Raw genomic sequence first — 230,686 nt, forward strand, 5'->3', positions numbered from 1 at the left:
GACTGTTAGAAGGTGTTTTACCAACTATTTTTGACCATTAGATCACAAAAAGCAGCTTAAAAGCTGCTTTTTGTTCAATTTATTTTCAAATAATTTCTCAGGATTTTTTCTTAGGGAAAATGGCAGAATCACCCAATTGCTCTTCAATTCTCAACAATTGGTTATACTTTGCCATTCTATCAGAACGGGAAGCAGAACCGGTCTTGATTTGTCCACAATTGGTCGCAACAGCCAAATCAGCTATTGTAGCATCTTCGGTTTCTCCTGATCTATGAGACATGACAGCGGTAAATCCTGCTTTATGAGCCATAGATACAGCCTTCAAAGTTTCTGTCAGTGTTCCAATCTGATTTACTTTCACCAAAATAGAGTTGGCAGATTTTTCTTTAATTCCTCTTTCAAGGAATTTAACATTAGTCACAAAAACATCATCTCCGACTAACTGGACTTTATCACCGATTTTAGCGGTTAGCATCGCCCATCCTGCCCAATCGTCCTCTGAAAAGCCATCTTCTATAGAATCAATCGGATACTTTTGAGTTAACTCTGTCAAGTATTCAACTTGTTCTTCACGGGTTCTTATTTTCCCGTTTGGTCCTTCAAATTTGGTATAATCATATTTCCCATCTTTGTAAAACTCAGTAGCCGCACAATCAAGGGCTATAGTAACATCCTCTCCCGCTTTGTAGCCGGCATTTTTGATTGCATCCAATACACAAGCTAAGGCTTCCTCAGTTCCACCCGAAAAATTCGGAGCAAAACCACCTTCATCACCAACAGCTGTGCTTAATCCCTTATCATGAAGGATTTTTTTCAAATGGTGGAAAATTTCAGCACCCATTCTGATTGCTTCCGAAAAACTTGAAGCACCCACGGGTCTTACCATAAATTCTTGAAAGGCAATCGGTGCATCAGAGTGAGAACCTCCGTTGATGATATTCATCATAGGTACAGGAAGTGTATTGGCATTGACACCGCCAACGTATCTGTATAAGGGCTGACCTGCCTCCATAGCGGCAGCTTTAGCTACTGCAAGCGAAACACCAAGGATTGCATTTGCACCAAGTTTCCCTTTTGTAGGAGTTCCATCCAAATCAATCATGATTTGATCTATGAAATTTTGCTCAAAAACACTCATTCCAAGAAGTTCCGGAGCGATGATATCATTTACGTTGGAAACAGCTTTCAAAACACCTTTTCCAAGGTACTTACTTTTATCTCCATCGCGAAGTTCTACTGCTTCATTTATACCCGTTGAGGCGCCACTTGGAACTGCCGCCCTTCCAAAAGCTCCGGTTTCGGTATATATATCCACCTCAATTGTAGGATTTCCTCGGGAATCTAAAATTTGTCTTGCATGAATCGATTGAATCAATGTCATAATGTTAAAGGTTTAAGAGTTTTAATTTTTATTGATTAAAGAGATAAAATCATCAAATAGATATCTTGAATCATGTGGTCCGGGTGAGGACTCAGGATGATATTGTACAGAAAAAGCAGGTTTATTCGTTAATTTAATCCCTGCTACGGTATTGTCATTGAGGTGAATATGGGTCATTTCTACGATATCACTTTTTTCAACATCCTCTCTATTGACCACAAATCCGTGATTTTGGGAAGTGATTTCACTTTTACCGGTTTGAAGGTTTTTAATTGGATGGTTCAATCCTCTATGACCATGGTGCATTTTATAGGTTGAAATACCACAGGCTTCAGCAAGGATCTGATGCCCAAGACAAATCCCAAACAACGGTTTATTTGTATCCAAAATGTCTTTGGTTGTTTTAACCGCGTATTCCATTACAGCAGGGTCACCAGGACCATTAGAAAGAAAATACCCATCAGGATTCCATTTTTCCATTTCAGCTAAAGATGTTTTTGCCGGAAAAACTTTACAGTAAACCCCACGGTCAGCTAGGTTCCTAAGAATATTTCTTTTGATGCCAAAATCAAGACACGCGACTTTGATGGCTGAAGATTCTTCACCAAAAAAATAAGGAACACCTGTGGAGACTTGAGATGAAAGTTCCAATCCATTCATGTCCGGAACTAGATTCAATTCAGCTTTAAGACCTGCTAAATCGTCCTCAAATTCAGAGCTGATAATGGCATTCATAGCGCCTTTAGAACGGAGATGCCTTACAAGTTTCCTTGTGTCTATATCTGCAATTCCGGTTATTCCATATTTTTCAAGGTAATCTTGCAATGAACCGCTTGCATCAAGTCTACTAAAAACTTCAGAAAAACTATTTACTACAATACCCGCTATCGTAGGATGGTCAGATTCGACTTCCGAATCTATGACACCGTAATTTCCGATATGAGAAGTTGTGGTGACGACTATTTGCCCGGTATATGATGGGTCAGTGTAGATCTCCTGATACCCGGTCATTCCTGTGTTAAAACAAATTTCACCGCCGTTGGTACCTTTACTTCCAATGAGAGATCCATGGAAAATAGTACCATCAGCCAAAAGAAGAGTTGCTTTTTGTTTGTTCATCGTTATTTTTTGGACTTGTCAAAGTTAAGGATTTTTGGAGTATTAGCCTTGGTAATTTAAACAGGAAATAAAAAAAGGGATTGAACCAAAGTCCAATCCCCTTATATTTAGAATTTCCTGACATGAATTATTCACCAGTATTTTCTTCTTTGGTTTCATCAGCTTTAGCTGCAGGTGCATCCACAGAATCAGTAGCTTTAGGAGTGCTTCTTCTACTTCTTCTTGTAGTCTTTTTAGCAGGCTGAGCGTCTTTCAACATCAATTCGTTGAAATCCACCAATTCAATGATACACATCTCTGCATTATCACCAAGTCGGAAGTTTGTTTTAATGATTCTTGTGTAACCACCTGTTCTAGTTCCAACTTTTTCTACAACATCTCCAAACAAGGCTTTGATACCTTCTTTGTTTTGAAGGTAGGAAAATACTATCCTTCGGTTATGGGTTGTATCTTCTTTTGCTCTGGTAATCAGAGGCTCTACATATTTTCTTAGCTCCTTTGCCTTGGCAAGCGTAGTAGAAATACGCTTATGAAGAATCAGGGAAGTTGCCATATTTGAAAGCATTGCCTTCCTATGACTGGCTGTCCTGCCAAGGTGGTTGAATTTCTTACCGTGTCTCATTTTAAATTATTCTTCATCAAGTTTATACTTAGACAAATCCATTCCAAAGGTCAGGCTCTTTTCCTGAATCAATTGCTCTAATTCTGCAAGTGATTTTTTTCCAAAATTTCTGAACTTCATCATATCTGAAATCTCCAGTTTAGCAAGATCACCTAGTGTTCTCACATCTGCAGCTTTCAGGCAGTTGAATGCCCTAACAGAAAGGTCCAAATCACTCAAAGGAGTTTTAAGGAGTTTTCTCATGTGAAGGAATTCCTCATCGATTGGTTCTGGTTCAGAAACACCTGTTGAATCCAAGACCATGGTTTGGTCAGAAAACAACATGAAATGTTGGATAAGGATTTTAGCTGATTCTTGAAGTGCTTTTTCCGGATGGATGGAACCGTCAGTAGTCACTTCCAAGATTAACTTTTCAAAGTCAGTCTTTTGTTCAACCCTAGTGTTTTCCACGCTATATTTCACATTCTTAATAGGTGTGAAAATGGCATCGATTGGAATTACTCCGAAGATCTGCTCTTTTGGTTTAGATTCTTCAGCAGGAAGATAACCCCTGCCTTTTTCAACTGTCAATTCAATTTCGAAACTCTTTTTGTCATCAAGATGACAGATAATCAGCTCCGGGTTCAATACTTCGAAAGAAGAAGTGAACTTGGCGATATCTCCTGCAGTGAAAACAGACTGGTTTTTAACCTCAACAGTGATTTTTCCGTCGATAGAATCGTGGACTTTTTTAAATCTAACTTGTTTGAGGTTCAGAATGATATCAGTCACATCTTCAACAACGCCCTCGATTGTAGAAAATTCATGTACTACCCCAGGAAGCTTCACAGAAGTGATCGCATAACCTTCCAATGAGGATAAAAGTATTCTCCTCAAGGCATTACCGATGGTGACCCCGTAGCCCTTTTCAAGAGGCTTGAAGGTGAATAGACCGTGAAAATCATCGGCTTTTTCCATTACCACTTTCTCGGGCATTTGAAATGCTAATATGGACATATCAATAGTTCTGTTTAAGTCTGAAAGTAATTATTTAGAGTAAAGTTCGACGATCAACTGTTCCTTGATATTCTCAGGAATATCATCTCTGCTTGGAATCGATACAAACTTACCTGCCAAAGAGGTATTATCCCACTCTAGCCAAGAATAACGCGAACTTCTACCTGCAAGGCTATTAGTAATAGCTTCTAGAGATTTTGATCGCTCTCTAACAGAAACTACATCACCCGGCTTTAGGGTATAAGATGGAATATTGACTAGTTCACCATTGACGAGAATATGCTTGTGAGAGACAAGTTGTCTTGCTCCCCTTCTCGTAGGGGCGATACCTAATCTATAAACGGTATTGTCCAATCTTGATTCTAGCAACTGAAGAAGGTTTTCACCAGTAATACCTTGTTTTCTTGAAGCAATATCAAACATTTTTGCAAACTGTCTTTCCAATACACCATAGATGTATTTAGCTTTCTGCTTTTCAGCAAGCTGAATAGCATATTCAGATTGTTTTTTTCTTCTACCTCTTCCGTGCATTCCCGGAGGGTAATTTTTCTTTTGGAGAGCTTTGCTATATCCTTCGATAGGCTCACCGAATCTTCTGGCTATCTTTGCCTTTGGACCTGTATATCTTGCCATTATATATCTTCTTTAAGAAATTATACTCTTCTACGTTTTGGAGGACGACATCCATTGTGTGGTAGTGGGGTCACATCCACGATGGTGGTTACATCTAATCCTACATTTTGCAAAGTTCTGATTGCAGACTCACGTCCTGCACCTGGTCCTTTTACAAAAACCTCAATTTTTCTCAATCCAAGGTCATATGCAACTTGTCCGCAATTTTGAGCGGCCATTTGTGCTGCATAAGGAGTGTTCTTTTTTGAGCCTCTGAATCCCATTTTACCGGCAGAAGCCCAAGAGATCACTTGACCAGAATTATTGGTAATAGAGATGATGATGTTGTTAAAAGAAGCTTTGATGTGGACTTGCCCAACCGCCTCAACTTTAACTACTCTTTTTTTACCTTTAGCTTTATCGTTTCTTTTCTGAGCCATAATCTAATTCAAGATTTATTTAGTTGCTTTTTTCTTGTTAGCAACAGTCTTTCTCTTACCTTTTCTTGTTCTCGCGTTATTTTTGGTTTTTTGACCACGAACAGGTAGGCCTTTTCTATGCCTCAAACCTCTATAACAACCAATATCCATCAATCTTTTGATGTTTAATTGGATCTCAGACTTCAAAGCGCCTTCGGTTCTGAATTCCTCAGCAATTATTGTTCTGATAGCGGTTGATTCATCATCATCCCACTCACCTGCTTTCTTGTCAAAAGAAATTCCCGCTTTGTTCAGGATAGATCTCGCTGAGCTCCTACCGATTCCGAAAATGTAGGTCAAGCCGATCTCACCACGCTTGTTGTCTGGTATGTCAACACCTGCAATTCTTGCCATAATGATTAACCTTGTCTTTGTTTAAACTTAGGATTCTTCTTGTTGATTACATAAAGTTTTCCATTTCTTCTGATAACTTTACAATCAACACTTCTTTTTTTGATTGATGCCTTTACTTTCATGACATTTTATTTGTATCTGTAAACGATTCTACCTTTTGAAAGATCATATGGAGAAAGTTCTAATTTCACTTTGTCTCCAGGAAGGATCTTGATATAATTCATTCTCATTTTACCTGAAATATGTGCAATCAACTGATGACCATTTTCAAGTTCCACTTTAAACATTGCATTAGACAATGCTTCTACTATTGTACCATCTTGCTCTATCGATGTCTGTTTAGCCATATTTAGAATTTGAAATTTTCTTCTATGTATTGATGTGTAGTTAAAATTTCCGTTCTATCCTCAAATATTGCTACAGTATGCTCGTAATGAGCAGACTGCTTCCTATCTGCCGTTCTGATAGTCCATCCATCTCTTTCTTGAACAATATTCCTGGTACCCAGATTAACCATCGGTTCGATGGCTAAAACCATACCTGCCTTAAGAAGAGGTCCACTTCCTTTTTTTCCATAATTAGGAACTTCAGGAGCTTCATGGAGGCTTTTGCCCAAACCATGACCTACCAATTCTCTAACAACAGTGTAGCCTTTTGCCTCTACAAATTTTTGAATAGAGAATCCTATGTCACCAATTCTATTGCCAAATACGGCTTTTTCAATACCTAAATATAAAGAGTCCTTCGTTGCTTTGAGCAATGACAATACTTGGGGAGAAACTTCACCGACAGGGTAAGTATAAGCGCTATCGCTATGAAAACCTTGGTGAAAGACTCCACAATCTACTGAGATTATATCGCCATCTTTCAAAACATAACTACCGGGAAAACCATGTACCACTACCTCATTGACTGAGATACATAGAGAAGATGGAAATCCATTGTAGCCTTTAAAGGAAGGTACACCGTTATTATCTCGAATATACTCCTCTGCTATTTTGTCAAGAAAAGAGGTCTTTACCCCTTCTTTAATATGTTTGGCCACTTCACCGTGAGCCTTTCCTAAAATTTGAGCACCCTGTTTGATTATTTGAACTTCCTCAGAAGTTTTATAATGAATCATACTGCTGCAGCGTAATTAGTAGGATTATTTTTCATATTTCCACTCTTCATCATTCCTTCATAGTGCCTCATCAACAAATAACTTTCTATCTGTCTTAGAGTATCCATAATGACACCTACCATGATTAAAAGGGAAGTACCACCATAGAATTGAGCAAATTCACCACCAACTCCTGCAATGATTGCGAAAGCAGGAAGTATAGCTATTATGGAGAGGAGCAATGATCCAGGAAGCGTGATTCTTGAGATTATATTGTCTATAAAATCTGATGTAGGAGCACCAGGCTTGATACCAGGTACAAATCCTCCATTTCTCTTAAGGTCTTCAGCAATTTGTTCAGGATTAACTGTGATTGCTGTATAAAAGAACGTAAAGAGAATAATCATGGTAGCAAATACAAGGTTATATTGCCATGAGGTGAAATCACTGAATGTACTGCCGATATAATTCGCTATGTCACTTTCAGAAGACCAAATTTGAGCAATAAGAGCCGGTAAAAACATCAGAGATTGAGCGAAAATGATGGGCATAACTCCAGAGGCATTTACCTTAATTGGTATATACTGTCTTTGTCCGCCATAAACCTTTCCACCAACAACCTGTTTTGCATATTGAACCGGAATTCTTCTTGTGGCTTCAGTCATAGCAACGACGCCAAGAACAACAAAGAACAATACTGCAGCTTCTATCAAGAGCAAGAGCATCCCTGAAGTACCTTTAGATAAAACCTCTGCAATGATTGCACCGGGAAATCTCGAAATAATACCAATCATAATTAACATTGATATACCATTTCCAATTCCTTTTTCGGTAATCTTCTCCCCAAGCCACATACAAAACATGGTACCGGCTGTAAGAAGTACAAGAGAACTGAACATGAAGAGGGTAGTCGATACCATTACCGCCCCTGTTGGGAGGATTGTAGCAGTAATATAGCCCACACCTTGGGCAATGGTAATCAAAATTGTGAGAACCCTAGTAAATTGATTGATTCTTTTCCTACCAGATTCACCTTCTTTTTGAAGTTTTTGAAAATAGGGAACTCCAACAGTCAATAACTGTAGCACAATTGAAGCGGAGATATATGGCATGATACCTAGCCCAAAGATAGAAGCATTGCTGAATGCTCCACCTAAGAAAGTATCTATCAAACCAAAAATACCTTCCGGAGCATCACCTAGTTTAGAAGGATCTACACCAGGCAATACAATAAAGGACCCTAATCTAAATACAACTAGGAACCCAATTGTATTTAGTATCCTGATCCTTAGATCTTCAATAGAAAAGATATTCTTAACTGTTGAGATAAACTTTTTCATTTATTTAAAGCTTGTTTACTGTTCCGCCAACTTTTTCAATAGCTTCCACAGCAGAAGCAGAGAATAAGTGTGCACTTACATTTAATTTAGCTGTAAGTTCGCCTCTACCTAACACTTTTACAACATCTTTTTTTGAAACCAATCCATGTTCTACCAAAGTATCAAATGAAATAGTATTCAAGTTGAATTCAGTAGCCAGACTTTGGATTACATCCAAGTTGATCGGCTTATGAACAGTAGTGTTAAGACTTTTGAACCCAAACTTTGGAACCCTTCTTTGAAGTGGCATTTGACCACCTTCGAATCCAAGCTTTGATTTATAACCTGACCTTGATTTGGCACCTTTGTGACCTCTTGTTGAGGTACCACCTTTTCCTGATCCAGTTCCTCGTCCGATTCTTTTACTTGATTTAATCGAACCCTCTGCCGGTTTTAATGTATGTAATTTCATAATTAAGCTTCCTCCACTTTTACAAGGTGACTAACTTTTCTAACCATTCCAACAATTGCAGGATTGCTTTCAATCTCTACAGATTTGTTGATCTTACCAAGTCCAAGCGCCACAATAGTTGCTTTTTGGTCCTTAGGTCTCTTTATGGTACTTTTTGTCTGAGTAATCTTGATCTTTCCCATTTTGATTAACCGTTAAAGACTTTAGACATTTTAACTCCTCTTTGCTGAGAAACTGCAATAGCATCTCTTAACTGTACTAAGGCATCGATAGTAGCTTTAACCACGTTATGTGGGTTAGAAGAACCTTTTGATTTGGCCAAAACGTCAGTTACCCCTGCACTTTCTAGTACTGCACGCATCGCACCACCTGCGATTACACCTGTACCAGCGGCAGCAGGTTTTATTAGGACAAAACCACCACCGAACTTTCCTAATTGCTCGTGAGGAATAGTACCTTTCAATACCGGAACCCTTACAAGGTTCTTCTTTGCGTCTTCAATTCCTTTAGTGATAGCATCTGTTACTTCATTGGCTTTGCCAAGTCCATATCCTACAACACCAGCTCCATCTCCCACAACAACTATAGCAGAGAACGAAAATCTCCTACCACCTTTTACTACTTTAGCAACACGGTTGATAGCAACAACTTTCTCTTTTAATTCAGTATCTGTTGCCCTAATTGGTTTTCTTTTTACCTGAGACATAATATCTATTAAAATTTAAGGCCACCTTCCCTTGCACCATCAGCAAGAGCTTTAACATTTCCATGATATAAATAACCACTTCTGTCAAAAACAACATCAGTGACTCCATTCGCAACAGCTCTTTCAGCTAACTTCTTACCCACCTCTTTTGAAACAGATACATTAGCATTTTTTACTGAACCGAATTCTTTGGAAGATGCCTGAACAAGTGTATGGCCTTTAAGGTCATCTACAAGTTGGGCATAAATTCCAGTATTACTTTTAAATACAGACAGACGAGGTCTAGAATCAGTACCCGAAATCTTTCTTCTGATACTTTTTTTGATTCTAATTCTTCTTAAATTCTTATTAAAGGCCATATCAATTATTTTTTACCGGCAGTTTTACCAGCCTTACGTCTAACAATTTCACCGACAAAACGTACACCCTTACCTTTATAAGGCTCAACTTTACGCAAAGATTTAATTTTGGCTGCAATTTGGCCAACCAATTCTTTATCTATCCCTTCTAATGTAATGACAGGATTTTTACCCTTAGGAGTCTCAGTCTTTAGAGCAACTGATTCTGGAAGCGCAAAAAAGATATTGTGTGAATAACCTAGGGAAAGTTCAAGAACCTGACCTTGGTTAGACGCCTTATAACCCACCCCAACAAGCTCAAGGTCTTTTTTGTAACCTTCGGATACACCTACAACCATGTTGTTGATTAGAGACCTATATAGGCCATGGAGCGACTTATGTCTTTTTGAATCTGTAGGTCTTTCTAGGATAATTTCCTTACCCTCCACCTTTACAGCAATGTCGGGATTCACATCCCTACTTAGAACACCTTTGGGACCTTTAACAGTAACAGCATTAAATGCAGTTACGTCTACAGTAACACCCGTAGGTATATTTATTGGTTTTTTACCTATTCTAGACATGACGGTATATTAATAAACGTAGCAAAGTACTTCTCCTCCCACACCTTCTGTACGGGCTTCTTTATCAGTCATTACACCTTTGGAAGTGGAAAGGATGGCGATTCCCAAGCCATTGATGACTCTAGGAAGATCTTCATGTTTTACATATTTTCTAAGACCAGGCTTACTAACTCGGCTTAGGCTTACGATGGCATTTTGCTTTGTTGATGGATTATATTTCAAAGCTATTTTGATGACCCCTTGAGGTCCATTTTCTTCAAATTTATAGTTTTGAATATAACCTTTATCATGAAGCACCTTCGTGATTTCCTTCTTAATGTTAGAAGCAGGCATCTCAACGATTCTATGAGCAGCCTTGATGGCATTTCTCAATCTTGTCAGATAATCAGCTATTGGATCAGTCATAATTATATAAGTCTAACTGCACTATTCCGCTAAGGGAGTGCAAAGTTACACAATGATTTTTAGAATAAAAACTCTTGTTTGAATTTTACCAGCTAGACTTAGTAATTCCAGGGATTTTTCCTGCTGAAGCCATCTCTCTAAAGGTTACCCTATTGATTCCAAACTTCCTCATATAACCCTTTGGACGACCCGTCAATTTACACCTGTTATGTAGTCTTACTGCTGAAGAATTTTTAGGTAATTTATCCAATCCCGCAAAATCCCCTGCTGCTTTCAAAAGAGCGCGCTTTTTAGCATATTTTGCTACAAGACTTTCTCTTTTACGCTCGCGAGCTTTTAGTGACTCTCTTGCCATAATATTTCTTAATTATTTTTGTTTATAAAAGGCATACCGAAAGCTTTCAACAAAGCGTAGCTTTCTTCATCTGTACTGGCAGTAGTCACAAAAGTGATATCCATTCCTGAAATCTTGTTCACTTTTTCAATGCTGATTTCAGGGAAAATAATTTGCTCAGTTACACCCAAAGTATAATTACCTCTTCCATCAAAACCTTTGTCATTGATACCTTTGAAGTCTCTCACCCTAGGTAGGGCAATAGTCATAAGACGGTCTAGGAACTCATACATCTTGTTTCCTCTCAAAGTAACTTTTGCTCCGATTGGCATTCCTTCTCTCAACTTAAAATTGGAAACTGAAGTTTTTGCTTTTGTTGCAACCGCTTTTTGACCGGTAATCAAAGAAAGTTCCTCAACTCCTTGATCTACAAGTTTTTTATCAGCAACAGCAGCACCAATCCCTTTATTGATCACAATTTTGGTCAACTTAGGAACCTCCATTACTGAACTGTACTGAAATTTTTCCTTTAAAGCAGGAACTATTTCAGCCATATATCTATCTTTTACTCTTGGATTAGCCATTGATTACCTCCCCAGTTTTCTTAGAATATCTAACTAGTTTACCTTTATCATTTTCTTTTCTTCCTGTTCTGGTAGCTTCCCCTGTTTTAGGATCTATCAGCATAAGATTACTTAAATGCAAAGAAGCCTCTCTTTTTTCGATTCCTCCCTGAGGATTGGAAGCAGTTGGCTTAACGTGCTTGGTTACCATATTGATACCTTCAACTATCGCCCTTCTCTTGGTTGGATCGACAGAAAGTATTTTACCTGATTTGCCTTTATCATCACCAGCCAATACCTTAACGGTATCTCCGGTTTTGACATGCAATTTTGGTTGTTTGTTGAATTTTCTTTCCATGATTACAATACTTCTGGGGCTAAAGACACAATCTTCATAAACTGCTTCTCTCTCAACTCTCTGGCAACAGGTCCGAAAATACGGGTCCCTCTTGGCTCATCATTGTTGTTTAAAAGAACAGCTGCGTTATCCTCAAATCTAATATAAGAACCGTCTTTTCTTCTGATTTCTTTTTTGGTTCTTACGATCACCGCCTTTGAAACGGTTCCTTTTTTCATATTACTTGAAGAAAGTGCAGATTTAACAGTTACGACAACTTTATCACCAATGGAAGCATACCTCTTTTTGGTACCTCCCAATACACGGATTACAAGTACCTCTTTAGCACCTGAATTATCCGCAACACCTAGTCTGGATTCTTGTTGTATCATGATTACTTAGCCCTTTCTATTATTTCAACCAATCTCCAACGCTTATTCTTACTCAGCGGACGAGTTTCACTAATAAGGACAACATCTCCTTCATTAGCTTCATTTTTCTCGTCATGAACCATAAATTTTGTAGTCTTAGCAACAAACTTACCATAGATGGAATGCTTAACTTTCCTTTCTACAGCCACAGTAATGGACTTATCCATTTTGTTGCTCACTACCTTTCCTGTTCTTTCTTTACGAAGATTTCTCTCAGCAGTAGCCATATTATTATTATTTAGCTAGTTGTTTTGCCTTCAAGGATGTTTTTAATCTCGCGATTAATTTCCTTGATTCTTTTATTTTATTTGGATTCTCAATTGGAGAGATAGCGTGTGCAAAACTCAATTTGGATAAATTGGTCTGCTCAGAGGCTATGCGTTCCATTATTTCACTTACGGAAAGTGATCTTATTTCTGCGTTTTTCATAGTTTCTATTATCCTACGTAATCTCTACGTACTACGAATCTTGTACTTACTGGAAGTTTCTGCTGCGCTAATCTCAAAGCTTCATTTGCCACCTCGAGACTAACACCGGTTGCTTCGAAAAGGATAGTTCCAGGCTTAATAACTGCTACCCAATATTCAGGAGCACCTTTACCTTTACCCATACGAACCTCTGCAGGTTTTTTGGTAATTGGCTTATCAGGAAATATTCTGATCCAAACCTGACCTTCTCTTTTCATCGCTCTTGTCATAGCAATACGAGCTGCTTCTATCTGACGGGAAGTTATCCATCCAGGCTCGAGGGATTTGATACCAAAGTTGCCAAAAGAGAGTTCGTGACCTCTTTGAGCAAGTCCTTTGACTCTACCCTTATGCATTTTTCTAAATTTCGTTCTTTTCGGCTGTAACATGATTTCTCACTTATGGGTGAAAATTAGTTATTTCTCTTTCTTCTCTTGGGACCACCTTCTCTTCGCTTTCCTCTAGCTGCTGCAGAAGCATTGGTTTTTGGCTCACTGGCTGCACCTACGTTTGGAGACAAATCTCTCTTTCCATAGACTTCACCTTTGAAAATCCAAACCTTAATGCCGATGATACCATATACAGTATTCGCCTCAGAAACAGCATAGTCAATGTCAGCTCTAAGCGTATGCAAAGGAATTCTTCCCTCCTTATACATTTCAGATCTTGCCATTTCTGCTCCTCCCAATCTACCTGAAAGTTTTACTTTGATACCTTCTGCACCTACTCTCATAGAAGCGGCAATGGATTGTTTCATTGCTCTTCTGAATGAAATTCGAGCTTGAAGCTGCTGCGCGATTGATTCACCAACCAATTTCGCATCCAATTCAGGACGCTTAATTTCAAAAATGTTAATTTGAACATCTTTGTTGGTCAATTTTTTCAATTCTTCTTTAAGCTTATCAACTTCGGCTCCACCTTTTCCTATAACTACACCCGGACGGGCAGTATGGATGGTAAGAGTGATCCTCTTCAAAGTTCTCTCAATGACAACTTTTGAGATTCCACCTTTTGGAATCCTGGCGTTTACATATTTTCTGATTTGCTGATCTTCATACAGCTTTTCAGCGAAATCTTTTCCGCCATACCAGTTGGAATCCCAACCTTTGATTACACCAAGTCTAAAACCAATTGGGTTTATCTTTTGTCCCATAGTCTGATTTTAATTAGATTTTTCTGTTGTTTCTACATTATCAGCGGTAACGTTTGAGCTGTAGGAATCTACAATTAAAGTTACATGATTTGATCTTTTGCGGATTCTATGAGCTCTTCCCTGAGGTGCAGGTCTTAGTCTTTTTAGCATCCGGCCTTCGTCAACGAAGATTGTTTTCAGAAACAGATCCGCTTCTTCAATCTTCTCATCAGGATTTTTCGCCTGCCAATTGGCTACAGCAGAAAGCAGAAGTTTTTCAAGTTTAGCAGCTCCACTATTTGGAGTGAACTTCAAAATGCTTAATGCTTGACCTACTCTTTTTCCTCTTACAAGGTCAGCTACCAATCGCATTTTGCGAGGAGAAGTAGGAACGTTGTTTAATCTTGCTATTGCTTCCATGATTATCTCTTTCCTTTATCTTTCTTGGCGATGTGACCTCTAAAGTTCCTAGTAGGTGCAAATTCTCCAAGTTTATGTCCAACCATATTGTCTGTAACAAATACAGGTATAAACTTATTGCCGTTATGCACAGCGAATGTATGGCCCACGAAATCCGGTGAAATCATTGATCTTCTTGACCAAGTCTTGATTACAGATTTTTTTCCGGACTCGTTCATTACATCCACTTTTTTCAATAAGTGGTGCTCTATGTAAGGACCTTTCTTTAATGAACGTGCCATATCTATTTGGTTCTTTTGCTGATAATGAATTTGTTAGAATACTTTTTAGGGCTTCTGGTTTTCTTGCCTTTTGCAAGCAAACCTTTCCTTGACCTAGGATGACCTCCAGAAGATCTACCTTCACCACCTCCCATTGGGTGATCAACAGGGTTCATTGCGACACCTCTAGTTCTTGGTCTCCTTCCTAACCAACGGTTCCTCCCAGCTTTTCCGAGCACCACGTTCATGTGGTCTGCATTGGAAACAGTTCCAACAGTAGCCATACAAGTTCCGAGCACTAGTCTCATTTCTCCTGATGGCAATTTGATGGTGACATATTTTCCATCCCTTGCTACTACTTGACCATATCCACCTGCACTACGTGCCATAGCACCACCTTTTCCAGGCTTAAGCTCAATGTTATGGACAATTGTACCCAAAGGAACATTTACCAAATGCATTGCATTTCCAATCTCTGGGGCTACACTCTCACCAGAAATGATAGTTTGTCCAACTTTCAGACCGTTTGGTGCGATGATGTAAGCTTTTTCACCGTCAGCATATTGCAACAAAGCAATACGTGCAGTTCTATTTGGATCATATTCTACAGAAACAACTTCTGCAACAATGCCGAATTTATTTCTTTTGAAATCAATTATTCTAAGTCTTTGCTTATGACCACCACCAATATATCTGTTGGTCATTCTACCGGTGTTATTTCTACCACCTGACTTTGGTTTCGGAGCCAAAAGAGATTTCTCAGGCTTTGATGTAGTGATCTCATCAAATGCCGGTGCTACTCTGAATCTGGTTCCTGGTGTTACAGGTTTTAATTTTCTAACTGCCATGATTCTGATTCAATTAAATTTCTCCGTAAAAATCAATTATTTCTCCTTCTGCCACTTTTACGATAGCTTTTTTGTAAGGTGTGCTAAAGCCAGAAACAATCTTTGTTTTGGTATATCTTGTTTTTGGTTTGCCTGCATACCTCATGGTACGGACATCCAAAACTTTTACACCATACATATTTTCCACGGCTCTTTTGATCTCAGGCTTAGTAGCAGTTTTCTCAACTGCAAATCCATAAACACCTTGTTCATTCATTGCTGAAATCTTCTCTGTAATCAAAGGTTTTTTAAGTGTTGCCATCTTCTTACTTCAATAAAAGGGTTTCTAACATACTTACTGAACCTTCGCACAATACCAAATTGTCAGCATTTAACAATTCATAAGTGTTTACACTGTCAACAGTGATCACTTTAGCTTTTGGAAGATTTCTGCTTGATAAATAGACATTTTTATTTAGTTCTGGAAGAACCAACAAGGTCTTCTTATCTGACAAAGAAAGTCCGTTTAACATTGCTATATAGCTTTTTGTCTTAGGAGCTTCAAAAGAGAAGTTTTCTAAAACCATCACGCAATTTTCTTTTGCTTTGTATGACAAAGCAGATATTCTAGCCAATTGCTTCAATTTTTTATTCAATTTGAATGAATAATCTCTTGGAACTGGACCAAAAACTCTACCTCCTCCTCTAAACAAAGGAGATTTTATAGAGCCTGCTCTTGCTCCACCTGTTCCTTTTTGCTTCTTGATTTTTTTGGTAGAACCTGCAATCTCATTTCTTTGCTTTGCTTTGTGCGTACCTTGTCTTTGATTCGCCAAATATTGCTTTACATCCAGGTAGATCGCATGATCGTTAGGTTCGATCGCGAAAATATCATCAGAAAGATTAACCTTTCTACCTGTGTCTTCACCGTTATATTTTAATACTGCTAATTCCATTTTCTTACTTCTCTAGAATAACGAAAGAATTTTTTGGACCTGGTACGGAACCGCTAACAAGTAGAAGGTTCTTATCAGGATAGATTCTAAGGACTCTCAAATTGATTACCTTAACCCTATCTCCCCCGGTTCTACCAGCCATTCTCATTCCTCTGAAAACTCTGGATGGCCAAGAACAGGCACCAATCGATCCAGGGTGTCTTGCCCTATTATGCTGACCGTGGGTCTGTCCACCGACACCAGCAAAACCATGACGCTTTACTACACCTTGGAAACCTTTACCTTTGGAAGTCCCGATAGCATCAACGAAGTCACCTTCGATAAATACCTCGTCAGCTTTCACTGTCTTTCCTAGATCAACCTGACCTTCAAATTCTACTCTGAAGTCTCTGAATTCTACAACTTTCTGCTTTGGCGTAGTTCCGGCCTTTTTAAAATGACCCATCAATGGTTTTGGCGTGTTTTTTTCTTTACGCTCACCATATGCCAATTGAACAGCGTTGTACCCGTCTGTCTCAACATTTTTTACTTGCGTCACTACGCAAGGACCAGCTTCTATTAGCGTGCATGCGACGTTTCGTCCATCGGCACTGAAAATGCTAGTCATTCCTACTTTTTTACCTATTATTCCAGACATCTTCTGTTGTATAATAATCTTGAAACCCAAGTTTTTAAGTACTTAGGTGCTTTTTTAAGGACTGCAAAGTTAGGGTTTTTCCCCCAGCTTACAAATCCCAACTTTAATATTTTCAATTATTTATGAAAATAAATTCAGCAAACTGCCACAAAAGCAATTCTTTCTCCAAACATACTTTCAAATTAGTGTGGGCAAAAGAAAAACCCGCACCAGATTGGTACAGGTTTTTCATCAATATGTTTTTTATCCGTCAGACTTTGATTTCAACATCAACTCCACTTGGAAGTTCGATCTTCATCAAAGCGTCAACTGTTTTTGAGCTGTTGCTGTAGATATCAACCAATCTTTTGTAAGTACAAAGTTGGTATTGATCTCTTGCTTTCTTATTTACGTGAGGAGATTTCAACACGGTAAACTTCTCTTTCTTTGTAGGCAAAGGAATAGGCCCAACCACAATTGCTCCGGTTGCTTTTACCGCCTTTACGATCTTTTCAGATGACTTATCCACCAGGCTGTGATCGTAGGATTTCAATTTTATTCTGATTTTCTGATTCATTTTCTGTCGAGATTTAGGCTTTTTCTCCTTTTACTTTTGCAATCACACCCTCTGCAATGTTATTTGGCACCGGCTCATAGTGAGAGAATGTCAATGATGCAGAAGCTCTACCTGAAGAGTTTGTTCTCAAGTCGGTAACATATCCAAACAGCTCAGACAAAGGAACATTAGCTTTGATTACAGTAGAAGTACCTTTTGTATCCATACCTTTCATCATTCCTCTTCTCCTGTTCAAGTCACCTGTAATTGGACCTGTATATTCATCCGGAGTAACCACTTCTACAGCCATGATTGGCTCAAGAAGTTGTGGCTTACATTTTTTAGCTGCTTCCTTGAAACCAATTCTTGCAGCCAATTCGAATGAAAGTGCATCGGAGTCAACATCATGGTATGAACCATGAAACAACCTTACCTTCATTGATTCGATTGGATACCCGGCTAAAGGTCCATTTTTCATCGCTTCAGCAAATCCTTTTTGGATAGCAGGAATGAATTCTCTTGGAACCACACCACCAACGATACCATTCACAAAGTCAAGACCAGGCTTGATTTCATTTGTAACAGGATCAGGATCCTTTGGTCCAAGTTCGAATACGATATCTGCAAATTTACCTTTACCACCTGTCTGCTTCTTGTACACTTCTTTATGCTCAATTGAACCAAAAAGAGCTTCTTTGTAAGCAACCTGAGGTGCACCTTGGTTGATTTCAACCTTAAATTCCCTCTTAAGTCGGTCAATGATGATTTCAAGGTGAAGTTCTCCCATACCTCTTAGGATAGTCTGACCAGTTTCTTGATCAGTATTTACCTGAAGTGTAGGATCTTCTTCTACCAATTTGGAGATTGCCATACCCAATTTGTCAACATCTGCCTGAGTTTTTGGCTCGATGGCATATCCTATAACCGGTTCCGGGAACACCATAGATTCAAGAACAACCTTGCGTTTTTCGTCGCAAAGAGTATCTCCTGTTTTGATGTCTTTGAAACCAACGACAGCACCGATATCACCGGCAACCAATCTTTCGATTTGGTTTTGCTTGTTGGCGTGCATTTGGAAAACCCTCGAAATCCTTTCTTTATTTCCTGAACGGCTATTAAAGATGTAAGAACCAGATTCCAAAATGCCTGAATAAGCTCTTACGAAGCAAAGACGTCCGACAAATGGATCAGTTGCAATTTTGAAAGCCAATCCTGTAAATGGTTCTTTTTCGTCAGGTCTGATGACAACTTCCTCTTCAGAATCAAGTCCTGTAGCGATGATGTCATCTTTGTCCAAAGGAGAAGGAAGTAATTCCATTACAAGGTCAAGCATGGTTTGCACGCCTTTGTTCTTGAATGAAGAACCACAAACCATCGGAACAATTTTCATGTCAATGGTTGCTCTTCTTAATGCTGATAAAATCTCAGCTTCCGTAATGGAATCAGGATCGTCAAAAAACTTTTCCATCAATGACTCATCGTAATCAGCCACTGCTTCAAGTAAATGTTCTCTGTATTCAGCAACTTCCTCAAGCATGTCATCAGGAATAGGAACTTCTGTAAAAGTCATTCCTTTATCCTCTTCATTCCAAACAATTCCTCTGTTGTTAATCAAATCAACAACTCCTTTGAAATTGTCCTCTGCTCCAATTGGAAGCTGTAATGGAACTGCATAGCTTCCCAACATTTCTTTAACCTGCTTACACACGTCAAGAAAATTGGCACCTGAGCGGTCCATTTTATTAACAAAACCGATACGGGCTACTTTGTAGTTATCGGCAAGTCTCCAGTTAGTTTCTGATTGTGGTTCAACACCATCAACAGCACTGAAAAGGAATACAAGCCCATCCAAAACTCTCAAGGAACGGTTTACCTCAACGGTAAAATCAACGTGGCCGGGAGTATCGATAATGTTAACTTGATATTTGTTTTTTCTGTAATTCCAAAACACAGTGGTCGCAGCAGAAGTAATGGTAATACCTCTTTCCTGCTCTTGTGCCATCCAGTCCATGGTAGCCGCACCATCGTGAACTTCACCGATTTTATGGCTGACACCTGAATAGTAGAGTATGCGTTCTGTAGTAGTTGTTTTACCGGCATCAATATGCGCGGCAATGCCAATGTTCCTAGTGTATTTTAAATCTCTTGCCATTACTGATTAAAATCTAAAATGTGAGAATGCCTTGTTTGCTTCAGCCATTCTGTGTGTATCATCCTTCTTCTTCACTGCAGCACCTTCGCCTTTTGAAGCAGAGATGATCTCACCTGCAAGTCTGTCCATCATTGTCTTCTCACCTCTTTTTCTGGCGTAAGTGATCATCCACTTAATACCTAGGGACGTTTTTCTTTCAGGTCTAACTTCCATTGGAACCTGGAATGTAGCACCACCAACTCTACGACTCTTCACCTCTACGGCTGGAGTTATATTGTTAAGCGCTTTTTTCCAAACCTCAAGACCGTTCTCACCTACTTTTGATTCTACCTTCTCGACTGCGTCGTAGAAAATTTTGTAAGCAATACTCTTCTTACCATCTACCATCAGACAGTTCACGAACTTGGTTACCAAGGTGTCGCCGAACTTCGGGTCAGGAAGAATATATCTCTTCTTTGGTTTCGCTTTTCTCATTTCTTAAATTAGTTTTTATTATTTCTTTTTTGCTGGAGCACCTTTTGCTGGGGCACCTTTAGCAGCTTGACCTGGCTTAGGTCTCTTAGCACCGTACTTGGAGCGACCTTGCTTACGGTCTTTTACTCCTGCAGTATCCAATGCACCTCTGATAATGTGGTAACGTACTCCCGGAAGATCCTTCACACGACCACCTCTGATCAATACGATAGAGTGTTCTTGCAAATTGTGACCTTCACCCGGAATGTAGGCATTTACCTCTTTACCATTCGTCAATCTTACCCTAGCCACTTTCCTCATCGCTGAGTTAGGCTTCTTAGGCGTGGTAGTGTACACCCTGGTACAAACACCTCTCCTTTGAGGACAAGAATCCAAAGCTCTCGATTTGGATGTGGTCTCAAGGGTGGTTCTACCTTTTCTTACTAACTGTTGTATAGTAGGCATTAACTGATAAAATTTATTTTTCTTCCTTTAACTTGTGAATTTTGGACTGCAAAGGTATGCAAATAGGTAAAACAAACAAAATTAAGCTGTTATATTTTTATCAAGCCTCACCAAAGTTTCCTCCAAAGTTTAAAGGAAAACTTGGTCCTTCTGAACCACCTTCTATTTTCCCAAAAGCTTGTTCGTATTTACTGATGTTGTCTTTCAGCGCAGCCAATAGCCTTTTTGCATGATCAGGAGTCATAATGATCCTTGACTTTACTTTTGCCTTTGGTACACCGGGCATTAATCTGATAAAATCAATCACAAACTCTGAATTGGAATGGGCGATCATGGCGAGGTTACTATAGATCCCTTCTGCAATCTCTTCCGATAGTTCAACATTGATCTGCTGATCCATTATTGGTTTTTGTCCTTTTCCGTCTTCCATGGCGATTTTGTTTTGATGAAAAAAGGCCTGTATTCCATACAGGCCTTTCAATTATGAATAAATCAATTTTTATTTAACTGTTTCTCGTGATTTGTTGGATGACCTTTCTTTCTCTGCAGAAAGTCTGTCATAATCCTCCTGAGAACCTACTATGATTTCTGCGAAACCTCTCTGTCCTGTACCTGCAGGGATCAAATGTCCTACAATTACGTTTTCTTTTAAGCCCAACAACTCATCACGCTTACCTCTAATGGCAGCTTCACTCAATACCTTGGTTGTCTCCTGGAAGGAAGCAGCCGAGATAAAGCTTTCAGTACCCAAAGAAGCTGCAGTGATACCTTGTAGAGTTGGTTGAGATACGGCTGTTTCTGCATCTCTAACCTGCACAAGTTTCAAATCCTTGCGCTTCAAGCTTGAGTTTTCATCCCTCAATCTTCTTGAAGTAATGATCATACCTGGCTTCAATGTAGAAGAATCTCCAGCATCCATAACAACTTTCTTGTCAAGAATATTGTCATTCTCTTCTCTGAAAGCCCATTTGTCCACCACTTGGTTTTGAAGGAATCCAGTATCACCTGCGTCAAGGATTTCAACTTTCTGCATCATCTGGCTTACAATAACCTCGATGTGCTTGTCATTGATTTTTACCCCTTGAAGTCTGTAAACTTCCTGAATTTCATTTACCAAATATTCCTGTACGGCAGTTGGGCCTTTGATAGAAAGGATATCACTTGGTGTGATAGCACCATCTGACAAAGCTTCACCTGCACGGATAAAGTCATTTTCCTGAACAAGGATGTGCTTGGAAAGAGAAACCATGTATCTTTTCTTCACACCATCTTTAGATTCGATAAAGATTTCACGGTTACCTCTCTTGATGCCACCATAAGTAACAACACCATCAATCTCAGAAACCACAGCAGGGTTAGAAGGATTTCTCGCTTCGAACAATTCCGTTACTCTTGGAAGACCACCGGTGATATCTCTTGTTTTACCAACAGATCTTGGGATTTTTACCAAGATTTGACCTGATTTAACAGTTTCACCTGCTTCAACAGCCAAGTGGGCACCCACAGGAATGTTGTAAGACTTACTCTCGTCAGAACCGTAGTTCACAACAACAGCAGGGTTTTTGGTTTTATCTTTTGTATCAATGATAACTTTTTCTCTGTATCCTGTCTGATCATCGGCCACTTCTTTGAAAGTAATGCCTTCGATGATAGAATCAAATTCGATTTCACCATCAAATTCGGAAAGAATTACGGCGTTGTATGGATCCCACTTACAAAGTGCTTCACCTTTACCGATTTTTTGACCATCCTTTACATTCAAAGTAGCTCCATAAGGAACATGGTTTGAAACCAAAGTTTTTCCAGTCTTGGCATCATTGATTTTGATCTCTCCTGATCTACCCATTACCATAGAAACCGGTTCGCCTTCTTTGGTGGTTGTGTCAATCCATCTCAATTCTTCATCAAATTCAACAACACCTTCAAACTTGGCAGTGATGCTTGCTTCAACAGAAATATTGGAAGCTGTACCACCTACGTGGAAGGTTCTCAATGTCAACTGAGTTCCTGGTTCACCGATAGACTGCGCGGCAATTACACCGACCGATTCACCGTTTTGTACCATTCTACCGGTAGCAAGGTTACGTCCGTAGCATTTTGCACAAACACCTCTTCTTGTTTCACAAGTCAATACAGACCTGATTTCGACTTCTTCTATAGTAGATTCGTCTACTTTTCTGGCGATTTCTTCTGTGATTTCAATTCCTGCAGGAACAACAAGTTCTTCAGTCACCGCATCATATACATCGTGTACAGATACCCGACCTAAGATTCTTTCAGAAAGTGGTTCAACGATTTCGTCATTGTCTTTTAAAGCCTGAACGACTAAACCTCTCAAAGTACCACAATCCTCTTCAGAGATAATCATATCCTGAGCAACGTCAACAAGTCTTCTTGTCAGGTAACCCGCATCCGCAGTTTTCAATGCAGTATCAGCAAGACCTTTACGCGCACCGTGTGTAGAGATGAAGTATTCCAATACATCGAGTCCTTCTTTGAAGTTCGAAAGAATTGGGTTTTCGATGATCTCACCTACAGAGCCTTGAAGGTTTTTCTGTGGCTTGGCCATCAAACCTCTCATACCACCCAACTGACGGATTTGCTCTCTAGAACCTCTGGCTCCTGAGTGCATCATCATGTAGATGGCGTTGAATCCTTGCTTATCCTCTTCCATCTGTTTCATCAGGATGTTGGTTAGGAAGGAGTTCGTTCTAGTCCAAATATCAATTACTTGGTTATATCTTTCATTGTCTGTGATCAGACCCATGAGGTAGTTGTTCCAAACCTGATCAACCTCATCTTTCGCTTTAGCAATCAATGGATCTTTCTCAACAGGAATAATAACATCATTCAATCCCATGGACAATCCACCGGCATATGCCATTTGGAATCCAAGATGCTTGATATCATCTAGGAATTGTGCTGTTCTGGAAACACCACAAATCTTAACAACTTCTGAAATGATCTGTTGAAGTTTCTTCTTAGTCAACAACTCATTGACAAAACCTACAACCTCAGGAACAAACTGGTTGAAAATCAATCTACCTGCAACAGTTTCAATGATTTTTTCAACCAATTGGCCATTTTCATCTCTTACGTGCACTTTACACTTGATAAATGCATGTTGTGAAATTCTACCTTCATTTAAAGCGATGATAACTTCTTCTTCACCGTAGAAAGTCATTCCTTCTCCAAGGACAATTTCTTCAGGAGTAGATCTCTTTCCTTTAGTCACATAGTACAATCCAAGAACCATGTCCTGAGAAGGAACCGTGATAGGCGCTCCGTTGGCAGGGTTTAGGATGTTGTGTGAGGAAAGCATCAAAGTCGAAGCTTCCAAAATCGCTTCATGTCCAAGTGGTACGTGAACAGCCATCTGATCACCGTCAAAATCGGCGTTGAATGCAGTACACACCAATGGGTGAAGTTGGATTGCTTTTCCTTCGATCAATTTTGGTTGGAAAGCCTGGATACCTAACCTGTGCAAAGTTGGAGCACGGTTTAGCAATACAGGGTGTCCTTTCAAAACGTTTTCAAGAATATCCCAAACTACAGGATCTTTTCTGTCTACAATTTTCTTGGCAGATTTTACAGTCTTTACAATACCTCTTTCGATCAGTTTCCTGATGATAAAAGGTTTGAAAAGTTCAGCTGCCATATTTTTTGGAAGACCGCACTCGTGAAGTTTCAATTCAGGACCAACGACGATAACCGAACGTCCGGAATAATCCACCCTTTTACCGAGCAAGTTTTGACGGAAACGACCTTGCTTTCCTTTCAACATATCTGAAAGAGATTTCAAAGCACGGTTACCATCTGATCTTACAGCATTTACTTTTCTTGAATTGTCAAATAGGGAATCAACTGCTTCCTGAAGCATCCTTTTTTCATTTCTCAAAATGACTTCTGGAGCTTTGATATCAATCAATCTCTTGAGACGGTTGTTTCTGATGATCACCCTTCTGTAAAGGTCATTCAAATCAGAAGTAGCAAATCTACCTCCATCCAAAGGTACCAATGGTCTCAATTCAGGTGGAATAACAGGAACCATTCTTACTACCATCCACTCCGGACGGTTTTCGATTCTGGTTCTTGCTTCTCTAAATGCCTCAACAACTTTAAGTCTTTTCAAAGCTTCGGCTTTTCTCTGCTGAGAAGTATCTGTTGCTGCCTGATGTCTCAAGCTGTAAGAAAGATCATCCAAATCCAACCTGGACAAAAGCATTTCGATTGCTTCAGCACCCATCTTGGCGATGAATTTATTAGGATCATCATCATCAAGCATCTGGTTTTCTTTTGGAAGCTTATCCATAATATCCAGGTACTCGTCTTCAGTCAAGAAGTCAAGATATTGCACACCGTCTTCAGCTTTGAGACCAGCTTGAACGACCGCATATCTTTCATAATAGACAATTTGATCCAGTTTTTTGGTTGGAAGACCCAATAGGTATCCGATTTTGTTGGGAAGGGATTTGAAGTACCAGATGTGAGCAACAGGAACCACCAATTCGATGTGTCCCATTCTCTCTCTTCTTACTTTCTTTTCAGTAACTTCAACACCACATCTGTCACAGATGATACCTTTATATCTTATGCGCTTATATTTTCCACAATGACATTCCCAGTCTTTTACAGGACCGAAAATCCTCTCGCAGAACAAACCGCCCATTTCAGGCTTGTAGGTTCTGTAGTTGATTGTTTCGGGCTGCGTTACTTCACCATGTGAACTATCCAGAATGGATTCTGGAGAGGCCAAACTAATAGTGACTCTGGAAAAGTCGTTGTTTAGTTTTTTATTTTTTCTGAACGCCATAATTGTCGAAGAGTATGTGAAGGGCCTTGCGGCCCATTGGAATTTTATTAATCAAGGGTAATTTCTAGTGCAAGACCTCTAAGCTCGTGTACCAATACGTTGAATGATTCAGGAATATTTGGCTTAGGAAGGTTTTCACCTTTTACAATAGCCTCATATGCCTTGGCTCTACCCACCACGTCATCAGATTTCACAGTTAAGATTTCCTGCAACACATGTGATGCTCCAAATGCTTCAAGAGCCCAAACTTCCATTTCTCCAAAACGCTGACCTCCAAACTGGGCTTTACCACCCAAAGGCTGCTGCGTGATCAAAGAGTATGGACCGATAGACCTTGCGTGCATCTTATCATCGACCAAGTGACCAAGTTTCAACATGTAGGTAATCCCTACAGTTACCGGCTGATCAAATCTCTTACCTGAAAGACCATCGTATAGGTATGTCCTACCATAAGAAGGCAATCCTGCAAGATCAAGTTCATGAGATACTTCTTCCATTGTAGCACCGTCAAAGATTGGAGTCGAATATTTCTTTCCAAGCTTCATACCTGCCCAAGCAAGAACTGTCTCATAGATCTGGCCGATGTTCATCCTAGAAGGTACACCAAGTGGGTTGAGTACGATATCCATCGGTGAACCATCTTCCAAGAAAGGCATATCTTCCTCTCTTACGATTCTGGCCACAATACCTTTGTTACCGTGACGACCCGCCATCTTATCTCCTACTTTCAGTTTACGTTTTTTGGCAACATAAACTTTAGCAAGTTGAACGATTCCGGCAGGAAGTTCATCCCCTACTTCAAGGGTGAATTTATCTCTTTTAAATCTTCCTGAAATCTCGTTTCTGGAGTTCACATAGTTTTTAACCAATTTCTGGATCAAAACATTCGTGTGTGCATCTTCAGTCCAATCATCAAGAATGATATCGGAAATCAAATTGGCCTCTTCAGGTACATTGTAGTTTGACTCATCTCTATAAGGATTTTTCGCAGGGAAGAGATTTTGCTCAATATTTTTCAAATTGAACTTAACCCCTTTGCTGATAATCTCATCGCCGAACTTATGCCTAACACCTTGAGAAGTTTTTCCGTCAAGAAGAGTGACCAATTTGTTGATCATTTTTGCACGGATACCCAAAAGGTCTTTGGCATATTTACCTTTCAGTTTTTCTACCTCGGCTTTTGACTTAGCCCTAAGATCTTTGTCTTTCTTAGGTCTTGAGAATAGTTTGGTTTCTATAACAACACCATTCAATGATGGTGAAGCTTTCAAAGACGCATCTTTTACATCACCCGCTTTGTCACCAAAGATCGCTCTCAACAATTTCTCTTCCGGAGTCGGATCAGTTTCACCTTTTGGAGTGATTTTACCAATAATGATATCGCCTTCTTTCACTTCTGCACCGACTCTGATAATACCATTTTCATCAAGGTTTTTAACAGCCTCTTCAGAAACGTTTGGAATTTCAGAAGTCAATTCTTCTTCACCCCTTTTGGTATCTCTTACTTCAAGTTGGAATTCTTCAATGTGGATAGAGGTGAAAACATCTTCTCTTACTACCCTTTCTGAAATTACAATCGCATCTTCGAAGTTATATCCCTGCCAAGGCATGTAAGCTACCATCAGGTTTTTACCGAGAGCCAACTCACCGTTGTTGGTGGAATAACCTTCAACTAGTACCTGTCCTTTGGTTACTTTTTCTCCCTTAAGTACTAATGGAGTAATGTTGATGGTAGTATCCTGATTGGTTCTTCTGAATTTTACCAATTCATAAGTCTTATACTCATCACTGAAATTGACCAAAAGGTCATCTTCGGTAAGATCGTATTTGATTGTGATTTTGCTTGCATCGACATATTCTACTACACCGTCTGCTTCAGCCAATACCAAAGATCTTGAATCAGTAGCAGCCTTTGCTTCCAAGCCAGTTCCAACAATTGGAGCCTCAGGCTTCAATAATGGTACAGCTTGACGTTGCATGTTAGATCCCATCAAGGCACGGTTAGCATCATCATGCTCCAAGAAAGGAATCAAAGATGCTGCCACTGATACAATTTGATTGGGAGCAACATCCATATAGCTGATTTCCTTTGGTTCTAAAACCGGGAAATCACCTTCAAATCTTGCTTTTACTTTTTCGTTGATAAAGATTCCATTGGCATCCAATGGTGCATTTGCCTGTGCAATGTTGTTGTCATCTTCTTCTTCTGCAGTCAAGAAAACAATATCATTGGAATTCATGCTTACTTTACCTTCTTTCACTTTTCTATATGGAGTTTCGAGGAAACCCATTGAGTTCACTTTAGCATGAACACAAAGTGAGGATATCAATCCAATGTTTGGACCTTCCGGAGTTTCGATAGTACACAAACGACCGTAGTGCGTGTAGTGAACGTCACGAACTTCAAATCCGGCTCGTTCTCGTGAAAGACCACCTGGACCCAATGCAGATAACCTTCTCTTGTGAGTAAGTTCTGCAAGTGGATTGGTCTGGTCCATAAACTGAGAAAGTTGGTTGGTACCAAAGAAGGAGTTGATGACAGAGGATAAAGTACGTGCATTGATCAAGTCAACAGGCTTGAAATCTTCATTGTCACGGACGTTCATCCTTTCTCTGATTGTTCTTGCCATACGTGCAAGACCAACTCCGAACTGGCTGTAAAGTTGCTCCCCAACTGTACGAACCCTTCTATTACTTAAGTGGTCAATATCATCGACTACAGCTTTGGAATTGATCAATCCAATCAAATACTTCACAATGCTGATGATATCTTCAGTTGTCAAAACAATTTTCTCAGGATCAATCTGTAATCCAAGCTTCTTATTAATTCTATATCTACCAACTTCTCCAAGATCATATCTTTTGTCAGAGAAGAAAAGACCATGAATAACTTCTCGGGCAGTTGCCTCATCCGGAGCCTCCGTATTCCTCAATTGACGGTAGATAACCTCTACAGCCTCTTTCTCTGAGTTGGAATTGTCTTTTTGTAGGGTATTATAAATAATAGAGAAATCAGCGACGTTCACATCTTCTCTGTGAAGAATAATTGACTTAGCGCCTGATTCCAATATCAGAGATATATCTTCATCTGTTAGAATGGAATCCCTCTCTAACAAGACTTCATTTCTATCGATCGACACTACTTCACCTGTATCCTCATCCACAAAATCCTCAACCCAAGTGCGGAGTACCCTTGCAGCAAGTTTTCTACCTGAAACTTTTTTAAGGTTGTTTTTTGTTGCATCGATTTCTTCTGAAAGGCCAAACAAATCAAGAATTTCCTTATCAGAACCAAAACCAATGGCTCTTAGCAAGGTTGTAACAGGAAATTTTTTCTTTCTGTCAATGTATGCATACATGACATTATTAATATCTGTAGCAAATTCTATCCAGCTCCCTTTGAAAGGAATTATTCTGGCAGAATAAAGCTTGGTACCGTTAGTATGCTTGCTCTGCGCAAAGAAAACGCCCGGAGACCTGTGTAATTGAGATACAATAACCCTTTCTGCACCGTTGATTACGAATGACCCTTTTTCGGTCATGTAAGGAAGATTTCCTAGGAATACTTCTTGTTCAATAGTTTCGAAATCTTCATTGTCCTCATCATGACAGAGAAGACGTAGTTTTGCTTTAAGAGGAACAGAATAAGTTAGGCCTCTATCAATGCACTCCTCAACGCTATATTTTGGAGGATCAACTGCATAGTCAATAAATTCAAGGGTAAAATTTTCACGGGAATCCGAAATTGGAAAATTCTCTGAAAATACCTTAAACAGACCATCTTGCCTTCTTTTTTCAGCGGGAGTATCCAATTGGAAAAAGTCTTTGAAAGATTGTAATTGGATATCTAAGAAATCCGGATAGTCTTTGACTACCTTAATAGATGAGAAACTTTTCCTTACGGTTTGATTCTGGATAGCCAAGGCAGTATATGTTTTAGTGATAATGAATAACTAAATGCGACAATTTTCGCTTAGAATAATGCAATTTATTACCTGTGCACAAACAGGAAAAGACCTGACTATTCAGTCAGGTCCTAATTTATAACCTTTACCTAAAGGGAAAGGTTATTCAAATTATTTAATCTCTACTTCAGCACCAGCTTCTTCAAGAGACTTCTTCAAAGCATCAGCCTCATCTTTGGCGATACCTTCTTTCACAGCTTTTGGAGCTCCGTCAACCAATTCTTTAGCTTCTTTCAAGCCAAGACCAGTCAATTCTTTCACTAGCTTCACAACAGCCAATTTCTGACCGCCAGCAGCTTTCAAGATTACATCAAAGGAAGTTTTTTCTTCCACTTCAGCAGCACCAGCACCGGCACCGCCAACAGGACCAGCAACAGCAACAGCAGCAGCTGCAGGCTCGATGCCATATTCATCCTTCAATATATCAGCCAATTCTTTTACTTCTTTTACAGTCAAGTTTACTAACTGATCAGCAAGTTGTTTAAGATCTGCCATTGTATTAATATTTAAATTGTTGATTTTTTTTTAACTAATTTGATAACTTAATTTTTATTCTTTTTCAGAAAGAGTCTTTACAAGCCCTGCCAATGTATTCTGTCCACTTTGAAGGGCAGAAATAAGGTTTTTCGCAGGAGATTGAAGAAGCGCAATAACATCTCCAAGAAGTTCTTGTTTTGACTTCAAATTGGACAATAAATCCAACTGATCTTCGCCTAAGAAAATTCCTGAATCTATTGAAGCACCTTTGAATAAAGGTCTAACCTCTTTTTTACCAAGCTTCTTTCTGAAATCTAGGATAACTTTTGCAGGAAGATTACCAGTCTCTTTTGAGAAGATAATACCTGTGAATCCTTTTAAAGCTACTTCTGAAAATTCAGTGTAGTCTGCATCAAGATTTTCCAACGCTTTTTTAATCAGCGTATTCTTATAAACCTTGTATTCTACGCCTTTTTCAAAACATGCTCTTCTGAAGGCATTTACCTGTGCCACTGTAAACCCTGAAGCATCAGTGATATAGAAGTAGGGATTTTCCTTAAACTTCTCGGTAAGACCTTCGATTATTTCTAATTTTTCTTCTCTAGTCATGATTAAATACCTTGAAAACTTCCTTTATCTACTTTCACTCCAGGAGACTGCGTACTTGACAAGTGAATGCTCCTGAAATACGTTCCTTTAGAAGAAGATGGTTTCAATTTGGATATTGTATTAATAAGTTCTTTGACGTTATCCTGAATTTTTTCAGGTTCAAAAGAAACTTTTCCTACACTCGCATGGATAATTCCAAATTTATCAACTTTAAAATCGATTTTACCAGCTTTTACTTCTCTAACTGCTTTACCAACTTCTAAGGTAACTGTACCTGATTTTGGATTTGGCATCAAGCCTCTGGGACCCAAAACCCTACCTAATCTACCTACTTTAGCCATAACGTTTGGCATGGTTATGATGACATCTACATCAGTCCAACCACCCTCAATTTTAGCTATATAGTCGTCTAGACCTACATAATCAGCACCAGCTTCTTTGGCTTCCTCTACTTTGTCAGGTGTGCATAACACCAAGACTTTTACATCTTTACCTGTGCCATGTGGCAAAGCCACTACACCTCTCACCATTTGATCTGCTTTTCTCGGATCAACGCCCAAACGGACATCAATATCAACTGAAGCGTCAAATTTTGAACTGGTAATTTCTTTAACGATAGAAGAAGCTTCCTCTAGGGAGTACAGCTGGCTTGAGTCGTACTTAGAAAGAGCTTCTTTTTGCTTTTTTGTTAACTTAGCCATATTTGTATAATTATACCTCCCAAGGGGCTTTACCCGAAACAGTGATACCCATACTTCTAGCGGTACCTGCGATCATTTTCATGGCAGATTCCACTTTGAAAGCGTTTAAGTCAGGCATTTTCACCTGAGCAATTTCCTTAACTTGATCCCAAGTAACGGAACCTACTTTTTTCCTGTTTGGCTCTGCTGAACCACTTTTAATCTTCGCAGCCTCAAGCAACATGTTTGCTGCAGGAGGAGTCTTTACTACGAATTCAAATGTTTTGTCAGAGAAAACAGTAATCAAAACAGGCAATACCTGACCCATTTTATCTTGGGTACGGGCATTGTATTGCTTACAGAACTCCATGATGTTCAAACCCTTGGAACCAAGAGCCGGACCAACCGGAGGTGATGGATTTGCCTGGCCACCTTTCACCTGTAATTTCACATAACCTGTGATTTCCTTAGCCATTTCTTAATCTTGTTTTTCTACTTGTATAAAGTTTAATTCTACCGGCGTATTTCGACCGAAGATCTTGACCATAACATTCAATTTCTTCTTGTCTTCAAACACCTCCTCAATAATTCCCGAGAAACCACTGAATGGACCGTCCATTACTTTGACAGTCTCTCCAACTATAAATGGTGTATCAAGTTTCACGGCAAACTCATCAATCTCCTCAACTCGTCCTAAGATTCTGTTGATTTCAGATTGGCGTAATGGTTCAGGGGTTTTGGAAGCTCCCCCCTGGTTTGATCCTAAGAAACCGATAACACCCGGGATACTTGTAATAACGTGATTGGCTTCACCGTGAGTCAAATCCGCATTGATCAAAACATAGCCAGGAAAGAAGTTTCTTTCACGGACTCTCTTTTTACCATTACGCATTTCGTAAACTTTTTCAGAGGGTATCAAGACTTCAGGAATAAATTCCTCAAGTTTTTGACGGACAATTTCATTATCCAAGTAAGACTTGGTTTTTTTCTCTTGTCCGGCTACTACTCTAAGTACGTACCACTTATGTTCAGCCATCAGTATTATTCAATTAGAATAGATCGTAAAACCATTTCATCAATTTCTCGAATCCCAAGTCTATCGCTCCAATAACAAGAGCAAAAATGAGAGATGCGACTATTACCAAAACAGCACTGTTTTGCAAAAACGAATACGAAGGCCATGTGACCTTGTTTTTCATTTCGTCGATTGATTCGATAACAAAACTCTTAATATTCATGGTTTACTACATTTTGTGCACGGGCAGAGAGATTCGAACTCCCATCAACGGTTTTGGAGACCGCTATTCTGCCATTGAACTATGCCCGTAGAATTTTAAGTCCCCAAAAGGAACGCAAAGGTAGTCAGAAATGGGATGAGATACAAATGCGATCCTAAAAATTTATTCAGGATCGCATTTGAAATTTTATAAATTCTAAGACAATTAGTCAAGAATTTCAGTCACCTGACCGGCACCTACAGTTCTACCACCTTCACGGATAGCGAAACGAAGACCTTTTTCAAGTGCAACTTTGTTCAATAAGTTAACTTCAATAGTCACGTTATCACCTGGCATAACCATTTCAACGTTTTCAGGAAGCATGATTTCTCCAGTCACGTCAGTAGTTCTCAAGTAGAACTGTGGACGGTATTTGTTGAAGAATGGGGTATGACGTCCACCCTCTTCTTTAGAAAGAACGTAAACTTCAGCCTTGAAGTGAGCGTGTGGCTTCACAGAGTTTGGCTTACAGATAATCATACCTCTTCTGATTTGAGATTTTTCAATACCTCTCAACAAAAGACCTACGTTATCACCTGCTTCACCTCTGTCAAGGATTTTACGGAACATCTCCACACCTGTTACAGTAGACTTCAATCCCTCAGCACCCATACCGATGATATCTACAGGATCTCCAGAGTTGATTACACCTCTTTCGATTCTACCAGTAGCAACAGTACCACGTCCGGTGATTGAGAACACGTCTTCCACAGGCATCAAGAAATCTTTGTCGATCAAACGCTCAGGAATTGGAATATATTCATCAACTGCATTCATCAACTGCATTACAGTTTCTTCCCACTTTGCTTCACCATTAAGTGCACCAAGAGCAGATCCAGCAATTACAGGGATGTTATCTCCATCAAAATCATAGAATGAAAGAAGTTCTCTGATTTCCATTTCCACAAGCTCAAGAAGCTCAGGATCATCCACCATATCAACTTTATTCATAAATACAACTAGTGCAGGAACACCTACCTGACGAGCAAGAAGGATGTGTTCTCTAGTCTGAGGCATAGGTCCATCAGTGGCAGCTACTACTAGAATAGCACCGTCCATCTGAGCAGCACCTGTAACCATGTTTTTCACATAATCAGCGTGTCCAGGACAATCTACGTGAGCGTAGTGTCTTTTCTCCGTAGAGTATTCTACGTGAGAAGTATTGATAGTGATACCTCTTTCTTTTTCTTCCGGCGCGTTATCGATAGAAGAAAAATCTCTTAATTCAGAAAGACCCTTTTTCGCCAAAACGGTAGTAATGGCAGCAGTCAAAGTTGTCTTTCCATGGTCTACGTGACCAATCGTACCGATGTTAACGTGCGGTTTTGAACGGTCAAAGGTTGCTTTTGCCATGCGTGAAAATCCTCTGTTTTAGTTAAGGTTATAATTAATTTAATTTTTTTAAATGTTTCAGAGCCAACGACGGGAATTGAACCCGTGACCCCTTCCTTACCAAGGAAGTACTCTACCCCTGAGCTACGTCGGCTGATAACATTCGCTCTGCTTATAAAAGCATAGAGCGGGAGACGAGGCTCGAACCCGCGACCTGCAGCTTGGAAGGCTGCCGCTCTACCAACTGAGCTACTCCCGCTTTTGAAATGCTGTGCAAAAGTAATAAATTATTTTGCAATTCACACTTTGTGGGGGAAACAGGATTCGAACCTGTGAAGACATAAGTCAACGGATTTACAGTCCGTCCCAGTTGGCCGCTTTGGTATTCCCCCAACTGATAATTGCTAAGAAAAGATGCCAAAATAGCTTTTCGTATTCTTAACGGATGGCAAAATTATACCCTTTTCCTAAACATTCAAAATTATGCCTGAAAATTTCAAAGTATTTTTTGAATGCCTGCATTAATCACATAAAAATCAATGATTTAATTTTTTTCAAGGTATTGAGAGAGGAAAAATTCCTCATACCTTTTGGCTAATTCATCCTTTTCAAGAGAAAACAATTCTTTTGCTTTATCCAATACTCCCGGCTCATCTATGAATCCAAATAATCCCATAAAGGCCCCAATCCTGACATAATTGGAGGTGTTATCTTTTGCAATGGCATATAAATTATTAATTGCTTTCTCGGTTCCTTCTCCAGGATTTTGTACAAAATATTCGCTGTAATATCCGAGGAAATAATAAAGTGACTGCCCACTTTGCGCGCTTAGGTTATTGTGAAACCAGTCAGATTTACCCTCCACCAAATTTGTAATATAATATTCGGCTACCGGAACCAATAATCTGATGTTTTTCTCAGATTCAAATCTTATTGCTATGCTCTCTCTATCCGCATTGTTTTCATTTTCCAAATAAGCAGCCAAAGCAGCACCTGCCACATAATAGGAAGGTTGTTCCATCCATTTCAGAAAGTATGGTGCGTACTTATCCGGATCAATCAAGCTAAGCATTTCAATAGCTCCCTGCTTCACTGTGTTTTTCGGATCTGACTCTGCCAATTCCAATAACCGCTGTTCAAGACCGGAAATCTCCAAAAGCCATTCAGGATGCTGGGCTACCTGCATAATTGCAGCCTCCCTGATTGCCCAAAAAGGATCATTTAATGCTCTTCCAACCAAGTAAGCAACTTCCGGATCATCTGCATATGAATTAGCCAAACTGTCCAATGCTTCGAATCTGGAAACCCCCAAAGTTGAAATACTGAACTGCTTTTTGAAATGATCAGCTCCTCTAGAGGATTTTTTTTGCGCCAATAACTCCAAGGCTTCATCCACATACAAATGGGTCAAAGGAACTTTGTTTTCTATTGCAAACTGCTGCCAAGCCTTGTCCAAGACCAATTCTTTTTCATATCTCTTTCCATCAAAATACCAGCTCACTTTGAACGGAATCTTGTAAAGGGGTGTAGAAGTCAGGTCTTGTTTTTGTGAAACGGTCAGTAGGAGATTTTCAGGCTGACTGTAATCTACCTCATATTCCAAATTAGGATGGCCTGAAGCTAAAAACCACTGATTGAAAAACCAGTTCAGGTCCTGACCTGTAACCGTCTCAAAGGCCATTCTTAGGTCATGCACTTCAACACTTGAAAACGCATGTTTGGTCAAATAAAGCCTAATAGCTTCAAAAAATGCCTCATCCCCGATATGTCTCCTAAGCATATGGAGAATTCGTCCGCCTTTTGCATAGGAATGACTATCAAACATATCTTCTGAATTGTCATAGTAAAACCTGATCAGGTCAACCTGTTTTTCTTGAGATTCTTCAAAATACATTTCCATTTCGGATATATGGTGCATGTCGGCATCATCTTTCCCGTTTTTGTATTCATACCAAAGATATTCTGAATAGTTGGCAAAGGCTTCATTCAATGTCAGGTTTGCCCATGATTCATTGGTGACGTAATCTCCTATCCATTGGTGAAACAGCTCATGTGCAATGATACCGTCCCATTCTGAATCAATGGCTGCCCTTGCATCAAGATTAAGTTCTTCCATGAAAACTGAAATGGTAGTGTTTTCCATTGCCCCAGAGACAAAATCCCGGACCACAACCTGATCATATTTTTGCCAAGGATACCTGACTCCAAGGATTTTGGAGAAAAATCCGATCATCTCCGGTGTATTTTGGAATACCATCTTAGCTCCTTCTTCAAATTCTTTTTCAACATAATACCTCACAGGCATTCCTTCCCATTCGTCTTTGATCTCTACATAGTCCCCAACAACCACCGCCGCCAAATACGGTGCATGTGGCAAGTCCATCACCCAATGATCAGTTCTTGTCCCATCTGCATTTTCCTTACTTGATTTCAAAAGACCGTTACTGATTGTCCTGTATTTTTTATCAACCGTCATTCGGATTTCTTGTGTCATCCTTTCATTGGGAGAATCAATAGTCGGAAACCACTTTGAGTTATGTTCGGTCTCCCCCTGCGTCCAAATAAGTGTGGGCTTATTTGGGTCTTCTCCTCGGGGATTAATAAAGTAAAGCCCTTTGGTATCGGTAATGGCTGCACTTCCCAATTCGGGATTCTCATTTGGTTTGGCAGTATATTTTATCCTGACTTGGATCGTGTCTTTGGCAGTGTAGGTCTGCGGCAGATAAGCCGTGACTATCTGACCATCATAGCGGAAATTCAGTTCTGTCTCTTTTCCCTCATTAATCAAAGAAAAAATATGGATGTCAAAATCCTGGGCATCCAAAACAAGTTCATTTTGAGGATAAAAATGCGGTTTCAAGGTAAGGACAGCAACTCCATTTACCCATTCTTTCTGGTAGTCAAATGACAAATCCAAAGCAGTATGCAACAGGTCAAAATGCCTCGTGTCAGATGCTCTATAGGCAGCAATCTTATTTTCCAGTGCCGGAATCAAAGCTTTGATTGAGGAAGAGTCGATTGAAACAGGATCTTCAATTGCCTCATTGGTGGTCTCAATAACCTTTTGGAGCTCCTGATCCGCTACAGGTTTGGAACTTTGACATGACCAAATCAAGAAAACTGAAATTGCGAAAAGTGCCTTGGGTTTATTGAATACCATGAAAATGCTTTTTGAAGATTAATTGTATATTTAGCGCAAAATAAAGGAAATGTATTCAGTTAGTATCAAGAATTCGGTTTTTGAGGTAGAAAAATCAAAAGAAAAGGTAGCTGTAAACGGGAATATCCTTGATTGGGACATTTCTGAAATTCGAGAAGGCCATTACCATGTCCTCTACAATAGTCAATCATTCAACCTTGAATTGGTCAGTCTGGATGCAGAAACCAAAACAGTAAAACTCAAACTTAACAACAAACTCTGTGAGGTAACGATCAAAGATAAATTTGACCTCTTGCTAGAAAAACTTGGAATGAACAACCTAAAGAGTCAAACTGCCAAGGAAATAAAAGCTCCTATGCCCGGGCTTATATTTGATATCAAAGTCAAAGAAGGTGATGAGGTAAAAAAAGGAGATGCAGTATTGATTCTAGAGGCCATGAAAATGGAGAACATCTTGAAATCCCCCGGAGACGGAACCGTCAAAGCCATCAAAATAAAAAAAGGACAAAGCGTGGAGAAAAATCAGGTCCTGATCCAATTTTAAGAAGTCATGGGTTTAGATTTCTAATGGAAGGCTTTATATTTGTCGGATTTATCAATTTACCAACCTGATTGAGTTAGCTCTTTTTCACATTTAAAAACCAACAATGAAGTACAAAAGGATATTGCTGAAACTAAGCGGAGAGGCGCTGATGGGAGAAAAAAACTACGGGATTGACTCCAAAAGACTTGAACAATATGCCCAAGAAATCCGACGAGTCAAGGACTTGGGAGTAGAAATCGCAATTGTCATCGGAGGAGGCAATATTTTTAGAGGAGTTCAGGCAGAAAATGCCGGAATCGACCGGGTTCAGGGTGATTACATGGGAATGCTTGCCACATTGATCAATGCAATGGCTCTTCAAAGCGCACTTGAGCAGGGAGGCATGTACACCAGATTGATGTCAGGTATCAAAGTTGAAAGTGTATGCGAGCCATTTATCAGGAGAAGAGCAATCCGTCACCTGGAAAAAGGCAGAATTGTCATTTTCGGAGCAGGTATCGGCAACCCGTATTTTACTACTGACTCGACCGCAGCTTTAAGGGCAATAGAAATCGAAGCTGATGTGGTCCTTAAAGGAACCCGGGTAGATGGAGTCTATACAGCAGATCCTGAAAAAGACAAAAACGCAACCAAATACAGTTCGCTTTCCTATCAGGAAGCTTACGAAAAAAACCTCAATATCATGGACATGACGGCGTTTACCCTTTGTCAGGAAAACAACTTGCCAATCATCGTTTTTGACATGAACAAACCTGGCAATCTTGACAAAATTGTCATCGGAGAAGATATCGGAACATTAATCACTTCAAACTAATACAGACAAAACTATGGAAGAAATTCAGCTGTACCTGGAAGAAGCCAAAGAATTGATGCAAAAAGCGGTCAACCACACAGTTGCTGAACTGTTAAAAATCAGGGCCGGTAAAGCAATGCCTAACCTATTGGATGGAATCATGGTCGCTTATTACGGCTCTCCGACGCCACTTCAGCAAGTAGCTTCCGTGACAACTCCGGATGCAAGAACCCTCACCATCAAGCCTTGGGAAAGAAACCTGATCAACGAAATCGAAAGGTCTATCATCAATTCTGACCTTGGCCTTGCTCCACAAAACAATGGGGAAATCATCATCCTGACGATTCCGCCTATGACCGAGGAAAGGAGAAGAAACCTTGTGAAGCAAGCAAAAAACGAATGTGAATCAGGAAAAATCTCTATCAGAACAGTAAGGAAAGAAACAAACGAATCACTGCGAAAACTTCAGAAAGAAGGAGCATCTGAGGATGAAATCAAAAGAGCGGAAGATTCGGTCCAAAAATTCACGGATAGTTATTCCGCCAAAATAGATGAACTTCTTGTGAAGAAAGAACATGAGATCATGACTGTTTGATCGAAGATAAATTTATATAAAAAGGCTTCCTGTGATGACAAGAAGCCTTTTTGCGTTTGTAGTAAACCTGATCTATACTTTAATTATAAAATATTTTTCACTAACTCCACCAACTTCTTCCCTGCTTTATTTGCAGTAGCCACAACGTCAGCATGGGTAAATTCTTTGGCAACTTTTGGAATACTTTCATTGGTTATCACTGATATCCCCAAAACTTTTAAGCCCATATGGTTGACGGCGATCACTTCGGGAACCGTACTCATCCCGACAGCATCTCCCCCAATAATTCTACAATACCTGATTTCAGCTTTGGTCTCCAGCTTTGGCCCCTGCAATCCGATATAAGTTCCGGTTCTTAGCTTGACCCCCAATCTAATGGCCGCGGACTTTGCCTTTTCCAACCAGTCCAGATCAAATGGTTCGCTCATATCAGGAAACCTCGGACCAAACTCTTCACTGTTTTTTCCACGCAAGGGATTTTCCGGGAGCAGACTGATCATATCTTCAATGAGCATCAAATCCCCTACTTCAAAATCTTCATTTAATCCCCCGGCAGCATTGGTGATGACCAATCTTTTGATACCGATCAACTTCATCACCCGCAAGGGAAAAACCACATCTGCCATGTCGTAACCTTCATAATAATGAAAGCGACCGTTCATTGCCAAAACGGCCACACCTTCCAAATCTCCAAAAATCAAATCCCCACCATGACCTTCGACGGTCACAACAGGAAAGTGGGGAATCTCCGAGTAAGGAATCCTTTTCTCAATGTCGATTTCATCCACCAATCCTCCAAGACCTGAACCCAAGATGATGGCAGTCTCGGGGAATTCGATAATCTGTGATTTCAAAAAATCAACTGCAGCCTGTTCTTTTATCATAGCATTGAGTGAATCAGATAGCCAATGTCAAAGTGATTTTACCAATTCCCGTATGATCAGACTCATCCCCGGTTCGGCCTTGGCAGCTCCCGCCAAGACTTCTGCGAGGCTGATTTTCCTGACCTTTCCGGGAGAGCAAAGGTCTGTAATTGCGGATATGGCAAAAACAGGCAATTCCATATGTCTCGCTACGATGACTTCAGGAATCGTACTCATACCGATAGCATCACCACCTATCGTCCTGAGGTATTTGTATTCCGCTTTGGTTTCGAGATTTGGCCCCTGCACAGCAGCATAGACTCCCTGATGGACGATTAGCCCATTGTCAACAGCGATATCCAAACCTTTTTTGACCAAAGACAGGTCATAGGGTTCGGACATATCCGGAAACCTCACCCCAAATGTATCAAGGTTTTTGCCTCGGAGGGGGTTTTCGGGAAAAAGATCAATATGGTCATTGATGATCATGAGTTCTCCGATGTTGTAATCAGGATTTAAACCTCCTGCTGCATTGGAAACAAAAAGATGTCCGATCCCCAATTTTTTCATCACACGGACCGGAAAGGTCACTTCCTTCATGGAATAACCTTCATAATAATGAAATCTTCCCTGCATGGCGACCACGGACTTCCCCGACAACTTCCCAAAAATTAATTTTCCCTTATGGCTTTCTACCGTGGAAACAGGGAAAAATGGTATTGTATCATAGGACACTTCCAATTCAATCTCAATATTTTGGATCAATTGTCCCAAGCCAGTACCTAGAATAATACCCACTTGAGGTGTTTTAAGAAATAATTTTTTGATATAGTCAAAAGCAAAATCGATTTGCTCTGAATACGAAAGAGTGGATGCTGAATTCATATTTTAAAATTTCCCCAAGGTAGGAATTCTTGAGCTATTGGGAACCTAACCCGGTCTGACAAAAATAAGGAATAGAAACAATTGAGATAAAGATTCCAATTAACCTGAAAGCGTTTTCGAATGAAAATATGGAGTCGGATTAAAACTCCGGTTGATTTAAAATTATACCAGAGAAAAATATTTTTTACAACCCTACCAACCATTTCCCAAGTACCTTCCGTAATGGTTCAAATTCAAAAATTTTATGTTCCACAAAACTGAAAACAACATGTTAAAGAAAATTTTAATGGCTTCCATTTTTATGGGAATTATCAGTGGATGCCAACAGGAAGAAGGATTGCCAGTAGAGGATTTAACCGTCACTGAAATAACCGAGGTTGACCTTCCTTTATCCGCAACGACTTTTATTACAGAAAATTTTGAAGGAGAGGTGGTAACTTCCGCTTTTCGGATTACCGACGGAAAGGAAGTTTCATTTGAAGCGAATCTCACCAATCAGATGAATTTGGTGTTTTCCGAAAATGGCCGGATCCAAGCATTCGGGGAAGATGGCGCGGAAGTGGACTGCGAAGGAAGACACAGGAGACGAGGTGGTTTTGGCCGTCCTCCGAGAAAGCCGGGAGAAGATGGACCTAAACCAAATGTTATCGATCCTGCTGATTTGCCGGATGCTGCTAAAGAATACTTGAGGGAAAATTACTCAGAAAATGAAATAATTAAGGTCATTTTCATTGAGAGGGAGGCGCTGAATCAATACCATGTCCTTGTCAAGGAAATAGGGATCGTGATTTTCGATGCAGATGGGGCGTTTTTGAAATTGAGGGAAAGACCTGTAAGGATCTGCGCCAATTTCCAAAAAATTGAAATTGAAGACCTTCCGGAAAGCATTACTTCCTACATCGCGGAGAATTATCCCGACAATGAAATATTAAGGGCACGCAAGGGTACGAGAAAAGGAGAAGTTGAAATTCATGTCTTGGTGGCCGGCATAGGCGCTTTGATTTTTGATGAAAGCGGCGAGTTTATTGAATTGAAAACCTGTGGAATGCATAAAGGATAAGTATATATTTGGTTTGGCTTTGACTCCGGGGGTCGAAATGTTCCCGGAGTCATTTCAACATTTCGAATGACAGAAGAGGAAAAGCACTTGATTTTGGGATGCAAGTCCAACCAGAGAAATGCACAAGCAGCGTTTTATAGGAAATATTATGGCTTTGCCATGAGTATTTGTCTGAGGTATTCCCACTCCAGGGCCGAAGCCGAAGAAATGATCAATGATGGCTTTTTAAAGGTATTTACCAACATAGAGGCCTACAATCCTGAACTGGAAATCAAAGCATGGATGAACAGGATTTTTGTCAATACGGCCATAGATCATTTCAGAAAGAATAAAAAACATTACTTCCAGGATGATATCGATCAGGCATACGAGGTGTCAAGCGGATCTGAAGATGCATTGGAAGCGCTTTCGGCAGAGGAAATTATGGAGCTGGTTCAAGGTCTTTCACCTTCTTATAAAATCACCTTCAACCTCTATGTCATGGAAGGATTCAAACATCATGAAATAGCCGAGATACTTGGGATTTCTGAAGGGACATCTAAATCCAACCTGTCTATCGCAAGGGCAAAATTAAAGCGGGCAATTTTGGAAAAATCCAATTAAAGAAAAATGGAAAAGTTTGATAAAATAATTAAAGACAAGTTACAATCTTATCCTACTGAGGAAAAGCCAAATGATAATGCCGTATCAAACATGATGGATATGCTTGATCAGGCGCTTCCTTTGGATTCCAAAACCCGAATCCTAAATCCCCTAGCTGACAACAAAAAACCAATTCACATTGTCTATAAAATCGCAGCCTCATTGACCTTAATTGTCATTTCCCTTTATGCCCTGATCGCATTCAATGAGGTAACTGTCGAGGTGGGCAAAATGGCATTTGAAAAAGTGGAATTGCCTGACCGATCTATCGTCCATATGAATGCTGACTCCAGAATCGCTTACAATAAATTTTTATGGAATTTCAGCAGAAAAGTAACCTTTGAGGGAGAAGGATTCTTTGAAATCCAAAAAGGTGAAAAATTCGAAATCTATTCCACTTTAGGAACTACTCAAATCCTGGGCACGAGCTTTAATATTTATTCCCGTCCGGGAAAATATGAAGTGGAATGCCTTAGCGGCAAAGTAGCTGTCACTTCCAATGCCACCCAGAAAAAAGTGGAACTCTTACCGGGTGACGGGGTGGTTTTAAACCAATCTGATCTGCAGTCTTATTCCCTTTCCACTCCAACAAGCCCCACATGGCTCAAAGGTGAATTTTATTTTGAAGAGGAGAATGTTGAAGATGTCATCTCAGAATTAGAAAGACAATTTGACCTTGAAATCTCGTTTCCCGAGGAATTAAAAAATCAAAAGTATACAGGCTACTTCGACAATAAGGACCTGGACAAAGCACTCAAATTGGTTTGTGAACCTTTGGGTTTACAGTACGTCCGCAACGGCAATTCATTGGAATTTACATTTACCAAATAAACCTCCAAATCAATATATCATCTAAATCCAAAACACTGATATCCGCTTCCCCTTAGGGCTTGTTGTCTCTACAACAAAATGAGTTTCAATCATCGAAAACCCGCATGCTGAGAACCCTCTTTCCTGTCCTTTTTTTTATTCTAATTACCAATGTTACATTGGCAAATCGGGCAACTGTGGTCAATGAGGAATTCAGAAATGTTCCTCTCAAAGACGTCATTCAGGTTTTGAAAAGAAACTACCGACTCAAGGTCGCTTTCAGTGACAAAAATGTCCGGGATGTTTTGGTCAATGTAAACATCCAGAATCTTTCTATTGAGGAAGCTTTTGTGAAGATTTTGGAAAATACAAACCTTGGCTTTGAACTGATAGATGAGAATACCATCATCATCAAAAAGCTAAAACAACAGCAAAATGAACCGCTTGCACTCTCTGAATTTTCAGGAGTCATAAGTGATGCCATGACAGGTGAAAACTTACCTCACGCGGTGGTTTGGAATGAGGAAAACCAAACTAACTTTCTTTCAAATGAGGAAGGTTATTTTTTTATTTCAGATACCAGAAAAATCAACAAGATCCGTGTTTCCTATCTTGGATATCAGGATACTGTTCTCGTACTCAGCGAACAAAACCAACATAAAAGATTACAGATTGGGCTAAAAGCCAAGGTGACAGAGCTGGCGGAATACATCCTTGCAGATCAGGAAATTGACCATTTCAGCACCGGAGGTCAGGCGGGCAAAATCACTTACAACCCCATCAATGCGAGACAGACTCCCTCCGTGGGAGAGGTGGATGTATTGAGATCTCTTCAGTTATTGCCCGGGGTGAATGCGACCAATGAAATTTCTTCCGGACTCAATATAAATGGCGGGACCAACAACCAAAATCTGTTTTTATTCGATGGATTCACCGTCTATCACGTCGACCATTTTTTTGGGTATTTCAGCGCTTTTAATCCTTATGCGATCAAGTCTTTGAGACTTTACAAAGGCGGTTTTGAAGCCAAATATGGTGGCAGGGCGTCAAGTGTGGTCGATATTTCGGGAAAGGATGGCAACCGAAATGAGACAAAAGGCTCCTTGGGATTTAATTTGCTCAGCGTCAATACGTCCCTGGAAGTCCCCTTGTCTGACAAAGGCGCCACTTTATTCTTTTCGGGTAGAAGGTCTTACACTGATGTGTGGTCTTCTTCGCTGTTTGAGGATATTTTTTCCATTTTCGAGAGCAGCATAACTGAAGGCCCGCGGGGTCCTTTATTCCCGCGGACGATCCAATCCGAGGTAAAACCTGATTTTTACTATTCAGATATCAACTTCAAAATATCTTCCAAAGTAGGCGCCAAAAATCAAATTTCATTTAGCTTTTATGACAGCAATGATCTGCTGAACTATACGGAAAATTCACAGGTAAATTTTAGAGACACCCTTTCAGTGTCAACAAAAAAGCTGGGGGTAATAAACTGGGGAAACGTGGGAACCTCCCTGAATTTTTCCAGACAATGGAACAGCAGCAATCATACAAGCGCTCTTATTTCTTATTCATTTTATGAAAGCACTTTTCAGGAAATCGCAACTTCTGACGTCAAATCATCTAGTCAGGGTATTTTCCAGACGGTAGAATCACAGAATCAGCTCAATAATATCGAGGATTTTACCATCAAACTCGATCATGAATGGACCCTTGGAAATTCGAGCACCATCGAAACAGGAATATCAGGTTCTCTGTATAACAATCAGCTGGAATATGTGGCAAATGATTCCTTGTTGGTAGACAAATCCGAGCTAAACGAATACCTTTTGGCACATTATTTACAAGGGACTTTTGTCTTGAGCCCTAGCTTCTCCATCTCTCCGGGACTTCGCAGCAGCTATTTTTCTTCCACGGGGAAAATTTATTTTGAGCCCCGATTTTCATTTATCCATAAGCTTAATGAGTCCCTTCAATTAAAGGGAGCGACAGGAATTTATAACCAGTTTATCAACCAATCCAATACCAAGAATGTCCTGGAGGGAAGCCGTGATTTCTGGATTTTGGCCAATGGCAAGAATGTTCCGGTTCAGCTAGCTTGGCATGGCTTGTTGGGGATTGAATATGCGGTAAACAAAAACCTTTTCACTTTAAGTTTATTCCAAAAGAACTTCAATGGATTGATGGAATACGCGTTTAGAAACGGGAGCCTGATTACCCAATTTGAAGACCAAAACAGGATTTTCACCTCAGGAGACGGGGTAGCCAAAGGTGTGGAAATGATGGTAAAAAGAGATTTGGGAAATTTTTCAAGTTGGGTGACCTATACACTGTCTCAGGTAAAATATACCTTTCCAAGGATAAATCAGGGTAGGGCCTTTTTTGCAGACCACGATCAGCGTCACGAGATCAATTGGTTTGGGGTATATGCTTTCAAGAATTTTGAGTTTTCGGCTACTTGGATTTATGGTTCAGGAAAGCCGTTTTCCTCCTTTGAGGAGGTTGTCACCAGGCCATCAAATTCCCAAAATGGTCCTCAGATAATTCAGATACAGATTCCTGAACGGAATGGCGAAAGATTGCCGGCATACCATAGGTTGGATGTAAGTGCGAGGTATTTTCTAGATCTTGGCAAGTCCAGGGCCAATGTTTCATTGGGTATTTTTAACCTCTACAACAGAGAAAACATTCTCGACACCAAAGTTTCAGTGGTCGCTCCCCGTGACAGGAGGAACAACAGGGACCAAATTCTTGCGACAACTTATGTGCCGCTGATGGGAATTACGCCAAATGTTTCTTTTGAGATCAATTTCTAGAGAAACCAATTTTTTCTATACCGGGGCACTTTGTGATGAAAACTGGGTCAAGTGATTTTTAGCGTCAAAAAGTCAAGTATGTCAATTCTCTAATAATCCTTTTCTTAGGTATTTTCTTTACGTTTCTTCCTCGTGTCACTTTTTGTCTTATCACATAAATTAACCAAAAAAGACAGTACTCTTTATTGTGACGGGAAAAGGAAATGATCTTGGCTATGTTACAATATAGTATACTCAGGTATACAAAAAATACTAGCGCCTCGTATCGGAAATTTAAAAAAGTGGGTTCATTTTTTATGTCTGGGGTAGGGAAATCCTGATATACTGGGCTTTAAGCCATGTTCCCACGCCATTCTCCGCCAAGAACATAACATAGGTATGTTATTTGATTATTTTATGGCATTATCAACCTAAATTGTTTAATCATGAAAAATTATACATTACGTTCAATCGGCTTTCTTATCCTTTCCCTATTCGTATTCACCGGCTGTAGTGTCATAGGCGATATCTTTGAAATGGGAATCTGGGTAGGAATAATTCTGGTAATTTTGGTAGTGGTGCTTGTCATTTGGATTATAAAAAAGTTATTGTAACCAAGAACTATCATCAGGAGCAATATTCTAATATTCCATTTTTTGAGCTGATCAATTGCATTTTATTTACGGCAGACTTTGTTTTTACGGTATAATTGTGTCGGCACGTTAGGAGCAATTCGTGATTGGATTTTTACAAAATCCGTTAATTCTGGGAATTTGAATTAAAAATACCACTAAATAAAAAGGTGAATATACATCCCGACAAGTATTGGGGATACACCTAGCTGATGATTTCGAACCCTTTTCTTTGCGTCATTGCGTCTTTGCGAGACATAATTTTCCGACTTTACGAGAAACATGCGACTTTGTCGTCTTTGTACCTTCGTGGGAAATACCTCCTTTGATTTTAAACATTCCTGAAACTTATTGACTTTCTAGATTGTATTTACCTCAAATCCACAGAAAGCACCCTTTTCATGATCAAAATCATCGTCGGTACCAACCGCAGAAATTCCGTCTCAGAAAAAATAGCATTGATATATCAGGATCTTTTGGCCAAAATGGATACGCCATCGGAGATTTTATTACTGGAAGAATTACCGCATGATTTTATTTTTTCGGCCCTTTACAACAACAACGGCAAAAATGAGGGCTACAATAGCTTTCACCAAAAAGTCAAAGAAGGGACGAAGTTTGTCTTCGTCGTACCGGAATACAACGGCTCTTTCCCTGGGATCTTGAAAGGATTTATAGACGGGATGACTTATCCCAATTCTTTCCGTAATAAAAAATGTGCCTTGGTCGGCATTTCATCTGGAATTGGCGGGGGTGGCATCGCTTTGAGCCACCTCACCGACATCTTCCATTACGTGGGTATGCATGTACTTGCCCTCAAGCCCAAACTAGCCAAGATCGAGGACAATATGTCAGATAACCTGCTCACCAACAGGCTGTACATGGAATTACTCCATACCCAGGCAGAAATGTTGATTAACTTTTAGAGTTAATCGACATTGTCATGCAAAAACCTGTTGTTCTTCAGAAATTCATTTTCGTCAGTCAGGTTATACCTTGAGATGCTTCTTTCAGAACTGTGCTGTACCTCAGCCAATTTTACTTCTTTTCTGAGGTAAGCAGGAGTTTCCAATTTATCTTTGAATTCCTCAGGATGCTGGTTATAAGTCTTGATGCTTTTCAGCTTTTCAAAACGCTCATGCGCCCTTTGGATCGCTTTCAGCTTCAATTGCTCATAGTAATCATTGCTATGTGCAGGCTTTGCCTCCTCTTTTTCAACAGCTTTCGGAGCTTCTTCTTTGATTTCTTCCTCCGTATCCAAGGTGAAAACTACTTTTTTCACTTCAGGTTTTGCAGGAACAAACTCGAACTGAGGTTCCATTTCTTCCTCTTTGTCTTCAATTACCGGAGCAGGTGCTTCTACCTTTGGTTTGATATCTTCAGGCTTGCTTTCATTAGCTGGGGTAAACAAAGGCTTGTTGAAAGTAAAAGTGAAAGTCTGACCGGGTGCTGGAGTCGCATCTTCTTCCACTTTGGAAGTCTTGCCGGATTCGAGGTCTATTACTTTTTTGCTGTTGTCCTCTTCAATTACAGCAGGAACAACCACTTCTTCCTTCTTACCTGAAGGTGAAGCTGTGGTCAACTTGTCCATTTCAAAACCTGTGGCAATGACTGTAACTCGGATACCTTTGCTCAGTTCAGAGTCGATACCCTGACCGAAAATCACCTCAGCATCGTCCCCGGCTCTTTCTTGGATGTATTCGGTGATTTCGCTCAACTCGTCCATGGAGAGTTCATCGTCCTCGCCGGACATAATAGAAAGCAATATTTTCTGAGCGCCTTTGATGTCAACATTGTTCAACAACGGTGAAGCTATGGCTTTTTCGGCAGCGCGGATGGCACGTCCTTCACCTTCTTCGGTAGCGGAACCCATCACGGCAGCGCCGGCATTTTTCATGACTGTTTTCACATCTTCGAAATCCACGTTGACATCCTGATGGATGGTGATGATTTCGGCGATAGACTTGGCGGCAGTTGTCAATACGTTATCAGCTTTGGCAAAGGCCGAACGAATAGCAAGGTTGCCATAGATTTCTCTCAATTTGTCATTGAGGATGACCAAAACGGTATCACAGCTTTCTTTCAGCGCTTCGATTCCTTGCTGCGCGGCGATCATTTTCTTTCTTCCTTCAAAAACAAAAGGAGCGGTAACGATACCTACGGTAAGGATGTCCATGTCCTTGGCGATTTTGGCTATCACCGGTGCTGCACCTGTACCTGTACCTCCACCCATGCCGGCCGTGATAAATACCATCTTGGTATTGTCTGAAAGCAATTCTCTAATGTCTTCTTTGCTTTCCAATGCAGCGCTTTTCCCTTTTTCAGGATTGGCACCTGCCCCTAGTCCTTCGGTCAGGTTGGCACCCAACTGAAGTCTCAATGGAACCGGACTGCTTTTCAAAGCCTGGGCGTCGGTATTGACCACGACGAACTCCACGTCCTTGATTCCTTGGTTGTACATATGGTTCACAGCATTGGAACCACCTCCTCCAACACCAATCACCTTGATGATTGATTTATGGTTTTTTGGAAGATCAAATTTGTAATCTTTCATGTTATCTGACATTTTTTATCTATTGGTGAAAATATTTTTCTTTTTAGTATGGTTTTTGTAAGAAAGGGAAGCAGAAGACAAAGTCTTCTACCTCCCTAGTATGATAAGCCCTAGTAATTATTGTCATCATGAATATCATTGGTGATGATATCCTTCAATTTCTTACCTATACTGGAGAAAATGTTCGGGCCAAACTCAGTTTTAACGGGTTTGGCCTGTATTTTTTGGGAGTTGGCATTACCGCTTTCTTTTCTAAGTCTATATAAATTTTCTCTTTCGTCGAGTGATTTGAACCCCGCCAATACCAATCCTACAGAGGTAGCATACATCGGACTTTTCACTTCTTCGATTTTGGATTTGCCCAAATGCTCATTTGGATAGCCGATCCTGGTATCAAGCCCGGTCATATATTCAAAAAGTTGAGAAACTCCCTGAAGCTGTGAACCGCCTCCCGTGAGGACTATTCCACCGGTGAGTTTTTTGTAATGGCCGCTTGCTACCAATTCATTTTGTACGTACTCAATGATTTCTTCCATCCTTGCCTGAATGATGGCTGCGAGGTTTTTGATAGAAATCTCCTTAGGCTGTCTGTTGCGAAGTCCGGGAATAGACACGATTTCATTAGGATTGGCTTCTTCGGCGATTGCTTTTCCAAATTTGGTTTTGAGCAATTCAGCCTGGTGGTGAAGGACCATGCAACCTTCCTTGATATCGGCAGTGATGATATTTCCTCCCAACGGAATGACCGCAGTATGACGGATGATATTGTCGTAGAAAATTGCAATGTCTGTTGTACCGCCACCTATATCTACCAAGCAAACCCCGGCTTCTTTGTCCTGCTCGCTAAGTACAGACAAAGAACTCGCCAATGGCTCAAGGATCAGGTCCTGAGAAATCAGATTGGCACGCTTCACGCAACGGTTGATGTTATTGATGGCTGTTGTTTGGGCAGTGATGATATGGAAATCAGCCTCAAGTCTTGAACCGGACATCCCAACAGGATCTTTGATCCCATCCTCATAATCCACAATGTAGTCCTGTGGCATGACGTGGATGATGGTATTTCCCGGAGGCACGACGATGTTTTCCATGTCGTTGGAAAGTCTCCTGACATCATCCACGGTGATTTCATCCTGATTGGGCTGACGGATAATGACGCCATGGTGGATTGTGCTGCGGATATGCTGACCTGCAATCCCGACGATCACTTCCCCGATATCCACATCCGCCATATCAGACGCATCCTGCATAGCCTTTTGGATGGCGTTCACAGTCTTGTCAATGTTGGTGACAATCCCACGAATGACCCCATCAGAAACGGCTTTGCCCATGCCCAATACTTCAAGCTTCCCAAACTCGTTTTTGCGACCGATGATCGCGCAGATTTTGGTAGTTCCGATGTCAAGTCCTACAATCAATTTGTTATTTTCCATAGCGATTTCAATTATTCACAAACAATCTGGCCCTTATATTTTACACTCACTCTGCTGTATGCATTCCATCCTTTTGCTGGGATGATCTCCTCATAAAACAGGTTTATCTTTTCAAATTTTTCTTCTAAATCCTTGGCTTCCCCAAACTCGATGACCTGCTTGCCTACCTGCTGGTAAAGTTTGATGTCGGTCTTCCGGGAAATATCCATCCCGGAAATCTGTGCTTTCCAAAACTCATCTTCATTGATGAAGTTGATCATGGCCATCAAGTCACTGTGGCTTTCTGAAATGTCCTGCAGCTTCAAAAGATTTTCAGCATATGCGCCTTCCAATGTCATCACCCTTGTGGTATAAGAATTGGAAGTCGGTAAGATCTTGCCTTCTGTAGAAATGTATCCGTCCGCTGCACTTGGTCTAACAATCCTAGCAATCGGGATATGCTGGGTGATTTCTACCATCACATGTCCTTTTGGATCGGCGAATACTTCTGCATTGCTGACAAAAGCATAGGTTTCTACCTTTTTTTCAATCTTATTCAAATCCACTTCCTGCATGGAAACTCCTTTTTGCATCAATGGAAATTCAGTCTGGATATTTTTCAAAATGTCCTTTTCATTCACGAAATAGACATCTGCAATTCCCTTGACCCTGATCTCAATGCCGGTGAATACCTTTTCGGAATCCTTTTTCTCTACAAATCCTATAAAGCCAATCAAAACCAAGGTTAAAGCGGCGAAAATCAACGATTTTTTGATCCTAAACTTTCTCATAGCCCTTTCATCCAGTTTGCGATAGGTGATACCAATCTGTCAATGTCTCCTGCACCGATGGTGACCAATACCTCAGGCTTTGCGGCTTTGAGGTAATCCAACAATCCTTCTTTTGATTGAAGGGATTTTTTGGCGGAAGTGATTCCTTCCAACAGCATCGTTGCATTTACTCCCTCGATTGGGAGTTCCCTTGCCGGATAAATCTCCAGCAATACCACTTCGTCAGCGATAGAAAGGCTTTCTGAAAATCCCGCTGCAAAATCCCTGGTCCTTGTGAAAAGGTGCGGCTGGAAAATTGCCGTCAACTTTTTGTCTGGATACATGGCTTTGACCGATGAAAGGAAAGCGCGGATTTCTTCAGGATGGTGGGCATAATCATCGATAAAAACCCTGTCTTTTTCCTGAAGCCAGATTTCAAATCTTCTTTTAACTCCTTTATAGCTTGCCAATCCTTCTCGGACGGCTTGTTCTTCTATGCCATAATCCAAAGCGACAGTAATGGCAGGCAGGGCATTTTCCACATTGTGAAATCCCGGCATGTACATTTTCAATCCCTTGATTTCCTTGTCTCCACTGACATAATCGAAAGTGAAAGCCGCAGGTCCTGCTACGATATTTTTGGCTTGGATCTCTCCGATGTTGATTCCGTATTGCTTTACGGTAACCGATTTGGATTTCGGAGCTCCTAGTTTTTGGAAGGCCTTTGCATGGATATACAATGACCCGTCGCCAGCAATCAGGTCAATAAATGCCCTGAAGCCATCCATCATCTGTGCGTCATCACCATAGATGTCCAAGTGATCGGGATCGGCACTCGTGACCACAGCCACATTTGGATGAAGGTGCAGGAAAGAGCGGTCAAACTCATCCGCCTCCACAACTACTGTGGCGTCTCCACTTTCCTCATCATGGAGGATGAGGTTGGAATTGTAATTTTGTGTCAAGCCACCTAAAAAGGCAGCGATATTTTTTCCACCCGATTTCAAAAGGTGAGCGACCATGGAAGAAGTTGTCGTCTTGCCGTGTGTTCCCGCTACGGCTATTGTCGGAAGGTCAGCAGTGATCATCCCGAGAACTGCAGCTCTTTTTTTGATGCTGTAGCCGTTGTTTTGGAAGAAGTTCAGTTGGAGAGAATCCTTTGGCATCGCCGGAGTCCAAATGACCAAAGTATGGACTTTGTCATAGCGGATCCTGGAAGGAATATTTTCCAAAGTATCTTCGAAAACAATCTCCATTCCCTCTGCCATCAATGCATCTGTCAATGGAGAAGGGGTACGGTCATAGCCGGAGACTTTGATGCCGACATGGTTAAACCACCTCGCCAAAGCACTCATGCCGATGCCACCTATTCCAAGGAAATGGACGCTATGTAGGTTTTTCAGATTCATTGAATGATGCTTTCCAATACTTTTACAATTTCTTCGGCAGCTTTTGGCTTGGCCAGTTTCTTTATATTTTCACTCAATGACCGGACTTTGTTAGCGTCAGCCATAAGTTGGTTTACTGTCGATTTCAATTTCCCGACTGCTTCGCTGTCCTTCAATAGGACCGCTGCATCTGCCTGCACAAAGGCCATGGCATTTTTGGTCTGATGGTCTTCAGCCACATTGGGAGAAGGGATAAATACTACCGGCTTGCCAACAAGGCTGAGTTCAGATACAGAAAGCGCTCCGGCCCTCGATACCACGACATCTGCTGCCGCATAGGCCAAATCCATTTCCCTGATAAATTCTAGGACATGGATGTGTTTCAGTCCGGAAGCCTTTACTTTTTCTGACATTTCGGAGAAGTAGAACTTCCCACTTTGCCAGAGAACTTGATAGCCTTCTTTTTCGAGACCTTCCATATCAGCCAATACTGCTTGATTGATGGTGCGGGCGCCAAGACTTCCCCCCAATACCAACAGGACTTTTTTGTCTTCCTCCAATCCAAAGTGTCGGAATGCTTTTTCCTTTTTTCCATCCAACTGAAGGATATCCTTTCGGACAGGATTCCCGGTATATTGGATTTTATCAGTTGGGAAAAACTTCTCCATCCCCGGATATGCCACGCAAATCTTTTTTGCTTTTTTTGCCAAAATCTTGTTGGTCAATCCGGCATAGGAATTTTGCTCCTGAATCATCGTCGGGATTCCTTTTCCTTGGGAAGCATACAAGAGTGGACCACTTGCATAGCCACCGACTCCGACCACGGCATTGGGTTTGAATGTCTTGAGAAGTTCTTTGGATTTGTTCAGACTTGCCAATAATTTGAAAGGAAAGCTGAGATTGGAGAGGCTGAGACTTCGCTGCAATCCTGCTACTTTGAGTCCTTCGATGCGGTATCCTGCTTCAGGCACTTTTTGCATTTCCATCTTTCCTTCTGCACCGACAAATAGAATCTCCGTCTCAGGATGCTTTTCCATCCAGGCATTTGCGATCGCAAGTGCCGGATAGATGTGGCCTCCTGTGCCTCCTCCGCTGATCATGATTCTATATGGTGTGTGATTTCCCAATTTCTCTTATGCTGTTTGAAATGTCTTCCTCACTTTATTACTTCCCTCAGATGGACTGTCCAATTGCTCCTGATGGTCACCTCTACTAACACTCAATATGATTCCCAATGAAAATCCTGTAAATACCAATGATGTCCCTCCCATGCTTAGCAGTGGCAATGGCAGACCGGTAATCGGGCCTAATCCCACCGCAACCGCCATGTTGACCATGGCCTGTAGCACAAGAGCGAAACTCAGTCCCGCCGAAAGCAATCCTCCAAACGGCTTGGTCGAGGAGGCGACGATCCGCATTCCCCGGAACAACAGTGCCAGATAAAGGAACAATACCGTCGCACCGCCAACCATCCCGTATTCCTCGATGATGATGGCATAGATAAAGTCAGAATATGGATGCGGAAGCGTATTTCTCTGTTCGGATTTGCCTGGACCTTTACCAGTGATTCCTCCTGTTGAAATCGCGATAAATGATTGCTCTGCCTGGAAAGGAATTTCATCCCCTGACATAAATTTTTCTATCCTGGAAAAGAAAGTTCCGCCCCTTTGTCCCAAGAAAACCGAAGTTGTCAGGAACAATCCACCAACCAAAACAACCATCATGATGTATTTCATCGGTACTCGGCCAATGAAAAGCAGCAACAAACAAGTCGAAAGCAACAACACTGCTGTAGACATATTGGCCAATCCGATCAAGCCGGAAACTAAGCCAATAACCACAATCATCGGAAGGAAGGCGTTTCTGAAATCGTCAATATTCTTTTGCTTTCTGGCGAGCAATGAGGCCAAGGTTGCAATCAATGCCAATTTTGCGATATCTGAAGGCTGGAATGCCTTGTTGATGACAGGAATGGTGATCCACCTGTTAGCTTCATTGACAGTAGAGCCAAACAAGAATGTGAATAACAAAAGGGGGATGGATACCAATAGCAGAAACCTTCCGATAAGACCATAAGTCTTGTATGGGATCTTGTGGGCGACCCACATGACCAATAGACCAGCAAGCACCATCATTGAATGGTCGATCAGGTATTTTTCCGTATTGCCGCCGGTGTATTTGTATGCCAAAGAACCCGTCGCAGAATAGACCACCACAATGCTGATGACAGAAAGAATGATCACGATGCCCCAAATAATCGGGTCACCCTTCAGATTTCTGTCAAACCATATTTTTATGTTCTCCATCATTTTGCTGTCGCGGTTAATGCTGCCACTGCGGCTTTGAACTGATTTCCTCGATCCTCATAATTCTTGAACAAGTCGAAACTTGCACATGCCGGGGAAAGCAAAACCACATCGCCTTCCTTCCCAAATTCCAATCCCAAGGCCACTGCTTCAGCGATGCTCTGTGTTTCTTTGATTTCAGGAATCCTTCCCGAAAATGCTTTCTTCAACTTCTCATTGTCCACGCCGAGACAGATCAGCATTTTTACTTTTCCATCAGTCAGAGGGTATAGGGCTGCATAATCATTCCCTTTGTCCACTCCACCGGCTATCCAGATCAAAGGTGATTTGTAACTGTCAAGTGCATAAGCCGTCGCGTCTACGTTTGTGCCCTTGCTGTCATTGATAAAATCAATTCCACCAATTGTAGCCACCGGTTCCATCCTGTGGGCTGCATTTTGGAAATCCTTCAATCCTTCCCTGATGGCTTCCTCGGACACGCCTGCCAATGTTGCTGCCAATGAGGCGCACATGGTGTTGAGCATGTTGTGGGTTCCTTTCAGGATAATATCTTTTGGGTCTATTGTTAATTTCTTTCCAACGGCTTGTACTGTGATGGCATTTCCATCAAAATACCCCCCTTTGTTTTGCAGTTCTTTGAGTGAAAATGGTAACCGATCTGCTTTCAAATTCACTTTTTCAAAACCTGATTGGATCAGTTGGTCGTCAAGCCAATAAATTACCGCATCCTTTTCATCCATATTTTTGAACAGGGAGACTTTGGAAGCGATATAATTTTCAATTTTATAATTGTACCTGTCCAAATGGTCAGGAGTGATATTGGTCAATACTGCCACGGAAGGTTTCAGAGATTTGAAGCCGTCAATCTGGAAACTGCTGACTTCCAATACCCACCAATCTCTGTCTCCGTCCACCAATTGGGCGGCCCAACTTTCGCCTACATTTCCTCCCAACCCTACATTCAATCCTCCTTTTTGGAGTAGGTGATAAGTCAGGAGCGTAGTCGTGGTCTTTCCGTTTGTGCCGGTGATCGCAATTACTTTTCCTTTGGAATACCTGAAAGCGAATTCCAATTCATCTATAACCGGAATTCCTTTTTCTATTGCTTTTTGTACAATGGCGACTTTCTCCGGAATCCCGGGACTCTTGATGATTTCGCCGGCAGAAAGGATTTTTTCTTCCGAATGCATTCCTTCTTCAAAGCCAATCCCGTTCTCGGTCAAGGTTTGTTTTCTGGAAGCGCTGATGGTCCCGGCATCAGATACCCATACCGCATAGCCATGCTTCTTGGCGAGCAATGCCGCTCCCAATCCGCTTTCGCCTGCACCCAATATGGCTATCTGTTTTTTCATTTATCTTAGTTTTAATGTTGCCAATGTGATGATGGCCAGAAGGATTCCGGTAATCCAAAAGCGGGTTACGATTTTGGCTTCATGGATATTTTTTTTCTGGTAATGATGGTGCAAAGGAGACATCAGGAAAATCCTGCGGCCTTCTCCGTATTTTCTTTTGGTGTATTTGAAATAGCTCACCTGCATGATCACAGAGAGGTTTTCGACCAGGAAAATCCCGCAGAGGATAGGAATCAACAGTTCTTTTCTCAAAGTCAAAGACAAGACAGCGATCACACCACCCAACATCAAGCTTCCCGTATCTCCCATAAAAACCTGTGCTGGAAAGGCATTGTACCAAAGGAAACCGACACAGGCACCCACAAACGCAGCGCAGAAAATCACCAGCTCACCCGAGTTGGGAATGAACATTACATTGAGGTATTGGGAGAAAATGGCGTTGCCGGAAACGTAGGCGAATATCGCAATCGTCAGTCCGATGATCGCGGAAGTCCCTGCTGCCAATCCATCAATCCCATCTGTGATATTGGCTCCGTTGGAAACTGCCGTAATGATGAAAATCACCAAAAGTATATACAACACAGGAGTGATGCTTTCCCCCATGAAACCCAAAAAGGTTTCATAATTGAGTTCATTGTTTTTGACAAAAGGAATAGTGGTCTTTGCCACTTTCACATCTTTGAAAGCCGGGGTTTCAACTACTCCTTCTTCGATAGAAACAGGATTTGTAAACTCACGGATCACCACATCCTCATGGAAGTAAAGCGTAGCTCCGACAATAACTCCGATAGTAATCTGACCAACGATCTTGAACCTACCTGCAAGACCGTCTTTATTTTTCTTGAATACTTTGATATAGTCATCCACAAAGCCAATGGTCCCCAACCAAATAGTAGTGATAAGTAGGAGGAGAATGTAGACGTTATTGATATTGGCAAAAAGCAGCGTTGGGATGATGATGCCTGCCATGATCATCAGTCCACCCATGGTAGGTGTTCCTTTTTTTGCAGCCTGACCTTCCAGACCCAAGTCGCGGACTGTTTCACCGATCTGCTTGTTCCTGATCCAGTTGATAATTCTATGCCCAAATGTGATTGTAATGATCAATGAAAAAAGCGCCGCCATTCCTGCCCTGAAGGAGATATAGCGGAAAACCCCTGTTCCAGGGATATCGTATGCTGAATTCAAATAATCAAAAAGAGGGTATAGCATATATCAGTCTTTATTCAATAGATTAAGTAATTCTGCTACTACTTGGCGGTCATCAAAAGGATATTTCACCCCTTTTATCTCCTGATAAGTTTCATGTCCTTTGCCTGCTACAAGGATGATGTCTCCCTTTTTCGCCATGACAGCGGCCGTCTTGATGGCTTCTCTTCTATCTTCTATCACCAGTGTTTTTTTGAAATCCACAGGATTGATTCCTGCTTCCATCTCTCTCAGGATGGACATAGGTTCTTCGTCTCGGGGATTATCTGAAGTTAGGATCACTTTGTCCGAAAATTGGGTTGCGATCTTGGCCATTACAGGTCTTTTGGTTTTGTCCCTGTTGCCGCCACAGCCGACGACCGTGATTACCTGTTCTCCTCCGGTCCTAACACCTTGTATGGTTTTGAGGACATTTTCGAGTGCGTCAGGCGTATGGGCATAATCGACGATGGCAGTGATGCCATACATGGCGATTTTGTCGAAACGACCCTGCGCTCCGGGAACTTTGGAAAGCTGCATCAGCACTTCTTCCTCTTCTTCGCCCAACAGCACCGCAATGGCAAATACCCCAAGTAGGTTATAAGCATTGAACTGACCGATCATCCTAAACCAAACCTGTCTGTTGTCAATCTCAAGTTCAAGTCCTTCGAGGGTATTGGAAATGATTTTGGCTTTGAAGTCAGCGGGGAATTTCAACCCGAAAGTATGGCCTGAGCCTTTGAAATTTTGTAACATGACCATGCCCCGCTTGTCATCTGCATTGACTAGTGCAAAAGCGTCTTTTGGCAGTTCATCAAATAGCTTTTTCTTGGCCTTGATGTATTCGTCAAAAGAACCATGGTAATCCAAGTGGTCATGTGTGATATTGGTAAATAAGGCTCCGGCAAACGTCAGACCCGCTGTCCTTTCCTGGACGATAGCATGAGAACTTGCCTCCATAAAACAATGGGTGCAGCCTGCATCTACCATTTGACGAAGGAGTTTCTGAATGCTCAGCGCATCAGGTGTTGTATGTGTGGAAGGGATGGTCAGTTCGTTGATTTTGTTTTCCACTGTGGAAAGCAAACCTGTCTGATACCCCATTTCCATAAATAACTGATAAAGAAGCGTGACGGTAGTGGTTTTCCCATTGGTACCTGTTACCGCCACGAGCTTCAACTTTTCAGATGGATTTTCGAAATAATTGGATGCCATGATTCCCAATGCTTTGGAGGAATTAACCACCTGAACATAGGTGACATTTCCTTGGAGCTTTTCAGGCATCGTTTCACAAATTATGGCTACAGCTCCTTTTTCTATGGCTGTTTCGATGAAAGCATGGCCGTCAACCTGAGTTCCGGAAATGGCTACGAAAACCGTTCCCGAAAGGACTTTGCGGCTGTCAAAGACAATATCGCCTACCTCCACTTCCATGTTTCCAATGGTAGAAGTCAGGGAGACTTTGTACAATATGTCTTTCAGTACTTTCATTTATCCCAATACTAAATTGATTACATAAGCATTGTTTACCGGAGTACCGGGATTGATAGATTGGCCTCTGACCCTTCCCTTACCCTGATAGACCACACGTATTCCTTTGTTTTCCAATACATACAAAGCATCTCTTAACGACATGCCTGTCACATCAGGCACTGTTGGTGAATCCACTTTGTTGGCTTTCCAGATCACGGCTTTGTTGACCGGGGTAGACTTGACCCATTCTTCTTCAGTCTCACCCGATACATGGTTGGAGATTCCAAACTTGTTGCAGATCATCTGAAGCTCGTCCATCTTGCCAGCCTGAATCAGTGGAAAAGTCCCTGAATTGGAAGTCAAATAGGTTTTGTCATTTTCCTTTTCATTCAATTCAAGATCCTGCGCAAAAATCTTGTCCGCAATTTCTTTGAATACAGGAGCTGAAACATCTCCACCGTAGGCAGCAAAACCCTTTGGACTGTCAATCACCACAATGGCCGAATATTTTGGATTGTCTGCAGGAAAGTATCCAGCAAATGAAGTGTAGTACCGCTGTGTATACCTTCCACCGATTAGCTTTTGGGCAGTTCCTGTCTTACCTGCTATTTTGTATTCCTCTGTGTAAACATTTTTGGCAGTGCCGTTTTGGACGACTCCCTCTAGCAAAATTTTCAATTGGTCTATGGTCTTGGAGGAGGCAATGCTGCGGCGGACCACTTCAGTTTCGTATTTTTCTTCTATCTGATTCCCCCTAGCTACAGCCTTAACGATCATTGGTTTGACCATTTTACCATCGTTTGCTATGGCGTTGTATAGCATGAGGGTGTGTAAAGGTGTCAACTTGGCCTCATAGCCGATTGACATCCAAGGAAGCGTGGTTCCGTACCAATTCTTTTCTCCGGGCTTTTTGAAATAAGGAACCCCTTCGCCTTTCAATTGAAAATCAATCGGCTTGTCGAGTCCTGCTTTTTCAATGTAGGCGACAAACTTGCTTGGATTGTGTCCAAAATTATCTTCTACAAGCCGGGATATAGCCACATTGGAAGATTTCTCGAAAGCTTCTTTGATTGTGATTTTACCATAGCCACCCTCTTTGGAATCATTCATATTTCTGTCATAGAATTTGAAAGTTCCTTTCCCCGTATCAATGGAATCCTTTAGGTTGATTTTACCTTCTTCAAGCAAAGCGAGCATGGAAAGCAACTTGAATGTCGAACCCGGCTCCGTCAAACCCTGGTCGCCGATAGCAAAATTGTAGTTCTCTCCATATCCCAATCCGTCCTTATTTTTTTGGAGATTGATCAATGCTTTTATTTGGCCGGTAGCGACTTCCATCACGATGACACATCCAAATTCAGCATCCTTGTTTGTCAATTGTCTCAAAAGCGCGGATTCTGCCACGTCCTGTATATTCACATCCAAGGTGGTGAGGATATCATATCCGTCGTCCGGCTTGATATCTTCTGCATCAAAAACAGGCTTCCAAGAACCACCGGCAATTCTTTGAAAAAGGGCTTTTCCATTTTTACCTTCCAAAAAGTTATTGAAGCTGTATTCTATTCCTGCTCCGTTTTTGTCTTCATTGACAAATCCTACTGTCCTGCTCGCGAGGTTATTGAAGGGTCTGTATCTTTTTTCTACTTTCTCGAAGATCACACCGCCACCTGAGCGTCCGTTTCTGAAAATCGGCCATTTTGCCATTTTCTGCATGTCCTGATAACCAATCTGGGTTCTGTTGAGAACGACATAGCGCTTCTTTTCAGAGCGGGCATCTTTGATCATTCTTTTGTAAGAATTGGCGGATTTGTCCTTGAAGTGTGATGATAAAAAGTAAGACAAAGAGTCAATGCCTTTTGAAAACACATCTTCTTTGGCCATCATTGGATCAATCACCACCCTGTAAAACGGTAGGCTTGTAGCCAAAAGACTTCCGTCAGCAGCATAGATATTTCCCCTTGTAGCGGTAACCTGCTTGTATTGGAAATTGAGCGTCTCAGACTTTGCCTGCCATTTTTCACCCTCCATAAACTGCAAATGGACAATCCTGTAGAAGATTGCCCCGGCAAACAAAGCCACCAAAATGAAGGCTATCCTTACACGCAGTACTATGGAACGTTTTATATTCACTTAGTCAACAATGATTTTAATCGGTGGTTCATCAATTTCTACGATGCCCAAAGGCGCAATTTTCTTAGCAACTTCAGACTGCTTGCTGCTTAGCATAAACTCCGCTTCGAGCGTGGTGACATCTGCCCTGACGTCTTCGACTTCCTGTTGCAGTTTTTCGATCTTGCGGATCATGTTGTCTGCACGGTGGTTGCTCCATATATAAATGAGCGCCAAGAAAGCCGCGAAGAAGAAAGGCGGTGCAAAATGGACCGGAACACCTTCTCCGAGAATACCGGTCACGTTGAGCTTCTCTTCGATCATGGTAAAGATGTTTTTACCATTCCCCTTTGGAGAAGAACCTTGTTGGATTTTCTTCTTGAAAGTATTTTGGCTCATCTTATTTCTTTTCAGCTATTCTCAGTTTGGCACTGCGTGCCCTGTTGTTACTCTGTATTTCTTCCTCATCAGCGATGAGTGCCTTTCTATGTATCGGTTCCAAAGGTCTGATCAGGTTGCCGTAGAAATCTTTTTCAACCTCACCCTGGAATTTTCCTTTGTTGATAAAGTTCTTCACCAACCTGTCCTCTAAGGAATGGTAGCTCATAATGACCAACCTTCCTCCGGGCTTCAAGGCATCCACTGTTTGTTTCAGCATATCTTCCAAGGCTCCCATCTCATCATTGACTTCAATCCTCAATGCCTGAAACACCTGGGCGAAGTATTTGAACTCTTTGCCTCGCGGCGCATATTTTTGGAGTAGCGCTTTGAAATCTGCTGTTGTTTCAAATTGTGCTGCCGCTCTTTGGGAGACGACCGCCTGTGCTAGAGTTTTGGCATTTTTGATTTCTCCATAAATGCCAAAAATCTTGTGAAGCTTCCCTTCCTCGTAGGTGTTCAGGACATCCTTTGCAGAAATGTCCATCCCGCTACTCATCCTCATGTCAAGCTCTCCTTCGAAACGTGTCGAAAAACCCCTTTTAGGTTCATCGATCTGATGGGAAGAAATCCCCAAATCAGCAAGAATCCCGTCTACCTGATTTACCCCGTACAATCGGAGATATTTTCTAAAATCCCTGAAATTGGCCTGAATGAATGAAAAGCGGTCATCTTCTGGAGTGTTCTCTTCAGCATCTACATCTTGGTCAAATCCATACAAATGTCCTTTTTCAAGATGCTTGAGTATTTCCTTCGAATGTCCGCCACCACCAAAAGTCAGGTCTATATAAATCCCATTGGGATTAATAGCCAATCCTTCAATGCAGGGGCCAAGCATCACGGGAATATGATAAGGAAGGGCTGTCATAGTCAGGAAAGATATTGGTCCATCAAGCTCGACAGCTCATCCTGGTCTTTTATAGAATTTTGACCGTATTTTTCAGGATTCCAGATTTCGATAAAAGAGCCATAACCCAATACAGTGGCGTCTTTATCAATGCCAGCCTTTTGTAGAAAAGTTTTGGGGATCAAAAAACGGCCTGCGCTGTCCAGCTCCACTTCAGTCATGCTTTCAAAAAATCCTCTCTTGATCCTTCTTTGGATAGGATCGCGGTCTGAAAGCGCATTGATCTGATGTAAAAGTTTTTTAAACTCTACTTGGGTGTACAACGCAAGACATCCATCGTCTCCATGGCGTAAAATGAGGGTATCACCGTTGGAGTCAGGAATTGCCGCCTTCATTTTGGCAGGCAATGCCAGACGTCCTTTCGGATCCACCTTGCATTCATACAGACCGTTGAACATTCCCATGGGCTTATCTTGGATTTACTACAAAGACAAAAGTAAGAAAAGCAATTACACAATCCACCACTTTTCCCCACTTTTCTCCACTTTTTCTTAAAACTATTTAAAAGTTTGATTTATTACAATAAATGATCAAAAATTTCAGCCTTTTTTTATTTGGTGCTCAATGACTTGAGGTAAATCAGTCTACTAAAAAAACATCAAAAACAATTCAAAAATGAGGTTTTTGATAAAAATGAAATGAAAAATAATCGAGATCAAATACACTTTTAGCATTTTGGGAGAAAAGTGGGGCAATTTCCCAAAGGTTTTGGTATTTCAGGAAAAATCCCCCAAGACAAAAGTCAATTTTTACGAAATGAACCTTTTGTCAAAAAAAAATCTTTACCACACAAAACCAGTAGGTTAATAGATTTTGATTTTATTTGCACCAAAAAACTCCACAACTCATAATGAAGCTACTTTCTGTTTTTACCCTTTCGGTTTCGGCTATTTTTCTTATTTCATGCGGAAACAAAAAAACTGAAAATCCCAATCTCAAAGGCAAGTGGCATGCTGAGCTCGATCTTGGCGGTGACCTCCTTCCCTTTGAAATAGGATTTATTCAAAACGGTGAAAAATGGACTATGGAAGCTTATCATGCAGAGGAAATTTTGACCTTTGATGAGGTGGCGGTTACCGGTGATTCTATCAAGGTTACAATGGGAACTTTTGATGCAGAGATTCGGGCCAAAATCATGGAAAACGGGCTGATAGAAGGTATTTTTACCAAAAATTACGCAACCAATTATTTTGTCCCATTCAAAGCAAAAAAGACTGAAAAAAACAGGTTTGAAGTGACCGAAAAACCCACCGCTGATTTTTCAGGAAAGTGGAAAACAGAGTTTTTGGAAGCGGATGGAGATGTCTATCCCGCAGTTGGAATCTTTACCCAAAAGGGAGATAAAATCACCGGCACATTCCTTACCAAACTAGGGGATTATCGGTACCTAGAAGGCAATGTTTCGGGCAATTCTTTTTACCTCAGCACCTTCGATGGGAATCATTTATTTCTGTTTTCCGGAGAACTTCAGGCTGATGGTTCGGTGACTGGACGCTTCCGCAGCGGCCCTAAATCGAAGGAAACTTTTCAGGCTATTCGGGATGAAAATTTTGAACTTCCCGATGCTTTTTCCCTCAATTACCTCAAAGAAGGTTATGATACTTTTTCATTCACATTCCCTGATGTAAATGGAAATCCTGTTTCCAATCAAGATGAGAAATTTAAAGATAAAGTGGTATTGGTGCAGATTTTTGGGACCTGGTGTCCAAACTGCGTCGATGAAACCAAGTTTTTGGGCCCTTGGTATGAAAAAAATAAAGACCGCGGTATTGAAATCATTGGTCTTGCATTCGAAAGCAAGCCCGAGTTTGACTATGCAAGCACAAGGGTAAAGAAAACAATCGACAGGCTGAATGCCAATTACACTTTTCTGATCGCAGGGGTCAGTGACAAGGAAAAGGCTTCAGAGGCCTTACCTGCTTTGAATGAAGTTCTGGCATTTCCTACCCTGATTTATATGGACAAAAAAGGAAAAGTCAGGAAGATACATACTGGATTTACTGGACCCGGTACGGGTGATTACTATGACCGATGGGTTGCTGAACATGAAGCGATTGTGAAAGAATTGGTTGAGGAATAGGTTGCAGTCGCAGTAGGCAGTTTTCAGTCACAGTAGACCGGGGAAATAAAATCTTTCGAGCTATGTTACTTCTTCCGCTCGATGGTGTACCTGACCAGACCTTCGAGTGAAGTCTTATATTCGGATTCAGGAAATTCGGTCAATAGTGTCATCGCCTCTTCGAAATACCTGTTCATGGCTTCATTTGCATAGGCCAAGCCGCCGGACTTTTTGACAAATTCAATGACTTCATTCACAGATTTTTTATCCTCGTTTTTATTGCGGACAAGGTAGATTATTTTCCTTTTGTCCAGCCAAGAGGCATTATTGAGGGCATAGATAAGGGGAAGCGTCATCTTTTTTTCTTTGATGTCAATACCCAAAGGTTTTCCGATCTCATCTTCTCCATAGTCAAAAAGGTCGTCTTTAATTTGAAATGCCATTCCGATTTTCTCTCCGAAAGTCCGCATCTTATCAATTATCTCTATTGCAGCCCCGGAAGTTGATGCCCCGACAGCACAACAGGAAGCGATCAAGCTCGCAGTTTTTTGACGGATGATGGTGTAATAGACTTCTTCGGTAATATCAAGTTTTCGTGATTTAGCCATTTGAAGCAATTCACCTTCAGACATTTCGCGTACGGCATTGGAGACGATTTTGAGCAGGTCAAAATCACCGTTGTCCACACTGAGCAACAGCCCTCTTGAAAGTAAATAGTCGCCTACTAGGACCGCTATCTTGTTTTTCCAAAGTGCATTGATAGAAAAAAATCCGCGACGATAGTTTGAATCGTCTACGACATCATCGTGAACAAGCGTAGCGGTATGCAAAAGTTCGATCAAAGCAGCTCCTCTATATGTGGATTCAGTAATCCCACCGGTCATTCCCGCAGTCAAAAAAACAAACATAGGACGCATCTGCTTGCCTTTACGTCTGACTATGTAATTGGTGATATGGTCGAGAAGTTTGACTTTACTTTTCATAAAGTCACGGAATTTGATTTCAAATTCCTCCATCTCTGTGGCTATAGGTGCTTGAATCTGTTTGAGGTCAGGCTTCATAAAACAATGCTGCTGCAATAATACAATGGATTCTTAGCAGCACAAAACCCATGATGAAATATTACCAAACAAACTGCCCCGAGTTAAAATCGTTTTGGCTATTCCACTTTTTTTCTTTGTCCCTTCAAAATCGGATTATAAACGCCCAAATCTGCGTGTACCAACGTGGTGATTTTTGTTATCTTTGCTATCCATCCAAAATAGAAAATCACTTGGCTGATACTTATATCAAACACAAATACGAACCAATCCTTCCAAAAAAGGATGAATGGCCCGTTGTAAAACTCAGCAAAAACAGGAAGGATTTTGTAAGGAAAGTGGCTGATGCCAGCAAAACATCAGTCCTAGAAATTACCGCAGAAAATATGGATTTGCTCAGGGAGGAGTTGGAAACAACCCTTTACCGTGAAAAACTGAGGATGAAGCAAAACCCTTGGGCTGTGGATCCGGATGATGAAAAAGAATTTTGGGGAAAAGTAAAATCCAGCCTCGTCCAACTCAGCGCCGACAGCAGTCTGACCAAAACCCAAAAGAAGAAAAAATACCTCGAAATCCTCGACGACATTACCATGCGGTATTCGGAGGAAATCGCAAGTAATTTTGTCCATACACATTATAAGGTCACAAGGAGGATTGTTACTTTTGGATTTTCACGTCTGCTGAATGCCGCAAGGGTCAAGGGATTTAAATCAATATTCAGCAACCAATTTAGCCTTCAGGACAAAATCCAGATTGTAGGGGAGACAGATCAGATCAGAGAACTTGCTTCAAAGGGAACGATCGTGATGGTTCCTACCCATTTTTCCAATCTAGACAGCATTTTGATCGGGTGGATTATTTCCGTTTTGGGCTTGCCGCCCTTCATCTATGGAGCCGGATTGAACCTTTTCAACATCAGTATTTTTGCCTACTTCATGAATGCCCTTGGCGCCTATAAAGTTGACCGAAGGAAGAAAAACCTGATTTATCTTGAAACATTAAAAACATATTCTTCAGAAGCATTGCAGTTTGGCGTACATAGTCTTTTCTTTCCCGGAGGTACGCGTTCGAGAAGCGGAATGATTGAGAAAAAACTCAAACTCGGTTTGTTGAGTACCGCGGTGGAAGCCCAAAGAGCAAATTTTGAAAAAGGCGAAGATGATGTAATTGGAAAGATTTTCATTGTCCCTGTCACGATCAACTACCACTTCGTTCTAGAGGCACCAAGTCTTATCCAGGAACACCTGGCTTTGACAGGTCAGGAACGCTATTATAAGGAGTCTGACGAGTTTTCCACCTCCTACAAAATCTCTAAATTCCTGGTCAAGTTCTTTACAAAAGGTTCAGACATTTCTGTTTCTGTCGGGAAGGCCTTGGATGTATTGGGCAACTATGTGGACAACGAAGGAAACAGCATAGACCGAAATGGAAGAAAAATAGATACTAAAGATTACTTCCTTTATAATGGAAAAGTCACCGTGGATGCCCAAAGGGAGGAAGAATACACCTACCATCTTGGAAAACGTATCGTTGAGGAATTTCACAAAATCAACAGGGTCTTCAGTTCTCATCTCGTTGCATTTACTGCTTTTCAGATGATCAAAAGAGAAAATAAAAAAATGGATCTCTACAACCTTCTCAGGTTACCTGAAGAAGATGTGGTGATCATTTACAATGAATTCAAAGAAGAATGTCAAAAAGTACTGGACAAAATCCAAGAACTGGAAGCTGAGTCAAAAGTTCAGATCGCTCCCCATATGAAAATGGATATTGACAGCATCATTGACCATGGATTGGCTAACGTCGGAATGTACCATGCCAAGAGACCATTAGTCAAAAACAGCATGGGGAATATTGAAACCCAAGATTTGAACCTATTGTATTATTACCACAACAGACTTCATGGATATGACCTCGAAAAACTCTTCTAAAGAAAAATCAGTCGGTGTCGTGGGCATGGGAAGCTTTGGTACTGCCATCGCCAATATTCTGGCAGAGAAAAGCAAAGTCATTGCATATGTAAGAAGGTCCGAAGTGGTCGATGAAATCAACCAGAAACATACCGTCGACGGTGCTGAGATAAACTCTGAAATATTTGCGACCCAAGACCCGGAATATTTGTGCAAAGCGTGTAATACCATTTTTTTTATGGTTCCTTCTTCAGCCTTTCAGGAAGTAATCCGCTCTTTTTCTCCTTTTTTATATCCCTACCACCTGATCATTCATGGCACAAAGGGACTTTGCCTAAACCTTCCAAAGGGGAAAACCCTAGAGGAAATGGGGAAAATAAGTAGGGAAAATATCCTTACCATGAGCGAGGTCATCATGAAGGAAACTGTTGTAGTTAGAGTCGGATGTCTTGCGGGCCCCAACCTGGCGAGGGAACTTTATCTCGGTCAGCCGGGCGCCACCGTGGTAGCCAGCAAATATAACGAAGTGATATTGGAGGGACAGCGGTTGCTCCGTACAGATAAATTTCAAGTCTATGGCAATTCTGACATTGTCGGAGTCGAGCTAAGCGGTGTGCTCAAAAATATCATCGCTATCGCAGCAGGCGCCCTTGCAGGAATGGGTTTGGGAGAAAATGCAAAAGGACTTCTGATTTCACGAGGTATGGTGGAACTGGTGTACCTTGGGAATGCCCTTGGAGGAAGTCTGAAATCTTTTATCGGCCTGGCTGGAATCGGGGACCTTGTGACTACCTGCAATTCTACCTTGTCAAGAAACTACACCGTTGGATTTAGATTGGCAAAGGGAGAGAAACTCGACGATATCCTGAATACCATGGAGGAAGTAGCAGAAGGTGTCAATACCATCAAACTCATCAAAGCCTTTGTGGAGGGAACTGGAATGCGGGCGCCCATCACGGAAAACCTATATAAAGTCCTCTTTGAAGACCTCAAGATTGAAGATGCTTTACAATACCTGATGAAATATCCGTTTAGCGTGGATGTGGATTTCTTGTAGAATTTGGTTATTGTTTAAGTGGTTATTTGATTTATTGTTTATTTGTTTATTTGTGGAGCTGAATCAGGAGGGGATTAGGAAAGTAAACAACCAAAAGAAAGCAAATTGACAAATTCTCCCACAACACTCAAGCGCGGCATCCAAAGATGGGATTTGGTTTTCCTGATTATTAATTCTGTCATCGGAGCGGGGATTTTCGCATTGCCTGCCAAAGTTTTTGCGCTTTCAGGAGTATACTCCATTTTGGCCTTTGTGGTCTGTGCCTTGGTGATGGCTGTTTTGATTTTGGTCTTTGCAGAAGTCAGTTCACGTTTTGAACAGACGGGTGGGCCTTACCTTTATGTTTACACTGCTTTTGGGCCTGTTCCCGCCTTTATTATAGGTTGGCTGCTGATGCTGACGAGGCTTTTTAGCTATGCCACCCTGATAAATCTGATGGTGCTATACCTTTCATTTTTCTCTGACAAGTTCAATCAACCCGAAATAAGAATTGCCATTATCATCTTCATCACTGCTGTAATTGCCTATTTCAATTGGATTGGGGTAAAAAATACCGCTAGGGTAAGTAATGTACTAACAGTGGCAAAGCTTTTTCCCTTAGCCATATTTATCATCGTAGGATTATTTTACATTGATTTTGATCTGATGAAAGGCCATCCTATTCCTACCTTGAAGGATTTTTCTGCCTCAACCTTATTGTTGGTTTTTGCTTTCGGGGGGTTTGAGGCCGGCTTGGTCAATAGCGGCGAGATTGTGAATCCCAGAAAAAACCTGCCCTTTGGATTATTGACAGCAGCAGCAGTCATCGCCGGATTTTATATCTTGATCCAGATAGTTTCTATTGGAACACTTCCTGATTTGGCTTCTTCCGAAAAACCCCTTGCCGATGCAGCTTCAATATTTATGGGTTGGTATGGAGGGCTTTTCATTACGGTCGGAGCTGTGATTTCGATTTTGGGAACACTGAATGTCCAGATCTTGAGTGGATCGAGATTGCCTTTTGCACTCAGTCAAGAAGATCAATTGCCAAAATTATTCGGAAAAATCCATCCAAAATTTGCTACTCCATATGTCTCTATTTTGTTTTTCTCAGCCTTGGTAGCTTTTGTGGCCATAGTATGGGGATTTATGAGTTCATTAGCTGTTTCGGTAATTTCACGGCTGATTTTGTATGCTTTGGTCTGTGCTTCCTTGATCAAGCTTAGAAAAATCAATCCCGAAGGCGAATTTTTCAAAATCCCATTTGGTAATTACTTTGCCATAGCCGGGATAGGTGCTACGCTTTGGCTGCTTTCAGGTACCAAATCAGAAGAAATTTGGGATACTGTTCTTTGGACAACTTTAGGATTATTGATTTTTGGGATCCATTCTGTTGCCAAAAATATTTCTAAATAATACCGAATTAATCATACTTAAATTATTTGATTTAATTTTAGTTTTAGATATTTGTTTTAAGCCAAAAAAATTTGATATATGAAAAAAATCTACACAACACTTATTATTGTTTCCTGCATGATTTCCATGTCATTTGCCCAAAACAAAACAGTGACAAAAGAAGGCAAGCCTTATTTCACTTCAGGTGGGGAATGGATCTTTTCTACAGGAACGTTACAAAACAACAACAATGTTTTGAGGTTTTCTCCGGTGATTAACCTTCAGACACTTCTTAACTTTGACCAAAGTGAATCTTTTGGATGGTTTACAGGAGTCAATATCCGCAACGTGGGTTTTATATTTGACGAATCCGCTTCTGTCAGGAAGAAAGTGAGAAATTATAATTTGGGTATTCCCATAGGGATCAAATTGGGACACATGGAGGACCGGTTTTTCTTTGCAGGGTACGAACTCGAGATTGCCATGAATTACCGTGAGCGAACTTTTGTCGATGAAAAGAGGACTGAAAGATTCAGTGTATGGTTCAGTGACAGGGTCAATACATTGCAGCATGCTCTGTTCATCGGCTATACATTACCAAAGGGAACAAGTATCAAAGCAAAGTATTATCTGAATACTTTCTTCAATAGAAACTTTACAGCTTCAGATGGAAATGGTGGCACCTTCCAACCTTACGCAGGATTAGACGCCAACATCTTTTATGTTTCTCTGAATTTTGACTTGTTCAAAAAATGGGAGTTGATTGATTTTGAGGATTGATACTTCGGAAATCAATTTCAAAAGACGACTCTTTTTCCCCCTTTATAATCTGAAATTTCTACTTTTTGGTAATCTTCCAAAATTGGAAAAATTCTCGAAGATTGGGAAAGATATCCATCTCCATAATAAAATTCTTTGACGGATTTTGAGCCATCTTTGAAAGTGATTTCAGCCAAATAATCAAGAGGTCCAAGCTTTATAACTTGTCTGTAAGCTTGGACCTCTCTATTTTTAAATACCTTCAAACTGTCCCCATGTTGGGCTGCAAGGATAAACGGGTTGCCATTTTGATCCCTTAAAACTGCTAAAGCCCTTCCTTGGCCATTTACCACTAATCCACTTTCTCTTAAGGACAAGGACTTCAATTCACCATTAATTATTTCTACCTGAAGACCTTTGGAGGCATCATACCTTCCGGTTACAGTCTCGTTACCGTAGAAATTACCTATCATAAGTAGGGATTGATTTTTTCTGATAGAATTATCCAAAGCAATTATTCCGTATTGGGGAGCAAACTGAGCTTCTACGGGTAAGGATTTAAGTGAGAATTTATTACCAAAATTATTTTCCATTACGGCACTTTGAAAATAATCCACTTCGTACCGGTGTGCACCTTTCAAAGCTTCAGAAGCGAAAAAATCATTAAGTGTCCTATTTGCATATTCGGAATAAACAAGAAACCGATTTTTCCAAGATGGAACTTGACTGACTACCATGTCTCGCCCGGGAACAGCAAAAAATCCATTCTGAAGGTATTGGAACATGATTGGATCCACACTCTTGTTGGCATCAAAATCCTTAGCAATCATAATCAGGGGTTGTTCAGGATTGGCTTTCCACCTTGAATTTAGGCCTAGGTTTCCGAGAATGTACTCCTTTTTTCCATTTTTATTTAGGTCTACGGAAATGATGCTGTTCCACCATCCTGTTGATTTTTGAGGTGCAAAATCGGCTGAAACATCCAGTAGTTTGATAGCACCATCTGTTTTTCGATTTTGCTTAAGGAATTTGACTGGCATCCATTCACCTACCACGATCAAATCCAACAACCCATCTAAGTCAAAATCAGTCCAAAGTGCTGCTGTCACCATTCCCAAGGAATCAAGTCCGGCAAATAAAGAATTACTTACATCTGAAAATTTATCTCCTCGGTTTTCTAAAATCACTGATTTTGGAGATAAAGGATATTGCCCTGGCTTGACTCGCCCACCAACAAAAAGATCCAAATCCCCATCTCCATCATAATCTGCCGCTGTCACTACAGACCCGCTAAATGCCATATCCGGGATCAAATCCGGAATAATTCTGAAATTTCCTTTACCATCATTGGTATACAGCCTGTCCTGATATTCAGGTGATGATTCTTGATACCTGCTTCCTCCGCTTACCACATACAAGTCAAGATTTCCATCACCATTTGCATCAAACAAAAGACAACCCATATCGTCAAACGGGGAATTGTCGTCCAGTTTTTTCTTGGTAAATCGGCCATCTTTTGCTTGAATAAAAAATTCTCCGGGATGGTCTTTTGATCCACCGATAAAAAAATCTTCCATTCCATCGCCATTGACATCCCCTACGGCAATCCCGGGGCCATTTTCAGAATGCTTATGGGGGAGTAACCTTTGCCTGTTAAAGTCTTTGTAAGAAATATGATGGTGAAAATAATCAATCCCCAAATCCTCGCTGACTTCGATAAATTCCGGAATGGAGTAAACCTCATCATCGCCTAATTCTGGTTCAACCGCCGCATTAAAGTTTAAGGTAATTTTTTGATTTGAAGGTATGTCATTTATCAGCTGGGTTTTTCCATCCGGCCATATTACTTTGAGTTCATTTATAGTTTTTGTCTTACCAATCCCAAAATGGGCTATTGATTCTACATAGGATTTATATCCTCGGGTAGAGTAATGTTCATGGTATAGGGTGGTGAGTGAATCTCCTGAAGCAAAGTTGAGGTACACTTTTGCACCGATTCCGTTCTTGTTTTGGGATGGCCCTTCAAAAGATATTTTAAGGTAATTGGTTGATTCAGGTTGTTTTTCCCTTGTGGTATTTTTATAGACAAAGGCGGTTTCATTGAGATTATTGATTACCAAATCAAGGTCACCGTCATTGTCTAAGTCGGTATAAGCTACCCCATTGGAGATACTTGGATGGGTAATTCCCCACTCTTCACTTTTATCCCCAAAAGTAAGGTCGGCATTGTTTCGGAACACGTAGTTTGGTAGCCTGACTTCTTTCAGAGATTCCAGCCCCTGCATCAATAATTTTCTCCTTTCATCCGGTGTGGTAAAAGGTCCAAGATTTTGGGTAAAGTTGATATAATCAAGGTCAGTCACATCCTTTCCATATCCATTGCTTATAAATAAGTCCCTGTTGCCATCATTATCAAAATCTGCCAAAAGTGGAGACCAACTCCAGTCGGTCTGAAATATCCCTGACAAAAACCCGATTTCGCTGAATGTTCCGTTTCCACGGTTAAGCTGAAGGGTATTCCTCACATATTGCGGTTCATAACCCCTATCCAAATTTGTCTGATAAAGATCGTAGTTTTCAGTCGGGGCAAACATGGTTTTTTGTCTCAGGTTATCCGGAGGAAACATATCCAAAGCCACCACATCAGGCAAAGCATCGTTATTGAAATCAGCCACATCTACCCCCATTGCATTGAAGCTTTGGTGATTCATCATATCCCCAATGCGGTTTGAAAAAGTACCGTCCCGGTTATTGATGTATAGGAGGTCATTGGTGATAAAATCATTGGCGATATAAATGTCCGGCCATCCGTCCTGATTGATGTCGCTGATGGCAAGCCCCAATCCATAGCCTTCGATCAATATTCCCGACTCAGTGGTTACATTGATAAAAGTACCATCACCATTGTTTTTGTAAAGCTTGTCATTGCTTTTTCCTTTCCCTGTTTTTTCTTTTGGTCTTGATAGGTTTCTCTGAAAACTCTCTAAAGCATTGGACAAAATATACAAATCCAAATCCCCATCCCGGTCATAATCAAAAAAAGCTGCTTGGGTATTATATCCCCTGTCTGCTATTCCATAATTAGAAGCCATTTCTTTAAATAAAGGAATGCCTTCTGAATTTAAACCTTGATTTACAAAAAGGAGATTTGGATCTGGAAAGCTATTATCCCTGTTTGATACGCTGACATAAATATCCAATAATCCATCATTATTGATATCGACCAACGTCACTCCTTCAGTCCAGGAATTTGTATTTGTCTGCGCTATTTCGGTGATATCTTTAAATTTAAATTCTCCCATGTTGAGGTAAAGTTTAGACGAAACCATATTCCCCGTAAAAAAAATATCAGGGAGGCTGTCACCGTTAAAATCTCCAACCGCTACTCCTCCACCATTGTAGATGTAGTCAAAATCCAAAACGTTAAAGCTTTCATCTATATCAATCCTATTATTAAATTCAATCCCGGTGTAGTCGGCAGATAACAACTCAAATTTATTTTCTATTTCTGGGTTTTGAGAACAGCTTAAAATCAGAAAGCCAAAACTTAGTAAATAAAAAAATGATAGTCTCATGATGTTCAAACTTAAAACGTGTACTAATAAAATTTGAGAAAGAAATAGAAATAATCTAATTTTTACGCCTCAACAATCCCAAATCCAATTCTATATAGGATATAAATTTGGTTAAATGGCCAGAATAAATCAATCTTACTTTGATTGCTATCAGTTAAATTATCCCAGCTTATTTCTTCTTTGATGAAGCTCGAATTATCAATTCTGACCTCAAGGTAATTTTATTCGTGTTATGCAACATCCCTTCAGAGGGATTTTCAAGATGGTTGATCAGATTTTTCATAGCTAATTCCCCCATCTCATAGCCTGGATAATTGATCGTGGTGATGTTAGGCTCGACAAGCCTTGAAATAGCTTCATTGTTAAACCCCACAACAGCGATGTCCTCAGGTATTCTGATACCTTCCAACTTTAAATGGCGAATGCAATTTGCGGCAAAAGAATCATTAGAGACAAAAAGTCCATCCGGCAATGGATTCATCTTAAGGATTTGTTTTACAATTTCTTCACCTTTCTCCTCAATAAGGTCTGTAAAAATCACCAAATCCGGATTGAATGGAATTTCATTTTCCAAAAAGGCATATTTATAACCTCTGAGTCTGTCCGCATATACATTGTTTTTGGTTGAGCGGAGGACGTGTACAATTTTTTTGCAGCCCTGTTCTATCAAATGCTTTGTGGCATTATATGCAGCTTGAAAATTATCAATTGTAATTCCTGCGGTATTGGAATAATCAGCAATCCTATCATAAAATAATAAAGGAATTCCTTTTCTCAGAAATGGAGTAAAATGGTCCATGTTTTCGGAATCACCGGCTATTGAAACAAGTAATCCGTCAACACGGCTATTGAACATTGTTAATGCATTACTTACTTCTTTTTCATAAGATTCTAGGGATTGACTGATGATTAGATTAAAACCTGAATCATTGGCAACCTTTTCCATTCCGGCAAGAACCGAAGACTGGAAACTGGAATTGAGCCGGGGAACAATCACACCTATTTTTTTTGTCCTTTTGTTTCTAAGGTTTGCAGCAAAAACATTCGATTGGTAACCACTCTTATTTGCAGCATCAAATATTTTCTTTCTGGTATTTTCATTGACAGCAGGATGGTTGTTAAGAGCCCTGCTAACTGTAGTAGGAGAAACACCAAGATCCTTAGCAATATCATAAATTGTTGTTTCTTTATTCATTTGGGTTTTATAGAGAGTTTTTCATATCTATAAGATCAAGCACAGCTTATTTGGGTTTATTGCTTAATGCCGGTAAATGCTCCAAAAATTGGAATATTGGAATATCAGAACAAATAGATTGAAGATGAATTTTTTAACCAATAGAATGAATTTATGAAATCGGTTGTAATATAATTTAAATAAGATAAATATAAATAATAATATATAATCGGTTGAATTTTTTACTTATTACAATTTTTACTTTCCATCAATTATTTAAAAATTTAAATAAAGTTAAATAAGTTTTTTAATAATATCCAATTACAACAACCCAGATGTTCAACTTTATACATTAAGTTTAAAATATTTCATTGAAAAAAAACATTTTTACGCACAATTTAAAGAAAATAAAAAATATTATTCCGTAAAAATTCAAAACCATTAATTTTTCAACTAGAAGAAGCATTTATAAAATTGAATCAATCAGTGCTTTTAAAATGATTTTTGATCATGAAAAAAATATTTTATGAAATCGGTTGCATAAACAATTATTTTTTTAGAAGTTTATAAAACTGATAATCCTTGACGTATTTAATGTCATGACAATAAAGCGTTTAAGGCTTCTTTGTTTAATTATCAAAAAATTAACAGTACCCAAATAACCGATTATGGAATCCTTTTTTTTAAAATCTCTCTGGACACATATTTTTTGGTTTGGCTTTTCCCAAAACCTTTTTATTGTTTTTTCTCCAATTCAAAAATTTTACCAGCTTACAATAAGGAGAAATATGCTTGTTTCTGATTTTCATTCAATTTTAAAATACCATATATCAAATTAATTATTCACATAAACCCTAAAACCTATGTACATTAAAATTTACAGTAAAAAGTTTGGGCCGCCGAAAAAAGCAAATTCGTTGCTGGCCTTATTGCTCATTTTGGGATCATTGCTACTCCCACTTAGTGCCATGGCTCAATCATTTATGGTCAAAGGCACCGTCAAATCAGGAGATGGGACAGAGACAATGCCCGGAGTAAACGTTCTTATCAAAGGAACAACCCAAGGCACTGCCACAGACATTGACGGTAACTTCTCCATTGAAGTCCCTTCTTCTGACGCTGTGTTGGTCTTTTCCTTTATTGGGTTCAAGCAGCAAGAAGTTCGTGTGGGCAACATGACCACATTATCTATCACGATGGAGCCTGACATGTCCAATCTTTCCGAAGTCATTGTTGTTGGATATGGCACGCAAGAGCGGGCCAAGGTAACCGGGGCTATCTCTTCTGTAGGATCCGAGGCTATCAGAGCACTTCCGGTACCAAACTTGGCATCTGCCATTCAAGGACGTGCAGCAGGTGTACAGGTTACGAATGCAGGTGCACCGGGAACAGACCCCATCGTAAGGGTGAGAGGTATCGGTACTGTGGGTAACAATGACCCGCTTTATGTAATCGACGGAGTACCTGCAGGAGGATTGAATCAGATCAACCCAGCAGATATCGAATCCATTGAGGTATTAAAAGACGCCTCAGCAGCAGCCATTTATGGTTCTAGGGCTGCCAATGGGGTAATTCTTGTCACTACCAAAAAAGGGGTGATTGGAAAGCCAAAGGTAACTTTGGATTCCTATTACGGTACACAACAAGCTTGGAAACAACTTGATCTATTAAACAGTGATCAGTACATTGCTTTTGGCCGTGAATTATTGGCAAACGGAAACCAGCCTGCTCCTCAAAGATTTGACAATCTTGGCGATCTCGCTAATGTTGAGACTGATTGGCAAGGGGAGATGTTCAGGTCTGCCCCTATACAAGACCACAACCTAGCCATTTCAGGAGGAACTGAAAGTGTCTTGTATAATGTATCTTTGGGTTATTTTTCTCAGGAGGGTATCATGAAAGGAACTGATTTTGAAAGGATCTCCTTCCGTTCAAATACAGATTTTAAAATTAACAAATATGTGAGTTTCGGTCAGACCTTGACTTTTGCCTATTCAAATAGAAACAACGAGCCCTTTACCGGTGGCAGAAGCCAATTGGAACACATTGTAAAGCAAGTGCCTTATATCCCCGTTAGGGACGAAACCAGGTTAGGTGGGTTTAGAGCTCCAGACCGAGTTGACGGTTCAGATCCCGAAAACCCTGTATTGAATGCAGAATTAAGAACCAATAGGCAGCAAGATTTTAAAATTCTTGGAACAGCTTACATAGATGTGATGCCTTTTGAAGGATTCAAGTACAGGTTCCTTGCAGGTATTGACATTGGAATCGGAACCAATGACCAATACACTCCAAGGTTCTTTGCCGGCGATTTTAACAACCAGCCTTTTGCTACCATTGCCCAGACCAGATCTACATTTGTTTCTCCGCTATTCAGTAACCAGTTTTCCTATGGAAAAACCATCAATAAACATAGTTTTGATGTTTTGGCAGTTATCGAACAGCAAGCATTCAGGTCTACAAACCTCAGCGGTTCCGGTCAAAATAACCTAACCAATGATGTTCGTGTACTTCAAGGTGTTCAAAATCAGGTTACTTCAGGAAGCCAAACAGATTATGCATTGATCTCTTACATTGGAAGAATCAACTATGATTATGATCAAAAGTACCTTTTCAGTGCTTCTGTTAGAAGAGATGGTGGATCAAGATTTGGACCGGGTAACAAATGGGGGACATTTCCATCTGTTTCGGTAGGATGGAGATTGAGTCAGGAAACATTCATGCAATCCTTAACTGCGATCAGTGATTTGAAAATCAGAGCGAGTTATGGGGAAACAGGAAATGATAGAATCGGTGATTATGTATACCAAGGTACAATTGATAGTAACCTTTTTTATAATTTTAATGGAAGCCTCCAAGGAGGAAGTACTATCAGCTCTCTAGCAAACGCTGACCTGAGATGGGAAAGTACTATCATGAAAAACATCGGTATGGATTTGGGATTATTCAATGACAGGTTTAATCTTTCTTTTGAATATTTTGACAATAAAACGGAAGGTATGATTCTAGGTGTTCCTATCCCTCCTTCTTTGGGATTTGACGGCGCTCCTGTTGCTAACGTGGGTACTGTGAGAAATAATGGATTGGAATTCACTTTAGGCTATAGAAAATATACAGGCGATTTTCAATTCTCAATAGATGGAAATATGGGTTTTGTGAACAATGAGCTGGTTTCCCTTGGATCGGGAAATACAATTTTCGGACCTGCATTCAATGGTGATCCTTATACATTTACAGAGGAGGGACAACCTATCGCTTATTTTTACGGATGGATTGCAGATGGAATCTACCAAACTGGCGAAAGTACATCAGCACAACCAAATGCCGCTGCGGGTGACATCAAGTTTAGAGACATCAATAATGATGGTATCATAAATGCAAATGACAGAACTAACCTTGGACATTATCTCCCTGATTTCACTTATGGTGTCAATTTCAATGGAAGTTATAAGAATTTTGACTTTACCATGTTCCTACAAGGAGTTCAGGGGAATGAAATTTTCAATAACCTGAGGTTTCACACCGAAGGAATGACTAGATTGTTCAATGCCTCCACTGTTGTATTGGACAGGTGGACTCCAAATAATACCAATACAAACGTACCTAGGGCTGTATCCGGAGATCCAAACAGAAATGCAAGGGCAAGTTCTAGGTTTGTGGAAGACGGATCCTACATGAGGGTAAAAAATATTATCATCGGTTATACGATTCCAACTGCCACACTTAATACTATTACAAATGGTTATGTAAGCCGGTTGAGGATATATTTCTTAACTCAAAATCCACTAACCTTTACCAAATATAGCGGATATGATCCTGAAATTGCGGTTAGAACAGGTATCAACACATCACTGGGTACAGGTATTGACTATGGTCAGTTCCCGGCCGCAAGAACATTCATAGGTGGTATACAGTTTACATTTTAATTATGTCTCAAAATCAAAAGCTTAAGAATATGAAAACGAGATTTATTCTTACATTAATTATTATTTTGGTAGGATTTAACTCCTGTGACGAGGATAGATTGAGTCCTACAAATCCAAATCAATTGGGGTCTGAGACATTCTACAGGACAGGTCCTCAATTGGTGGCTGCTATTAATTCGGTATATGCAGGACTCCAAGCTAACAATCTCTACAACCGAGAATATTTCTTTTTACAGGATTTATTGTCAGATGATTGTGACACAGGTGGACCACAATTAGAAGCCGCAAGGGCTCAGGTTCTAAATCATGTATTCGATGGTTCTAACCCATTGGTTGAAGCAAATTGGAGAGGATGGTACAGAGTCATTCATAGAGCCAATCTTGTTTTAGAAAATGCTGATAAGGCTACAGAAGAAATCACAGAGGACCTTAGAAGCAGGGTTATTGGTGAGGCTTATTTCCTTAGGGCGTTGGCACATTACGAATTGGTTACCCAATGGGGTGGAATTCCGTTAATGTTAAATACCGCAGAATCTCCTGACGGCAATCCTAGAGCCTCTGAAGATGAGGTCTATGCTGTCCTATTTGCTGACCTTACTGAGGCTATTAATAGATTACCGTTAAGAAGTGCTTATACCGGTTCTGATTCGGGAAGAGCATCAAAAGGTGCAGCACAAGCTCTTGCCGCTAAAGCTCATATGTTTAGAGGAAATTACTCAGCTGCTAGGCCATTCTTACTGGAAATCGTTTCTTCCAACCAATATAGCCTTGTAGATAGGTATTTGGATAATTTTGAAGAAGAAAACGAGAACAATTCTGAATCCGTATGGGAAATCCAATTCTCAGAAGCCTTTGGGACTGCGGGAGCTTGGAATGGAAACGGTAATGGAATCGCTGAGGTAACATTTAGAGGTCAGGAATATGGTCCAACAGCGTGGAGGAATGTAATTCCAAGCTTGCCTCTTTTTAATGATTATGAAAGGGTTGCAAATGGAGCAGCCAAAGACGATCCAAGAATCAGTTATAATTTCTTTAGAATTGGGGATCCTTTTAATGGTGGATCTGAGGTATTGACTGTAGATAAAGTCCAAGGAGATACCGAAAGAGCAAGCTGGAGAAAATACCAGATGATTTATAAAAGAGGTGCAGAAAATACCCAATCCGGTATCAACTTCAGGGCAATCCGATATGCTGATGTTTTGTTAATGATGGCTGAAGTTGAAAATGAACTTTCAGGTCCTTCCGCTGCATTGCCATATATTAATCAGGTTAGAGCAAGAGCTGATGTAGCAATGCCTCCATATCCAACGGCCCAATATCCTACAAGTAGCAAGATTGAGATGTTTAGAGCAATTCAACATGAAAGAAGGGTAGAATTAGCCGGTGAACAAATAAGGAACAAAGATATCAGAAGATGGAGAAGACAGAATTTATTATCGAGTGAGCCTATTCCAAACTGGAATGTCCGTTTTGATAAACTTCCTATCCCATTAAGTGAAATCGACAATAACTCTGCTTTAACCAATGCAGATCAGAATCCCGGATATTAATCTCATCCCTATTAATATTGAAAAGCCCGACTATAAAGCCGGGCTTTTTGTTTTTTGAAATCTTTCAAATTTCCCGGCTTTTGTTACCGTGTTTGGAAAACCCATTTTACGAAATATTTTAAATGAATAGATTCGGATAATACTAAATAGAACCCTATGAAACCTACTTTGATCACTTTCCTTTTGGCTTTACTTTTTATATCAGAAACTTATAGCCAATCGGTTTATCTCCTTTTTGACAAATCCTCTGCTGAAGCAAATTATGCCGCAGATAAACTAAGCTTTGAATTTTCGTCTAAAAAGTACACCTTGACTACTTCACCAAAGGATTACCATTACCTTATCAACATAGGAATTGCACCTTCAGCAAATGGCCCTGAATCATTTGAGATCAAAAGAGAAGGGAATAAAATTTCCGTTTTAGGCAGTGATGCTAGAGGGATGATATATGGGACGCTTTCCTTGACGGAATCTTTGAGAAATGGATCATCCCTGAAAGAAATAGAGTATAAAACCGAAAAACCACATTTTCCCTTAAGGGCAATAAAACACAATACCTCCTGGTATTCATACAGGCCTAGTTCAGCCCTTGACCTACACACTGAAACCTTGAAGGACGTAAAATATTGGGAAGCGTTTTTGGATATGATGGTAGAAAACCGGTTCAATTCGCTTTCAATCTGGAACCTACACCCTTTTGTGTTTATGATTCAGGCAAAGAATTTTCCAGAGGCAAGTCCCTTTTCTCCCAAAGAAATGGAGGAATGGAAAAAGCTGCATAAATCAATTTTCAAAATGGCAAAGGATAGGGCGATAGAAACCTATATTATCCCTTTCAATATTTTTGTCAGCCACGAGTTTGCCAATGCGCACAATAATGCCCAAAAGAATGTTTATCCAAATTATTACGTACCAGGCGATACTTCAGAATTGGTAAAAAGATACACAAGAGAAAGTGTCACGCAAGTCCTGCAGGAATACCCGGAACTGACAGGATTTGGATTGACTCTCGGCGAAGGGATGGCAGGAATGACTCCTCAGCAACGTGAAGATTGGATGTTTGATACTTATATTGAGGGCATGCGATTGGCCGGAAGACCGTCCAAATTGGTACACCGTATTCCCTTTTCAAGTACTACGGAATCTCTTGGGGCAACCAGTGTAGATCTGGAAAGACTGACACGTAAGGCGATTGAAAAAGAAGCCAAGCTGGATTTTATAGATGGTCCGATTTGGGCAGACCTGAAGTATAACTGGTCACATGCCCATTCCACTCCCAAGCTTGTCAAAGTTCACGGTGGAGAAATGTTTGACACTTTTTACAATCCCTTGCCGGAAGGCTATAAGATTACCTATACTGCAAGGAATGAGGATTTCTTTGCTTTGAGATGGGGAGTTCCACAATTTGTCAGAGACCATATTGCCCTGAATAGCCAGTCTTATGTTGGTGGCTATTTTGTGGGTTCAGAAACTTATATCCCCGCCAAAGATTATTTTACAGCTGTAGAAGGTCCGGTTGATTGGGATTTTGCTTTTCAGAGACAATGGCTTTTTTACAAAATATGGGGAAGGTTGCTGTACAATCCAGAAACTCCTGATGAAGTTTTTGCAGCTACCTATACCAATAAATATGGAGTGGATGGGGATAAATTATTGGAAGCAATGTCTTTGGCTTCCTCCACTCAAATGAAAATCGGTTCTCTTTATGATTCAAGATGGGATTTTACACTCTATGGAGAAGGATTGATGGCCTTGGTCGGTGACAGCACCAATTATATTTCCGCCGATATCCTGATCAATCAGCCCACGCTCGATCCCGATTATGTGTCTGTCAAAGATTATGTTTTAGCCAAGAAATCAGGAAAGGAATTTGGGAAGGAGAAAATCACCCCTACGGTTTTGGTAGAGATGTTGGAAAGTGATTGCATAAAGGCATTGGAACTTATCAAGGAGATTTCAACCAAAGACAACAATTCTTTGATGTATGAATTGGCGGATATAAAAATCTGGGCGAATCTTGGGCTACACTTGGCAGAGAAAATTAAAGGATCAATTTCGCTACAATCCTACCGGGAAGGTCTTGGAGCGAATCATCAGGCTGAAGCTGTAACCTCCTTTACCAATGCCCTTGAGTATTGGGACAAAATCATTGCTATTTCCAGACCGATATACAAAGATATGCCCCTCGCCCATTACAATGGCAGCAGTCACGATAGGAATGACAATAACCTATTCCATTGGGCATTGATCAGGGATGAGGTGGCTCATGATATTGAAATCGGAAAATCGGCGGTTGTTAAGATCCCGTAGGTTTGGGGTTATTGGTTAATAGGAAATATTTATTTGGATAAGAATTCCGTCGGAAAAATTGATAATAACAAGAGAATCAGTATTAAAATACACTATATAGGAATATCAGGGGGGGGGTAAGCTCGCACTATCCCTTACTTTGGTACTACTTTGGTATTACTTTGCTACTACTTTGGTACGGCTTTGCTCCTACTTTAAAACAGGTTTAAAGTGGATTTGAGAAGCAGGTTAGGATGGTTTGATACTAAGAATTAAATTTAAAAAAGGTGGCCTGAGGAAAGTCAACTTTGAAATACGAAGGAAAAAGGTTGGAAAATGGTTCCTACGGTTAGTGGAGGCACTAACCGAGGGCCTTACCAAAACTAGTCCAATAAATGAAGGATTGAAAAAAGCTGGAATTAGCCTGAAGACCTACCTTAAAAGAATCTAAAAAGCCCTGTCATCATTTAATCTGACAGGGCTTATTATATACAAAATGTCTTATTATCGCTGAGGAATCAGCTTCACCATGAGGCCTGTTGCCTCAGTCACTGCATAAATATAACCATCAGGACTTTCAGACACTTGCCTTACACGTCCGATGTCTTTCAACAATGTCTCCTGACCAACATATTTAGTGCCGTCCAATTCAACTCTTGCAATCTGCATTCCCGCAAGACCTCCTACCAATATGTTTCCTTTCCACTCAGGATACCTGTCTGAAGTCACAATCGCCAATCCACATGTTGCAATGGAAGGCACCCAATAGGTTACAGGCTGTTCCATGCCCTCTTTCTCGGTCAATTCAGTCAGGATGGTTCCGTCATAATTGATCCCGTAAGAGATGACCGGCCAACCGTAGTTTTTGCCTTTTTCGATCAGGTTCAATTCGTCACCACCTTTTGGTCCATGTTCGACAGCCCAAAGACGGTTGTTGGCCTTGTCATAAATCATGCCTTGTGGATTTCTGTTTCCGTAAGTCCAGATCGAAGGAGAAGCTCCCGGAGTATTGACAAATGGATTGTCTTCCGGAATTCTGCCATCATCATAGATTCTGTGGATTTTTCCGTGGTCATTGTCCAATTCCTGTGCGTTGGCAGGTCTTGACCCTTTGTCTCCATTGGAGAAATACAAATAGCCGTCATTGTCAAAGACTATCCTTGAACCAAAGTGTCTACCGCCTTCCCACTCAGGTCCACAGACAAAGACCTCTTCCAATCCTTCCAATGCATTACCGTTCAGTTTTGCTCTTGCGATGACTAAGACTTCTCCTTTGCCTTGCTTTTTAGCATAAGACATGTATATCCAACCGTTTTCATCATACTTTGGATGAGCCTTTATATCTAAAAGGCCGGCTTGATTGACAGTACTTACCTCAGGAACTCCTGTTAATTTCTCTCCGGTAAATTTATCATCTTTGAAAATCAGGATTTCACCTTTCTTTTCGGTCACCAACATTCTTCCATCAGGAAGCCATGTCATGCCCCATGGGTTTTCAAATTCTGTGAAAAGGGTATCGACCTGGATGGTAAGTTTTTCAGTCACCACTGCATAGGGACTAGGCTCAACTTTTTCTTCAGGTTGTGTATTATTGGAACAGGAAGAAAAACCCAAAATAAGGCTTCCTCCCAAAATAAAAGATAAGTTCTTAAGTGTTTTCATTTTTTGGTGAGTAGATTATCCTCAAAATTAAGCAATTATCCCTGAAAATGTTTTTTCGATTTGATAAGCGGACGGCATTGGCAGGATTTGGCTTTTAAAACCAAAACAGGGTATTTATCTTTAAAAAAAACTACTACTATGAGCAATCAGATTTGGATCATGACTTCCGCTTTTGACCAATTGGATTTGGATCAAACCATCACCAAAGCAACCGAAATCGGAGTTCAGGGATTGGATGTCTGTGTTTTCAGAAAAGACGGTACTAGGGATGACTTTGTGGCAACTCATATGGATTATGAAAACTTCGATCCCGAGGCTGCCAGTAAGATGATCGACAAGTTCAATGCCGCCGGACTTCGGCTTTCCATCGGTGCTTTTGAAAACCTGATTGGCGGAGATCCTTTTCACAAGGTAAAAAACCAAAACCACCTGCTGAAACTGATCCGGATGGCTTACCTGATGGGCGGAGATGAGAATGATGTGAAAGTGGGAACTTTTGTGGGTTACAACCATGAATTGGGCATCCAAGAAAATGGTTACGAGAAAAATCTCGAAGAATACCAAAAGGTTTTCACTCCCATCATCAAATATGCGGAAGACCTTGGCGTCACCGTCTTATATGAAAACTGTCCCATGGAAGGTTGGCGCTCTTCAGGTTACTCCACGACATACAACAACCTGACAGGAGTCCTAGCGGCCAGGAAAATCATGTACGACCTGATCCCAAGCAAAAACCACGGGGAAATCTATGACCCTTCGCATGATGTCTGGCAGCATACCGATCCTTTGGAAGTGATCAGACATACCGATATGTCAAGGCTAAAACGCATCCATGTGAAGTCGACGAGAAACAATTCAGATCCATTTTGGGGAAATATGTACCCCATGCAACGGGTCAAACCCGAATGGGCGGCAAAAGCAGGAATCCCATCTAGTCAAAATGAATGGGACAGACACCATTACGAGGCGACTTTACCTGGTTTTGGGTTGGGGGATAGCATGGATTGGAGAGCCTTTGTCAATATCCTGAAGGAAAAAGGTTTTTCAGGACCATTTGAAATCGAGAATGAGGCCAAATTGTCCAAGCAAACAGGAAAAATGGGAGCTATTGTCCAAGGCTGCAAAGCTGCGGTGCAGAATTTGGCGCCTTTGCTTTGGGAATTGTCCGACAATGGATTTGAATACCCAAAGTCAGAGATCAAGCCATTGAAGCATATGGGGAATAAGGATATTCCGGTGGTGAGTATGGATAGATTGAAGTAGTCCATAGTCGATTGTCCACAGTCCACAGCCGCATCAATTGAACTTCAAACCTTGTTTTATAAGGCTATCCATATAATTAATTTAAAATGATATCAATAGAAAATGAGAAAGAGCTTTTAGCTTTATTAAAAGCTTTAGAATTTGTAAAGTATCAATCTAAAGATTATGAAAGCAGATATTTAGCAGGTAGTCCAATTATTGGTGAATTATATAGAAAGATATCCGAATCACTTCATAAATATTACGAAGAAATCCATATTCCATATTCTAAGGAATGGGTTAATATTGAATCAATCCCAGCATATTTGAATGTGATTTCCAATCATATTGCAAACATTGATAATTGGAAGGATTTAAGTGAAGAAAGTAAAATTGAAGTGGTCAAAGTTTTTATTTATCCATTTAAAGTTGAGGATTCAACACTAGTAAAGCTTATTGAAACGAGAAATTTGTAGCCAATTCAATAGATACAGCAGTATCCGCCAACAATTAAATCAACAGACCAAATCTATTTCCCTGAAGCCGCAATCACCGCATCCCAAACCCTGAAAATATTCTTGTAACAGATTTTTTCGATGTCTTCTTTGGAATATCCACGCTTGAGCAATTCAGCGATAAGGTTGGGATACATCGATACATCCTTGAGTCCGGTTGGCAGGCTATCCCCCACCCCGTCGAAATCAGAACCCAAACCCACGTGGTCGATTCCTACCAAAGCCACTACATGGTCAAAATGGTCAGCCACTTTTTCCACATTTGGGAATGGATTATTCTCTGCAGAGTATTTTTCGATATAGGCCACAGCTGCCGAATCAGTCCTGCTTAGACCGTTTTCTGCAAGCCAATTGACAATATGCTCCCGAACTGCTCCGGACTTTTCATTATAATCTCCATCTACAAAGCTTCCCCCAAAGTTGATCATGATAACACCACCATTTTTTCCAAGGGCTTTGATCATATCGTCACCCATATTCCTTTCAAATCCCGGAGTAAACTTCCTTGCTGATGAGTGGGAGGCGATGACAGGAACATCCGTCACTTTCATCACATCGTAAAATGTGCTGTCCGACACATGTGAAATGTCCACCATGATCCCTACTTTGTTCATCTCCTTGACAACTTCTACACCATACTCACTCAAGCCATTATGAGTACGCATGGTATCGTAAGAAGAATCCCCTATCAGGTTGTCCTTGCCATGGGTAAGGGTGATATACCGGATCCCACGGTCATAAAAATATTGGACATTGTTGATGTCATCTTCGAGCGCAGCCCCATTTTCCATTCCCATCGGAAATGAAACCTTACCCTCCTGGGTATTTTTCTCAATATCCGAAGGAGAATAAGCCATTGCAAATTTGTCAGGCCATATATTTACCAACCTTTCTGTCATCAAAATCAATGAATCCGCCAAAACCTTTGCCCCTCCCCTGTCTTGGTAGCCTGAAGGAATATAAATCGACATAAACGGTGCGTCCAAGCCCCCTTCTTTTGATCTCGGAAAATCAAAATTACCTCCATCTGTCCGGACTGATACATCCAAGATCTCACGCTGTAGGGTAAAACCACCAACTTTCATCCTGTATGGAAGGTCCACATGCCCGTCCACCATAATGGTGTTTTGGGCCATTTCTTTTGCGGCAGCGAGTCTTTCCTCATCTGACAGCAGGGTATAATCTATGGTTTCGGTTTTTTGGGCACAGCCAAAAACAAAAGCCGAGGCAATCAATACAAGCAGGGGTTTTCTCATAGCAGGTCAATTTAAAATATTAAAGTAAAAATTTCAGGGTAATTTATTTATCCTGATTGACAGACGGTCAGAATTTGATAAAAAAAGGATTTTATATCCGTTTATGTAATAGATTTTTCTACTTGAATCCTATAAATGGAAATTTGGCTAAATTGAAAGAAACCAAAGAAGATATCTATGAGGATCGTATACTTCGTGCTATTGTTGTTGATTGTTTCGTGCAACGCCCCAACAACACCAACTGCAAATATTACCCTTGCCCAAGATCTTGCAGGAGGCATAAAAGACGGAAGGCTGTTGCTGCTTTTTCACCATGATGAAAAAACCGAGCCGAGGTTTGCGGTGTCAGATGATGTCACTTCGGCCCAAGTGATGGGGATGGATTTTGAAGATTATCAGGCCGGAAACTCATTATCTTTTGATTTTGGCTCATTTGGATATCCCATCGAAAACTGGCAGGAAATCCCTGCAGGCGAGTATTGGGTTCAGGCTTTTATTGTAAAACACGAGACATTCAACCGGGCAGATGGTCATGTCATCAAAATCCCAATGGACCAATGGGAAGGCAGACAATGGGCAAGAACCCCAGGAAATGTCTACAGCACTCCCAAAAAAATCTCATGGGATGGGGAAACAGGCTTAGACATCCACATTGACCAAATCATTCCTCCGGTAGCTGAACCAGAAGACACCGAATTTATCAAACATATCAAATTCAAAAGTAAACTTCTTTCAGACTTTTGGGGAAGGGATATCTACTTAGGAGCACACGTTCTATTACCAAGGGATTTTGATAAGAATCCAAATGAATATTATCCGCTGATGATCTATCATGGGCATTTTCCCTCTGATTTTGGTGGATTCAGGACGACTCCACCTGACGACAACATCGAAGAAACCTACAATGCCCGCTTCAATATTTATGGCTATGAAAAAATCGAACAGCAGGAAGCTTATGATTTTTACCAGAAATGGATTTCTCCTGATTTCAAAAAATTCATTGTCATCGAATTCCAACATGCCAACCCATTCTATGACGACAGCTATGCTGTGAATTCACAAAATATAGGTCCATATGGAGACGCCATTACTTACGAACTGATCCCACATATTGAAGAGCAATTTCGGGGAATCGGAGACGGCTGGTCAAGATTCACTTATGGCGGTTCGACCGGAGGATGGGAAGCTTTGGCTGTACAGGTGATGTATCCCAAAGAATACAACGGCTGCTTTGCCGCTTGTCCTGACCCGATAGACTTCCGGGCATTTACTACCGTGAATATCTACGAAGATCAAAATGCCTATTACCTCAACGGGCCATTTAGAACAACCGAAAGGGTGGGAAAAAGAAATTACCTCGGCCATGTATCCGCCATGGTCAAGGACATGAACCATAAGGAACTTGCGCTCGGGGGGACCAAAACACGGTCCGGTGACCAATGGGACGTTTGGCAGGCGGTCTATTCACCTGTCGGGGAGGATGGCTATCCAAAACCGATTTGGGACAGGTATTCCGGAGAAATCGACAAAGAAGTGGCCAACCATTGGAAAGAAAATTTTGACCTCCGCTATATCATGGAAAGGGATTGGTCTAAGTTGGGGAAGGATTTGGAAGGGAAAATCCACATTTACTGCGGGGATATGGATAATTACTACCTGAATAATGCCGTTTATCTTACTGAGGAGTTCCTCGAAAAAACTTCTGAACCTTATTATGGCGGTGAGGTTAAATACGGGGACCGAGCCGAACACTGTTGGAACGGTGATCCCACCCAGCCAAACTACATTACGCGCTTGCGGTATAATACCATGTATTTAGACAAAATCGGTAAAAGGCTGCAGGAAACTGCACCTTCAAATTTCAACCAAAAAACCTGGACACTGACAAAATAATCAATTGGGAAATGGAGAAACCCGTTTCAGAAATTGGGTTTCTTAGTACCTAATGACACTAAATGTGATTACCTTTACTTAGAATTTATATAAATTATACGATTGCAGCCTTTTATGAATACCCCATCCCAACTTGGCAAGGAGGGTTTTAAAGGCAAAAAATAAAAAGTCATGAATAATTCAGAAAATATCAATTACGAACTAGAAAAAAACATGGAGGTCATTTCCCAGCTGGATGGCTTCGTCAACAATGCTGTTGAAACAATATTGGTAGACCCGGATGAATGCTGGCAACCCTCTGATTTTTTACCCGACATGGGTCAACCTGATGCTTTTGACGAGGTCAAAAAACTACAGGAAAGAGCAGCCGGAATCCCGGATACTATCATCACTTCTCTCATCGGCAACATGATTACCGAAGAGGCGCTTCCAAGCTATCAGACCTATTTCAACTTATTGGAAGGAATCAATGTAGAAGGAAGTCTTCTGAGCAACTCTGGTTGGGTAAGATGGTCAAAAGCATGGACTGCAGAGGAAAACCGTCATGGTGACCTTCTCAACAAATACCTCTACCTCTCAGCACGTGCGGATATGAAAAAAGTAGAGCAGACTATACACAGGCTGATTTACAACGGATTTGATCCAAAATCAGAAAAGGATCCTTACCAGGCCATGATTTATACCTCATTTCAGGAGAGAGCCACCAAAATATCCCATGTCAATACCGGTAAATTGGCGGACAAGGCCGGAGATGATGTACTTTCACGAATCTGCAAAACCATTGCAGGAGATGAAGCAAGACATGAAAAGGCCTATAAAAGCTTCATGAGTCAAATTTTTGAAATTGACCCGAACGGAGCTATTCTTGCATTTGAGAAAATGATGCGCAAACAGATCGTCATGCCTGCAGTCTTGATGGGAAAAGGAAGCAGCAACCCTACTCTTTTTGATCAATTCTCTGCGATTACCCAAAAAATCGGTGTTTACACCGGTTGGGACTATGCCCGAATCATCGAACACCTGGTCAAACTTTGGGACATTCAAAACCTCACCGGCTTGAACGATGTGGCCTCCAAAGCGCAGGATTACCTTGCACATCTTTCGGACAGGTATATGAGACTGGCCGACAGGATGAAAGCACCTGATGAAATCTCCCTAGCTTGGTTAAAATAATAAACAGAACCTGAAGAAATTCAGGTTTTTTTTTGCCTTGAGGGGAACAATTATGAATGAAAACATATTGAATGTTTATACATACAATTAAAGCCATGACCATCAAAGAAATACATCCTGCCAGCTACCATCCCATTGCAGATCTCATTACTTACAACCCGCTTCCCTCTGAGAAGCTCAGGCAAATTGATCCATTTATATTTTTGAACCACCACGGCTTCCAAACCTACCCAAAGAATAACCTCGGACTTCCTTTTGGCCCACATCCCCACAGAGGGATGGAAACGGTTACTTTTATCCTTGCCGGTGATATTATGCATCAGGATTCGGGAGGACATGAATCTGTGATAGCATCAGGCGGGATTCAATGGATGACGGCCGGAAGGGGACTGATTCATTCAGAAGTCTCTTCTTCTGCATTCAAAAAGGAAGGCGGTGATCTGGAAATACTACAGCTTTGGATCAACCTTCCTGCCAAGCTGAAAATGACCGAACCAAGATATGTTGGTCTACAAAAAGAAGAAATCAACCATTTCGAACTATCCGAAGGAAAAGTCTCTGTTCAAATGATTGCCGGTGATTGGGATGGAAATCAAGGTTCATTTGAAACATTGAGTCCGATGTTCCTGAGCACCATCACCATGGCAAAAGGAGGTAAATTCAATAAATCAATTCCTGTTGGAGAAAACGTTTTTTTCTATGTAGTCCGTGGAGAGGTAAAGATTTTGGGTGAAAAAATCCCTTTTAGAAACCTTGTGGAATTTACCAACGATGGCGGAAATTTATCTGTAGAAGCTTTTGAAGATTCGGTTCTGATTCTTGGCCATGCGAAACCTTTCAACGAACCGATGGTAGCCCAAGGGCCATTTGTCATGAACACCCAACAGGAAATCATGGAGGCATACCGCGATTATCAGCAAGGGAAATTTGGAACTTGGAAACATTAAAAAAAATGTGTGGCTGCCCTTTGACAGGCAGCCACCCGATATATTAAAAAATCCTAAACTAAAATCATTTATTAAAACAGTAGAGCTGAAAAAGTTGCTTAATCACCCGTATCAAATATACTGGATCCGCAACCTTTAAAAAATACCCTAAAGGGGGTATTTTTTAATAAGAATCGATAATATCTTGGGAAATAAGCTTATATAACTCAGCTATCTGTTCATTGTAGTTCAAAAATTGGTAGTGGGCATCCAAGGTATTAAAGTCCACCCGTCTTGCCGGTCCTGTCTGTGCGCGCTTGGCACCCAATTCCAGACTTTTACTGATGGTTTCTATGATAAGTGGTTTGAGCATTTCGAAGTCCAAACCCTGACGCGCCATGACTTCTTCTGATATTCTCAACATGTGGTTCGAAAAATTACTGGCAAAAACCGCCGCTACATGCAAAGCCATTCTGTCTTTGGACTTGATCAGGTATTGGTTAGGGGACAATGATTTTGCAAGTTTTTTTAATTTTTGGAGCGCGGCTTGGTCCTCAGATTCCAAGAGAAACGGGACATCGCCAAAGTCAATTTTTCTTTCTTTGCTGAATGTCTGCAAGGGGTAAAAGATTCCTGTAAAAGTCGCTGAACTATAGCCCAACACATCTAATGGCACTGCTCCTGAAGTATGCACCAGGATACTTTCTTCCGGCAAAATGATTTCATCTGCAATTTCAGAAATAGCTTGATCGCTTACAGCCAAAATAAATATCTCGGCCTCTGATTCTGAAAAATCGAGGTCATCTTTTGCATCTGCAGTATATAACCTTGCAGTTAGTTTTTCGGCGTCCGCAAGACTTCGTGCATAAATTTCTGTAATGGTATGACCTGCTTCTTCCAAGGCAGGTGCCAAATGCCAGGCAACGTTGCCGGTTCCCAATATCGCAATCTTAAATTTCATAGATGAAATATATACCTTTTACCGTGATTCTAAAAAACCATAAAGCCCTAAAGAAGGTATCCTTAGGGCTTTATGGTTTTGAACTTAGTCAGGAATTTAGGCTTCCATTCCTTTATCCCTCATTTTTTTGAACTCATCATACCTTCTGTAGATGGCTACACAAAAGCCTATCAGCATCAGGATCGTTCCTGCCCAAAGGATATTGATTTGAGGCATCAATATGGCCTTCAATACCACATAGTCTTTTTGGTACCTGTTGACTTTGAAAGAAAATGTATTTGTTTCCGGTTTGATATTCTCCAATTCAACCTTGACACCGAGTTCGTTGTCTATGGCGGCAATCTTTCCGACCTGATTGTCCCGGATGATGAAAACAGGCTCCAAACGCTTTTCAACATCATAATCCATGACCACCAACTTGGCTTTTACTGCTACATCTCCCTCTCTTAAATCCAAACCGTCGACCTGACTGAGAACTTCTCCACCTTCAAATGTGGTCACAAAGTCAGAGATATAGAACGTCTCCCCCGGAGCTACTTCATAGAATTCATCTTCCCGCCATTCCGGATCTTCATAATCATTGATCGCAGAGACGTATGTGTACAAATCCCTGTTTACAAACCTTTTGGAATCCGGAGAGGATATCAAACCCATGGAGGTATTGAATTGCGACATGGGATTTAATGAAAATTGGTAGACTGAATCCTTGTAGTAATCTATCTGGAAATAATCATTTTCTTCCAAGACAATATTCACTTTATCTCCTTTAGAAAAATAGGTTCTACCCCTAGCCATGATATCTTCCAAGGCAATGGCCTCATTGATTTCCCCAGTAGATTTGAGTTGCTTGACGTTCACAAATCCGGGTACACCAACCACTTTTTTCTGTCTGCCACGATAGACTGCAGTGTAATCTTTGATTTGCGTGGGCTTATTGATCCAAAGCAGGACGTGCTCTTTGTTCATTTCTTCCTCCCACGAATTACTATAAGTCAATCCTGATAAATTGTAAGAAATGATTTCTGAATATCCCGAGGAAAACATGATTCCGATCAAGATCATCCCAAGACCGATGTGTGCCAAAGAACCACCGGCCAATTTGAAAGTAGATTTTCTTAATAGTTTGATCAAAATGGAGGAATTGGCGACGATGGTAAATACAGAGGCCAAAACCACAATGATGTAGGGGATGTCATAAACTTTACCAAAAACAATGATCAGCGCCGAGATGATTACCGAGATGATATAAGGCATTACAAGGGCTTCTCGCAGGGCTTTTGGATCCATTTTGTTCCACCAAAAAAACTGTCCTACAGCTGTCAGCAAAGCCACTGCCACTGCAAACCAAAGTTGGAATTTGGTATAAAAACCAATCTGATCCGCAGGAGGCGCCATGTTGGAGATGCCTCCGAAACTCTCTACCAAAGCATTCCAAACAGGAATGGAAGTAGGGAGGATTACCTGAAAGGCCATCAAGGCCAACGTCGTTGCACCAATAAAAATCCAGAATTCTCGGGAATAAACAGAAGCTTCTTTGTCAGAAGTCGGGATATGTTTCCAATTTTTTGCTGCCAGAAAAACTGCAATGAAAAGAAAGAACAACATGTAAATCAACAGCTGACCTGACAAGCCCAAGTCGGTAAAGGAGTGAACCGAAGAATCACCCAATACCCCACTCCTCACGAGGAAGGTGGCATACAATACCAAAATGAAAGAGGCAATGACCAAGACGATGGAAGACTTCAATGCAGTACTGCTTTTCTTGAAAGTGATCATGGTATGGATTGCTGCTACCATAATCAGCCATGGGACATAAACGGCATTTTCGACAGGATCCCAATTCCAATAGCCTCCAAAATTCAAGGTAACATATGCCCAATAAGCACCCATGATGATCCCCATTCCGAGGATCATGGCGGAGAACTGCGCCCAAGGCAATGCAGGACGCACCCACTCAGAATATCTTTTGGTAGCCAATCCACCCATCAAAAAGGCAAACGGAACCAAGGTGGAAGCATATCCGAGAAACAAAGTCGGAGGGTGGATCACCATCCAGATATTTTGAAGCAAAGGATTCAGACCGGTTCCATCTTCCGGCTTAAAGTCAGGATTGATCTGGAAAATCGGAGCGGAGACCGCATCTCTCAAGAGAATAAACGGCGAACTACCGATCTTCAAATCTCCTATCACCACACCCAAAATCATGGATACAAGGAATGCCTGCACCAAAGCAAATACGATCATCACAGGACCTTCCCAGAATTTGTTGGTATGGATCAAAACCAATCCCAAAACCACATTCCAAACTATCCAAAGGATAAATGCCCCTTCTTGACCTTCCCAAAAACTGGAGATCATATAATGGACTGGAAGCGCTTTGGAAGAATGGGAATAGGCGTAGAAATATTCGAATCTGTGGTTATAGATAATCTCAAAAAGTGCAAATGCCACAGTTATACTTGCAAAAGAATGAATGTAAAAAGTAACCCGGCTGAACTGTCGCCAATTGGCTTTGTCCAATTCCTGTGCAATCGTGTATTGATAATAAGAGTAGGCAGTAATCAAGGCACTGACAAAAGCAAGAATCAATGCAAAGTGGCCTAAATTACCTATAAAGGTATTGATCATATTAAATGGAATCAAAGGGAAAACTAATTTACATTCCGGCTGTCTTGAGCTCGGTTTCCTGATATTTGGAAGGGCACTTCATCAGGATTTTGTCTGCAACAAACAGGTCTTGGTCTTTATAAGCACCGATGACCACCACTTGTTCAGCCCTTGAAAAATCCGGTGGCACCGGTTCATTGTAAAAGACCTTTTGTTCTGTACCTTCATTGTCCACCATCAGAAAGTAAAAGGAAGTTTTGTCTTCATTGATTTCGATTCCCTCCACATTTCCGGATTGGCCTTTTTTGAGTTGTCCCACTACGTGGATGGCCTTGTCATCTCCTTTGGTTTTCATGGCTTTGGCGTTGGAAAAACTTTCGTAAGTACTGGCATCCCCGATCATTGACATGATGATGATGATTGCGACAGCTATGATTCCCAAACCAATTATATGTCCCTTTTTCATTTTGGTAGATTATATTTTTGATGGGTTCAGGAGCAAATTCTTTTAGATTTTACTTCCTTTCTCCTTATTAATGCTATTCTTCTTTCAATTGTTTTTCAAGACGGGTCACTTTCCTGTCCGTATTGATCACATAAACCAACAATCCCGCAAAAACGATCCCGATGATGCCTACCAAAACGTAGATTTTTCCCTCGGACCGCATCACATCCGCCATTTCAACGGTGGAGTTTTGGTAATCGTTTTCATTGATTTCAATTTTCTCCTGTCCGAAAGCACTCAGACTGAATGCCATGAACAATATTATTAACCACTTTTTCATGATACCTGATTGATCAATTTATCTTCTAACTTCCTTTCAATTCTTCTCAGCCTGACCCTTATGGTACTGATCCAAGTTCCCAACAGTGTCCAGGCAATGATAGCGGGATAGAACACCATCCTGAGTTTGCTGTCCAGGTCATAGGCATTGAATCCGGGATTGCCACCGTTGCCGGGATGGAGACTGTCTGTCAGTCTTGGCAAGACAAATATCAAGGGTATAAAGGCCGCAAATGCAAAAATGTTATAAACGGCACCGATTCGGGCCCTTTGATGGACATCAGTGAGTGAATTTCTCAAAATAAGATAGGCGAAATACATCAAAAGCCCGATGGCGGAAGCATTCTGTTTTGGATCACCGCTCCAATAATCCCCCCAAGTGAATTTGGCCCAAAGCATGCCTGTGACAATTCCCAATACACCAAACAAGATCGCCGCATTGGTAAACTCAAGCGCCATGTCATCATGCTTGAGGTCGTTGCTTCGCAGAAATTTGACGCTGAAAACCACCGCAACCATCAGCATCAAAATCATTCCAAACCACATCGTGACATGGAAATGCAGTGCCCTGATCGTCTCATTCAGGATGGGTAACCTCGGTACGTCAAGGAGAAGTCCGGCTGTCAGGGTAAATGCCAACAGGGCTACAGTCAGGATTTTCCACCAATATGCTCTCATTATAATGGGTTTGATTTTTCAAGCGCAAAAATAAGGCATAAGTTCCTCATTCCGGTGCTTTTTATAAGATATGTTGATTTGTAAAGTAAGGTTTCCCGCAAAGACGATAAGGCGCGAAGATTCTAAGCGAATATGATCCCACAAAGAAGCTAAGACACAAAGGAAATAGAGGGAATTTGCTCAACGTCGATGAGGCATAAAGAAAAAGAATCTCGAAAAAACACTAATCCATAAAATTAGAAAGTTTGATTTGTTTCCCGCGAAGACGCTAAGGCGCAAAGAAAATATTATAAGTAAATAAACTGATGTTAACCTATCATTTTGAATTAAAATCCCTTTGCGATTTTTGCGGCTTTGCGGGATTTATAAAACGAGCTTGCGAGTCTTACTTCTTATTTTTGTGGGAATTCAATCAGTCTATCGGCCTATAGCCATCCTACTTGTTTTTTTTTCTTTGCGGCTCTGCGACTTTGCGGGACAGTCCCTAACTCCTCCACAGATATGGAAACAGGATATACGCCGTCACAGCCACGATAACATTGATTGCCATAAGCGTTACAATCTTATCCAAGCTCACTGACCAATCCAACCCATCAATGGCATTCTTTGACACCCGGATGGCCATCAGCAAAATAGGGATGATGACCGGAAAACTCAATATCGCCATCAACGTCGCATTGTTGCTCGCCTTGGACGCTATCCCCGATACCATCGTCAGACAGGCCGAAAAACCAACCGCTCCCAATATGAGGTTCAACAAAAACATCCCCTGATCCTGAACGGGATTGCCCAAAATCACGCTGAAAACCAGATATCCCAACAATGCCAAAACAAGTGTCAAAAGTGTATTGTAGATGATTTTGGAAATGATGATGGCCTCTGGAGAAGCAATCATGTAATAATACAGCTGTCGGCCCTGATGTTCCTGCACAAAGCTTTTGGCCACGGCATTGACTGCCGAAAACAGGATAATGATCCAATACAGTGCATTCCACGTCGGAACTCCGATATTGCCCTGCTTCGCTCCCACGCTGAGATACGTGATAAAAACTGCCGATACGACATACAAAAGAATGCCATTGAGCGCATACTTCTGTCTCCATTCGAGGGTGATTTCTTTTTGGATCAGAACAGCAATTTCTTTGAGCATGGGGCAAAGATAAAAAGTTTGGTGTATTCATCGGTCAAACCGATCCTACCTTTTGGCCATGATAAAATACTATTTTTTCTTTCCGTGCCTTTGGTCTGAGAAGGCCTAAATTCTGTTGGGCGAGATAACCCAAATGGTGAAACAATGTCCTTTCATAAAGTTTGTAGTTTCTTCCTTTTTCTACCTGCACTTTCCCGGCAGGAATTTCATCACAGTTTTCGATGTCTTTCAGAATTTTGACTGCTGCCTTGGCAAGCAATTCGGAGGTCTTGATGTCTACCTGGACAAGGCTGTCTTTCGGATCCAAGGAAGGAAATACTTCAGCCAAAATATTTCCCCTATCCACGCCTTTGGTGGTATAGTGCAGGCATCCGCCAAGGTTGTCGAAATCTTTTTTTATATAGGCCCAAAACAGCGTGTCATTGCCACGATAGTGCGGCGGCATCCCATAATGCACATTGATGGCCGCGATCTTTGAGATACTGAGAATTTCTCCCTTCAAAATTGGCGCATTACAGGTAAACAAAATGTCAGGCTGCAAAGACTTCAAAAATTCAAGTCCTTTTTCTGTATTGATTTCGGCAAAGGGAAAGGTAACCTTTTTGAAATCATGGTTTTCGGCTTTAATATGCTTGGTTTTATTGTGTATCGAGATCTTATGGAACTTATGGAAAAACCTCAATCCATTCCTATCTAAAAATGATTGTGATTGGTTTTTTTTTCCTGATTTCGCTTGATTTTGGGGTTTTCCAACCAAGCCCTGTCTTTGGCCTGAATGTAAAAGCGTCACATGATCGAAGTTTTTGACAATTTCATGTACGAAAATTTTTTCCCTGGGGGAACACTGACTGATGATTACTATATTCATTATTGCGAGATACTATGGGTGACTTCATGTACGAAGTATAATAGTTTGATTTTACTGACCCAACTTATACTCCGTAGCGGACTACAATATTCGACAAAATTTCGGGTATTTTTTGATTTTCTGCCAAAATGACATTTTCAGCTAATTGGAACAAGCATTGATAAAGGCTTTGTATCAATTTGTATTCACTAAAACGAAAATAGCTATGCAGGAAAAAGGTACCATCTCGATACATACCGAGAATATCTTCCCGATCATCAAGAAGTTTTTATATTCTGACAATGAAATCTTCCTCCGTGAACTGGTTTCCAATGCGGTAGATGCCACACAGAAAATCAAAAGATTGGCGACTTTGGGCCAATACAACGGCGAACTTGGCGACATCACTGTCGAAGTGGCTTTTGACAAAGACAAAAAAACCATCACCATCTCTGACCGTGGCCTTGGCATGACCGCCGAGGAAATCAAGAAGTACATCAATCAGATTGCTTTTTCCGGTGCGGCTGAGTTTGTGGAGAAATTCAAAGATGCCAAAGACGCCAATGAAATCATCGGCAAGTTTGGTTTGGGTTTCTACTCCGCCTTTATGGTGGCAGACAAGGTGGAAATCAACACCCTTTCCTATCAGGAAGGAGCAGCACCGGCACGTTGGACCTGTGACGGCAGCACCGAATTTGAAATCAGTGCCGGTGACAGAAAAGACAGAGGAACTGAAATCACCCTTTTCATCAACGCCGATTCTGAAGAATTTTTGGACAAATGGAAGCTTCAGGGCATCCTCGACAAATACTGCAAATTCCTTCCCGTTCCGATCAAATTTGGTACAAAAACCGATTCTGTAGAAGACGGTGAAGAGGCCGATGGCAAAAAGAAATGGAAGTCTGTCGAGAAAGACAACATCATCAACACCACTTCCCCGATCTGGACCAAGTCACCCAACGACCTGAAGGACGAGGATTACCTGAAATTCTATAAAGAACTCTATCCAATGGGTGAGGATCCTCTTTTCTGGATTCACCTGAATGTGGATTATCCATTCAACCTGACAGGGGTGCTGTATTTCCCGAAAGTCAAAAACGACTTCGAAATGCAGAAAAACAAAATCAAACTCTTCAGCCGTCAGGTATTCATCACCGATGAGGTCAAGGACATTGTGCCTGAGTTTTTGATGCTGCTGCATGGCGTGATCGACTCGCCGGATATTCCGCTTAACGTATCAAGAAGCTTCCTTCAAGCGGATAGCAATGTGAAGAAAATCAACAGCTATATCACTAAAAAAGTGGCAGACAAGCTTGGAGAACTTTACAAAAAAGACCGAAAAGTCTACGAAGAAAAGTGGAATGACATCGGCCTTTTTGTCAAGTATGGCATGATCAGCGAAGACAAATTTGCCGAAAAAGGAAAAGATTTCGCTTTGCTCAAAAACACCAAAGGCGAATATTTCACCCTGCCTGAATACAAAGAAAAAGTGAAGGCGATTCAGACAGACAAAAATGACCAAACTGTCTATCTCTACGCCACTGATGTCAACAAGCAGGACGGATTTATCCAATCTGCCAACAAAAAAGATTACGATGTCCTGGTGATGGACTCTCCGATCGACAGCCACTTCATCCAACACCTCGAGATGAAAGAGGAAAAAACCCAACTAAAGCGTGTAGATGCGGATGTAGCTGAGAAGCTGATCGAGAAGGAGGATTCCTATGCCAACCTCCTTACCGAAGACCAATCCAAAAAGGTGAAGGAAATCTTCGAAAAAGCGATCTCCAACGCCACCTACAGCGTGGACGTGGCAGGACTCAGCCCTGAGGAAATGCCTGTGACCGTGACCATGGATGAGTTTATGCGCAGGATGAAGGACATGGCGCAGATGGGCGGCGGGATGAGCTTCTACGGTTCACTTCCTGACAACTACAAAGTAGCCATCAACGGCAACCATCCTGTGATCGACAAACTCCTCAAAACCGAGGATGAAGAAGCACAGACCAAACTTGCCAAGCAGGCCTTTGATTTAGCTTTACTTTCCCAAGGCATGCTTACCGGCAAAGACCTGACAGCCTTTGTGAAGCGAAGTGTGGAATTGATTTAATCTCAGAACCCTTGAGGTTTCCTTCTAAACCTCGAGGGTTCTGAGATTTACAATCCCATCCAATGGTATATTTTATCATTAAACCTTCGAGGTCTCCAAGACCTCAAAGGTTTATCCCACAAACCCTTGAGGTTTTTTTCTAAACCTCGAGGGTTTTATGTTTTCTTACAATTTACAATCCAATCCACTAATAGCATATTTGATCATTAAACCTTCGAGGTCTTGGAGACCTCAAAGGTTTCTGATAAATTCAATTCTTCACGGTTTTCAGAACCTTTAAAGAACAATTAAGCCCTTGAAAATTCCGGTTTTCAAGGGCTTTTATTTTAAACTTAGAACGTTAGTAATTTTTTAAATCTGAATATCAAGGTTTTATAAATTTTTACTAATGTTAATGCAACTAACCCATTGCTTTTATCATTTTTTTTTTTTTTACATTAGATGAAGGATTAGTTTTGTCGACAATTTTTAATTCTTATGTGTAGTTTAAACTTATTTTCAATCTAAAAATTCAATAAAATGAAAAAATTAATGATGATTATTGCAGTCGTTATGTTTTCGGCTTCAATCCACTCTGCGAGTATTGCTGGAGGATGCACTATTTGTACCACAAGTTCAGATGAATGTCACAGAATCATTTTAAAAAGTGGTGATAATAATGAAGTACATATTTATCACGGTGATGCTTCACCCTGCCCGCAACAATAGGTGAACAAATTTAAAGGCTATCCAATGGATAGCCTTTTTATCAATTCATGCACATAAATTGATCAAAATCATGAAACCAAAATTACTTTTGCTTGTAATACTATTAATTATTGGAGGGTGCTCCGGAGAAAAAAGAAACCAATTTAATGAATCACAAAAATCTGAAAAAAGGGAGATCGAACTTTTACCCATTAGCGATGAGATTACGCGAGCATTTGATTTGTTGATTCTAGAAAATAATTTGATAATCTCCGATCCTGATCAAGAATTTCATTTTAAGATTTTTGATTTAGAAAGCCAAAACCTCATTGGTAAATTTGGTAAAATTGGTGATGGGCCATGCGAGGTTCAATTTCCATCATCTATTCAAAGGCTTTCCGGAGAAAAAAATAAGGTTGGAATAAACAACCGAAACAGCTTTTCTTATTTAGAGTTTAGATTTGGAAAAACTAGAGGATCTCTTCAAGATTCATGCTTCCTTTTGAATGGCAAATTTGATTTCAACTACCAAAAATTTGTAAAGATAAGCCAAGATAGAATAGTAGGAACGGGACTTTTCCAAAGCAGGTTTGCTATATCCAGAATAAAAGACAATAAAATCCTAGGATTAAAGGGGAAATATCCTTTTGAGAAGGAATTGGTGGGATTTCAATATGAAACATTGGCAATGGCTTTCCAAGGTGATTTATTGGTTCATCCTTCAAATTCATGGGTTGTTTCTACTTCTAGAAAATCTTTCAATTTTGATATTTTAAAATTTGATGAAAATGGAGAGTTAAACCAAATTACAGAAAAACATTATTGGCCACCTTCATTTGAAGGGGAAACCGGAGATTTTGTTCAGGCAAGAATGAAAGAAGACAATAAGTCAGGATGCCTTAGCACTACTGTTTCAGAAAATTTCATATACATTCTGTTTTCAGGAAAAACTGCAGAAGAAAAAGGAAATGAAAGTAATAAAATCCATGTTTACGATTGGGATGGGATTCTTCAAAAAACAATAGATGTCAATTCACCATTAAACCTTATTTCGGTCTCCGAAAATGACGAGTTTCTAATAGGTTACCTTGATGATGGTAAATCCAATATTTTTAAAATTGATTTAAATTAAAAAACGTCTATGATTTTTAGGTAAAATTTATAGATAGATAATTTTCCCAACCAAAACCATTTTCCTTCCTATTAGGGAAGTTATTATTCAAAATACTCGGGAAAAAATTAATCTGACCTAACAAAAATAAAATTTTCAGAACCTTTAAAGAACAATTAAGCCCTTGGAAATTCCGGTTTTCAAGGGCTTTTATTTTTAACTTAGAACGTTAGTAATTTTTTGATCTGAAAATCAAGCTGATATCTATTTGTTTATAGATAATGATACCTAAATTCATGTTTTTACAAGTTTCTAGTTAAATTGGTTCAAAGATTAGGTTGAACGACTAGCCTCCAATCTTAAAAGGATACCTATAAAATAAAACAAGTAGGTTTTCTTCTAAACTTAAAAAAGAACTTCCTCTTATGAATTCAAAATGCACTTTGATTTTGTTGTTTACCTTATTGGTTTCTTGCCAAAAGAATGGTGAGGAAGCACCAAATAAAACTATCAAAGTCTCTATTTCTACAGAAAAGAAAGAGATATCAGAGGTTTTCTCTGAATTTGAATTCATCCATTTGAAGTATGATGAATTGATTCCTTCGATCTTTAGGGTAAAGGAATATAAAGAGGACCTATTTTTATTGGACGGAAGGAAAGACAGGATTTTCAAACTTGGCAAAAATGGGGCCTTGGATATTTTCCTTCAAGCCTCAGGAGAAGGTCCTGAGGAATACAAATCCATTGGAAACTTTGAGTTCAACCGCAATTCAGGCGAGCTAATGGTTTTTGACAATGTTCAAAGGACCCTCCATAATTTTACAAATGAAGGCCAATTTTCAAACAGTTTTCTAATTAAACCTGGATTCGCAGCGTCTTATGGCAATTTTTTCCATGGACCGAAAAATGAAATCATTTTGGACATTGTTGGCGGAAAAAACCATAGATTTTTGAAAGTATTTGTGGATAAAAATGAATACGAATTGTTCCAACCTTTGGATTCAGCTTATCATGACCATAATTATGGAAACGACAGACAGGTTGCCCAAAATAAAGATGGATTTTCTTCCATTTACTCGGTAGAAAGTACAATCTTCCAAAATACCTATGATTTTATTAAGACAGATTCCATTGATCTTGATTTTGGCGAGTTTGAAATCCTAAAATCAGACTTAAAGAATTTGGGTAATAACCCAAATCTATTTTTCGAACTTATTCAAAATGATGAAAATAAGAAAGCGCATTCTTTTGGGTTGTTGGAAACAGAGAATTTTTACCATGTTTCATTTTATTTGGGGTCACTTATGAGAGGTGATTTTTTGAATACCTTGATCCATAAAGATTCCAAAAATTCAAAAACATTTAAGGGTATTAAAATCAGGGGAGTAGAACTAGAATCCATAATAATTGGGCAAATTTCTGACGACCGATTCATTTTAAGTTTGAATATCGAGTATATCAATAATCTCACGGAGGAACAAAAAGCTTCAATCTCTGAGTATATCCCGACCGATTACTTGGATGACAATCCGATTTTGCTGATTGGAAAAGTGAAAGCGTTTTGAATTTTGATATTTCAACTTTTGAAATTCCATTCTTCTAGGTTTTCGGAAACCTCAAATAAGAATCAAGCCCTTGAAAATTTCGGTTTTCAAGGGCTTTTGTTTTGGAATGAAATTGGAAATAGATGGGTCTTATACTTCCGCTATTTTGCCTAAAGCAAAAAAAAAACCTCCGACAACTCGGAGGCCTTTTTGCATAATTGAACTTAAACTATTATTAATGTAATCGAATAGGTCCATAGACCTCTTGGGTGAATCAAACAACCTTCCTGTTTTTGATCAAGACTTTTATTCTAGGTCCTTTATTCTTTTACAATTCTTCTCATGCTCTTTCCTCTCCTGTCGGTCACTTCCAAGAGGTATACTCCGGTAGGCAATGTACTCAGGTCCACGACTGTCTCCTGAGTCGGGTCACATTCTTCTTTGCTGATAAGTGGCACGCCCAAACTATTGACCAATCGCAGTGAATAGGTGTTGCTGATTTCTCCTTTTACATTGACTCGGATGATTCCTGAGGTTGGGTTTGGATAGGCAGTGATGCTGAAGAGGATATCCAAATCTTCAAGCCCGCTGATCAGATCGACTTTGACAGTCATGTCGATTTTCTTCACCGCACCAAATTTATCGGTAAGTGTAAAGGTCATGACGGCTTCACCGTTTTCGGCGGTTTTGATGATGAACTTGCTAGCTGAGGCAAATACGGTCAATACCGAATCATTGCTGCTGCTTACCGTATAAGTAAACTCATCTCCGTCAGGATCTGCAAAATAGGCTGACAAATCATATTCTGTCAAAATGCCCGGCTTGAGGATGGCAAATGCATCATTTTCACCGATATAAACAGGCGCCTGATTGGTATGGAGCACTTCTACAGGGATAGTCAATTCCCGCTTTGCACCATGTTCATCTGTTGCTGTCAATTTGTATAGGTAATTGCCCTCATCTCCAAACTTAGGCCTGAAGGCAAGTTCCAATAAATCGGACTTAAATTTGAATGATGAAAAATCATTGCCGATAACCCCATTGACGGAAATACTGTTTTTTTCAACATCAATCACCCGCATCTGTATAGAAGTAGAATCATTTTCTCCAATGACAATAGACAAAGGCGCACTCATAAAATATGGCGCTTCGTTCATATGCAATGTAATCGGTACACGTACCACAGGTTTGGCAGGGTCATTGGATGCAAAGACGATATGTGCCATCTGATCACCTTCTTTGGCAAAAGTACCGTCTACACTTACTTCCACTTTACCGGATTCGCCTTTAGCCAAAACCCCTTCCTGACCGGATTTTATTTCAAGCCAAGAAAAATTTGCGGCTTCCATTTCTCCGGCAAACATCAGCCAACCTATATTGGACATGCTTCCTTCCTGTACTTCATACCACTCACCCTCATTCAGGTAAGCATACCTGCCAGGTACATTTTCTGAATCAGTAATGGTACCTTGAGGAAACTGATTGCCAAAAGGATGGGTCACGATGACATAGAAATCCTCATTAGGATAGATTCCTGCCGCTTCATCCAAGGCAATCCTATACCAATCCCCAACTTCATCAGAACCGTTTCCGGTAATGGTCAAGCTTCCTTTTGTTAGAAGTTTGGCATTGGCGATAGAACTTCCTCCTGCACGGATTTCTACCTCAATCTCTGCTGATGCTAAGGTTTCCATTCTGAGGAAGGTCTCCACATGAGATAGGTTGAAGCCTTCAGGTCCTGCATTGAATTTGGTACTGAGGGTAAACGGCGCCGCTCCTCCGGTTCCGATAAAGGTATCCGGGGTTAGTTTGTCGGTATGCGAAATGGTCCTGTTATAGTCCGCATCATTTCTAGCCAAAGAGGTGTTTTCGGCTGAAGGGGAAGAAGCCAAAGTAATGGCAGGAGTAGAAGACTTATCCGCCAATTTTTCATAGCTCGCGCCTGCTGCCTCAGCTTCTCTTTGGTAATCAATGCTTACCTGGTAGTTGAGATTTGACTTACCTTCTGTATTGTCAAAAGGGATTTCCCTAAGCTCCGTTTGGATGGTGTTCATGGAGACAAATATGGAATCAGATACCACTTTGATTTTAGCAGGTTCGTAGGCAGTACCTGTAAGTACAAACCTCTTTTCACCCAAGCTTGTGCTCAAAATCACTTCATCAGCATAATCCCCTTCCATTGATGGTTCAAAGACAGCCCTTGCCATCAACTTGTCACCCGGCTTGATGGTATATGTAGGCCAAAACCAGATTTCATTGATCCTTGTCCATTCCGGACCCCAGAATCCATTGACCAACATCATCAGGTTGAGTGGTCCTGTCCCGTCTGCCATAGAAGCATAACTGATGTCAAATGGCGCTGCCCCATCATTTTCAATCACCACGTCTATGGTATTGGAAATTGGATAGATCGATTCAAAGCCGACCAACTTGCTTCCAAAATTCACAGTATCAGCCATCAAAATATTGGCTTCTCCTGTTACTGTCAATTCCACTGGTTTTTCCAATAATTCTGAGTTTGGCGCATTGGAGTGGATCTTGAGTGCTTGTGAATAAACCCCACCATAAATATTGGTGGCATCCAGGGAAATGTTTCCTGAGAGGGTTGATCCCGGGGCAATGGTGTAGCGTCTGGAAGGTACGATGACATAAGCCAATCCCGAACCGTGGTCCAAAGACTGGTATTGGGAAATCGCTATCCCATCTGAGCTGTTTCTTTGCAGGCCAATGGTAGAAGCCTGGGACGTAAAGTCCGCTCCGCCGTCTTCTCTTTTGTACTGAAACTTCATGGTTCCGTCTTTGTAGAAGATGATCTGGGCAGAAACCGGATCACCCATCCCACCGAAGTTGTTCACAAAAGTGCTCCAGGTAATGATGATTTTGTCATCATAGAATTGATAGAAAATCCCGATATCCTCTTTGGGGTGTGAAAAATCGGTAAAGCTACTGAATGTCCAATAAGGCATAATTCTCGGATCGGAGTGGTTATTAGATGGTATGTAATCCGTGAAGAAATCCGCTGCCGGATCTTCTCCAAAAGAGATTATTCCATTGTCACCTACCTTGAAAGACTCATACTTTTGACCATAAAACTCCACGGGGAAGGGGAGCTCAAGTTCCCTCCAAAATGTATTTTCGAAATTTTCATAATCCACAAAATTCATCTGGGTGCCTGTCTTCCGTATTTCTACCCACTGATAAAATTCCCCATTGTTATATTTTTCATAGGTATAGGTAAAATCAGGTAGGCCGTTGCTTGGTGCGGTAGGTGAATTAAAACTCAACCAATTTCCTCCACCCACAGGCGCAACCTGCAATGGAGCCTTTCCGGTGTTTTCTATAGTAATCGGGAGTTCTGCTTTTTCACCAAAAGCCAAAGTATGAGAGACGGGACTGAGGTCCACATTTATAGCAGGCGCGTCCACCACCGTTGCGGTCACATAGACAGTATCCTGCGATCCATCAGCATAGCTGATGAGCAGCCAATCTTCCAAATCCGCCAAAGCTGAGGTAGGAACCTCAATACTATACTTCTTAAACAATCCCGACTTAATCTCTGTAGGTTGATCCCCTGTCAATTCAAATTCGGAATCTGCGAATTGCATGCCTGTAATATCCAAACTTGCAGTTCCCGGATTTTTGATGGTGAAAGGAAAACTGCGGATAGCCCCTTGGAAAATATTTCCAAATTTTACGGTGTCAGCAGAAACTTCAGCCTTAGCCACGCCTCCGGCAATGATTTCCAATTGGACTAGCGCATTCTTTTGTCTTTGATCGGGATCATTGTTGATGATGCTGACATACCTGTTGACGATGCCCTCGGATAAGGGGCTCGTGTTCATTTTGATCTCCACTTCCCGCGATGTGCCCGGCATGAGAAGGCCTGATCCATTGACAATATCGGTGATAATGGTAGGACCAGGATAATCCAATCCCATAGCAAGGCCACTGTATAAACTAATAGGTTTATCATAAGAATTGATCAAAACCCCGTCACTTTGTCCCATGTCTTCAATGAGAATGGTCAAGAACTGCTTGTTATAATCAGGAGTACTGAGGTCTTCATAATAAAAGCGAATATCTCCGTTGGCAAACAATACCATTTGGGCAATGATGTTTTCACCTTCTGTCCATCCATCCCAAACGTTGTAGTATTGGACTATGACCCTATCAGACTCTACTTTGTAGAAAATCTCCCCTTTTGTCAAATAGTTAAATTGGCTTCCAAGGATAGAAATAAATCCTTTTGGACTCCAAGGGTTGTTGGGAACAGGGACATTTACTGCCCGCACACTGTTATCAAATACCGTAAAACCTTTTTTGGAGACATATAGGATCTGCATGTTTTCCCCATAGTAAGGAAACTGAAAACCCATGTCCACAGGTACATAGCTTGCATCATCAAAGAAAGTCTTGGTGATATTGATTCCTGTTTCGGAAATGTCCTGGAAATCATAATTGATTGGATTGGCTTCGGTAGGATTGTTGGACCTCAGGGTGTATCCATAATTGTGGTAAACTGATGGCCAGTTCTCGCTGATTCCGTTTGTGTCATAACCCGGAATGAAATATTTCAATGGGAATACCCCTTTGTTTTCGATGGTGACTTTGGCAGTTACTTCTTCTCCAATAGTCAGATTTTCCACTTTTTGAGTTTCGGGTGATACAGCTATTTTGGCTGTCTCTGCACCGACTCCAAACAAAGCTATCTCATAAGTCTTAGAACCATTGGTGACAGTCAGAATACCGTTGGTGTTTCCAGGTGCTGTTGGCTTAAAGGTAACTTTTACGATTCCTTCTTCACGGGCCTTGATCTGCCATGGCAGGTTCCAATCCAATTCAAATGCGGAAGAATTGGTGGTGATTACCGGGTCATTGAAATTGCCATAGCCGATATTTTCCAAAACCACTTCAAAGCTTTTTGAATCGCCCATAAACACACTTCCGTAATCAACGATATTGACATGCTTCAATTTTGGCTGATGTCCGCTGACTGATAGGTTAATTGGAATCCTCAATTCTCTGTTGGCTGCATCGTTGGATGTAATGATCAGATTGGCTGCATAATCGCCGTTGATAAGTGTCGAAGCATCTGCTGTCAATGTCACGGCACTGTTTTCAAAACCGTTGACATCTCCTGATCCGGGCTCAAGGTGAAGGTAGGTCCCCAAATGCTCATTGTAGCTGCTAGCAGTCAATGACCAAGCAAACTCAGTCGCATCGAGCAAGTCGTTTAATGGTGCCCAAGAGGCTCCCATATCAAATGACATGAAGCAGTTTTCAGAGAAATTAGGCTGCGCTTCAAATCCGATTCCCAAGGGGAATTTATTTCCTGAAGGCACATGGAATACAATCCAAAATGTACTTCCCGATTCAAAATAAATCTGTTCGTTGAGCTTGATGTAGGCAAAAGCCTCATTGTTGTCATAATTGCTATGCTCCTGGGAATAGATCAGGTTTTCCTTTTCAGGACTGTCTCCTTGATATATTTCCATGATCACAGGTCCTTTTACAGGATCATGCTTGAGGTACATCCGCACATCGGTAAGGTTAAAACCTTGCGGTTCATCGACTGTAAACTTTGCGGCAGCGGAGTTGGGTAAATTAATATCCGTATCGCCAATGATATTGGTTGGCCAATAAGCATAGTCTTTATCGACCGGCGTAAAAGCCATCGTGGTAATTTCATTGCTTCTCAGCTGAAGTTGGTTGCCTGGTACAACCTGCCTTCCGATATTTCCTTCCCTTGCGGATTTGGTTCTGCCACTTATAGGATAATTGAGTCTGCCACTGTTGTAGGAAAGGGCGGTATTCCGATGACGCATGAGGTGATTCCATCTCAAAATACCTGCTGCTCCATTAGAAATCGTAAGGTTATGACTTGCTGAAGTGCTGTTGGAAGCATCAATGGAAAGGTTTATTTCCTGGCTTTCTGCATCAAGGCTGATTTTCGGACCTTCATTGGTAGTCGCATTGATCACTTGGGACAATTCAGAGGTATTTCCCCACCTGTCAGTCGAAGTGATTGCAAAGTAGTATTTGGTAAGACCCAAAAGTCCTGCTACCTCAAAAGTAACGGTACTGTCCGCAGCATATTTGTTGGGTATTGTGATTTTGGATGCTGAAGTCAGGTTCGCTGCCGTGATGCTGTCAGTATGATAAAACAATTGGAATGAAGTTGGAACATCATCATCAGTATCCACAGGAACAGTCCAGGAAAGGTTGGCGAATTCCTGAGAAATACCATCTACGCTCAGGTTGCCTATTTTCATCGGTGCTATTCCGAGGTCATTTCTAATCGCAAGTTCAGCGTTTACTGCGCCTGAACCCAACTTCCCAATGTAATCAGGATTTTGCTCATCTATATTTACTACCCCGGTCAGTAATTTCAACCGGAGTTCAGTATTTGTAAGTTGTTTTGTTCTGTTGGCAAGTGCCAAAGCAGCAATCCCAGAGACATGTGGACATGCCATGGAAGTCCCATCCAGATAGGCATATTTATCACCTGGGATCGTACTGAGGACACCGTATTTTACACCATATTCTGAGTCTCCTCCCGGTGCTGCTATGTCCGTCCAGGTTCCAAAGTTTGAGTAGGATGTTTTCTTCCATTCCGGCCCCAATGCTGTGACTGCAATCGTACTTGAAAAATATCCAGGATACCATTCCCCATCCCAGTTGTAATTGCCTGCTGCAAAAATCACAATTCCACCTTTCATAGGGCTGCCAGGAAAATCCCCCGCTTCAGCTACAAAGTAATTAATGGCATCCAATACCGATTGGTCAAATCCTCCCGGGTTGGTATATCCCCAGCTGTTTTGGGAAATGACTGCACCGTTCTCGGCAGCGTAAACATAAGACCGCTCAATGGAACCTGATCCTCCAAGAATCTGAAGTGACATGATTTTGACACCGTTGCCTGTTCCATTTCCCCCTGCTACGCCGGCAACACCAATCCCATTATTATTGACAGCGGCAATCGTACCTGCTACGTGAGTACCATGGTATTGTGGATCTATAGCTGCCTTGTTTTTGGCAAAATTGTAACCATTGAGGTCATCTATATAGCCATTGTTATCATCATCGACTCCGGGCTGTCCGTTGAGCTCTGCCTGATTTACCCAGATATTTTGCTTTAAATCTGCGTGGTTGACATCCACTCCTTCATCGTGGACAGCTACGATGATGTCATTTGAGCCGGTGGTTTTTTCCCAAGCTTCAAAAAGGTTGATATCGGCATCGTCTGTACCTGTTTGTAGTGCATTATTGTAGTGCCATTGGTCCACCAAAAGAGGATCGTTAAAAGGCATAGCGGAAAAAGTACTCGCTCCAAGTGTATGTTGCTTTACAGCATAAGGTGCCAAGACCTTCTCATGCTCAACTTCTGCGACAGCAACTTCCCCAAGCTGCTTGAATTGTCCTGCGGCTGACTTGGGGTCTACACTTTCATCTATTTCAATGATATACCAAAGATGCAGACCATGTTTTCTAAGCTTCTGCTCATTTTTGGCATCGTATGGAAACATCCGGTACATGGTATGCGCCTGTACTGAATTGGCCGCAGCATCAAAGGTAGCCATCCCGGTTGTCAGTCTGTTGTTCCTTGCGTTTACTTTGCTCTGGGGAAGCGGTGCGGTAGTGGTGGGAGTAAATTTCACCTTCACCATACCTTTTTTGATTCCTTTGTCAAATTGTGACTGCGCGATCGCCGTGATCGAGCAAAAAACAATAATCAGAGTAATCAAAACCAGGCTCCTGCCCATTAGTAGAGATTTATTCATAGTGCTGTGTTTTGAATTAGTATTTATTGAAATCTGGGTTTTAAAACATTCTGAGAGGACGGAACCCCAACAGCATTCGCTACATTTCCCAATCCAATCATGGTTTATTTTTTAGATTTAATTGTGGCCTTTTCAGGTTGGGGAATAGCAGGATTTTTATCCTTGATCGCATGGAGAAGCTTCACAAAGGCATCAATCTCAAGCTTTCTTTTTTTGATCAGTTGGTCAATCAATTCTTCATTTGGGCTCTTTTCTTCCATAAGGACCTTCCTTTATTTTTGGTGGTTAAAGAAAGTTTGGATTAGGACAGCAAAAAATTATTGGACCTTTGAATAACTACTACCAGAAAAAAACAAACCTTAGAATTAATACCGAAAACAGTTAAAATAACCTTAACATCACCTTAGCAAAAAAATATAAATATTTGTATTTCAGTGTATTGAAAAAAATAGAAACAAATCTTCCATAGGAAAAATAATCGCTTTTAACCTGCTATAAATTGGCCAAATGGGATACCAAATTGGAATTGGTATTGGTAAGATTCAGTTTTTTGCGCAGCCTGGCCCTAGCCACTTCCACACTTTTGATGCTTTGCTGACTTACTGCAGCAATTTCTTTAGAGCTCATATTCAGCCTCAGGAAAGCGCAGAGCTTCTCGTCTGCAGGAGAAAGATCAGGATAAAGTTTGCGCAGCGTGGTATAAAACTCACTGTGCACCTGATTGAACCGGAGTTCAAATTCCTTCCATGAATCATTGTCTGCTTCTCGCTGAAGATCCAAAATTATCTCCTGAAACACTTTTTGGTTTTCGGGAAGAACACGACGCTGTAGCTTCAATAAACGCTCAGCGACGTTGTTGATCAGTTCATTTTTGCGGATCAGGTACATGACATTGGTCGTGAGTTCCTTATTCTTGATCTCAACATCCAATGCCAGATTTTTTTGTTTCATTTCTGTCTGTCGGGCTTTGGACCGGATGATAAAGGTGATCAATACCGCTAAAATCAGCCCAACCGATAGTGCCGTAATGGTAAGAAGATATTTGAAGCGGGTTTGACTGGCTTCTTCTGACCGAATTTTTTCTTCTTTTTCAAAATCATATTGCAGTTGGAGACGGGTGATCTCCCGACTTGCCTGCTGGTTGATAATGCTGTCGTTAAATTCTTTTGATTTACGGAATGCAACCAAGGCGGCCTGAAAATCACCATTTGCTTCTGCAATTTCTGAAAGGCGGCCAAATGCTGAACTTTGAATGTCCAGAGAACCTATTTTTTCACCGATCTCGAGCGCCCTTTGGGCGTATTGTTTTCCTTTAGCAAATTCCTTTTGCTGAAAGTGAAAATTACTCAGGATTACGAGAGATCTTGCTACTTCTCCCAAATCACCTATCTCTTCTCTGAAAGCCAGTCCTTTTGTCAAATATTCCAATGCTTTCTCAGGCTGGTTCAATTCATTGAAATAGAGTTTTCCGATGTTATTGTAGGCAATACCCTGGGCTTTGAGTTTGGGTACCTGCAGGGCGAGGTCAAGCGCTTTTTCATAGTAAGTCAAAGCTGAATTAGGGTCTCCCTTGGTTTGGTAAATGTTCCCTATATTGTTGTAGATCGAGGGAAGGACCAATTTTTTGTTTTCACCATTATTGGAAGCATTCAGGTACTCCTGTGCTTTAAAAAAACTTGCAAGCGCTTTGTCAAATTCACCCATTCGGTCATAGGCAGCGCCGAGGTTATTGTTGAGCGAAATAATGCCTGAGGTATCCTGAATTTCCTCGTAGGCTTTTAGAACATTAAAATAGTGGGTAGCCGCTATTTTATAATTTCCTTGGCTTATGGCTACATTTCCAATGGTTGTTTCTGCCAACAACTCTTTTTTCTTGAGTTTTTTTTCAATGGCAAATTCTTTTGCTTCACGTGCAAATTCCAACGCCTTCAAGTAATCGGTACCATTATAGAGATTAGAAAGCTGCATCAAGGTGTTGAATTTTGCAGTATCTGAACCGGCATGTTTCAGTGCCAACTGCAGGCTATCAAGTTTGATGATATTTTGTGAAAAAGACTTGCCCCCGTGGAAGAAGATAACCAGTAAAAATAAAAATGAATATGATAGCTTCTTCATAATAACCCATTCAGGTTGGTACAGGTGCATTCAAGATTGCAACTTAATGCAAATCCAAGAAAGTAGCAACGGATGGTCGTGAATGTCCCTTTGCAGGACCAAGATGCAGGTACGGAGTTTGTGAATATTTGTTTGTAAAAAATCAATGCAATTCATTGCAATCAGAATACCCCTTTTCGATAAGGCCTTGGTCATGTAGCCATTTTCGTTTTTTCCCTTATTTTTGTATCCATGCTCTCCAAAAAAACCAAATATGCTTTTCACGCCCTGACTTACCTTGGCAAGCACCGTGACCAAAAAACCGTACTGATCCAGGATATTTCTGAAGAGTATGGCATCTCACATAAATTTTTGGAAAACATCCTCCTGGAACTTAGGAAAGCAGGCATACTCGGGAGCAAAAAAGGTAAGGGCGGTGGCTATTATCTGATCAAAGATCCCAAAGACATTGCCCTTTCAAAAGTCATTCGCCTACTGGACGGCCCTATTGCCCTGCTGCCCTGTGTTAGTCTCAATTATTACGAACCATGTGTGGAATGCAAAAGCGAAGCACTTTGCGGGCTCAATAAAGTCATGATCCAGGTTCGCGACGAGATGCTCAATGTGTTGGAAAACAAGTCATTGGCTGACATTTTGGACAAAGAATAAAATTTTTTACCCTAATACCCTATAATATTTATAGACTTTATATACTTTTGTAAAAGTGTTATAATGTTAACTATATGATTTTAGACCAGCCGATCAAAAAGTGGTTTGTAACCAAACAGGGCAAAGACTCCAATTTCAAGAGCTTTATGAAATCCATTTCCTGGAGAATCGTCGGGACTTTGGATACCATGGTGATCTCTTTTTTTGTCACCGGGCAGTTGGTGATGGCGATATCAATAGGATCCATCGAGGTGGTCACCAAAATCATTCTCTACTACTTTCATGAAAGGGCATGGGAAAGTGCAACAAAAATTGAAAAAGATGAGCCTAAAAAAGAATTTGCATAACCTCAGCGAAAAGATCGACAACCTTTCTCCAGTTGAGGGATTGGCATTTCTTTCTGATCTTTTCAGAGGGAAAGTGGTTTTTTCTACCTCATTGGGCCAAGAAGACCAGGTTATCACCCAAATGATCGCCGACAATTTTCTTCCCATACATATATTTTCATTGGATACAGGGAGACTTTTTCCAGAGACACTTGACTTGATAGCAAGAACTGAATCCAAATACAACACCAAAATCAAAGTCCTATACCCGGAACGTGAAACGGTCGAAAATCTGGTGGAAAAACTGGGAATCAATGGGTTTTACGATTCTGTAGATAACAGGAAATCCTGCTGCTTTGTCAGGAAAGTTGAACCCCTGAAAAGGGCTTTGAAAGGAAACAGTGTTTGGGTAACCGGATTGAGGGCAGAACAAAGTGCCAATCGAAGCGATATGAAAAAAATCGAATGGGACGAAGCCAATCAGATCATCAAGTTCAACCCACTATTGGATTGGACATATGAAGAATTAATAGCCTATATCAACCAAAAAAATATTCCCTACAACCCGCTCCATGACAAAGGCTTTGTCAGTATCGGCTGTGCCCCTTGTACCCGGGCAATCATGCCCGGAGAAGATGCCCGTGCAGGGAGATGGTGGTGGGAAGATTCCAAAAAGGAATGTGGACTACACGCTAGATGAGAAGCGAGATTCGAGAAAAAAGATTTGAGAAACAAAAGTAAAAGACATGTCTAACCTATTAATACCTAATCCCAAAGAAGCAGAATCGATCCATATCCTGAGGGAAGTGGCGGCGCAGTTTGAAAGACCTGTTCTGCTTTTTTCGGGAGGAAAAGATTCTATCACCTTGGTCAGATTGGCCCAAAAGGCATTTTACCCGGCGAGGATTCCTTTCCCTTTGCTGCACATTGACACAGGACATAATTTCCCGGAGACCATCGAGTTCCGTGACCAATTGGTCGCCGAATTGGGTCTTGAACTGATCGTTCGCAACGTGCAGGACAGCATCAACCAAGGGAAAGTCACCGAAGAAAGAGGAAGGTATGCCAGCAGAAATACCCTTCAGACCACTACCCTTTTGGATGCCATCGAAGAATTCAAATTTGACGCCTGTATCGGAGGTGCGAGAAGGGATGAAGAAAAAGCAAGGGCCAAAGAAAGGGTCTTTTCTGTCAGAGATGATTTTGGTCAGTGGGATGAAAAAAACCAGCGGCCCGAGTTATTCGACATGCTTAACGGCCGGATTCATCAAGGACAAAACGTGCGGGTATTCCCGATTTCTAACTGGACTGAACTCGATGTCTGGGAATATATCAAAACTGAAAACATCGCGATTCCTTCCATCTATTTCGCGCACAAAAGGGAAGTTTTCTTCCGCGACGGCATGGTTTGGACAGCCAACGAGCATGTGTACAGGGAATCCCACGAGGAAGTATTTGAGAAAATGGTCCGATTCAGGACTGTCGGCGACATGACCTGTACTGCAGCTGTACTTTCGGATGCAGACACTTTGGATGCAGTGGTAGCAGAAATCAGGGATTCGACCATCTCCGAGCGGGGCGCAAGGATCGACGACAAACGCTCAGAAGCAGCCATGGAAAGCAGAAAGAAAGTCGGCTATTTTTAAAGAGACATGAGACGTGAGACAGATTGGTCAAAAAATTAGATTCAGCCATAGTCCGTCGTCAGTTGTCCGAGGACCAATAACCATTAACTCATTTACCATTTTCCCATGACACACAATAGAAAACTTATAAAAATCGCAACAGCAGGTTCGGTGGATGATGGCAAAAGCACCCTGATCGGAAGGCTTTTGTATGACACCAAATCCCTGACTACTGATAAACTGGAAGCAATCGAAAAAACCAGCCGTCAACGTGGTTTTGATTACCTTGATTTTTCTTTGGCTACCGATGGCTTGATTGCAGAGCGCGAGCAGGGCATTACCATCGATGTGGCACATATTTATTTCAATACCGCAAAGACCAATTTTGTCATTGCAGATACTCCCGGACACGTGGAGTATACCAGAAATATGGTGACAGGAGCCTCCACTTCGCAGGTCGCGATCATTTTGATTGATGCTAGAAAAGGTGTGATTGAGCAGACAAACAGGCATTTCTTCATCAGCAACCTCCTCCGTCTCGGACATGTGGTTGTGGCAGTCAACAAAATGGATCTTGTCAATTACGACGAAGATATTTTCCTTAAAATCAAAGCTGACTTTGAAGTTTTGGTAGAAAAAAGTGACTTCAAAACAGATCAGATCACTTTCATTCCTATCTCAGCATTGAAAGGAGAAAATATTGCGAAGCATTCGGAACTCATGCCATGGTATGTCGGAAATACACTTTTAGACCATCTTGAAGTATTGGAACCATCGGATTTACATGAAAGCACGGTGGCAAGATTTCCGATCCAATATGTCACTAGACCTAGGACGGAAGCTTTCCATGATTTCAGGGGATTTTCCGGCAAACTTTATGGCGGAAGCCTTAAGGTGGGCGACGAAGTGACGGTATTGCCTTCCTTCACCGAATCCAAAATCAAAACCATCCATTTCTTTGACCAGGAATATTCTGAGGCATTGCCCGGCGCTTCCATCACGATCACCTTGGAAAATGAAGTCAACATCAGCCGCGGTGACATGTTGGTGAAATCTTCTGAACTGCCAAAATCAGAAAAGCAGATCACTGCCACTATATGCCAGGTCAATTCCAAGCCTTTGAAAGTGGGAGATAAATATACCCTTCAGCATGGCATCAACAGGGTTTTGGCAAAGGTTGAGAGCATCGAATCGGTGATCCACACGGATTTCTCGGGTGAAGTACCCGCCTCCCAACTCAAGCTTAATGACATCGGAAAGGTGAACTTCAGGTTGAGTAAGCCTATCCACTTTGACACTTACCATGACAACAAATCCAACGGCAGGTTTATCCTGATCGACGAAGGAAGTTATGATACGGTAGGAGTTGGGTTTATTGACTAATTGTACGAAGTACAATGTACCAAGTACCAAGAAAGAATTCTTGGGAAAAGTGAATCAAAATAAAGATGAGATGGCACGAAGGTCTTGTGTCTTATGTCTCAAATCTCAAATCTAATTTAAGATGCAAAGTTTCAGGACAGAAATAGAAAATCCCATTGTTGAGAAAGATATTCTCGAACTGGAAAAAAAGATACGGCTTTTTAGAGAAGGGAAGATTGACGAGGAAAAATTCAGAAGCCTCCGCCTTGCCCGTGGCGTCTATGGACAGCGGCAGCCGGGCGTGCAAATGATCCGGATCAAACTTCCTTATGGCAAAGCCACAAGCGAGCAGCTGAAGCGGATAGCGGATGTCTCTGACAAATATTCAACAGGCAGATTGCACATCACTACCCGTCAAGATATTCAGATTCACTATGTGAGTTTGGATGAAACTCCTGCTTTGTGGGCCGAACTCGAAAAAGACGATGTCACTTTGCGTGAAGCTTGTGGTAATACTGTAAGGAATGTCACCGCCTCTGAAACTGCCGGTGTCGATCCCAATGAACCATTTGATGTGACTTTGTATGCAGATGAGGTGTTCAGATACTTTTTGAGAAATCCTGTTTGTCAGGAAATGGGCAGAAAGTTCAAAATGGCATTTTCGGCTTCTGATGAAGATACAGCTTTGGCTTACCTCCACGATTTGGGTTTTATCCCAAAAGTAAAAACTGAAAACGGCCAAGAAATCCGTGGCTTCAAAGTCATGCTTGGGGGCGGATTGGGTTCACAGCCGAGACACGCAGATTTGATTACGGAATTCCTACCCACAGACGAATTGATTCCATTTATCGAAGGTGTTTTGCGGGTTTTTGACAGACATGGAGAAAGAGCAAGAAGGCTGAAAGCACGGATGAAATTTCTGATTTCAGATATCGGATTGGAGGCTTTTCTGGATTTGGTCAAAGAAGAGCAAAAAGCACTTCCATTCAAAAAATATCCCATAAACCACAACGACTATGAGGATTCCAAACAGCTTTTCCAACCGGAAGTACCCGAGTTGGAAGAGCCTTTGGAGCTCGCCTATGAGCAATGGAAACTCACCAATGTCCTTCCCCAAAAACAAAAAGGCTTTGTATCGATTGGGATTAAAGTCCTATTGGGAGACTTCTACACCCCCCAAGCAAGGCAGATAGCGAACCTTGTCAAAAAATATGCAAACAATGAGCTGAGATTCACCCTCAGACAAAATATCCTTATCCGGGATGTTCAGGAAAAAGCCATCCCTTTCTTTTATCAGGAACTGAAAAAAATAGGTTTGGCGGATGCCGGCTACAATACTTTTGGAGACATCACAGCTTGCCCGGGAACAGACACCTGTAACCTTGGCATTGCGAGCAGCACCGGAATTGCCAAAGAATTGGAAAAGGTAATCTTGGCAGAATATCCACAGTACCTCAAAAACAAAGACCTGACCATCAAAATCTCAGGCTGCATGAATGCCTGTGGACAACACAATATGGCGCATATCGGCTTCCAAGGCATGTCTATGAAAGTCGGTAAAGTGGTAGTACCTGCACTTCAGGTTCTGCTCGGAGGTGGTACTTTGGGCAATGGTCAGGGAAGATTTGCAGACAAAGTCATCAAAGTTCCAAGCCGAAGAGGGCCGGAAGCTTTAAGGATTTTAATAGCAGACTTTGAGCAAAACTCCAACGGCACCGAATCATTTTTGGATTATTATGACCGACTTGGACATATCTATTTCTACGACATTCTGAAAGTATTGACAGAAACATCTACCATCACCGAAGCCGATCAGGTTGATTGGGGACACGAGGAAGCATACAAGGTAGCCGTAGGTGTGGGCGAATGTGCCGGGGTGGTGATTGACTTGGTAGCGACCTTACTCCTTGAAGCAAGGGAAAAACTTGAGCTTTCCAAAGAAGGCTTGGTGGAAAAAAGATGGTCTGACAGCATCTATCATACCTATGCCGCGATCGTCAATGCCGCAAAAGCAATCTTGCTCAGCGAAAGCAAAAGCACAAACTCCTATGCAAACATCGTGGCTTTGTTTGACGAGACATTCACCCAAACAGGTAAAATCGGCTTGGAAAAAGACTTGGCTTCGATTGTATATGAAATCAGCAAAAATGAGCCTTCCCAAGAATTTGCAGAAGCTTATTTCAAAGAGGCCATCAAAGTATTTGACGCGATCAGCGCTTATAGAGAACAGGAGGTAACAGCATGATTCAAGCCATTAAACCAAAAGTAACCTTGGTCGGTGCGGGTCCGGGAGACCCCGAACTGATCACTTTGAAGGGTGTATTGGCGCTGAACAAAGCCGATGTTGTCCTTTATGATGCTTTGATTGACAAGGCACTCTTGAAGCATGCACCTGACAATGCCATCAAGGTTTTTGTTGGAAAACGGGAAGGAAGCCAAGTGAATCCACAGGAAGACACCAACAGACTATGCGTGGAATATGCCCTGAAATACGGCCATGTGGTCAGGTTGAAAGGTGGAGATCCATTTGTTTTTGGAAGAGGAGCGGAAGAAATTGATTTCATCTCAGCATTCGGGATTCCAACGGAAATGGTTCCGGGGATATCTTCTTCGGTGGCTGTTCCTGCTGCGGCAGGAATTCCGGTGACCAAGCGTGGAGTGGCGGAGAGTTTTTGGGTGATCACGGGAACCACTAGTTCCGGGGAACTGTCGCGCGATTTGCATTTGGCTACCCAATCTACGGCTACGGTAGTGGTTTTGATGGGTTCCAAAAAACTCTCGGAAATCGTCAAAGTCTATCAAAAAGCAGGTAAAGGCAAGCTTCCTATCGCCATGATCCAAAGCGGAACGACCATCGAGCAAGAAATAGTAGCAGGAACGATCAACGACATCCAATCCAAAGTATCCGACAGCCGTATCGGTGGCCCTGCTGTAATTGTAATTGGGGAAGTGGTGAAGGAAAGTTATCAGTTGATGGAAATTTATCATTCTAAAATTGAGGTTTTAAAAAATTGATATTGATGGATATTGGATATTTGCTTCGCGATATTGAGTCCAATCTATACCCTCTTTTATACCCAAAACCAAATACTTTGTGCAATCGTAAGTTCGATATTAATTGATATTGGATATTGATAGATATTTTTTCCGGAAACGGTACTTCATATCTTCTCAATTAGGCGGAAACAAGTATCAAATAATATCAATTATTATCAACTAATATCAACCTTGAATATGAACCACCTCTACCCCATCTTCCTTAAAGTCCACCAATTGAATACGCTCTTGGTCGGTGGGGGATTTGTGGGTACGGAGAAATTGGCTTTCCTGCTCAAAAGCAGTCCAAAAGCGCAGGTGACGGCTGTTTCAAGAGAATTCAATGAAGATTTTTTGGCTTTGGCAAAAGACAATCCTTATGTCACGTTGATCCAGGATGTCTACCATGAGAAATATCTTGGGGGAAAGCATATCGTCATCGCCGCCACAGACGACAAAGCCGTCAACAGACGAATCCATGACGATGCCAAAGAAAGGTTTCTCTTGGTCAATGTGGCGGATACACCGGACCTCTGTGATTTTTACTTGGGAGGAATAGTCAGCAAAGGCAATGTCAAGATCGCCATCAGCACCAACGGCAAATCTCCGACTACAGCCAAGAGATTGCGTCAGCTCCTTGAAGAAGTCATACCGGAAGATATCAATGAATTGGTAGAAAACATCAATGAATACAGGAAGACATTAAAAGGAGATTTTGAATACAAAGTCGAGGCGCTAAACAAGCTTACGGAAGGATTGGTCAGCAAGGAGAAATCTGGACTTTTGGAGTAAAATCACACAATTGGTTCCGATTATGTGATTTTATTCACACTTTTGTAACCAATTGTGTGATCGGCGGATTTTTTAAATCACAGAATAAATAGTCGGGAATTTTTATGGATTGATTTTTTGGACAAAGAATTTGATATTGTACCCTATTCTCTTTTTCCAACCATCCCTTTTCTGAGAAATGAATAAATCCCTGTCACTTGTCAGTCTTCTTCTCCTGTTTTCAGTCAGCCTTTTTGCCCAGTCCAAAAAATCCCCTGACTTCAAAAAACTCGATGCCTACTTTGCCAAAATGGTAGCCGATTGGGATGTGCCCGGAGCAAGTATCGGGATAGTCAAGGACGGAAAATTGGTCTTTACCGGTAACTACGGCCTGATCGAAACAGGAAAACCGGAAAAGCCCGATGAAAACACTCTTTATGCGATTGCATCCAATTCCAAGGCTTTCACTTCTGCCCTCATCGGGATGCTTGTGCAGGAAGGAAAACTCAAATGGAACGACAAAATCAAAGACCATCTCCCCTATTTTTCACTTTACAATGACCCTTGGATCAGCAGTCAGGTGACAGTGCGGGATATCCTCAGTCACAGGGTGGGTTTGGGTACATTCAGCGGTGATGTAATCTGGTACAAATCAGAAATGAGTGCAGAAAACATGATCAAACTTGCCGGTAAACTCCCTCAGGCCTATGACTTCCGCGCCGGATATGGGTATTCCAACCTGATGTATATCACTGCCGGGGAACTAATCAAAAAAATCACCGGCAAAACCTGGGGCGAAAATGTCAAAGAAAGAATTTTGGATCCATTGGGAATGGAAAGGACACTGACCTCTGCTAGGGGTTTAGACGATATGGATAACGTAACAACTCCACATGGCAGAGAGAATGAGGTAAATTTCCCAATTGAGTTTGAGGACTGGAGTGAAATCGCCGCCACAGGAGGTATTGTTTCATCCGTAAACGACATGGCAAAATGGATGATCTTCAATTTGAATCACGGAATTAATGGTAAGGATACACTACTGACAAAGGCTTCCCGAAATTTGGTCTGGACACCGCACAACAATTTTATGGTAGACCACACCTCAAAAAATGACTTGGGCAGGCACTTTTCAGGATATGGACTGGGTTGGAATCTGGGAGATTTCCATGGCAAATTTATGGTGGGACATACAGGGGGATTTGACGGAATGATCACTGCGGTGACGATGATTCCTGAAGAAAACCTCGGCATCGTGGTCCTGACTAACGGCCACAAAAGCCCCATCATGGCAGCCACCTACTATGCTTTTGACCAATTTTTGGGAACAGGGACCAAGGACTGGTCTGCAGACCTTTTGGCACGTACCAATGAAAACCTAAAAAATGATACCAGGATCAGCGACATGAAAGCCAGGCGCGTCATGGGTACCGAGCCTTCATTGCCGCTTAACGCCTATACCGGTTATTATTTTGCCCCAGTCTATGGTAACATCAGCGTGTCGATGGATGGAGACGATATGATTCTTGAATTCGAAAATGCACCAAGACTTACCGCAAAGCTCAGGCATTGGCATTATGATGTTTGGGAAATCGTATGGGATGAAAAACATGCCTGGTTCAGCTTTGGGACGGTCAAATTCCAGACTGACAATGACATGAAAATTACAGGTCTGGAATTTAAGGTTCCCAATGATGATATATTTTTTGAAGAACTGAATGCGAAGAAGGTAAGGTAAAGGAATTTTTCCTTTAAATAATTTATGAAAATAAGGAAACTGAATCCAACAGAAACTGACAAATTCATTGATCTTATCAGAATCTTTGAAACCGTCTTTGAAATGGAAAATTTCAATATTCCTCCAAAATCTCATTTATCCAAAGTATTAGAAATGAAAAACTTTATGGTTTGGGTAACAGAGAAAGACCAAGAGGTCTTGGGAGGTATGACAGCATATACCTTAGACCAATATTATTCCCAGAAGCCTTTGGCCTACCTGTATGACTTGGGAGTCAGACCAGATTTTCAGAGACAGGGAATCGGAAAAGCCTTGATTTCCGGCTTCACAGATCATTGTTTCAAAAATGGATTTGAAGAGGTCTTTGTTCAGGCGGAACCAGAAGATATTGGTGCCGTTGAATTTTATAGAGCAACTGGTGCAGTAGAGAAAGAGGCATTGCAATTTTCGTATTTTCTTAAACAGGTATTTTTGAATCAAAAAAAGTAAGAAGCTCCAATCCAACCTATTGTTCCACCCATTGGGAAAAGCATTATAAAATCAAGGCTTTCATTTTTTTAGGTAATTGGGCCGGATCGAAGTTCCTTGGGAAAGTACGGTTCATATGTTGCTTTTCCCTCCAACACCATCTCCCTAAAGAGACATTGAACAGTCAATTTTCAAAATTTAAAATATTAAAATTGAATCCTTGTTCTTGTCCGCATACAACCGTCAGTGTACGCTCATGACCACCTTCTATCAAGCAAATGCATCTATATTGTCCAATTTTTAGGTTTATGCAGCTGGTATCGTTTTTGACATCATTATTACATGATTTTTTAGGTTAAACCACAACTCTAAATACTACCCTCCTATGTTTGGTACCCATCTCAAGTTCTTTGTCCGAGTTTTTTTGAAAGACAAGTTTTTCTCCCTGCTCAATATCCTAGGCCTGGCCATGGGAATCGCTGTCAGCATCATCTTGCTGCTGATCCTCCAGCATGACCTGTCTTATGACCAGCACTTTGCCAATCATGAGCGGATCTACCGGCTCGGAGGTCACCTCAAAGCCACCGGGATTGATATCAGGGGAGCAAGGTCAGCAAGAGAGTTAGGAGGAATTATCAAGGACGAATTCCCGGAAGTGGAAGCCGTGACAAGTGCCAATACCTGGGACCATACTTTGATCAAGTATGAGAAAAATGGTGCAGAGGTATCTTTTTATGAGGAAGATGTCGTGCGTACAGATTCTGCTTACTTTAAGGTATTCCAGCACGATTTTATAGCAGGGGATCCGGCAACTGCATTGCAAGATCTAAATTCTGTCGTCATATCAGCCTCGGCGGCGGCAAGGTATTTCGGTTCGGAAGATCCCTTGGACAAAACACTTTTGATAGACGGAGAAAGCTGGAAAGTCACTGCGGTCATTGAGGACTTACCAAACAACACCCATATGCGTTTTGACTTCCTGCTTTCGGGATTGCTCAAAAGTAGGGAATGGGTAATCGATCAGGGTCAGGTGAAGTCCGAGGCATTTTGGAATCCTGATGTCTTCACTTATTTCCTAATGACTAAAAATTATGATCCTCAGCGCTTCTATGACAAGTTTCCCCAGATTTTTGACAAGTTTTTCAAGTCCTTTGGCGATCAGGTGGGCGGACAGTATGAGGCCATCCTGCAGCCTTTGGCAAGCATCCATTTTGATTCTACCCTGATTGACGATGAGCCCACGGGGAATATGGCTTACCTCTATGCTTTCTCTGCGATCGGGATATTCATTATCCTTTTGGCCTGTATCAATTACATGAACCTGTCTACTGCCAAGTCTGTCAATCGCGCTTCTGAAATCGCCATGAAAAAAACGCTTGGGAGTGACAAAAAATCATTGGTGTTGTCATTTTTGGGAGAATCGGTTTTTCTTTCTTTGGTATCCCTTGTTCTTGCAATAGTATTGGTCTTCCTGATATTGAATTTCTCTTCCTTCAACAGCCTGATCCAGAAAAACCTCGTGGTCGACTTTTGGAACAACAAAACATTGCTCTTTGGATCAGTGGGAGTTGCTGTTATGATCGGGATTGTTTCGGGACTTTATCCGGCATTTTACCTGCCGAGCATCCCTACATTAGCTGCACTGAAAGGCTCCTTCAAAAACCAAAAGTCAAGTCTGAGACTGAGGAAAGTGCTGACTACCGCACAGTTTGCCATATCGATATTTGTGGTCGTCTGCACTTTCTTTATGCGGGATCAGATTTCCTTTGTCAGAAACAAAGACCTTGGTTTCAACAAAGAAAATATCCTGATTCTCCCTATACAGGACACTTTGGTTCAAAACAGGATTGAGCCCATCAAAAACGAACTGCTCCAAAACCCAAAAATCACCAATGCCACCACCTCTTATGCCGTCCTTGGAATGGGTACAGGTGGACCGGTGATGCATGCCGAAAGTCCTGAAGGGATGGTGCAGCAACGCTTCAATATGATCACTGTGGGAGATGATTATTTCAAAACCATGGGGATCGACCTGCTAACGGGTAGGGAATTTCAGCCGGGAAGTGGGATTGATGTCAACAATGTTTTTATGTGTAACCGTGCAGCTGCCAAACTGATGGGTTGGGGCGATGATCCGGTGGGCAAAAAAGTGCGTTGGTTCCACGGAGAGGAAGATGGCACCATCATCGGCATGGTGGAAGATTTCAATTACATGTCCCTCCACAATATCGTAGAGCCCTTGCTGATCGTCAAGTCCAGGAAAGAAGGTGGTTTTCTCCACCTTCAGGTGGCAGGCGACGACCTTCCTGAGACTTTGGAATTCATCCAGACCAAATGGGCGGAAATTGATCCCAACCATCCTTTTGAATACTTTTTCCAGGACCAGCGCTTTGATGAGCAGTACAAATCTGATGAGATCCAATACAAGCTCATTTCCATCCTTTCCTACATCTGTATTTTCATTTCACTTTTGGGGCTTCTTGGTCTTTCGGCTTTTACCGCCGCACAGCGTACCAAGGAGATCGGCATCCGCAAAGTCCATGGAGCGAGCATTCCAAGGATCATTTACCTTCTTTACAAAGAGGTGATGCTCTTGGTGATCCTTGCAGGAATTCTAGTCATTCCGGCAGCTTGGTATATCATTGACCTTTGGATGGGGAATTTTGCTTATAAGACCCCTTTGAATTACTTCACATTTTTGGGCGTGACAGTATTGGCATTGTTGGTCGCATTCTTTACAGTAGCCTTTCACTCGCTGAAGACGGCTACCACCAATCCGATCAAGTCGCTGAAATACGAATGATTGGATTTAATTCAGAATGCTGAATTCATAATTCTGAATGTAGGTTGTCGTCATCTTGAATCCGAGGTACGAGGATGAAAGATCTTTTTATCAAAAGAAACGAGAAAAATAATAATTCTGAATTCATAATTCTGAATTGGGTTAGACTAAGCTAAAATGTACCTAATACTCAACCGATCCTTAGCTAAAGGGTAACCCAGACACGGAGAATCCCTAGCTAGGACACGGAGTATCCCTAGGAGAGACACGGAGTATCTGTAGGAGAAGGTATACTAGGGCGTTAGGGGAGGTTTAGCAGAAGGTGGTGGGAATACTATTGAATGTCGTGGAAAAAGTTAAACGTTTAAGTTGGGCCAGTAATTTTTTATCAAAATAGGAACAGGCTAAATTATGCAGGATATACAGCTTCTCCAGCTATCCTGCTTCTCCGGGAGCAGGCTCTAACCTGTAATTTTTAACACCATGGAACCAAAACCTATCCAAGTAGAGGTTATCGGAAAGAAAATCATCCTGAAGATGCCCAAAAACGATGCAGACGTGAAGTTCGTATTGACCCTTAGGTATTCCAAGTGGAACAAGGATGGCTATTTTTGGGAGATCCCCCATTACCCCGGTAACCTCGAGCGGATCCAACAGCATTTTGGGGAAAGGCTTGGGCCTGTCATCCGACATGAGACCATTCCCACTGAATCGTATGAGCAATCCAGAAAGGTTGATAAAAACCAGGTCTTAGTCATCAAAACCCACTCCGGTAGGATTAAGCTGATATTTGGATACAATGCCACTCTTACCAAAACGATAAAATCTATTCCCTATTACCAATATGATCTAAAGAATAAATGGTGGACGATCCCCTACTCCGAGCAGTTTTTGGAAGAGGTGAAAAGAAAAATCGGGGAGCTTGGTTTGGTTATGGTTTTTGAGGAGGAAAAAAAGAATACTGAGGTGGTGGCCAAAGTGTCTCCTTATGACATCCCCAATTACAGAAAATGCCCTGAGGAGTATGTGCATAAGCTGGAGGAAAGAAGGTATAGCGAAGGGACAATTAAAGCTTATGTACCCTTGTTTGAAGAGTTCATCAATTATTTTTCAAAATCAACAATGGAAGACTTAGGCGAAAAAGAGGTCATGGAGTTTTCGAGATATTTGGTGATGGAGAGAAAAGTCTCGAGTTCCTTTCAGAATCAGGCTATCGATGCCATCAAATTTTACTTTGAAAAAGTAAAAGGTGAAGAGCGCAAGTACTACCATGTAGACCGGCCTATCAGGGGAAAAACATTGCCTGCGGTATTGAGTGAAGAAGAAGTAATAAAAATTTTGAGGGTAACTAAAAATCTTAAACACATTGCCATTCTAATGACTATTTATTCTGCAGGCCTAAGAATAGGTGAATTGATCAATCTAAAAATCAAAGATATAGATTCCAATAGGATGCAGATACGGGTAGAACAGGCGAAGGGGAAGAAAGACAGGTATACAATTCTGTCACAAAGGACCTTGGAAATATTAAGGAGGTACATAAAAGAGAATAGGCCATTTGAATATTTATTTGAGGGACAGGGAAGTACCAAAGAAATACCTTTGAGATATTCAACAACTAGTATTTCGGCGATTTTAAGTAAGGCGGTAAAAGATGCGGGAATAGCAAAAAATGTAACCGTACATACTTTAAGACATTCGTTTGCAACCCATTTATTGGAAAGAGGAACAGACTTAAGGTATATACAAAGTCTACTGGGACACGAAAGTCCAAAAACAACGCAGATATATACACATATTACAACAAAAGGTTTTGATCAGATAATAAGTCCAATGGATGGATTGGATATTTAACTAAAAGAAACTATGTTTAAATAATTGAAAAATATCAACAATATTGTTGATACCAGCCCAAATTGGGTAGATATCAACAAGTCTTGTTGATATACAATCGTTACAAGCAAGCCTAAAAACCACAGATTAAAACGGAATAATCACTTAAATGAAGCATAAATTAAATTTTTGACCCCAAAAACTCAATTTAAAGAGATTTTTTCGTTTCTTTGAGACAGATAACTGAATGATATGCTAATTAGATTTGTAGTAACTAACTTTCTTTCGTTTAACGAAGAGGTTGAATTCAATATGCTACCGAGTTCATTTAAGACTCATAAGCATCACGTATATAGTGTTGGCAAATTAAATGTTCTGAAAGCTGCAGCAATTTATGGTGCAAACGGAGCTGGAAAGTCAAACCTAATTAAAGCAATTGAGTTTTTACAGCAGGCTGTTGAAAACGGCTTATTAACAAAATCTGTTAATGAAAAGAAGTTTAAACTTGATTCAAAAAACACCTCATTACCTGTGAAGTTTGAAATTGAAATTTCTATCAATAAAAAAACGTTTGCTTATGGGGTTGATTTTAATGAAAACTTCATTCAAAATGAATGGTTATATGAAACTAACCCAACAACTGATGATAAATTAATTTTTGAAAGGACAACAACTAAATCTGGAAAAAGCTCTGTAAAGGTTTCACCTAAATACACAAAAACGCAAAAGCAAAAGTATTTAATTGAACTTCTAGAGGAAAGATTGTTAAAGAAAAATGAACTCTTGATTGGCAAATCCGAAGAATTGAAATTCAAAGAGGTAAATGAAGTTAGAAACTACATTCTACATTCCATTGTAGTTATTCATCCTGGGAGTAAATTCCAAGGGCTCGTTCCCAAATTAACAACATCTCCAATATTTAAAGACTTCGCAAATGAATTATTAAATACATTTGATACTGGAGTTTCAGAACTTGATGTAGAAATAATTGACTTCGATAAATTCTTCGGTGAGGATGATGAGGACTTAAAAAAGGAATTAATTGAAGCAATTAATAATGGAGAAACTGTATTGCTTAACACAAATATTGGTGGAGTTCTTGTTACAAAAGAAAACAAGAAATATATAGTTAAAAAAGTTATAGCCCAACATCTAAACAATGATGGAATTAAAATCAAGTTTGAATTAGATGAAGAATCTGATGGAACTCAAAGATTGTTGGATTTCATTCCAGCTTTTGAAGGCATTCTCAATCAAAATATTACGTTTATTATTGACGAGATTGACCAAAGTTTGCACCCTGTTCTTTTAAAAACTCTTATTCAGAAGGTGATGTCTGATGAAACAACTAAAGGACAATTAATCTTTACTACACACGAATCAAACTTGTTAGATTTAGATATTTTTAGACAAGATGAAATTTGGTTTGCAGAAAAGCGAAAGCCCAAGGGAGATACTCAACTATATTCTTTAAGTGAATTTAAACCTAGATATGACCTAGATATTAGAAAGGGATATTTAAAAGGAAGATTTGGAGCTATACCCTTTCTTGCTCATTTAGAAGATTTAAATTGGCATTCAACATATGAGGAAGAAACGGGGGTATAGTAGGGAAACACCTACAGCGTTAGTAAGAGATTATAAGCTTTTTGCAATTGCCTGCGAAGGAGGCAAAAGAGAACCTGCATATTTTAGAGCTTTTCAGTTTATGTCTAACAGAATTGCTGTTGACTTAATTGAAGAAATAGTAAGCGATGAAGAAGCACTTGCTATAAATCCTAATAAATCTGCACCAAAATGGGTTTTAGAAAGAGCAATAAGATATATTGAAAAAGAAGGTTTAAATGATGAGGACGATCTGTGGTTCATATTAGATGTAGATAGGTGGGAATATAGTCAATTAAAAGAAATAGCTGATTTTTGTGAACAAAATGCCAATTGGAACATAGTTTTAAGTAATCCTTGTTTTGAAGTTTGGCTTTATTTTCACAAGAGAAAAAACATCAAGGATTCAGAATCTAAAACTTGTGGGGACTTTAAATATGAAATCTCAAAATTTGAAAAAGGAGGATATCATCCATTAAAATGGATACCAGACTTGTTAATCGCAATAGAAAATTCAAAAGTAACAGACATAAATAAAGATTATTTTTTTCCAGAAATAAACACAACTAAACTTTTTCAACTTGGAGAGGCAATCATCGAGGTAGTTGGAAAGAAAGGATTTGAAAAATACTGTGAAAACATAATTCCAAAACTACTTCAAGAAGAGATTGACAGAACGAAAAGAAAAAAGAAAAAATAAGGCCAGCTTGTAACGGGCGTTTGGCTCAATGGCGGCTGACGTGGTTAATTGAACATATTACCTCGCATCAACTTTTCTGGTGTATTGACAGTTTTGTGCTCCGAAATCCGCCACTGCGCCAAGCCCCAAACCGTTGAATTGATTTGTAAGAAAACGCCCGAATCGGGGTCAGGAAAATAAAAGGTCTATGGAAAGTAGTTTGCGTTTTGAGGTATTAGGAAAGCATCCATCATTGCCGTCCCAATTCAATTTATTTTGGAATTAGGGTTCACAAACGGGGAAAAATATGCAGTATAGATGGAAATAAAAAAAAGAGGACTAATTGTCCTCTTTTTTTGTTGATTCCTGAATAGATTTTTGGAGTTCCTGCATTTTCTCCTGATGTTCTTTTTGCCAGAGCTCCATTTTTTTCTGAAATTCCTCCAACTTCACCTTATTCTCCTTTTCCCAGATTTCCATCTTCTTTTGGAATTCTTCCATTTTAGGCTGGTTTTCTTTCTCCCAAGCCTTCATTTTTTGTTCGTACTCTTCCATTTTTGGAGCGTTGGCCTTTTCCCATTCGGCCATTTTTTTCTCAAATTCCTCTATTTTAGGTCGGTTGGCTTCCTCCCATTCTTTCATTTTCGCTTCAAATTCTTTGGCTTTTGGTTCAAATTCCTTTTCCCATGCTTCAGCCTTTTGCTGCCATTGAGCTATTCGGTCTTTGTTTTGTTCCTGCCACTTTTCCAATGCTTCTGCCCTTTTTTTATCTGCCTCTGCCCATTTGACTTCCATCTCTGCCTTTTTCTTTTGGATTTCGGCTTTGGACATATTGGTCGTGTCGAGGTTGTATTGGTAGTTATATTTAAACTTAAAACTCTTAGTAGAATCACCGGGGAAATACATGGCCATAGGCGCAGCCATAAACAAAGCGGAATCAGGGAAATCAAAAATCGGCGCCAAGGGTATTTCCATTACAGGAATATCACCCATATCAAATTCGGGAATTCCCGCCATATCAAAATCCAAAGGTGGGAAAGGAGCCATTGAAAATTCGATCGGGGGAATCGGTGCTGATTCGAAATCGAAAGGTGCTATCGAAAAGGCTTTAAAATAGGATCCTAAATCACCCAACCCTTCAAAGACTGGTTTCATATCCTTAAATACTACACCCAGATCCTTGAGCTTTTCCATTTCCTTTTGGAACTTCTCTTTTTGCTCCGGTGTCATTTTCTCCCAATCCATTTCCATGATGACAGGACCTTTTGGAGGAACGGTGTCTTTCTGGGGATAAGCAAATTGACCTGTCCAATTGCCTTCTATCGTATTAATATTGATTTCGGTGGCCATCAAATCCTCAAAGGACTCAGTGGTAGGTTTGTCGCTTGCGCCTACCATCAGGGTGGCGCCAAGCAAAAGTGTGATCATCATGGTCATGCTGGTTATAGTAGTTGGTTGTGAAGAGGAGGTTTTGACTCCCATTATTCTTTTGATTCGGTTTAGTGTGGGGTTATCGCTTTTGGCAGCAGCCATGGCGATTTCCGGGGTCGGATTTTTGGCGTAGTTCAGCACATTCGCTAGTCCAAAAGCAAGGTCTTTTGGAGAAATCCCCATGCTGATCGCCAGGTCGTCACAGGCATTCTCCCGTTGTTCTTTTGCGGTTTTGTTGATCCACCAGAATATGGGATGGAAAAAGAACAACACTTCCAAGACTGATTGAATCAGATTCACGAGGTAATCGTGGCGCTTGATATGGGAGAGTTCATGGGCGATGATGGCCTCGAGCTGCAGGGGCGAAAGCTGGAAAAAAAGTGCTGTTGGAATAAGAATCACAGGTTTCCACACGCCATAAGTCATCGGCATGTCCACATGGATGCTTTTGAGAAGCTGTACAGGCTTCGAGATTTTAAGCGATTGGAGTTGCCTTTCCAATACTTCCTCCCAATGGGATTCTACGGTCTCATGCCGTTTTTGCCGGAGATTGCGGATGTCGGCAAGCGAGGTCGCCAACCTTACCAAAAACAGCATGGCCCCCAAAAACCAAACCTGCACCAAGGTTGGAAGCCAATTTTCTATCCTTTTGGATACGATCATCCAATCCGAAGGGGCATCGATCAGGTGATCGGAGGAAGTTTGTTGCCATTGAGCCGCATCTTCAGGATTTGCCAATGCATGAGATGGAATCATCGTGCCGGACTCCGGAATAGCATAAATAAAGGTTGCCAAAGCCAATACAGTAATCAATATAAGAGCTGAAATGCTCAGCCTGTATTTGAAAGCTGCTGACTTTTTGCCAAAAAACCTGAGCGAAAGCCAAAGTATCAGACCCACGCCTGCGATCTGCCAAAGCGCATGTACGATCATCCAACCGAGTGCGAGCAAATAGGGTTCAGCGATAAAAGTGGATAAAGTTTCCATTATTGTTCATTTTCCAATTGGTCCAAGAAAGCGCGGATTTCATCTAATTCCTCCTTGGAGGGATTGCCCTGTCCGAGAGCCTGCATCACCAGGTTTTTGGCAGAGCCGCCAAATGCTGTGGCCATAAAATTGGTCACCAGGTTTTTTTGGGTGACGGTCTCGTCTACCGCCGGAAAGTAAATGTGGGTACGGTTCTGCTCATCCCTGCGGAGTAGTCCTTTGGCATGCATGATTTGCATGGTCTTGAGGGTAGTGGTGTAGCCAGTGTCCTTGGTTTCGGTCAGTTTCTCGTGGATTTCCCTTACAGTTGCCTGCTTCATGGGCCATAGTATGGCCAAAATTTCAAGTTCGGATTCAGTTGGTTTAGCTTGCATATCGGTCTATACGATTACTTTCGTACAAAGTTATACGAAGAGAATCGTAAAGCAAATATTTTATACGATTTTTTTCGTATAAGATCGAGAAACCTTCTAAATCATTATATTGCATCTAAAGTTTTAATGAGAAATGGGAAAATTTTATTCCATCATAATTGTTTTATTGCTTTTTTCATCCTGCATTGAACCATACAATGCTGAAGTGGATGTGCCTGACCGGGGTTTGACAGTAGAAGCTGTAATCACTACACTTCCGGGGCCACAAGAAGTCAAACTCACCAGAAATGCACCTTACGGTTTGTCATTTGTGGGTATCAACAGACCTGAAATATTGGCCAAAGTAGCGCTAAGGGACGATCTAGGTAGGACTTTTGTATTCACTGAATCGCAAGATCCAAACCGGCCGGGGGTCTACTTTTCTGATCCCGACTTCAGTGCAGAAGTGGGCAGGACGTATAACCTTGAGTTGGAACTTTTTTCCGGCAAAAGATATATCTCCAGACCAGAAACTGTTGCAGAAGTACCAAAGGTGGATTCTCTCACTTATAAGGCAGTGAGAACAGCTACGACCAATAAGTACATCGGGGAAGTTGGCGTTCAGGTCACGGCACATTTTCAAGACCCCGAGGGCATTGAAAATTATTACCATTGGCGACCACTGAAATCCACCTTTGTATTTATCACAGAACCGGATGCAGAAGGAACAAACAATGCCCCGATAAGCTGCTGTGCCAGGTGCTTCCATACCGACATTCCCCAGCCTGCCAATGTCATCACCTATGACGACAAGGATGTGGACGGTCTTTATCAGCGGAAAGTTGTAGCGTATGTGGTAGATGATGGTGTAAGGTTCAAGGAAACGTACAGGTTAGACTTTTTACACCTCAGCGTAAGCCAAAGGGCCCACTCATTTCTTAGACTGACCAATCAGCAACTCAGCCTGACAGGAAGTGTTTTTGATCCTCCCCCAGCCAATATCAGGGGAAATATGATCAGTTTGGATGATCCCGAAGAGCAGGTATTGGGTTATTTTTTAGCAGCTGATGCGCAGTTCATGAGGGTATATATCCACAAAGACCGGCTGGAATTTGTAAAAACCCCTTTTTCTAAGATTTATCTTGATTGCAGGCAATACTTACGTGCCATGGATGGTTTGGGTAGAAATCCCATCATTCCGCCTTTGCTACCTGTCGATCCGCCGGATGATTGGAATCCTTGATCCGAAAAACAAACCCTAAAAAATTGCCTCTCTTGTCATAAATAAAATTCCAATTGAAACATTTTTATCCATTTATCTTTCTGCTTTATTGCTTCTCTTTTTTCTCCTGTGAAGAAGAAGCAGAGGGTGGGTTTACTTTATTGACCGAGGAAATTGTAAATGTCAATGGAACGCGGGCGATTATTTTGGGCAGGATTTTAGCTTTTCAAAATGTCGCCATCCAAGAACATGGGTTCCAGTTTGCATTGACTGCTGATTTTTCAGATGCTATAGATGTAAAACTGGGAGAAAGGTCCCGTCCTGGCAACTTTGTGGGAGAAACTGAATTACTCTTATTGGGGAGGGAATATTTTGTGCGGGGATTTGCCCAGACGGAATCAGGTCTGATTTATGGGAATGTACTTTCATTTTTTACCTTGGAGCCAACAGTAGAGAAGTTTTTTCCGGCAACTCAATTTGCAGGAGAAATCATCACAGTTTTCGGTAGGGGATTTGAGAGTACTTCTGAGGTATTTTTTGGCGATGCAAAAGGTCAAGTCATTGATGTGGCTTTTGGTTCACAAATCAGGGTGAGGGTACCGCCGAGACTGGCCTCCGTATCCGTCCCTGTCAAGGTGGTTACCGGTGCCAAAGTAGCTTTTGCCGAAAGACCATTTAAATACCCAACCGGAACCTATGAACTGCTCGATATCCGCATTGACCAGATCAGGTTTAGAAATAATATTTATTTTAAGCAAGGCAGCAGATTTTTTGTGGGTTTGGGAATAGATTTTAGGAGTAATTTCATCCCGGAAATCTATTCTTTCACACCAGGGGATAATGAATGGAAGCCAACCGGATATCCTGGTGAACCAAAAAGAAAAGCAATCTATTCGCATACTGGTTTTTTTGGCGGCGGATACAAAGGTTTTGGGACATCAGCACCCTATTCGGAGGATTTTTGGAAATATGAAAACGGAGAATATCAGTCCATTGCTTCTCCTAATTTTAGATTTGCGGATGGACTAGGGTCTGAGGTCAGCGGAAAATTCTTGGCTATGGGTGGCCTTTTAGAAGTAGGGTCATTGGTCAGAGAATTCAATCCACTCCTAGGAAATTGGAATAACCTACCCAATCTTCCCTATGATGTCACAGGGGACATGCTGAATTTCACCTACCAAAACAAATTGTACATCATTGACAAGGAAAAGATTTTGTGGGAACATGACCCAAGTACCGCCTCCGCAGTGGCCAAAACTGTATATCCTTCTCCTTTTATCAAAACCGTTTCGGATTTTGGAGGATTGGCAATAGTGAAAGGAGACAAGGCATACATCGGTATGTACAACAGTGTAAGAGAATTTTGGGAGCTTGACTTGAAGACATTTGAATGGGCGGCAAAAAATCCTTTCCCCGGAGAAATAAAGGCCGAGAACACCGCGATTTTTGAACATGAAGGACAGCTATACTTTTTGCGGTCACTGCAGTTTGCAGACTATACTGAGTTTTGGAGATTTGATCCGGATGCATTCTAAGACACCTGAATTTTTGGGGTAAAAACTGTTGAAACTTTCCAAAATCATTGTGGCAAATGACAAGCGGATTATGATATTTTTTTAAAAAATAGGGATTGAACACACTCTCTTTTCATAATTTTTCAAAATCCTGCAGGAAAACGGATGAAGACTCTACTTTTTAATATTCCCCGAATGACTGAACCATACCAGGATTAAATTAGTTGTATATACATTGAATTAAACCAACAAAAATAAAATACAATGAGTACACAACCACTTTTAGAAAAATTACAATTGGGGGATCTGGAGTTGAAAAACAGGATCGTCATGGCTCCCATGACCAGAAACAGGGCAGACAATCCGGGAAATATCCCAACGGAAATTCAGGCAACATACTATTCACAGAGAGCCTCTGCAGGATTATTGATTACAGAAGGATCACAGGTATCCAAAATCGCTGTTGGGTATATCAATACTCCGGGGATTTATTCACAAGAACAAGTAGAAGGTTGGAAAAAAACCACAGAAGCAGTGCACGAAAAAGGCGGCGTAATTTTTATCCAACTGTGGCATGTAGGCAGAATGTCACATCCTGATTTTCATAATGGCAATCTTCCATTGTCAGCTTCTGCCATCAATCCACATTCAAAATCCTATACTCCTGAAGGATTCAAAGAAACTGTGACTCCAAAAGCAATGACTTTAGAAGAAATCAAGCAAACAGTTCTTGACTTCAAAAATGCTGCAAAAAATGCCATGGAAGCTGGTTTTGATGGCGTGGAAATCCACTCTTCTAATGGCTATCTTTTTCACCAATTTTTCAACGGCACTTCCAATGTAAGAACTGATCAATACGGAGGCACCATCGAAAACAAAGCAAGGATACTGTTTGAGGTGATCGATGCAATCAAAGAAGTCATGCCTAAAAACAGGATCGGACTCAGGTTGAATCCTTCCCTGAATGGGGTTTTTGGTATGACGATGGATGAGGAGACTATCCCGACTTTCGATTACATCATCAACAAACTCAACGAATACGATTTGGCTTACCTGCATTTATCAGAGCCGTTTACAGACGTGTCTGCCATTCCTTATGCTGAAAAAGAAATCGCAAAAAGATACAGGCCAATCTACAAAGGAACGATCATCATCAATTCCGCTTTTGACCAAGCAAAAGGCAATCAGGTGATAAAGGATGGCTTTGCGGATGCGGTAGCTTTTGGCAAGCCATTTATTTCAAATCCCGATTTGGTGGAAAGGTTCGAAAATCATGACCCCTTGGCTGAATATGACACCGCTACTTTCTATACTCCGGGAGAAAAAGGGTATACCGATTATCCTTCTTATCAGGAACAGGAGCATGTTTAATTCACAAAAAGGCCGAAATATTTCGGCCTTTTTATTACTTTGCGGGCATGTGTTTAATAGCTTTCAATTGGAACAACCACCCCGACTATAAATTCATCTTGGTAGCTAACAGGGATGAGTTTTTTGAGCGGCCGACGGCCTCTATTCATCTTTGGGAGCAGGGATTCTACGCCGGAAAAGACCTCAAAGCCGGCGGGACATGGTTGGGATTACATCCAAATGGTCGTTTTGCGACTTTGACCAATTACCGTGATCTCAAAAATGTCAAACAAAACGCAAAATCCCGTGGCGATCTGGTCAAGAATTTTTTGGAAGGGAATTCAAGTCCTTTGGAATACCTTTTGGCGATAGAAAAGGAAAAAGACCAATATGAAGGTTTCAATCTTTTGGTCGGAGAATGTGATGATTTGTTTTATCTGTCAAATAAAAAAGAAGGAATTTACCGTTTGGAAAATGGACTTTATGGTTTGAGCAATGCGCTCCTTGAAACACCTTGGGCAAAACTCGTGAAAGCCAAAGAAAAACTACATGCCAAAATTGACCACAATGAAATAGACTTGGATGGTCTGAGGGATGTTTTGCTGTCAAGGGAAATAGAACCAGACAGGTTTTTGCCTGCAACTGGAGCGACTATAGAGCAGGAGCGATTGCTTTCTTCGCAATTTATCAACGTAGGCAATTACTACGGGACGATCAATACCACGGTCTTGCTTTGGAAGCATTCAGGTGAAGTAGAAATGAAAGAAGTCCGTTATTTTCAGGCAGAAAACCGCATTGAAGAAAACCAAGTTAGCTTTTTAATGGACCTGGTCCGCGAACAGAAAATCGGGTAATGTTGTTGACATACGGACGGGAGGTTTATTGACAACCTTATATTCCGTTCTAAACTTTCACTACCTGTTACTACCTATTAAATCTTTTTGAAATGGAAATATTGGATGTGTTTATTGTCGGTGGTGGACCGATAGGATTGGCCTGTGGGATAGAATGCGAGAAAGCCGGTCTCAACTATATCATCGTCGAAAAAGGGGTTTTGACCAACTCCCTCTTCAATTACCCGCTCAACATGACTTTTTTTTCGACTTCCGAAAAACTCGAAATGGGCGGCATTCCCTTTATGTCCATCGCGCACAAACCTACAAGGACAGAAGCGTTGGAGTATTACCGCAGGGTAGCCAAAACTTGGAAACTGAAAATCAACTTGTACGAGGAAGTCAAAACTGTGTCCAAAGCAGAGGCTGTATTTGAAATCACTACCTCCAAGGCAAAATACCATACCAAAAACATCATCCTGTCTACGGGTTTTTATGACCTCCCAAACCTGATGAATGTTCCCGGTGAGGACTTACCAAAAGTGACGCATTACTACAAAGAACCTTGGCCCTACATCGGTCAGAAAATTGTGGTAGTTGGCGGAGCAAATTCTGCCGTAGATGTCGCCCTCGAAACATGGAGAAAAGGTGCCGAAGTAACCATGGTGCTGAAGGACGAAGGCATAGATTCCAATGTCAAATATTGGATCAAGCCGGATATCGAAAACCGGATCAAAGAAGGTTCGATCAAGGCTTTTAACCACTCAACAGTCAAAGAAATCCGTGAAAAGGAAGTTGTGCTGAACACCCCTGAAGGAGAAGTAACGGTCGAAAACGACTTTGTCTTGGCGATGACAGGGTACAGGCCAAACTTTGCACTCTTGGATCAATTGGGTGTGAATCTCAGCTTGGACGAAAAGCGCCAACCCTGCTATGACCAAGCGAATCAGGAATCCAATGTGAAGGGCGTCTACTTAGCAGGCGTGGTCTGCGGTGGACTCAATACAAGGGAATTTTTTATAGAAAACTCCATCGTCCATGCCGAGCATATCGTGAAGGATATTGTGGGGAAGAAAAAATAATGAAGGATTAATAATGATGAATGAATCGTCGAAAATTGAATATTTAGACCTGAGACGGCCTCTTAACCTTAATTCCTTTTAACCTACCAAATTAAAACCTTTTCCTTCTATCTTTGCGGCATGAATTACCTTTCAGTAGAAAATCTCAGCAAGTCATTTGGCGAGCGCAAACTTTTTCAGAACATTTCCTTCGGCATAGACCAAGGCCAAAAGATCGCCTTAGTTGGCATCAACGGGGCAGGAAAGTCCACTTTGATGAAAATCATCATGGGTCAGGAAGTTGCCGATTCGGGAAATGTAGCCATCAACCAACAAGTCAAAGTGGCCTATGTACATCAGAATCCTGTCTTTTCGGGAAATCTGAGTGTCTTTCAAACCATTTTTGATGGAAGCACAAACGAAACACTCCAAGTGATCGAGCATTATCACAAAGCCATGTTGGATGCCGAACACGGCAAAGACAATGGCGATGAGATGCAGAAGATTTTTGAAAAAATGGATACCCTGCAGGCTTGGGATTTTGAATACCAGATAAATGAAGTTCTTGGTAAACTTGGTCTCCACGACACAGAAATGGCAGTCAGCAATCTGAGTGGCGGTCAGCGAAAGCGTGTTGCCTTGGCAAAAGCAATTTTGGAAAAACCAGACCTCTTGCTGCTGGATGAACCTACCAACCACCTTGATCTGGAGACGATTGAGTGGCTGGAAGATTACCTTTCCAAAGCCAACCTTGCGCTGTTTATGGTGACGCACGATAGGTATTTTCTCGAAAAAGTTACCAATCAGATCCTTGAACTTGACAATGGCAGCATTCACAGGTACATGGGGAATTATGGTTATTTTCTCGAAAAGAAAGAAGAACGCCGAGAGATAGAAGCAACTGAACAGGAAAAAGCAAAGAGCCTTTACAAAAAAGAACTGGATTGGATCAGAAGACAGCCTAAAGCGCGGAGTACCAAAGCCAAATACAGGGTAGATGCCTTTGAGGAGACAAAGGAAAAAGCCTTTATGAAAAAGGAAGAACGCGAGATCGAACTCAAAGTCACTTCTCAAAGGTTAGGCAACAAAATCATCGAAATAGAAAAGCTGAACAAATCATTTGAGGACAAAAAGATCCTCCGGGACTTCAGTTATACCTTCAAGAAAGGGGATAAAATCGGCATCGTCGGACCCAACGGTGCCGGAAAGACCACTTTCTTGAATATGATCACAGGCATGCTTCCGCCTGACAGCGGAAAAATCAGCATCGGTCAGACCACTGCAATCGGCTATTACAGGCAGGAAGAAGACAGTTTTGACGAAGAGAAGAGATTATTGGATATCGTCAAAGAAGTCGCAGAAGTGGTGACTGTGGCCGGGGGCGCGACGATTTCTGTATCACAGTTTTTGACCAAATTCGGTTTCCCTCCCAAACAGCAACATACCCCGATTGCAAAGTTGAGTGGTGGAGAACGGAGGAGATTGCAGCTGTTGATGATCTTGATCAAGAGCCCCAACTTCCTGATTCTCGATGAACCGACCAATGACCTGGACATTGTAACGCTGAATACTTTGGAGGAGTTTTTAGACAACTTTCCGGGTTGCCTGATCATCGTATCCCACGACAGGTATTTTATGGACAGGTTGGTGGAGCACTTGTTTGTTTTTGAAGGAGAAGGAATTATCAAAGATTTTCCAGGCAATTATTCAGAATTCAGAGAATGGGAAAAAGAGGAGAAATCTGCAAAAAAGGAGGAGAAAACAATGTCAGCTCCAAAAGCTGAAAAAACCAACATCGATCCGGGAAAATCTAAGGCAAGCTTCAAGGAGAAAAAAGAATACGAAGAAATCAATGCCAAAATCCAAACTCTGACCAATGAAAAAGACGGATTGGTTTCCAAAATCAATACCGGTTCAGAAGACCATCAGCTGATGATCGATTGGGCCAAACAAATCCAAAAAATAGAAAAAGAGCTGGAGGATCTCGAAATGAGGTGGCTTGAATTAAGCGAATTGGAAGGGATCGATTGATCCCTTTTTTTTATGGCCTATACCAAAAATCCAAAGAGTCTGGCATCTGAAACTGAAAACCTGTATCCAATATTTTATCAGAGGAAATTTCTTTCCACATCGCTTCCCCATCTTCGGCGTAGCTTATTGGTGGAGCAAAGCCTAGTTCCTGCGAATTCTTTTCATAAACATCTTTTCTCAAGGGATGCATTGGTGCCACACCATTGAAGGTCTCATTCCAAAGGTTTTTTTCTATAATCCAAGAAGACAGTCTGACTGCATCTACCTGATGGATATAATTGACAGGGCTGTCTCCTGTCACGTTTGACTTTCCGGAAAAATACCTTCCCGGAATCCTGTCTACTCCCAACAATCCGCCAAATCTGATAATCGTCAGGTCATAGCTTTTTTCGGATTGGAGAATTTGTTCGGCCCTCAAAATACCTTGGCTCCCTGTATTTTCAAAAGTCAATGGAAAGGATTCATCCACTTTCTGATTCCAATCCGGATAAACTGAGGTGGAGCTGACAAAAATGATTTTCTTTACTTTGGACTGTACAGCCAATTCCTTTACAAATTTGATCTGCTCTGCATAAAAACCTTCAGGAACAGATTTTGACCTTGGGGGGATATTGACAAAAAGCACATCAGTTTCAAAAAGAGACCTAAATCCTATACCTTCAGGATGGGGATTAAATTTCAACAAAGCGGTTTCTATCCCTTTGGATTGCAATCCGGATAACTTATCGGGAGAGGTCGTACTCCCTTTGACCAAGTGCCCTTTTTCCAAAAGATGCCATGCCAAAGGCTCTCCCAACCAACCCAATCCGATGATAGATATTGAACTCATAAAAAACTGTGGTAAAATTTTCAAATATTTGGTAATTTGACTGTCTGACAAAGATAAAGGTAATCCAAAATGAAAATCAGGTTGCAGCTTCTTTTTAAAAACCTCCTATTCAAACCTAACTTTTGGGTTATAGGAATAGTGACTGCCTTTACTTTCTCTGCCTGCAATTTCTCCAATACAAAAAACCGCATACAGGGAAATTGGTATGGCTTTGAGGAGGATTCTACTTATTATGAACTTTATGTCAGTGACTCCCTGATCGTCCTGCACCACCACGAAATCGGTCCGATTGGGTATGATTATCGTGTCGAAGAAAATCTCTTGGTGGTGAGTAATGAGGCAGGAATTGAAAGAATCTGGCGAATTTCGGAAGAAAACAATGATGCCTTTACCCTTACCGACAGCCTTGAGTCTATACGTTACAACAGGATGGAAATTCCAAAGGATTTTTTTCTCAGCATCAGGGACTCATTATCCTACAGCGAATTCAAAAAAGAATTTCTGAAGCGTTTCTCCAAGAGAAATAAATCCAAATAAAAATCCCTCTTTCAATCAGAAAGAGGGATTCTAAATTACTTTTCCTTTTTGGGCATGGTCCCCAAGATATAATCCCATAGTGGGGAACTAACCCCAAAAGCCACATCCGGATCTTTGTAATGGTGCACGGCATGATTTACCCAAAGGATTTTCAAGAAATTCTTTGGGGGCTGGTATGCATGTACAATGTAGTGAACCCCTAAGTAAGAAGAATAGCCAATCAGGAAGCCGGGCAAGAAGAATAAGGCATAATCCCCCATGATCAAAGTGAAAACAGCATAGAAAACCAAAACATAGGCAGCACTTACAAATGGAGGCATCGCCAATCTGTCTTTGTCTCTGGGATAATCATGGTGAACACCATGCACACTGTATTGAAGCTTGTCTTTGATGGGGGTATCAGGTTCCATATGGAAAAAATGCTTGTGCATCATATACTCCACAAAAGTAAATACGAAAATTCCTGCAAGTACAACCAAAATCCCTACCCCGATACTGATATTGGTATTGGTAATCGCAAAATAGAAGCAAACCAAAGAAACCAAAAAGAAAAGCACAATTGGAACTGAAATATGGGTCCTTGAAAGCCTTTCCAGAATAGGATTCTGAAACATATGGGCAGAACCTGTATTGTCAGGTCTGTCCAATCTTCCGATTTTTTTCAATGTACTTGTACTTGTTGGCATAGTTTAAACATTTGAGTTACTGAATAATATCACTTTTGCAATCTCAGGTGATAAAGCATTGTGGAGCTCATCCTTATTCGGTTCACAAATTTACATTTAAAACATAATATTTTTTACTCAAAAACTAAAATTCCCTAATCATTCAAAGCAAATTTTGTACTCATATATTTGGTTTCTTCCAATGTCTGCACATAAACCTGCTCATACAGGGGAAGTATTTTGGAAACATCAAATTCCTTTGCCCTTGCAAGTGCTCTTTCTTTAAAGCCCTCCAGGTTTTTGTCATCCAAGATTTCAAGGGCTTTTTCGGTCATGGTTTTTATATCACCGATCTTACAGGTAAATCCTGTCACCCCATCGATATTCAACTCCGGAATCCCTCCGGCATCTGAACTCAAGACAGGGACTTCACAGGCCATGGCTTCCAATGCTGCCAATCCAAAACTCTCTTTTTCAGAAGGCATCACAAACAGATCCGCGACAGAAAGGACTTCCTCCACCGCTTCCATCTTGCCAAGGAATCTGATATCATCACAGGTACCCAATTCCCTGCAGAGCCTTTCCATTTTGTCCCTTTCAGGACCATCCCCTACCAACAACAGTTTTGCAGGTATTTTTTTCCTCAATTCATAGAAAACATGAATCACATCTTCCACACGCTTGACTTTTCTGAAATTTGAAGTGTGCACCAAAAGTTTTTCACCGTTTGGACAGATGGCCAATTTGAAATGTTCTTTCTTTTGTCTCTTAAAGCGCTCAAGATCAATGAAATTCGGGATAACCACAATTTCTTTCTTGACAGCAAAATGCTCATAAGTCGCTTTTCTCAAATCTTCCGAAACAGCTGTCACAGCATCGGATTGATTGATACTAAAGGTTACCACCGGCTCGTAGCTGGGGTCTTTGCCTACTAAAGTGATGTCAGTCCCATGCAGCGTGGTGACAACAGGAATATATATCCCCTGTTCCTTGAGAATCTGCTTGGCCATGTATGCAGCAGAAGCATGGGGAATGGCATAATGCACATGTAGGAGATCAAGCTTCTCAAAATTCACAACATTCACCATCTTACTCGCAAGGGCAAGTTCATAGGGCGCATGTTCAAACAAAGGATAGCTTTTGATATCCACTTCATGGTAGAAGAGATTTTGGTTAAAAAAGTCAAGCCTTGTAGGCTGTCGGTATGTGATGAAGTGGACTTGATGGCCTTCTTTGGCTAGGGCTTTACCTAACTCTGTGGCTACCACTCCACTACCTCCAAAAGTAGGATAACAAACGATTCCTATTTTCATGCTGGATCAAATGAATGTTTATAACAAAAAATTAAACACGCTTTTTGTATTAAATTGTTCAATTATTTCGATTTAATATTTTTATGGAAAAGCAGTCTTCATTGAATTCATTTATGTTTTTTTCAAAATTCCCTCAAAATCAATTATTCATGGCTTGGTATATGACATCATGGATTTCCTGACGGACGCCATCTTTGAGCAGGATATTGTTTTCGGCATAAGGATGGACACGGTTTGAAAGAAATATATAAATCAGGTCGTTTTCGGGATCAGCCCAAACACATGTTCCGGTAAATCCGGTATGACCAAAAGTACTTTTAGGTGCAAGATTCCCAGCGCTGCCGCCTTTGCCTTTTTCAGGTTCCGGCTTGTCCCATCCCCATCCTCTCCTGCTTTGGGTTGATTGCCTTTTGGTAAATTCATGAACCGTTTCCTCATCTATAAATGCCACATCTGCATATTTTCCTCCGTTGAGCATCAGCTGCATCATTACTGCGAGATCATTTGCTTTGCCAAATAGTCCTGCATGACCTGCAACTCCCCCATACATGGCGGCACCCGGATCATGTACATAGCCTTGAATTTGTCGTTTTCTAAATACCACATCATCTTCTGTCGGTGCCACGAGGTCGATGGAATATTTGTTGACTGGATTAAACGTCATGGTATAGAGGCCTAGGGGTCCATATAGATTTTGTTCCAAAAACTCATCCAACGGCTGATTGGTCAGTTCTTCAACCAAAGCCTGCATCAGATACATTGTCAAATCAGAATAAACATAGCCGTACTTCCTTTTATTGGGTTCGGGTTTTCTGAGCTCAGATTTCACTGTCCAAGCCCATATACTGTCACGGAGGGAATTCACTGCAAACATATCATTGGAAACAGGAAGTGAAAATCCCTGCTCTGCGGCAGTCCTGTAATATTCAGACTTCCATTTTCCCGCCTCTACAGTTTTTGCGTAATGGGGCATAAAAGCAACAAGACCTGCTTCATGGGCTAGGATGTCTTTTAGGATAAGATGCTCCTTATTGGTATTTCGCAATTCCGGAATATATCGTCCTATTGGCTTGTTCATGTCGATCATACCCCGGCTTTCCAAAAACATGACCGCCTGTGTCGTCGCCAATATTTTGGTTATGGAGGCAAGGTCATACACCGTCTCTGTGGTTACTGGCTTTGTTTTCTTGTAATCATAATAGCCGTAGGCCTTCTCAAAGACTACCTTTCCACTTTTGGCCACCAAAATAACCCCGCCCGGGAAAGCTTCTTTTGCAATGCTTTTGGCCATGATGGTATCGATTTTTGCCAATTTTTTGCTGTCAAGACCTTGGCTTTCGGGAATACTGTATGACAGCCTTCCCAATCCCTCTAAATAACCCCCGGTCCCTTGCCTCAGGGTCAGGTTGACCGAAACCGGAAGCAAGCCATGTGCATCTCTTGCTCCAAAAATAATTTCAGGGACAAGCTTTTGTGTGACTGGATTATTTTCAAAAGCCACGATGGTATGCGGCATTTCCGGCAAAGATTTAATGGAATAGGCACTTCCAAAAACAGCCAAAATCACATTTTTTTCTTCGCTCAGTTTTTGGATGAATTCAAAATCAGTCATACTTACCCCAAAATTCCTTTTTGGGGTATTGGTGATTCCCATCATGCCGACTATGACGGTTGGATAGTCATTCAGCTTGGCAGCCATGTCACTGAGACTTCCTTGGTCAGAACCTTTGCTGATTTGAAAGTGGTCTATCCTGGCATATTTGTCAAGCTTTTTTTGAAACTCTGCGCCATCTCCGCCAATGGTAAGCGAAGCCAAATGCTGCATGTCTAGATGTTTGAGAGGGAGAAGATTATCCTTGTTGGAGGTCACAGTGATGGCTCTCTCATAAAGTTTTTCTACCAACAAATCTGCCTCGGGCCTATTGATTCTTTCGGCTAGCTTGTAAGTTTCAATGGGCCTCCTTTGATCCAAACCTGCCCAAAATTTGGCTTTTAGGATTCTTCTGATCTTTTCATCCACCTCCTCTTGGCTGACTTTTCCTTCGTTGATCGCCTGAAGGATCAATGCCTTTGCTTTGGGTACATCCTGTGAATACAGCAGCACATCATTTCCCGCCAAAAGGGCATAAAGGTCCACTTCACCGGGTTTCAGGTAACTTGAAACCCCCTTCATGTTTAGGGCATCAGTAAAAACAAGTCCATTGAAATTCATTTGCTTTTTGAGCAAATCAGTGACTACGTATTTGGAAAGTGTGGTGGCTTTATTGGTTTCGCTATCCATGCTGGGCACATGCAGATGAGCGACCATGACACTCATCAAGTCATTTTCAATCAATTCTCTATACGGGTATAGGTCAATATCCTTAATTCTTGTTTCGGAATGTTTGATGACGGGAAGGGTGTAATGGGAATCTGTCTCTGTGTCTCCGTGGCCTGGAAAATGTTTGGCGTTAGCCATGACCCCATTATCCTGCAAACCTTTCATATACGCAAGGGATTTCCTTGCGACCAAATGTTTTTCTTCTCCAAAAGCCCTGTATCCGATCACAGGATTCTCGGGATTTGAATTCACATCCACCACAGGAGCAAAATTGATATGCATACCTAATTCCTTGAACTGAAAGGCAATTTCCTTTCCCATTTCATAGATCAGATCTTCGTCGGGAATGGCTCCTAAGGTCATGGCTTTGGGAAATCCTATGATGGAATCCAAGCGCATATTGACTCCCCATTCTGCATCCATGGCAATAAAAAGCGGCATTTTGGCAATCGACTGGTAATAATTGGTCAAGTTAGCTTGCCGCACAGGTCCACCCTGAAAAAATATCAATCCTCCAATATTTTGCTCGGTTACAAGTTTGGCAATTTCCTCGGTATGCTTTTCATCCTTATTGGAATACGCGGCTACCATGAAAAGCTGCCCTAACCGATCCTCAAAACTGTTGGTTTCAAATACACTGTCCACCCACTCCATCTGCCTACCAAGATTTTCTGACAGAAGCGGGTCCTTTTCATCCAATTTTGAATCCAAGCCGGATTTTTCCCAACCCATCAACGCATCCGACTGAAAAATTACCAACAACCCAAGAAGGACACCCCAAACTTTTACCCGCATGCTATTGTTTAATTTTTATTGCTTAAATTTTAAAATAACTTTGTATGAATATACATCAATTTGTACAAACATATACGAAAAAAAGAAGCCCAAAGTATCAATATGTGATGATTGGGACAGATGTTTTATAATTGAATGATTACCAAATTGAATTTAACCGTCCTATGAAATTACCCTCTTTATTCAGAACAGCCCAACCCATGCGGTTTGATATCAAACCTCGGTTCTATGATCCTGTCAAGGAGGAAATCGAACAAAGGACTGCAAGGATCAAAAAAGAATTGCAGGCTGAAGGAAAATTACCTTATGAAGAAGGATATGACCCTGAAAATGATTCATTCCGGGGTTCGGCCATCAGAGGCGCTTTTACTCAAGGGAGTCCCATCAAGGGTAAAACCTCCACTCCTTTTTCGAATACCGGATTTTTGAGGCTATTGATTTTTTTGGTTTTGATCACCCTTGTATTTGGTTATGTTTATTATGGGCCTGATGCTGTGTATTACCTGCTTTATTTTGCAACAGGAGTTTTGCTGGTATCATTGATTGTCAAGCTTAAGGGAAGGCTCAAACAATGAGTGATATCATTCACCTTCTCCCGGATGCAATAGCCAATCAAATTGCGGCAGGAGAAGTAGTACAACGTCCGGCTTCGGCCCTCAAAGAACTCCTTGAAAATGCAGTGGATGCAAAATCCACCCATATTCAGGTGATCGTAAAAGATGCCGGAAAAACCCTCATACAAGTCATAGACAACGGAAAAGGTATGTCCATGACGGATGCGAGAATGAGTTTTGAGCGGCATGCCACCTCCAAGATCAGAAATACAGAAGACTTGTTTTCGATCCGGACTTTTGGATTTCGAGGGGAAGCCTTGGCCTCCATCGGGGCTGTTGCCCAAGTAGAGATGAAAACCCGTCAAAGCGGTGCTGAATTGGGGACCATAATTGTGATGGAAGGTTCGGAGGTGAAAAAACAAGAACTCGTTTCATGCCCTGAAGGAACCTCGATATCGGTTAGAAATCTTTTTTTTAACGTTCCAGCCAGAAGAAATTTTCTTAAATCCAATCCCGTAGAGATGCGTCACATGGTGGAAGAGTTTCAAAGGGTAGCCCTCTCCTACCCTGAAATTGGATTTACTTTCATCCAAAATGACCTTGAACTTTTCAGACTTTTACCAGGAAAACTGAGCCACAGGATTTTGGGAATTTTCGGGAAATCCTATCAGGGACAATTGGTATCCTGCCTAGAAGAAACGCCACACCTGAATGTCCGTGGCTATATCGGCAAACCGGAATCTGCCAAAAAAACCCGTGGAGAGCAGTATTTTTTTGTGAACAACAGATTTATCAAAAACAACTACCTCAACCACGCAGTCAGCAATGCCTTTGAAGGACTCATGGCAAGCGACATGCAGCCATTTTATGTGTTGTTTTTGGAAATTGACCCGAGCCATATTGACATCAATGTCCATCCAACCAAAACCGAGATTAAGTTTGACGATGAAAGGACCGTTTATGCGGTGGTAAGGTCAGCAGTCAAGCAATCACTTGGTGCCCATAATGTGGTGCCTGCCTTGGACTTCAGCTTTGATGTGAATTTTACTGAAAACTGGAAATCCAATAGCGAGCAAAACGAGGCTGTCCATACCGAAAATACTCTTAAGCCTGATTCCCTAACTCAGGACAACAAATACAAAATGTTCCAAACTCCTGCTTTTCAAAGGCAATCTGTCTCAGGTTGGGAAAGACTTTTTGAGGGGGGGGGAAATTCCACAGAGATTTCGAGAGGGAAAGAGATCAGGAATATTGACGAAGGGGAAATCCTTACCATCTCTTCCAAAGCCAATGAAGATGTACTCCAATTTCCTGAAGTGAATGCCACCGGGGCAATATTTCAAGTTGAAAACAATTATATTGTGGCTCAAATGTCCACCGGCCTAATGATTATTGACCAGCAGACGGCACATGAGCGGATCTTATACGAAAGGTACCGAAAGCAACTTATGCAGACGGCAGGTGCCTCTCAGCAATGCTTGTTTCCTCCCCATGTCCAGTTGAGCCAAACGGATTTTGCCTTGGTGATGGACATCAAAGACGAGCTAATGAGTCTTGGTTTTGTGATCGTGGAATTTGGCAAGGACACTGTTTTGATCCAGGGAGTGCCGGCAGACATTCAGGTAAACAATGAAAAGGCGCTGTTTGAAGGACTGCTTGAGCAATTCAAACATTTCAAATCAGAGCTTTCCCTAGACAAAAGAGAAAATCTCGCCCGGTCTCTTGCCAGAAGATCAGCCATCAAACGAGGCAGCAAGCTGGACATGTCAGAGATGGAAATTATTGTTGGCCAGCTATTTGCCTGCCAAAATCCAAATTATGGGCTTTCAGGGAACAAAACTTTTGTCAAAATTGATTTACAACAAATTCATGGCTTCTTTACCAGATAGTATATGTTTAGAAATATTACTCCAGTAGTAAAAAACATTTTAATTATTACTGTGGCAGTCTATGCGGTGACGGCATTTTTGATGCCACAACTGAATGGCTTGCTTGCTTTGTACTATGTCAACAGCAACAGATTTATCCCTACCCAATTTTTGACGTACATGTTTATGCATGCCGATGGATGGCATCTATTCAGCAACATGTTTGGTTTATTTATCTTCGGACCTTTGTTGGAGCAGTTTCTTGGACCCAAAAAGATTTTGACACTTTGGATGGTATGTGGTGTGGGTTCAGGATTGTTGTATTCAGGCTATACAGCTTTTCAGATGAACAAGCTCGATAATAAAATCAGTGAATTTTATGAAGAGCCTAGTCCAGAACTATTCAACCGGTTTGTAATAGAAAACAGACACCATTTCAAACCTGCTGTCTTTGATTTTATTGATGCCTACAGCCGAAATCCTGAAGATCCAGCACTTATCCAAAGGGCAAAAGAAAATATGACTGCCACTAGGGACAACCAAGCCAATGTCCCCATGGTGGGTGCTTCTGGTGCCTTATTTGGAGTATTAATTGCTTTTGCGATGCTGTTTCCAAACACACAGCTGTTTTTATTGTTTCCCCCTATGCCAGTCAAAGCCAAATATCTGGTGCTGTTTTACGGCCTTTACACCATTTACAACGTTGTTAACAACAACCCATTGGACAATGTGGCGCACTTTGCCCACCTCAGTGGTTTGATAGTGGGAGCTGGATTGGTGTATTATTGGAAAAAAAGTAGGAAAGATTTTTATTAAAACTGACTATGTACGAAGGATTCTGGTATAACCTCAAAAACGCATTTAAGCTTCAAAACAACAGCTTGTACAAGATCATGGCGATCAACATCCTGGTGTTTTTTGTAATGGTTTTTGTCCGGGTGATCTTAACCTTCTCGGGGGCAGGAAATATATACGAAAGTTTCAGGTCTTTGCTGATGATGCCGGCGGACATCCCACAGCTGATAATCCAGCCGTGGTCAGTATTGACTTATATGTTTTTCCATGAAGGGATTTTCCATATCCTTTTCAATATGCTGTTTTTGTATTGGTTTGGATTGTTGCTTACTGAATACCTTGGAAGTAAAAAATTAGCCAATATCTATATTTTGGGTGGCTTAGCAGGTGGGGTGCTTTACCTTGTGATGTACAATATCTCCCCGTATTTTGCGGAATCCTTGGCTAGCGCGCGGATGTTGGGAGCAAGTGCCGGCGTGTATGCCGTGGTGGTCGCAGCAGCTACCTTGGCACCAAACACTACCTTTTTTTTATTGTTACTTGGTCCGGTCAAAATCAAATATATTGCCATATTTTATGTCCTGATCGCATTTGTCAATTCGACGGGGAACAATGCCGGCGGGGAATTGGCACATTTGGGAGGTGCCGCTTTGGGATTTTTGTATGTATATCAGCTCCAAAAAGGCAGGGATATCGGCTCATGGATACAGGCCATAGGAAATTTTTTCAAAGGAATTTTCTCCAGAAAATCTTCTGTAAAAGTCACCTACCGCAAGAGCAAAACCTATTATTCAGGGCAGGATTATACCAAGACCTCCACTACGAAATCCAGCGGAACGAAAGTTGAAGTCGCCACACAAGAGGAAATTGACTTGATTTTGGACAAAATAGCAGCCAAAGGCTATGAGGCACTCAGTAAGGAAGAGAAACGCAAACTATTTGAATTCAGTAAGAAGTAGGTTTTTTTAAGTAGTCGGTATTTCAGTAAGCAGTTTTCAGTCTTGGCTTACTAAGTAAAAAATAGTAAAGGGTAATTTAAAGCAAAAAGCCTCCATTTCTGGAAGCTTTTACTTTGCTTCTTTCTTTTCCTTTGGGGTTCTGCGTCTTTGCGAGAAATAAAAATCCTATGACCCAACCTCCATTTCCAAATAAGATAACCTTCCAAATTGATCGATTCCCTGAATGACGACTTTGAATTTTTGGACAACGTCATTATTGAAAAACTCAATTTTGGCAGTATTTCCAACCATTTTCAACTTGGGATTCCAGTACAATGTGGATCGGTAATCCGGTTTGGCAGGAGTTTCTGTATCATATTTTGGCATATAAAATTCTTTGGGAGTGGAATATCCCGGAAATCTGATATTAAAAACCCCTTCACCTGTGTCGACGATCCCGTTTCCCCGTTTGGTATAAACCGCGATTACACCTCCGGCACCTGCCGAACCAAACATGGCCAAACTTGCCCCGTCTTTGAAAACATCAATGGCAGCCATGTCCCTTGGCGAAATCGCACTTAAAAATTGGGCATCCACAGGGACATTATCCAGCAAAAATATAGGTGAAAGGGCATTCAATGAACCTGCACCCCGGATCGTGATCGTAGGTGAACCCATTGGATTGGGTTTGATCTGCACACCGGGGAATCTGCCTTGAAGCAATTGCCAAATGTCAAAATACCCTTCAAATCCACCGATTTCGGCAGGAACAAGGGTCATGTCGCCTTTTCCATAGACACGGGTCACTTCATCATTTGCAACCTCATATTTCCGGGATTGGATTACAAATTCCTCAATATCCACCAATTCCATCTCATCAAATGCAGCAGAGGCCTGCCTTCTTTTCTCTGCATTGGAAAGGTATTCTCTAAGAAATGGATTAAGTTGGAAGCCTTTGACTATTGGCTTGAATCCTTCCCATGAATCATATTTGGCAATAGGATCATCCAAATCCAATTCCACAAATTCCTTCATTTTTTTGTCGTTGATGGAAATTGTCAAGAGCGTGGTGTCAGAAAATATCAAATCATCGATGATGAATTTGCCTGTTTCATTGTATTCGACAGCAATAAAATCATCTTCTTTCCCTTTGCTGAATACATTGATCATCCCGCCGGTTACACTTTTTTTGGTATTTGCTTTAGGCTTGATAGTACCGGTAATATTGATTCCCTGTTCGATGAAATTCGGGTTTTCAAATTTCCCTTCCAATACTTTCTCCCAATCAAACCGTCTCCAGCCATGGGTCAGCATGATCAAGTCAAGGCCTTCAAGATCCTTTGTTTCTCCAAAGAAATACTTTGCCGCATGGATATTTCCGCGGAGTTCTGATTCCATTTTAAGGTATGAAATGATGTTTGAAGAGAAACTATCCGAAAAACCCTCCGAATCAGTAACTGATACAGAATAAGCACCTTTTTCAAATCCCTCTCCATCAAGGCTAAGCTTCCAGGAATTTTTTTTCCGTGGCTCCAACACAACCTTTGAGGAATCTAGGGTAATCTTCCTTTCAGGATGGGGAATGTAGGCCAAGCGTTCAGCCAAGGCATTACCACTTGGTTCAAAAATCGTAACCTGATTGATTCCCGGAGCAAGATTGGCTTTGTTGATCCGGGCTCCTGTGACACCATTGGATAGGTTGATGACCTGCATGTGACCGATACGCCCTCGTGCATGTACCACGAGTAAGCCTTCTCCTGTGGGTGAAATTGCTTTGAAATCATTGGCCTGAATCAATATATTCAGGACCAAATCCTTGGTATTGTCGACAGCAAGGTTAATTCCTTGCAACTTGACCTGAGGAAGTGTTTTCTCAAAAGATTGATCCTTGACAGTAATTTTGGCCAAATAACTTTGACCCTCTTTGGGGATAAAACTGAAAGCTCCCACCCCCCATTCATTGGTGGCAAAATCAATTTCTTCTTCTCCAAGATTGATTTTTCCAGAGAGCTGTACCGGTGAACCATCGGGATAGACTGCCCTTACAGCCACTTTATTATTGAACCCCGAAATCAGGTCACCACCCTCCGGCAAAAACTGAATGTCTATACTTCCTGAAGGAAAAGGTAAAATGAATTTTCTGGCGATACCGTATTCTTCATTTTCATTCCAAGTCAAAATCAATTCAGAAACTTTGTCAGAAGCAGAAACAGGCAAAGTTAGTCCAAGTGTATTTGCCCCATTTTCATCCAATTTAATTGTTCCTTTTTTGATCAGATTTCCGCCACTTGCAAATTCATATTCAAGATTTTCGTTTTTGAGTGGAGCCAAGATGCGGTCAACTGCAGTAATTTTAGCTTGGTATTGAATTTCGTTGCCATTTTCTGTTTTTTCAAAAACAACTGAAGGCTGAAACTTCAAGTTATATGGCTCAAAAACTTCAATTTTTGTCTCAAAAACTGATTCGGCCCCGAATCCCTTTGACCAGTACGAATAAGCTTTGATTTGGTAAATACCCTCTTTTGTAAAATTATCCAGTTTAAAATCGCCATTACCCTGCCCCTCGTCAATTTTGACAGTACGCTGTTGAAGCAGATTTCCACGGTTATCCAAAAGATCCACATATACAGTTTTGCTCAAAGGCGATGGCAAATCAGGGCTTCCGGCGGTAACATAAACTGAAAACCAAATCAAATCACCGGCTGCGTAAGTACTTTTGTCCAAGTGGACAAAAACCTTTTCCTCAGGAAAATCATTGACATAACTTTCTGTCATTTTGAGAATTTTCTCCGAGAGCTCGGTGATATTGGACTGCTTTTGAAATGGGGGAAAGAAATAAAAAAAAGGAAAAATCAATAAAAATAAGGGATACTTTACGCCGCTCATTTGTGATCTGGGTTTTGGATTAGACGGTTTTACAATGAAAGATATTAACCATTACGGTCAACTTTCTTCAAGGTTTGTTTTACTGTTGAATTTAGTTTTAATTTTTACAAATACTTTATCCAAACGAAAAACAAGGTCATAAAAATTGGAAAAATGGTTTGACTGGAAAAAAGGAGGGGATTTAAAAATACCTGAGTGACGACTACTCCAATTGGGCCACTTCGTTTTTATTGGCCAACTGACCGCAAGCCGCATCGATGTCCTGTCCTCGGGATTTGCGGACTTTAGCGACGATCCCGTTTTGTTCCAAAATGCGCACATACATTTCCACCGCATCTTTGGATGCCTGACGGAATTCCCCTTCATCGATCGGATTGTATTGGATGATGTTGACTTTGGAAGGAATGATTTTGCAGAATTTGGCCAAGGCCCGGGCATGTTCCTCGTTGTCATTGATGCCATCCCATATCACATATTCATACGTGACTTTTCGCTTGGTTTTTTGGTACCAATATTTCAGAGCTTCCGCAAGGTCTTCCAAAGGATTGACATCATTGATCGGCATCAGTTGGCTTCTGGTTTCATTGATAGCGGAATGCAGCGAAATGGCAAGGTTGAATTTGACTTCATCATCGGCCATTTTCTTGATCATTTTAGGGATTCCAACAGTAGAAAGTGTGATCCTTCTCGCAGCCATTCCGAGTCCTTCTGGAGAGGTGATTTTGTCGATGGCTTCGATGACATTGGCATAATTGAGCAGTGGTTCGCCCATGCCCATAAAGACGATGTTGGTCAGGGGGCGGTTGAAGTAGGTTTCTGCTTCTTCCTTGATGGCAACTACCTGATCGTAGATTTCGTCCGGGTTGAGGTTGCGCATGCGCTTCAGCCGAGCAGTGGCGCAGAAGTTACAGTCGAGGCTGCAACCTACCTGCGAGGAAACACAGGCTGTAATCCGCTTGGAGGTGGGAATCAGGACAGATTCCACGATTTTGCTGTCAAAAAGCTTGACGGCGTTTTTGATTGTACCGTCAGCAGAGTGCTGCATCAGGTCGACGTGGATATGGTTGATGATAAAGTTGGCTTTGAGCATTTCCCTGGTTTCCTTGGAGATGTTGCTCATGTCATCAAAATTTTTGAGAGACTTGTTCCAAAGCCATTCATATACCTGCTTGGCCCTGAATTTCTTTTCACCCTTTTCGATAAAAAATTCCTCCAACTGCTCCAAGGTGAATTTTCTGATGTCTTTCTTTGCCGTACTGTCCATGTTGCAAAGGTAAGGATTGAAATATTATAAAATTGGAAGATTGGAAAATTAGGGTTTAAGGTTGGAAAGTTTGAAGGTTTGAAGGTTGAAAATATGACACCTTTATTCAGGAAATTTCATTCCAAATTGTTGATTTTTCCTTTACTGACTCTATTTCTCCAGAGATTTAGAAAAAATGAAAAATTAGGACCGGAATATCGATTAATATCTAGTATCAATCAATATCCAATCCCAATTTCACTAAGGCCTTTTAAACCAAATCACCCCGTCATCAAATTCCTCAACTCGGTCAAGGTATTTCGGATATCGACGATGCTTTCCCACTCACGGTCTTTTTCGCCATGCTCAATACCTACATAGCCATGGTAGCCATGGGAAAGCACTATTTTCATCATCCTGTTATAATCCAAGGCAGATTCATTGCCACGGTCATCCCATACGGTTGGCTTCAAGCTGACTCCAGTAGCTTTGGGCATAAGTTCGTCCACACCGCGGTAGGAATCGTAGGAAACCACTCTTTTGTCATCAGCATGAATCCTGAAATTACCAAAATCCGGTAAGGTACCTGCTCTTTTGTGGGCTGTCTGTTTGATCATTTCGGCAAGCCACTTCCCATTACTTGAAAATCCTCCATGGTTTTCGATCACAACATTGATGTCAAAATCATCGGCAAACTCACACAGTTGCCTCAATCCTGAACTGCAGACATCAATCGCCTGCTTCTCCGCTTTTGGATCCTCGCTCCATGGTACGGCGGTGTAAGCATTGACACGGATCGAATGGCAACCCAAAAACTTGGCGGCCTCCACCCATTTTTTGTGGTTCTCGACTGTTTGCTTGCGCTCTTCGGATGTGGCTGCCCCTAGCATGCCTTCTCTGTCACACATGATCAAAACCGAAGTCACTCCCTCGCCATCAGCCCTGGTTTTCATTTCCCTGAGGTAGTTCATGTCTTTGGCTTTGTCCATAAAAAACTGGTTGACATATTCCACCGCGTCTATGCCGTGCTTCTTGGAAAGCAAAGCAAAATCTAAGTGGTCCATCTTTCCTGCGAAAAGCAACCTGTTTACCGACCATTCGGCAAGCGAAATCTTGAATAGAGGATCTTCATTTTTCATAGAAAATGCAAATTGGGGAAGTCCAAAAGTCAGTGCTGCAGCAGCGACTCCTGTTGTTTTGAGGAAATTTCTTCTGTCTTTCATTTTTTGGAAGGGTTGGTTAAAAGTGAATCCTTTAGGTACTCAAATGTTTCCAGTAAACGGGGAATTAGGATCCAAAACAGTTGGAAGTCGGAAGACGGAAGACAGGTGTCACCGACTTTTTAGCATTGAACCTTAAATCTTTTTTCATTTACTTCTTACAATATAAAATCAGATTTCCCAACCGGATCTGTAGTCACGGGTCAGGAATTTATTGGCATTTTCATCATTGGTGATTTTAAGGGCAGCGGCATCAAAGTCCACTTTTTTGTTTGCCCTTAAAGCAACTGCACCGAGATTGATGGTATCGGTGATGGTTTGGGCACGGATAAAACTTCCGGGAGTTTGTTGGCCCGACAGGATGGCCTCGACCCAAGCGTCAGTATTTCGCAGAACCGCCCTCGAATCTATCCGCTCCGAAGCAGGTCTTTGGCTCATTTTGCTTTCAGGAAGCAGCACTGGATTTTCCCCTCTGAAACCTCCAAGGATTTTACCCTTTGTCCCCACAAGCATCAATCCTTCCTCGGGAGTATCCCTGCCATCCATATCGAGTTCCTCGGGGGCAAATGGCTTCATGCCCCCATCGTACCAAAACAGGTCAAATGCCGGCAGAGCCGCCTGCTCGGGAAACTTCCATTTGATCATACTGCTCGCGGGAAATGCGACATCGTTTTTGACCCATTGATAGACTTGGTTGATTTCCTCGCGAGAAGTGGTGCCAAAAGCCCTCGCACTCAAAGGGGATTTGGTGATTCCCAAAGTCTCAAAAAGCGGAAACAAACTGTAATGTCCCATATCCGCCACAGATCCGCCGCCAAACTCATACCATCCACGGAAGACATTGTGGGTATAGTTGGGATGATAGGGCATGTCGGGTACAGGCCCTAGCCACAGGTCCCAATTGAATCCTGCGGGAATTGCCTTCGGTTCGGTCGGTCTTTTGGTCCACTGTTGCCACACAGGACGGTAAGACCAATTGTGGATTTCGGTCAGGTCTCCGATCAGACCTTCATCCATCCAAGCCTTCATCTGTCGGTATTCGGGCCGGTCTGACCAAGCCAAAAGATGGGTAATCACCCCCGTTTCTTTTGCTTTTTCGATGACTTTTCTTCCTTCCAATAGCCGGTTGGAAATCGGCTTGTGGGTCACCACATGGATTCCCTGAGCCATGGCAGCCAAAGCAATCGGCGCATGGGTATGGTCGGGGGTCATGATTTTGACGGCATCGATCCCTTTTTCTTTGGCAAACATTTCCCTGAAATCTTCATAGGAAGCGCAGCCTTTGTATTTTTTGGCAGGTTTGTTCTTGCCATAATATTGCTCCACATAAGCCTGTCCCACATCGCGGCCACCGGGGATTCCCGGGACATTTTCCCACCATGAGTCATCGCCCAAGACTTTTCGAATGTCATTGCGGATTCCATTGGCGGACCAATCGATATAGTCTGTACTGTATTTGTTGGAATCACAGACTGCCACCACCCTGACTTTTGGGTTTTGGAGCAGGTCACCCATTTCACGGAGGCCTTGGGTGCCGCAGCCAATGTTGGCCACAGTGACCTGATCAGAGGGAGGAATTTTGCCGCTGCCGGCGATGACATGGGATGGGACGATGGAGATGGTCGCTGCTACTGCAGCGGCCGAACCGATAAATTCTCTTCGGTTGATTTTATTGGATTGATCCATTGGGCTTACGTTATTGAAGGTCAATAAATTACCCAAAAAGAACCGAAATTACAATCTTCCTTTTTTTGATGAACTTTGAAATCCAAAATCAAAAAGGATTTAGAAGGAACATCTCACTTAATCTTCAAGTCTTCAGGATTTTGCCTAACATCCCAAACTGTATGAATCACAATTGATTCGGAAGTTATTTCATAGTATAAAATATAATCTCCTACAATGAGACCTCTCACACCATCAAGATCAGTTACTACACCAATTTCAGGTTGTTTTTTTAGAAGGTTAAGTTCTTTAGAAAATTTTGAAAACAATTTTTTCGAGTAAAAAGTATTCCCATTCCTTTCAGCAAAAAAATCAAGAATCTCAAAAAGCTTGATTTTGGCCCTATGGGACCAGATTATTTTTCTTTTAACCATTTGCCAAATTCAGCTTCAAGTTCACTTTGATCAACAAATTTACCATCTACTACTTCTTTCCTGGATTCTTGAATTTCCAATTTTTGCCCCTCAGACAATAGCATTACCTCAGATTCTATTTTGGTGTCTAAGATGGTTCTAATTGCCTTCAAAAATTGTTCATCATTGATCTCTGTAATTCTTTGAATCAATATTTTCTTCAATTCCACACTTGTCATATCGGCGAGTTTAATACTTTAAAGATAAGATTTCCAATGGAAATTTCAACGCTGATATCCTTTTCATAACATGGGATTCGGCAATGGATTTCTCAGCGGTTGTTTATATTTCCCCTTCCACCCAAGGCTGTCTGATCCAATCCTAAAAAGATAGTATATGAAAGATAAACCCATCAGGAAGGGTTTCAAGAGGGGTTTTACATTTCCTAAAAATAGAAGTTGGCGCAAAATTCAAGCTGAGTACCGGAATTTCCTTTGACTTCGAGAACCATCGGATTGCCATACCAGTCTCCTTTGTAGATCAAACTATCATAAATCCCGGGTGGAAGTTGAAGGCTCTTTATGCCTTCAATATTTACCAAAACCGTTTCAGATACCTCTCCTTTCATTCGAAGTTCTGTGGAATAAATCTGATTCCTTTCGGGATAATTTATAACCAAGGTGTCGACCTTAATTTTATCAGACATTAAAGTAAATGTTTTGCAAATCTCCTTTGCTCCCATCCCACAAGAACTAAGAAAAAAGAAGGCACAGCATGCAAGGATAATTTTATAGCGCAACTGGTTCATAAATGAAAATCAATTGGAACAAATCAAGTTTGGGATAAAATTCCTCTTGAATCATGATATTCTCCACTTTAAAATGAGCCGTGAATGGGTCCAGTTTTTCAAATCTAGGAAACCATCTTTTCATTTGTTTTTCAACCTCCAAAGTAGCTTCTACATGCCCTTCTGAAAACGGGAAATAGCTTATTCTTGAATCGACTTTTTCAATAATTTTCGAATAATCCCGAAAGTCTTTTGAATAATATCTAATCGGAATTGCTGCTTCTTTGGAAAAGGAATAGTAGTAGAATCCATAAAATTCACCCAAGCTACTCAGACAGATAACCAAACTATCCTTGCTGTTTTCCATATTTATTTCGGTGCGTAGGCTATAGGGGTTAGCTAAAGCAGACCGATTAATCACCCTTCCGCATATTGAAATTTCTTCAAGTGATTCTGAGAATTTATTCCAATCCTCTTCAAGAGATTGGATATTATCAATTAGTTCACTCCACTTTTTATCAGATAATTTCAATAATTTATCTTCACCTATTTCAGAAAAATATTGATGAAACCTAGGAATGGAAAAAATATTAAAGTCTCTCATAAAGCCACTATTGGAGCAAAACCCTTTCTATAAAGAATGGGGTTTTATTTATTCTTAAAGAAACTGAAAATTTCCTGTTAAAAATCATCAAAATGAATCTTTAAATCCTGGAACCCTCCAAAGAATTAATTTTCAACTCTTTAAATTTCCCCTTCAACCCAAACAAGGGCCTGACCCAATTCCATCTCCTGATGCCGAATTCGTAGATCAGCCAGGCTATTCCAAAAGTTCCGATTGACATTAGGGAAAATTTGACAAAAAGCCCCAAATCTGCATGCATCAGGTAATATCCCAATGCGACTGTGATGGTTTGATGGAGGATGTAAAACGGATAAACCGCCTCATTGGCGTAAGTGAGTTGTGCGCTCGGTTTATTCAAATAGGCAGCAGCATAGCCAAACAGAACCAAGATCCAAGCCCAAAGGTTGATGACTTTGAAAACCGCCTCAACAAAATGCACCAAAACCGAATCTTCATAAAGCTGCCTCAAACCAACCATCAGCGTAAATCCTACAAAACCTAAATACAGGTACTTGCGACGGTTTTCCAGAACTGTTTTCCAAAAAATCTCCCTGACGGATACCACCAGAAAACCATAGAAAAAGAAAGTGATGAAATTGATGATATTGAACCAATCCCCGACCAAAGCATGGGTGGATTCAAAGAAAGGTTCGACCAGAGATTCCCAGATGTAAAGCGGTATGACCAACCAAAACAGACCGAATGGTGTTGCCGCCAACTTCCGCATTCCTCTCAGAATCCCCGCCTGCGGATGGTCCCTGAGGTACAAAAATACCGGAATCAAAACCAAAGAAAACAACAACAGGTAAGGCAAAAACCAAAGGTGGTGCCAAGAGAAATTTCCTTCCGGATAGACTCCGATAAATGCTTCCGAAGGCCAAAAGTCGAAATACCCGCCGCTAAACTGCCCCTTGTCCAAGCGCTCAAAGTATACCTGCGGCGGTACTATCAGGATAATGCCGGCGATCAATGGAATCAGCAGCCTTGCGATTCTTTCTTTGGCAAAAGCGCCGCCGCTTCTCTTAGACAATGCGTAAAATGTTCCCATTCCCGAAATCACAAACAGGATGGGCAGACGCCATTGGTTCACAAAAAGCATCGGCCAACGGAGGTTGGGATAGATGATGTCATTCTTGATATGCCAACCCCAAGGAACGAAAAACATCCCCACATGGTAAAATATCAACAATCCAAAAACGATGACCCGAAGCCAATCCAAATCGTACCTGCGCATTTTCTTTTCTTTTGGTCAAATGTAGAAATCAAAAAAGAGAAAAAAACAGCCTTGGGATGGCTGTCAAGGTTTTGTGATGAATGACAAAGTCTAGGCATTGATGCGGCTTTCAAACAGAGGAATCATCCCTCTCGAAACCGGAATCGTCTCAGGATGATGGGTCAAATGAAGTTGGTAGCCCTGTGCATTTCCCCTGATATCGCTTACATGATGGAGGTTGACAAGGTAAGACCGGTGGGTTCTGATGATATGGTCCGGCGCTTTGAGTTGGGTTTCAAACTCCTTCAGCGTCATCCTTTTCAGCAGTTTTTGGATTTCTCCATTTTGGCTGACCATGATTTCGAGGTAGTTTCCATCCGCTTTGGCAAAGAGAAATCCTTTGGGATCAAGTGAAAAGTCATCACTTTTTTGTTGGGTCTGAATGGCAACTGATTCCTGACTGTCTGTCAACATTTCCGGATGTGGCTTGGCATTGAATTGGGAAGCGAGTTCTGCATGTTGGCTTTTCAGTCGGATAAAATTGATCGGGACGATGATCGCAAAAAACAAAATCCCCACGAGGCAGGTATTTCGGATCTCTTCAAAGAAGTATCTCCAAGACCAATTGTAGGGGTTGTCATAGATCAGGTCTCTGATCAAAAACTGAAATATTCCAATGGTTACAAATAAGGCCGTGGCAAGTACCATTTCTTTTTTGACGGTCCATTTGTCCTCATTTATTTTCATGCCGATTGGTCCAAAAAGAAGCAAAACTACCAAAGCCGCATTGACTGAATGGATCACGCTGATCCAAAAGAAATCCATTTTGTGTTCCGGTACATAATTATCGAAGGGCTCAAAAAAATAATTGAAGAACACACTCATCATAAAAATCAGCAGTGCAAAGTAAAAAAGTTGCTTGCCTTTGTAGTAAAAAGGATAAGGTTGGTTTACAAAGTCTTTAAGATTTGAAATCATGGTTTCCTTTTATGGTTAATTGTGGGTTGGAAGCTTGGTTGGATAAAATTAGCAGAAATCTCCAACCACTTTATCCAAAGCAACCAAATCTTATCAAAGCTTCGCAATTCATTTAAAGGTGTTTCCAGATTTTACTGCGCTTTACACGCGAGAATTAAAAAGTGTGTTATGGTAAATGAAAAAGGTTTCTTGTTCAAATAATGACTTAGGGATTCCTTCCACTGATGGAATATATTTCCCCTTTAGAATAAAAACAGTCTTTTTCCCAAACCACAAAGGGCTTCACTGGGTTAATAAAAGTGTACAAACACTATTTTGATAGCGATTCTCATGAAAATTTTACCCGGTACAGCTTTTTACAGGTATTTAAGTATTACCTTTTTTATTGTATTTCCCTTTATTTCAAATGCTCAAGACAATTCCTTGACCATCAAAGGAAGGGTTATTGATGCTGATACCAAACAGCCGGTACTGTTTATGCAGGTTGCCCTTTTCAAACCTGGAACAGATACTCCTGTGACCTTTTCGGATACCAAAGACTCTGGAGAATTTTCCCTTTCTGCTCCTAACGGCAATTATGAATTAAATTTCTACCTTATCGGCTATGATAAAAAAACCATCACCGACATCGTTTTAAATAGCAATAAAGATCTGGGAAAGATCGAGGTCAAAAGTGAAAACCAAGATCTCCAAGAAGTTGTCGTGCAGACGTCAAAAATCCCCCTTCGGGCAGATCTGGAAGGCATCACCATCAATCCCGAAGCCAATATGTCAAACCTAGGCGGTACCTTGCTTGACATCCTCAGAAATACACCTTCGATCAGTGTGGGTGATGACGGGACGATTGCTTTGAGAGGAAGCACAGGAACAAATATCCTTATCAACGGCCGCAACTCATCCCTGACTCAAAACCTCGATCAACTACCAGCAAGTGCCGTGGATCAGATCAGAATCATCAACAATCCCAATGCAAGGTTTGATGCCGATGCGGAAGGCGGTGTGATAGATATCATCCTCAAAAAAGGCGAAGACCTCGGAACAAACGGCAGCGCAGAATTGACTTATGGCACTCGGGGAAGGATGAATACCGGAGCAAGATTCAACCACCGAACCATAAAGTACAATGTATTTGGTGGATACAATTACAGAGACTGGAGGGATGTCGGAAAGAGAACTTCTGACCGCATTCTTTTCGAAGAAGATGAAAGGCTTTTACAGGAAACTGATTCTGAATCCCAAAATATCGGGCATACTTTCAACTACGGTGGGGATTACTATTTTGGCAAAAATATCATCAGCTACGAGGGGGTTTTCACTACCAATGTGGACAGTCAGGTAAACACTCTGTATTCCCAACTCAGCAGAAACTCCACCGGAGCACCGATTTTGGATTTCGTCAGGAGGAACAACGAAACTGAAGATGATGATGGCGTAGACAACGCGATTATCTATGAAAGGACATTTGACAATCCCGATCAGTCATTCCGGTTTTTGGCAAGCAGTTCTTACAGAAACCAATACAAGGTTCAGAATATTGATGTTTTCACTAACTCAACTGAAGCAACTGAAGAAAACCTTACAGGTCAGGAGCGTGGATTTACGGACGAAAAAAGAAACATCTATGTTTTTCAGGCGGATTATATCCATCCATTGTCAGAAAAAAAGAAAATTGAAACCGGTCTGAAATCCATTTTGAGGGAATTTGACAATGATTTCATTTTTCAGAGATTTCAGGAAGGAAACCAGGATTTTGTCACCGATCCCAACATCAGCAACAGGTTTATCTACAAAGATAAGGTGTATGCAGGATATTTCATTTACGCAGCATCTTCGGATAAAATTGATTACTCATTTGGGTTAAGGGGAGAATATACCAACCTCAACACCGAACTCATCAACACGAATGAGATCAACAAGCAGAATTACCTCAACTTGTTTCCAAGTGCGCAGGTGCTGTACAAGTTGAACGAGGAAAATTCACTGAAATTTACTTACAGCAGAAGAATCGACCGGCCAAGACCTTGGAGACTTAATCCATTTCCGGATATCACCGATTCACTCAGTATCAGAAGAGGTAATCCCAACCTTCAGCCGGAAAAAATCCATTCTTTGGAATTCGGGCACATGCTAAATAGAGCTAAGTCAAGCTTTACCACCAATGCATTTTTTAGACATGTAGATGGGCAGGAAGACATGATTACCATCATTCAGGATGGGATTTCCTACATCCAGCCGGAGAACCTCAACACGGCTGTTTCTTATGGTTTAGAATTTATAGGATTGGGAGAAATCAAACCGTGGTGGAATATCAGCGGAGGTCTGACGATGTTTAGGATCATCGTCGACGGTTCCAATGTCGAAAATGGATCGATAAACAAAGGTTTTGCTTGGAATACCAAACTTACCAGTGATTTCAAACTTCCACTAGGAATCAATTTCCAGATTGTGGCAAATTATGATTCTCCTGAAATTGAAGCCCAAGGAAGAGACCTTGCCCAATATTTTATAGATGCCAACGTGATGAGAAATTTCTTTAAAGATAGAGGAAGTCTTGCATTGAGCGTACGTGATATTTTCGACACGCGGAGATTTGCAGGTGAAAACAGGACTGCGTCATTTTCTCAGGATTTTTATGCAAAGAGGGAAACAAGGATTTTCTTGTTGAGCGCAAAGTTTAATTTTTGATTAGAATTAATAAATTCAAATAATCACCAAGGTTAAAAAGTGATTAATAGAAGTTTACGTTACGGAAGTAAACTCGTTTACGGTGGCAATGTAAACTCATTTACTTTTGTAGCGTAAACTTTTTGGTTTTTTGAAATCGGTAAATCCAAATTTTCAGAAAAGGAATGACGGTTGGTGTAGCGTCATCTTGAATCCGAGGTACGATCCCGACAGCTGTACGGGAGAAAGATCTTAGAATAATGAGACACTGATCCGCCGCGGCGGATCAGTGTGACGACTCCGACATAACATCGTTAAAAATTAAAATGCTGAGGACTCCGGATGACGGAGGAACTACCGTCATTCATCTCTGATAAATATGGGGTCTTTAAGAGCGCCAGAAGGAAAATCATATTTAATTTTATAAATTGTGACCCTTCCCAAATTATAATGGGCTAATCTTTGATATTCTTCTTTAAACTTTAGATAATGACTGAAAGCAGCAATGTCCCGGCCTTTGAAGGCATCATGGTTCCGATGGTGACACCTTTACTTTCCAATGGGGAATTGGACAAAAAGGGAGTCGAAAGGGTCGTCAAACACTTGGCCAATGGAGGCGTTCAGGGTATATTCATTCTTGGGACTACCGGTGAAGCAGCAAGTCTGAAGCCGGCGATAAAAAAAGACCTGATCGAAATCTCCTGCAAAGAAGCCAATGGAAAAACACCCGTTTTTGTAGGGATTACCCATACATCTTTGGAAGTCAGCCTCAAATTGGCAAGATCTGCCAAGGAAAACGGCGCCGTGGCGGTGGTAGCTGCATTGCCATATTATTTTGCCTTGGATCAGGATGATATCTTCCACTATTATGTGAAGCTAGCCGACCAAAGCCCGTTGCCTTTGTTTTTATATAATTTCCCTGCAATGGTTAAGTCTAATATTGCCCCGGAAACTGTGATAAAACTTGCCAAGCACGCCAATATCATCGGATTGAAGGACAGTTCGGGCAATGGGGTTTACTTCCAGAAATTGATCCCTATCAAACAGGAATATCCTGAATTTTCCTTGCTTGTCGGCCCTGAAGAAATGTTGGGGCAAGCCATCTTTTCAGGTGCGGACGGTGGAGTCAATGGCGGTGCCAACATTTTCCCATCGCTGTATGTAAAGATGTTTGAGGCAGCGAAAGCGAAGGATTTTGAAAAAGTCGATCAGATTCAATCATTGATTTTAGAGATTTCAAACGGCCTATACAATTCCAGTCCAAAGAGCTCAAGTTACCTTTGTGGCGTCAAGGAAAGCCTCTATTTTTTGGGAATATGTGAACCGCATCTCGCAACTCCGCTTCTCCCAGTCGACAGGAAACACAAAGAAGACATTATCCATAACCTTGAAAAAATTCTACTTAAAGTAAAAACGGTATAGCATCTTGATCCAACTTGTCCCAAAACAATGAAAATCAACAGCCTCGACCTGATTGTATTCCTGATTTATATGTTTGGAATCGTTGGTTTTGGGGTTTCCTTTTACTTCAGAAAAAACTCGGCAGCTGACTTTGTCACCGGCGGCGGGAAGTTACCGGCTTGGGCTTTGGGCATGTCGATTTTCGCCACCTACGTGAGCAGCATCAGTTTTTTGGCATTGCCAGGAAGCGCTTTCCAAGGCAATTGGAATGGGTTTGTTTTTAGCTTGTCCATTCCTATAGCTGCCTTCATCGCTGTCAGGTATTTTGTCCCCCTCTATCGAAAACTCCAAAGCCCTTCGGCTTATGCTTTTTTGGAGGAAAGGTTCGGGCCGTGGGCGAGGATTTATGCATCGAGTTGCTACCTCCTGACCCAACTCGCGAGGATGGGCGCCATCTTGTACCTTTTGGCTTTGCCAATGCAGGTGTTGTTTGGTTGGAGTATTTCTTTGATTATCCTTTTTACCGGATTAGGAGTGGTGGTTTATGCGACTATGGGCGGGATTTCGGCAGTAGTTTGGACAGATGCAGTACAGGGAATAGTACTGATTGCAGGTGCTGTGGGTTGTTTTATTTTGATTGTCTCCCATATGCCGGAAGGAATCAAGCAGATTTGGGATATCGCCCAGAAAGACAGCAAACTCTCTTTGGGAAGTCTTTCCTCAGACCTTGGCCAAAGTACCTTTTGGGTGGTTTTGGTCTATGGCTTATTCATCAACCTTCAGAATTTTGGCATTGACCAAAGTTATATCCAACGCTACAAAAGTGCCAAAACGGATCAGGACGCCAAAAAGTCCACTTGGTTCGGAAGCTTACTTTACATTCCTGTCTCCTTGTTGTTCTTCGTGATTGGGACGAGTCTGTACGCTTATTACCAAGTATTCTCCGACTCTTTGCCGCCTGAACTCGAAAGTATTGAGCAAGCCGATAAAGTTTTTCCTTACTTTATAGCAACTGTTTTGCCGCCGGGAATTTCGGGATTGGTGATTGCAGCCATTTTTTCCGCAGGGATGAGTACGGTTTCTACAAGCATCAACAGTTCGGCAACAGTCATTCTCGAAGACCATTTCAAAAAATACATCCAACCAAACCCGTCCCAAAATACCCAAATCAAAGTCTTGTATGCCGCTTCTTTGGGAATGGGAATTTTGGGTATCCTTATGGGGCTCGCCTTCAACGGGGTGGAAAGTGCCTTGGAGGCTTGGTGGGCTTTGGCATCGATTTTTAGCGGAGGCATTTTGGGTTTGTTCTTTTTTGCACTTTTGGGAAAAACCAAAACAAACTTTCCTGCCATTTCCGCAGTCATTTCGGGATTGGCAGTGATCGCGTGGATCAGTTTGGGAGAATTCCTTCCCGACGCAATCAAACCCTCCTTCACGCTGCATAAAAATTTAGCCATCGTCTTTGGAACGATGGCTATTTTCATGGTGGGATTTATATTTAGTTGGATTTTCAGCTCCCGCAAAATTGGAAAGTGATTGGTTTAATCCTCCTTTTTTACAGCCAAAGGACTTTCGGGAAAAGTATCAATCACATTCCCGTCTTCGTCTATCGAGACGAAACTCCAACGGTTTTCTTCCACAGTGAGTAAAGTAAATGCCCTTATAGATTGGGCTTTGTTCAGGTACCAAGTACTGTCGACTGAATGGATTTTCCTTGGTGTGACTCCATACGAACCGTCACCGACATAGATGATTCCGTCTTCGTTGACTTCCATATTTTTGATCGGAAAGGTCCTTTTGTAAGCATGGTCATGATTTTCAAAGGCGATCTCCACGCCATTTGCTTCAAAGATCGGTGTCCAGGTTTCCCTGACCAAAGTCTGTACCCTATCGCCATATTCCCTCACTGAAGGGTAACCCGGAACATGGTAAATCGGGATTTTGTGGTTCACTTTTTTTCTTTCTTCCAATGTTTTTGTCAACCAATCTGTTTGTATTCCGGGAATCGGGTTAGAATGTTCGGTATCCAAAATGATCAAACTCAGGTAATCACCAAAGTCGAGGACATTGTATCCGGGTTGGCCGGGAAAAGAAAACAGACTGTAAAAATACGGAGCGATGCGTGCCCGGAATTCATTGTTTTGGACATAGCCTTCGTGCCGGGTATAATATCCTCCAACCACTTCATGGTTACCGGCTGCCACAATGCAGGGCAGAATTCTTTTGTCTGCTGTCACCAAAGTATTTTTGTAGGCATCAAACCAGTCGTAAATCCTTTGGATATTTTCGGCAAGGCCATTTTCGTAAGCCATGTCTCCTCCAATGATTACAAAATCCGGATCTTGGGAAGTGACGACACGGTTGGTTTTTTCCAACCATTCCTTTTGGTGCATGGAATCCCCACCGATGGCGATCTTGAGGGATTTGTTGTTGAGGTTTTTTGGAAGGGTCCGGAAATAATAGACCGATTCCGATGAAGCAAACTTGAGTTCATATTCGGTATTGGGCTTCAAACCCTGAATCCCAACCCGATGGATATACCTTGGCGAAAAAGGATATGGCAGCACATCACTTTCAAATGAATGCCACTTCTCCGTTCCCTTTCTCCTGAAATACAATGTCGTCGGATTGATCTCATCCATGTGCCAATCCACATCCATCGTCGTAGTCGGATCCGAAGTCCAAGTGAGGTAAAAAGCATGAGGTTCAATTTGGGCAAAGCCTAACTGGGCAATCAGGACAAAGCTGAGGAGGAAAAGGATTCTTTTGAAGTTTGTCATGGGAGGAAATGGTTGGTATTGGAATCTAAAGCTACCTGCTAAAATCAGGGTTTCAAAAAATGGTAGAAAAAATAACGTTGAGGTAATAACCCTCCAAGGATTCCAAACCCTTGGAGGGGTTATTTACTATTTATGGATTTTCTCTTAGCCATTCTTTCATCGCCAGGTACACCCCATTTGTCCAACCGAATCCATCCTGAACAGGATATTCTCCGCCACCGGCTTCAAGGCTGAGGTCCTCTACGTTATACTTTTCCATCATTTTTCCGGTACGGTCAAAAACCGATTCGTTGAGGTAAGTCCATCTTTCTGCCAAAGTTTTGGCAAGGTCTTTTCTGCCATAGTTGAGCATGGATTGAAATCCTATCCACTGAAGCGGCGCCCAACCGTTGGGAGCATCCCACTGCTGTCCGGTATTGAAATTTGTTGTTACCAATCCTCCTGGTTTTAGAAAATTCTTTTCAACATATTCCAATACACGAGCTCCTTGTTCTGAAGTGGCCATTCCGGAATACAGCGGATACAGCATGGCCAAAGAAGGTCGCTCTACTTTTTCCTTAAACTTGATATGGTAATCCAAATAGATTCCCCTTTCCTCTTCCCAACAATAGCGCTCAATTCCCTCCATCCTGTTTTTGTGGAACAGTTCCATCCTCGTGATTTCCTTGGAATCTTCTTTCTCTAGTTTCATGCCTCTAATAATGATCCGCTCCGTTTCGGCAAGCAGCACATTGAGGTCTATTGGAATCAAGGCAATGGTCTGTACACTTCTAAGGTCATTGGGATCATAAAGCCATCTTGAACTGAAGTCCCAACCTGATTCACAGGCAGCCCTCAAGTTGCGGAAAACCTTTTCTGGGAAGCGGGTGGATTGGTCAGAAAGTTCCACATCCTCCACAAAGGATTCTGCTCGCGGGGTGTTTTCATCATCCCAATACCTGTTAAGCGCGGTGTCGTCATCCATCCTGACCACACGATTATAATATTTTCCGGGCAAAGGAATCTCTGTTTCCCCTTCAATCCAAAAGAGGTATTCCATCCATATCTCAGGTTGATACTTCTTGATGATTTCTTCGTCTCCCTTGGCCTCAGCCAACAATTCAACCATTTTGGCAAAGAAAGGAGGCTGCGATCTGGACAGGAAGTAAGTTCTGTTTCCATTGGGAATATGGCCGACGGTTCGGATCAGGTGGGCAAAATTATCCACCATGTTTTCGATCAGGTCAGTTCTTCCCGAGACTTTCAACCCCAGCATGGTAAAATAACTGTCCCAATAATAGATCTCCCGAAACCTTCCTCCCGGCACAATGTAGGGATGTGGCAAAGGTATCAGACTGGAATTTTCCACCTCTTCATCCGCTTCTCTGGTAAGGAGATCCCATTGCAACTTGAGCCTGTCCTCTAGGTTGATGGCTTTGGGGAGATTGAGTTTTTTGTATTCCGGTTCTTCGGGATAATCAAAGTTTTTGTCAAGAAATGATTTCAGGTCAAATCCCGGGGTTTTTATTTCCTCGTAAAAATCCTTCAAAATGTCATTGACATCCCGCTTGGGAATACTGTCCACGAAAGTCTTGGAATCAGGAAAAACCCCGCTCATCTGGATCACTTCAAAAAGTTCCAGGTATATGTCTTCCGGTTGCTCGTAAAATTTCATGCTGCTTGTTTCCTGACTTGAATGTTCAACAAAATTAATATGATGCAAAGTCCTACAATAGGAATCAGCGAAAAATAAAATGCGGTGGTGCCACCGTATGACTCAAAAATATTTCCGGTGATAATCGATCCGGTAGTCCCTCCCAAGGCAGAAAACACCACAATCAGGCCAGACATGGAACTTTGCATATACCTTGGCAGTGCACTTAATACCACAGAATTGATCGTGGGATAAATCGGTGCCAAGAAGATTCCCAATATGGGAAAAAGGTAAACGACGAAAGGAGCATTGAACCAAGTAATTGTTTCATTCATGACCGGAAGATCGGAAGTGAGCGGCAAAGTCAACAAAACACAGGCTCCAACAAGAATGGTACAAGTAAGTGTGAAGGTGAGCCAATGGATTTTTTTCAATACAAATCCTGCAAGCAACCTTCCGATAGCCAATGCTCCTGCCAAAACCGCACCCGCTTGGATTCCCATACTTGCCGGGACTTTCAATACATCCTGATAGAATGTCGGTGTCCAGGTCATGAAACTTTGCTCAATCAGTACAAACAAAAAGGCCGATGCCGCGAATACTACCACAAGCGGTTTGGCGACAAGCTTTATCATGTCGAAGAATTCATCCGAAGCCTTGGTGTTTTCCCTTTTGGATTCAGTTTCATTGATTTGGGCAAAAAACAGCAACAAAGCAGCTACCAAAGTCATCGCTCCGAGGTACCAGTAAATGTTCAGCCAGGATTGGGAGGTAGGGTCGCTGTCGTTGACAAAAAGGCTGAAGAATACATTGCCAAGCAATACCCCGACCATAAAGAAACCCTCAATGGTGCTCATCAGGCTGCTGTGTTCTTTTGGCGAGTCAGTCACCAAGCCGATCGTTGCAAAGACACTGACTTTGATGATCGCAAAGGAGACCCCAACCACGGCAAACAACACCTTGAAATACCAGAACTCATCGGCAATCACCGGCATCAAGAAGCACATGGCCGCCACTGCAAACAAAGCGATCAACATGCCTTTTCGGATCCCAAGTTTTGGAAGAAATGAGGCTACAATAAATGAGAAAATGGCGATAGGCAAATCCTTGAAACCTTCCAAAACCGAAGCTTCAGCCTTGCTGACATCAAAAGTCCGCTGAACCTGCAGGATGACTGCTCCCACTGAGTTGAGCAACACAGCGAATACCATGTAGTTGAAAATCAGGGAGAGCCGGACGAGTAGTTTTGAATTCATAGATGAGGGTTCACGCAAAGGCACAAAGTCACAAATTGTTTGGGAATGAAAGTAATTATTTTTATCCAAAAAGCAGGTTCATTCCAAAGTAAGAATCCGAATAAATTTGATATTGTTCGCTTATTGATTGCGAGTTATAAAGTCTAAAGGCTTTAAGCCACACGCCTACAAATCTTTGCGCCCTTGCGTTTTTGCGGGAACCACAAAATCGACCTTGCGAGCCATTCTTTGTGCCTTCGTGTCTTCGTGGGCTTTATTTTTCCAGCAAATACCACCCACGCGGATCAACTTCAATCGGACCTGCACTTTTGACCATCACAGGCTTGGAGGAAAGGACATGTTTTTCCATTCCATTCGAAGTCTTGATCTCGACAGGCATCGAAAATGTGATATTCGGAAGACTCACAGCATAGCCTTTCTTTCCTTTTTTGGACACTTTCACTTTCGGAATGCGGATACTTTTCAGGTACATATCAAAAAACCCTTCCAGATCCTGTCCAGTATATTGCTGCACAAAACCTGTGAAGTCGGCCGTCTCTACAAGGTTTTCATAGATAAATCGTTCGTCCGAAGCAAAGGCTTTGAGCATCGGGAAAAAGACCTCATCTCCCAGATAATACCGCAATGAATGGATGATAAAAGCTCCCTTGGTATAAATCTCAGGATGGTAAGCATAATCCGAAGTGGAATTTCGCGGAGAAACCACCGGTCTCGCATTGGCGATTCCCTTGCGGACGGAGGCGACTTTTTCTAGGTAGGCATCTTCACCCCCATGCTCGAGGAAAAACAGCCAATCCCCATAAGCCGTCAACCCTTCGTGCAACCAGAAATCAGCCCAATCTTTTACAGAAACCTTATTCCCAAACCATTCGTGACCGAGTTCGTGGTGCAGCAACCAATCATATTGAACCGTCCCCATGGGTACAAACTGGAAATTATTGCCATAGGCATTGATGGTCTGATGCTCCATACCGAGGTAAGGAGTTTCGACTACTGCGATTTTATCATTGGGAAACGGATAAGGTCCAAAGTATTTTTCCAAGGTCTTTGCAGAGTTGTCCAACACATCCAAAAGCGCTTTGGCTTTGCCCCTGTTTTCTTGTAAGACATACACAAACATGGGGATTTCGGTACCGTCTGAACTTGTGAAAATCTTGGATTCTTGATGGAACACACCTAAAGTAAAATTGATGTTGTAATTGTTGATTGGATATTGGGTCGTCCAATGATATGTGATTTTTTCATCGGATTTTTTGGTATCCACGAGTCGGCCATTGGAAGCGACAAAATAAGGTTCAGGTGCGGTAAAAATAAGGTCCACGCCATTTAGCGGTTCGCTAGAAGGATGGTCAAGGCTGGGCATGAAGATTTTAGCCCCTTCGTTTTGGGAAGACAACCCCATCCAATGGTTGTCCAATTGATCGATTTCCCACGTAAAACCTCCAGTCCATGGGGGACGGACGGCGATCGGGGTTTTGCCCCCATAGTGGATTTCCACATCCTGACAGGTGCAATCAATGGGAAAAATATCCAAAGTATCCCCAAAATGACGGAAAGCGATTTCCTTTCCATCCATGACGATTTTGCTGACAGTGTATTCCTCGATGAGATTTAGTCTCAAGGTGTCCAATTTCTCTTGAGAAGAAAAAGAAACCCGGTTGAAGCCTTGGATTTCCTGTTTTTCGGGAAAAATCTCCAATTCAAGGTGATAGTGCATCACCTGAAACTTTGCCTGCAAAGGATCAATCGGTCCACCCCAAGCCCAGTTCTTTTGGATTTGAGAGAAAGCTAAGTTTGAGAAAAGGAGTGTTATAAATAGAAATAAGGTGTGCTTCATGGATTTGGAATTGGTAGTAGGAAAGACAATACCGAGATTCAATTTGGTGAAAAGAGAGGTAAAAAAGAAAAGGAATGTTTCTAACTAGGGATATTTGTAAATGAGAAGAAACTCAATTACCTATCTAAAAGTGGTTGAAAAGATAATTGTTGGAACACTACACTTCAAAAATGACCAAATCGAGTTCTTTGATTTTTGAAAAGGATTTGTCAGCAGTTATTAGTGGAATTCCAAATACTAAAGAAGTTGAGGCCACAATTGCATCCGGCAATTTGATGCTGTATTTTCTTCTTAAAAGAATGGTTTGTTCTTTTATCTTACTGCTCCATTCAACTAAAAAACAATCTTTTATAAGTGCAGTCAGTTTGGCTTCTTCCGATTTGGAAATTCCTGAAAAACCTAAAAGTTCAACCTTTGAAATAAAAGAAATTCCAAAATTATATTGTAAAAAAGGTTCAATTATTTCACGTCCTTCATGGACATATATTAGAAAATTGGTGTCAGCAACAAAATCAATCTTCATTTTTCCTTATTTCGATCTGGTATTCCAAGCCATCAAGATTTCTTTTCAATTTCCCGAAATGCTTAGACAGATTCCCAAGTTTCCTACCTTTCCCTAACTTCTCAGCAAGAATCTTTGAGAGCTGCTTCAAATTGTTTTTGTCGATAATTACAACCATAATTTAATTTTTGAGATAATCAAAATTAACAATATTTCCCAAACCAAAAAAGGAGCCTCTCGGCTCCTTTCTTTATAAATAGTATTTTAATCATTTGTTAGGCTTCTGCCTCGACATATTCCTCAACAGGAATACAGCTGCAAACCAAATTTCTGTCACCGAAGGCTGAATCGATTCTTCTGACGGTTGGCCAGAATTTATTCCCTTTCACATATGGCAACGGATACACTGCTTTTTCTCTTGAGTATGGGAAATCCCAATTATCTGCCAAAGCCAGTGCCGCTGTGTGCGGTGCATTTTTCAAGACGTTGTTTTCTTTGTCTGCGTTGCCGTCAGCAACTTCCTGGATTTCATGTCTGATGGCGATCATCGCATCGCAGAACCTGTCAAGTTCAGCCATAGTCTCAGACTCAGTCGGCTCGATCATCAAGGTTCCGGCCACAGGGAAAGAAACAGTAGGAGCATGGAATCCATAATCCATCAATCTTTTCGCAATGTCTTCTACCTCTACGCCAAATTCCTTGAAAGCCCTACAATCCAAAATCATCTCGTGAGCAGCCCTGCCATGAATCCCTGTATAAAGGATCGGATAATGCGCTTCAAGTCTGGCTTTGATATAGTTGGCATTTAGGATTGCGATTTTGGTAGCATTGGTCAGTCCTTCTCCTCCCATCATTGCGATGTAGGCATAGGAAATCGGAAGGATGCTTGCACTGCCAAAGGGTGCAGCGGATATCGCGTGGATTGCCTGGGTTCCCCCTGTTTCAACAACAGGATTTCCCGGAAGGAATGGCACCAATTGCTTGGCAACGCTGATTGGTCCCATTCCAGGGCCGCCACCACCGTGAGGGATACAGAATGTTTTGTGGAGATTCAAGTGACAGACATCTGCACCGATTCTGCCAGGGCTGGTAAGACCAACCTGCGCATTCATATTCGCTCCATCCATATATACCTGACCGCCATGGTCATGGATGATCTGGCAGATTTCTTGGATTGCCTCCTCAAATACCCCATGGGTAGAAGGATAAGTTACCATCAGTGCCGATAAATCATTGGAATGTTCTTCAGCTTTGGCTTTCAGGTCAGCGACATCGATGTTTCCTCTTTCGTCACATTTCACCAAAACAACCTTCATTCCTGCCATGACAGCAGAAGCAGGATTGGTACCATGGGCAGAAGTTGGGATCAAAGCGATGTTCCTGTGGTGATCGCCACGGCTGATGTGATAAGCTCTGATGACCATCAAACCTGCATATTCACCCTGAGCACCAGAGTTTGGCTGGAGAGAAGTATCTGCAAAACCTGTGATTTCAGTCAGCCAATTTCTAAGGTTTTGGAACATCTCATAATACCCTGCTGCCTGATCCTGTGGGCAGAAAGGATGTAATTGACCGAATTCAGGCCAAGTCACAGGGATCATTTCGGTAGTGGCGTTGAGTTTCATGGTACATGAACCCAAGGAAATCATCGAATGAACCAAGGAAAGATCTTTGTTTTCAAGCCTTTTGATATACCTGAGCATCTCGTGCTCTGAATGGTATTGGTTGAAAACCGGGTGAGTCAGGTATTCTGACTTCCTATTGATACCCTCAGGAAGGTTGATTTCCAGTCCTGCGACCAGTTCCTCCCAAGTTGATTTTATCTTTTGGTTGGTGGATTTTGCAAAAACCTCTACAAGTGTTTTGACATCCTTCAAAGTTTTGACCTCATCGAAAGAAAGCAGAATAGCACCTTCTTCGTACCTGAAATTCAATTCTGAAGAAACAGCAAATGCTTTGATTTTTGACTGCTGAACTGAATCGGTTTTTATTTTGATGGTGTCAAAATAGGTTTTGTTCGTCTGCTCAAAACCGATTTCTGCAAGTGCCTTGGCTGTCAACTGTGTTAAGCCATGTGTTCTCAAAGCGATTTCTTTCAATCCCTTTGGACCATGATAAACCGCATACATTCCTGCCATCACAGAAAGGAGAACTTGCGCCGTACAGATATTGGAAGTTGCTTTTTCTCTTTTGATATGTTGCTCACGGGTCTGAAGCGCCATTCTGTAGGCTTTGTTTCCGTCCTTATCTAATGAAACACCGATAATTCTACCAGGAACCTGTCTTTTATAAGCTTCTTTGGTAGCAAAAAAGGCTGCATGCGGACCGCCATAACCCATTGGGACACCCAATCTTTGGCTTGTTCCGACGACTACATCAGCGCCCATTTCCCCTGGAGGAGTCAATAAAGTCAAGCTCAATAAGTCAGAAGCAAAAGCCGTCAAAACATTGTTCTCTTTGGCAGCTGCAACCAGATCAGCATGGTTGATAACTTCCCCATCGAGGTTTGGATATTGGACCATTACCCCAAAAAGATTCGGATCAGTCAAGTCCAAAGTGGAAAGCGGTGCAATCACCAATTCGATTCCGATTGGGGCAGAACGGGTGATCAGCAAATCCCTAGTCTGAGGGAATATTTTTTCATCTACAAAGTAGGTGTGTGCATTTTTCTTTTCCTTCGACTTGGAAGCATAGAGCATCGTCATGGCTTCGGCAGCAGCAGTGGCTTCGTCAAGAAGGGAAGCATTTGCCATCTCCATTCCTGTCAGGTCCATGACCATTGTCTGGTAGTTGATCAACGCTTCCAAACGACCCTGAGCGATCTCTGCTTGGTAAGGAGTGTAAGCAGTATACCATCCCGGATTCTCAAGAATATTTCTCAAAATCACCCCAGGCACAATGGTATCATAATAACCCATCCCAATATAGGATTTGAAAATCCTGTTTTTGGATGCCAGTTTCTGAAACTCCTTTAGAAATCCTGCTTCGGATTTTGCCTCCGGAAGGTCCAATGGCCTCTCCAATTGGATGGATTTCGGGATCGTTTGGTCAATCAGTTCATTCAGGGTAGCCGCTCCGATTTTATTTAACATGACGGCAATTTCATCGGCTGAAGGGCCGTTGTGCCTATTTTCAAACTTGGTAGAGGGATTAAGATTAATCTTCATATCGATAAATAAGGGGGGATTTACTTGGGTTATATTCCGCTCGATTTTTGGTTGTGCAAAGGTAAGAATTATTGAATCATATTGAATTTCAAAGACAAAGAAATACGAGCTATTAACATCTGAATTGATAAACGGTTTTAATGTAATTCAAATTATTTCTATGTTTAATGCCTTAATTTGAATAGTCTCAAAAATAACTTATGAAAAAAAGAATTTGGATATCGGGAGCATTAAGCTTTTTGCTTTCCTTCAATCTATCTGCGCAAGACGCAGGAGTCGTAAAATATGCTTCAACAATTACCGCTTCTGACCTTGAAAAACACCTCACTTATTTGGCTTCCGATGAATTGGAAGGCAGAAACACCGGTGACAAAGGTCAAAAAATGGCAGCTGAATACCTTGTTGAATTTTATAAAGGTTTGGGTTTGGCAGGTCCTGTGGATGGATCATACCTACAGAAGTTCAACCTTGTATCTGTCTCCTATCCTGAAGTTACATTGACAGTTGGAAAACAAAAACTGGTAAACAATAAAGATTTCGTATTTCTTGGAGATGGAGACCTGAAAAAAGCTGCAAAAGTGGAATTGGTTTTCCTTGGTCTTGCCTCTGAGGAAAATATGAAGAAAGTAGATGTAAAAGGAAAATTGGTTGGGCTTTGGGCCATTGGTTCTCGGTCACAGACTGTAATCCAGGACATCATGAAAGCCGGTGCCGCAGGTATTGTCATCGTCACGATGGAAGGACAGGCAAACTTTGACAGAATTGCCAACAGGTATCAATCTCTCAGCGGAACGGGCAGGTTGGGTTTTGAAGAACCTACCAAGCAGGAACCTGTTTTCTTGGTGAGCAGCGATAAAATGGCGGCATTGTTTGACACCCCGGTGGAAACATTGAAAGAAGCTGCTAAAAACAATCCTGAATCCATCAAGGCACAGAAAGCGAGTTACCTTGTCAAAAAACAAAACAAAGTCGTGCCTACAGAAAATGTCATGGCCTACCTTGAAGGAACTGATAAAAAAGAAGAGGTTTTAGTCATTTCATCCCACTACGACCACGTCGGCATCAACAGCAAAGGCGAAATCAACAACGGTGCTGATGATGACGGTTCGGGAACAGTTTCAGTCATGGAAATTGCGGAAGCATTTGCAACGGCAGCCAAAGAAGGTAAAAAGCCACGAAGAAGTATCTTGTTCCTGAATGTAACAGGGGAAGAAAAAGGGTTGTTGGGTTCTGAATATTATTCTGAACACCCGATTTTCCCTTTGGCCAATACAGTCAACAACATCAACATTGACATGGTAGGCAGGATTGATTATGAATATCAAAATGCCGAGAACAAAGATTATGTCTATGTGATCGGTTCAGAGATGCTTTCCTCCCACCTGAAAGTCATCAATGAGTACAACAATATTACTTACACCAATTTGATCCTGGATTACAGGTACGATGCGGCAGACGACCCAAACAGGTTTTACTATAGATCTGACCACTATAATTTTGCAAAGCACAATATTCCTGTGATTTTCTTCTTCAATGGCGTTCACGATGATTACCATCAGCCTACAGATACTGTGGAGAAGATCGAATTTCCTTTGATGACCAAAAGGGCAAAGTTGATTTTCCATACCGCTTGGGATCTGGCCAACAGGGCTGAAAGAACACCTGTTGATGGAACAAACGACAGGTAGATATTTAATCAGATATTAATTGATATAGGATATTTATTGATATTGATTAAAATTCAACCCTTGATTATGCTTTTATAGGATTGAAATTTTTGCAAAAAAATCAAATAGCCATTCATTTCTTTGACTCAAAAAAGTTAGAGGAGTGAATGGCTTAATTATTAATAAGAACTTTTATCATTTTTCCATGTCTCAAAAATATCATAAAAAGGGTGCTATTGCGGAAAGCGAATGACAGGTAAAACCAACCTATATCACCTTCAATGGAAATGAATTATTTCTACCCAAAAATATTTTTAAATTGGATCTCTTATAGCATCCAATTAATTCAAAACTGATTTTGAATATGAAACTCCCCAAAATACCATTGATTCTCCTTCTTAGTTTTTTTCTAATTTCCTGTTCAGAAACTGATTCCCATAAACACCTCGATTACTCTGGTTGGGAAACTTTTGGAGGCACCAAAGACGCCGCACGTTACTCTTCCCTCGATCAGGTCAACAAAGAGAATGTCAAAAATCTGGAAGTAGCATGGACCTATAATACCTCAGATTCTACAGCCCGGTCTCAAATCCAATGCCAGCCAATTGTAGCGAATGGAATTCTTTACGCCACTAGTCCGCAATTGAATGTTTTTGCCTTGGATGCCGCCTCAGGCAAATTACTTTGGCGGTTCAATCCCTATCAGTTGCTAGGAGGCGAAAATTCTTGGGCCGGAACCAACAGAGGCGTGACCTATTGGGAAGAAGGTGAAGACCGGCGAATAATTTTTTCTGCGGGTAATTGGCTGATGGCTCTGAATGCCGATGACGGAAGACCAATCCCCACTTTTGGAGAAGGTGGAAAAGTGGATTTACAAAAGGATCTTGATACAGATTTGAAAGAATTTTTGATTGTTTCCAATACACCGGGAGTGGTGTATAAAGACAAATTGATCTTGGGCATGCGCCTTTCGGAAGGATTGGATGCTGCACCCGGACACGTTCGCGCATACAACATCAAAACCGGAAAAAGAGAATGGATTTTCCATACCATCCCTCATCCAGGAGAATTTGGCAATGATACATGGCAGGAAGAATACCGGGAGTTGATCGGTGGAGCTAACAACTGGGCGGGAATGAGTCTGGATGAAGAAAGAGGAATCGTCTATGTCCCAACAGGTTCAGCAACCTATGATTTTTGGGGAGGATACCGACACGGGCAAAACCTTTTTGCCAATTCGCTTGTCGCTTTGGATGCAAACACCGGACAGCGGATCTGGCATTTTCAGGCCGTTCACCATGATATCTGGGACAGGGATTTCCCTGCCAATCCTAATCTGATCAGAATCAAAAAAGACGGGAATTGGATAGATGCCATCGCCCAAACATCCAAACAGGGATATATTTATGCCTTTGATAGGGTTACCGGCGAACCCATTTGGCCTATCGAGGAAAGGGAAGTTCCCCAATCTGAAATCCCCGGTGACCAAAGTTGGCCCACCCAACCGCATCCCACTTTGCCTGAACCTTATATGAGGATGGTATATGAGGAAAAAGACATCCTGAACCTTACCCCCGAGTGGGAACAGGATATCCGAAAAAAGCTCGAAAATGTCAAATATGGCCACATGTGGCTACCGCCGAGCCAAGATCACGGCATTGTACTTTTTCCCGGAATGGACGGAGGCGCAGAATGGGGAGGCTCTTCTTTTGATCCTTTTACACAAACCATGTATGTCAATGCCAATCAGATCCCTTGGGTGATCCGGATGACTGCCAACCCAAAGTTTGAAAATGTAGGTCAAGGTATTTACGTAAACTATTGTGCCAACTGTCATGGGATGTCTCTTAAAGGAAATCCTCCGACTGTGCCCTCCATAGAAAACCTTAAGGACAAATTCTCCAAAGATTCACTTGCCAACTTGATCAGAAACGGAAAAGGAGCTATGCCGGCATTTGCCCATATTCAAGAAAGTGAAAGGAGATTATTGGTAGATTATCTATTAGGCTTAGAGCAATATGCTAATGCTGAAAAGAAAGAACTTGAAGGCGGAAAAGAAAGACTCAACCCTCAATACTATATGAATGGTTATTCAAGGCTTTTGACTGAGGACGGTTATCCCGGAATCAATCCACCTTGGGGTACACTTACGGCCATTGACATGAATACAGGAAGAATCAAATGGCAATCGGTCTTGGGTGAATTTGACGAACTGACAGCAAAAGGGATTCCACCTACCGGCACGGAAAATTACGGAGGACCCGTCACAACAGCAGGTGGACTGGTTTTCATCGCCGCGACCAAAGATGAGAAAATCAGGGCATTTGACAAGAATACCGGAGCAGTCCTTTGGGAAGCCAAACTCCCCGCTGCCGGACATGCAACTCCTGCAGTCTATATGAAAAACGGTAAACAATACATTGTCATTGCATGTGGCGGCGGAAAAGGAACAAAGTCAGGAGATGCTTATGTAGCATTTTCTTTGCCCAATACAAATCAACAATAATTAAAAGAAGCATACTCCTATGAAAATCGCAGTTTTAGGATCAGGGTTCATTGCAAGATTTTATGCCGAATCACTCCATGCCCAAAGGAGAAAGGATTATATTCATATGGTGTATTCACGAAACCGGGTTAATGCGGCGAAGTTTGCGGAGGATTATCAGCTCAGCTTTTTCACCTTTGATATGTGGGAAGCTATTTCCCATCCCGAGACGGAAGTTGTACTGATTGCTTTGCCCAATCACCTTCATTTGGAAGCAGTCCTCGCATGTGCAAAGGCAAAAAAAGCCGTTTTGTGTACAAAACCTCTGGGAAGAAATGCCAAAGAAGCCAAGGAGATGTTGGATGCTGTGGAAGATGCAGGGATTTTTGCGGGTTATTTGGAAGACCTGTGCTACACACCAAAGTTCCTCAAATCTGTAAAAAGCATCGAAGATGGGAACATTGGCAGGGTTCTCTGGACCAAATCAAGGGAGACCCATCCGGGACCTCACAGCGATTGGTTTTGGGATAAGGAAAAATCAGGAGGCGGTGCCATCATAGACCTTGGCTGCCATTGTGTGGAGATAGGCAGGAATTTTATAGGAAAAGAAATTAGACCACTCGAAGTAATGTGTTGGGCAGATACCCAAGTGCACCCGATAGAAGCGGAAGACCACGCCATCGGTTTGGTCAAATATAACAATGGTGCCATCGGCCAATTTGAAGTTAGCTGGACATTTAGAGGAGGAATGGATTTGAGGGATGAAGTGATGGGAACAGAAGGTACTATATGGCTCAACAGTTTTTTGCGGACAGGTTTTGAGATGTTTACCACCGGGAAGGGAAACAGCTATGTAGCTGAAAAAGCGGAGTCAAACTCAGGTTGGCTCTTTCCTGTCGGCGATGAAGCGCACGAACTTGGCTATCCCCATATGTTTACTGATATGTTTGATTCCATGGAAAAAGGAATTCCTCCAAGGGAGACTTTTTATGATGGGTACATTGTCAATGCCATTTTGGACGCTGCATTTCTTTCTGCCAAAACCAAAAAATGGGAAGCTGTAATTATTGAGGACTGGCGCGGAGAGCAAGCAAGTGCTATATCCGAAAAATTTCAGGATTTTGACGAGTATCATTTCCTGATCAAAAAAGAAATCCTCCCTTCAGGAGTCAGCAAACTGATTTTGAAACACAAAATAACCGGTGAGGTGACCCAAAGGGAGGAGTAATTTATTTTTTGCCTAATAGGGTTTTTACCCCTTCCAACAACTGCTTGAATCCTTCTTTGAAATGTTCTTTGGATTCAGAGATGTTAGGCTCAAATTCTTCTTTCTTTTCTTGGTACAATTGCTCAACTTTTTCTTTGCCTTTTTTGAACTCAGCTTCCAAAGTCGTCCTTTTTTCTTTCAGGTCATCAATCTTTTTTTCAATCTCAACTTTGGCCTCTCCGCCGGCTTGAGTTCCTTTTTCAATTAATTCCTCTATTTTAGTACCTATATCCCGAAGAATAGATTCTACTTCTTCAAATCCTGATTTTTTGGCTTCCATAATGGTGTTGTTTGATTAAATATAAAAAATACAATGGTCTCGAATATACTAACTAAGCTACAAACTACCAGCAAACTCAAGTATAATTTGTTTGAAATGACAGAGGCTCTTTTTCAGGATCTAGAAAAAATTTGCGGTCAACTGGCAATTGAAATCTATGAGGCAAATAAGGGGGAAACCCCTGTTCCCATCAAAGTGGAAAGGACAAATCCATTTGAATTTATTTTCAGGATCGGAGGAGATGTGCTTATTTTCATCCTACAGAGCAATATCGTCAGGCTTCCTGACGAAAACTATCTCAGCAAATCAAAGTATTTGAAAGATGATGTGACACTAAGGTATTTTGGACAGATTCTCATTTATAATTTCTTGAGTGACACCGTTGATTTTGGCAGGCTTGAAGACCCCGGATACTTGATAGGCAGGGTACTTTTGAATCGGGAAAATAAATTCTTTTTAGAAGGAGACAGAAAGATCGTTTTCAATTTTCCCGAACTGAAGGAAAACATAGTTAGTCCTGAGAAAATGCGTGAATTTGTCGAACAACTCGTGGTTTCTGCATTGGAAAATGACCTCTTGGCGCCGTCATTTACTGATATCATGTTGATCACTTATCAGCAAAAAATCGAGCATACCTCAGGGTTGGGAAATCCTCAAAAAATAGGATTTGATTTCTTTGCCAAAAACAAAGACATTGGCTAATTATTCCTCGACAGCGTCCACCGAATGGGTCTGCTTTTCATAGAGTTCACCATAAACTCCCTTGAGATTCAAAAGGTATTCATGAGACCCCTGCTCGACCATTTTCCCATCATCCAGCACAATGATTTTATCAGCCAGTTTAGCGGAAGAAACCCGATGAGAAATGATGATGGACGTTCTGTTTTCCATGATCTTTTTAAGTGAATTCAAAATCGCGTTTTCTGTTTTGGTGTCTACAGCCGAAAGACAGTCGTCAAGCAACAAAATGCTCGGTTCTTTTGCAATAGCTCTCGCGATAGAAACCCTTTGCTTTTGTCCACCTGAAAGCGTAATACCTCTTTCTCCTAGCTTGGTCTCGAATCCCTGCGGAAAATCGATGATATTGTCATATACATCAGCGTCTTTTGCGGCTTGTTCCACTTTGCCCTCAGCAATTGTATCCAGTCCAAATCCTATATTATTGGCAATGCTGTCACTAAAAAGAAAAACATCCTGCGGTACATAGCCAATCTGTCTTCTCAGGGATGCTACGTCATAGGTTTTGATGTCTTTTTTGTCTATCAAAATCTTGCCTTCAGTCACATCATACATTCTCATGAGGAGGTTGGCAATGGTAGATTTACCTGAACCTGTGGTACCTATGATAGCTAAGGATTCGCCTGAATCAATGGAAAAACTGACCTTATCCAAAGCTTTAATCCCAGAATCTGGGTAAACGAAGCTTACATTCTTGACTTCAATGTCGCCTTTGATTTCATCGATAAGGTAATCCGTGCTGAGGATGTCATTTTTTTCATCCATAAATTCATTGATCCTCGTCTGGGAGGCAGCCGCACGCTGGATGATACTCGTCACCCATCCCAAAGAGGTCACAGGCCATGTCAGGATATTGACATAAAGAATAAATTCAGCGATGACGCCGTAACCAATAGTCCCCTCAATAACTTGCATTCCTCCTACATAAACAGTGATCAAGGTACTGATTCCTATCAATCCCATAATCAAAGGAAAAAACAGAGAATTGACCAAGGCCAAATCGATGGACTTGTCCTTATATTCTTCACTTGCTTTGGTAAATTGGGCAGTACTGTCCTCCTCCCTTACGAATGCTTTGATCACCCTGATTCCCGAAAATGCTTCCTGAACAAAAGTACTCAGTCCGGAAAGACTTCTCTGGATTCTTTCAGACCTTTCGTTGATGAGGTTGTTGACATAATATATACTGATGGAAAGGATCGGCAATGGCAACAAAGAATAGATAGTCAATTCTACATTGACTGTCAGCATATAGCCGATTACCATTGGAAATAAAAACAATAGCGTCATACCATACATGATAGCCGGACCAAGATACATCCTTACCCTGCTGACATCTTCCGTGATCCTTGCCATCAGGTCACCGGTGCTGTTTTTGCGGTAAAAACTCAGCGGAAGCTTTTGGTAGTGTTCGAAGATTTCATTCTTCATATCATACTCGACGAGTCTCGACATGATGATGATTGTCTGACGGATCAGAAAAAGGAAAAAACCCCTTAAAAGCGCCATTACCAAAATCAAAACTCCAAAAATAAGGATGAAATTCATGAACTGACCCCGGGCAACAGAGGCCAATTCCCCATCTGCAAATACCCGATAAAAGGCAAAACTCTCCACCACATAATCTATGGCAATTCTTACAAGCTGGGCGGGAATAATTACAAAAACATTGGAAATGATGGTAAATAAAATTCCCATCAGGAGATATCCCTTATATTTTACAAAATATTTATTAAGGCGCCAAAGTGATTTCACGAAAGAAAAATTTTTAAAACTCTTGATTTGTTTTATAATACTCTTTTAATTGCGTTAGAAAACCTCATTCAAAATATATAATTTTGTCCCGCGTTTTCAAACACCAATCCCAAATATAACACAATATAAAATTCCAAGTTCAAATGCTAGAGATTAAAACTGAGGAAAAAGTGAGGGAAGGCTCCATATATGGACAGATCACCTCTCTCGGCCATGAGCAGCTAGTCGTATGCTACGACGAACCGACAGGCTTAAAAGCAATCATTGCCATACATAATACTGTATTGGGACCGGCACTCGGCGGCACAAGGATGTGGAATTATACTTCCGAGGCTGAAGCCATTACAGATGTCTTGCGCTTATCCAGAGGCATGACCTTCAAAGCGGCCATTTCAGGACTCAATATCGGCGGAGGGAAAGCGGTGTTGATCGGAGATCCAAAGTTGAAAAACGAAGCCTATCTCAGGAGATTCGGTAAGTTTATAAACAGCCTCGGAGGCAGATATATTACTGCGGAAGATGTCAATATGAAAACCAGCGATATGGAATATATCGCCATGGAGACTAAATATGTGACAGGTTTGCCTGAGGTTAGAGGTGGAGGTGGTGACCCATCACCCGTCACGGCATATGGCACTTATTTGGGTATGAAGTCTGCTGCAAAAAAAGCTTACGGTTCAGACAGCCTTACAGGAAAAAAGATCATTGTTCAGGGAATTGGCCAGGTGGGCAAATACTTGGTAGAATACCTAGTCAAAGAAAATGCACATGTTTTCATCACAGATATTTTTGAAGACAGGCTAAAGCAAGTATCCAAAGATACCGGAGCTACAGTCGTGGACCCAAATGTGATTTATGATTTGGAAATGGACATATATGCCCCATGTGCCTTGGGAGCGACTGTCAATGACCAGACAATTGACAGGTTAAAATGCCAGGTAATTGCTGGTGCCGCCAACAACCAACTTCAGGACGAAGCTGTACATGGAAAAATGCTTTTGGAAAAAGGGATTACTTATGCACCGGATTTCTTGATCAATGCTGGCGGATTGATCAATGTCTATGCGGAATTTGTAGGAGGATACAACAGAGACCTCACCTATAAGCATGCAGAAAAAATCTATGATATCTGTACCTCCATTTTGGACAAATCAGAAAAAGAAAATATTCCATCACAACAGGCTGCAACAGAAATGGCTTGGAACAGGATTGAAGCCATCGGCAAAGTAAAATTGCCATATTGATAAACTTCTATTAAAAGCCACCTGATTTTTCAAAATTTGAACTGAATCAGGTGGTTTTTTGTATTCTTGAAAGGTTTAAGTGCCATTCATTCCTTAACCTTCCCCAAATTGAATTATATTTACGTTCTTTTATTTCAGGTATGTTAAACAGACGAATACTTAGGGTCAAGGCTTTTCAAAACCTTTATGCCTACGAACAGTGCAGGGCTTCCAATTTCAATCTCGCAAAAGACCAAATCAAAGATGCCTTTTTGCCTGATCTTAACAGTATGGAAGTGCAGGACAAAAATTTACTTAAAAAAGAGTCCGCGATCAGCACAGAGATTTTTATCAACAACCTGAACAGCGACAAACTGACCTCAAAAAGCGATACCAATGAAAGAATTCTAAAAGAGGCGAGACGCGCCATCAACTTTTACCATTCTTCAAACAAAAAGGATTTCGATTTTTTGTCAAAAAACATGATCGCGTCGGCCGAGAGATTACCACAACTCTACCTGTATTCGATCGAACTTCTCCTTGCATTTACAGACCATGTTGCAAGTGAAGCTGAGAAGAAAAAGAAATATGCAACAGATAAAATACTACCTACTGAAGGTGATCTGAATTTTGCAAAAAATAAAATACTCCAAAAAATCAGAAATTCTGCCGAATATAAATCTGCCGTCACGAGACAGCATGTTGATATCGGCGAACTCGAATTGGAGATCAAAGAATGGTTTAGAGATTATATCAAGCCTCTGGAATCATATCAAAACTATATCAAAATCTCAGATCCGACTTTAGAGGATGATTTTGAGATAGCTGATGAGATTTTGAAGAAGGTCATTTTTAAAACAGATGCGGTTTTGAATTTCTTTTCAGAAAAAGATTTTAATTGGACGGAAAACAAGTCTATCGTAAGAAGCTTGGCATCAAAAGTGCTTAAAAACGTCAAAGATCACTACGATTCCGCCGGAGAAGTGCTTCCAGAAATCGCCATCAACTGGGAAGATGACAAGGAATTTTTCCAAAATATCTTTAACTTGACCGTCGAAAATGACGAAATCAATAAAGAATTAATATCCAAAAGAACACAAAACTGGGATATTGAAAGGGTAGCCCAAACGGATAAAATCATCATTTCGATGGCGCTTACAGAAATGAAAAATTTTCCGAGTATTCCCGTCAAAGTGAGTATCAACGAATACATTGACATTTCAAAAACCTACAGTACCCCAAAAAGCAAACAATTTGTAAACGGACTTTTGGACGTTTTGTCAAAGGAATTAACAGAATCCGGAGAAATCCGTAAGAGTGGAAGAGGACTATTGGACAACAAATAAAAATATCATAACAATGAGCAAAAATTCTAACGCATGGATTGCATTACTTGTCGGGACTGGCATTGGTGCAGCATTAGGGATTTTGTTTGCTCCCGATACAGGCAAAAACACGAGGGACAAACTTTCCTATCAGCTTTTTAAATACAAGGAAGAATTGGAAAAATTGATCAATGATTTGATTGATGGAAAAAATCTTCCGTTCAACGAAGCAAAATCAGAAGGAAACAAAGTAATTTCGGATGCTAAAAACAAAGCCGAGAACTTACTCAGTGACGTCAATAAACTTATCGAACAAATCAATAGAGAAGCTAATTAACCCTAATTTATTATGAAATATTTCAGATTATCAGCCCTGACACTTGCAGTAGCTTTGTTAGCTGCAAGTTGCGAAACAAAAAAAGACGACCAATCAGACAAGATCGCAGCATTAGAGCAAAAACTTGCAAAACTAGAAGCAGCACAACCTGCAGTTCCTACGAATGTAGCTGCTGTTGCTGATGCTGACCCAAGCTCTTTAGGCCAATTTGGTTTTTCAGAAATGGAATATGACTTCGGTACTATCAATGAAGGAAAAGTAGTAGAACACGTATTCAAATTTACAAATGAAGGGCAAGCACCCTTGGTGATTTCTAACATCACTGCTTCCTGCGGCTGTACCAGCCCTGATTGGACTAAAACTCCTGTGAAACCAGGTGAAGAAGGTTTTGTCAAAGTGGTATTCAATTCTACCGCCAAATCGGGAACCCAGGCACCTACTGTCACCATTCAGGCAAATACAAACCCTAATGTGACAAGATTGAGATTGAAAGGAAATGTAACTCCAAAAATGGCAAGCGCAAGCCCTAACCAATTGGGTCCTGTAAAAAAATAAGCTATGAACAACCAGATTTTATTGCAGTCGTTTTTGAGTTCTGAGATCATGGGACAGGTTTTCCTCTTCGGATCAATCATCCTGATCATGTATTTTTTTATGATCAGACCTCAGCAAAAAAAACAAAAAGAGACCAAAAATTTCATTGATTCAATCAAAAAAGGAGATACTGCTGTCACTATCGGAGGAATCCACGGAAAAATTTATTCCATCGAAGGCGACACCGTAACCCTGGAACTTGATAAAGGAATGAAATTAAAGGTTGAAAAATCTGCTATTTCAGCTGATTTTACCAAAAAAGCCACCGGCACCAAATAACAATTATCTTGGCCAAGCTTAAAAAAATCCTAACCAATCTTAATCCTCAAAAGATTGCAAATATGAAAGTGGCGGCGCTGTGTTTTTTAGCAGCCGCCACTTTTTGGGTTTTAAACGCACTCAACAAAGATAATTACAACACAGTGGTGGATTATCCGATCGAAATTGTTTTCGATGAAACTGAGTTTATGCCCGTCGAGAAATTGCCGGAACAAATCAAAATCGAGATCAACGGAAATGGTTGGGATCTTTTAAGAAAGTACTTCAGGATCAATGAAAGCCCGTTTTTGATAGAAATAAATAATCCTTCCACCAAAAATTATATCCTGACATCTGAACTCAGAAGAAGTCTGGCTGAGAATCTCAACCCTTCAGTTTTGGTGTCGATGGTTTCAGATACCATCAAATTCAATATTGATAAGGTTGTCACCCGAAAAGTAAAAATAGAAATCGACACAACAGCCAGCACCTTGGCTCAGAATTTCAGACTTGGGAGTACCATAAGTATAGATCCTCCTTTTGTGGATATCAAAGGCCCCACTTCCGTACTTCAGGAATTGGATGGGGTTTTGAAAGTAAAATTGGGGGAAGACAAAATCACCAAAGATTTTAACAAGCTCATCCCTTTGACTCTTCCTTCCGCATATACTGATTTTCTCACCTTGGAGGAAGAGAGTGTTCAAGTCAAATTTGATGTTTTTCAAATGCTTGAAGGCAATAAGAGGTTGAAAATAAAAATGCTCAATTTCCCAAAAAATGTAGGTTTAGCCCAAGAACCATCCAATATCATCATGTCATACATGATTGATGAAAGGAAAGTCGGTGAACTTAACAATTACGAATTTGAGGCTGTTTTGAATTACAGCAACCGAGACCGAGAGGATAGCACTATTTTCATCGAAGTTAGGCCAAAACCATCATTTTTGGAAAAAATCAAATTTGAGCCTGAAGTATTGAAACTCAAGTATGACAAGCCATAAATCCATCTTGGTAGGAATTACAGGAGGAATCGGTTCGGGAAAATCCACCGTAGCCAGGATTTTTTCTATTTTAGGAATCCCAATCTATTATGCTGATGACCGTGCCAAGTGGTTGATGGCCAATGATCCTGATTTAAAAAAACAGATCCAAGTAAACTTCGGTAATGAAAGCTATTCGGAAGAAGGCGTCCTCAACAGGGCATTTTTAGCTTCAAAGGTTTTTTCTGATGAGGAAAAAGTAAAAACTATCAACGGCTTGGTTCATCCAGCAGTCAGGGCTGATTTTGAAACATGGGCTTATGCCCAAAAATCACCTTATGTTCTCAAAGAAGCCGCTTTGCTTTTCGAAACCGGTTCCTACAAAGACCTTGACAAGGTGATCAATGTATCCTCGCCGATACGGATCCGCATTTCCAGGGTTTTGATGCGAGACCCTCACAGAAATGAAAAACAGGTAAATGACATCATTGACAAACAACTTCCTGACGAGGAAAAAAACAAACTGGCAGACTTTGTAATTAAAAATACCGACAATAAGCTGCTGATTCCCCAAGTTTTGGAAATCCATAAGCAACTTATGAAGGTTTGATTTTTTTACAGATTCAAACAGATAATTGAATCTGATCGAGGTAAAATTTCATGCGGGTATGCTGGTGGTCCAAAAAATCGATCTTATCGATCTTATCCAATTTATGATTATAGAAAACTTCAATATACTCATCTTCAAGAAGGTATAGATTCACTTTGTGCGTATAGTACCTTATGCCAACCACAAAAGTCCCTTCAGCATAGAGCGTCTGGATTTTTTTGTGAAGGGGCAATATTTTAAAATCTTCTTTACTCATTTTTTAATCTGGCCAATTCCATTTCAGAAGCAATATAGCCAAAAGCCGACCAATATCCAGAATCGATGACTTTTTCAAAAATGGATTTTGCTTTGGCAGTATCTCCCTGAGATAGGTAAAAATTGCCCAATCCGTACCCCTGTGTCACATATTGGAGTTTTTGATCTTCAGATTCAGTCCCCACATCCATTAGGTCTTCAGGGTTTAGCTGACCTTTGTACATCAAAATCCTTTTATAATAAGCATCATTTTCAATGATCTTCATGTTGGTATTTACAGCTTTGATGAGACTTTGGGCTTCCTTGGTTTTCCCCAATTTCATCAGCGTCATATAATACCAATCCAATGTAGCCACTATCAGGTCGTCATTGTCCGAGACTTCAAGGCATTGTTTGTATGCATCAAGTGCTTTTTCCCAATCATTCAAAAGGTAATAGGCCAAACCAAGGTGATACCATACATTGAACTGTCCATTTGACAATGGTATATTCAATTTGTTAGGCATTCCATCCTGTTCGATTTGAAGAGGAAGGTCTTTCATCAATTCGCCTGCTTCCAAAAAATCAACTAATGCTCTTTCAAATTCCCTGATAGAAATAAACCTGTGACCACGGTGCCTCAGGGGTTCAAAAGATTCAGGAAATTGCTTGGCTGCCTTGCTGAAGGTCCGGATAGCAAGGTCATATCTTCCAAGATATGCTTCCCTCCTGCCGATCCAGATCAGGTTTTCGAGGCTGGGATCTTCTCCAAACAAAGATTCCGCTTCAACCAATTTGTTGATTTGCTCACTTTGGGAAACAGAATCAATCTCTGTAAACAATGAATCCCCAAGCAGTCCAACTCCCTGAAAAACTTTGGTTTCGGGTAAAATTTCTTTGTTGTAGGTTACTTTATTTTCCTTTTCCTTTTGGACACAGGAAATAAATAAAAGAGTCAAGATTCCGAAAAAAACGATTTTCTTTAACATATGAATCAAATTTTAAAGCTTGAAAAACCTTTGAAAGCAAGAAATAGGAATGTATTATTGAATTTAAAATATTTCGATTACAAATGGGTAGAAATCCTAAAGAAAAATTGAGGTTCTTTTCACATCAAATATTGGGGTTGATTTTTTGTCTTTTCCTTTTTGGCGCATGCTCTTCGAGCAAAAACCTCCGAAAACAAAATGTAAATAAAGTTGTCGAAACGGCTAGAAGCTACCGAGGCACACCATACCGCTATGGCGGCACCACCAGATCAGGGATGGATTGTTCGGCATTGGTTTATCACGCATTTTACAGTGTAGGAGTCACTATGCCCCGTAACTCAGAAGCCCAGAGTAAAGAGGGAAAAAAAGTTCCGGACAAAAGTCTGGAAAAAGGTGATGTTCTTTTCTTTGCCACAGGAAAGAAAAAAAACAAAGTGACCCATGCCGGAATTGTCACCGATACCTCCAAAGGAAATATCATTTTTATTCATTCCTCCACCTCGCTTGGCGTCACAGAAGACAATCTCAGCCAATCCTATTGGACTAAAGCGTTTTTATTTGGGAGGAGGATTTTTTAGGTTGCTTATTGAGTTAAATAGGTATTGATTGATTGTCTAGGATTACTGTGTTACCTGTACAAAAAAAAACACAGGCTCCATTTCTGAAACCTGTTGTAGACTACTAACTAATCGAAACATCCATTATCCTGCTTTTACCAATGCATACTCAAAAGATGGCTTTCCCCTTTCTCCATCTTTGGTCAGCGCTAAGAATCTTATTTTGTAATAGTTACCCTTGACATCTTTGAGAATATAATACCTGTCATTTCTGATGGAAGGTGCTGAAGTGGGTCCTCCGCCCGAGCGCCAACTTGACCCGATGGAAAGTCTATTTTCAGAATTCAGGGTCAGGTTGGAAAGGTTTTGTTCAGCGAAGTTTTCAAAACCAATTTCTGATTCCAAAACCTGGACTACACTGACGCCGCCATAGGAATTGTGGTAAACCAAATCCTGAAAGTAATAAGCTAAAGTACCATTTAAAGCTTGAGGGAAAGGAGTGGAAGAAGTGCCCGCAGTCCAGACAAAATCCCAATTTTGCTTTTCAGGCTCCACTGTCACTATTCCACTTTCAAAGGAAAAGTAAACTAGATTGAGACTTGGGTTTTTGGAAATCTCAATAGAAGAAAAATTGGCAGAAGAGATATCTGCATGTTGCAAAACATACTTTCCATCTTTTTCTAATATCCGAATTTTTTTCCAAGGCCTTACATCCGCTCCACTGCTTCCCCTGTTCAGAATATAAACTTTGTTTTCTGCATCAATCGAGGAGATGGCCTTGATGACAGGCGAAGAAAGAGGATTTTCCACATGGTCTACATAGAGTATACTATTCATATTGGTGAAAGTCAATTCAAGTTGACCTTCAGTCCTTAGCGGCTCTGCCTGTATTTCACCGACTGCATTGATATCAGAAGAGGTGGTTTCATATGCCATGGCACCGGTGGTTCCATTGATCAACACTTTGAAATCCGAACTTGTGTCAAAGGCCAAGTCCCAATTTTTTCTTGCTACGGCCAACTGTTCTTCGCTTCGAAGGCTGACAAACACCATATTGGGAAAAGTGGCGCCTCCGCCGTTGATCTCGATTAGACCTTCTTCAACAGCCGGAAGGTCGACAATAGGTTCTTCTTTAGGCTCGCAGGAAACTATACTTCCTGTCACCATTATCGCTGCTAAACTGCTGGCTAATGATTGTAATCTGCTCATATTAATTGTGATTTGAATTTGTTTATTGTGAAAATCTGTAAGTCAATCCTAAGAAGTAAGATCGCCCATAGCCGACAGGCCTTTGTGGGCCACCTCCATGACCACCACTTACACCTGACGTGCTTTGGATATCAGTAATATCCATGATGTTCCTTGCACCAAAATTGACTGAAAGGTCGTTTCCGATGGGCTTTCTAAATGTGAGGTCAATCCAATGAAACCCATCCAACTTGATTTCATTTGGAATTTGATTTCCGTTCAAATCAGTGGCCATCTCAAAGCCCGGTAAGGCCCCTGTCCATTTATAAAAAACATTGACATGGGTTTTGATCAAAGGAATCAAGTAAGAAACTGTCGTATTGACTTCTGTCGTAAAGAGCATCTCCGGAATGCCTGCCTGTTCTGCGGAAAGCTGGTTATATCTTCCTATCCTGGAAATACCCAATTCTCCGGAAAAGCTTCCAAAAGCAATTTTCTGATTGAGCATCAAACCGACGGTTCGAAATGACGCTATATTAAAGAGTGTGGTAATTCTTGGATCATTGGGATCTACACCAAAGGAAATTCTATCGGAAACCTCATTGTAAAAACCACTCAAAACTACCTTCTCGAAAATGCTTCCTGTTTCTTCCTTTTGGAAGTTAAGGGAACCGTTAAAGCTATGGGAGGTCTCAGCCTTTAGGCTTGGGTTTCCAATGATTGAATGGCTAGCGTCAAAGAAATCAAAATACAATTCTCTAATAGATGGTGCCCTGAAACCTCTTGCATAGGCCAACCTTAGATCCCAACTTTGAGAAAGTACAAATTTCGAATTGATTGATGGGATTACAGGAGGTGCTTGGTAGGCCGAATTATAAGCTTTTCTCAATCCAGGTCTGAATTTGATTTTGTCGGTAGGAGACCATTCCCCTGTCAGGAACGCTGCATAATCTTGGATACCTTCATTCTCACTGATTCTTTCACCCGAACCTCTTTCGGTATTGATATCTATTCCTGGCTGAAGATTGAGTTTTGGGGAAATCAGCAAAAGACCCAAAACCCGCCAAGTAAACCCTGAGTAGGAAATCGCAGCCTGAGAATCGGGTGCAGCTGAGAGATTGGATTGATTAGTCCGGACATTGGTGACCCAAGTCTCCGTCCTTCGTCCATAATCTGTGTATGCCCCTTGCCAAGAAAGTTTGAAAGTCGGTGACAAATCCCATTTCCCATTGAGCCGGTGCATCCACCTCGTGGTTATGAAATTTCTGTCGATCACCTCCAGCCTGTTTTCCGGACCATAAGAAGTGATGGTTTCGCTCAATATGTCCAAGGCATAATCTATGTCAAAACCTTTGAAGCTTGTGCCAACAAAGAAATTTCCCATATCCTGATCTCTCGGTAGCCATTCAAATTGCCTTCCTGTGTACTTACCTTTCCAACCACCGAACCTGTTTTGGGTAAATCCCCCACCGATTTTCCATGGTTTTTTAAAAGTATAGCTCCCTGAAATGTTTCGGATGTGGTTACCATTTCCTGCCAAAGGGCTGTAGGATTCTCCCACTGTCTCTTCCTGAACCCTTGCCTGAATAGAAAAACCTGATACTTGCTTGGGGTTTTTGGTGATGATATTGATCACACCTGCCAAAGCATCTGCGCCGTACACCACAGACATGGGGCCTTCAATGATTTCTATTTTTTCGATGGTATTGATGTCAATTTGATTGATATTGACTTCATTGGAAACTCCCTGTCTACCGACCATTGGTACCCCGTCAATCAGGATTTTTACATTCTGTCCTGACATTCCCATCATTTCAAGGTTGCTGGTGCCGAGTGCATTGTCTTGGGAAAACCGGATTCCCAGTTCAGTATTGAGTACTTCCTGAAGATTATTGGCCGCCCGGTTTTGAATAGTAAGCTTTTCGATGGACCTGACTTGGTAGACGGAATTTTTGACAGATTCCATATTGATATTTCCTGTTACCACGACTTCATTGAGTTCAGATACTGCCTCTTTCAATTCAATCCTAATGGTAGCTTCGTTTTGGTTTAGACTATAAATCACCGGATCAAACCCTACAGCAGAGATTTTGATGTTCTGATTTTGGGAATGAGGTTCAAATGAAAAAGCTCCCTCAGCATTGGCAATTGTCCCTTTCCCATCGGAAAAAAGCACAGATGCAAAAGGAACCGGCCTACCCTTTTGATCTACAACAAAGCCTTTGATCTCCTTACCTGCCAACACATGATGAAAAGAAAAGAGTAGGGCAAACAGTAGAATCCAGTTCTTAATTTTATTTAGATTAATTCTATTCATTAGAGGAAAATTTTTTAGGCGGGGAGAATTCCCCACCCAAGAGGTTTTATAAGCAATCAATAAGCTGCTTCCAAGCATCCAACTGTGGGATTCCCGGCTTTCTCAATCCAAAAAACTGAGCGATCATTTCACCTTCTTTGTCAAATAGCTCCAAAGATGAAACCAATCCATCCGAGGTGTTTTTGTGCACTACATAGGCAGATTCAATGATTTCTTCATTGAGGTGCATATTGAAATCAGGATCCATCACGTTGAGCCAATTACCCATCTGACGGATAGTCCTCACCTTCCCCTGATGGATCTGGATATTGCCTTTATTGCCTGCGAAAATCATGATCGGCATTTTTTCTGCCGAAGCAGTTTCTACTATTTTCCTCGCAGAAAGCCTGTCCACTTCGTAGGCCCATTTGTCATTGATCCACTTCACGGCATCAAGTCGATGGACATTGTACTTTCTCAGCATACCAAAAAAATCATGGGTATCTTTCATGTTTTCCCAGTCATAGGTAAAAGCTTCCATATCAATTTTTTTGGCGAATTCAGGTTTGGGATAAGCTTCCAATTCCAATTCCATACTTTGGTCTTCACTTTTGAAATCAACCTGGATTTGATCATAAGCGTCGAGATTACTTTTTTCCTGCAAGAAAATTTTCAATACAGCATCTCCTGCTTTGTCAAAAAACTGAAAGCTTTTCATGGTTCCCCTTGGGCTATGGTTGATAACGGCAAAACCAAATTTCCAGCCGCTGAAAAAAATCCGCTGTTCGATTGGACCGATCACAGTGGCTACCTGATTGGGGGCATGTCCCATTAAATCTATTTTTTGGAAATTTCCTTTGTGCTCAAGGACACAACCTTCATTGCGTGTCAAGGCCATCACTTTCCCAAGGCTTTTACAGGCAATCATGATTTCAGCAAAATTTTGATTGAGCCTCACCGCACCTGTACCAATGGTGGAAGCGATCAATTCAGCTTCAGAAACACCCAGCCTTTGGGCCGCATCTCTTGACCGAATTTGAGGATTTTGTTTTTTGAGGTCTTCCCATGCTTCTTTCAAAGAAGCTACTGAGGAAAATTGCAAGGTGGATTCCATAGTTTATGCAAGTTTGATTTCTAAATGGTTTTGAATGAATGGGATACTTTGAATGATCATGGGATTTTTATCGGATCCTGAGAATACCTGAATTGGATGCTCAAAAACTTGTTCCAATTGAGCTGATGTCATCACCTCGTTTACCGGACCCTGATGGATAATACTCCCTTTTTTGAGGAGGATAATCTTATCGGCATAATTGGCAGCGAGGTTGAGGTCATGGAGAATTGCGAGTACTCCGATGTTTCTTTTTTTGATTTTGTGGATGATCCTCAATACATGGTGCTGTAATGCTATATCCATGCTCGATGTAGGTTCGTCCAATAGCAGGTACCTTGAAAAAGGCTTCTTGTCCCAGATCTGAGTCAAAACTCTAGCGAGCTGCACCCTTTGTTTTTCACCTCCCGAAAGATCTCCGTAGAGTTTTTCCTTCAGGTGCAAGGTTTGGGTTTCTTCCATCACTTCTTCGACGAGGTCAGGCCGATAAGAATTCCCGCTCGCCAATAAGCCCAATTCGACAACTTCCAAGGCTTTGAATGGAAAAGATAAAGAGCTGTGCTGAGGCATCACTGCCCGGACAAGGGCTAGGTTTTTTGCAGAAAAACCACTGATCGGAAAACCGTTATATACCACTTTACCATATTTGCAGGGAATCTCTCCAGCCAATACTTTAAACAATGTGGATTTACCTGCTCCATTTGGACCGAGGATAACTGTGAGTTCCCCCGGTGCAAGCGAAATACTTGCCTTGTTTATGATCGGCATGCTGCGGATGCAGAAATGTATGTCTTGGGCTTGTAACATATCAGGATCTTATTTTTTTAACATTGATAATGAGCCAGATAAAAAATGGGGCACCGATGATGGCTGTGATGATTCCGATGGGCATCTCTGAAGGCATGACTATGGTTCGCGCCAATAAATCCGCGAAAGTCAATAAAAATGCTCCGAGCAGTAAAGATCCTGGAAGTACCAACCTATGGTCGGCGCCAAACATCATTCTGATGAGATGGGGAACAATCAGTCCGACAAATCCAATCGTTCCCGTAAAGGCGACAGCTGTTCCTACGATCATCGCACTCGAAAAGAGCAGGATATATTTCACTTTTTGGACATCTACCCCCATGTGAAAAGCTTCATTTTCGCCGATTGAAAGGGCATTGAGGTTTTTGAACTGAGAAAGGACCAACATGACTGGACCGGAAATCAGCAAGAAGGAAATCCCAACTTTGCTCCAATTGGCTCCACCTACATCTCCCAAGCTCCAAAATGTAAAATTCCTCAATGCCGCATCATCGGCATAGAAAATCACCAAACCTATCAGTGCCCCCGATAGTGCATTCAAGGCAACACCTGCGAGAATCAATAAAGAAATGTCTGTCTTACCAGTCGTACTCCCCATTTTGTACACCAACAGAGTATTGATCAGGCCTCCAAGGAAAGCAAAAAGTGGTAAGCCAATTCCCCCGAAATAACCTAAAAATGGAAGGCTACTGCCAAACACAATAAATACTACCGCAAACAATGCCCCTCCACTACTGATTCCAATCAAGCCAGGCTCGACCAAAGGGTTTCTGAACAATCCCTGCAAAGCAGCCCCGGTCACTCCTAACCCTCCTCCAACCAAAACCGCCATCATTATTCTTGGAAGGCGAATTTGAAGGAGCACATTGTATTCTTGTTGGCTATAATCAATAAATCCTAATCCCAAGGTATCTGCCAAAATCCCTAAAACATGGCTTATTGGAATATGGAATGCACCTATCGACAAGGACAAAACAGACACTGATGCCAAAGCGATACCCATCAATCCAAGGACTAGATTTTGGTATTTTGTTTTGCGGTATGTGAGTGTCTGTATCAATGCCACTTATTTTCTGACAGCTTTTGCGAGTTCCAAAGCGGCTTTTCCTACTCTTGGGCCAAAACCGGAAAGGTATTGGCCATCCATAGAAATAATTTGATTCTTCCTGAAGGCGGAGGTGTTTTCAATTCCTCTGATATTCTTCACCCCATCCATACCTCCGATAGATTGGATTCCTGATTCAAAAAAGAGGAGGAAATCAGGATTCATAGCCACCAAAGCCTCTGGAGTAAGGGGAATAAATTCGTTAAAACCTTTTCCGACATAATTTATCCCTGCCATATTACCCATTGACTCAGCAAAAGTCTCTTCGCCTGCCACAAAGACCATTTCCATTCCTCTTGCCATGACAAATGCCATGCTTGGTTTGGAAGTTTGGGATTGAAGGTAATTCCCTAATTCTTTCATATCAGCTTCAATTGAAGCCTTTATTTCATTTCCTTTTTCAGGAACTTCAAGGAAGTCGGCGATTTCAGTCACAATTTTATAGGTTCCAGAAATATCCTTGGGTTTTTCAAAAAACCGGATTTGAAGCCCTGCAGCTATCAATTGATTGACTACGTCCGGAGACATATAACCTTCCTCTGCTAATATCAAGTCCGGACCCAATGCCAAAATCCCTTCCGCTTTGATTTGATTGCGGTAACCTATTGAGGGCAAAGCCTGCATTTTGGCCGGATAGGTAGAAGTAATATCAGTGGCTATAATATCATCACCGAAACCCAATTCATTGACCACTTCTGTAACGGTACCTCCTGCAGTGATTATTTTATATTCTTTTGTCACTGCTTCAGGCCTTTTTTCAGAACATCCGAAGAGTATTATTCCAAAAAGGAAAAGACTTATTTTTCTTGTCATTATTTAGATTAATTTAAAATAACATGACAAATATCAGTCTATTTGGATTTAATCCAAATTAATTTTGATTGATAATTTCTATTAAAAACTGAAAACTATTATCCCATTAATAGATTGGTGATTTGATAGTCCCCCTCTATTGGTCCGTCAGTTCAGAAAAAATACCTTTCAATAGGAATCTCTAAGAGTCAAAAATTGAGCGTCTTACTTTTTTTGGATTTTTATCTCAAAAAGAATAGGGTTTCACTAAGCTCCTTTTCAAAAAATCAAATTGGCTTTTAAATGGTACAAAACAATATGGATTATATTTCCAAACATCCTTTGGTATTAAGCTTTTATAATTAATTTTGCATTCGAATTTTAAAAGCATCAATCCTTTTTACATCAAAATAAAAAATGGCAAATATTGGTAAGATAACTCAGGTAATCGGCCCGGTGGTGGACGTCTCCTTCGCAGGAGGAAAATTACCAAAGATTCTGAACGCCCTTTCCATTACCAAAGAAGACGGTTTGGTAGTCGTATTGGAAGTTCAGCAGCACCTAGGTGAAGACAGAGTCAGGACCATTGCGATGGACGCGACTGAAGGTATGGTTAGAGGTCAGGAAGTTACCGATTTGGAAGGTCCTATTTCTGTTCCTACTGGTGAAGCTATCAAAGGCAGATTGTTCAATGTAATTGGACAGGCTATCGATGGTCTTCCTGAAGTGAAGTCAACCAAAAGAATGTCAATCCACCGCTCTGCCCCAAGGTTTGAAGACCTTTCCACAGCGACTGAGATCCTTTACACAGGAATCAAAGTATTGGATTTGGTTTGCCCTTATGCAAAAGGTGGTAAAATCGGTCTTTTTGGAGGTGCAGGAGTTGGAAAAACAGTATTGATCCAGGAATTGATCAACAACATTGCAAAAGCATATTCAGGTCTTTCAGTATTTGCGGGTGTCGGAGAAAGAACCCGTGAAGGAAATGACCTTTTGAGAGAAATGATCGAATCAGGCATTGTGACTTATGGTGATGATTTCCTTCATTCACTAGAAACTGAAGGTGGTTGGGATCTTTCCAAAGTAGACATGAAAAAATTGGAAGAATCCAAAGCTACTTTCGTGTTTGGTCAGATGAACGAGCCTCCTGGAGCCCGTGCAAGGGTTGCCTTGACAGGTTTGACATTGGCAGAATATTATAGAGATGGTGATGGTGAAGGTTCAGGAAGAGATATCCTTTTCTTCATTGACAACATCTTCAGATTTACCCAGGCAGGTTCTGAAGTATCAGCCCTTTTGGGAAGGATGCCATCTGCGGTAGGTTACCAACCTACATTGGCTACTGAAATGGGTCAGATGCAGGAAAGAATTACCTCCACCAAGAATGGTTCAATCACATCGGTACAGGCCGTTTACGTACCTGCCGATGACTTGACTGACCCTGCACCGGCGACTACTTTCGCGCACTTGGATGCTACTACCGTACTTTCCCGGAAAATCGCCGAATTGGGTATCTATCCTGCTGTGGATCCATTGGATTCTACTTCCAGGATTTTGAATCCATTGGTATTGGGAGATGAGCATTATGGTTGTGCCCAAAGAGTAAAAGAGATCCTTCAGAGATACAAAGAACTTCAGGATATCATTGCGATCTTGGGTATGGAAGAACTTTCTGACGAGGACAAATTAGTCGTACACAGAGCAAGAAGGGTTCAACGTTTCCTTTCCCAGCCATTCTTTGTTGCTGAAGCATTCACCGGTTTGAAAGGTGTGCTTGTGGATATCAAAGATACCATCAGAGGATTCAACATGATCATCGATGGAGAATTGGATCATTTGCCGGAAGCTTCCTTCAACTTGGTAGGATCTATCGAAGATGCGATTGCCAAAGGTGAGAAGATGCTTGCTGAAGTAATGTAATTTTCATTCCGATCCATCGGACAAATAAGGTTTTAAGCGCATCATGATACAATTGACAATCATTACACCGGACCAAAAGGTATTTGAAGGTGAAGTTTCGGAGGCTACCTTTCCAGGAGCCAACGGTTCTTTTCAGGTATTGAACAACCACGCGGCAATTGTATCCGCCTTGGGAAAAGGAACGGTATCCTATACCACCAAAGCAGGGAAAAAAAGCCATATCATCAACGGTGGTGTGGTGGAGGTAAAAGACAATAAAATTGTCCTTCTTGCTGAGAAAGTTATTGATTAATATTAACCTAAATAGAAATAAAACCCGACTGAAAAGCCGGGTTTTGTTTTTTAAAGCCAATTCTGAAAATCATTTGATAATTGAAGCCAGAAGATGAACGGAAATATTTTGGTATTGGCAAATTATTATCCTACTTTTGCAACCCTGAAAGGAGGTGTATACATATGATCATTGTCAACGTAAAAGAGAACGAATCAATCGAGAAGGCGCTAAAGCGTTTCAAAAAGAAATTTGATAAAACAGGTGCCGTAAGAGAGCTCAGAGCGAGACAGCACTTTGTAAAGCCATCTGTAAAAAACAGAGAACAAGTTATCAAAGCAGCATACAAGCAAAAAATGCAAGAGGCAGAAATGAAGTAATTCATTTTGACTTTTGAAATAAAATCAAAAAGCGCATCTACGAAAGTGGAAGCGCTTTTTTTTTAATACTCTAACTCCACCTCAAAACGATCTGAGATAGTCCCAAAATCGGAATTTTTACAGCCACTACTCGAGATCATCAGCATTCCAGCTAACCATATCAACTGTATAAGTTTCGCTATCCTCATTTGTTCTTCTGAAATAGATTTTACCATCATTGTCGATATAACTGAAATTTTTGTACTCTTTTGGCAGTTTATACTCTCTTATCTCATTTTTTCCGTTACTATTCAAATCCACTATTTGAATGATAAACTCATGTCCGGGATGCTGGATTAAGAATGTGTTCAAGTCTTTGTAGTCAAAGTTTTTTTCATGGAGTGCTCTTCTTGCTACCCTCACAAAATAACTATGACCAGCCTTTTGCAATAGACTCTTTGAAACTAAATAAAATTCATTTTGATTATGAAAAACCTGCATGTAATGATTGGAATTAAACTCATCCTGAGGCATCCCAAAACCTACTCCAATTGCGGTTTTATTCAATTTACCTTCATAGGGAATCACCTCGTAACCCTCGGTGTCTTCCTGATAGATGTAGATATTGGGATCCATTGGGAAAGTGACCAAATACTTCTTGTCAAAATAAAGGATATTGGGTGATTCATCACCCCAAAACAAATATTCACGGTAGGGGCTCTCTTTTGGATATTTGAATAGCGGCTTAAATTTCCCATTGCTTAAGTTAATTTTCACGGCTAAAAAGGAGGTTTCGAAAAACTCTTTCCCGCTCTTTAAAAAATTTCGATCGAATGCCACTAAGGTGATATAGGGATCTTGTCCGATATATTCAAAATTCACAACTTGTGTGTTTGAACCTCCCACGCCAATTTTTGCTCCTGTTAATTTCATAATGTTCCAAGAATTCTTGATCTTCAAATCTCTATCCAAAAGCAAGAGATGGCCATATCCGTTCTCCACAACAAATATGGAGTCTTGGTTGACAGGATACACATCACCAATAACCAACAGATCAATTTCATTTCCACCTTCTTGGAATCGGTTTTGATTTATGAGATTTCCTTTCTGATCGAATTTGAAAACAACAGCCTTCATCATGTCATAGCCATATATCAAGGAATCATCTGAGAGGCCAAACTCCAAATTGTTGATTGAATACATTTCATTTTCAAAAGATATATTCCTTTCAATCATAAAGTCAAAGTCCACAAAATCATCCTTCTTATTTGAACAGCTTCCTAAGAATATTACTAGAATTAAAATCTTAACAAATCTTATTTTCATTTAAACTTAAATTAATGTTTTTGTTATTATTACAAATTAAATCGAATATATAACTTGAAATATATTTTTAAAAGGAAGTTTTAAGGATATTACGAATGAATGCTTTAAAACAAAATGTACTTAAAGTTCTCTATTATTATTTCAAAATCTGGGCAGTCTTGATTTCAGGCTTATTGATTCTACTATTTATTTTTTATTTTTTCATTTATTCCCCCCATAAAAAACAAAGTCAAGCTAACCTCCAAAATCTCGGGAAAATAAAATTTGGAATGAGCAATCTTGATGTCATTCAAATAATGGGAAAAGAAGATTCAAAAATAAAAAACGTAGAAAATGACTCAGTCTATTTGTATGAATTTGAACCTTTATCTTCGGAGGATATTGAGGTGATTTTTGATGGGGAAATGAAAGTAAAAAGGATTAATTTTCCATAACATTTCAAGATACATTCTTCCTTTTTTGATCCAGTTAATGGGCTGATTAATTACATTTTTTTCTTTCCTCTGAAAATAAACACTAACTTCATTCAAACATCTTTCTCGCTTCAATGACCGATTCCTTTATCAACTATTTAGAATTCGAAAAAAGGGCAAGCCGACATACTGTCTTGGCTTACAGAAAGGACCTAGAGCAATTCAGTGAATTTTGTTTAGTCTCCTTCGAGAAAGAAGACATCAGCAACGCAGATCATCCTGAAATACGTGCGTGGATCATCGACCTCGTCGATCAGGGACTGAGTTCAACCTCAGTAAATAGAAAAATCGCAACCCTCCGATCATTTTATAAATTCTTAATGCGCTCGGGAGAAATCACCAAAGACCCGACCTATAAACTCCGTGCACTGAAGACGCCAAAGCGATTGCCGGAATTTGTGCAGGAAGATGCCATTGACAAAGTCTTGGATGAGTTGCAGTTCAAGCCCGATTTTGATGGACAACGTGACAAAATGGTCATGGAGTTTCTTTACCTGACGGGCGTCCGTCTCTCCGAATTATTGGAACTCAGGTGGAAAGACATTGATTTGGCGGGGGAAGGAGTGAAAGTTCTCGGAAAGCGGAAGAAAGAAAGAATAATTCCGATCACAAAAGGCCTCAAAAAGAATATTGTTTCGTACAGAAAAGTATTTGAAGAAAGGTTTTCAAATCTACAAGATAGTGACTATTTTATCGTTATAAACCACAAGGAACAGGCTTACCCGATGAAGATTTACCGCATTGTGAGAGAACATTTAGACCTTTTTGCTCAGACTACCAAAAGAAGTCCACATCTCTTGAGGCACACATTTGCAACACATTTACTCAACAAAGGAGCTGATCTCAATGCTGTCAAAGACCTTCTTGGACATGCAAACCTTGCTGCTACGCAGGTCTATACACACAATTCTATGGAAAAACTTAAGGCTGTGTTTGAACAGGCACATCCGAAAGCTTAATATAAGTTTAACTTTAAACCATTTACATTATGAAACTTCAAATGCATTCCATCCATTTCGATGCTGACCAAAAGCTTATCGATTTTATCCAGAAAAAAGCCGATAAACTTGACACCTATTTTGATCGAATAATCGACGGTGAAGTTTTTATGAGACTTGATAACCATGAAAAAAAAGAAAATAAAATTGTTGAAATTAAAATGAATGTTCCGGGAAAAACTCTTTTTTCAAAGCATCAAAGCGAATCATTTGAGGCCGCAACAGATGAAGCCATTGAGGGCCTCCGCAGACAACTCAAAAAATTCAAAGAAAAAGTCGTCTTAGCCAACCAATAAGCAATGAGATCCTCGCCGAAAGCGGGGATTTTATTTTTCAATAGTTTTTTGTCTTTCAGCTTTTTACTTTCAGAGCGGCATTTAGAACCCCCGTATGGGTTTATGGAAACAAAAGATTGAATCCAATTCCTGCCAAAACCCCCAAAGCTATTATCAGAGGTGACGAAAGTTTTGTAAAATTCAATAAAAGATAGGTACCCAAAATCGCTGCGATATTAAAAAAATCAGGATCTAATGGCTCAAAAAGCAAATAAGCTGCAGCAATCAACATCCCACAACTGACTGCATTGATACCTTCCAAAGCGGCACGGACAGGACGGAATTTTTTCAACTTGTCCCAAAATTTGATGACGAAGAAAATAAGAAATGTACCCGGAAGGAAAATGCCTGCGGAGGCAATAAATCCTCCTGTCAACAATCCCAACACACCTTGGTCCCGCATAGACAATGCGCCCACATAGGCACTGATACTGAAAGTAGGACCGGGAATACCCTGCGATAAGGCATAGCCTGTCAAAAACTCCTGTGAGGTAAGGAATTTTTTAAACTCCACAAATTCCGTGAACAAATAAGGAACCAAGACCTGCCCTCCTCCAAAGATCAAACTTCCGTTTCTATAAAAATTCTCAAACAGAAGCACCGCCTGATTTTTTGTCAAAGCACCCAGAATAGCTGCAAAAACTAGGATCCCTCCCCATAAGTAGAAATTGGCCCAATCAATGACAAGCTTTTTGTCACCTTCTTCTTTGGGTTCATTTCTGTACTTCAAGGAAGTGGTCACCCCTCCTACGAGAAGCAACAAAGGAAAAAGAAAAGGGGAATTATAGAAAAAGGAAATGAAAGTCGAAAACATCATCAGGACAGATGCCTCGGTGGTTTTGACCATTTTGAAAATCGTCTTTTGGGCAGCATAGATAATAAATCCGATGGCCATAGGCTGAATGAATTTTGCAAAACTCAATGCCCCGGGCGTATTTTCCTGTAAAAAATCAATCAAGAAAGCCGCTACAATCATCAGAAGGGTAGCAGGCAAAATCCAGACAAAAAGAGAAAGATAGGCGAGATTTGGCCCGCCTACTCTATATCCTATTGCAGAGATGGTCTGAGTGGAAGTTGGACCAGGAAGGATTTGGCAAAGTGCATTCAATTCCCAAAGTTCCTGTTCTTTGATGTATCCCCGCCTAGTCACCATGGTATCCAAAACCATGGCAAGGAAGACCTGAGGTCCTCCAAAAGCCGTCAGAGACAGTAATAAAACATCTTTGAGATAAAGGTAATACCTGACCTTCCTGACCGACACGGCTTATTTCTTTAAGCCGAGTTCACGGAGCCTTTCTTCCAAAAACTCACCGGCGGTAGCATTTTCAAATTGCTTGGGATGATCGACATCCACACAGCTTTCAAGACATGTCAGGTCCATCTCAGACCTTGGATGCATAAAGAAAGGAATCGAATACCTGCTGGTATGCATCATTTCGCGAGGTGGATTGACGACCCGGTGGATGGTTGATTTCAATTTTTTATTGGTCAATCTCTCCAGCATATCGCCCACATTTACGACCAATTGGTCTGGAAGTGCAGTGATGGGAATCCACTTGCCGTCTTTTCTCAAAACCTGCAAGCCATCAGCACTTGCCCCCATGAGCAAAGTGATCAGGTTGATATCACCATGTTCGGCAGCACGCACTGCGTCTGCCGGCACATCATCCGGATTTTCGATAGGGAAATAATGGATTTGTCTCAAGATGGAATTTCCGAAAGCAACCTTATCTTCAAAGTAATTTTCCTCAAGATCAAGGTAAAGCGCAATCGCTTTGAGCATGTTTTTTCCCGCCGCTTCCAAAGTTCTATACACTTCATTTGCGATTTCTTTAAATTCAGGCACTTCAGAAGGCCAGATATTATCAGGATATTCTTTTTTTGTCTCATCGCTGTCAGGGATGCTGTCCAACTCCTGACCCACATGATAAAACTCTTTTAGGTCACCGGTATTTCTTCCCTTCGCATGTTCTTTTCCTTTGCCGGTATATCCTCTCTGAAAACCTATTTCAGGCTTTTCGTACTTAGACTTGACGTCATCAGGCAATGAAAAAAACTTCTTGATCACAGCATAAAGCTTGTCCTGTAACTCTTTGTCGAGCCCATGATTCTTGATCGCAACGAATCCGATATTATTGTATGCTTCACCCAACTTTTGAACAAATGCCTGCTTTTTGTCAGAACTCCCAGATGTGAAATCCGCTAGGTCTAAAGAGGGGATTTCATTGTATAAAATATCTTTCATCTTCAAAACTTTGATTTTTATTATTCAGCAATATATCCCAAATTTAGATAATTTCGCTTCCAGACCTTCATCACTATGAAAAAATCAATACCATATTTTTGTTTCCTATTCCTGATTTTGGTATCTGCATCCTGTAGTTTGAAAGAAAAAAGAGAGGAGAAAATCTTCGAAATGACAGGGGCAGACAGTCTGGAAGTAGAAAAAAAAGAGGTGAGTTTCTATTTCTATGAGGAGGAAAAAGAATATCCGGACGCCATCATCGAAATGTATGCCCCACTAAGCAACCAAAAATTCAGCCCGGGTAGGATTCCCTTTGAGTTCAATATCAAAAATTATCCTTTTGGTGAGGAAATAGATGGTTTTAAATTAAATACAATACTGAATTCAGGAGATCCTGTAGGCCACAATTCACCGATTTTCCAACAAGAACTGAATGAAGGTACATATAGAATCGTCGCATATTTGGTAGACAGTCAGGGTTTGGCACTCAAAGAATTTGGAAATTATGTGGACCGGGAGTTTATGGTCGGCAATACACGTCCATTTCCATATTCTGCAGAACCCTACCTCGCCTTAAATCTGCCAATCAACGGGCAGGCTTATTTGGAAGGTGAAGAAGTAACCCTAGATTTTTTGGTCATCGGAGGTGATATGCTCCTTGATAACTTACAGGTGGAAATCAAGGTGGGAGATTTCCATTATGAAATCACCGAAATCAATCCTGTAAGGATTTCAAATCTTCCAAAGGGTGAGCACCTCATCCAATTGAACCTTTCATACCAGGATGGAAAGCAGTTGGCAGGACCATTTTCAAGTGCTCAAAAATCGATCACAGTCCAATAAACTACTTGGAGATATGTAGTTCTTTCCCAAGTGGATTTGGGGAACATCCTTATCTTTGCTCCAGCAACAGATCATATTATCATACACCATGCTACTCGTAAATACAATCAGGGATAACTTTGAAATCACCTTGGCGGGATTACAAAAACGTAATTTCCACAACGCTGAGGATGTTTTGATCCAGGTTTTGGACTTGGACAATAAAAGAAAAGAGACACAATCCCAAAGGGATTCACTACAGGCAGAATCGAATAACTATTCAAAAGAAATAGGTATTTTGATGAGAGAGGGGAAAAAAGAGGAAGCCGAAAAAATCAAGACTTTTACTTCGGAAATTAAGGAGAAGGTAAAATCCTTGGAGGATATTTTTTCCCAAACTGAAGAAGAACTCAAGCAGATTTTGTACACCATTCCCAATATTCCCCACTTTTCGGTACCCAAAGGAAAATCTGCTGAGGATAATGAGATCGTGCTTTCGAATGGGGAAATACCTGCTTTGCCAAACAACAAACAGCCACATTGGGAGCTGATCAAAAAATATGACATCATCGATTTTGAGCTTGGAACCAAAATAGCAGGTGCCGGATTCCCTGTTTACAAAGGAAAAGGTGCAAGATTGCAACGTGCACTGATCAACTTCTTTTTGGATGAGGCATTGAAAGCAGGTTATCTGGAAATCCAGCCTCCGATTTTGGTCAATGAAGATTCAGGTTATGGCACTGGGCAATTACCCGACAAAGAGGGCCAAATGTATGAGGCTACAGTGGACAGGCTTTTCCTTATCCCAACGGCAGAGGTTCCAATTACAAATATTTATAGAGATGTAATTTTGAATGAGTCAGATTTTCCTATCAAAAATGTGGGCTATACTCCCTGCTTTAGAAGAGAAGCGGGAAGTTGGGGCGCACATGTAAGGGGATTAAATAGACTCCATCAGTTTGACAAAGTGGAAATCGTCCATCTTTCACATCCTGACCATTCTTATGAGGCTTTGGAAGAAATGAGTTTATATGTACAGGGATTGCTGCAAAAACTGGAATTGCCTTATCGGGTTTTGAGACTTTGCGGAGGAGATATGGGCTTTACCTCTTCCCTTACTTATGATATGGAGGTGTTCTCTGCTGCGCAGGAAAGGTGGCTTGAGGTCAGTTCAGTCAGCAACTTTGAGTCCTTTCAAGCAAACAGGTTAAAACTCCGTTTTAAAACTGAGGACAAAAAAACCCAATTGGCCCATACCTTAAATGGAAGTGCATTGGCATTGCCTAGAATCGTAGCCTCAATCTTGGAAAACAACCAAACTGAAACCGGAATCAAGATGCCAAAAGTATTGGTTCCCTATCTTGGATTTGATACCATTGGATAATAAATCCTTATACAATCCCAAAGTCAAAAAACTTTGGGATTTTTTTTCAAACAAAACTTTCTAGGTCAATGAAATATCTATTCATCATATATCTTCTTCTTTTCCCATTGCAGATTTTTTGCCAATCAGAAAAAGAAGAAAAGGAGGATATTGCTGCCACTGTGCAACTGTATTTTGATGGGATGATCCAAAGGGACAAGGGGAAACTTGAACAAGCTTTCCTTCCTGATGCAAGGTTGATCGGATACCGGGGAGAGAACCTGACCATTACTTCATTTGAGGATTGGGCCAACGGTACAGCAAATGGCGAAAAAAGAGACCCTTCAAAATTTGAAAACAGGCTTTTGGAAATCGAAATCAAAGGGAATACTGCTTTGGCCAAAACAGAGTTATTTTGGCCGGGCATTTACTACTACGATTATTTGACCCTTATCAAAATAGAAGGTAAATGGAAAATCGTCCATAAGACTTGGTATGAAGAAAAAAGATGAATAAAAGGAAATGGATAATTTGGTTAATAGGTTAAAACTGTTGCTGATAAGCGGACACTTCAAATCCTAACAGCATCACTTTCACTCAATAAGCCAACAAAAAAGCCTGTAAAAGTTAATGACTTTTACAGGCTTTATTTCAAAATGGGATATGATCACTTTTTAAGAACTTTGATATGCTCGATTTTTTGACCCCATTTTACTTCAATGACAAAGACTCCTTTTGGAATTCTTCCTACCATTTGGGAGATAGCTTCGTTCATTTCATTCTCGGAATTGACAGAGAGTTCTCCTGATATTGATGTTGGGTGGATGATCCTGAAGGTAATTGGTTCCTGATGGTATTGGGACTTGTCAAGCAGGTTGACACGCAACTGATCCCCGTTTGTTGGATTTGGATATGCTCTCCAAACACCTTCTGTAAACTGAACTCCTGGAACCTTAACAGATAAAACTTTACTTAGTGTGGATTTGCCGTTAAAATCAACTTGATTCAATCTGTAATAAACTGTTCCTCCGGCAATGATTGGATTCACATCCTCAAATCTATAATCCACAGGCGCATCAGACCAACCCATTCCATCGACATTTCCAATCACTTCCCAGCTTTTCAATCCGTCAGTTGATCTTTGGATTTCAAAATGGGAATTTTCTCTTTCCATGGAAGTAGTCCAAGTCAGTTCTGCCATTCTCTCTTCAGCATCAAACTCCGCCACTAGGAAAATGTATTCTACTGGTAAAATTCTTGAATTGGCATAACCAATAAAAACGATACCCCTAGCACCATTTCCACCTCTTGCGTCTTCAGCGCCTCCACCTCCACCGGAACCAGGTGTACTTGCATCTCTACCAATTCTTTCTGACAACGGGTCATCGTCTTCTTCTCCCTCTCCTCCAGCACCGCCGCTTCCCCCATTTCCTCCATTTCCTCCATCACTTTGTCCGCCTCCGCCACCGCCGGCACTAAAAAAACGATTGAGCGAAATGTCAAAACTAGAAAACTGTAAACCGGCTCCGCCATTTCCCCCTTCCTCATCATCCTCATCAGAATCTTGACCGTTGGATGATGCGCCCCCACCACCGCCTCCAGCCTCATTGTCTTCAGATTCTCCTCCATTTCCTGCGCCATTACTCCCATTTCCACCATCTTCATCATCAGCACCGCCGCCTCCGGATCCACCTCTTAAAAGCAAAGAGCTAAAACCAACAGTCGAAGAATTAAATACAGAAGTACGTCCATTTAAACCATCTCCTTCATCTTGCGAACCACCGCCACCGCCACCGCCGGCAATAATCTCATATAATCCTCCCAAGTCAAACGTGCTGTCTCCGCCGTCTTGGCCTTCTTCTTCCTCGTCAGTTGAACCCATCCCCCCATTTCCAATCAAAACTTCGAAATTAGTACCTACAGGTAATCCTGTCACTATCCTGTCTTCGACATTAACTCTCGCGTGCACTATACCGCCGCCGCCGCCGCCGCCGCCATTTCCAAATCCTCCTCCACCGCCGCCGCCAATTACCAACACCTCAAAATCCAAAAGACCTTCAGGAGCTTCCCAAGTACAATTTTCATTGAATTGGATTACAGTCACACCTGTCAGGTTGCCATTATCCAAAACAGTAAAACATGGGCAGGTATATGAAATGATTATTTGACCGTTACCTCCATTACCTCCATTTCTGGTTTGATTATTTCTCCTTGCTCCACCTCCGCCACCTCCAGGGGCATCACCGTCTTGACCATTTGAATTTCCATTTCCGACTGTACCATTTCCTCCATCTCCCCCGCCCAATGGAGCACTGGCTCCGGTATTTGAAGTAGAATTTGTTCCATCACCCAAGCTGGAAGCAGAAGATCCTCCACCTCCTGAGAAAACTGTTCCTGAGTTTGAAGCGTTACTCCCATTTCCTCCACTATACCTTACATCACCATAACCTGCTGTAGCCTGACCTCCTTGTCCACCATTTATATTGTTATTTGGAACACTAGCTCCCCCTTTAGCCATCAGTGTAGTGGCAGAACCAAACCAAGTATCTTCACCGGCAGCTGTCGTGTTACTTCCCGCACCAACATTGTAATTAAAAATTTGCCTTGGAGTTACGGTGAAAACACTTTGTGAATAAGCACCGCCGCCGCCGCCGCCGCCTCTGCCATTTGAAGTTCTTGACCCTCCTTTTCCTCCTGCACCCCAAACCTCCACTGTTATAGAAGTTACACCATCCGGAACTATGAATTCTCCACTACCTGTGGTGGTTATCGGTCCAATTGGATCACATTGAGCAAAAGCTTTTTCAGCAAAAAAGAAGCTGTTGGCCAAGAATAAAACCGGAATGAGAATGCTTGGCAGAAAGTGAGTTTTTTTCATTATTTGGGGGTGATTGTATTCAGAAAAAAAAATTACAGATTTATTTTACTGTAATTCAAATACAAATTAACGCATTTTAAAATTAATTTAAAAATAAAACTTGAGGGAACAGATTTTTGAATTTAATTTTAATTATATTTTTTTATTATTTTATTTATATTTTTTATTTATAAAAAAATTTTTGTTACATTTTAAATATTTTATTCATATTAAAAATTTATGTTGATAGTAATTAAATAAATTAATGGTATTTATTTGATAATGAATGGTACAAAGAGGATCGAAAATGTTTTTTGATTTTTTAAAATGCATAGAGGCATCCATACAGTATCTTTAAAAAAGCAGCAATATTTATCTCAAAAAATATCAGATTCCAACTCCCTTATTTGTATCCTCAGAAGAACAGATTGTTGGTTAACAGTATTGCAAAAAATATATTCCACAAATAAAAAGGCTAATCTATTTTTGTTTTAATACTTTGATGTGTTCAATTTTTTGGCCCCATTGAAGTTCTACCACAAAAATTCCACTTGAAATTGTTGGTAAGATTTGAATTAAATATTCATTCATTTCGGCTTCTGAATCTACCGTAACAACTTCAGTAACATGATTTGGCTGAATTATCCTGAAGGATATCTTTTCTTGGCTGTATTGTGAAATATCAAGCAAGCCTATTCGGAATTGGTGACCGTCCGTTGGATTGGGGTAAGCACGCCAAACCCCTTGAGTAAACTGCACTGAAGGCATTTTGACCGACAATACTTTACTAAGAGAGAATTTCCCATTCATATCCACCTGCTTCAGCCTATAATAAATATTTCCACCGGCCAAAGGAAGGTTAGCATCCACATATTCGTACTCAGAAATTGTGTCTTTCCAACCCATACCGGATACTTCCCCTATTTTTATAAAATCACTGATATCCCCCAATGACCTTTCGATCTCAAAGCGGCTGTTTTCCCATTCTTTGGCAGTAGCCCAAGAAAGTAATGCAGAATTTGATGCTTTGGAATATTCGGATTCTATATAGAGATAGTCGACAGGTAGAATACGGCAGGAATTAATAAACTCCGCTGAACCTACCCCTTCCTTCACAGCATTTTTTGGGGTTTTGATTATTCCACAATAATAAACCTTTGCATTATCTGAGGCAATTATTTTTGCAGAGCCTGAGTTGTCAATATCTCCTCCTACGTCGATTTCACTATCACCGTTAAAAGTTATGTCAGAAGTACCTCCAAGAATAATATCCTCTTCTACAATTATTCTTGCACTTCCATAGGAATTCAATTGATGATTACTTCCCCCCTTTATGTCAACCTCTAATGTCCTAAAGAAACCATATACATCAATCCGAGAGCTATTACCATTATATTTGGTTGGACCATCGCTTATTAAACTACCCCCATTTTCAACCAAGAGAATTGCCCTTCCTCTTAAGTCTATACTATTTACAACCACACTAGAGGTTCCATCTCCATCAATAATTAACAAGGTAGAATCTGATGATGAACCTTGAGAAATAATAAGTTCATTAGTTATGTTAAAAAAGCTGTTCTCCACCAAATCGAATAAAACCTCGCTGTCTGAAATTATTGATGCATCTCCTACAATATCAAAACTTGCTCCATTTTCTACCCTTATGCTACGAAGAGTACCTCCAAAACTAATTGGGACACCTGATATCGAAATATCTCCTCTAATAATAATATCTACAGGACACGTAGTAGTTGGATTAGTTGAAGGTGGCGAAGTTTGATTAGTAAAACCTCCTAAAACGCTACAAGAATTTGAGACTTCCCAACAGTCACCATCAGTCCAAGATCCATCACATCCAGGTTTGGCAGGATCAAACACAAAGGTTTGCCCATAGGACTCCCAAGAAGCTAAAAAAAGCATGGTAAAAATCAAAAATACTTTAAAAAGTTTAAACATTATTTTATTAGTTAAATAAGGTTTTAAAACTTTTCGAATATAGTATTTTGATTTTTATAATCAAACAAACGCTTTTAATTTTCTTTTTTCTTCAATTCATTTCAATATGAATTTATACAAAAATTAAATCTAAATTTTTAATAGATAATTCTAAAAAAAGCGACCACATTTATCCTTTCTTCAATACTTTGATATGCTCCACTTTTTCTCCCCAAGAAACTTCTATTACAAATACCCCGAGAGGTATAGATGGAAGAAATCGGGTCAAGTACTCATTCATGGCATATTCTGAGTCGACTGTTACTGTTTCAGAAATAAAACTTGGATGAATAATTCTAAAAGTAATGGTTTCTAGTTGGTACTGAGATTTATCAAGAAGGCTGATTTTCAACTCATTGCCCAAAGTTGGATTTGGGTAAGCTCTCCATACTCCTTTTGAAAATTGGATATTTGATACTTTCACTGAAAACACGCTGCTATATGTATGTTTGCTGTCGAAGTCCACTTGCTTAATGCGATAAAAAACATTGCTTACGGTCAAAGGAAGATTACTATCCACAAATCCGTATTCTGTGATAGAATCCTTCCAACCCATTCCCTGTACCTCACCTATTTTTTGGAAATCCTTGATTCCATCTATTGATCTTTCTATTTCAAAATGACTGTTATTTGCTTCTTTTGCTGTTGCCCAAATTATGTTTACATTCCTTTCAGAATGAGAGATTTTTGCTTCGCTGTAAATTATTTCAACAGGAAGGATTCTACAAGATTCAGAAAAGGTGCCCTGAATCACCTCTTGTGTGCTGCAATTATTTCCATCACATGGAATAGGGAAAGAACCACATACATAAACTACAGCTTGATCGGTAGCAATAACTTTGGAATTTCCTGCAATCAAAATGTCTCCGCCAATATCAGTTTCGCTTGAGCCTCCAAAGGTGATGTCACTAGTGCCTCGAACATCAAGATTTTGCTCTATCATTACCTCGGCATTGCCATAGGCATTTAATTGATTGCCAGAACCACCTGTAATCAAAACACTACCGGCAGTTCTAAAGAACCCATAAATGTTTATTGATGAATTATTTCCACGGTAATCAACATCTCCCTCTACAAATAATCCGCCACCGGCTAATACATCAACTTTTGACCTTTGACCAAAATTGAATGATTTTACATTTAAAGTGCTCAGAGCATCGCCATCACCATCAATTATCAACTCTGCATCATTCTGAATATCCATTAATCCTCCTGTGACATCAAAAGATCCACCATTCCGGATGTCAACAGTCATTCTTGTTTTTGAATTTTGACCTCCACTTAATAAAATTAAACTTCCCTCGACTATTAACTCACCTCCATTTAAGGACACTGTTGATATTCTTGATGCTTGTTGGGTTAGGTTCCCGGTGATGGTAAGCTTTCCTCCTGAAATAACCCTTAAAGTAATATTACTTCCTAAACTTAAACTAGGGATTGTCATTTCATTGTTTACAACAATTACTATAGGACAAGATGTGGTTCCTGAATTAGGCGGGAACAAAGAGGAATTACAATTCCCTGTCCTAACCCAACAAGAAGATGATGTGAAAGGATTACCTGAACTAGGGGTACATGCTTGGGAGGTGTAGGTGACCTGTGCATGGGCACCTTCAATAGAAGCGAAAAACAAAAGAGTCAAGAAAAAGAAGTAAAAAGCTTTCATATGAGTGAGATAGATATATAAATGTATTACAAATATACATTTTTGTATTTCATATATCAAAACAAAAATTTAAAAAATGCTTTTTATTTACCTATTTATGCTTTAAAGCGATAAAATCACATAAAAAAATGTCCCTTTTGGTAATAATTAACCTGGAGAATAATTGAATTTGGGAAAATCCCAACAATTTTGGAGGTAAATTATAAACACAAATTTGGGTTATAGTTTATTTTTCATTCTTGGGAAAAGAGGTTTGCTCAAGAGCTTTCCTTTTAAAGGAGGATTAAATTCTTTTGTAAGAGCAAGGTAATTTTTGACAAAAATATTCCCAGGCCAATAATTATGTATGGGACGAAAAGCTAAAAAATACAATTAGAAAAAAGTGAAGTAGAGAATTGAAAGCAGGGGAAATTACAATTTCAATATTTTTATGTATTCCACTTTCCTTCCTTCAGTGATTTCAAGAATATAAACGCCGGGTTTTGATTTTCGAATTTCTTCTGATAACAAGTCAGAAATAGAATTTCTCTTGCCCGATAAATTAACCAAACGACTTCCTGAGGTATTAATCAATGTAACAAAAATTTCCTCATCCTGATTAAAAGACGGATCTAAACTTTCCAAAGTAAACTTGTCTCCTTTAACAGGATTGGGATAAACTCTCCAGGAAAGACCTGAATTTGAAGAAGTGCTATTAGATTTGACTGAGATGGTTTTACTGTAGGAAAAAGTGTCGCTAAAATCCACCTGCTTCAATCGGTAATAAATCAAACCACCTGAAATTGAAATTTTATCATCCGTGAATATATATTCTTGTGGAATATCAGACCAGCCTATTCCATTTACACTTCCGATAATTTGCCAAGTCCGGGTATTATCAGTAGACCTTTCTATCTCAAAGTGTGAATTATTCCACTCTTTTGCAGTTGTCCAAAACAAAACCACTTCACGGTTTGAATCATTGAAATCCACTTTAAAATTAAGAAAATCGACCGGTAAAATCCTGAAAGACTGCTTCACTATAACAACACCTGCTGCACCATTTCCTCCAGCTCCACTAATAGTTGCTCCACCGCCTGAACCTGTGTTGTTTTGCCCATTTCTGGAATTTCCAGAAGCATTAGCAGTCCCTCCTACTCCGGATGAACCTCCAACCCCTTGTGATACTCCAGGTCCTGTGGAAGTTCCTCCTCCTCCAGCGGCATAGACAACATTTGTACCTGAAATACCAAACACCCTTCCGTTTCCACCTCTTGCTCCTGCCTGAGCAGATCCATCTGGACCTAAGCCCCCATTTCCATCTGCTCCGCCGCCGCCACCACCAAAACTCCTTCCTGGAGGTGAAGTTCTGTTTCCATTACCGCCACCATTTCCTTGAGAACCTGTACCAGAGGCACCGTTTGGACTTCCACCAACAAAAGCGCCACCCCCTCCGGATCCTCCACTATTTCCATTCCTAGCTGATGCATTGGTAGAACCTCCACCGCCACCACCGATAGCTACATCTGAAATAAATTCAGAATTTCCTCCATTTGCCCCACGGGATGAGGCAGAAGTTGACCCCAATCCACCCGCCCCGACAATCACAGGAATGGTTGTTCCAGGGCTCAATGAATAAGTGGAAAAATGAAGTAACCCGCCAGCCCCTCCGCCACCTGCACTTGGACCCCGGCCGCCGCCGCCACCTCCTGCAACTATCAATACCTCTGCATCAATTAAGATTTCACCGGGAATAGAAGAATCAGGAATAGTCCAATCAGTACTACACCTAAATATGTAAATCCTTTCCACAAAATCTTCTCCGCCTGACATATATGGAATTTCAATCAATTCTAAACAATCCGGATTACCTCCTATATAGACTTCACCGTTGAGGCAAGATCCCCCTGATTGAAATTTATCGACAAATAATATCCCAGTGGTTCCATTAAGGCAACCTGCTCCAGAAAAAGTGCCTCCTACTGATAAGTAATTAGGCTGAAGATCATTTGCGGCAGAAATACTAGAACCTCCATTTATTGTTAAATTTCCGTTAATCGCTAATTCTCCATTTATATTAATTGAACCATTGTTGGTGGCATTCCCCCCTACAGAACCACTTACAATATTTAAAATACCGCCACCATTATTGGTAAGGTTGCCCCCAACATTGATTGCACCGGAATCAGAATTGATCAGACTATTGTTAGTGAGGGAACCCGAAATTGACAAATTACCTGAATTATCCAGTTGGGATCCACCATTAGAAGTTAGATTTCCGGTAATCGAAATATTTCCGTCATTGTTAAGCAAACCATTTATACTAACTGATGCAGAAACACTGATTTCACCTGAAAGAGAATTGGTCAAAATTGAGCCACTATTAAAGGTTAATCCTGACAGATTAAAAATACCGGAATTGACAACATCACTTCCATCATTCATAGTCAGGGCCCCGGTTAGGGTACCGGAATTATTGAATGAAGCACCTGAGGAATTAAGTATAATATTTCCCGAGATTGTACCGGAATTATTGATATCTGCCCCATTATTTGATGTGATATTTCCCGTTTGGCTGCCAAAAACATTTAGAGTACTTCCGGTTCCTAAACTCAATGCAGATGAATTACTCCCATAAACATTAATGGTAATAGGGTTACCGATATTTTGAAGTGCACCGGACATGGTGATGCCATTTGCAATACAGACAGTTAATCCGGTCCTGTTATTTAAATTTATTGAGGTAGATCTATTTGCATTGATACAGACAATATCATTGTTTGAAATAGATGGGTTTCCTGAAGCTCCAACATTTATAGTACAACTAGCACATTGTGCAAAAATTATCCCTTGTATTGGAGAAATAATTAAGGTTAAAATGGTAAGGAATATGCTTAATGATTTAAAATTCATGGTCTTTTTCAATACTTAATATTTATATTATCATATAAATATTTTAAAAAAAGAAACTTATAAACCTTTTTGGAAAATCTGTGGATTGAAAGGCGACTGAGGTAATTATTTAATTCGAATTGGGGATTGTTCAAAAATAACAATAATACAGCTCTAAACCAAAATTTGGGACTTATTAGTCAAGATTTGCTGTAAATTAAGGAGAAAAAGTGCAAAATTTTCCCTATTCAAACATAAATTGAATAGCTAAAAATTATAAGAATAAAAAGATCAAGTTATTCTCTTTATAGAAACATCTTAAATGCGAATTTATGTTGATAAACCTAAATTCTAAATCATAGAAAATAAAAAAAAGATTGGGGCTATTTGCACTTAAATAACCCCAATCTATTGAGTAAACAAAAATTTTTACCCTTTATTTCAATTTATTTTCTGTATCAACAAAATCACCTACGATCTTGCTATTAGCTCCCTTTTGAACCCTTCCAAAAACAGTAACGCTATTCCCTTCACCAATGAATTCCAAAGTAGCCCCTGAATTGAGATTTAAATCTCCATAAATCACCATAGAACCTGAAATTTTCATCACGGCATCGCTATTGATTGAAAGAGTATTATTTCGGTTATACTGACCAAACACAAAAGAACCATTCATCATAAAAACGCCTCCGCTATTCAGGTTCAGACTATTTTCAATGGCCAAAGAACCACAGAAAGTCAATTGACCTCCAATATTTACATTTTTCATCGAGGCCGCCCCTGAAAATCCAAACTGCTCATTTGAATTGACATTTAAATTTGTACTCCCTGAGTAAGGTGAAAGACTTCCGCAGTCTATTCCAGGATTCAAAGCCAATTCATCTTTCTCCTGTAGATTCAAAATCTGAAGTCCCCGAGCGCCGGAAGCGACAAAAATGTATCCTTTATGAGATTTAATAAAATTGGAAGATCCATTGATTCCCAAAATCCCTATTTCTTCTAAAACGTCATTTTCAACCAATTGGGAAACCGAAATACCTGCACCCCCATTGGCCATATAAACTTTACCATCGTCAAAAGAAACTGAATTGGTCACAATATCCCCTTCTTCAACACCATCAGGTTTCAAAGGGATGGAAAGTCTTTGTAAAATTGACCCTTTTTCGATTGAATATACACCTACACCCTTTGGTCCTTCTGATGCAAACATCAGTCCTGGAGACATATCTAATGTTCTTTTCGATTCTGCAATATCTTTTTCTAGATTGATGGAGGAAATAACTTTAAGGGATGAAGGATCCAAAATTTTGATGCCTTCTGTTCCGCTCAAAGCCCCAATAACCCCATTCCCGTATTTTACGGACCTTAGGTCGGTAAGGGGAAATTCTCCATTCATTTGTCCCTTTGAATCAAACAAACCCACCAAGCCATTGCTTCCACTTGCTACGATTACCCCATTTTCGGTTGGAGACACGTCTACTGCTGCCCAACCTTCAATATCAAATTTTGAAAAGTCAGAGGTAAAAGAACCATTGCTCACACTGACGACTATTAATTGTGCGGCAGTCTTTATCCCGGGTTCATTGTCAATATCGAAAGCTCCTGCGGCATAAAGTTTTCCCTGCTTGTAAGCTATTGAATTGATATCCCCATTTTTGAATATAGCCTGACCGGTGATTTTAGGATAAAGTGGGTCAGTAATATCGAATATTTCAATGGCACCAAGGAATTCAGCTCCTTCGGTGTTATAACTTACATAAGCATAATTTTCGGCAATATCCACATGTGTTGCTTTGAGGACTTTACCCTCATGTATAGGAGGGTCAACCTGCGAAACCATCATTAAAGGTACTTTGCCGGCGAGTTCTTCATCCTCCTTCAATCGGCCGTTGATAACATCAGAAGGAATTATGCCTATAACCCCTGCACCTTCAAGGGTAAATCTTGAATTCAGTGGTCCTGAATCAGTATTGATCAAAACTGTAGAATCCCTGACAGGTCCATCTACATCAGGTTGACAAGAAATAATGCCAACTATCAAAATGATAAAAAACAGTAATTTACGCATGTTTAAAATTTTGAATAATATTAAAATAAATAGTTAAAATGTAATTTTAGAAGTTAAATAGCTGAAATAAGAAGAACTGTATTTCATCAATCTCGCTTAATCAGTTTTTTTACCAATGTTTTTTCTTCGTTGTAGACATAGATGAGATAAAGTCCTCCACTTATCTCTTTCAAGTCAAAGACCAATTTGTCTTCATTTAAAAGTTTTGCCTTAAGCGGGATCTTGTTGCCATTACTTGACACGAGTACCACCTCGAGTTTATCTACATCTTTGGTCTGGATAAAAAGTTCATCAGATACCGGATTTGGATAGAGATGAATTTCCCAGTCAGGGATAAAGTCAACCCTGATGACACTGGTATAGTCATCCTTGCCATTAAAATCCAATTGTTGGAGCCTATAATAGTTTGGCCCTACCATTGGACTATCATCCCAGCCTAAATAATAAACCGGTTTTTCGCTAAGTCCTTCTCCTTTTACCTCTGAAATGTCTGTCCATGACCTGCCGTCTTTGGAACGTTGGATCACAAATTTTTCATTGTCTTTTTCTTGAGCAGTCCCCCATTCCAATCTAATGCGATTCTCAGTTGATTTGCCACGGAAATACAGCCATTGGACAGGTAATATCCTAAAGGACCCCTGAACTTCAGTATTATAAGATCCGGCCCAGGTATTGATTGTGATATTATTGCTGAACCCATTGTCGCCAGATGCCCACCAAATATGGTCAGGACCCAAAACCCCTGTGGTATTTACCATCAGAGATTGCGGACTATCACTCGGAGTCAATCCAGTTCTTGGTATCAGAGAATCATCCCAAAATATGCTGTTGTTTACTACTGAACCCGGTCTGATATTCGTCACTTTCATACCGAGGCTTTGCTCCAGATCAAAAATCGGAAAGTGAACCGGAAAGAAAACGACTGTTGCAACAACCTCCACATCACTGTCCGGAGGAACCACATTTCCATCCGCATCCTCACCATTCCAGTAAATCTGGTAGGTTCCGGGAGCATCATATTTTTCAGAAATTACAATGTCTATTCCTTCATCGTAAGAAAGGTTTCCGTTTAGATCGATCAACACATCAACAATGGCTGGCAGGCTAATTGTCAGATTTACTGTTGCTTCTCCTCCGACCTCTGGTGCTGGTTTTGGCTCATATTCAATCAGAAGACTGGCTGAAGGTGGTGCTGTGGATTTCCAGATAGAAGGATCAGGGTCACTTATAAACAATGGATATTGGAAATTAGAGGAAGTTCCTACCCTAGATCTTCTATTTTCCTCAAAAGTCAGGTCATTTCTAGGTCCATCTTTGTTTGCAAAAAAATTGGTCCATCCTCCACTCGATCCTCCAAAATTGATGTACTTGACAAAATAATCATCTCCAGATGCGGAGAAGGTATTGTCCACAGGAACATAAAATCCAAAATTGTCATGAAATGAATAGCTGTCCGGTGAAGACTTGGTAAGAGTCAAAGTGGTATTATTTGGATCTTGTCTTGAATTGGCAATACTCCAGAATCTGGAATATACTCGTCCTGTATGTTCATTGTATCCACCCGAAGAACTTGAGGCAACAGTAATATCCCAGAAGTTAATATTAAAGCCCGCTGTGATGTGGTTATTTGAGGTATTTGAAATCTCTACCCAAAATGCCCTATCCGCACCTGTGTTATTTGTAAATGAAAATCCTTGATATCCTGTCCCAGTAATTTGGGATGGTCCATCCAAAGCATTTGCTGCTGTACCAGGCCTTCCTTGCGAAGCCCCGCTACTATGCGCATCATAATCTTGGGAAGAAATCTGTGTCCTCGATGAACCTGAAGTTCCTGTTGGAAAAAAATCTGAAGAATTCGCATCATAAAACCACCTCACCCTAATATTTCCGGAACCAAATCTTCTAAACCCCCAAAAAACTGTTTCCCCGGCTTTTGCATAAACATACAACCTGTGACCTCCATTATAACCGGAAACATTTGAAGGCAAAAGCATATAACCTCGGTTGCCAAAACCTCCCGCTCCGGAATTGCTGGGATACCACAGCATACTTTGCCGGCTGTTTTGGGTGCCCCAATTCCCGGATCCTTCTCCAAATGTAAAGGAGGCAATGAGTAAAAAAGCTATTCCAAAATATATTCCTTTGAAACCATTTGATTTCAAAAAATGGGAATTCAATATTTCGTTAAAAATCAATATCATTTTGAGTTATTCTAAATAGTTTGGGTGACCCTAAAAGTCAATGGACATCGGAATGCCTCCATTAAAAATCTTATTGAAATAAATCAAAGGAAATTAATTAAACAAATTATTAGTTTACAAGACAGAAAAACCGCTGCAAAATCCATTTTTTAGATAAAAAAAATACCCTTATCCATTTGGACAAGGGTATTTATCAGAAAGTTAAATTTTGAATTTAACCGTTCATACTGATTAAAAATTCTATATTATCTCTTGTACCTTTCATTCTTTGAAGCAAGAACTCCATCGCTTCTTGGGAGGTCATGTCTGACATAAGTTTTCTCAAAATCCAGACTCTCTGCATTTCCTCTTTGTCCATCAATAGTTCTTCTCTTCTGGTACCGGATCCCGTTACATCAATGGCAGGATAAATCCTTCTATTGGAAAGTTTTCTATCCAAAGCCAATTCCATGTTACCGGTCCCTTTGAATTCTTCAAAAATAACTTCATCCATCTTGGATCCTGTCTCCACCAAAGCAGTCGCAATAATGGTCAAAGAACCTCCATTTTCAACATTTCTGGCAGCTCCAAAGAATCTCTTTGGTTTATGCAATGCATTGGCATCAACACCACCTGATAGGATTTTACCTGAACTTGGCACTACAGTGTTATAGGCTCTTGCAAGTCTGGTAATGGAATCCAAAAGAATGACGACATCATGACCGCATTCAACCATTCTTTTTGCTTTTTCCAATACGATGGAAGCCACTTTCACATGCCTTTCTGCCTGCTCATCAAAAGTAGAGGAGATTACCTCTGCTTTTACAGATCTTGCCATATCAGTAACTTCTTCAGGTCTTTCATCGATCAAAAGGATCATCAGGTGCACTTCAGGATGGTTTTCCGAAATAGCATTTGCAATCTGCTGCAAAAGCATGGTTTTACCTGTTTTTGGCTGGGCTACAATCATACCTCGCTGCCCTTTTCCAATCGGAGCAAACAAATCCAAAATCCTTGTGGAATAATTGTCGTGCTTGGTAGCAAGCTTTAACCTTTCCTCAGGAAAAAGTGGCGTAAGGTATTCAAAAGGAACCCGGTCACGGATTTCTTCTGATGTCTTTCCGTTTACAGTGATGACCTTGAGTAAAGCAAAATATTTTTCTCCTTCTTTTGGAGGCCTGATTGACCCTTTGATGTGGTCTCCGGTTTTGAGTCCAAAAAGTTTGATTTGAGAAGGTGATACATAAATGTCGTCCGGAGAAGCAAGGTAATTGTAATCCAATGAACGGAGGAAACCATAGCTCTCAGGCATGATCTCCAATACCCCTTCATTCTCAATGATTCCTTCAAATTCCTTCACACTGACATAAGGTTTTCTCTTTGATTGAAAAACTTCTGCGGTAGGAATATGAACCTCTTCTATGTCTTTAAAATTTTTCCTTTTTGGAATTTCTGCTTCTGACTCATGTACATGTGAAGTCTTTTCTGAGGAATTGTTAAAGGCAATAGGCTCGGGATCGTCTACAACTTTCCTTCTTGGCCTGATGAACTTTGGCTTTTCATCTTCAGCAGTAAATACAGGAACTGAATCTTTTGTTACTGGTTTCACAGGTTCTACAACAACCGGCCTTTCATGCTTAACCTGTTCTTGTTTCCTAAAAGGTTGATCTTCTGCTTTTTTTATTTGTCGATCATCGTTCCTTTTTACAGGACGTTCTTCATTTCTTTGGGAAGGTTTCTCCTCATTTCTTTTGATCGGCTTAGCCTCTGCCTCTGCCAGAATTTCTTCTTTGGGAATTGCAGTTACATTTTCTCTTCTGAATTTTGATTTGTTCTCCTGAGAGGTAGTTTGGGGTGATTCGGGAGATTCTTTTGATTCAGGCTTTGCCTTTAGTTCGACGGATTCAACTTCTACTACCGTTGGCCTTTTTTTAGGAAGTGCTTTTTCGTCTGTGATGGCTTGTTGGTCCAAAATGGCATATACAAGCTCGTCTTTTTTCAGCGTCTTAAAGTTTTTTACGCCCATTTCTTCAGCAATTTCCTTCAATTCAGAAAGTAGCCTGATTTTTAATTCTTCTATGTTATACATAAAAAGCTTATGGAATAATAAATAAGATGTGTAATTGTGTGATGATGTGTCTTGAGTATTTCTGAACTGAATGAAAAAGGGATTCAGAATAGGTAAAATCCAAGGGGAGAAGGATTTTGCGATACTATGATGCTACAATATTAATGTTTCATTAATTAAATAACAAATATTTACGCTGAGATGCAGATTTATTTTAGTACATCATTTGCCTCAAAACTTTTATAGATTTCCAATCGCCAGCCAATTCAAGATGGTTGCCATAGAAAATCAGAAAATGATCTAACATATTTTTCCTCGTTTTTGAAGTTGACTTGTCATCACAATAAAACGATTGGGTGATGATATTCCTGAGATAATCCTTTTCTTCTTCCATGACATCAGGACCTTCCGGATATTGCTTTAATTCAAAAAAAAAGGATTCCGAATCCTCAGGAGCAAACCCAAGGTATTTTGAGCTTTCCCACAAAAAAACCAATGGGAAGTGCTTAAGTAGGGTCTGTGGATCATCTAACAATTGGATGGCTGATTCAAGGAAATCGTAAAATTCCTCATTTTGGTAACCTTCAAAAACTGATTTACCCATCACTTCTGCCATGAACATGGCAATACCGGACCTCAAAAAATCAAAAGGTACAAGTTGAAATGGCGCTAGCAATTTTGCTTCAGAGATCCTGTTTAAATTACTCCCCTCCTTATCATAGACCACCAAATCCAAAAGTGTCAAAGGCTGATAAATTGCCATCTTGCTTTTCGTGGATTTTGACCTTGCCCCATTGACTATATAAGATTTGAGCCCAAATTCTCTAGTAAAAACCCTTACTATAATAGAGGTTTCACTGTATTTGATATAAGACAATACAATACCTTTTGTTTTTTTCAGCCTCACGTTAGTAGAAATTTACCGCCTTCATAAGGATACGCTTTCTTTCTGAAAATAATTGCCGAATTCAGTTTTGAATAAACACAAAATCCCTGCTCTAAATGATTGATTCAACCTTTCTTAGAGTTTTTCGGTGAAACATTTTCTACATCTTGCCTCATATGTTTCCTTTTCTCCAAGTACCACTTTTTCTTTGATATTTACTAGTCTAAAGGAATATGAAGCCAAATCACCGCATTTCATACAGATCGCATGGACTTTGGTTACATATTCAGCAACAGCCAATAATTGGGGCATAGGTTCAAAAGGATTGCCTTCAAAATCCATATCGAGTCCCGCAAGGATTACCCTTTTTCCTGAATTGGCCAATACATTGGCAACATGTACAATCCTGTTGTCAAAAAACTGCACTTCATCAATCCCAACCACATCACAGTCACCTGCTAGCAGAATAATATCATCTGCAAATTGAACAGGAGTAGACCTGATGGCATTGTCGTTATGAGAGACAACATCTGTATCATGGTATCTTTTATCAATTGACGGCTTAAAAATCTCTACTTTTTGTTTGGCAATAAAAGCTCTGTTAAGCCTTCTGATCAGTTCTTCAGTTTTACCCGAAAACATAGACCCACAAATGACCTCTATGTGTCCTTTCCTTTCCTGGTTTCTTGATTTGCCGATAGTGCTTTCTATAAACATTTGATGCTATTCACTGTAATCCATATGGGGAAACTTATTTTCTTCTGCGACAGAAACGAGGATTTCCCCTTTTATCAATTTTGCTTGGCAAGATAACCTTTCATGGCTTTTTAACCTGCCAATTCCCATGAAAAATTCTTCCCTCTCAGTAAGTGGAGAAAGGTTTTCCATCCCTTCATGGACGATTATTTTGCATGTGGTACATCTTCCTTTTTTTCCACATGCATGCATCCAATCGATGCGGTTTTCATGGATTAAATCAATAACTTTACGCTCCTCAATGGGGGAAATAATCTCCTTTTGAAATAAATTTTGAATGACAATTTTCAGCATGGTTTGTGCTTAATTCATAAAAAATACAAATAATACATATGTCCGCTAAGGTAAACAGCAAATACGTAGAAAACTACGCCAAGGAATTCAGTAAAAAAGTCTGTGAAGGGTATTTTCCTACCAAAAAGTACATGACAGGACAAGATATCATCACACTCACTCCAAGTGTTCAAGTCAACTTTTTCATTATCAAAACCCTTTTTGAAGCTTGGCAATTGGAATTAGAAAAATTAAAAAGCAATCCCTTTTTTGATTATAGAGATAAGACTGTTCACGAAGCCCTGAGGGAGTTTATGAACGTGTTATCCAGAACCATTAAAATTGAGAGGACACATTTTGAACCATTACTCGAGCAATCGGTACAAGACTCTATCCTTTTGGCAGTTGACCCTTTGGAATTTTATAAAAATGAATTTGGAAAATTAAAGGGACATGAAATCAACCAATACCTAAAAGAAAATAAGAAGTATATCAAGTGGCACACCAATTTGATCACCAATCTGATTGATAAAGCAGGATTATCATACACACACGAAGCTTATCAGGAAGCATTAAGTAATAATTTTCTGATTCAAAAAGAAAAATTGGAATCATTTAAAATCCTACTGAACAGCATGGGACAGGTAGTTTTTCTTGACTTTGACCAGATAGCAGAAGTTGATTTTATCAAATCAAAATCAGAAAAGAAAGTTGAAGCTATTCCTGCTTTGAAAGAGGCAGATGCATCTTACTTCGACTCCTTGGAGGAAATCAAAGATTCAGAATTTGAAATTCGGGTAGACTCGGGTCTCAAAGAAGAATTTGAAGAAAGTTTGCTTCAAGAAGAAGAGCAGGTTCTTGAAAACATACCTACCGAAAAACTTTTCAAAACCATCAGACCCGATCAGGGAATAGACCCTTCCAAAGTTTGGGTCAGGTTTGAAAATGAACAATACTCCATCATGAAAGGAAGCATCAAGGAACTGTCAGAAAGCATCGGGCTGAACCAAAGATTTATGTTTACCAAGGATCTATTTGATGGTAATCCGGATTTATTAAAACATGCCTTAAAATCGATAGATGAATGTGAAAGCTTCGTGGAAGCAATTCATCTTTTGAACGAAAGGTATGTAGGAGAATTAGGCTGGAACAAAGACTCTGATGTCGTGGATGAATTCCTCCAACTTATATTCAGGAAGTTTGATGTCAGAGGCTAATCCAAGCAAAAAGCCAACCCATTTACCACTCCCATATTTTGAGATAAAAAATACTATACCCATTGATTGCTTAGAATTGGATATTATTTTCAGGTCCGTCCAATACTTTGGATCAATAAATCCATAGATTCAATAAAATTTTTAGCTCAAAGTGTAGTTTTAATATTTATATTTATTAATATTCAAACCGCATTGTCAACAAGTTGACTTTTTGATGCAATCATAATGTACTAATGACAGGTTATTTTAAGCTAAGGCGCATAGTTTTGGAGCAATTGAAAAATGGCCTCCCCAAAAATTTAACATACCACGATGTAAATCATGTGTTGGATGTTTTGGGTGTCTGTAACCAATATATCAAAAGGTTCAAAATCGAAGGTACGGACGCATATCTCCTAAGAATAGGCGCACTTGTACATGATTTGGGATTTACCAAATCCACACAAAATCATGAAGAAGTAGGTGCTGAAATGGCCCAAAATATAATGGAATCATTAAAAATGGATCCTGCTCATATCGAAACGGTAAAAGGATTGGTGATGGCAACCAAAATCCCACAAAATCCC

The 230,686-nt window shown here is 40.9% G+C and carries 197 protein-coding genes and 4 tRNA genes (1 of these 201 cut by a window edge); 76 read left to right on the forward strand and 125 right to left on the reverse strand.

The window, feature by feature from the left end:
- Window positions 1–97 precede the first annotated feature (97 nt).
- From eno to NU887_RS08000, 50 genes are all read right to left on the reverse strand, one after another.
- Window positions 98–1,381: a phosphopyruvate hydratase gene (gene eno / locus NU887_RS07755; protein ID WP_258422808.1), complete on the reverse strand. Its 1,284-nt coding sequence runs from the start codon at window positions 1,379–1,381 to the stop codon at window positions 98–100.
- Window positions 1,382–1,402: 21 nt separating this feature from the next.
- Window positions 1,403–2,500, reverse strand: coding sequence for a glutamine-hydrolyzing carbamoyl-phosphate synthase small subunit (carA, locus tag NU887_RS07760; RefSeq protein WP_258422809.1), 1,098 nt, complete (start codon window positions 2,498–2,500; stop codon window positions 1,403–1,405).
- A 127-nt stretch (window positions 2,501–2,627) separates the two neighbouring features.
- Window positions 2,628–3,122: a 50S ribosomal protein L17 gene (rplQ, locus tag NU887_RS07765; protein ID WP_258422810.1), complete on the reverse strand. Its 495-nt coding sequence runs from the start codon at window positions 3,120–3,122 to the stop codon at window positions 2,628–2,630.
- A gap of 6 nt (window positions 3,123–3,128) precedes the next feature.
- Entirely contained in the window at window positions 3,129–4,118 is a 990-nt protein-coding gene (locus tag NU887_RS07770; protein WP_258422811.1) for a DNA-directed RNA polymerase subunit alpha, read from the reverse strand.
- Window positions 4,119–4,148: 30 nt separating this feature from the next.
- On the reverse strand, window positions 4,149–4,751 hold the full coding sequence (gene rpsD, locus NU887_RS07775) for a 30S ribosomal protein S4 (protein ID WP_258422812.1): 603 nt from the start codon (window positions 4,749–4,751) through the stop codon (window positions 4,149–4,151).
- A gap of 20 nt (window positions 4,752–4,771) precedes the next feature.
- Window positions 4,772–5,170 carry a 30S ribosomal protein S11 gene (gene rpsK, locus NU887_RS07780; RefSeq protein WP_084118500.1) on the reverse strand — a complete coding sequence of 133 codons (399 nt, stop codon included), beginning with the start codon at window positions 5,168–5,170 and terminating at the stop codon, window positions 4,772–4,774.
- Window positions 5,171–5,185: 15 nt separating this feature from the next.
- The gene (rpsM, locus tag NU887_RS07785; RefSeq protein ID WP_241127457.1) at window positions 5,186–5,563 is read right to left on the reverse strand and encodes a 30S ribosomal protein S13; all 378 of its coding nucleotides are present in this window, start codon (window positions 5,561–5,563) and stop codon (window positions 5,186–5,188) included.
- Between the two features lie 5 nt (window positions 5,564–5,568).
- Window positions 5,569–5,685, reverse strand: coding sequence for a 50S ribosomal protein L36 (gene rpmJ / locus NU887_RS07790; RefSeq protein ID WP_014772314.1), 117 nt, complete (start codon window positions 5,683–5,685; stop codon window positions 5,569–5,571).
- 6 nt (window positions 5,686–5,691) lie between these two features.
- Entirely contained in the window at window positions 5,692–5,910 is a 219-nt protein-coding gene (infA, locus tag NU887_RS07795) for a translation initiation factor IF-1 (RefSeq protein WP_009034195.1), read from the reverse strand.
- A 2-nt stretch (window positions 5,911–5,912) separates the two neighbouring features.
- Window positions 5,913–6,686 carry a type I methionyl aminopeptidase gene (gene map / locus NU887_RS07800; protein ID WP_258422813.1) on the reverse strand — a complete coding sequence of 258 codons (774 nt, stop codon included), beginning with the start codon at window positions 6,684–6,686 and terminating at the stop codon, window positions 5,913–5,915.
- Window positions 6,683–8,005 (reverse strand): preprotein translocase subunit SecY, encoded by a 1,323-nt coding sequence (secY, locus tag NU887_RS07805; protein WP_258422814.1) that lies wholly within the window; start codon window positions 8,003–8,005, stop codon window positions 6,683–6,685. The genes map and secY overlap by 4 nt, the downstream gene beginning before the upstream one ends.
- A 4-nt stretch (window positions 8,006–8,009) precedes the next feature.
- The gene (rplO, locus tag NU887_RS07810; RefSeq protein WP_258422815.1) at window positions 8,010–8,456 is read right to left on the reverse strand and encodes a 50S ribosomal protein L15; all 447 of its coding nucleotides are present in this window, start codon (window positions 8,454–8,456) and stop codon (window positions 8,010–8,012) included.
- Window positions 8,457–8,458: 2 nt separating this feature from the next.
- Window positions 8,459–8,638: a 50S ribosomal protein L30 gene (rpmD, locus tag NU887_RS07815; protein WP_258422816.1), complete on the reverse strand. Its 180-nt coding sequence runs from the start codon at window positions 8,636–8,638 to the stop codon at window positions 8,459–8,461.
- Window positions 8,639–8,643: 5 nt separating this feature from the next.
- Entirely contained in the window at window positions 8,644–9,162 is a 519-nt protein-coding gene (gene rpsE, locus NU887_RS07820) for a 30S ribosomal protein S5 (RefSeq protein WP_113924118.1), read from the reverse strand.
- Between the two features lie 8 nt (window positions 9,163–9,170).
- On the reverse strand, window positions 9,171–9,521 hold the full coding sequence (gene rplR / locus NU887_RS07825) for a 50S ribosomal protein L18 (protein WP_258422817.1): 351 nt from the start codon (window positions 9,519–9,521) through the stop codon (window positions 9,171–9,173).
- A 5-nt stretch (window positions 9,522–9,526) separates the two neighbouring features.
- Window positions 9,527–10,084, reverse strand: coding sequence for a 50S ribosomal protein L6 (gene rplF / locus NU887_RS07830; protein ID WP_258422818.1), 558 nt, complete (start codon window positions 10,082–10,084; stop codon window positions 9,527–9,529).
- 9 nt (window positions 10,085–10,093) lie between these two features.
- Complete coding sequence (gene rpsH / locus NU887_RS07835) at window positions 10,094–10,489, reverse strand: 30S ribosomal protein S8 (RefSeq protein ID WP_258422819.1); 396 nt, start codon at window positions 10,487–10,489, stop codon at window positions 10,094–10,096.
- Between the two features lie 85 nt (window positions 10,490–10,574).
- Window positions 10,575–10,844: a 30S ribosomal protein S14 gene (gene rpsN, locus NU887_RS07840; protein WP_241127440.1), complete on the reverse strand. Its 270-nt coding sequence runs from the start codon at window positions 10,842–10,844 to the stop codon at window positions 10,575–10,577.
- 8 nt (window positions 10,845–10,852) lie between these two features.
- Window positions 10,853–11,407: a 50S ribosomal protein L5 gene (gene rplE / locus NU887_RS07845; protein ID WP_258422820.1), complete on the reverse strand. Its 555-nt coding sequence runs from the start codon at window positions 11,405–11,407 to the stop codon at window positions 10,853–10,855.
- Complete coding sequence (rplX, locus tag NU887_RS07850) at window positions 11,400–11,744, reverse strand: 50S ribosomal protein L24 (RefSeq protein ID WP_258422821.1); 345 nt, start codon at window positions 11,742–11,744, stop codon at window positions 11,400–11,402. The genes rplE and rplX overlap by 8 nt, the downstream gene beginning before the upstream one ends.
- A gap of 2 nt (window positions 11,745–11,746) precedes the next feature.
- Entirely contained in the window at window positions 11,747–12,115 is a 369-nt protein-coding gene (gene rplN, locus NU887_RS07855; RefSeq protein WP_009183371.1) for a 50S ribosomal protein L14, read from the reverse strand.
- A gap of 2 nt (window positions 12,116–12,117) precedes the next feature.
- Window positions 12,118–12,381 carry a 30S ribosomal protein S17 gene (rpsQ, locus tag NU887_RS07860; RefSeq protein WP_258422822.1) on the reverse strand — a complete coding sequence of 88 codons (264 nt, stop codon included), beginning with the start codon at window positions 12,379–12,381 and terminating at the stop codon, window positions 12,118–12,120.
- Window positions 12,382–12,388: 7 nt separating this feature from the next.
- The gene (gene rpmC, locus NU887_RS07865) at window positions 12,389–12,583 is read right to left on the reverse strand and encodes a 50S ribosomal protein L29 (protein ID WP_258422823.1); all 195 of its coding nucleotides are present in this window, start codon (window positions 12,581–12,583) and stop codon (window positions 12,389–12,391) included.
- An 8-nt stretch (window positions 12,584–12,591) separates the two neighbouring features.
- Window positions 12,592–13,011 carry a 50S ribosomal protein L16 gene (rplP, locus tag NU887_RS07870; RefSeq protein ID WP_258422824.1) on the reverse strand — a complete coding sequence of 140 codons (420 nt, stop codon included), beginning with the start codon at window positions 13,009–13,011 and terminating at the stop codon, window positions 12,592–12,594.
- Window positions 13,012–13,034: 23 nt separating this feature from the next.
- Window positions 13,035–13,775, reverse strand: a complete 741-nt coding sequence (gene rpsC / locus NU887_RS07875; RefSeq protein WP_258422825.1) for a 30S ribosomal protein S3 — start codon at window positions 13,773–13,775, stop codon at window positions 13,035–13,037.
- A 9-nt stretch (window positions 13,776–13,784) separates the two neighbouring features.
- Complete coding sequence (gene rplV / locus NU887_RS07880) at window positions 13,785–14,174, reverse strand: 50S ribosomal protein L22 (protein WP_258422826.1); 390 nt, start codon at window positions 14,172–14,174, stop codon at window positions 13,785–13,787.
- Between the two features lie 2 nt (window positions 14,175–14,176).
- Complete coding sequence (gene rpsS, locus NU887_RS07885) at window positions 14,177–14,455, reverse strand: 30S ribosomal protein S19 (protein ID WP_008203028.1); 279 nt, start codon at window positions 14,453–14,455, stop codon at window positions 14,177–14,179.
- 2 nt (window positions 14,456–14,457) lie between these two features.
- Window positions 14,458–15,282, reverse strand: a complete 825-nt coding sequence (rplB, locus tag NU887_RS07890) for a 50S ribosomal protein L2 (protein ID WP_258422827.1) — start codon at window positions 15,280–15,282, stop codon at window positions 14,458–14,460.
- Window positions 15,283–15,295: 13 nt separating this feature from the next.
- Window positions 15,296–15,583 (reverse strand): 50S ribosomal protein L23, encoded by a 288-nt coding sequence (gene rplW / locus NU887_RS07895; protein ID WP_258422828.1) that lies wholly within the window; start codon window positions 15,581–15,583, stop codon window positions 15,296–15,298.
- Between the two features lie 4 nt (window positions 15,584–15,587).
- On the reverse strand, window positions 15,588–16,217 hold the full coding sequence (gene rplD, locus NU887_RS07900) for a 50S ribosomal protein L4 (protein WP_258422829.1): 630 nt from the start codon (window positions 16,215–16,217) through the stop codon (window positions 15,588–15,590).
- A gap of 4 nt (window positions 16,218–16,221) precedes the next feature.
- Window positions 16,222–16,854 (reverse strand): 50S ribosomal protein L3, encoded by a 633-nt coding sequence (gene rplC / locus NU887_RS07905; RefSeq protein WP_258423077.1) that lies wholly within the window; start codon window positions 16,852–16,854, stop codon window positions 16,222–16,224.
- 250 nt (window positions 16,855–17,104) lie between these two features.
- Entirely contained in the window at window positions 17,105–17,410 is a 306-nt protein-coding gene (gene rpsJ, locus NU887_RS07910) for a 30S ribosomal protein S10 (protein WP_009183381.1), read from the reverse strand.
- A gap of 13 nt (window positions 17,411–17,423) precedes the next feature.
- A complete protein-coding gene (gene fusA / locus NU887_RS07915) occupies window positions 17,424–19,541 on the reverse strand; it encodes an elongation factor G (RefSeq protein ID WP_258422830.1) in 2,118 nt (705 codons plus the stop codon).
- 6 nt (window positions 19,542–19,547) lie between these two features.
- The gene (gene rpsG / locus NU887_RS07920) at window positions 19,548–20,015 is read right to left on the reverse strand and encodes a 30S ribosomal protein S7 (RefSeq protein ID WP_113924100.1); all 468 of its coding nucleotides are present in this window, start codon (window positions 20,013–20,015) and stop codon (window positions 19,548–19,550) included.
- A gap of 18 nt (window positions 20,016–20,033) precedes the next feature.
- Window positions 20,034–20,459: a 30S ribosomal protein S12 gene (gene rpsL, locus NU887_RS07925; RefSeq protein WP_113924099.1), complete on the reverse strand. Its 426-nt coding sequence runs from the start codon at window positions 20,457–20,459 to the stop codon at window positions 20,034–20,036.
- Between the two features lie 100 nt (window positions 20,460–20,559).
- A complete protein-coding gene (locus NU887_RS07930) occupies window positions 20,560–20,889 on the reverse strand; it encodes a DUF3467 domain-containing protein (protein WP_258422831.1) in 330 nt (109 codons plus the stop codon).
- A 69-nt stretch (window positions 20,890–20,958) separates the two neighbouring features.
- Window positions 20,959–25,272, reverse strand: coding sequence for a DNA-directed RNA polymerase subunit beta' (gene rpoC / locus NU887_RS07935; RefSeq protein ID WP_258422832.1), 4,314 nt, complete (start codon window positions 25,270–25,272; stop codon window positions 20,959–20,961).
- 47 nt (window positions 25,273–25,319) lie between these two features.
- The gene (gene rpoB, locus NU887_RS07940; RefSeq protein ID WP_258422833.1) at window positions 25,320–29,195 is read right to left on the reverse strand and encodes a DNA-directed RNA polymerase subunit beta; all 3,876 of its coding nucleotides are present in this window, start codon (window positions 29,193–29,195) and stop codon (window positions 25,320–25,322) included.
- A gap of 153 nt (window positions 29,196–29,348) precedes the next feature.
- Window positions 29,349–29,732, reverse strand: coding sequence for a 50S ribosomal protein L7/L12 (rplL, locus tag NU887_RS07945; RefSeq protein WP_241127421.1), 384 nt, complete (start codon window positions 29,730–29,732; stop codon window positions 29,349–29,351).
- A 54-nt stretch (window positions 29,733–29,786) separates the two neighbouring features.
- Window positions 29,787–30,323: a 50S ribosomal protein L10 gene (rplJ, locus tag NU887_RS07950; RefSeq protein ID WP_258422834.1), complete on the reverse strand. Its 537-nt coding sequence runs from the start codon at window positions 30,321–30,323 to the stop codon at window positions 29,787–29,789.
- A gap of 2 nt (window positions 30,324–30,325) precedes the next feature.
- Window positions 30,326–31,024, reverse strand: a complete 699-nt coding sequence (gene rplA / locus NU887_RS07955; protein WP_258422835.1) for a 50S ribosomal protein L1 — start codon at window positions 31,022–31,024, stop codon at window positions 30,326–30,328.
- A gap of 10 nt (window positions 31,025–31,034) precedes the next feature.
- Entirely contained in the window at window positions 31,035–31,478 is a 444-nt protein-coding gene (gene rplK, locus NU887_RS07960; protein ID WP_258422836.1) for a 50S ribosomal protein L11, read from the reverse strand.
- Between the two features lie 3 nt (window positions 31,479–31,481).
- A complete protein-coding gene (gene nusG / locus NU887_RS07965) occupies window positions 31,482–32,039 on the reverse strand; it encodes a transcription termination/antitermination protein NusG (RefSeq protein ID WP_113924091.1) in 558 nt (185 codons plus the stop codon).
- 13 nt (window positions 32,040–32,052) lie between these two features.
- Window positions 32,053–32,241 carry a preprotein translocase subunit SecE gene (gene secE / locus NU887_RS07970; protein WP_241127414.1) on the reverse strand — a complete coding sequence of 63 codons (189 nt, stop codon included), beginning with the start codon at window positions 32,239–32,241 and terminating at the stop codon, window positions 32,053–32,055.
- Window positions 32,242–32,259: 18 nt separating this feature from the next.
- A tRNA-Trp gene (locus tag NU887_RS07975) sits at window positions 32,260–32,330 on the reverse strand.
- Window positions 32,331–32,445: 115 nt separating this feature from the next.
- Window positions 32,446–33,633, reverse strand: coding sequence for an elongation factor Tu (gene tuf, locus NU887_RS07980; protein WP_258422837.1), 1,188 nt, complete (start codon window positions 33,631–33,633; stop codon window positions 32,446–32,448).
- Window positions 33,634–33,694: 61 nt separating this feature from the next.
- Window positions 33,695–33,766 (reverse strand) — tRNA-Thr (locus NU887_RS07985).
- 32 nt (window positions 33,767–33,798) lie between these two features.
- Window positions 33,799–33,871: transfer RNA gene (locus NU887_RS07990), tRNA-Gly, on the reverse strand.
- A gap of 50 nt (window positions 33,872–33,921) precedes the next feature.
- Window positions 33,922–34,004: transfer RNA gene (locus tag NU887_RS07995), tRNA-Tyr, on the reverse strand.
- A 152-nt stretch (window positions 34,005–34,156) separates the two neighbouring features.
- Window positions 34,157–36,772, reverse strand: coding sequence for a M1 family metallopeptidase (locus NU887_RS08000; protein WP_258422838.1), 2,616 nt, complete (start codon window positions 36,770–36,772; stop codon window positions 34,157–34,159).
- Between the two features lie 49 nt (window positions 36,773–36,821).
- On the opposite strand from NU887_RS08000, the gene NU887_RS08005 reads away from it, so the two are divergent.
- From NU887_RS08005 to frr, 3 genes are all read left to right on the forward strand, one after another.
- Window positions 36,822–37,316, forward strand: coding sequence for an acyl-CoA carboxylase biotin carboxyl carrier protein subunit (locus NU887_RS08005; protein ID WP_258422839.1), 495 nt, complete (start codon window positions 36,822–36,824; stop codon window positions 37,314–37,316).
- A gap of 103 nt (window positions 37,317–37,419) precedes the next feature.
- The gene (pyrH, locus tag NU887_RS08010) at window positions 37,420–38,130 is read left to right on the forward strand and encodes a UMP kinase (RefSeq protein ID WP_258422840.1); all 711 of its coding nucleotides are present in this window, start codon (window positions 37,420–37,422) and stop codon (window positions 38,128–38,130) included.
- Window positions 38,131–38,143: 13 nt separating this feature from the next.
- Complete coding sequence (frr, locus tag NU887_RS08015) at window positions 38,144–38,704, forward strand: ribosome recycling factor (RefSeq protein ID WP_258422841.1); 561 nt, start codon at window positions 38,144–38,146, stop codon at window positions 38,702–38,704.
- A gap of 83 nt (window positions 38,705–38,787) precedes the next feature.
- On the opposite strand, the gene NU887_RS08020 is transcribed toward frr, so the two are convergent.
- Window positions 38,788–39,588, reverse strand: a complete 801-nt coding sequence (locus NU887_RS08020; protein ID WP_258422842.1) for a purine-nucleoside phosphorylase — start codon at window positions 39,586–39,588, stop codon at window positions 38,788–38,790.
- A gap of 27 nt (window positions 39,589–39,615) precedes the next feature.
- On the reverse strand, window positions 39,616–40,452 hold the full coding sequence (locus NU887_RS08025) for a purine-nucleoside phosphorylase (protein ID WP_258422843.1): 837 nt from the start codon (window positions 40,450–40,452) through the stop codon (window positions 39,616–39,618).
- A gap of 268 nt (window positions 40,453–40,720) precedes the next feature.
- Between NU887_RS08025 and NU887_RS08030 the strand changes: the two genes are divergently transcribed.
- From NU887_RS08030 to NU887_RS08055, 6 genes are all read left to right on the forward strand, one after another.
- Window positions 40,721–41,512, forward strand: a complete 792-nt coding sequence (locus tag NU887_RS08030) for a PepSY-like domain-containing protein (protein WP_258422844.1) — start codon at window positions 40,721–40,723, stop codon at window positions 41,510–41,512.
- Between the two features lie 66 nt (window positions 41,513–41,578).
- On the forward strand, window positions 41,579–42,115 hold the full coding sequence (locus tag NU887_RS08035) for an RNA polymerase sigma factor (RefSeq protein ID WP_258422845.1): 537 nt from the start codon (window positions 41,579–41,581) through the stop codon (window positions 42,113–42,115).
- A 6-nt stretch (window positions 42,116–42,121) separates the two neighbouring features.
- A complete protein-coding gene (locus NU887_RS08040) occupies window positions 42,122–42,985 on the forward strand; it encodes a FecR family protein (protein WP_258422846.1) in 864 nt (287 codons plus the stop codon).
- Window positions 42,986–43,089: 104 nt separating this feature from the next.
- The gene (locus NU887_RS08045) at window positions 43,090–45,771 is read left to right on the forward strand and encodes a TonB-dependent receptor (RefSeq protein WP_258422847.1); all 2,682 of its coding nucleotides are present in this window, start codon (window positions 43,090–43,092) and stop codon (window positions 45,769–45,771) included.
- A 425-nt stretch (window positions 45,772–46,196) separates the two neighbouring features.
- Entirely contained in the window at window positions 46,197–46,364 is a 168-nt protein-coding gene (locus NU887_RS08050; protein WP_258422848.1) for a hypothetical protein, read from the forward strand.
- A gap of 419 nt (window positions 46,365–46,783) precedes the next feature.
- Complete coding sequence (locus tag NU887_RS08055) at window positions 46,784–47,308, forward strand: NADPH-dependent FMN reductase (RefSeq protein WP_258422849.1); 525 nt, start codon at window positions 46,784–46,786, stop codon at window positions 47,306–47,308.
- 2 nt (window positions 47,309–47,310) lie between these two features.
- Here the strand turns inward: NU887_RS08055 and ftsZ are convergent, their stop codons facing one another.
- From ftsZ to mraZ, 13 genes are all read right to left on the reverse strand, one after another.
- Complete coding sequence (ftsZ, locus tag NU887_RS08060; protein ID WP_258422850.1) at window positions 47,311–48,936, reverse strand: cell division protein FtsZ; 1,626 nt, start codon at window positions 48,934–48,936, stop codon at window positions 47,311–47,313.
- 110 nt (window positions 48,937–49,046) lie between these two features.
- A complete protein-coding gene (gene ftsA / locus NU887_RS08065; protein WP_258422851.1) occupies window positions 49,047–50,369 on the reverse strand; it encodes a cell division protein FtsA in 1,323 nt (440 codons plus the stop codon).
- A gap of 11 nt (window positions 50,370–50,380) precedes the next feature.
- On the reverse strand, window positions 50,381–51,139 hold the full coding sequence (locus NU887_RS08070) for a cell division protein FtsQ/DivIB (protein WP_258422852.1): 759 nt from the start codon (window positions 51,137–51,139) through the stop codon (window positions 50,381–50,383).
- Window positions 51,136–52,527 carry a UDP-N-acetylmuramate--L-alanine ligase gene (gene murC / locus NU887_RS08075; protein WP_258422853.1) on the reverse strand — a complete coding sequence of 464 codons (1,392 nt, stop codon included), beginning with the start codon at window positions 52,525–52,527 and terminating at the stop codon, window positions 51,136–51,138. The genes NU887_RS08070 and murC overlap by 4 nt, the downstream gene beginning before the upstream one ends.
- On the reverse strand, window positions 52,524–53,633 hold the full coding sequence (gene murG, locus NU887_RS08080) for an undecaprenyldiphospho-muramoylpentapeptide beta-N-acetylglucosaminyltransferase (RefSeq protein WP_258422854.1): 1,110 nt from the start codon (window positions 53,631–53,633) through the stop codon (window positions 52,524–52,526). The genes murC and murG overlap by 4 nt, the downstream gene beginning before the upstream one ends.
- 6 nt (window positions 53,634–53,639) lie before the next feature.
- Window positions 53,640–54,812, reverse strand: coding sequence for an FtsW/RodA/SpoVE family cell cycle protein (locus NU887_RS08085; RefSeq protein ID WP_258423078.1), 1,173 nt, complete (start codon window positions 54,810–54,812; stop codon window positions 53,640–53,642).
- Window positions 54,812–56,164, reverse strand: coding sequence for a UDP-N-acetylmuramoyl-L-alanine--D-glutamate ligase (gene murD, locus NU887_RS08090; protein WP_258422855.1), 1,353 nt, complete (start codon window positions 56,162–56,164; stop codon window positions 54,812–54,814). The genes NU887_RS08085 and murD overlap by 1 nt, the downstream gene beginning before the upstream one ends.
- Window positions 56,165–57,376, reverse strand: a complete 1,212-nt coding sequence (mraY, locus tag NU887_RS08095) for a phospho-N-acetylmuramoyl-pentapeptide-transferase (RefSeq protein WP_258422856.1) — start codon at window positions 57,374–57,376, stop codon at window positions 56,165–56,167. It lies immediately after the preceding gene.
- 3 nt (window positions 57,377–57,379) lie between these two features.
- On the reverse strand, window positions 57,380–58,843 hold the full coding sequence (locus NU887_RS08100) for a UDP-N-acetylmuramoyl-L-alanyl-D-glutamate--2,6-diaminopimelate ligase (RefSeq protein WP_258422857.1): 1,464 nt from the start codon (window positions 58,841–58,843) through the stop codon (window positions 57,380–57,382).
- Window positions 58,844–60,955: a penicillin-binding protein gene (locus NU887_RS08105; protein ID WP_258422858.1), complete on the reverse strand. Its 2,112-nt coding sequence runs from the start codon at window positions 60,953–60,955 to the stop codon at window positions 58,844–58,846.
- On the reverse strand, window positions 60,956–61,333 hold the full coding sequence (locus tag NU887_RS08110; RefSeq protein WP_113924074.1) for an FtsL-like putative cell division protein: 378 nt from the start codon (window positions 61,331–61,333) through the stop codon (window positions 60,956–60,958).
- A 1-nt stretch (window position 61,334) separates the two neighbouring features.
- Complete coding sequence (rsmH, locus tag NU887_RS08115) at window positions 61,335–62,240, reverse strand: 16S rRNA (cytosine(1402)-N(4))-methyltransferase RsmH (RefSeq protein ID WP_258422859.1); 906 nt, start codon at window positions 62,238–62,240, stop codon at window positions 61,335–61,337.
- A gap of 2 nt (window positions 62,241–62,242) precedes the next feature.
- Window positions 62,243–62,683: a division/cell wall cluster transcriptional repressor MraZ gene (gene mraZ, locus NU887_RS08120; protein WP_258422860.1), complete on the reverse strand. Its 441-nt coding sequence runs from the start codon at window positions 62,681–62,683 to the stop codon at window positions 62,243–62,245.
- Between the two features lie 446 nt (window positions 62,684–63,129).
- Here mraZ and NU887_RS08125 point away from each other — a divergent pair, with 446 nt between their 5' ends.
- Window positions 63,130–64,359, forward strand: coding sequence for a peroxiredoxin family protein (locus NU887_RS08125; protein WP_258422861.1), 1,230 nt, complete (start codon window positions 63,130–63,132; stop codon window positions 64,357–64,359).
- Window positions 64,360–64,424: 65 nt separating this feature from the next.
- On the opposite strand, the gene NU887_RS08130 is transcribed toward NU887_RS08125, so the two are convergent.
- Window positions 64,425–65,399, reverse strand: coding sequence for a polyprenyl synthetase family protein (locus NU887_RS08130; RefSeq protein ID WP_258423079.1), 975 nt, complete (start codon window positions 65,397–65,399; stop codon window positions 64,425–64,427).
- 212 nt (window positions 65,400–65,611) lie between these two features.
- On the opposite strand from NU887_RS08130, the gene NU887_RS08135 reads away from it, so the two are divergent.
- The 4 genes from NU887_RS08135 to NU887_RS08150 all read left to right on the forward strand — a co-directional run bounded on the left by NU887_RS08135 (window position 65,612) and on the right by NU887_RS08150 (window position 70,499).
- Window positions 65,612–67,309 (forward strand): 1-acyl-sn-glycerol-3-phosphate acyltransferase, encoded by a 1,698-nt coding sequence (locus NU887_RS08135; protein WP_258422862.1) that lies wholly within the window; start codon window positions 65,612–65,614, stop codon window positions 67,307–67,309.
- Window positions 67,287–68,345, forward strand: coding sequence for an NAD(P)H-dependent glycerol-3-phosphate dehydrogenase (locus tag NU887_RS08140; protein WP_258422863.1), 1,059 nt, complete (start codon window positions 67,287–67,289; stop codon window positions 68,343–68,345). Before NU887_RS08135 ends, NU887_RS08140 begins: the two co-directional genes overlap by 23 nt.
- A 105-nt stretch (window positions 68,346–68,450) precedes the next feature.
- Complete coding sequence (locus NU887_RS08145) at window positions 68,451–69,740, forward strand: APC family permease (protein WP_258422864.1); 1,290 nt, start codon at window positions 68,451–68,453, stop codon at window positions 69,738–69,740.
- A gap of 78 nt (window positions 69,741–69,818) precedes the next feature.
- Window positions 69,819–70,499 carry a hypothetical protein gene (locus tag NU887_RS08150; RefSeq protein WP_258422865.1) on the forward strand — a complete coding sequence of 227 codons (681 nt, stop codon included), beginning with the start codon at window positions 69,819–69,821 and terminating at the stop codon, window positions 70,497–70,499.
- A 17-nt stretch (window positions 70,500–70,516) separates the two neighbouring features.
- Here the strand turns inward: NU887_RS08150 and NU887_RS08155 are convergent, their stop codons facing one another.
- Both NU887_RS08155 and NU887_RS08160 read right to left on the reverse strand, forming a co-directional pair.
- A complete protein-coding gene (locus NU887_RS08155) occupies window positions 70,517–74,053 on the reverse strand; it encodes a VCBS repeat-containing protein (RefSeq protein ID WP_258422866.1) in 3,537 nt (1,178 codons plus the stop codon).
- Between the two features lie 169 nt (window positions 74,054–74,222).
- The gene (locus NU887_RS08160; RefSeq protein WP_258422867.1) at window positions 74,223–75,248 is read right to left on the reverse strand and encodes a LacI family DNA-binding transcriptional regulator; all 1,026 of its coding nucleotides are present in this window, start codon (window positions 75,246–75,248) and stop codon (window positions 74,223–74,225) included.
- Between the two features lie 842 nt (window positions 75,249–76,090).
- Between NU887_RS08160 and NU887_RS08165 the strand changes: the two genes are divergently transcribed.
- The 3 genes from NU887_RS08165 (at window position 76,091) to NU887_RS08175 (ending at window position 83,013) form a co-directional block, all read left to right on the forward strand.
- Window positions 76,091–79,153 carry a SusC/RagA family TonB-linked outer membrane protein gene (locus tag NU887_RS08165; protein WP_258422868.1) on the forward strand — a complete coding sequence of 1,021 codons (3,063 nt, stop codon included), beginning with the start codon at window positions 76,091–76,093 and terminating at the stop codon, window positions 79,151–79,153.
- Window positions 79,154–79,182: 29 nt separating this feature from the next.
- Entirely contained in the window at window positions 79,183–80,703 is a 1,521-nt protein-coding gene (locus tag NU887_RS08170; protein ID WP_258422869.1) for a RagB/SusD family nutrient uptake outer membrane protein, read from the forward strand.
- A 156-nt stretch (window positions 80,704–80,859) separates the two neighbouring features.
- Window positions 80,860–83,013 carry a hypothetical protein gene (locus tag NU887_RS08175; protein ID WP_258422870.1) on the forward strand — a complete coding sequence of 718 codons (2,154 nt, stop codon included), beginning with the start codon at window positions 80,860–80,862 and terminating at the stop codon, window positions 83,011–83,013.
- A gap of 483 nt (window positions 83,014–83,496) precedes the next feature.
- Here NU887_RS08175 and NU887_RS08180 read toward each other — a convergent pair whose 3' ends face one another.
- Complete coding sequence (locus NU887_RS08180; protein ID WP_258422871.1) at window positions 83,497–84,654, reverse strand: PQQ-dependent sugar dehydrogenase; 1,158 nt, start codon at window positions 84,652–84,654, stop codon at window positions 83,497–83,499.
- Between the two features lie 138 nt (window positions 84,655–84,792).
- Between NU887_RS08180 and NU887_RS08185 the strand changes: the two genes are divergently transcribed.
- Both NU887_RS08185 and NU887_RS08190 read left to right on the forward strand, forming a co-directional pair.
- On the forward strand, window positions 84,793–85,917 hold the full coding sequence (locus NU887_RS08185) for a sugar phosphate isomerase/epimerase family protein (RefSeq protein ID WP_258422872.1): 1,125 nt from the start codon (window positions 84,793–84,795) through the stop codon (window positions 85,915–85,917).
- An 86-nt stretch (window positions 85,918–86,003) separates the two neighbouring features.
- A complete protein-coding gene (locus NU887_RS08190) occupies window positions 86,004–86,372 on the forward strand; it encodes a hypothetical protein (protein WP_258422873.1) in 369 nt (122 codons plus the stop codon).
- Between the two features lie 53 nt (window positions 86,373–86,425).
- Here the strand turns inward: NU887_RS08190 and NU887_RS08195 are convergent, their stop codons facing one another.
- The gene (locus NU887_RS08195; RefSeq protein ID WP_258422874.1) at window positions 86,426–87,667 is read right to left on the reverse strand and encodes a dipeptidase; all 1,242 of its coding nucleotides are present in this window, start codon (window positions 87,665–87,667) and stop codon (window positions 86,426–86,428) included.
- A gap of 177 nt (window positions 87,668–87,844) precedes the next feature.
- On the opposite strand from NU887_RS08195, the gene NU887_RS08200 reads away from it, so the two are divergent.
- The 3 genes from NU887_RS08200 (at window position 87,845) to NU887_RS08210 (ending at window position 91,680) form a co-directional block, all read left to right on the forward strand.
- Window positions 87,845–89,560, forward strand: a complete 1,716-nt coding sequence (locus tag NU887_RS08200) for a hypothetical protein (protein ID WP_258422875.1) — start codon at window positions 87,845–87,847, stop codon at window positions 89,558–89,560.
- Window positions 89,561–89,731: 171 nt separating this feature from the next.
- Window positions 89,732–90,733 (forward strand): acyl-ACP desaturase, encoded by a 1,002-nt coding sequence (locus NU887_RS08205; protein WP_258422876.1) that lies wholly within the window; start codon window positions 89,732–89,734, stop codon window positions 90,731–90,733.
- A 71-nt stretch (window positions 90,734–90,804) separates the two neighbouring features.
- On the forward strand, window positions 90,805–91,680 hold the full coding sequence (locus tag NU887_RS08210) for a pirin family protein (RefSeq protein WP_258422877.1): 876 nt from the start codon (window positions 90,805–90,807) through the stop codon (window positions 91,678–91,680).
- A 163-nt stretch (window positions 91,681–91,843) separates the two neighbouring features.
- Here the strand turns inward: NU887_RS08210 and NU887_RS08215 are convergent, their stop codons facing one another.
- The 7 genes from NU887_RS08215 to NU887_RS08245 form a co-directional block, all read right to left on the reverse strand.
- Entirely contained in the window at window positions 91,844–92,620 is a 777-nt protein-coding gene (locus NU887_RS08215) for a Rossmann-like and DUF2520 domain-containing protein (RefSeq protein ID WP_258422878.1), read from the reverse strand.
- Between the two features lie 96 nt (window positions 92,621–92,716).
- Window positions 92,717–95,248, reverse strand: a complete 2,532-nt coding sequence (gene ccsA, locus NU887_RS08220; protein ID WP_258422879.1) for a cytochrome c biogenesis protein CcsA — start codon at window positions 95,246–95,248, stop codon at window positions 92,717–92,719.
- A gap of 28 nt (window positions 95,249–95,276) precedes the next feature.
- A complete protein-coding gene (locus NU887_RS08225; protein WP_258422880.1) occupies window positions 95,277–95,693 on the reverse strand; it encodes a cytochrome c maturation protein CcmE in 417 nt (138 codons plus the stop codon).
- Window positions 95,694–95,766: 73 nt separating this feature from the next.
- Entirely contained in the window at window positions 95,767–96,012 is a 246-nt protein-coding gene (locus NU887_RS08230) for a CcmD family protein (RefSeq protein WP_241139887.1), read from the reverse strand.
- A complete protein-coding gene (gene ccsA / locus NU887_RS08235; RefSeq protein ID WP_258422881.1) occupies window positions 96,009–96,689 on the reverse strand; it encodes a cytochrome c biogenesis protein CcsA in 681 nt (226 codons plus the stop codon). The genes NU887_RS08230 and ccsA (NU887_RS08235) overlap by 4 nt, the downstream gene beginning before the upstream one ends.
- Before the next feature lie 484 nt (window positions 96,690–97,173).
- Window positions 97,174–97,839 carry a heme exporter protein CcmB gene (locus NU887_RS08240; RefSeq protein ID WP_113924047.1) on the reverse strand — a complete coding sequence of 222 codons (666 nt, stop codon included), beginning with the start codon at window positions 97,837–97,839 and terminating at the stop codon, window positions 97,174–97,176.
- A 34-nt stretch (window positions 97,840–97,873) separates the two neighbouring features.
- Window positions 97,874–98,707 carry a formyltransferase family protein gene (locus NU887_RS08245; RefSeq protein WP_258422882.1) on the reverse strand — a complete coding sequence of 278 codons (834 nt, stop codon included), beginning with the start codon at window positions 98,705–98,707 and terminating at the stop codon, window positions 97,874–97,876.
- 205 nt (window positions 98,708–98,912) lie between these two features.
- On the opposite strand from NU887_RS08245, the gene htpG reads away from it, so the two are divergent.
- The 3 genes from htpG (at window position 98,913) to NU887_RS08260 (ending at window position 104,159) form a co-directional block, all read left to right on the forward strand.
- Window positions 98,913–100,796: a molecular chaperone HtpG gene (gene htpG / locus NU887_RS08250; RefSeq protein ID WP_258422883.1), complete on the forward strand. Its 1,884-nt coding sequence runs from the start codon at window positions 98,913–98,915 to the stop codon at window positions 100,794–100,796.
- Between the two features lie 778 nt (window positions 100,797–101,574).
- On the forward strand, window positions 101,575–102,615 hold the full coding sequence (locus tag NU887_RS08255; RefSeq protein WP_258422884.1) for a TolB-like 6-bladed beta-propeller domain-containing protein: 1,041 nt from the start codon (window positions 101,575–101,577) through the stop codon (window positions 102,613–102,615).
- A gap of 404 nt (window positions 102,616–103,019) precedes the next feature.
- Window positions 103,020–104,159, forward strand: a complete 1,140-nt coding sequence (locus NU887_RS08260; protein WP_258422885.1) for a 6-bladed beta-propeller — start codon at window positions 103,020–103,022, stop codon at window positions 104,157–104,159.
- A 299-nt stretch (window positions 104,160–104,458) separates the two neighbouring features.
- Here the strand turns inward: NU887_RS08260 and NU887_RS08265 are convergent, their stop codons facing one another.
- The 3 genes from NU887_RS08265 to NU887_RS08275 all read right to left on the reverse strand — a co-directional run bounded on the left by NU887_RS08265 (window position 104,459) and on the right by NU887_RS08275 (window position 114,034).
- Entirely contained in the window at window positions 104,459–111,919 is a 7,461-nt protein-coding gene (locus NU887_RS08265) for a S8 family serine peptidase (protein ID WP_258422886.1), read from the reverse strand.
- A gap of 104 nt (window positions 111,920–112,023) precedes the next feature.
- Complete coding sequence (locus NU887_RS08270; RefSeq protein ID WP_258422887.1) at window positions 112,024–112,179, reverse strand: hypothetical protein; 156 nt, start codon at window positions 112,177–112,179, stop codon at window positions 112,024–112,026.
- Between the two features lie 232 nt (window positions 112,180–112,411).
- The gene (locus NU887_RS08275; RefSeq protein ID WP_258422888.1) at window positions 112,412–114,034 is read right to left on the reverse strand and encodes a tetratricopeptide repeat protein; all 1,623 of its coding nucleotides are present in this window, start codon (window positions 114,032–114,034) and stop codon (window positions 112,412–112,414) included.
- A gap of 231 nt (window positions 114,035–114,265) precedes the next feature.
- Between NU887_RS08275 and NU887_RS08280 the strand changes: the two genes are divergently transcribed.
- The 14 genes from NU887_RS08280 (at window position 114,266) to NU887_RS08345 (ending at window position 130,928) form a co-directional block, all read left to right on the forward strand.
- Window positions 114,266–114,682, forward strand: a complete 417-nt coding sequence (locus tag NU887_RS08280) for an RrF2 family transcriptional regulator (protein WP_258422889.1) — start codon at window positions 114,266–114,268, stop codon at window positions 114,680–114,682.
- A 74-nt stretch (window positions 114,683–114,756) separates the two neighbouring features.
- Entirely contained in the window at window positions 114,757–115,029 is a 273-nt protein-coding gene (locus NU887_RS08285; protein ID WP_258422890.1) for a DUF2061 domain-containing protein, read from the forward strand.
- The gene (locus NU887_RS08290) at window positions 115,004–115,708 is read left to right on the forward strand and encodes a phosphoadenylyl-sulfate reductase (protein ID WP_258422891.1); all 705 of its coding nucleotides are present in this window, start codon (window positions 115,004–115,006) and stop codon (window positions 115,706–115,708) included. Before NU887_RS08285 ends, NU887_RS08290 begins: the two co-directional genes overlap by 26 nt.
- Before the next feature lie 46 nt (window positions 115,709–115,754).
- Window positions 115,755–116,654 carry a sulfate adenylyltransferase subunit CysD gene (gene cysD, locus NU887_RS08295; protein ID WP_258422892.1) on the forward strand — a complete coding sequence of 300 codons (900 nt, stop codon included), beginning with the start codon at window positions 115,755–115,757 and terminating at the stop codon, window positions 116,652–116,654.
- 105 nt (window positions 116,655–116,759) lie between these two features.
- Window positions 116,760–118,016, forward strand: a complete 1,257-nt coding sequence (locus tag NU887_RS08300; RefSeq protein ID WP_258422893.1) for a sulfate adenylyltransferase subunit 1 — start codon at window positions 116,760–116,762, stop codon at window positions 118,014–118,016.
- Between the two features lie 121 nt (window positions 118,017–118,137).
- On the forward strand, window positions 118,138–120,240 hold the full coding sequence (locus NU887_RS08305) for a HEPN domain-containing protein (RefSeq protein ID WP_258422894.1): 2,103 nt from the start codon (window positions 118,138–118,140) through the stop codon (window positions 120,238–120,240).
- On the forward strand, window positions 120,237–121,010 hold the full coding sequence (gene cobA / locus NU887_RS08310) for a uroporphyrinogen-III C-methyltransferase (protein WP_258422895.1): 774 nt from the start codon (window positions 120,237–120,239) through the stop codon (window positions 121,008–121,010). Before NU887_RS08305 ends, cobA begins: the two co-directional genes overlap by 4 nt.
- 219 nt (window positions 121,011–121,229) lie before the next feature.
- Entirely contained in the window at window positions 121,230–121,823 is a 594-nt protein-coding gene (locus NU887_RS08315; protein ID WP_258422896.1) for a precorrin-2 dehydrogenase/sirohydrochlorin ferrochelatase family protein, read from the forward strand.
- Window positions 121,824–122,001: 178 nt separating this feature from the next.
- The gene (locus NU887_RS08320; RefSeq protein WP_258422897.1) at window positions 122,002–123,540 is read left to right on the forward strand and encodes a serine hydrolase; all 1,539 of its coding nucleotides are present in this window, start codon (window positions 122,002–122,004) and stop codon (window positions 123,538–123,540) included.
- Window positions 123,541–123,564: 24 nt separating this feature from the next.
- The gene (locus NU887_RS08325) at window positions 123,565–124,029 is read left to right on the forward strand and encodes a GNAT family N-acetyltransferase (RefSeq protein ID WP_258422898.1); all 465 of its coding nucleotides are present in this window, start codon (window positions 123,565–123,567) and stop codon (window positions 124,027–124,029) included.
- A 364-nt stretch (window positions 124,030–124,393) separates the two neighbouring features.
- On the forward strand, window positions 124,394–126,811 hold the full coding sequence (locus NU887_RS08330) for an ABC transporter permease (protein ID WP_258422899.1): 2,418 nt from the start codon (window positions 124,394–124,396) through the stop codon (window positions 126,809–126,811).
- Window positions 126,812–127,273: 462 nt separating this feature from the next.
- Complete coding sequence (locus NU887_RS08335) at window positions 127,274–128,644, forward strand: tyrosine-type recombinase/integrase (protein ID WP_258422900.1); 1,371 nt, start codon at window positions 127,274–127,276, stop codon at window positions 128,642–128,644.
- 231 nt (window positions 128,645–128,875) lie between these two features.
- Entirely contained in the window at window positions 128,876–130,231 is a 1,356-nt protein-coding gene (locus tag NU887_RS08340) for an AAA family ATPase (RefSeq protein WP_258422901.1), read from the forward strand.
- The gene (locus NU887_RS08345) at window positions 130,209–130,928 is read left to right on the forward strand and encodes an RloB family protein (RefSeq protein WP_258422902.1); all 720 of its coding nucleotides are present in this window, start codon (window positions 130,209–130,211) and stop codon (window positions 130,926–130,928) included. The genes NU887_RS08340 and NU887_RS08345 overlap by 23 nt, the downstream gene beginning before the upstream one ends.
- A gap of 318 nt (window positions 130,929–131,246) precedes the next feature.
- On the opposite strand, the gene NU887_RS08350 is transcribed toward NU887_RS08345, so the two are convergent.
- Window positions 131,247–133,325 carry a M56 family metallopeptidase gene (locus NU887_RS08350; protein WP_258422903.1) on the reverse strand — a complete coding sequence of 693 codons (2,079 nt, stop codon included), beginning with the start codon at window positions 133,323–133,325 and terminating at the stop codon, window positions 131,247–131,249.
- Window positions 133,325–133,699 carry a BlaI/MecI/CopY family transcriptional regulator gene (locus NU887_RS08355; RefSeq protein WP_258422906.1) on the reverse strand — a complete coding sequence of 125 codons (375 nt, stop codon included), beginning with the start codon at window positions 133,697–133,699 and terminating at the stop codon, window positions 133,325–133,327. Before NU887_RS08355 ends, NU887_RS08350 begins: the two co-directional genes overlap by 1 nt.
- Window positions 133,700–133,832: 133 nt before the next feature.
- Between NU887_RS08355 and NU887_RS08360 the strand changes: the two genes are divergently transcribed.
- The 6 genes from NU887_RS08360 (at window position 133,833) to NU887_RS08385 (ending at window position 141,689) form a co-directional block, all read left to right on the forward strand.
- Window positions 133,833–134,921 carry a DUF4249 domain-containing protein gene (locus NU887_RS08360; RefSeq protein WP_258422907.1) on the forward strand — a complete coding sequence of 363 codons (1,089 nt, stop codon included), beginning with the start codon at window positions 133,833–133,835 and terminating at the stop codon, window positions 134,919–134,921.
- A gap of 53 nt (window positions 134,922–134,974) precedes the next feature.
- The gene (locus tag NU887_RS08365) at window positions 134,975–136,435 is read left to right on the forward strand and encodes an IPT/TIG domain-containing protein (protein ID WP_258422908.1); all 1,461 of its coding nucleotides are present in this window, start codon (window positions 134,975–134,977) and stop codon (window positions 136,433–136,435) included.
- Window positions 136,436–136,678: 243 nt separating this feature from the next.
- Window positions 136,679–137,785, forward strand: coding sequence for an alkene reductase (locus NU887_RS08370; RefSeq protein ID WP_258422909.1), 1,107 nt, complete (start codon window positions 136,679–136,681; stop codon window positions 137,783–137,785).
- 47 nt (window positions 137,786–137,832) lie between these two features.
- Window positions 137,833–138,618, forward strand: a complete 786-nt coding sequence (locus NU887_RS08375) for an NRDE family protein (RefSeq protein ID WP_258422910.1) — start codon at window positions 137,833–137,835, stop codon at window positions 138,616–138,618.
- Window positions 138,619–138,710: 92 nt separating this feature from the next.
- Window positions 138,711–139,679 (forward strand): YpdA family putative bacillithiol disulfide reductase, encoded by a 969-nt coding sequence (locus tag NU887_RS08380; protein WP_258422911.1) that lies wholly within the window; start codon window positions 138,711–138,713, stop codon window positions 139,677–139,679.
- Window positions 139,680–139,799: 120 nt separating this feature from the next.
- Complete coding sequence (locus tag NU887_RS08385) at window positions 139,800–141,689, forward strand: ABC-F family ATP-binding cassette domain-containing protein (protein WP_258422912.1); 1,890 nt, start codon at window positions 139,800–139,802, stop codon at window positions 141,687–141,689.
- Between the two features lie 10 nt (window positions 141,690–141,699).
- Here NU887_RS08385 and NU887_RS08390 read toward each other — a convergent pair whose 3' ends face one another.
- Window positions 141,700–142,518: an NAD(P)-binding domain-containing protein gene (locus tag NU887_RS08390; protein WP_258422913.1), complete on the reverse strand. Its 819-nt coding sequence runs from the start codon at window positions 142,516–142,518 to the stop codon at window positions 141,700–141,702.
- A gap of 69 nt (window positions 142,519–142,587) precedes the next feature.
- Here NU887_RS08390 and NU887_RS08395 point away from each other — a divergent pair, with 69 nt between their 5' ends.
- Window positions 142,588–143,055: a hypothetical protein gene (locus NU887_RS08395; RefSeq protein ID WP_258422914.1), complete on the forward strand. Its 468-nt coding sequence runs from the start codon at window positions 142,588–142,590 to the stop codon at window positions 143,053–143,055.
- 35 nt (window positions 143,056–143,090) lie between these two features.
- Here NU887_RS08395 and NU887_RS08400 read toward each other — a convergent pair whose 3' ends face one another.
- From NU887_RS08400 to NU887_RS08410, 3 genes are all read right to left on the reverse strand, one after another.
- The gene (locus tag NU887_RS08400) at window positions 143,091–143,741 is read right to left on the reverse strand and encodes a sterol desaturase family protein (RefSeq protein ID WP_258422915.1); all 651 of its coding nucleotides are present in this window, start codon (window positions 143,739–143,741) and stop codon (window positions 143,091–143,093) included.
- 134 nt (window positions 143,742–143,875) lie between these two features.
- Window positions 143,876–145,033 carry an N-acetyl-alpha-D-glucosaminyl L-malate synthase BshA gene (gene bshA / locus NU887_RS08405; protein ID WP_258422916.1) on the reverse strand — a complete coding sequence of 386 codons (1,158 nt, stop codon included), beginning with the start codon at window positions 145,031–145,033 and terminating at the stop codon, window positions 143,876–143,878.
- Between the two features lie 139 nt (window positions 145,034–145,172).
- Window positions 145,173–148,148 carry a serine hydrolase domain-containing protein gene (locus tag NU887_RS08410; RefSeq protein WP_258422917.1) on the reverse strand — a complete coding sequence of 992 codons (2,976 nt, stop codon included), beginning with the start codon at window positions 148,146–148,148 and terminating at the stop codon, window positions 145,173–145,175.
- A gap of 164 nt (window positions 148,149–148,312) precedes the next feature.
- Between NU887_RS08410 and NU887_RS08415 the strand changes: the two genes are divergently transcribed.
- Genes NU887_RS08415 through NU887_RS08430 form a run of 4 tightly spaced genes read left to right on the forward strand, consistent with a single transcriptional unit; the run spans window position 148,313 to window position 152,324 of the window.
- Complete coding sequence (locus tag NU887_RS08415) at window positions 148,313–148,723, forward strand: hypothetical protein (protein ID WP_258422918.1); 411 nt, start codon at window positions 148,313–148,315, stop codon at window positions 148,721–148,723.
- On the forward strand, window positions 148,720–150,591 hold the full coding sequence (mutL, locus tag NU887_RS08420) for a DNA mismatch repair endonuclease MutL (RefSeq protein WP_258422919.1): 1,872 nt from the start codon (window positions 148,720–148,722) through the stop codon (window positions 150,589–150,591). The genes NU887_RS08415 and mutL overlap by 4 nt, the downstream gene beginning before the upstream one ends.
- A 3-nt stretch (window positions 150,592–150,594) precedes the next feature.
- Window positions 150,595–151,386 (forward strand): rhomboid family intramembrane serine protease, encoded by a 792-nt coding sequence (locus NU887_RS08425; protein WP_258422920.1) that lies wholly within the window; start codon window positions 150,595–150,597, stop codon window positions 151,384–151,386.
- 8 nt (window positions 151,387–151,394) lie between these two features.
- Window positions 151,395–152,324, forward strand: a complete 930-nt coding sequence (locus tag NU887_RS08430; RefSeq protein WP_258422921.1) for a rhomboid family intramembrane serine protease — start codon at window positions 151,395–151,397, stop codon at window positions 152,322–152,324.
- 165 nt (window positions 152,325–152,489) lie between these two features.
- On the opposite strand, the gene NU887_RS08435 is transcribed toward NU887_RS08430, so the two are convergent.
- The 10 genes from NU887_RS08435 to NU887_RS08480 all read right to left on the reverse strand — a co-directional run bounded on the left by NU887_RS08435 (window position 152,490) and on the right by NU887_RS08480 (window position 163,333).
- The gene (locus NU887_RS08435; RefSeq protein WP_258422922.1) at window positions 152,490–155,189 is read right to left on the reverse strand and encodes a TonB-dependent receptor plug domain-containing protein; all 2,700 of its coding nucleotides are present in this window, start codon (window positions 155,187–155,189) and stop codon (window positions 152,490–152,492) included.
- 202 nt (window positions 155,190–155,391) lie between these two features.
- A complete protein-coding gene (rlmN, locus tag NU887_RS08440) occupies window positions 155,392–156,453 on the reverse strand; it encodes a dual-specificity RNA methyltransferase RlmN (protein ID WP_258422923.1) in 1,062 nt (353 codons plus the stop codon).
- A 260-nt stretch (window positions 156,454–156,713) separates the two neighbouring features.
- Window positions 156,714–157,655, reverse strand: coding sequence for a TIM barrel protein (locus NU887_RS08445; RefSeq protein WP_258422924.1), 942 nt, complete (start codon window positions 157,653–157,655; stop codon window positions 156,714–156,716).
- Between the two features lie 168 nt (window positions 157,656–157,823).
- The gene (locus NU887_RS08450; protein WP_258422925.1) at window positions 157,824–159,338 is read right to left on the reverse strand and encodes a Gfo/Idh/MocA family protein; all 1,515 of its coding nucleotides are present in this window, start codon (window positions 159,336–159,338) and stop codon (window positions 157,824–157,826) included.
- Between the two features lie 113 nt (window positions 159,339–159,451).
- Window positions 159,452–159,751 (reverse strand): type II toxin-antitoxin system RelE/ParE family toxin, encoded by a 300-nt coding sequence (locus NU887_RS08455; protein WP_258422926.1) that lies wholly within the window; start codon window positions 159,749–159,751, stop codon window positions 159,452–159,454.
- Window positions 159,733–159,960: a hypothetical protein gene (locus NU887_RS08460; RefSeq protein ID WP_258422927.1), complete on the reverse strand. Its 228-nt coding sequence runs from the start codon at window positions 159,958–159,960 to the stop codon at window positions 159,733–159,735. Before NU887_RS08460 ends, NU887_RS08455 begins: the two co-directional genes overlap by 19 nt.
- A gap of 215 nt (window positions 159,961–160,175) precedes the next feature.
- Window positions 160,176–160,436 carry a hypothetical protein gene (locus NU887_RS08465; RefSeq protein WP_258422928.1) on the reverse strand — a complete coding sequence of 87 codons (261 nt, stop codon included), beginning with the start codon at window positions 160,434–160,436 and terminating at the stop codon, window positions 160,176–160,178.
- 82 nt (window positions 160,437–160,518) lie between these two features.
- A complete protein-coding gene (locus NU887_RS08470; RefSeq protein WP_258422929.1) occupies window positions 160,519–161,121 on the reverse strand; it encodes a hypothetical protein in 603 nt (200 codons plus the stop codon).
- 100 nt (window positions 161,122–161,221) lie between these two features.
- Entirely contained in the window at window positions 161,222–162,376 is a 1,155-nt protein-coding gene (locus NU887_RS08475; RefSeq protein WP_258422930.1) for an acyltransferase family protein, read from the reverse strand.
- A 90-nt stretch (window positions 162,377–162,466) separates the two neighbouring features.
- On the reverse strand, window positions 162,467–163,333 hold the full coding sequence (locus NU887_RS08480) for a LytR/AlgR family response regulator transcription factor (protein ID WP_258422931.1): 867 nt from the start codon (window positions 163,331–163,333) through the stop codon (window positions 162,467–162,469).
- 330 nt (window positions 163,334–163,663) lie between these two features.
- On the opposite strand from NU887_RS08480, the gene NU887_RS08485 reads away from it, so the two are divergent.
- The 3 genes from NU887_RS08485 to NU887_RS08495 all read left to right on the forward strand — a co-directional run bounded on the left by NU887_RS08485 (window position 163,664) and on the right by NU887_RS08495 (window position 168,934).
- Complete coding sequence (locus NU887_RS08485; protein ID WP_258422932.1) at window positions 163,664–166,018, forward strand: TonB-dependent receptor; 2,355 nt, start codon at window positions 163,664–163,666, stop codon at window positions 166,016–166,018.
- A gap of 468 nt (window positions 166,019–166,486) precedes the next feature.
- Complete coding sequence (locus NU887_RS08490) at window positions 166,487–167,419, forward strand: dihydrodipicolinate synthase family protein (RefSeq protein ID WP_258422933.1); 933 nt, start codon at window positions 166,487–166,489, stop codon at window positions 167,417–167,419.
- Between the two features lie 27 nt (window positions 167,420–167,446).
- The gene (locus NU887_RS08495) at window positions 167,447–168,934 is read left to right on the forward strand and encodes a sodium:solute symporter family protein (RefSeq protein WP_258422934.1); all 1,488 of its coding nucleotides are present in this window, start codon (window positions 167,447–167,449) and stop codon (window positions 168,932–168,934) included.
- Between the two features lie 5 nt (window positions 168,935–168,939).
- Here NU887_RS08495 and NU887_RS08500 read toward each other — a convergent pair whose 3' ends face one another.
- The 6 genes from NU887_RS08500 to gcvP all read right to left on the reverse strand — a co-directional run bounded on the left by NU887_RS08500 (window position 168,940) and on the right by gcvP (window position 178,573).
- On the reverse strand, window positions 168,940–170,178 hold the full coding sequence (locus NU887_RS08500) for a purple acid phosphatase family protein (RefSeq protein WP_258422935.1): 1,239 nt from the start codon (window positions 170,176–170,178) through the stop codon (window positions 168,940–168,942).
- 130 nt (window positions 170,179–170,308) lie between these two features.
- A complete protein-coding gene (gene treF, locus NU887_RS08505; RefSeq protein WP_258422936.1) occupies window positions 170,309–171,832 on the reverse strand; it encodes an alpha,alpha-trehalase TreF in 1,524 nt (507 codons plus the stop codon).
- Window positions 171,829–173,067, reverse strand: a complete 1,239-nt coding sequence (locus NU887_RS08510; RefSeq protein WP_258422937.1) for an MFS transporter — start codon at window positions 173,065–173,067, stop codon at window positions 171,829–171,831. The genes treF and NU887_RS08510 overlap by 4 nt, the downstream gene beginning before the upstream one ends.
- A gap of 253 nt (window positions 173,068–173,320) precedes the next feature.
- The gene (locus NU887_RS08515; RefSeq protein ID WP_258422938.1) at window positions 173,321–174,904 is read right to left on the reverse strand and encodes a M1 family metallopeptidase; all 1,584 of its coding nucleotides are present in this window, start codon (window positions 174,902–174,904) and stop codon (window positions 173,321–173,323) included.
- A gap of 157 nt (window positions 174,905–175,061) precedes the next feature.
- The gene (locus NU887_RS08520; RefSeq protein WP_258422939.1) at window positions 175,062–175,427 is read right to left on the reverse strand and encodes a type II toxin-antitoxin system VapC family toxin; all 366 of its coding nucleotides are present in this window, start codon (window positions 175,425–175,427) and stop codon (window positions 175,062–175,064) included.
- Between the two features lie 254 nt (window positions 175,428–175,681).
- Window positions 175,682–178,573 carry an aminomethyl-transferring glycine dehydrogenase gene (gcvP, locus tag NU887_RS08525; protein WP_258422940.1) on the reverse strand — a complete coding sequence of 964 codons (2,892 nt, stop codon included), beginning with the start codon at window positions 178,571–178,573 and terminating at the stop codon, window positions 175,682–175,684.
- Window positions 178,574–178,773: 200 nt separating this feature from the next.
- On the opposite strand from gcvP, the gene NU887_RS08530 reads away from it, so the two are divergent.
- From NU887_RS08530 to NU887_RS08540, 3 genes are all read left to right on the forward strand, one after another.
- On the forward strand, window positions 178,774–180,261 hold the full coding sequence (locus NU887_RS08530; protein ID WP_258422941.1) for a M28 family peptidase: 1,488 nt from the start codon (window positions 178,774–178,776) through the stop codon (window positions 180,259–180,261).
- A gap of 343 nt (window positions 180,262–180,604) precedes the next feature.
- Window positions 180,605–182,746: an outer membrane protein assembly factor BamB family protein gene (locus NU887_RS08535; RefSeq protein ID WP_258422942.1), complete on the forward strand. Its 2,142-nt coding sequence runs from the start codon at window positions 180,605–180,607 to the stop codon at window positions 182,744–182,746.
- A gap of 19 nt (window positions 182,747–182,765) precedes the next feature.
- Window positions 182,766–183,953, forward strand: a complete 1,188-nt coding sequence (locus NU887_RS08540) for a Gfo/Idh/MocA family protein (protein ID WP_258422943.1) — start codon at window positions 182,766–182,768, stop codon at window positions 183,951–183,953.
- A gap of 1 nt (window position 183,954) precedes the next feature.
- Here NU887_RS08540 and NU887_RS08545 read toward each other — a convergent pair whose 3' ends face one another.
- Window positions 183,955–184,272, reverse strand: a complete 318-nt coding sequence (locus tag NU887_RS08545; RefSeq protein ID WP_258422944.1) for a sll1863 family stress response protein — start codon at window positions 184,270–184,272, stop codon at window positions 183,955–183,957.
- A gap of 96 nt (window positions 184,273–184,368) precedes the next feature.
- On the opposite strand from NU887_RS08545, the gene NU887_RS08550 reads away from it, so the two are divergent.
- Complete coding sequence (locus tag NU887_RS08550; RefSeq protein WP_258422945.1) at window positions 184,369–184,974, forward strand: hypothetical protein; 606 nt, start codon at window positions 184,369–184,371, stop codon at window positions 184,972–184,974.
- On the opposite strand, the gene NU887_RS08555 is transcribed toward NU887_RS08550, so the two are convergent.
- Entirely contained in the window at window positions 184,975–186,765 is a 1,791-nt protein-coding gene (locus tag NU887_RS08555; RefSeq protein ID WP_258422946.1) for an ABC transporter ATP-binding protein, read from the reverse strand.
- A 143-nt stretch (window positions 186,766–186,908) separates the two neighbouring features.
- Between NU887_RS08555 and NU887_RS08560 the strand changes: the two genes are divergently transcribed.
- The 7 genes from NU887_RS08560 (at window position 186,909) to coaE (ending at window position 192,092) form a co-directional block, all read left to right on the forward strand.
- Entirely contained in the window at window positions 186,909–188,009 is a 1,101-nt protein-coding gene (locus tag NU887_RS08560) for a Glu/Leu/Phe/Val family dehydrogenase (RefSeq protein ID WP_258422947.1), read from the forward strand.
- Window positions 188,010–188,149: 140 nt separating this feature from the next.
- Complete coding sequence (gene nusB, locus NU887_RS08565) at window positions 188,150–189,334, forward strand: transcription antitermination factor NusB (RefSeq protein WP_258422948.1); 1,185 nt, start codon at window positions 188,150–188,152, stop codon at window positions 189,332–189,334.
- A gap of 13 nt (window positions 189,335–189,347) precedes the next feature.
- Complete coding sequence (locus NU887_RS08570) at window positions 189,348–189,650, forward strand: YtxH domain-containing protein (RefSeq protein WP_241124258.1); 303 nt, start codon at window positions 189,348–189,350, stop codon at window positions 189,648–189,650.
- Window positions 189,651–189,662: 12 nt separating this feature from the next.
- Window positions 189,663–190,205, forward strand: coding sequence for a DUF1573 domain-containing protein (locus tag NU887_RS08575; RefSeq protein ID WP_258422949.1), 543 nt, complete (start codon window positions 189,663–189,665; stop codon window positions 190,203–190,205).
- Between the two features lie 3 nt (window positions 190,206–190,208).
- Window positions 190,209–190,523 carry a preprotein translocase subunit YajC gene (gene yajC, locus NU887_RS08580; RefSeq protein WP_258422950.1) on the forward strand — a complete coding sequence of 105 codons (315 nt, stop codon included), beginning with the start codon at window positions 190,209–190,211 and terminating at the stop codon, window positions 190,521–190,523.
- Between the two features lie 8 nt (window positions 190,524–190,531).
- The gene (locus NU887_RS08585; protein WP_258422951.1) at window positions 190,532–191,503 is read left to right on the forward strand and encodes a YbbR-like domain-containing protein; all 972 of its coding nucleotides are present in this window, start codon (window positions 190,532–190,534) and stop codon (window positions 191,501–191,503) included.
- Window positions 191,490–192,092, forward strand: coding sequence for a dephospho-CoA kinase (gene coaE, locus NU887_RS08590; RefSeq protein ID WP_258422952.1), 603 nt, complete (start codon window positions 191,490–191,492; stop codon window positions 192,090–192,092). Before NU887_RS08585 ends, coaE begins: the two co-directional genes overlap by 14 nt.
- Window positions 192,093–192,105: 13 nt before the next feature.
- Here the strand turns inward: coaE and NU887_RS08595 are convergent, their stop codons facing one another.
- Both NU887_RS08595 and NU887_RS08600 read right to left on the reverse strand, forming a co-directional pair.
- Window positions 192,106–192,348 carry a hypothetical protein gene (locus NU887_RS08595; RefSeq protein WP_258422953.1) on the reverse strand — a complete coding sequence of 81 codons (243 nt, stop codon included), beginning with the start codon at window positions 192,346–192,348 and terminating at the stop codon, window positions 192,106–192,108.
- On the reverse strand, window positions 192,341–193,315 hold the full coding sequence (locus tag NU887_RS08600; RefSeq protein WP_258422954.1) for a tetratricopeptide repeat protein: 975 nt from the start codon (window positions 193,313–193,315) through the stop codon (window positions 192,341–192,343). Before NU887_RS08600 ends, NU887_RS08595 begins: the two co-directional genes overlap by 8 nt.
- An 83-nt stretch (window positions 193,316–193,398) precedes the next feature.
- Here NU887_RS08600 and NU887_RS08605 point away from each other — a divergent pair, with 83 nt between their 5' ends.
- Window positions 193,399–193,893, forward strand: a complete 495-nt coding sequence (locus NU887_RS08605) for a C40 family peptidase (RefSeq protein WP_258422955.1) — start codon at window positions 193,399–193,401, stop codon at window positions 193,891–193,893.
- Window positions 193,894–194,016: 123 nt separating this feature from the next.
- Here the strand turns inward: NU887_RS08605 and NU887_RS08610 are convergent, their stop codons facing one another.
- Genes NU887_RS08610 through NU887_RS08635 form a run of 6 tightly spaced genes read right to left on the reverse strand, consistent with a single transcriptional unit; the run spans window position 194,017 to window position 201,192 of the window.
- Window positions 194,017–195,081, reverse strand: a complete 1,065-nt coding sequence (locus NU887_RS08610; protein ID WP_258422956.1) for an HmuY family protein — start codon at window positions 195,079–195,081, stop codon at window positions 194,017–194,019.
- 22 nt (window positions 195,082–195,103) lie between these two features.
- The gene (locus NU887_RS08615; RefSeq protein WP_258422957.1) at window positions 195,104–197,377 is read right to left on the reverse strand and encodes a TonB-dependent receptor; all 2,274 of its coding nucleotides are present in this window, start codon (window positions 197,375–197,377) and stop codon (window positions 195,104–195,106) included.
- A gap of 46 nt (window positions 197,378–197,423) precedes the next feature.
- Entirely contained in the window at window positions 197,424–198,470 is a 1,047-nt protein-coding gene (locus NU887_RS08620) for a hemin-degrading factor (RefSeq protein WP_258422958.1), read from the reverse strand.
- 3 nt (window positions 198,471–198,473) lie between these two features.
- Complete coding sequence (locus NU887_RS08625; RefSeq protein WP_258422959.1) at window positions 198,474–199,274, reverse strand: heme ABC transporter ATP-binding protein; 801 nt, start codon at window positions 199,272–199,274, stop codon at window positions 198,474–198,476.
- A gap of 1 nt (window position 199,275) precedes the next feature.
- Window positions 199,276–200,334 (reverse strand): FecCD family ABC transporter permease, encoded by a 1,059-nt coding sequence (locus tag NU887_RS08630; protein WP_476727039.1) that lies wholly within the window; start codon window positions 200,332–200,334, stop codon window positions 199,276–199,278.
- Between the two features lie 6 nt (window positions 200,335–200,340).
- Window positions 200,341–201,192 (reverse strand): heme/hemin ABC transporter substrate-binding protein, encoded by an 852-nt coding sequence (locus NU887_RS08635; protein WP_258422960.1) that lies wholly within the window; start codon window positions 201,190–201,192, stop codon window positions 200,341–200,343.
- 396 nt (window positions 201,193–201,588) lie between these two features.
- Here NU887_RS08635 and atpD point away from each other — a divergent pair, with 396 nt between their 5' ends.
- The 3 genes from atpD (at window position 201,589) to rpsU (ending at window position 203,742) form a co-directional block, all read left to right on the forward strand.
- Window positions 201,589–203,091 carry a F0F1 ATP synthase subunit beta gene (atpD, locus tag NU887_RS08640; RefSeq protein WP_258422961.1) on the forward strand — a complete coding sequence of 501 codons (1,503 nt, stop codon included), beginning with the start codon at window positions 201,589–201,591 and terminating at the stop codon, window positions 203,089–203,091.
- Window positions 203,092–203,134: 43 nt separating this feature from the next.
- Window positions 203,135–203,383 (forward strand): ATP synthase F1 subunit epsilon, encoded by a 249-nt coding sequence (gene atpC / locus NU887_RS08645; protein WP_258422962.1) that lies wholly within the window; start codon window positions 203,135–203,137, stop codon window positions 203,381–203,383.
- Window positions 203,384–203,547: 164 nt separating this feature from the next.
- Entirely contained in the window at window positions 203,548–203,742 is a 195-nt protein-coding gene (rpsU, locus tag NU887_RS08650; protein ID WP_241124273.1) for a 30S ribosomal protein S21, read from the forward strand.
- A gap of 126 nt (window positions 203,743–203,868) precedes the next feature.
- Here the strand turns inward: rpsU and NU887_RS08655 are convergent, their stop codons facing one another.
- The gene (locus NU887_RS08655) at window positions 203,869–204,924 is read right to left on the reverse strand and encodes a hypothetical protein (RefSeq protein ID WP_258422963.1); all 1,056 of its coding nucleotides are present in this window, start codon (window positions 204,922–204,924) and stop codon (window positions 203,869–203,871) included.
- A 392-nt stretch (window positions 204,925–205,316) separates the two neighbouring features.
- On the opposite strand from NU887_RS08655, the gene NU887_RS08660 reads away from it, so the two are divergent.
- The 3 genes from NU887_RS08660 to hpf all read left to right on the forward strand — a co-directional run bounded on the left by NU887_RS08660 (window position 205,317) and on the right by hpf (window position 206,814).
- Entirely contained in the window at window positions 205,317–205,481 is a 165-nt protein-coding gene (locus NU887_RS08660; RefSeq protein WP_258422964.1) for a hypothetical protein, read from the forward strand.
- A gap of 113 nt (window positions 205,482–205,594) precedes the next feature.
- On the forward strand, window positions 205,595–206,479 hold the full coding sequence (locus tag NU887_RS08665) for a tyrosine-type recombinase/integrase (RefSeq protein WP_258422965.1): 885 nt from the start codon (window positions 205,595–205,597) through the stop codon (window positions 206,477–206,479).
- A gap of 29 nt (window positions 206,480–206,508) precedes the next feature.
- Window positions 206,509–206,814 (forward strand): ribosome hibernation-promoting factor, HPF/YfiA family, encoded by a 306-nt coding sequence (gene hpf / locus NU887_RS08670; protein WP_258422966.1) that lies wholly within the window; start codon window positions 206,509–206,511, stop codon window positions 206,812–206,814.
- Window positions 206,815–206,914: 100 nt separating this feature from the next.
- Here hpf and chrA read toward each other — a convergent pair whose 3' ends face one another.
- Both chrA and NU887_RS08680 read right to left on the reverse strand, forming a co-directional pair.
- Entirely contained in the window at window positions 206,915–208,114 is a 1,200-nt protein-coding gene (gene chrA, locus NU887_RS08675; RefSeq protein WP_258422967.1) for a chromate efflux transporter, read from the reverse strand.
- A gap of 3 nt (window positions 208,115–208,117) precedes the next feature.
- A complete protein-coding gene (locus tag NU887_RS08680) occupies window positions 208,118–209,098 on the reverse strand; it encodes an isopenicillin N synthase family dioxygenase (protein ID WP_258422968.1) in 981 nt (326 codons plus the stop codon).
- A gap of 75 nt (window positions 209,099–209,173) precedes the next feature.
- Between NU887_RS08680 and NU887_RS08685 the strand changes: the two genes are divergently transcribed.
- The 3 genes from NU887_RS08685 (at window position 209,174) to NU887_RS08695 (ending at window position 211,795) form a co-directional block, all read left to right on the forward strand.
- Entirely contained in the window at window positions 209,174–209,941 is a 768-nt protein-coding gene (locus NU887_RS08685) for a hypothetical protein (RefSeq protein WP_258422969.1), read from the forward strand.
- Between the two features lie 88 nt (window positions 209,942–210,029).
- The gene (gene serS / locus NU887_RS08690; RefSeq protein ID WP_258422970.1) at window positions 210,030–211,304 is read left to right on the forward strand and encodes a serine--tRNA ligase; all 1,275 of its coding nucleotides are present in this window, start codon (window positions 210,030–210,032) and stop codon (window positions 211,302–211,304) included.
- A gap of 68 nt (window positions 211,305–211,372) precedes the next feature.
- A complete protein-coding gene (locus tag NU887_RS08695; protein ID WP_258422971.1) occupies window positions 211,373–211,795 on the forward strand; it encodes a nuclear transport factor 2 family protein in 423 nt (140 codons plus the stop codon).
- Between the two features lie 155 nt (window positions 211,796–211,950).
- Here the strand turns inward: NU887_RS08695 and NU887_RS08700 are convergent, their stop codons facing one another.
- The 10 genes from NU887_RS08700 to NU887_RS08745 all read right to left on the reverse strand — a co-directional run bounded on the left by NU887_RS08700 (window position 211,951) and on the right by NU887_RS08745 (window position 228,924).
- Window positions 211,951–214,161 carry a T9SS type A sorting domain-containing protein gene (locus tag NU887_RS08700; protein WP_258422972.1) on the reverse strand — a complete coding sequence of 737 codons (2,211 nt, stop codon included), beginning with the start codon at window positions 214,159–214,161 and terminating at the stop codon, window positions 211,951–211,953.
- A 459-nt stretch (window positions 214,162–214,620) separates the two neighbouring features.
- Window positions 214,621–216,096 (reverse strand): hypothetical protein, encoded by a 1,476-nt coding sequence (locus NU887_RS08705; RefSeq protein WP_258422973.1) that lies wholly within the window; start codon window positions 216,094–216,096, stop codon window positions 214,621–214,623.
- Between the two features lie 169 nt (window positions 216,097–216,265).
- On the reverse strand, window positions 216,266–217,801 hold the full coding sequence (locus NU887_RS08710; protein ID WP_258422974.1) for a translocation/assembly module TamB domain-containing protein: 1,536 nt from the start codon (window positions 217,799–217,801) through the stop codon (window positions 216,266–216,268).
- 411 nt (window positions 217,802–218,212) lie between these two features.
- Window positions 218,213–220,465: a glycine-rich domain-containing protein gene (locus tag NU887_RS08715; RefSeq protein WP_258422975.1), complete on the reverse strand. Its 2,253-nt coding sequence runs from the start codon at window positions 220,463–220,465 to the stop codon at window positions 218,213–218,215.
- A gap of 643 nt (window positions 220,466–221,108) precedes the next feature.
- Complete coding sequence (locus NU887_RS08720) at window positions 221,109–222,740, reverse strand: LVIVD repeat-containing protein (RefSeq protein WP_258422976.1); 1,632 nt, start codon at window positions 222,738–222,740, stop codon at window positions 221,109–221,111.
- Window positions 222,741–222,826: 86 nt separating this feature from the next.
- Window positions 222,827–224,941: a T9SS type A sorting domain-containing protein gene (locus tag NU887_RS08725; protein WP_258422977.1), complete on the reverse strand. Its 2,115-nt coding sequence runs from the start codon at window positions 224,939–224,941 to the stop codon at window positions 222,827–222,829.
- A gap of 214 nt (window positions 224,942–225,155) precedes the next feature.
- Window positions 225,156–227,009: a transcription termination factor Rho gene (gene rho, locus NU887_RS08730; protein ID WP_258422978.1), complete on the reverse strand. Its 1,854-nt coding sequence runs from the start codon at window positions 227,007–227,009 to the stop codon at window positions 225,156–225,158.
- Window positions 227,010–227,202: 193 nt separating this feature from the next.
- Window positions 227,203–227,895 carry a DNA repair protein RecO gene (recO, locus tag NU887_RS08735; RefSeq protein ID WP_258422979.1) on the reverse strand — a complete coding sequence of 231 codons (693 nt, stop codon included), beginning with the start codon at window positions 227,893–227,895 and terminating at the stop codon, window positions 227,203–227,205.
- A 114-nt stretch (window positions 227,896–228,009) separates the two neighbouring features.
- On the reverse strand, window positions 228,010–228,591 hold the full coding sequence (locus NU887_RS08740; RefSeq protein WP_258422980.1) for a thymidine kinase: 582 nt from the start codon (window positions 228,589–228,591) through the stop codon (window positions 228,010–228,012).
- Window positions 228,592–228,597: 6 nt separating this feature from the next.
- Window positions 228,598–228,924 carry a 2Fe-2S iron-sulfur cluster-binding protein gene (locus tag NU887_RS08745; protein WP_258422981.1) on the reverse strand — a complete coding sequence of 109 codons (327 nt, stop codon included), beginning with the start codon at window positions 228,922–228,924 and terminating at the stop codon, window positions 228,598–228,600.
- Between the two features lie 38 nt (window positions 228,925–228,962).
- Here NU887_RS08745 and NU887_RS08750 point away from each other — a divergent pair, with 38 nt between their 5' ends.
- Both NU887_RS08750 and NU887_RS08755 read left to right on the forward strand, forming a co-directional pair.
- The gene (locus NU887_RS08750) at window positions 228,963–230,120 is read left to right on the forward strand and encodes a hypothetical protein (RefSeq protein WP_258422982.1); all 1,158 of its coding nucleotides are present in this window, start codon (window positions 228,963–228,965) and stop codon (window positions 230,118–230,120) included.
- 233 nt (window positions 230,121–230,353) lie between these two features.
- Window positions 230,354–230,686 carry the 5' portion of an HD domain-containing protein gene (locus tag NU887_RS08755; RefSeq protein WP_258422983.1) on the forward strand. It continues 252 nt past the right edge of the window, so the window shows 333 of its 585 coding nt (coding positions 1–333); the start codon lies at window positions 230,354–230,356; its stop codon lies off the right edge, out of view.

Source organism: Aquiflexum gelatinilyticum (genome assembly GCF_024741135.1).
In the GTDB taxonomy this organism is placed as follows: domain Bacteria; phylum Bacteroidota; class Bacteroidia; order Cytophagales; family Cyclobacteriaceae; genus Cognataquiflexum; species Cognataquiflexum gelatinilyticum.

Bases quoted from the DNA above. Each gene is read 5' to 3' on its own strand.
- NU887_RS08335 (WP_258422900.1), top strand. From the start codon at position 127,274: ATGGAACCAAAACCTATCCAAGTAGAGGTTATCGGAAAGAAAATCATC.
- cysD (WP_258422892.1), top strand. From the start codon at position 115,755: ATGTCTAACCTATTAATACCTAATCCCAAAGAAGCAGAATCGATCCAT.
- NU887_RS08570 (WP_241124258.1), top strand. From the start codon at position 189,348: ATGAGCAAAAATTCTAACGCATGGATTGCATTACTTGTCGGGACTGGC.
- rplB (WP_258422827.1), bottom strand. From the start codon at position 15,282: ATGGCAGTTAGAAAATTAAAACCTGTAACACCAGGAACCAGATTCAGA.
- NU887_RS08110 (WP_113924074.1), bottom strand. From the start codon at position 61,333: ATGAGCCAAAATACTTTCAAGAAGAAAATCCAACAAGGTTCTTCTCCA.
- NU887_RS08745 (WP_258422981.1), bottom strand. From the start codon at position 228,924: ATGCTGAAAATTGTCATTCAAAATTTATTTCAAAAGGAGATTATTTCC.
- NU887_RS08540 (WP_258422943.1), top strand. From the start codon at position 182,766: ATGAAAATCGCAGTTTTAGGATCAGGGTTCATTGCAAGATTTTATGCC.
- yajC (WP_258422950.1), top strand. From the start codon at position 190,209: ATGAACAACCAGATTTTATTGCAGTCGTTTTTGAGTTCTGAGATCATG.
- NU887_RS08190 (WP_258422873.1), top strand. From the start codon at position 86,004: ATGATATCAATAGAAAATGAGAAAGAGCTTTTAGCTTTATTAAAAGCT.
- NU887_RS08435 (WP_258422922.1), bottom strand. From the start codon at position 155,189: ATGAGCGGCGTAAAGTATCCCTTATTTTTATTGATTTTTCCTTTTTTT.
- NU887_RS08055 (WP_258422849.1), top strand. From the start codon at position 46,784: ATGATCAAAATCATCGTCGGTACCAACCGCAGAAATTCCGTCTCAGAA.
- NU887_RS08345 (WP_258422902.1), top strand. From the start codon at position 130,209: ATGAGGAAGAAACGGGGGTATAGTAGGGAAACACCTACAGCGTTAGTA.
- murC (WP_258422853.1), bottom strand. From the start codon at position 52,527: ATGAATCTGAAAAACCTACATAGCGTCCATTTCCTTGGAATAGGTGGC.
- NU887_RS08740 (WP_258422980.1), bottom strand. From the start codon at position 228,591: ATGTTTATAGAAAGCACTATCGGCAAATCAAGAAACCAGGAAAGGAAA.
- NU887_RS08600 (WP_258422954.1), bottom strand. From the start codon at position 193,315: ATGTTAAAGAAAATCGTTTTTTTCGGAATCTTGACTCTTTTATTTATT.
- serS (WP_258422970.1), top strand. From the start codon at position 210,030: ATGCTACTCGTAAATACAATCAGGGATAACTTTGAAATCACCTTGGCG.
- rsmH (WP_258422859.1), bottom strand. From the start codon at position 62,240: ATGACAGCCCTTCCTTATCATATTCCCGTGATGCTTGGCCCCTGCATT.
- NU887_RS08360 (WP_258422907.1), top strand. From the start codon at position 133,833: ATGGGAAAATTTTATTCCATCATAATTGTTTTATTGCTTTTTTCATCC.
- rpsH (WP_258422819.1), bottom strand. From the start codon at position 10,489: ATGACTGATCCAATAGCTGATTATCTGACAAGATTGAGAAATGCCATC.
- NU887_RS08530 (WP_258422941.1), top strand. From the start codon at position 178,774: ATGAAAAAAAGAATTTGGATATCGGGAGCATTAAGCTTTTTGCTTTCC.
- NU887_RS08280 (WP_258422889.1), top strand. From the start codon at position 114,266: ATGCTCTCCAAAAAAACCAAATATGCTTTTCACGCCCTGACTTACCTT.
- NU887_RS08395 (WP_258422914.1), top strand. From the start codon at position 142,588: ATGAAAATCAGGTTGCAGCTTCTTTTTAAAAACCTCCTATTCAAACCT.
- NU887_RS08710 (WP_258422974.1), bottom strand. From the start codon at position 217,801: ATGAAAGCTTTTTACTTCTTTTTCTTGACTCTTTTGTTTTTCGCTTCT.
- NU887_RS08260 (WP_258422885.1), top strand. From the start codon at position 103,020: ATGAATTCAAAATGCACTTTGATTTTGTTGTTTACCTTATTGGTTTCT.
- NU887_RS07770 (WP_258422811.1), bottom strand. From the start codon at position 4,118: ATGTCCATATTAGCATTTCAAATGCCCGAGAAAGTGGTAATGGAAAAA.
- tuf (WP_258422837.1), bottom strand. From the start codon at position 33,633: ATGGCAAAAGCAACCTTTGACCGTTCAAAACCGCACGTTAACATCGGT.
- NU887_RS08390 (WP_258422913.1), bottom strand. From the start codon at position 142,518: ATGAGTTCAATATCTATCATCGGATTGGGTTGGTTGGGAGAGCCTTTG.
- NU887_RS08535 (WP_258422942.1), top strand. From the start codon at position 180,605: ATGAAACTCCCCAAAATACCATTGATTCTCCTTCTTAGTTTTTTTCTA.
- hpf (WP_258422966.1), top strand. From the start codon at position 206,509: ATGAAACTTCAAATGCATTCCATCCATTTCGATGCTGACCAAAAGCTT.
- NU887_RS08370 (WP_258422909.1), top strand. From the start codon at position 136,679: ATGAGTACACAACCACTTTTAGAAAAATTACAATTGGGGGATCTGGAG.
- NU887_RS08255 (WP_258422884.1), top strand. From the start codon at position 101,575: ATGAAACCAAAATTACTTTTGCTTGTAATACTATTAATTATTGGAGGG.
- NU887_RS08715 (WP_258422975.1), bottom strand. From the start codon at position 220,465: ATGTCCGGTGCACTTCAAAATATCGGTAACCCTATTACCATTAATGTT.
- NU887_RS08380 (WP_258422911.1), top strand. From the start codon at position 138,711: ATGGAAATATTGGATGTGTTTATTGTCGGTGGTGGACCGATAGGATTG.
- NU887_RS08520 (WP_258422939.1), bottom strand. From the start codon at position 175,427: ATGAAGATTGATTTTGTTGCTGACACCAATTTTCTAATATATGTCCAT.
- NU887_RS08485 (WP_258422932.1), top strand. From the start codon at position 163,664: ATGAAAATTTTACCCGGTACAGCTTTTTACAGGTATTTAAGTATTACC.
- secY (WP_258422814.1), bottom strand. From the start codon at position 8,005: ATGAAAAAGTTTATCTCAACAGTTAAGAATATCTTTTCTATTGAAGAT.
- NU887_RS08495 (WP_258422934.1), top strand. From the start codon at position 167,447: ATGAAAATCAACAGCCTCGACCTGATTGTATTCCTGATTTATATGTTT.
- NU887_RS08150 (WP_258422865.1), top strand. From the start codon at position 69,819: ATGAAAAAAATCTACACAACACTTATTATTGTTTCCTGCATGATTTCC.
- rplE (WP_258422820.1), bottom strand. From the start codon at position 11,407: ATGGCTAATCCAAGAGTAAAAGATAGATATATGGCTGAAATAGTTCCT.
- rpsN (WP_241127440.1), bottom strand. From the start codon at position 10,844: ATGGCAAGAGAGTCACTAAAAGCTCGCGAGCGTAAAAGAGAAAGTCTT.
- NU887_RS08725 (WP_258422977.1), bottom strand. From the start codon at position 224,941: ATGATATTGATTTTTAACGAAATATTGAATTCCCATTTTTTGAAATCA.
- fusA (WP_258422830.1), bottom strand. From the start codon at position 19,541: ATGGCAAGAGATTTAAAATACACTAGGAACATTGGCATTGCCGCGCAT.
- NU887_RS08185 (WP_258422872.1), top strand. From the start codon at position 84,793: ATGAGCAATCAGATTTGGATCATGACTTCCGCTTTTGACCAATTGGAT.
- NU887_RS08140 (WP_258422863.1), top strand. From the start codon at position 67,287: ATGACCTCGAAAAACTCTTCTAAAGAAAAATCAGTCGGTGTCGTGGGC.
- rpmC (WP_258422823.1), bottom strand. From the start codon at position 12,583: ATGAAAAACGCAGAAATAAGATCACTTTCCGTAAGTGAAATAATGGAA.
- NU887_RS08245 (WP_258422882.1), bottom strand. From the start codon at position 98,707: ATGAATATAGTAATCATCAGTCAGTGTTCCCCCAGGGAAAAAATTTTC.
- NU887_RS08085 (WP_258423078.1), bottom strand. From the start codon at position 54,812: ATGGAGAACATAAAAATATGGTTTGACAGAAATCTGAAGGGTGACCCG.
- rplK (WP_258422836.1), bottom strand. From the start codon at position 31,478: ATGGCTAAGGAAATCACAGGTTATGTGAAATTACAGGTGAAAGGTGGC.
- NU887_RS08445 (WP_258422924.1), bottom strand. From the start codon at position 157,655: ATGAAAGACAGAAGAAATTTCCTCAAAACAACAGGAGTCGCTGCTGCA.
- NU887_RS08605 (WP_258422955.1), top strand. From the start codon at position 193,399: ATGGGTAGAAATCCTAAAGAAAAATTGAGGTTCTTTTCACATCAAATA.
- rpmD (WP_258422816.1), bottom strand. From the start codon at position 8,638: ATGGGAAAGATCAAGATTACTCAGACAAAAAGTACCATAAAGAGACCT.
- NU887_RS08230 (WP_241139887.1), bottom strand. From the start codon at position 96,012: ATGAAAAAGTGGTTAATAATATTGTTCATGGCATTCAGTCTGAGTGCT.
- NU887_RS08300 (WP_258422893.1), top strand. From the start codon at position 116,760: ATGACACACAATAGAAAACTTATAAAAATCGCAACAGCAGGTTCGGTG.
- NU887_RS08275 (WP_258422888.1), bottom strand. From the start codon at position 114,034: ATGAAGAAGCTATCATATTCATTTTTATTTTTACTGGTTATCTTCTTC.
- NU887_RS08685 (WP_258422969.1), top strand. From the start codon at position 209,174: ATGAAAAAATCAATACCATATTTTTGTTTCCTATTCCTGATTTTGGTA.
- rplR (WP_258422817.1), bottom strand. From the start codon at position 9,521: ATGGCCTTTAATAAGAATTTAAGAAGAATTAGAATCAAAAAAAGTATC.
- gcvP (WP_258422940.1), bottom strand. From the start codon at position 178,573: ATGAAGATTAATCTTAATCCCTCTACCAAGTTTGAAAATAGGCACAAC.
- NU887_RS08350 (WP_258422903.1), bottom strand. From the start codon at position 133,325: ATGGAAACTTTATCCACTTTTATCGCTGAACCCTATTTGCTCGCACTC.
- NU887_RS08165 (WP_258422868.1), top strand. From the start codon at position 76,091: ATGTACATTAAAATTTACAGTAAAAAGTTTGGGCCGCCGAAAAAAGCA.
- rpoC (WP_258422832.1), bottom strand. From the start codon at position 25,272: ATGGCGTTCAGAAAAAATAAAAAACTAAACAACGACTTTTCCAGAGTC.
- NU887_RS08160 (WP_258422867.1), bottom strand. From the start codon at position 75,248: ATGAATAAAGAAACAACAATTTATGATATTGCTAAGGATCTTGGTGTT.
- NU887_RS08455 (WP_258422926.1), bottom strand. From the start codon at position 159,751: ATGGTTAAAAGAAAAATAATCTGGTCCCATAGGGCCAAAATCAAGCTT.
- NU887_RS08100 (WP_258422857.1), bottom strand. From the start codon at position 58,843: ATGAAAGTACTGAAAGACATATTGTACAAAGTCTCCCTGACTTCTACC.
- mraY (WP_258422856.1), bottom strand. From the start codon at position 57,376: ATGCTATACCCTCTTTTTGATTATTTGAATTCAGCATACGATATCCCT.
- rplD (WP_258422829.1), bottom strand. From the start codon at position 16,217: ATGGAATTAGCAGTATTAAAATATAACGGTGAAGACACAGGTAGAAAG.
- rpsJ (WP_009183381.1), bottom strand. From the start codon at position 17,410: ATGAATCAGAAAATCAGAATAAAATTGAAATCCTACGATCACAGCCTG.
- NU887_RS08340 (WP_258422901.1), top strand. From the start codon at position 128,876: ATGCTAATTAGATTTGTAGTAACTAACTTTCTTTCGTTTAACGAAGAG.
- NU887_RS08660 (WP_258422964.1), top strand. From the start codon at position 205,317: ATGAGCAATCTTGATGTCATTCAAATAATGGGAAAAGAAGATTCAAAA.
- NU887_RS08655 (WP_258422963.1), bottom strand. From the start codon at position 204,924: ATGTATTCAATCAACAATTTGGAGTTTGGCCTCTCAGATGATTCCTTG.
- NU887_RS08305 (WP_258422894.1), top strand. From the start codon at position 118,138: ATGCAAAGTTTCAGGACAGAAATAGAAAATCCCATTGTTGAGAAAGAT.
- rlmN (WP_258422923.1), bottom strand. From the start codon at position 156,453: ATGGACAGTACGGCAAAGAAAGACATCAGAAAATTCACCTTGGAGCAG.
- NU887_RS08430 (WP_258422921.1), top strand. From the start codon at position 151,395: ATGTACGAAGGATTCTGGTATAACCTCAAAAACGCATTTAAGCTTCAA.
- atpC (WP_258422962.1), top strand. From the start codon at position 203,135: ATGATACAATTGACAATCATTACACCGGACCAAAAGGTATTTGAAGGT.
- NU887_RS08215 (WP_258422878.1), bottom strand. From the start codon at position 92,620: ATGAAATTTAAGATTGCGATATTGGGAACCGGCAACGTTGCCTGGCAT.
- NU887_RS08720 (WP_258422976.1), bottom strand. From the start codon at position 222,740: ATGCGTAAATTACTGTTTTTTATCATTTTGATAGTTGGCATTATTTCT.
- rplX (WP_258422821.1), bottom strand. From the start codon at position 11,744: ATGGAAAGAAAATTCAACAAACAACCAAAATTGCATGTCAAAACCGGA.
- rho (WP_258422978.1), bottom strand. From the start codon at position 227,009: ATGTATAACATAGAAGAATTAAAAATCAGGCTACTTTCTGAATTGAAG.
- ccsA (WP_258422879.1), bottom strand. From the start codon at position 95,248: ATGATCAATACCTTTATAGGTAATTTAGGCCACTTTGCATTGATTCTT.
- NU887_RS08130 (WP_258423079.1), bottom strand. From the start codon at position 65,399: ATGAAGCCTGACCTCAAACAGATTCAAGCACCTATAGCCACAGAGATG.
- rpsD (WP_258422812.1), bottom strand. From the start codon at position 4,751: ATGGCAAGATATACAGGTCCAAAGGCAAAGATAGCCAGAAGATTCGGT.
- NU887_RS08325 (WP_258422898.1), top strand. From the start codon at position 123,565: ATGAAAATAAGGAAACTGAATCCAACAGAAACTGACAAATTCATTGAT.
- rplO (WP_258422815.1), bottom strand. From the start codon at position 8,456: ATGAAATTACATACATTAAAACCGGCAGAGGGTTCGATTAAATCAAGT.
- NU887_RS08045 (WP_258422847.1), top strand. From the start codon at position 43,090: ATGCTGAGAACCCTCTTTCCTGTCCTTTTTTTTATTCTAATTACCAAT.
- nusB (WP_258422948.1), top strand. From the start codon at position 188,150: ATGTTAAACAGACGAATACTTAGGGTCAAGGCTTTTCAAAACCTTTAT.
- NU887_RS08320 (WP_258422897.1), top strand. From the start codon at position 122,002: ATGAATAAATCCCTGTCACTTGTCAGTCTTCTTCTCCTGTTTTCAGTC.
- bshA (WP_258422916.1), bottom strand. From the start codon at position 145,033: ATGAAAATAGGAATCGTTTGTTATCCTACTTTTGGAGGTAGTGGAGTG.
- NU887_RS08515 (WP_258422938.1), bottom strand. From the start codon at position 174,904: ATGAAGCACACCTTATTTCTATTTATAACACTCCTTTTCTCAAACTTA.
- rpsM (WP_241127457.1), bottom strand. From the start codon at position 5,563: ATGGCAAGAATTGCAGGTGTTGACATACCAGACAACAAGCGTGGTGAG.
- rpsU (WP_241124273.1), top strand. From the start codon at position 203,548: ATGATCATTGTCAACGTAAAAGAGAACGAATCAATCGAGAAGGCGCTA.
- NU887_RS08240 (WP_113924047.1), bottom strand. From the start codon at position 97,839: ATGCTCAAAGAAATTGCTGTTCTGATCCAAAAAGAAATCACCCTCGAA.
- coaE (WP_258422952.1), top strand. From the start codon at position 191,490: ATGACAAGCCATAAATCCATCTTGGTAGGAATTACAGGAGGAATCGGT.
- NU887_RS08200 (WP_258422875.1), top strand. From the start codon at position 87,845: ATGAGGATCGTATACTTCGTGCTATTGTTGTTGATTGTTTCGTGCAAC.
- NU887_RS08560 (WP_258422947.1), top strand. From the start codon at position 186,909: ATGCTAGAGATTAAAACTGAGGAAAAAGTGAGGGAAGGCTCCATATAT.
- ftsZ (WP_258422850.1), bottom strand. From the start codon at position 48,936: ATGAAAGATTACAAATTTGATCTTCCAAAAAACCATAAATCAATCATC.
- eno (WP_258422808.1), bottom strand. From the start codon at position 1,381: ATGACATTGATTCAATCGATTCATGCAAGACAAATTTTAGATTCCCGA.
- NU887_RS08500 (WP_258422935.1), bottom strand. From the start codon at position 170,178: ATGACAAACTTCAAAAGAATCCTTTTCCTCCTCAGCTTTGTCCTGATT.
- NU887_RS08410 (WP_258422917.1), bottom strand. From the start codon at position 148,148: ATGCGGGTAAAAGTTTGGGGTGTCCTTCTTGGGTTGTTGGTAATTTTT.
- NU887_RS08020 (WP_258422842.1), bottom strand. From the start codon at position 39,588: ATGATAAAAGAACAGGCTGCAGTTGATTTTTTGAAATCACAGATTATC.
- rpmJ (WP_014772314.1), bottom strand. From the start codon at position 5,685: ATGAAAGTAAAGGCATCAATCAAAAAAAGAAGTGTTGATTGTAAAGTT.
- NU887_RS08180 (WP_258422871.1), bottom strand. From the start codon at position 84,654: ATGAAAACACTTAAGAACTTATCTTTTATTTTGGGAGGAAGCCTTATT.
- pyrH (WP_258422840.1), top strand. From the start codon at position 37,420: ATGAAGTACAAAAGGATATTGCTGAAACTAAGCGGAGAGGCGCTGATG.
- treF (WP_258422936.1), bottom strand. From the start codon at position 171,832: ATGAAATTTTACGAGCAACCGGAAGACATATACCTGGAACTTTTTGAA.
- rplL (WP_241127421.1), bottom strand. From the start codon at position 29,732: ATGGCAGATCTTAAACAACTTGCTGATCAGTTAGTAAACTTGACTGTA.
- NU887_RS08625 (WP_258422959.1), bottom strand. From the start codon at position 199,274: ATGTTACAAGCCCAAGACATACATTTCTGCATCCGCAGCATGCCGATC.
- NU887_RS08385 (WP_258422912.1), top strand. From the start codon at position 139,800: ATGAATTACCTTTCAGTAGAAAATCTCAGCAAGTCATTTGGCGAGCGC.
- NU887_RS08610 (WP_258422956.1), bottom strand. From the start codon at position 195,081: ATGAGCAGATTACAATCATTAGCCAGCAGTTTAGCAGCGATAATGGTG.
- rplF (WP_258422818.1), bottom strand. From the start codon at position 10,084: ATGTCTAGAATAGGTAAAAAACCAATAAATATACCTACGGGTGTTACT.
- NU887_RS08375 (WP_258422910.1), top strand. From the start codon at position 137,833: ATGTGTTTAATAGCTTTCAATTGGAACAACCACCCCGACTATAAATTC.
- rplN (WP_009183371.1), bottom strand. From the start codon at position 12,115: ATGATACAACAAGAATCCAGACTAGGTGTTGCGGATAATTCAGGTGCT.
- rpsQ (WP_258422822.1), bottom strand. From the start codon at position 12,381: ATGGCTACTGCTGAGAGAAATCTTCGTAAAGAAAGAACAGGAAAGGTA.
- NU887_RS08205 (WP_258422876.1), top strand. From the start codon at position 89,732: ATGAATAATTCAGAAAATATCAATTACGAACTAGAAAAAAACATGGAG.
- NU887_RS08290 (WP_258422891.1), top strand. From the start codon at position 115,004: ATGAGCCTAAAAAAGAATTTGCATAACCTCAGCGAAAAGATCGACAAC.
- NU887_RS08510 (WP_258422937.1), bottom strand. From the start codon at position 173,067: ATGAATTCAAAACTACTCGTCCGGCTCTCCCTGATTTTCAACTACATG.
- NU887_RS08705 (WP_258422973.1), bottom strand. From the start codon at position 216,096: ATGTTTAAACTTTTTAAAGTATTTTTGATTTTTACCATGCTTTTTTTA.
- NU887_RS08425 (WP_258422920.1), top strand. From the start codon at position 150,595: ATGTTTAGAAATATTACTCCAGTAGTAAAAAACATTTTAATTATTACT.
- NU887_RS08545 (WP_258422944.1), bottom strand. From the start codon at position 184,272: ATGGAAGCCAAAAAATCAGGATTTGAAGAAGTAGAATCTATTCTTCGG.
- NU887_RS07930 (WP_258422831.1), bottom strand. From the start codon at position 20,889: ATGGAAGACGGAAAAGGACAAAAACCAATAATGGATCAGCAGATCAAT.
- murD (WP_258422855.1), bottom strand. From the start codon at position 56,164: ATGAAAAAACAGATAGCCATATTGGGTGCAGGCGAAAGCGGATTGGGA.
- NU887_RS08000 (WP_258422838.1), bottom strand. From the start codon at position 36,772: ATGGTATTCAATAAACCCAAGGCACTTTTCGCAATTTCAGTTTTCTTG.
- NU887_RS08415 (WP_258422918.1), top strand. From the start codon at position 148,313: ATGAAATTACCCTCTTTATTCAGAACAGCCCAACCCATGCGGTTTGAT.
- mraZ (WP_258422860.1), bottom strand. From the start codon at position 62,683: ATGGGAATGTTCAACGGTCTGTATGAATGCAAGGTGGATCCGAAAGGA.
- NU887_RS08125 (WP_258422861.1), top strand. From the start codon at position 63,130: ATGAAGCTACTTTCTGTTTTTACCCTTTCGGTTTCGGCTATTTTTCTT.
- NU887_RS08270 (WP_258422887.1), bottom strand. From the start codon at position 112,179: ATGGAAGAAAAGAGCCCAAATGAAGAATTGATTGACCAACTGATCAAA.
- NU887_RS08680 (WP_258422968.1), bottom strand. From the start codon at position 209,098: ATGAAAGATATTTTATACAATGAAATCCCCTCTTTAGACCTAGCGGAT.
- rplA (WP_258422835.1), bottom strand. From the start codon at position 31,024: ATGGCTAAGTTAACAAAAAAGCAAAAAGAAGCTCTTTCTAAGTACGAC.
- rpsK (WP_084118500.1), bottom strand. From the start codon at position 5,170: ATGGCTCAGAAAAGAAACGATAAAGCTAAAGGTAAAAAAAGAGTAGTT.
- rpsE (WP_113924118.1), bottom strand. From the start codon at position 9,162: ATGTCTCAGGTAAAAAGAAAACCAATTAGGGCAACAGATACTGAATTA.
- NU887_RS08490 (WP_258422933.1), top strand. From the start codon at position 166,487: ATGACTGAAAGCAGCAATGTCCCGGCCTTTGAAGGCATCATGGTTCCG.
- rplC (WP_258423077.1), bottom strand. From the start codon at position 16,854: ATGTCTGGAATAATAGGTAAAAAAGTAGGAATGACTAGCATTTTCAGT.
- NU887_RS08070 (WP_258422852.1), bottom strand. From the start codon at position 51,139: ATGAGAAAGTTTAGGATCAAAAAATCGTTGATTTTCGCCGCTTTAACC.
- rplP (WP_258422824.1), bottom strand. From the start codon at position 13,011: ATGTTACAGCCGAAAAGAACGAAATTTAGAAAAATGCATAAGGGTAGA.
- NU887_RS08025 (WP_258422843.1), bottom strand. From the start codon at position 40,452: ATGAATTCAGCATCCACTCTTTCGTATTCAGAGCAAATCGATTTTGCT.
- ccsA (WP_258422881.1), bottom strand. From the start codon at position 96,689: ATGAGAGCATATTGGTGGAAAATCCTGACTGTAGCCCTGTTGGCATTT.
- NU887_RS08030 (WP_258422844.1), top strand. From the start codon at position 40,721: ATGTTAAAGAAAATTTTAATGGCTTCCATTTTTATGGGAATTATCAGT.
- mutL (WP_258422919.1), top strand. From the start codon at position 148,720: ATGAGTGATATCATTCACCTTCTCCCGGATGCAATAGCCAATCAAATT.
- NU887_RS08575 (WP_258422949.1), top strand. From the start codon at position 189,663: ATGAAATATTTCAGATTATCAGCCCTGACACTTGCAGTAGCTTTGTTA.
- NU887_RS08400 (WP_258422915.1), bottom strand. From the start codon at position 143,741: ATGCCAACAAGTACAAGTACATTGAAAAAAATCGGAAGATTGGACAGA.
- rpsC (WP_258422825.1), bottom strand. From the start codon at position 13,775: ATGGGACAAAAGATAAACCCAATTGGTTTTAGACTTGGTGTAATCAAA.
- rplV (WP_258422826.1), bottom strand. From the start codon at position 14,174: ATGGAAGCAATAGCAAGATTAAACAACGTTCCTACTTCTCCTCGCAAA.
- rplJ (WP_258422834.1), bottom strand. From the start codon at position 30,323: ATGACTAGAGAAGAAAAATTAGAAATAATCGAAGGTCTTACCGAGAAG.
- NU887_RS08475 (WP_258422930.1), bottom strand. From the start codon at position 162,376: ATGCGCAGGTACGATTTGGATTGGCTTCGGGTCATCGTTTTTGGATTG.
- frr (WP_258422841.1), top strand. From the start codon at position 38,144: ATGGAAGAAATTCAGCTGTACCTGGAAGAAGCCAAAGAATTGATGCAA.
- rplQ (WP_258422810.1), bottom strand. From the start codon at position 3,122: ATGAGACACGGTAAGAAATTCAACCACCTTGGCAGGACAGCCAGTCAT.
- NU887_RS08035 (WP_258422845.1), top strand. From the start codon at position 41,579: ATGACAGAAGAGGAAAAGCACTTGATTTTGGGATGCAAGTCCAACCAG.
- NU887_RS08615 (WP_258422957.1), bottom strand. From the start codon at position 197,377: ATGAATAGAATTAATCTAAATAAAATTAAGAACTGGATTCTACTGTTT.
- NU887_RS08550 (WP_258422945.1), top strand. From the start codon at position 184,369: ATGACAGAGGCTCTTTTTCAGGATCTAGAAAAAATTTGCGGTCAACTG.
- nusG (WP_113924091.1), bottom strand. From the start codon at position 32,039: ATGGCTGAACATAAGTGGTACGTACTTAGAGTAGTAGCCGGACAAGAG.
- NU887_RS08595 (WP_258422953.1), bottom strand. From the start codon at position 192,348: ATGAGTAAAGAAGATTTTAAAATATTGCCCCTTCACAAAAAAATCCAG.
- NU887_RS08005 (WP_258422839.1), top strand. From the start codon at position 36,822: ATGTATTCAGTTAGTATCAAGAATTCGGTTTTTGAGGTAGAAAAATCA.
- NU887_RS08635 (WP_258422960.1), bottom strand. From the start codon at position 201,192: ATGACAAGAAAAATAAGTCTTTTCCTTTTTGGAATAATACTCTTCGGA.
- NU887_RS08470 (WP_258422929.1), bottom strand. From the start codon at position 161,121: ATGAGAGACTTTAATATTTTTTCCATTCCTAGGTTTCATCAATATTTT.
- rpsL (WP_113924099.1), bottom strand. From the start codon at position 20,459: ATGCCTACTATACAACAGTTAGTAAGAAAAGGTAGAACCACCCTTGAG.
- NU887_RS08050 (WP_258422848.1), top strand. From the start codon at position 46,197: ATGAAAAATTATACATTACGTTCAATCGGCTTTCTTATCCTTTCCCTA.
- map (WP_258422813.1), bottom strand. From the start codon at position 6,686: ATGATTCATTATAAAACTTCTGAGGAAGTTCAAATAATCAAACAGGGT.
- NU887_RS08315 (WP_258422896.1), top strand. From the start codon at position 121,230: ATGAACCACCTCTACCCCATCTTCCTTAAAGTCCACCAATTGAATACG.
- ftsA (WP_258422851.1), bottom strand. From the start codon at position 50,369: ATGGAAAATAACAAATTGATTGTAGGACTTGACATCGGAACTACCAAA.
- NU887_RS08330 (WP_258422899.1), top strand. From the start codon at position 124,394: ATGTTTGGTACCCATCTCAAGTTCTTTGTCCGAGTTTTTTTGAAAGAC.
- NU887_RS08695 (WP_258422971.1), top strand. From the start codon at position 211,373: ATGAAATATCTATTCATCATATATCTTCTTCTTTTCCCATTGCAGATT.
- atpD (WP_258422961.1), top strand. From the start codon at position 201,589: ATGGCAAATATTGGTAAGATAACTCAGGTAATCGGCCCGGTGGTGGAC.
- NU887_RS08620 (WP_258422958.1), bottom strand. From the start codon at position 198,470: ATGGAATCCACCTTGCAATTTTCCTCAGTAGCTTCTTTGAAAGAAGCA.
- NU887_RS08285 (WP_258422890.1), top strand. From the start codon at position 114,757: ATGATTTTAGACCAGCCGATCAAAAAGTGGTTTGTAACCAAACAGGGC.
- rplW (WP_258422828.1), bottom strand. From the start codon at position 15,583: ATGGCAACACTTAAAAAACCTTTGATTACAGAGAAGATTTCAGCAATG.
- NU887_RS08265 (WP_258422886.1), bottom strand. From the start codon at position 111,919: ATGAATAAATCTCTACTAATGGGCAGGAGCCTGGTTTTGATTACTCTG.
- carA (WP_258422809.1), bottom strand. From the start codon at position 2,500: ATGAACAAACAAAAAGCAACTCTTCTTTTGGCTGATGGTACTATTTTC.
- rpsG (WP_113924100.1), bottom strand. From the start codon at position 20,015: ATGAGAAAAGCGAAACCAAAGAAGAGATATATTCTTCCTGACCCGAAG.
- NU887_RS08210 (WP_258422877.1), top strand. From the start codon at position 90,805: ATGTTTATACATACAATTAAAGCCATGACCATCAAAGAAATACATCCT.
- cobA (WP_258422895.1), top strand. From the start codon at position 120,237: ATGATTCAAGCCATTAAACCAAAAGTAACCTTGGTCGGTGCGGGTCCG.
- NU887_RS08195 (WP_258422874.1), bottom strand. From the start codon at position 87,667: ATGAGAAAACCCCTGCTTGTATTGATTGCCTCGGCTTTTGTTTTTGGC.
- infA (WP_009034195.1), bottom strand. From the start codon at position 5,910: ATGGCTAAACAGACATCGATAGAGCAAGATGGTACAATAGTAGAAGCA.
- rpsS (WP_008203028.1), bottom strand. From the start codon at position 14,455: ATGGCACGTTCATTAAAGAAAGGTCCTTACATAGAGCACCACTTATTG.
- NU887_RS08750 (WP_258422982.1), top strand. From the start codon at position 228,963: ATGTCCGCTAAGGTAAACAGCAAATACGTAGAAAACTACGCCAAGGAA.
- NU887_RS08225 (WP_258422880.1), bottom strand. From the start codon at position 95,693: ATGAAAAAGGGACATATAATTGGTTTGGGAATCATAGCTGTCGCAATC.
- NU887_RS08665 (WP_258422965.1), top strand. From the start codon at position 205,595: ATGACCGATTCCTTTATCAACTATTTAGAATTCGAAAAAAGGGCAAGC.
- NU887_RS08155 (WP_258422866.1), bottom strand. From the start codon at position 74,053: ATGAGACTATCATTTTTTTATTTACTAAGTTTTGGCTTTCTGATTTTA.
- NU887_RS08465 (WP_258422928.1), bottom strand. From the start codon at position 160,436: ATGTCTGATAAAATTAAGGTCGACACCTTGGTTATAAATTATCCCGAA.
- secE (WP_241127414.1), bottom strand. From the start codon at position 32,241: ATGAATATTAAGAGTTTTGTTATCGAATCAATCGACGAAATGAAAAAC.
- NU887_RS08175 (WP_258422870.1), top strand. From the start codon at position 80,860: ATGAAACCTACTTTGATCACTTTCCTTTTGGCTTTACTTTTTATATCA.
- NU887_RS08700 (WP_258422972.1), bottom strand. From the start codon at position 214,161: ATGAAAAAAACTCACTTTCTGCCAAGCATTCTCATTCCGGTTTTATTC.
- htpG (WP_258422883.1), top strand. From the start codon at position 98,913: ATGCAGGAAAAAGGTACCATCTCGATACATACCGAGAATATCTTCCCG.
- NU887_RS08480 (WP_258422931.1), bottom strand. From the start codon at position 163,333: ATGATTTCAAATCTTAAAGACTTTGTAAACCAACCTTATCCTTTTTAC.
- NU887_RS08450 (WP_258422925.1), bottom strand. From the start codon at position 159,338: ATGGATCAATCCAATAAAATCAACCGAAGAGAATTTATCGGTTCGGCC.
- NU887_RS08040 (WP_258422846.1), top strand. From the start codon at position 42,122: ATGGAAAAGTTTGATAAAATAATTAAAGACAAGTTACAATCTTATCCT.
- NU887_RS08355 (WP_258422906.1), bottom strand. From the start codon at position 133,699: ATGCAAGCTAAACCAACTGAATCCGAACTTGAAATTTTGGCCATACTA.
- NU887_RS08170 (WP_258422869.1), top strand. From the start codon at position 79,183: ATGAAAACGAGATTTATTCTTACATTAATTATTATTTTGGTAGGATTT.